We start from the raw sequence: 212244 nt of genomic DNA on the forward strand, positions 1-212244 counted from the left end.
GGGAAATAGGCAAAAATCGAACAAAACAGAGGGTGATAACGCCAAAATCGCGCTTGAATGGCTTTTTTTCGAGTTGAAAAGCGATTCAGCGATAAATCAGGCGTTAATCAGACCCTCCTTAAGATCGATTCGCCAATAGTCGGGAGTTTTTACCTCCTTATCTGGCGCGTCGAGAACCCTCTCCTTGTTACGTTTGTGCTCTAGATGAAGAAAGTTGTGGTACGCGTGGTAGCGGTCGATTAGCTTTTGGGCTTCCTCTTCTATGACCAGCGCAAGATAGTCTTCGAAACGATTACTCATAAAAACAAAAAGCCCGTCCAATGAACGGGCTTCCCACGGGTACAACCATGCAAAAGTAAGTTTCCATTTGGTCGAAGCCTTGGAGCATCTTCCCCATTGAAGTACTGGGCACCCGTTAGTTCCCTAAGAACCTGATTTCCACTCCCGTCGGAGTGTTGTCGCCCCACACTTCTATGGGGGTCAGGAGAGCGTAGCATATAACCTCTGATCTTGGACACGATTCTGCCAAGCACCGAATGCACCCTAGCAATAACGTCTACAGTGTCCAGAATGGCTCATCAATCCAGAAGCTTTGCCGCTGACTCCAGATGCTCTTCTGTCGAATGCACGTAAATCATCGTTGTGGCGATGCTCGCGTGTCCTAACCATCGTTGAATCGTTTTGAGGTCGATATTTTTCTCTGAGGCTCGCGTTGCAAAGGTGTGTCGTAGTGCATGATGACCTTTTTCGGATGTGACGCCCGCTTGTTTTCTCACGCGACCAAACATCACTGGAATTTGGTTGTAGGGGTCAACTCCGTTTCTCGATAGCAGCAGTCCAGTCTCTCTTTGGGCTTGAATGTGGTGCTGTCTGAGGTCTTCAAGCAGTGGCTTCAATGAGCCTGTTATAGGCACCACGCGAGGCTTATAGGTTTTCGTGGAGTTCCGGATGGTGCCCTCCATCGCAACCTGATTTACTCGAATTAGCCCCCGTTCCAGATCGACGTTTTCCCACGTCAGTCCCAAGGCTTCTGACGCCCTGAGTCCGGCGAAGAGAGAAAGCCCAATCATTGCCCGGAACTCAGCCGTTTTGGCTTTGTTCTCAGTTTTCTTACCCTTGTTGGGACCACGCGTGACTGTGTTGTACTGAATTGCGCCAATATTGAGGAGGGCGGTAAGCGTCCGGTGATCCCATCTTGAGCCTGGCGCTGCCGTCGTCAGGATAGTGTCCACTTATTTTCTAGTGGACACTTAACATGAACGAATTAAGCGTAACCAAACCCTGCCAACGCCGTCGCCGGTTTTCCCGGGAATTCAAAGCCGGGATTGTCGCCCAGTGCCGAGATCCGGGCGCATCCGTCTCCCGGATCGCTCTGTGTAATGGCCTCAACGCCAACATGGTCCGACGCTGGATCAAGGAGGCGCGACGAGTGCCTAAAGCACCAGCGACAACGCCGGAGTTCGTGCCGGTCAATCTGCCAGCAGCAACTTCAGCACGGAGCCACCACTCGGTCTCGGACAAGCGTAGCACCATCCGCATCGAGATTCCCCGCGCCAGTGGCGCGGTTGTCGTGGAGTGGCCTGCGGAGCAGGCCCACCAGTGTGCCGCCTTGTTGCGGGATCTGTTGGGATGATCCGCATTGATGAGATCTGGCTGGCCACCGAACCGCTGGACATGCGGGCGGGACCGGATAAAGCTCTGGCACGAGTCGTTCAGGTCTTCGGTTCGGCCAGACCCCATTGCGCCTACCTGTTTGCCAACAAGCGAGGCAACCGGATGAAGGTGCTGATCCATGATGGCCTCGGCATCTGGCTGTGTGCCCGTCGTCTAAACCGGGGCAAGTTCCACTGGGGCGAATCCTGGCGAGGCAAACAGTTATGTCTGACCGAAGAACAGTTATCCGCCCTCGTTCAGGGCCTGCCATGGCAACGTATTGGGGCCGATGGCGTCATCTCAATCCTGTAACCACAAGCTGAGCAATACCGCCATAGCCAGAACTGCGAATCGCTTGCAGTACAAGGGCTTGGCATACTAAGGGGCATGACTCAGCGCCCCGACATCAACCAACTCTCTGCCGGTCAGCTCCGTGCTCTCGCTACGGAACTGTTTGATCGTGTTGATAACAAAGAGCGGGCTCTGGTGCACCGTGATGCGGTCATCGAGAAGCTGACCCACGAAGTGGCCATTCTCAAGCGCCATAAGTACGCCCGGCGTAGCGAGCAGCTGGACGCGGTTCAGGGAAAACTGCTGGACGAACTGATCGACAGCGACCTGGCCTCCATCGAGGTCGAACTGGAACAGGCGATGACCGAGGAGCAGAAAGCCGCTCGGCCAAAGCAGCAACCCAAACGCACACCGCTGCCACCGGAACTGCCCCGCACCCTGATCCACCACGAGCCAGAAAATACTCAATGCCAGTGTGGCTGCCAGCTCAAGCGCATTGGCGAAGACGTCAGCGAGAAGCTGGATTATGTCCCGGGTGAGTTCACCGTTGAACGTCACATCCGGGGCAAATGGGCCTGCGACAGCTGCGAGACGTTGATCCAGGCACCGGTGCCACCGCAGGTGATCGACAAAGGCATCCCCACCGCTGGCCTGCTGGCCCAGGTGCTGGTGGCCAAGTATGCCGACCATCTGCCGCTGTACCGTCAGGAACGCATGTTCGGCCGTGCCGGCCTGGAAATCCCGCGCTCCACCCTGGCCGAATGGGTGGGTGCCTGTGGTGTGCAGTTGCAGCCGCTGGTGGATGCGTTGAGAAATACTCTGCTGGAACACAGTGTTCTGCATGCCGATGAAACCCCGGTCAGCATGCTGGCCCCGGGCAAGAAGAAAACCCACAAGGCCTACGTCTGGGCCTACTGCACCACACCGTTTGCCGACCTGAAGGCAGCTATTTACGACTTCGCACCCAGCCGTGCAGGCGAACACGCCCGAACCTTCCTGGGTGACTGGCGGGGCAAGCTGGTCTGTGATGATTACGCTGGCTACAAGGCCGGGTTCGGCAACGGCATTACCGAAATCGGCTGTATGGCCCACGCCCGGCGCAAGTTCTATGACCTGCACGAGGCCAACAAGAGCGAATTGGCGGCCAAGGCCTTGGAATACATCGGTGGACTCTACGAGATCGAGCGGGAAACCAAAGATCTGCCACCGGATATGCGGCGGGAAATCCGGCAAACCAAAGCCAAACCCCTTGCCGATGCGCTGCATCAGTGGATGCTGGCCCATCGCCAGAAAGTGCCGGATGGCTCCGGCACGGCCAAAGCCCTGGATTACAGCCTCAAACGTTGGGAAGCGCTGACGCGCTACCTGGACGATGGCGCTGTGCCCATCGACAACAACTGGGTGGAAAACCAGATCCGACCCTGGGCGCTGGGGCGCAGCAATTGGCTGTTTGCGGGTTCACTGCGCAGTGGTCAACGTGCGGCTGCGGTCATGACCCTAATACAGTCAGCGAAGCTGAATCGGCATGATCCCTATGCCTACCTGAAGGATGTGCTGACTCGCCTGCCGACACAGAAGAACAACGCCATCGACGAGCTATTGCCCCACAACTGGAAACCGGCCATACCTAACAAGGTGTAGGCCGGACGTGTATGGAGAGCCTTCTTCGAAAGCTGGACAAGGTGCCAACTCTAGACGGCAGGATATGCCCTGGGAGATCGATGAGAGAAAGAGGAGGCCATAAGTAGAAAATTTCCCAAGCGACTGGTGGCTCGCTAGGCATACGTGTCGTGTTACTCCTAAGTTATTAGACACACTAGATTTTCCGGGCTTTGCTGGGCTGCGGGTGTCGCAGGTGTATGCCGCACGGAGATCGCAGTTAAACCTGATACTAGGCCGGCTCATGCACTAGCCGGATGTCGATTTCTCTGTCGACATACTTCCACTCCACCGAGGCCCGGAGTTCGGCCAAAAGCCTGTTAAAGCCCGGCTCATCAGACGGGGAATATTCGAACCACGTCAAGAAGTCGAAGGGTTCGCTCTCGCCCAGGTCCCGACAATGGTGGAGACGACGGGCCACAGCAGGGAGATATTGGAGCCCAATGTGAATGTGACGGGACTGCTCCTCAAAAATCTTCCGGCGTTCGTCTTGAGCCAGTCCCCACCATGAGGGGTTTTTCCGGATAGGGATCAGGGCGGCACAGGTGGCCTCTGCTCGACCCAAACTTGGCTGCTTCGCCACGAGACGATCCTTCTCTTCACGCACGACATAACGCTCGTTACTCGTTATCCCGCGAAGAAGCCATTTGGTGCCCAAAGGCTGCGGCGAAACAGAGCCAGCGGCTACGTCGAGCCGGGGGATTCCAGGGAGAGGGGCTCCCGCCACGGCATCCATCCGAACAACGCGCCAAACACCCGTTTCTCCACCAGCGAACGTAAATAATCGTGTATTCATCAGTTTCCTCTCAGGCCTTTCGCCTATTTCTCAGCCAACGCAAAACCGGCATTGCCCGGCGCAACCACTGAAACAAATATAAAAGGTTCGGGGCCAGAGTTCATTGCACCATGTACCTGCCCAGGTTTTGCGATCGCAATATCTCCAGCTTTAAGATGAGTGACTATGCCGTTACCTTGATGATATTCGGCTTCACCTGAGATAACCGTCCAAGTATCTTGGCCGTGAGGATGTACATGGGAAGCTATTTCCTGCCCAGGGTGGGCGTGCCAAACAACGACGACAGAGTCATTGGTTTCCAGAACAACCGAACGAATCGGTTCGCCGTTAGACGGACGAACATATTCATCCACCGAAAAAATCCGCGATTCAGTTTCTGCTCTCATGTTCACACCCATTTAAAACTGATTGGACACGTACTCTAAACGCAACTGCGCCTGGACAGCACATGAAGATATGTACCTAAGCGCCCTTCGGGAAAACTATGCTCTGGCGCACAGAGACCGTCAATACTCCGTCGTGGGTAGGCATGACATAACGGGAGGAGACGGGCGACGCTTTGGTCATATGTACATGAGAAGGTGGCTCGCCCGCTCGGCAGGGTTGTTGTCGATGGGCAGGTGTCCCCCTTTCGATGTAGCGGATCAGCTTTAACCAGTTGCTCGCAAGGCAATTGATTGCTTGCCCAAGGCACTTTGACGACGTGACCTGGGGAGGGGTTTTGTCCAGCCTAGCTTTCAGTTGCTCCAGGAAAGCCTGGCTTTGCGACTGGCGCGTCTGGTATCGCTGGGCATCGCCCGCCTCTTCCATGTCGCGCTCGATGCCGTAGAGCTTGTTGATAAGAGTCAGTGCCATCTCCGCTCGGCCGATCTTGCCCTTGGATTGAGTTTTCTGATGAACTTGCGCCGCGCATGCCCAGCAACCTATACGCTCGACGCCTTTCTGCCTCCAGGAGGCGCTGCGGCACCTCCTGGGTACGGCTAGCGGTGTAATTGAACAGGATGACCGGAAGATTTGGTGGGCCACCGCGATCTCCTCAGTAGCTATAGCCAAACAGGTTGGGTATGAGAAGTTCAAGGGGGGGCGAGCAAAGCCCCCGTTCCAATTGATTCTCTATTCCACACAAATGGCGATATAAGCCGGCGGGTGATGACGACCCTGGAAGCTCTGGCATCGAGAGTGGATGTCTACTCCATCGACGAGGCGTTTCTGGATCTGACCGGAATCGACCGGGTGGTAAGCTTCGAGCCTTTTGGTCGGCAGGCGATTTGGCTCAAGGTGGAATCACCGGACGGTTACGGAGGGCGTCTGTTTCTTCGCGTGTAAACGGTACAACCTCCTTTTTTTGATGCTTTACGCGGCTGAGTCGTGTCGTTGGGTTATCGAGATTCGGGTCTGACTTTTGTGCGAAATCGAACGTGCAGGAAAGCAAGCTTACAATTCGTTGGATTGTTTGGGCACTTACCTCGGCGCGTCGCAGCTCGGTACGCATGGTCTCGATCATCGCTGTGGTCATGTCACCCAGGCGGCGTTCGCCAAACCGGGGAAGCAGGTGGTTGTTCATCCGGCTGACGTTGTGCCTGTGGTCTTGGTGATGGGTTTCACTCCAATCCAGGTACTCTTTGGCGACCTCTCTAAATAGGCGGGTGGATTGTGTAGAGCGACCCGTGCGACCACTCATGCGCTCGGTGATTGCCTTGGCTCGAATTTCTGAGACGACATCCCGAGCCTGGCTAAGAGTCACGCCATCGCGGTCAGACCCAATAACGCCTTTATGTCTGATGCCGGATTGGGTGAAGTCGTAGCGCCAGGTGCCGCATCCATCCTTGCGCTTGCGATAAATAATACCGTTCTCGCTGATCTCCTGACCCGGAGCCAATTCTTTCTTCGCTTTCTCGCTGAATGTGCTTGTGCGTTTCTTGACTGCTGTAGTCACTGATACCTCCAATTGTTTGAAGGTATTTAGAAGGGGGAATGGAGGGGAAGGGCGCCAACGTAATCCAGCGTAAACCAACGTATCAGAGCGTATTGGCGTCGCCAGAAACTAAAAAGCCGAATCAACTCTTACTCATGGTAAGTTCTTGATTCGGCTTGATATTAGTGGTGCCCGGAGGCGGAATCGAACCACCGACACGGGGATTTTCAATCCCCTGCTCTACCAACTGAGCTATCCGGGCGTGTTGAGCTGTGTGCTGCAACGGGGCGCTATTAAACCGGTTTAGGGGTTGGGAGTCAAGGCCGGCCGGCAAAAATTTTCGGAAGTTTTTGCCGGTTGTTCAGGCCTTGATCAATCGTCCTATTTTTCAGGCGGTACATAGCCTTCGGCCTGGTCGAACGGCTCGTTGTTGAAGAACCGGTCCATCTGCGCCTGCAGGTATTTCCGGTTGTTCACGTCCATCAGGCTCAGGTGTTTTTCGTTGATCAGCATGGTCTGCTGATTCTGCCATTCTTCCCAGGCCAGTTTGGATACATTCTCGTAGATATCCTGGCCTTTGGGGCCGGGCATCGGGGGCATGGCCAAGCCTTCCAGTTCTTTCTGGTACTTGCGGCAGAATACAGTGCGGCTCATGTCGGCTCCTGTGCTGAGGTCAGTATGCCGGCATGATAACAGACCATCCGGCACCTTGGCTTGGTTACAGCAGGGTGGCTTGCTCGGGTTCCGTCAGCAGGGTTCGGATCGGGGCAGGCAGTCCCAGGCTGAGGGCTTCATCCCGGTGCAGCCAGCGCAAGCGGTCGGAATCGCGAACCTGGGTGTTGCCGGCCACGGGCAGGCGCACCGGTTGGATGTGCAGATGATAATGGCTGAAGGTGTGGCGAAAACCGCTGATGGGTTCCGGGTTGTGGCAGTTCAGCCCCAGCTCCCTGGCACAGGCGTCCTGCAGTTCATCTGCGCCATAGGCCGGGTCCAGTTCGGGCAGGCTCCACAGGCCGCCCCAGATGCCGCTGGGTGGCCTGCGTTCCAGCAGAATACGGCCTTCGGCATCCTCCAGGATCAGCATCCAGGTGGTTTTTTCCGGTTTTTCCTTCTTGGGCTTTGAACCGGGGTACAGGCGAATCTCGTCACGGGCGTAGGCCAGGCAGCCATCCTTCACGGGGCAGGCCTCACACCCGGGTTTGCTGCGGGTACACACCATGGCGCCCAGGTCCATGATCGCCTGAGTGTAGTCTTTGATTCGGGCTTCTGGCGTGTGGCTCTCCGCGTGCACCCAGAGCTGGTTCAGCACGGCAGTCTGTCCCGGCCATCCGGGCACGGCGTGGTAGCGCGCCAGCACGCGTTTTACGTTGCCATCCAGGATGGTTGCGCGTTTTTCAAAGGCCTGGGCGACAATGGCGGCGGCGGTAGAGCGGCCAATTCCTGTGAGGCTTTCGAGTTGCTCCTGGTCGGCCGGGAATTCGCCGTCGAACTCATCCACTACCTGTTTTGCGGCCTTGTGCAGGTTGCGTGCCCGAGCGTAATAGCCCAGGCCGGACCAATGGCCGAGCACATCATCGACTGGCGCGGAGGCGAGGGCGTGCACATCGGGAAAACGGGCCATGAACGCCTCAAAGTAGGGAATCACCGTGGTTACCTGGGTTTGTTGGAGCATGATCTCCGACACCCACACCCGGTAAGCGTTGCGGTTGTGATGCCACGGCAGGTCGTGCCTGCCGTGTTGGTCGTACCAGCGAAGCAGTTTGTCGGCAAAACGGTCCGGCATCAGTTGAACAGTCCCTTCAGGGCGTCCTTCACCTTCTCGCCGGCATCCTCGCCCAGCTTCTCTTTCAGTTTTTCCTGCACCTTCTCTTCTGCTTTTTCTTTGGCGCGATCCACTTCTTCGCGGGCTTTCGCCTTGGCAGCGTTGGCCGCAATGTCTTTCAGGGTATCCCGGAAGCGGGAGCCGTCAAACGAACACAAGCCGGCCGGGTCTTCGGCGAAGTTGCCCCGGCATTCCACCGGAATGACCACGTTTTCCACATACTCGGTCACGCGACAGGCTTCGTCCCGGTGAATTTCACCAACTATGCGCAGGCCGAGTTCGTAGTCCAGGTCGGTTTGCTCAAGATTAACGGTGCCGTTTCCCTCAAGGCGCATGCCCGCAAGCGCCGCGACCAGATCGGTGTTGTTCAGGGTGTTACCGTCGATTTTCAGTGTGCCCCGCATGTCGTTGAATGGTGTAGTCGTGCCCCAGTCGGTAGTCGTCAGGGATTCCTGGTTGGCGAGGGCGATACCCTGGCAGGCCATACGGGTCAGGTTCATCTGGCGGAACTCGCCTTCGGCCAGGTTAAAGCTGATCTCGCCGTTGGCGTTTTCACGCAGGGCAGAAATCCGGTTGCCAGTGGTATCGACAGCCACTTTCATATTGGCACCGCCAGAGAGCATGTCTACCTCGGCCAGATCGGTTAACAACGGCAACGTCCGTACGTTGGTAACGTCCGAGCGGATGCGCCATTTCGGGTTGTCGGTACGGGCGTCGATGGTGGCGTTGGCGCCAAAGCTGCCGTAATAGAGCTTGCCGCTGAATTCGTCCACTTGCAGCAGTCCATCTTTGGCGGTGGTGCTGGCGGCGATGTCGTTGATGGTGAGGTTGCTGACAATCAGCTCGCCCAGGCCGAAATCAATGTCCAGCAGCAGGGTGCGCAGAGTGTCCAGTGGCAGCAGGTCGGTTTCAGGCTGGGATGCCCCAGTTGTTTGAGTGTTGCTGTCGGTCTGTGTTTCGCCGTTGCCTGCTCCTTGCGAATCGCCTTCGGCCGAGGGCGGCAGGTAACGATCAGCATTCAGCTTGTCACCCTCAAGGTCGAACACCAGCCCACCTGTGGCGAGGTTGTAGCTGCCGCCACCGTTGAAGCGGGTATCATCCAGGGTAATGACAAGGTCAGACAGCGCGACAACGCCGGGCTCGCCACCCAGGTTGGTCGATAGCGCGATCGCTTTCAGTACCTCAGGGTCCGTGGTTTCAATAGCGGGTTGTCCCAGATTGTTGAGAAGCTCCTTCAGGGAAAACTCGGAAATCTCAATGCGACCGTCCAGAGCCGGTTTGTCGCCAAAGCCTTTTACATTCAGGTTGGTATTGAGGCTGAGATTGGCCAGGCTGGCGGAGAAGTCGCTCAGGGACGCGGTTTCGTTTTCCAGGTTGGCGGCCAGGGAGCCGGCCAGTTCTGCGGTCACCGATTCGCCACCAAACGGCTCGCCCGACATATCAAATACCGCGTTCAGGCCAGATACCGCAAATTCGTTGAGCGCCTGGTTTGCCTGGATGCGGGCGTTTATGCTTCCGTCAACCGCAAACTGCGGCTGGCTGGTCTCAACACGGAAGCGGATATCCAGGGGGAATTCGGAACCGAGGGTGATATCACTGGCGGTCACCGTGAAGTCCTCCAGCGTAACGGACTGACCAGTGCTCAGATCGTTGTAGTGAACGCTGGCGTTACTGATTTCAACGTTCTCGACATTAAAGTTGAGAGCCTCACCGCTGGCGGATTGTGGCTCAGGCTCGGCGGTTTCCTGGACGGGTTGTTGTTCGGCAGCATCGGTGCCAGCCTCTGCGGTGGCGTTTTGCTCCCGCATTATCCGGGTCCAGTTGCCTTCGCCCTGCTCGTTAACTTCCAGGTGGGCATCCAGGCCATTCAGCAGGAAGGTGTTTACCTGCGGAGACATGGCAATCAGAGACCAGAAATCAATCTGGGCAATCAGTTGCTCCAGTGCGACAAACCTCTCGCCGTCAAGGTTGGCCTCTACCTCATTCAGCTCCAGGCCCAGAGGAATGAAAGACCAGCCGATGTCGCCCTCCAGCATCAGGTCCAGATTGGTCTGCTTCTCAACAGCCGCTTCAATCTGGGGTTTGTAATCGTTGGGGTTGATCACCGCAACCGCAATGGCGACGGCGGCCACTGCCAGTAACAGCAGCGCAATAACGGCGTAGATCGCATAGCGGATAGCTTTCATGGCTGGGTTCCTTTTCCTGTCGGCAGGCTGGTAGCCGGCGTTTTATTGCGTGAATAAAGCAAAGGATAACGCAGGGTTAGCAAATTAACAGTGCAGGAATATGACAATGCGGTAGTCTTGGGTCAAAATACACCCCCAACTTATCCGCCGGGGCAGCCAGCCCCGAGGCACAAATAAACATAAGAAGGAGTCGGCTGTGGCCATTACCGTATCGATTGAGCTGAACCGGGATCTGGAAATTCCGGCGAGCTATGATGAAGTCTTCGATCTGTTGGCAGACGTTCCCAAATCTGCCAGCCACTTCCCGAAAGTCGATAAACTGGTGGACCTGGGCGATAACGCCTACCGCTGGGAAATGGAAAAAGTGGGCGTCGACAAACACGCTATTCAATCGGTTTACGCCTGCACCTACCACGCTGACAAAGAGGCCGGCAAGATCACCTGGTCGCCCATCAAAGGCGAGGGCAACGGGGTTGTCAGTGGTTCCTGGACCCTGAGTGCCAAGGGCGACAACGCTACCGCAGTAAGATTCCAGACCAGCGCAGAGCTGACCGTTCCCCTGCCGAGCCTGCTCAAGCTGGCCATCAGCCCGGTGATCAAGCACGAGTTCAACAGCCTCGTGGACACCTACATGGCCAACCTGAAAAAAGCGTTCTGAGCTATCAGGGTGATTGATCCGGTTGCGGGACTCCAGTTGAGTTAACAGGTATAATCCGCAAACAAAGTTTACGGTAGCAAGCCAGTTTTCAACGGAGTCTCCATGGCCGAACGCAAGGCTCGGGTAGAACGCAATACCCTCGAAACCCAGATTACCGTCGAGATCAATCTCGATGGCACCGGCAAAGCCAATTTCGACACCGGTGTGCCTTTCCTTGAACACATGATGGACCAGATTGCCCGCCACGGCCTGGTGGATCTGGATATTACCTGCAAGGGCGACCTGCACATCGATGACCACCACACCGTGGAGGACATCGGCATCACTCTGGGCCAGGCCTTCAAGCAGGCTGTGGGCGACAAAAAAGGCATTCGCCGCTATGGCCACGCTTATGTGCCCCTGGATGAAGCTTTGTCACGCGTGGTCATCGACCTGTCCGGCCGCCCCGGTTTGCTCATGGACGTACCCTACACCCGCGCCAGCGTGGGCGGGTTTGACGTCGATCTGTTCGCAGAGTTCTTCCAGGGCTTTGTGAATCACTCCATGGTGACCCTGCACATCGACAACCTGAAGGGCAAGAACACCCATCACCAGATCGAAACCGTGTTCAAAGCCTTCGGTCGCGCACTGCGCATGGCGATTGAAATGGACGAGCGCATGGCGGGCATCACCCCGTCCACCAAAGGCGCCCTGTAACCGGTCACCGATAGGAATAGAACCACCATGAAGACCGTCGCCATCATCGACTACGGCATGGGCAACCTGCATTCCGCCCGCAAAGCCGTGGAGCACGTGGCCCCGGACTGCACCGTACTGGTTACAGACGATGCCGCCAAAATCCGTGAAGCTGACCGGGTGATTCTGCCCGGTGTAGGCGCCATCCGTGACTGCATGGCCGAAATGCACCGTTTGGGCGTGGTTGAGCTCGTCAAAGAAGTCTCCCAGGACCGCCCATTCCTCGGCATCTGCGTTGGGATGCAGGCCCTGATGGCCCGCAGCGAAGAAAACGGCGGTGTGGAAGGTATCGGCCTGTTCCCGTCTGAAGTTCGTTACTTCGGCGACAACCTCACCGAAAACGGCGAACGCCTGAAAGTGCCCCACATGGGCTGGAACCAGGTGTACCACACGCTGGACCACCCGCTCTGGCACAACATTCCGGACGGTGATCGCTTCTACTTTGTGCACAGCTACTACGCCGAAGCCGAAGGCAACGCCGATATGGCTGGCCGCACCCATTATGGTGTCGACCTGGCGGCAGCGGTGGCGAGAGACAACATCTTTGCAGTGCAGTTCCACCCTGAGAAAAGTGCCCGGGCGGGACTGCAGTTGCTGGAAAACTTTACGAACTGGACCGGAACATGCTGATTATCCCCGCTATCGATCTGAAAGACGGCAAATGCGTAAGACTGCGCCAGGGCCGCATGGAAGACTCTACCGTATTCGGTGACGACCCCGTCGACATGGCCACCAAGTGGGTCGAGGCTGGCGCCCGTCGCCTGCATCTGGTTGACCTTAATGGCGCCTTCGCCGGTGAACCGGTAAACGGTGAGATCGTAAAGGCAATTGCGGTGAAGTACCCGAATCTGCCTATTCAGATTGGTGGTGGCATCCGCTCGGCGGAAACCATTGAGGCCTATCTGAAGGCTGGTGTTCAGTGGGTCATCATCGGCACCAAGGCGGTTAAAGAGCCTGAGTTTGTCACCGAAATGTGCAAGGAATTCCCCGGCCACATTATTGTGGGTCTGGACGCGAAAGACGGTCGCGTCGCCACCGACGGCTGGGCCGAAGTCTCTGAAGTCATGGCGGTAGATCTTGCCAAGCGCTTCGCCAACGACGGCGTATCCTCAATCGTTTACACCGACATCGCCCGTGACGGCATGATGCAGGGCGTGAACGTCGAAGCCACCGCCAAGCTGGCAGAGGAAGGTGGCATCCCGGTGATTGCGTCTGGCGGCGTTACCAACATGGACGACCTCAAGCGCCTGGCCAACGTTGCCGACACAGGTGTCATCGGTGCTATCACCGGCCGCGCCATCTACGAAGGCACTCTGGATGTGGCGGAAGCGCAAGCCTATTGCGACAGCCTGAAAAACTGAGGACTGACAATGGCATTGGCAAAACGCATCATCCCCTGTCTGGACGTCGACAAAGGCCGTGTGGTTAAAGGCGTGAATTTTGTCGATATCCGCGACGCCGGCGACCCGGTGGAAGTGGCCCGTCGCTACAATGAGCAGGGCGCGGACGAGATCACTTTCCTGGACATCACGGCCAGCAGCGAAAGCCGCGATACCACCTACGAAACGGTAGAGCGCATGGCGGCGGAAGTGTTCATCCCGCTGACCGTGGGCGGTGGCGTGCGCACCGTCGATGATATCCGCAAACTGCTCAATGCCGGAGCCGACAAGGTCTCCATCAATACGGCCGCAGTCTTCAATCCCGAGTTTGTGCGGGAGGCAGCGGAGCGTTTTGGCCGGCAATGCATTGTCGTCGCCATTGATGCCAAGCGTGTGAGCGCAGAAGGCGAGGAGCCGCGATGGGAAATCTTTACCCACGGCGGTCGCAAGCCAACCGGGCTGGATGCCGTAGAGTGGGCGAAGAAAATGGTTGAGCTGGGGGCAGGGGAGTTGCTGCTGACCAGTATGGATCGTGATGGCACCAAGATCGGCTTTGATCTTGGCCTGACCCGTGCCATCAGCGATGCGGTAGTCGTACCGGTGATTGCTTCAGGTGGTGTCGGTGAGCTACAGCATCTGGCGGATGGCGTTACCCAGGGTGGTGCAGACGCGGTGTTGGCGGCATCCATCTTCCACTTCGGTCAGCACACCATCCCTGAAGCCAAAGCCTTTATGAAGGCTCAGGGCATCGAAGTCCGCGATTAATTGCTGCGTGCATAGGCAGGCCGAATGGCCTGCTTCTCACCTTCCGCAAACATCTCCCGATTACCGTTACGCATGGCCCAGAGACCACTGACCGTGGCGATGGCAATGCCCTGTTCATCCAGCATCGGCAGGTGCTTCTCCAGATAATCCACGGTGACCTTGTGCGGGTGTCCGATACCAATGGCCGTGCCTTTTTCCCTGGCGGTCTGAATCAGCAGTTTGAACTGTTTGTCGACAAACTCTTCCGTCTGTTCGTGATCGAGAAACACATCGCGCGTCAGGCTCGGGATGTTGTAGGCATCGGCCACACTGCCGGCGATGGAATTGGCAATGGTGCGGCTGTCGACGAAATACACCGGGTAGCGGTCCAGCTCTTTCATGACCCAGTCCATGGGTTCCAGTTGCTGGGTAAGCAGGCTGCCCATGTGATTGTTCACACCGCTGACAAAGGGAATGGACTGCAGTGCCCGGCGCAGGGTGGTGGTGATGGTCGGCTCGTCCATATCCGGTGTCAGTCCGCCCGGGCCGAGACCGAAGTTGCGGGTGTTGGCCATCGGGGCGTGCAACATGATTTCCTTGGATTGGGCGTGGGCCAGCTTCGCCAAGGGAACTGTGTGGCGCCGGTAAGGCAGGAAGGCCAGTGTCAGGGGCTGGTCAAGCTTTGCCAGTCGCTCGCCCTCGTACCGATTGTGGCCCATGTCATCAATAATGATGGCAATGGTGGGCTGCTGGGGTTCACCCGGCCCTGACGCAAACGCAGCGACAGGGCTGATGGCCAGAAGCGCCAGCAGCGCGAGGGTAGAACGTAAAGTCACTGGGCGTTTTCCTGCGGCTTGCTGTCGTTCTTCCGGTTAAGGATGTGCAAGCCCTTCAGCAGGTTCAGGGCCGACCGCAGCTGATAGTCCCGGTCGGCCGCAGAAGCCTGTGCTTCCGCAGCCTGTTCTCTGGCCTTGCGGGCCTCCTCCTCATTCTCCCCTTCAAGATGACCGCTCAGGTCGGCTTCGGTGAAGAATGGTCTGCTGTCGAGTTCTTTCAATTCCGCCGGGCGCACCTCGATGTCCGGCTTGATGCCGGTGGCCTGGATGGAGCGACCATCCGGCGTGAAATAACGGGCTGTGGTCATTTTGATGGCGTGGGTCTCGTCCAGCGGTATAACCGTCTGAACACTGCCCTTGCCGAAGGACTGGGTACCCATCACCACCGCACGTTCATGGTCCTGGAGCGCGCCGGCAAGGATTTCCGACGCGGAAGCAGAGCCACCGTTGATTAGCACGACAATAGGTGTGCCAGCCATGACGTCGCCGGGTTTGGCACTGAAGCGCAGGCGTGAACTCTGGATACGGCCTTCGGTGTAAACAATCAGGCCTTCGTCCAGCAGGGCATCCGCGGTCTCTACGGCAGCTTGCAACACACCGCCGGGGTTGTTGCGAAGGTCAATGATCAGGCCGTCCAGATCGTTGCCGTGTTCGTCTTCCAGATCGCTGAGGGCTTTCAGGAACTGCCGGCCAGTCTCGGCCTGGAATTGCGTGACACGGACATAGCCGTAGCCGTTATCGATCATCCGGGATTTAACGCTGGTGACTTTGATCACATCCCGGGTGACATCAATCTCGATAGGCGCACTTTCGCCCTCGCGCATGATGGTCAGAGTAAGCACCGTGCCGGGTTTGCCGCGCATCAGGTTAACGGCTTCTTCCAGCGACATTCCTTTCACCGGCTTTTCGTCCAGCTTGATGATCAGGTCGCCGGCTTGAACGCCCGCTTTCTGGGCCGGGGTGTCGTCGATGGGGGAGATGACTTTGACAAAGCCGTTCTCCATGCCCACTTCAATGCCAAGCCCGCCAAATTCCCCGGAGGTACTTTCCTCCAGTTCCTCGTAATCCTTGGGGGCCAGGTAGGTAGAGTGCGGGTCCAGGTCGGACAGCATGCCTTTGATGGCGCTCTCGAGCAGTTGGGTGTCGGAGACATCTTCCACGTAGGCGTCTTTGATGCGGCTGAACACTTCGGTGAACTTGCGCAGGTCTTCCAGCGGCAGTTGTTCTTCCGGGTCTGGAAGTTTCAGTTCAACCCGCTCGCCACTCTGAATGGAGTCCAGAATCTGCTGGGTCTGAGCGTCCTGATCCTGCGCCAGGGCCAGTCCGGGGGCTGTGAAACAACAGGTGGCAAGAATCATGGTGCGCAATGGCGAGGTCTTGAGTGTACTTCTGGCCCGTTTCATTCACATATCCTGTTTGGTTTCCAATAGTTGGACTGGTTCCTGACCCGGACAGTATGGCGCCCGCAACGCCGTTTGTCAGCCCTGTTATGGCTTGCCCAGCCAGCTCCTGGGATTCACGGGTTTGCCGTTGCTACGTACCTCGAAATACACGGCCGGGTCCTCGGTGCCGCCGGTGCGTCCGGCCAGGGCAATGGTCTCGCCCGGGCGCACCCAGTCACCGGGGGTTGTGAACAAGCTGCTGCTGTGGCCGTAGAGGGTCATGTAGCCATCGCCGTGGTCAATGATGGTGATCAGCCCGAACCCGCGCAGCCAGTTGGCAAATACCACACGGCCATAGTGCACGGCTTTGATCTCTGCCTCTTCGGCGGTATTCATCAGGATGCCGTTACGGCGCAGTTTGCCATCGGCGTACACGGCGCCGTAATTGCTGACTACCCGCCCTTTCGCGGGCCAGGGCAGTTTGTCGCGGCGGGATTTGAACGGACTGGATTCGTTCGGGGCCGGAATGCTGGCAATGGCCTGCTGCACCTCTTTCAGCAATTGCTCCAGGCGCTGGCGATCGGCTTCCAGGGATTGGCGCTCGCTACGGCGGTTCTGGATGTCGTCATTCAGGGCGGCCAGTGTTCTGGCCCGATCCTGCCGGCTCTGGGTCAGTTGCTGCTGGCGCTGTTCCAGATCGGCTTCGGTCTTGGCCAGTTCGGTGCGGGTGGCCTGAACGGCGGCGCGGGCGGCTTTCAGTTCCTGAAGGCTGCGCTGGAACGCTTCCAGGCGGGAGACGGTATTCTTGCTCAGGTATTCATAGTAGGTCAGGGTGCGGGCAACTTCGCCGGGCTCAATCTCGTTCAACAGCACTTTCAGAGCCGGCGCGTCGCCTTCCATCCAGGCTGCCCGAATCTGTAGTTTCAGGTTTTCCCGTTGCTGTTCGAGGGTATTGGCCAGCTCGCTTTCCTGGGCGCGAAGCTCGGCCAGGCGCTCCTGCTGTTCCCGGACCTGCTGCCGAAGGGTACGGCGTTCCCGGGTCAGGGTGCTTATTGTGCGCTCGGTGGCCGCCAGTTGCTGTTCAAGGGTTGACCGGTCTTCTTCGGCATCGGCCAGCCAGCGGTCGATGTCGGCGATACGCTCCTTCAGCGCCTCGACCTGTTCGGGGGTCACATCCTGCTGGGCGCCCAAAGGTGCAGCCCCCAATGTGAGGGCCAGCACCACGACGGTCAGTTTACGCAACACCTTTACCGGCGGAGCGATCAGTCGAACTCGACCAGGCTGTGCCCGGTCATTTCCGAAGGCTTTTCGGTACCCATCAGGGCCAGCAGCGTCGGTGCGATATCGCACAGGCTGCCGTCATCCCGGAGGTTCACCTTGCGGTGGCCGGTGTAAACCAGAGGCACGGGGCCAATGGTGTGGGAGGTGTGTACCTGGCCGGAGTTGGGATCGGTCATCTGCTCGCAGTTGCCGTGGTCGGCGGTAATCAAGGCTTCGCCACCCACTTCATCCAGAGCCTCCACCACGCGCTGCACACACTGGTCCAGGCACTCGGCGGCCTTGATGGCGGCGTCCAGCTTGCCGGTGTGGCCAACCATATCGCCGTTGGCGTAGTTGCAGACGATCAGGTCGTACTTGCCGCTCTTGATGGCTTCAACCAGTTTGTCGGTAACCTCAGGTGCGCTCATTTCCGGCTGCAGGTCGTAGGTGGCCACCTTGGGAGACGGCACCAGAATGCGATCTTCACCTTCAAAGGGAGTTTCCAGGCCGCCATTGAAGAAGAAGGTCACGTGGGCGTATTTCTCGGTCTCGGCAATGCGCAGCTGGGTTTTACCTTGCTTCGCCATGTACTCGCCCAGGCCGTTGGCCAGTTGCTCGGGCGGGTAGGCGCAGGAGGTTTTGATGTCAGCGGCATATTCGGTGAGCATCACGAAATCTGCCAGTTCCGGGTGCTTGCGTCGGTCGAAACCGTCGAAGTCTTGCTCTACGAAGGTGCGGGTCATTTCCCGGGCGCGGTCGGCACGGAAGTTCATGAACAGCACGGCGTCGCCGTCATTGATGATGCCCTCGGGCTCGCCATCGGCCCGGATGTGGGTCGGCTTCACGAATTCGTCGTTCTCGCCACGCTCATAGGCCTGTTCCAGTGCCGCCACCGGGTCGTCGCTGATGAACTCGGCTTCGCCCAGGGTCATGGCGTTATAGGCCGCTTCCACGCGATCCCAGCGGTTGTCCCGGTCCATGGCAAAATACCGGCCAACGATGGTGGCTACCCGGCCAACGCCCAGGCTTTTCATTTTCGCGGCGGCTTTTTCCAGAGAAGGGCGGGCACTGCGTGGTGGCATGTCACGGCCATCCAGGAAGGCATGGATGTAAACTTCTTTGGCGCCACGGGCTGCAGCCAGCTCAGCTGCCGCCAGAATATGATCTTCATGGCTGTGGACGCCGCCCGGAGACAGCAGGCCCATCAGGTGTACGGCCTTGCCATTGGCAACAGCCTTGTCGATGGCGTTGCAAAGGGCCTCATTCTTCTGGAAACCGCCATCTTCGAGATCTTTGTCGATGCGCGTCAGGCTCTGATACACCACGCGGCCGGCGCCGAGATTCATATGGCCCACTTCGGAGTTGCCCATCTGGCCCTGGGGCAGGCCAACAAACATCCCTGAGGTGTTGATCAGGGTTTTCGGCTGGTTCTGCCAGATCCTGTCCCAGAACGGGGTGTTGGCGTTGGAGATGGCATTGTCTTCCGCCGGGTCACGGTGGCCCCAGCCGTCGAGAATTATCAGTGCAGTGGGCTTGCGCGTCTCGGTCATCGTGTCGTCCGCTTGGTTGCAAAAAGAACAGAATTTGAGTGGGGCAGATTGTAACCGTTTTCATTTACTCAGACCACGCGCGTTCGCTGAAGCATTGCTCATGATCACGATGTGCTGGCGCTATCATGGCGGGGCGACTGCCTTCTGTGAGCCGGTGTGGGTGTGTATAATCCGGCCAAATCAATTGTCAGGGTAGTTTCATGGACCGCTTGTTTGAATTTGTTGTTAATCACTACATTCTGGTGTCGCTGTTTGTGGCGTTCCTGCTGGCCATTATTGTGCTGGAATCGCGCCGGGGCGGTGCCAAGATCTCGGCCCAGGGCGCGGTCACGCTGATCAACAAGGATGAAGCGGTGGTGCTGGATATCCGCGATCGCAAGGATTTCAACGAAGGCCGCATTACCGGCTCGCTGAACATTCCGCTTAACAGTCTCAAAAGCCGCGTTAACGAGCTGAGCAAGCACAAGGAAAAACAGATTATCGTTGTCGACAAGATGGGCCAGCACGCCGCCATGGCGGTCAAGCAGCTCAATGCCGAGGGCTTCAGTAATGTGGTGCGCCTGAACGGTGGTATTACCGACTGGAAGGCCAGCAATCTGCCCCTGGTGAAAAAGTAACAGGGCTTGATCTGAGTGGCGATCTGACGCACTGTTTCACATTACCATTCGGAACCTGGCAGTAGACTGTTCCGGCAGACGACGACATAACAACGGGCCTGGCCCCATAATACGAGAACGAAAGGACTGATCATGGCTGAGAATCAGCAAGCCGCAGGCAACGACAACCAGAACCAACCACAGTTTGCCCTTCAGCGCATCTATGTGAAGGACCTGTCTTTTGAATCGCCCAACTCTCCGCTGGTTTTTCAGGAGCAGTGGAAGCCCCAGGTAAACCTGGATCTGAACACCTCCCATAACAAGATCAGCGACAACCAGTATGAAGTGGTTCTGTCCCTGACCGTAACGGCCAAGGTCGGTGAGAAGGTGGCGTACATCGTCGAAATCCAGCAGGGCGGCGTATTCATGATCTCCGGCATTGAAGGCCCGCAGCTTGGCCAGATGCTCGGCGCCTACTGCCCGACGATTCTGTTCCCCTATGCCCGCGAAGCGATTGACGGCATTGTGAACAAGGGCAGCTTCCCGGCCCTGATGCTGGCTCCGGTTAACTTCGACGCGATCTATGCCCAGGCGCTCAAGCGCAAGCAGGAAGAAGCGGCGGGTGAAGCCAAGGAAGAGCAGACTCACTAAGCGCAGCTGCTCAACGAAAAAAACCGGCTTCGGCCGGTTTTTTTGTGGGTGATTACCTGGGATTGGTCAGATCGAGCCCTCAAACCCAAGTTGCCGCCAGGCCTCATAAACCACCAGAGCGGCGGTATTGGAGAGGTTGAGGCTGCGACTTTCCGGACGCATGGGTACCCGAAGACGGTGTTCGGCGGGCAGCCCGTCGCGCACGTCTTCCGGCAGGCCCCGGGTCTCCGGCCCGAACATCAGGTAGTCACCGTCCCGGAACGCCACCTCGTGGTAATGGCGACTTCCCTTGGTGGTGAGACCGAACAGCCGCGAAGGCTGCTCGGTGGCCAGAAAGCTGTCGTAATCCGGATGGATCTTTACCGTAGCGTATTCGCTGTAATCCAGCCCGGCCCGACGCATCTGCTTGTCCTCCAGGGAGAAGCCCAGGGGTTCAATCAGGTGCAGCTGGCAGCCGGTGTTGGCGCAGAGCCGGATGATATTGCCGGTGTTCGGCGGTATCTCCGGCTCGTACAGGACCACGTGCAGCATCAGCGCTCAACGGCCAGGGCCACACCCATGCCACCGCCAATACATAGCGTGGCCAGACCTTTCCTGGCATCGCGGCGGGTCATTTCGTGCAGCAGGCTGACCAGAATACGGCAACCGGAAGCGCCAATCGGGTGACCCAGGGCAATGGCGCCGCCGTTCACGTTTACCTTGGCGGTGTCCCAGCCCAGGTCCCGGTTGACGGAAATCGCCTGGGCGGCGAAGGCTTCGTTGGCTTCGATCAGGTCCAGGTCGTCAACAGTCCAACCCGCCCGCTCCAGGCAGCGCTGGCTGGCCGGAATCGGGCCGGTGCCCATGATGGTGGGGTCCACGCCGGCATTGGCGTGGGCTTTGATGGTTGCCAGCGGGGTCAGGCCAAGCTCTTTCGCCTTGTCTGCGCTGCACACCATGACCACGGCAGCGCCGTCGTTCAGGGAAGAGGCGTTGCCAGCGGTTACCGAGCCGTCTTTCTTGAAGGCCGGGCGCAGCTTTCCGAGGCTGTCGCCGGTGACGCCGTCGCGGGGGCATTCGTCCTTGTCCACCACCAGAGGGTCGCCTTTGCGCTGGGGAATGGTGACCGGAACAATCTGGCCGTCAAAGTAGCCGGCTTTTTGTGCAGCGATGGCTTTCTGCTGTGAGGCAGCGGCAAAAGCATCCTGCTCGTCTCGGGTGATGCCGTACTTTTCGACGATGTTCTCGGCCGTGATACCCATATGGTAATCGTTGAAGGCATCCCACAGGCCATCGGTGATCATGGTGTCGATCATGCTCCAGTTGCCCATGCGTTGACCGTTGCGGCTGTTGGGCAGTACGTGGGGCGCCTGGCTCATGCTTTCCTGGCCACCGGCCAGAATCATCTCGGCATCGCCGCACTGGATGGCCTGGACCGCCATGTGCACGGCTTTCAGGCCGGAACCACAGACTTTGTTGATGGTGATGGCGGGCACCGAGGCGGGCAGGCCGGCATTAATGGCAGACTGACGGGCCGGGTTCTGGCCGCAGCCGGCGGTGAGCACCTGGCCAAGGATAACCTCATTGACCTGGTCCCCGGCGACGCCGGTTTCTTCCATCACAGCCTTGATCACGGCCGTACCCAGCTGGTCTGCACGCAGGCTGGACAGACCACCACCGAAGCTGCCGATGGCGGTACGTTTGGCGGCAACAATAACAACATCACGCATGAGAACTCTCCGTTAATCTGGGCACCTGGTTGGGTGGCGCCCGTTTATAAGAATGGCAGGCATTGTAGCGGCAAAGCGCTTGCCGGCCAAAACAACGAAGGTCGGGGTTGTTCTGGTGCGGGTGATCACATATTCAGGCTGCGGCCGCCATCCACCGACAGTATCTGGCCGGTGATAAACGGCGCGTCGCATACCAGGTAGGCAATGGCACCGGCAATGTCGGCGGGGTTGCCGGTGCGGGCCAGGGGCGTTTTATCGAGAATGGCCTGCTGGTGGGCTGCGTCCACGGCTGATTCGCCTTCCGGCCAGAGGATGGCGCCTGGCGACACGCCATTTACCCGAACATCCGGCGCCAGATCTTTGGCCCAGGAGCGGGTTAGTGCTGCCAGCCCCGCCTTACTGGCGCAGTAAAGGGGGTGCTCCTTCAGTGGTTTCTCACTGTAGATGTCGATCATGTTGACCACACTGCCGGAGGCCGCTTTTAGCGCAGGTAAACATTGCTGAAGCAGGAAGAAGGGGGCTTTCAGGTTGGCGCCCAGTATCGTGTCCCAGTCCTGTTCGGAGGCATCTTCGGTGGGGTTGGGGTAAAACACGGAAGCGTTATTGACCAGCGCATTCAACTGCCCCCACTGCGCGCAGGCCTGTTCCGCCAGTTGCCGGAGCTGGTTCATGTCGGTGAGATCGGCGTGGTAACACACGGCGGATTCCGGGCGCTGCTGGTTCAGCTTGTCGGCCAGTGCGCGGGCCTGTTGTTGACGGCCACGGTAATGAATCACAACATTCCAGCCGCGAGCGTGCAGGGTTTCTGCTGTGTGGGCGCCCAGGCGATGGGCTGCACCGGTGATCAGGGCGACGGGGTGGGGCATGGGATATTTTTCCTTATTCCGGTAAATGCAGTGCCTCAGTAATACGGGCTACGCGCTCTTTCCGGATTGCTTCGCCCAGAGCTTTGCCCTGAATGCCTTTTTGCAGGAACGGGTGAGGGGTTACGCTCTGGGCTCGATGTGCGGCCAGTTCCAGTTGCTGAACTAAATGGGCGGGTTCGCTCTGAAGGGTGCAGGCGAGGGTACCCAGCAAAACGCCGAAACGATCGGGCCGGCGCCAGAAATCGGCTGTGTCCAGAAGCTCCATTGCTAGTTCCGGTGTCAGCCGGGTTTCAGGCGAGGCTCCGTTCAACTGAGCCATGAACAGGCAGACCAGGTGGGTCAGTTCCCGACAGTCGTTGGGGCTTTTCATGGCTTTAGCCCTGGCAACGGCGTCTGGCTCGGGCACGCCACTGAGCAGGGCCGCGTAATGCTGGGCGGTAGACCCCTGTTTGCGGTGGATGCACTGCAGGGCGCTGAGACCCTGACGGAAAGCCTGTTCATCGGTCAATTCAGGGATCAGCACCGTCAGGGCGCCGAGCTCCCGGAGCACATCAAAGAACACGCCCGGAGCCTGTTCATGCAGTGCCCTTTGAACTTCCTGCCACACCCGCTCTGGTACCAGGTCTCCGAGTTCGCCACTGGTGACCATCTGCCGCATCAGCGCCATGGTCTCCCGGCAGATGCTGAACCCGAGTGGCTGCAGGCGCGCGGCGAAGCGGGCGGTGCGAAGGATGCGCAGGGGATCTTCGGCGAAGGCTTCAGACACATGGCGAAGCTTTTTCTTTTCCAGGTCCGCATGGCCGTTAAACGGGTCTACCAGGTCGCCGTTCTCGGTTTCTGCCATGGCGTTGATGGTCAGATCACGACGGCGAAGATCGTCTTCCAGGGAGACATCCGGTGCACTGTAAACGCTGAAACCGTGGTACCCGCGACCCTGCTTGCGCTCGGTCCGGGCCAGGGCGTATTCCTCGCCGGTGTCCGGATGCAGGAAAACCGGAAAATCCGCCCCTACCTGTTTGAAGCCTCGCTGGAGCATGTCCTCGGGGGTGGCACCAACCACTACCCAGTCCCGGTCTTTAACGCCCAGGCCGAGCAGTTTGTCGCGGACAGCGCCGCCCACCAGATAGGTTTGCATAATGCGGTTTGTTCCTGATTGCCATGGATGGGTAACGGGGATTATCCGGCCACGACCGGCCAGAGGCAAACCGACAGCGTGAAATAAGAAAGCCCGGGCTGCGCAGGGCAGACCGGGCTTTTGCAGGCGGAGGAGTCGGCTTAGAAGGAGGTGCCGAGTTCCAGGGCTGCACCGACATCGGCGCTGCTGTACAGGGCGCCGATATCCACGCGAACACCAATGATGTTCAGGCCGAGACCTGCGGTGAACTGAGTGTCTTCCTCGATGCCATCATTGTCATCGTTGCTGGCCAGGTTGTGGCGAACACCGGCACGCAGCTGGGCGTAACGCCAGGCGTCGAATTCGGCGCCCAGGGCCAGCCACTGGGTATCGTCTTCATAACCAAAGGCTTCTTTCTTGGTCAGGTCCAGTTCGGCAGTTACCACGTGGTAGTCGCTCTTGTGGGCGATGCCGGCGGTGACCATGGGGTTGAGTTCGAGGGTGTGTTTTTCTTCCATCTTAACTGGATTGGAGCTGACCGCAGAGTCCAATTCCATGGGGATCAGGTTCTTAACCACGACGCCGGCGTTCCACTGGTTTTCAGCGCCGAAGGCATAAGCAGCACCGATGTCCAGGTTGAAGCCGCTTTTGTCGGTTTCATACTCATCACCATCGAATTCATCATCCTCAAAGCCCGAGACGGTTTCGGTGTATTGGAAGGTGCGAAGCTGTACATACTTCGGTGAAACGCCAAGCTGCAGCGCGTTAGTATTATTCAATTCGAAAGTTTTGGCGAAGCTGATGCCTGCCTCGACTACGGCAGATGCAAGGATTCGGCCCCGGGACTGCAGATTGTCCTCAAGGTTTACGGAATCAACCGCTGAGGGGTCGAGCGCTGCAATCCCTTCAAGGATGACTCGGTCACGCTCATCAAACTCACCACGAACGGTGGCAGTGAGGTTGCCTGCGGTAAAGAAGCCTACCGAAATGGAGTTGGTCGGGATGGCAAAGCCCAGCCCCAGGCCCACGTTGGCACGCATAGTGTCGCGGTCAAATGCTTCCAGCCGGTCAATCAGTTCCCGAGCGTTCGCCTGAGCTTCTGTCGGGTTGCTGGATTTAAAGTCTTCAAAGCCGTCGATCAGGTCCTGAATATCGTCAACCTGATCAATCACCTCTTCCTCATCGGCCGCCCGCGCATTCACCGATGGCAACATCAGGCCGAAATCGTCTGCCCAGTCATGCTGTTCAGCAGCCATCATGGCCGGGTTGGCGCTCGGCGCGGCGGATGGATGGGCAACGGCAACACCGGTGCCGCCCATGGCAAAGGAGCGGGCAGACATAAAGGCTTGTGGGCTTGCCAGTGCAGATGTGGTGGCAACAGACAGGCCAATGGCCAGGGACAGTTTGCTGAGGCGGTTTGCTTTCATGGGCAGTCCTGAGTTGGTTTTATTGCATGAACAAATCATTAAGTGTTTGAAAGGTTAGACCAGTTTATTTCGTGACACAGCGCACAACCGGTAACGGTTTGTTCTGTATGTGTAAATAAAGGCAGCTTTTTGCCGCTGGCATGGGCATGGAGTTGCGATGAACAATCGAAACCTTCGAAAGATCATTTGGTTGTGGAATCTGGCGTGATTCTTTCATGGTTCTGGTGAAAGTGTTTTCCGGAGACAAGATAATGACGTTGCGCTGGATCCTTGTTCCTGTTCTGGCTTTTGCCGTGGCCGCCTGCGCGCCGGTGGGCAGTTACCGGAGCGATCAGGCCAGGACTGAAACCTTTGAGCCCATTACGGTCCGGGTCAGTGGTTTTGGTACCTATGAGAATGTTCAGGCCGACCGGGTAAATACCCGTAAGCGCTTACTGGCTCGACGGGCTTCACAGCTGGACGCCTACCGGAACCTGGCCGAGCGGGTCTACGGTACCGTGATCTACGGCAGTTCCACGGTGAATGACTTCGTGTTGCAGAACGACAGTTTCCGCACCTATGTGGACAGCTACATTCGCGGCGCCCGGATGGTGGCGGTGAATGAGCATAGCGATGGCGTGGTGGAAACCGTGATGGAGCTGCGCCTGGAGCCGAGGTTCCGGGAGTGTGTGGCGAAGGTGGCGGACGATCAGGTGCAGGATGTCTGTGCCATTCCCATGCCCAGGCGGAATGATCGTGTAGGGGATGTTGAGGCCCGTCGCACAGATTCACTGTACTACCTGGATTAGGTCTGTTGATGAACGCCGTGATTGAACCGGTATCGATCCGGTGGGTTAGATTGCCATGATGAGATCAATGCTTTTGTTCTGGATGCTGAGTCTGTGCGCCGGGTTTGCCCATGGCGCGGTCCTCGAAGGCGTGGGGCACGCCAATATCCGGGAGAATAATCTGGATCAGGCCCGCACCGAGGCGCGCCAGGCGGCGATGCGAGATCTGGCCCTGCAATATCAGGCCAGGGTCAGCACCCGGGACACCATGGAGAACGGTCAGCTTGTGGGCTCTCATACCGAGCTGTCGGCCATGGCCCAGGTTCGCAATGCCACGATCGTGGATGAGTACCGAAGTGGCAATCTGCTGAGGGTGATTGTCCGGGCAGAGATGTCGGATGCCAAAGGCAAGGCTGGCAGCTGCAAGGCGGGGCAGGCATCCGGTTTGCGTAAACGGGTGGCGGTAACCGCGTTCCCGATCACCCGTCCGGAGCAGGGTGGCGGTGCGGCCCTGGATGACGCCGGCGAACAATTGCCGCGGGAGCTGGTGGCTCGCTTGCAACAACAGGGGCAATTGCAGGTGCTGGGGGCGACATCGTTACAGCTGTTCAGCAACCTGCCGGATGCGCCCACGTCTCAGAAAAACCCGGCCAGCAATCAGCTGACGAATGTGGTTCAGCTGGCCCGGGAACTGGGGGCGCAGTTTGTGGTGGCAGGTGTGATTCGGGATATTGGCCTGGCTGACCCCGGTGCCTGGGGCAGCTCAATTCTGGATCGCATGCAGCGCGGTATCGGAATGGTTGACACCTCGCGCCGGTTTGAGGCCGAAGTGATGGTGTTTGATGGCTTCAGCGGTTCCCCGGTCTTCCGGCAGCGGTTTGAAACCTCGGCACGGTGGCAGCCGGATGGCAGTGGTACCGGAGGTTTTGCCTCGGCGGGCTTTGAAGGTTCCGAGTGGGGGCAGGCGGTTGAAGGTGTCATTACCGAGATGACCGCCGCCGTCAACAATGCTCTGGCCTGTCAGCCATTCATGGCCCGGATAACCCGTGTGGATGGCAACCGGGTGACACTCGCTTCCGGCGCAACGGCGGGGCTACGCCCGGGGGATGAGCTCAATCTGTACCGCAGTCAGCGCTACTTTGATTCATTGGACGGTACGCCCGAACTGTCAGATACCGGAGTGACGCTGACACTGGACAACGTGCATCCGGATTTCAGTAACGGGCGAATCCCCACGGAAGGTGGCCTGATCAACGTTCAGCGCGATGACCTGGCCATTATCTGGTAAGTCTCAGGCGGCCTCGGCCGCCGCAATATCCCGGATCTTGCCGACCATGGCCCGCAGGCCGTTGCCCCGGGTGGGAGAGATATGGCGGAACAGATCCAGCTGCTCGAACAGCTCATCGATATCGGTGGCCAGCAGCTCTCGCGGCGTCTTGCCGTTCAGAGCCACCAGAATGATAGCGGCCAGGCCGCGCACAATCATGGCATCGGAATCGATCAGCAGGAACAGTTTGCCGCTGTCCTCATCGTACAAGTGAATCAGCCACACCTGACTCTGGCAGCCATGCACGTAGTTTTCTTCAACCCGCTCATCATCGGGAAAACCTGGCAGCTGTTTGCCCAGGTCGATGATGTAGGCGTAGCGTTCTTCCCAGTCGTCCAGAAACTCAAATGCATCCAGAACGTCTTCAAGGGTGGTGTCTTTGCCCAGGGGGTTGTTCAGAAATTGTTCCTTGCTGGCGGTCATAGCATTCCCAGTTCGAGTTTGGCTTCGTCGGTGAGCATATCGTTGTTCCAGGGCGGATCAAAGGTCAGCTCAACGGTTACCTTGTCCACATTGGGGACATGCTCCACCTTTCGCTTCACATCGTCGGTGATCACCGGGCCCATGCCGCAGCCAGCCGCGGTCAGGGTCATTTTGATGTAAACGTGGTTGCCGTCCTCTGTGCCGTTTTCAATCCGGCATTCGTAAATCAGGCCCAGGTTGACTACGTCCACCGGGATTTCCGGGTCGTAGCAGTTACGCAGCGCTTCCCATACCTGGTTTTCGTTGATGGTGCCGTCTTCCGGGGTCTCGAAGCTGCTTTCCAGCGGCTGCTTGCCCAGGGCATCGGCGTCGTGGCCTTCAATGCGGGCAAGATTGCCGTTGACCGCCACGGTGAAGCTGCCGCCGAGGGACTGGGTAATGGTCACAAAGGTGTCGGACGGAATCATGATTTCCGTGCCGGCAGGTACCAGGCGGGCTTCCACTTCGCGTTTGGTCAGGACGACTTCGCGTTCTTGCATGTTTGATCAGTCCTATCTCTGTGCTTTACGCCACCGTGAAGCTTTCACCGCAGCCGCATTCAGCGGTGGCGTTGGGATTGCGGAAGCGGAACAGGGAGTTCACACCCTCGGTGACAAAGTCGATTTCGATGCCGTTCACCAGTGGCAGGTGTTCCTGTTTTACGAACACATCCACGCCGTCGATGGTAAAAATACGATCATCGGATTCCGGTGTTTCTACCCACTGGGTTTCATACTTGAAGCCGGAGCAGCCGCTCTTTTTGATGGCCAGGCGAATGCCTTTGGCTTCCGGTTTCTTGTCCAGTTGTTTGCGAACGTGTTTGACCGCGGTTGGGGTCATGGTCACGTTCACATCGCTTGGGGTGAAGACTTCAGCTGTCATGTTTCCACCTCCTCAGGCAAACAGGCGCTGGATCTTTTGCAGGCCGGTAAACAGTTTCTCGACCTCCTCCAGCGTATTGTAGAACGCAAACGAAGCCCGGGCTGTACCGGGTACTCCGTAGAAATCCATCAATGGCATGGCGCAATGGTGGCCGGTGCGGATGGCGATACCTTGCTGGTCCAGCAGGGTGCCAATGTCGCTCGGATGCAGGCCGGCAATCTTGAACGACATCACCGGTACTTTCTGCGTCGCGGTGCCGATGATCTCCATGCCTGGCACGGTTTCGACCAGTTCATTGGCCCGGCGCAGCAAGGCATTCTCGGCCGCTTCCATGGCCTTTCTGTCCAGAGAGTTCAGATAGTCGATAGCGGCACCCAGGCCCACCGCTTCGGCAATAGCCGGGGTACCGGCCTCGAATTTGTAGGGCAGCACATTCCAGGTAGTGCGCTCGAACGAGACCCGCTCAATCATTTCGCCACCGCCCTGGTAAGGTGGCATTTCTTCCAGCAGTTCGGCGCGGCCATAAAGCACGCCAATGCCCGTGGGCCCGAACAGCTTGTGGGAAGAGAATGCATAGAAATCACAGCCCAGAGCCTGAACGTCCGGCTGGAAGTGGGGCACCGCCTGGGCGCCGTCCACCAGGGTCAGTACACCTTGTTTTTTCGCCTGTTCGATCAGGGGCGCAATCGGGTTGACGGTGCCCAGCACGTTGGACACGTGGGTGATCGCCAGCACCCGGGTGCGCTCATTCAGCAGGCTGTTGAACGAATCCAGGTCCAGCTCGCCTTGCGGTGTCACCTGAATGGGCACAACCCTGGCACCGGTGCGCTCGGCCACCATCTGCCAGGGCACAATGTTGGCGTGGTGTTCCATGTGGCTGACCAGAATCTCATCGCCGGCTTTCAGGCGTGGGGCCAGGCCGTTGGCCACCAGGTTGATGGCTTCGGTGGTGCCGCGGGTCCAGATGATTTCTCGGGTGCTGGACGCGTTCAGAAACTGGCGCACGGTTTCCCGGGCGCCTTCAAACGCAGCCGTCGCACGATCACCCAGAGTGTGGGCGCCACGGTGCACATTGGAGTGCATCTCGCGGTAATAGCGATCCATGGCATCCAGCACGGCCTGTGGCTTCTGCGCCGACGCGCCATTGTCCAGATACACCAGCGGCTTCCCGTTGATCTCCTGATTGAGAATCGGGAAGTCACGGCGAATGGCTTGCACATCAAACACCATTGACTGGGTGTTGTTTGCCATGGACAGATCAGTCATGCCCCTCAGGCCTCCTGAAAGGTTTGCTCAAAGAAATCACTTAACCGCGCCTGGGCGGTTTCACGCACGGCTTCCACTGGAATCTGTTGCACCAGTTCGTTAATGAACGCCATGGTGAGCAGAACATTGGCCTGCCGGCGGCCGATCCCGCGCGATACCAGGTAGAACACGGAGGTCTCGTCCAGCTGACCGATGGTGGCGCCGTGCGCACACTTCACATCGTCGGCGTAGATTTCCAGTTCCGGTTTGGTGTCAATCTCTGCTCCGTTGGACAGCAGCAGGTTCTTGTTGTTCATATCCGCATTGGACTTCTGGGCGTCCTGGTGGATATGAATCCGGCCGTTGAACACGGCATGGGACTGGTCGGCTGCAATATTGCGATAGGTCTCTTCGCTGTTGCAGTGGGCCGCGACATGGTCAATAGACGTGTGGTTGTCGTAGTGCTGTTTGCCCTGGGTAACCACCACGCCATTGAGCTTGGTTTCCGCCCCTTCGCCTTCAAGCCGCACCTGCAGATCGTGCCGGCGCAGGGGGCCACCAAAACCAACGCAATGGCTCTCGAAGCGCGAGCTGCGTTGTTGCAGTACCCCGGTAGCGCCAATGTGCTGAACATTCTCGCCTTCCATGTTCAGGCGGATGCTGGTGACGTTGGCGCCATCGGCCAGATTGAATTCGGTTACTGTGCTGACCAAGGCGGATGCTTCACCACTGGAGGTGTACTCCTCTACCAGGGTCAGCTGGCTGTTGGCGCCGGCTTCCACGTAGATACGTGGATAGGCGGAGCCGCTGGCGTCAGCGCTGGTTTCATGGATGATGAACAACGGCTGATCCAGCACCGCGCCGGGTTTCAGGCGAATGAACAGGCCATCTTCGAAGCGCGCCCCGTTCAGGCGGGCGAATTGGACCTGATCGTGATTCAGGGTGCTGCCCAGCTTTGCAGACAGGGCTTCAGCTTCGTCGTTAGCCAGATCGTTGAAGCTCAGGATCTCGATACCGTCGAGATCCGGATACTCGCTGGCTTCAGGAATCATCACGCCGTTGATGAAAACCACTTTGTAACCGGGCACAGCGAGACTATTGCCGGTCTTGCCTTCGGCCGGCAGGGAAATGGCCATATCGTCGGCCAGCTTCAGGTACTTGCTGGAGTACTTCCAGTTCTCGGTCTTGCGAGTGGGCAGCGGCATATCCACCAGCGCGCTGGCCCGCTCCTTGCGCAGCGCCAGCAACGGCTCCGGCAGGGTTTCCCCGGCCGGGTGCAGGAAGGCGCTGGAAAGCATGGGTACAGATTTCATTCCACGGCCTCCTGATCAGTTGCTGGTGTCGTCGTCTTTGATGCCCAGCCAGCCGTAACCTTTTTCTTCCAGTTCCAGGGCCAGTTCACGACCGCCGGACTTGATGATCTTGCCACCAGCCAGTACGTGCACATAATCCGGAACAATGTGGTTCAGCAAACGCTGGTAGTGAGTGACCATCAGAATGGCGCGGTCTTCCGAGCGCAGAGCATTCACGCCGTCCGAAACCACTTTCAGGGCGTCGATGTCCAGGCCGGAATCGGTTTCGTCCAGAATGGCCAGTTTCGGCTGAAGCAGCAGGGCCTGCATGATCTCGTTACGTTTTTTCTCGCCACCGGAGAAGCCTTCGTTCACGCCGCGTTTCAGGAAGGCCGGGTCCAGATCTACCTGCTTGGAAACTTCCTTGGCCAGTTTCATGAACTCGGCCGCATTCATCTCGTCTTCGCCCTTGTGCTTGCGCATGGCGTTAACGGCGGTGCGCAGGAACTGCAGGTTGCTCACGCCCGGGATTTCCACCGGGTACTGGAAGGCCAGGAAGATGCCTTCGCGGGCGCGTTCTTCGGTTTCCAGATCCAGGAGGTTGTCACCGTTCAGGGTGACTTCGCCCTCGGTGACTTCAAATGCGTCGTTGCCTGCCAGAACCTGTGACAGGGTACTCTTACCGGAACCGTTCGGGCCCATGATGGCGTGAACTTCCCCGGCCTTGATCTCCAGGTTAATGCCCTTGAGGATTTCTTTGCCCTCAACGGAGGCGTGCAGGTTTTTGATACTCAGCATTTGTAGATGTCTCTCTATATCCTGAATTTCGATCTATAAATTCGTACCCTTCGATGCCCCAATAACGTTCGGGACAGCGAGCGGGGGAGCTTTCCGGGATCGTCAAAATCAGGGATGATTTTGTCGAGCGTACAGGGATGTATTTACAGCGTATCCCGGAAAGCTCCCCCGCTCGCTGGCCTCCTCCGAGGCCAGCGGGGCATAGCGTTTAACCAACGGACCCTTCAAGGCTCACTTCCAGTAGCTTGCCAGCCTCAACCGCAAACTCCATCGGCAGCTCCTTGAACACCTCTTTACAGAAGCCGTTGACAATCATGGACACCGCCTGCTCAGGGTCGATGCCGCGTTGACGGCACAGGAACATCTGCTCGTCGCTGACCTTGGAAGTGGTCGCCTCGTGTTCCACGATGGCCGACTTGTTCTTGCTCTCGATGTACGGGAAGGTGTGCGCGCCGCAGCGGTCGCCGATCAGCAGCGAATCACACTGGGTAAAGTTACGCGCGCCCTCTGCGCCCGGGCCGAATTTCACCAGGCCGCGGTAGGCGTTGGAGCTCTTGCCGGCGGAAATACCCTTGGAGATGATGGTGCTGCGGGTATTCTTGCCCAGGTGGATCATCTTGGTGCCGGTATCGGCCTGCTGGTAATTATGCGTCAGCGCGACAGAGTAGAACTCGCCAACGCTGTTCTCACCGCGCAGTACACAGCTAGGATACTTCCAGGTGACGGCAGAGCCGGTTTCCACCTGGGTCCAGGAAATCTTGGAGTTCTTGCCGATGCAGGCGCCGCGCTTGGTCACAAAGTTATAGATGCCACCCTTGCCGTTTTCGTCGCCCGGGTACCAGTTCTGTACGGTGGAATATTTGATCTGGGCATCGTCCAATGCCACCAGTTCAACCACAGCCGCGTGCAGCTGGTTCTCGTCGCGCATCGGTGCGGTACAGCCTTCCAGGTAGCTTACGTAGCTGCCTTCGTCGGCGATAATCAGGGTACGCTCGAACTGGCCGGTGTTGGCGGCGTTGATGCGGAAGTAGGTGGACAGCTCCATAGGGCAGCGCACACCCTTGGGTACGTACACAAAGGTGCCGTCAGAAAACACCGCCGAATTCAGGCCCGCAAAGAAGTTGTCGCCGTGGGGAACCACGGTGCCCAGGTATTTCTGGACCAGCTCGGGGTAGTCACGAACGGCTTCGGAAATCGAACAGAAGATTACGCCGGCTTTGGCCAGAGGCTCTTTGAAGGTGGTGGCTACGGAAACCGAGTCAAATACTGCGTCCACGGCAACGCCGGCCAGTTTTTCGCGCTCGTGCAGGGGAATGCCCAGCTTTTCGTAGGTTTTCAGCAGCTCCGGATCCACTTCATCCAGGCTTTGTGGCATATCCTCTTTGCGCTTGGGCGCGGAATAATAGGAAATCGAGTTGTAGTCGACTTTCGGGTAGCCGACATGAGCCCAGTTCGGCTCTTCCATTTCCAGCCAGCGACGATAGGCTTTGAGGCGCCATTCCAGCATCCATTCCGGCTCTTTCTTTATGGCGGAAAGGCGGGCAATGACGTCTTCGTTCAGGCCGGGTTCGAACGTGTCGGCTTCGATTTCAGTCACGAAACCGTGTTCGTATTCCCGTTTGATCAGCTCTTTCACCTCGTTGTCGGTGGTCGCCATGATCGTCGCTCCGTAATTCTCTCATCCAGGGCTTGCGCCCTTTGTGTCATCGGCAGCCCCTATTGGGCTGGCGGATGGGTGTATTCGATTTGCTGTTGTCGCAGTGGTCGCTCTCTCCGTGAGTACGCCCTGCAATCGGTTTTTGGATGACGGGAGGGGCTGCTGGCCGGTTTCCCGTTGCTTCTGGCGAGCGATTATACAATACCAGAGTAAAATAGTCAGGTATTAAATCGGTTGTGTAGGGATTATACCTTAATCGGCCTTTGGGGCACTAAGGGGGGCGTACAGATCGCCCACTCGAGTTTAACGGCCGGCGTTTTCGGGAAAAATCTTGGTCAGATAGGTGAAGTCCAGTTTTTCCGGCACGTTCGCGGGTTTAGGAATTTTGACGATGTGGCCGCTGCCTGGTGCGCACTCCATGGCCTCGCCGTGGCGGTTTTCCATCGTGTTGGCAGAGAATCGCAGGTTGCCGGCCGGGGTGATGAGCTCCAGCTGGTCGCCGGGGGCAAATTTATTTTTTACGTCGATGGTGAGCCACCGGTCATCCGCGTCGGCAATGGTGCCTACCACCTGCTGGGTGCCGAGATACGAGGAGCCCTGTTCGTAGGTCTGGTATTCCTGGGGCACGTGCCGGCGCAGGAAGCCTTCGGTGTAGCCGCGGTTCGAGAGGGCTTCGAGTTCGTCCATCATGTGCATGTCGAAGGGTTTGCCGGCGAGAGCGTCGTCGATGGCTTTCCGGTATACCTGGGTGGTGCGGGCTACATAGTAGGTGCTTTTGGTGCGACCTTCGATTTTCAGAGAGTGAACGCCCATCTTGACCAGTTCCGCTACGTGCTGGACGGCGCGCAGGTCTTTGGAGTTCATGATGTAGGTGCCGTGTTCGTCTTCGTAGGCCGGGATGAAGCCGCCGGGGCGATTGGGTTCTTCCAGCAGGATTTCTTTGGGCTCGCAGGTTTCCACCGCATCTGCAGAGGTGGCGATCAGATCGCCGGTCTGGTCATGGCTGTGCTGGACTTCTTTATAGTTCCAGCGGCAGGCGTTGGTGCAGGCGCCCTGGTTGGCGTCTCGATGGTTCATGTAGCCAGACAGCAAGCAGCGGCCGGAGTAGGCCATGCACAGGGCGCCGTGTACAAACACTTCCAGTTCCATCGCGGGGACTTTTTCGCGGATTTCGCGGATTTCCTCCAGGCCCAGTTCCCGGGACAGGATCACTCGGCTGATGCCCTGGCGGCGCCAGAATTCCACGGTGGCCCAGTTGACCGCGTTGGCCTGAACCGACAGGTGGATGGGCTGATCCGGCCATTTCTCCCTTACCAGCATGATGAGGCCGGGGTCAGACATGATCAGGGCGTCGGGTTTCTGTTCAATGACCGGCTCCAGGTCTCTCAGGTAGCTGCGCACTTTATTGTTATGGGGTGCAATGTTGGAGACCAGATAGAACTGTTTTCCCAGTTCGTGTGCTCGTTCAATGCCGGCGCCCAGGGCTGCAACGTCTTTGAAACTGTTGTTCCTTACTCTCAGCGAATATCTCGGCTGGCCGGCATAGACGGCATCTGCGCCATAGGCGAAGGCGGTTTCTAGATGTTCGGGGGTGCCGGCGGGAGCAAGCAGTTCCGGGGTGGTCATGGTGTCTCCGGGTATCAACTGAAAAGCGGATGGATGCAGGTAGGGCATTCTGAAAGCGGGCATTGTGCCGCAAATAATCCGGTGCGCCATTGATCTTGCTCAAAGGTCGTATTGATTGATTTCGGCTAACATGTGTACGCTGATGGAGTTGGCAGTTTGGGCCAGGACGATAGGCAGGAGGAACCAGCATGGCATCAGAGCCATTAAGGCCTGAAAATTCAAAGCGTTCGCTGAGTATGAGGGTCAGCAAGCTGATCCGGATTCAGTTGGAGCGAGGGAAAGTAGGTGTCGAGACGGTGGCCGGGCAGTTGAATATGAGCCGGTATACGTTGCACAAGAAGTTGCGCCAGGAGGGGCTGACGTTTGCGGCTCTGCTGGAGCAGGTTCGTCGGGAGCAGGCGATCACCTATATGAAAGATAAATCCAAGCCGCTGGTGGAAATTGCCGAGCAGCTCGGATTTTCGGAATTGAGCGCCTTCAGCCGGGCGTTCAAGCGTTGGATGGGAACGCCGCCGGCTGAATACCGCTCGCTTCGCTTGTCCTGATCAGACTTTCTTGAAGATCAGGGTGGCGTTGGTGCCGCCAAAGCCGAAGCTGTTGCTCATTACCAGGTTCAGATTCTGGTTGTCCATGCGTTCACGCACGATCGGGTAGCCTTCGGCGCCTTCGTCCAGGGTCTGGATGTTGGCGGACGGGGCAATAAAGCTCTCCCGCTGCATGATCAGGCTGTAAATGGCCTCATGTACGCCCGCGGCACCCAGTGCGTGGCCACACAGGGGTTTGGTGGAGCTCAGTGGCGGGATCTTGTCGCCAAAGGTTTCCTTGAGCGCTTTCAGTTCGGTTACATCACCGGCCGGCGTGCTGGTGCCGTGGGTGTTGATGTAATTGATCTCGCCGTCGATGTTGGCCATAGCCTGCTTCATGCATCGAATGGCGCCTTCACCGCTGGGTGCAACCATGTCAGCGCCGTCGGAGGTGGCGCCAAATCCGACCAGTTCCGCCAGGATGGTGGCACCGCGGGCTTCCGCGTGTTCCAGGGATTCCAGTATCAGCGTACCGCCGCCACCGGAAATCACGAAACCGTCACGGTCGGCGTCATAGGTGCGCGAGGCCTGTTCCGGCGTGTCGTTGTACTTGGTTGACAATGCGCCCATGGCGTCGAACATCAGGCTCAGGGTCCAGTGGATGTCTTCCCCGCCGCCGGCCAGCATGACGTCCTGGCGGCCGAGGGCGATCTGATCGGCAGCGTGGCCGATGCAGTGGGCGCTGGTGGCGCAGGCAGAAGTGATGCCGTAGTTGATGCCGGTAATGCCAAAGGCGGTGGTGATGGATGCGTTGATGGCGCTACCCATGGTGCGGGGTACCCGGTACGGGCCCACCCGGCGAAGGCCTTTGTCGCGGTGAGTGTCGATGGCGTCCAGCAGTTCGACGGTGGATGCGCCACCTGTACCAAATACGGCGCCGGTGGTATTTGCACGCAGCTGCTCGTCGGTCAGGCCGGCCTGCTCAATGGCCTCTTTGGCGGCCAGGTAGCAATAGCCGGCGGCAGGGCTCATAAAGCGCCAGATCTTGCGGTCGATCAGTTCTGACAGGTTCAGGTCGATCTTGCCGGCGACGTGGCTGCGCAGGCCTTTGTCCCGGGCTTCTTCGCTGAAAGCAATGCCAGAGCGCGATTCGCGAAGTGACTGGGCCACTTCTTTCTGGTTGGTTCCAAGGCTGGAGACGATCCCCATGCCGGTAACTACAACGCGACGCATTGTGCTAACTCCTAAAAGTCATCAGTCGATGTGAACAGGCCGACCCGAAGGTCTTTGGCGGTGTAGATTTCCCGCCCGTCCACTTCCATACGGGCATCCGCGATGGCCATGGTCAGTTTGCGGCGAATCAACCGCTTGATATCCAGATAGTAGGTGACCTTTTTGTTCTCCGGCAAAACCTGTCCGAAAAACTTCACCTCTCCGGCCCCCAGAGCACGCCCCTTGCCTTCACCGCCACTCCAGGCCAGGAAGAAGCCGACCAGCTGCCACATGGCATCCAGGCCGAGGCAGCCGGGCATTACCGGGTCGCCCTCAAAATGCACTTTGAAAAACCAGAGATCCGGGTTGATATCCAGTTCGGCCACCAGGCTGCCTTTGCCATATTCGCCGTCATCGGCTCCGATGTGGGTAATACGGTCGACCATCAGCATTTCGTCGATGGGCAGGCGCATGGCGCCCGGGAACAGCTGGCCGTGGCCGCAGCGGATCAGGTCTTCTTTGTCAAAGTGATCAGGATACATGTTGCCTGTGTCTCTGTTGCAAAATGATTTCTTCTACTTTAGCGCCTGTTCTGGGAACGGCTATTGACCTTTAGTGGATGATTGCCGCCCAGAAGTTCCCCGGACCCGCAGCCAGAGCCGGTTGATGGTCATCAAGGCCAAGTTTTGTCCGGTTTGATACTTTCGTCGAATCTGTGAAGTTCGCCATATTTGGGAGGGCCTATGTCTGCAGATGAGGAATTCATCGATGGACAAATCCGGTTCGAGGCGGGCCGGGTATTGGTACACCTGGAACGGTTGCTGGAACATCCTCCGGAGGCTGTCTGGAATATGCTGACCGATTCGGTGCATTTGGCCAACTGGTTGGCTGCCGGGTCTCTGGAGGCTCGTGAAGGTGGCCGGGTTCAGCTGGATTTTGGCAACAGTGGCATGCCCATCGACTGTACCATTACCGCCTGCCGGCCTCACCGGCTGTTGTCCTACTCCTGGAGTTCCGGAGATGCCCCTGAGCGGCCGCTGACCTGGGAATTACTGCGGGAAGGAGTCTGTACCCGGCTTTGCCTGACGCTGTCGTTGCCGGACGATGAGGTGGTGCCTATTGCCTGCGCCGGTTGGGATGCCCATCTGGAAATGCTGATGGCAGCACTGGAGGGCATCAGCATTCACTTTCCGGCAGCCCGGTTCCGTGCGGCCCGATCCCATTTTGAAAAGCTGCTGAAAGAGAAAATGGCGGCCTGAAGTCCTGCCGCCGAAAACAGAAAGGCCGGCTCGGTTACGCCCCGAGCCGGCCTTTTCGTATCTGGCACTGGATCAGCCTTCGCGCCCGTCTGGCCGGGGGCTGGCCAGAATGCCGGTGTAACGCACCAGGAACAGGCCATAGGCCAGCATCCACAGCAGGGTGCTGGTGCCAATGCCGGGGTGCCAGGGAATCAGGTTGAAGGCGGTCAATACCCGAATAACCGCAGCGAGCTGGATGGCCACGAACGCCAGGACCATGCCCTTTGGCAGCACCAGCGGGCGGCCGGTGTGGCCCAGTGACACGCGAGCAATCACGCCCAGAATCAGGCAGGCGATGGCGCCGGTACCGGCGGCATGGCTCCAGGCATTGGTTGGCCATCCGGCCACCAAAGAGCCTGCCAGCAGAATCAGTGCAACCGGCACCCAGAGAATGGACAGGTGCAGAATCCAGAGCAAGGGATCTTTGCGCACCAGCCAGCCTTTCCAGTTATACAGGCGCACCAGCATCAACGATGCAGCAACCACCGCAATGACGGCGGTGACGGTTTGCCAGCCCGTCACCAGGGATGCCATCAGCAGGATCATGGAGAACAGTGCCGCCATATCCAGTGCCGGAATCATCCTGACTGCCTCGGCATTGCCGCCACGCTGGCGAAGCCATCCGGCTGAGAACGCAGGGGTAATCCGGCCTCCGATGATGCTGATCAGCGCCATGGCCATGATCAGTGCTCCGTAGCTGAACGCCATATTCAGGCGGGTAACAAAGCCGATCTGCATCAGCCAGAGCAGCCCGAGGACAAGCAGAATCATCAGCTGCCGCTTCTGGCGGGCTTTCCACACTCGCCAGCCGGCATCGATCATCACCAGGGGCAGGAACGCCAGATTTACGCCCTGTACCAGCCAGTCCGGCAGGTTGCCACCAAAGGCCAGCAACAGGCGACCGGCCAGCCAAACGCTCCAGAGACCTGCAAGCAGTGCACCGTGGGTTCGGTTGGTCTGGGTCCAGACGCACACGGCGGTGAGCAGAAAGCCTGCGATGGCGGCAGACAAAAATCCGAACAGCATTTCATGCTGGTGCCAGAACAGGGCGGGCAGGGCCAGTGGCAGTTGAACCACGCCGGTGACTTCCAGGACCCATACCGGGATGGCAACAATGGCCAGTACCGTCATGGAAAGGAAAAAAATCCGGAAAGGATAGGAAAAGAGTTGGCTGAGGCTGGCAGACGCCCGTTCAGGGGAAGTCGGTATGGCCTGCATAGATGTCTCCCATATACATGTATTCTGGGTATATGTTAAACCTTCGCGCCTGTATTAACCATACCTGCTTGGGGGTAGTTTGCGTACAATGGCCGCAACCCGTTTGTTAACAAAGGAACTTCCATGACGTCGTACATTATCCTGAAGCACCTGCACATGACCACCGCCTACCTAACCATCACGCTGTTTGCCCTGCGGCTACTGCTTGATGCGGTCGGGCGACCAGGCTGGCGCCAGACGCCGCTACGGTTCATTCCCCACATCAATGACACCATCCTTCTGGTCGCGGCCATTGCGCTGGTGTTTGTGGCCGGTTATGCCTCTGCCATGCCCGGTTGGCTGATCACCAAGATCGTGTTGTTGTTCGGTTACATCATTGCCGGGGTGTTTGCGCTGAAAACCACTGTGGGCAAGCCCGCACGCATTGTGGCGGCGGTACTTGCCCTGGTGCAGGTGACGGCTATTTTCCATCTGGCCATGGCCAAGCCATTCTGAATCAGCGTTTCTCGCTGACCTGCTTCGTCAGTTCCTGCAGCTGTTCCTGTACAGCCCGGAGCTGACGGGCAATCTCATCCCGCTCATCGTGGGCCTTCTGGGCCTGTTTGGCGTTTTGCTCCTCGCTCATTACCTCCAGTATCGCCCCGATCATCATGTTCAGGAACACAAAGGCCGTCAGGAAGATAAAGGTCAGGTAGTACAACCAGCTCATGGGATAGTCTTCCATGGTGGCATACATCACGTCGGTCCAGTCCTCAAAGGTGGCAACCCGGAACAGTGTGAGCATGGCGATGGCGACATCGCCCCAGAGTGTTTCGTCAACGCTGGCGAAGAACATGGAGCCCATGGCAGCGTAGATGTAGAAGATGATGAACATCAGCAGGGCAATGTAGCCCATGCGCGGAATAGCTTTCAGTAACGAGTTGATCAGAAAGCGCAGCTCGGGCACCACTGATACCAGTCGAAGCACCCGGAATACGCGCAGTAACCGGCCCAGCAATACCGCCTCGGAATTGTCCAGAGGGATCAGGCTGCCGATCACCACGATGGTGTCGAACAGGTTCCAGCCATCCATGAGAAAGCGGCGTTTGAGTGGGCAGGCGGCGAACCGGAACAGGATTTCCACCAGAAAGAACAGGGTGATGGCGTTGTCCATCACCGACAGGCTCTGTTCCACCAATGGTGGCAGATCATAGGTTTTGGCGCCGATGGTCAGGGCAGACAGAATGATGATGGCGATAACAACAGTCTGGAACACCTTGCTCGATTCAATGCGCTTGAGCTGGGCAAAGCTGCTGGCGGGATTCATGTCCATGGACATCTCGACGGCTCCGGGAGAATTGAAACGCGGCAATTCTAAAGCTACGGAGCCGGTGGTGGTAGGCCTGTGATCTGAGTTTAATCGACCAGGTGGAGGATTTGCTGCCACTCGGCATCGCTGACCGGCATGACCGAGAGTCGGCTGCCTCTGCGTACCAGAGCCAGTTCACTGAGCTCTGGCATGGCTTTGAGTGAGTCCAGGGGGATCAACGCCGGCAATTTCCGTTCAAACTGCAGGTCGACCGCTTGCCAGCGAGGTTTTTCTGCGGTGCTTTTCGGGTCGTAGTAGGGAGACTCCGGGTTGAACTGGCTTGGGTCCGGGTAGGCGGATTTCACTACGCGAACAATACCGGCAATGCCTATGCGCTTGCAGCTGGAGTGATAGATAAAGACGAGATCTCCCTCCTGCATCTGCGCCAGGAAGTTGCGGGCCTGGTAATTGCGCACACCATCCCAGGGAATAACACCCTCAGGCTGACGGGCAAAATCATCAATGCCGCATTCAGAGGGTTCGGTTTTAACCAGCCATTTTGCCACCAGCGGGACTCCACTCGATCATTGTTGGGCCAGTATACAAAAAAGCCCCGCAGGCGGGGCATAAAGCACGAAACGGTGGCCGGGGCATTTACCCGTGTTGGTCGGAGTTCCGCATGGCGGCATCTGCTACCGGATGACGGTTCATGGGATAGAACAGCTGCGGGGAGGCCAGTTCCGGCAGATCGGTCTGCTCGGTCTGGGCCGCCCATTCCACCCGTTCCGCTTTGCGGATGGCGTAGTGCATCCAGGCCAGGGCTGCTGCCACAATGGCGAACATCAGCATGAAGCAGCTTTGCCAGATGCCGGTTATGTCGTTCAGCACACCAAAGGTGAGTGGCAGGATGAAACCACCGATGCCCCCGATCATTCCTACCACGCCGCCGACGGCCCCCACATGCATCGGGTAGTACACCGGAATGTGTTTGTAGACGGCCGCCTTACCGAGCGACATGAAAAAACCGAGGATAAAGGTGAGCACCACGAACATGGGCAGGCTCATGGCCAGCGTGAAATTGATATCTCCCTCGATGCCATGCACCACATAGCGGGTGGGCGGATAACTGAGTAGGAAGGTACAGACTACCGAGGCAATGAATGTCCAGTACATCACTCGTCGGGCGCCGAAGCGGTCCGACAGCCAGCCCCCGAGGACGCGGAACAGGGATGCCGGGATGGTATAGAGCGCGGCGATCATGCCGGCGGTTTTGATGTCCAGGCCATAAACGCCGATCAGGTAATGGGGAAGCCAGAGCGCCAGGGCAACAAAGGCGCCGAACACAAAAAAATAGTACAGGGCAAAGCGCCACACCCGAAGTTCCCGGAGCGCCATCTGTTCGGCAAACGATTTCTGTTCGGCGCTGCGGCGTTGTTCGGCCAGCGGGTCGGTTTTTGCCAGTAACAGGAAGGCAATGCCCATGATGGCCAGCACCGTGGCGTATATCTGCGCGGTTTTCTCCCAGCCGAAGGCCACCAACAGAAACGGGGCGCCGAAGTTGGTCACGGCAGAACCGACGTTGCCGGCGCCGAAAATCCCCAGTGCGGTGCCCTGTTTAGCCGGTTCAAACCAGGCTGCGGTATAGGCCACCCCGACTATGAAAGCGCCGCCCGCCAGGCCCACTCCGAGGGCCCCGACCAGCATCATGGCGTAGGTCGTAGCAAAGGTCAGCAGGTAAACACAGGCCGCGGTGGTCAGCATCAGGATGCCGAACACCCAGCGCCCGCCATAACGGTCGGTCCAGATGCCCAGGAATAAACGGCTGATGGAGCCGGTAAGAATCGGCGTGGCCATCAGCAATCCCAGCTGGGTGTCGGACAGCGCCAGCTCTTCACTGATGCGAATGCCGATGATGGAAAAGATGGTCCAGACGGCAAAACACAGGGTGAAGGCGAAGGTCGAAAGGCCCAGCGCCCGATATTGCTGAGCTTTGGCGGGCATGCTCGTCACGGTCTCTCCTGGCCGGAAAATACTCCTCTGAAACCATACCAAAAAGCCGAATTTTCGGGCCGGCGCATTGGAGGTACCTCCTGCTGGGTGCAAAGGGGGTAGGTCAATGGTCACTATCCCGGGAAAGGTGATATTCCGGGGCTTTCTCTGGTGGGGTACGTGGGTTCAGGCTTGATCAAGATCAATTATGGCGGCTGGGTGCTATGGGGTAATGCTGACCGATATCAACTCGAATGCCTCCGTCTTGGGGGTGTGATACCGGGAGAGCCACATGAACATCATGATTGCCTACGACGGTTCCCGAAACGCGAAACTGGCGCTGGCCCAGACCATCACCATGTTTCGGCGGCTGGAGCCAAAAATCACGCTGGTTGCGGTGGCAGAAAACCCACGCGACATCACCTCCGGCAATGAAGACCTGTTTCAGGAAGAAGTTGGCGAGCTGAAACAGCATCTGAAAGAAGCTCTGGAACTGTGCGAAAGCGAGCAGGTGAGTGCCGAGAGCCTGATGCTGGAAGGCGACGCCCGCAAGAGCCTGCTGTTCGCCGCCGAGAAAAAGGTACGGCCAGACATGCTGGTCATCGCCCGCCACAGTCATGAGCCTGACGGCGGCTTCATTGCCCGATCATTGACCTATTTCGTGGACGAACTGGATTACATGACGTTTGGCAGCGTCAGCTCCTTCCTGGCTCGCCGGATCCAGTGCCCACTTCTGATTCTGCCCAGCCTTTGATGGCCGGGATTACCTGTTTCCATTGTCTTAGCCCCGGGAGGCTGAAATGAAAGTCGCTGACGTATTCCGCGTCCGCAATCCTGAAATCAGGGCACTACACCTGACCTGGATTGCCTTCTTTATTACATTCTATGTCTGGTTCAACATGGCGCCACTGGCGTCCAGCATGCTCAAAAGCGTGGACTGGCTGACCAAGGACGACCTGCGCCTGTTTGCCATCTGTAACGTGGCGCTGACGATTCCCGCCCGCATTATCGTGGGTATGGCGCTGGACCGCTTCGGTCCACGTAGGGTGTTTTCGGTGTTGATGGTGGTGATGGCCATACCGGCGCTGGTGTTTGCTTTTGGTAACACCATGGCTCAGTTGCTGGTCAGCCGCCTGGTACTGAGCTCCATTGGTGCCAGCTTTGTGGTTGGTATTCATATGACGGCCATGTGGTTCAAACCCAAGGACATTGGCTTTGCAGAAGGCTTTTATGCGGGCTGGGGCAACTTTGGTTCTGCGGCGGCTGCCATGTCACTGCCGACCATTGCCATTACCATGTACGGCGGTGAAGACGGCTGGCGCTGGGCCATCGCCCAGAGTGCCATCGTGATGGCGGCCTACGGCGTCTACTACTGGTTCGCGATTACCGACGGCCCTGCTGGTACCGTGCATCGTAAACCCCGTAAGGCCGTGGCACTGGAAGTCAGCACCTGGGGTGATATGGTCAAGCTGATCCTGTGGACCATTCCTTTGGTCGGGGTATTGGCTATTCTGGTGTGGCGTATCCAGAACATGGGGTACCTGTCTGCCACCGGGGCTGCTATCTGTTACGCGGTGATCTTCGCCATTGTCTGCTATCAGATTGTTCAGATACTGCGGGTAAACGTCCCCATCCTGAAGAAAGGCGTGCCTGAGGACGACAAATACCCGTTCAACAGTGTGGCTGCCCTGAACAGCACCTACTTCGCTAACTTTGGCGCGGAACTCGCCGTGGTCTCCATGCTGCCAATGTTCTTCGAAGAGACCTGGAGTCTGAGCGCAACGGCAGCCGGGCTGATTGCGGCATCTTTCGCCTTCGTGAACCTGATGGCCCGTCCGATGGGCGGCCTGGTATCTGACCGCATGGGGAACCGCCGTTTCGTGATGCTCAGCTACATGTTCGGTATTGCGGTAGGATTCGGTCTTATGGGGCTACTGAATTCCAACTGGCCGTTGATTGTGGCAGTGGCGATCACTGTGTTCACGTCCTTCTTCGTACAGGGTGCAGAAGGCGCCACCTTTGGCATCATCCCCTCTATCAAGCGTCGCCTGACCGGCCAGATATCTGGTATGGCTGGTGCCTATGGCAACGTCGGTGCGGTGGTCTACCTGACCATCTTCACTTTTGTCACCCCGACCCAGTTCTTCTTCATCATCGCCGCTGGAGCCTTTGTTAGCTGGATACTGTGCATTATGTGGCTGAAGGAACCCGAGAGCGGCTTCTCTGAGGAATACCACGTGTCTTCTGTCGATCTGCAGATCGAAGAAGAGGAGCGCCACCGGTTGGCGGGCCAGACAGCACGGTAAAAACGTTCCCTTTACAACGGGAGCTGTGACAACCCGCCGCGGAGCAATCCCGGCGGGTTTTTTGTTTGCCCGGCGAAGCTGGCAAACCCGGCCATCTGAAAGAAGATGGCGTCACCCCGACTGAGGGGAAGACAATCCGACTGGCAAGGGCGTCACTGGCCAACGGTGGGGTCTGAAGGAAGCCATAGGAAGTTAACGGTACACAACGCAAGTGAACCTGCTTCGGCAGTTCAGGTGGGTCAGCGTGCGAAATAACGCGAAGCCCGATACTCAGTCAGACCTGGGCTGTGCTTGAGGGTGGCATCGTTAACAGGGAGCCGGTGCAGTAACCGGGGAAGCCTGACACCGAATCCGGCGAAGCCGGAGGCTGTGGCGCAAGGTGAAAGCCGAGGTCTCAGTCGGTGCGAGGTGGCAGATGAAGCCGTAGTAGTGAGGAAGTTCTGGCCTGAGAAGCCTGGTAACAGCGTGGAGGATAAAACCGGAATGACCGCTGGCGGAGGTTCAGCGGACCGGTCGGGGTCAAAAGCTCTGATCGGATGCGAAGGGCGGAAGTCATTAACGAGAGTGACGGACGACGAGCGAACAGGTGGACGCTGCGTTCACAAGCTGCCCGACGGGGCAGGGACGTGCACTGGGGTACTGTGGGAACGCAGTGGCTCTGGTGTTCTCCGAACAAGGGAGTAGAGCGATACCGTGGCGGCAGATTGCCAGAGCGCTAGTACCCGGACGGATCGTTTGAAGCACACCGGCAGCCAAGCCAATCCCCGAAGCCGTCACCACAGAGATGAGCAGGCATGAGGAAATACTACAGTCTGTACTGGCAATTGCTGTCAAAGCAGCGCCTGTATGAAGCTTTCAGACACATCAAACGCAACAAGGGCGCGGCCGGAATCGATGGGCAGAGCCTGAGTGCGTTTGAGGCGAATCTGGAGGTGGAGTTGTCGTGCCTGTTGCTCGAGCTGAAGGAAAAGCGCTATCGGGCGCAACCAGTCAGACGCGTAGCCATCGCCAAGGATGACGGCGGTGAGCGTCTGCTGGGCATTCCGACGGTTCGGGACCGGGTTGTGCAGCAGGCGTTGCGCAGCATCATAGAGCCGATCTTCGACCCGGACTTTCACCCGTCGAGCTACGGGTATCGTCCGGGACGCAGTGGTCACCACGCCATTGGCAAGGCGGAGTTGTTTATCCGCCGGTACCGGCGTGACTGGGTTGTGGACATGGACCTGTCGAAATGCTTCGACACGTTGAACCATGACCTGATCATCCGCCAGTTCCGTCAACGGATCACGGACGGCAGTGTTCTGTCACTGCTGCGCCAGTTCCTGGAAAGCGGCGTGATGGTGGGGTACCACCTTGAAGAAACGGAACTGGGAAGCCCGCAGGGCGGAGTGATCAGCCCGCTGATTGCGAACGTCTATCTGGACGCCTTCGACCAGTTCATGAAAGCCCGGGGTCACCGGATCGTCCGCTACGCGGACGACATCCTGATCCTGTGCGGCTCACGAGCGGGCGCGGAGAATGCGTTACGGGTGGCCCAAAGCTATCTGGAAGAAGAGCTGAAGCTGACGGTTAACGCCACCAAGACCCACATCGCCCATAGCGATGAGGGTGCGAAGTTCCTGGGTGTGGTGATCCACACGAACTACACCCGTATCCAGGACAAGAAGGTGGTGAAACTCAAGCAGAAGCTGAAAGCGCTGACAAAGCGAAACCGGGGTGAGGGGCTTGCGGTGATTATCCGCGAGCTGAATCCTGTGTTGCGTGGTTTTGTCAGCTACTTCCGGGTGGCGAACTGCGCGAGGGTACTGAAGCAGGTGATGAGGTGGTTAAGGCGGCGCCTGCGCTGCATCCAGCTCAAGCAGTGGAAGAAGCCGGGCCGGTTGCATCGGAGGCTGAAACAGCTGGGCTATCGCCCGCCGTTTAAGTTCATCAAGATGCAAAGCTGGCGTAATGCGGCTTCACCGCTGGCAAGCCTGGCCTTACCCAACGCCTACCTGCACAATGAGCTGAGGTTGATGGATCTGACCCAAGTACGAACCGGCATCCCTGTCCCCGAGTTCAGGGCAAGTTAATGGCATGAGCCGTATACGTGGTCCGTATGTACGGTTCTGTGAGAGGGATGAGGCGGTAACGCCTCACCCTACTCGCTGTATGCTCGGAGGAAAGTGGTCGCAACAGGAGAGAGGTCATGGGGTTCTGGGAACGCTGGTCCGGGCTGATGGGGGCGATGTTGGCGCTGGCCCTGTTACTCGGATTCTGGCAGCTCCTGGGCGAAGGCGAGGATCTGGAAGCCCGTGATAGCAGGGGTAGAACTCCCCTGATTGTGGCGGCGGAAGAGGGCGAGACTGACCGGGTTGCCGAGCTGGTCGAGCGTGGGGCCCGGGTTGACGCAGGGGACGACTGCAAGTGGACGGCCATGATGAGGGCTGCCTCCCGTGGTCATACGGATATTCTTGCCTTCTTGCTGGATCATGGCGCGGATATAAACCATACGGAAAAAACCGGCTATACGGCTCTGATGGGGGCGGTGATTGCCAGCCGTCCGGAGGCTGTACGCCTGCTACTGACCAGAGGTGCCGATCCTGACATCCGGGAATACGAAAACGGGCAGACTGCGCTGATGATGGCTGTGCGCAACCGCAATCCGGAACTGGTTCGGTTGCTGCTCTCTGCCGGGGCAGATCCGGAGCTGGTTAATAAATCGGGCAAGAGCGCCAGGGATCTGGCGCTGGAGGCAAGTGCCGGGGAGGGGGAGCCCATGCAGCAGGTGCTCACTGCTCTGGGTTGTGAGCCCGAAGCCGCGGAGAAACGCTGATCATTGGTCGTTCCCTGCCGCCATAAAAAAGCCGGCCCTTGTGGGGCCGGCGAGCAGAGGTCTAACGCTTGGATTCTTGCTGTTACGGATTCTTGATGTAGGCGTTCTTGCGCAGGTAGAACCACCAGTTAACCACCAGACACACCGCATAGAACACTGCGAACCCGTACATGGCCACTTCTGGCGTGCCGGCCTGGATCTCCTGGCCCATCACGCGAGGGGCGATGAAGGCGCCGTAAGCGGCGATTGCTGAGGTCCAGCCCAGTACCGGGCCCTTCTGCTGCTGGTTGAAGATAAAACCAATGCTGCGGAAGGTGGAGCCATTGCCAATACCGCTGGCGGCGAACATCACAATGAACAGGATCAGGAACAGGGCAAAATAGCTGTTCGGATCAGTTGAGTTGTAGGCCAGCATCATCACGTAGCCGGTGGCGACCGAAGCGACAACCATCACCACCGAGATGATCTGGGTAACGATGGAACCGCCCATCTTGTCGGAAATCCAGCCGCCGACCGGACGAATCAGGGCGCCAACGAACGGCCCCATCCAGGCCCAGGTCAGAGCGCTGGGCGCCTCCGGATTGACTACACGAGTCATGGTACCGTCGGCGCCTACTTCCATCATGTTGCCGAAGATGACGCTGATGGACAGCGGCAGGGCGGCAGAAAAGCCGATGAAAGAACCGAAAGTCAGAATGTAAAGCACGGTCATGGACCAGGTGTGCTTGTTGCTGAAGATGGCAAACTGGTTCTTGATGTTGGGCTTGATGTCACCTGGGATCAGTCTGAGCAGCGCCACGGTCAGCACAATGGTGATGGGCAGGGCCAGCCACATATTCATGACTGACAGAGCCCAGACGCCGGCGATAGAGGTCAGCAGACCAACGCCATAGAGGCCAAGTATTTTGCCGAATGCCGATATCGGGCTGCCAGGATTGGGAGTCACCACCTTGAGGTTGTTCATGCCGAACCAGCCCGCGAAGGCCAGCGGAATCAGAAAGACCAGCCAGATGAAGCCGGCGTTCTGGATCCAGGTGTCGGTGCCGGCCTCAATACGGCCGATCAGGGTGCCACTGGGGCTTTGCAGTTGCATGGGATCACCGGCAACAGCGCCGAACACGCCAACGGTCATTACCAGTGGAATCAGAATCTGCATGGTGGTCACGCCGAAGTTACCCAGGCCGGCGTTCATGCCGAGACCGTACCCCTGTTTGCTCTTCGGATAAAACGCGCTGATGTTGCTCATGGAGCAGGCAAAGTTACCGCCGCCAATACCGGACAGCAGCGCCAGCGCCTGGAACACGATGAACGGTGTGTCTGGATTCATCAGGGCGACACCGGTGCCGAACGCCGGGATCATCAGCAATGCGGTGGTCAGAAAAACGGTATTGCGACCGCCGGCAATCTTGATCATGAACGAGGCCGGAATTCGCAGGGTTGCACCGGACAGGCCGGCAATGGCCGTAAGTGTGAACAGCTGTTCAACGGTGAAAGAAAACCCCAGGTTTTTCATCTGGGTGGTGATCATTCCCCACATCAGCCAGATGGCGAATCCCATCAGCAGGCTGGGGATGGAAATCCACAGGTTGCGGGAGGCGACTTTCTTGCCCTCCCGCTCCCAGAACTCCTCACTTTCGACATCCCAGTGTTCAATGTCGGCGTTGGTTTTTGCCATGGTTAAGCTCCTCGTTTCTTTGACCCGGAGCCACCGGAATCAGTGGCTGTCACGGCGTTGGACTCATTTTGCAAACGAGGCGGGTGTTTCAATCCTGATAAATATCAAGGAAGGTTGTCGGTAAGATGATCTCGCAATTCGGCTCTTTTTCTGAAAGGCTTGGTCGCTTTTAAAAACCTTTTAAAACATAAAGTTATGTTGGTGGTATGCCGTAGGTAGTAGCTGCTTTTCGAGTTGGCGCAGTAGAGGTAGCCAATCATTTCCGGTGGCTATGGCGGGCCGTGCCGGGTTTTTTGCGTAAGCGGATATAGGGCCATTACCTGACCGGCGACGCCTGCAAAGGTCAGAGCCCAGCAGCCGGAAGAGAACCAAAGAAGTTCAGGTTGGGAGTAAGGCGTGGCCCCCGCCAGGTAGCGGCTTATGGTGGCGGCTGCCACCAGTATCGCGATGGCGATAACCTGCCATGCTGGCGGAAATGTCCGGCGCGCCCGCTGCCAGACCAGTCGAAGCATCACGCTCCCCGAGAGTGTCCCCAGCGCTCCGACAACAATGAGGTGTAATGCGGGCAGAACCGGATGCCCGGTTAGCAGACGTGCGCCTGCGAACGCCGCACCGATGGCTAGCCACAGGTAGCCAAGGGCCAGCACTAGCAGGTCGGGCCGGTTGCTACAGTGCCAGAGTTTCCATCGGGCGATCCGGATAACCACCAGCGCACTGGCTGAGACAAGAAGAAGTCCGGCCAGCTGTTCGGTGGCACTGAACAGCATCAACGTCATGGCGATCGGCAGGACGACCAGCAGTGCTCCTTCTATGTGCGGTTGTACCCTGGCTTCCAGGGGGGTGCCCCGCTTTTCCAGCGTGCCGGCCACGGCCGGGGCAATAATCCTTCCGCCCATAAAAGTCATCAGTAATAGCAGGCCCAGGATGGTGGTTTGGAGCAGGCGGCGGGTGTCTGGCAAAGGCAGGCCGGCTTGTGTCAGAAAGTAGACCAAAGCCATCAGGCAGAGCACGAGAATCAGCGGGCCGGCAATTTTGTTGCGCCATTTCTTGGCCGCCTGAAACCGTGGCACCACATACCATGCCAGCAGCAGTGCAAAAGCCGGGCTGAGTGACTGTGCGAAGAGTGTTTCGGGTGCCAGCAGCCAGGCAAGCCGGGCCGCTAACCAGAGCCCAAAGAGCAGAACGAGGGCGCGCCGGGGTTGCGGCCCGAGTGTGTAACCGGCGATCAATGCCAGTGCGAAACCAAAAATCAGCTCATGGCCATGGCCAGCACCAATCAGCCCCGGGGGCCACCCATAGCCGGATAGCGCTGCGTAGATGGACAATGGAACCACCGTAGCGGCCCAGAGTGAGGCCGCCGGGAAAAACAGCCAAAAGCTGTGCATATTGGGTTGTGTTGAGCGTGCCACAATGTCATCCGGAGTAATGAGTCGACTGAGTCGGAGTGTCAACGTTGGATGGGTTGTGGTCAATGCTTTGCGAACGGTGCGTGACGGCCACGCATTCAGACGGAATGAGGAAGAACCCCGTAATAGATAGCGCTGAAATGGCAGGCGCTGCCGCCAATCACGAACAGGTGCCAGATCGCGTGCATGTAAGGAATGCGGTCGGCCAGGTAAAACGCAACGCCGGCGGTATAGACAATGCCGCCGGCGATGGTCAGTTGCAGGGCCGTTTCACTGAGGTTGGCCACCAGGTCGGATGACGCGAAGGTGATCAGCCAGCCCATGGCAATGTAGATACCTACCCGTGCGAGCTTGAAGCGGTTTTTGAAGATCACCTTCAGTACCACGCCGGTCAGGGCCAGGGACCAGATGACGGCAAACAGGGTCCAGCCGGTGGTGCCACGCATGTTGACCAGCAGAAAAGGTGTGTAGGTACCGGCAATCAGCAGGAAAATGGCGCAGTGATCCAGGGTCTTGAAGGCCGTTTTCAGGCGCGGATGGCGGGCGCCGTGGTAGAGCGCGGACGCCATGTACAACAGAATCAGTGAGGCACCGAATACGCTGAAACTGACAATCTTCCAGACATCCTCCAGTTGGCTGGCGCCTGCGATCAGGGCGACCGTCCCTACCACACTCAGCAGGGCTCCAATACCGTGGGTGGCGCTGTTAATCCACTCTTCTATCCTGTGATGAACGGAATCTGGCTGGCTGTGCGTCATGGTTTGGATAATTGCCTTATGGGGAAATTGCGATTCAACGAAAGTATAGGGTATTTCAGCGTACAAGTGTACGCAAATCATGGCCCATGAACATTCTGTGACTTCGTTCAGAAAAACTGAAAGACCTGCCGGAAAACTTCCGTTTTTGTCTTGCCGACAGAGCAGTTAGGCTTTGAATCATTGAACGCACACACAGGAGATTGTTGCGATGGCGAAAATTCTTGTTCTTTATTACTCCATGTACGGGCACATCGAGACCATGGCCAATACCGTGGCCGAAGGCGCTCGCGGTGTGAATGGGGCCGATGTTGTTGTCAAGCGTGTTCCGGAGACCATGGCCGATGAAGCCTTTCTGAATGCCGGTGGCAAGGCCGATCAGGGCGCCCCGGTGGCGGACCCGAAAGAACTGGCAGACTACGACGCCATTATCTTCGGTACCCCGACACGCTTCGGCAACATGGCCGGCCAGATGCGTACGTTCCTGGACCAGACCGGTGGCCTCTGGGCTGAGGGCAAGCTCCATGGCAAGGTCGGCAGTGTCTTTACCTCCACTGGCACTGGCGGTGGTCAGGAACAGACCATCACCTCGTTCTGGACCACGCTTGCTCATCACGGCATGGTGTTGGTGCCGCTGGGTTACGGCATACCGGAATTCTTCGATATTTCAGAAGTGAACGGCGGCACGCCCTATGGCGCCTCGACCATTGCCGGCGGTGATGGCAGTCGGCAGCCCAGTGAGAAAGAACTGGCCATTGCCCGTTTCCAGGGCAAGCACGTGGCGGAACTGGCGATCAAGCTGCACGGTTAATTGCAGCAGGAAGTGAACTCAGGTATTGGCGGCGGACAGAGTTCCGCCGCTTTTTTATGGGTTTTTACTTTGATTGGCAAAGGCGGTCTTGAGGCGGGAGAAGGTGGCTGGCACCACACCCAGCCAGGAAGCGAGCTGGTTGTCCGGCACACGCTTGACCAGCTCCGGATATTCCTCCAGCAGCAGCTGGTAGCGTTCCCGGGCCGACATGGTGTGTTTTCGGTATTCCCGCATGCTGGTCAGTTCTGCGATTTCCTCTGTCAGTACCAGGGCAAACTTGTGCCATTGGCCATCGCCGTAGCTTTGGATGGCCGAACGGAACGCCGAAAAATCAGCTACCCACAGGGTGGCAGGCAGAACACTGGTCAGGCATAAGGTATTGCGAACCGTGCGGCTGCGACCAAAGACCGGCCAGATCAGGTCACCCTCTGAAAAGAAATGGTGGACGGCGACCTTGCCGGCCGGAGATTCCCGGAATAACCGGAGGATACCGTACTGAACCAGATAGACATTGGCCCAGGGGCGGTCGTGCTTTTCCAGCGGGGTTTCCGGGTCTACCCGTTGTTGCTGAAACAGGCTGGCAAGATGATTGAGAAACCGGGCCTCCGGGTTATCCCGATTTTCGTTCAGGCAGATACCAAAGGCGTGGCTCAGGCCATTCAGTAGTGCCACTTCGGCAGGTGCGACACTGTAATGAATCAGATCATCACTGTCGCTACCCAGCAGGCATGGTGCGGAGGCCACGGGCGGCCTGAAACTGCTGTTCATATCTTGACCCCGGCTGCATTAGCTTAGGTCAATTATCCTACCATGAAAGCTACATTCGAAATGACTTAAACCATTAAGCCTGTGTTACTCAGTCGATAAGGGTCAGTGGCTGGTGCCTTCCTCGTAGTTGATCTTGTTCCAGACGTTGTACTTGCCGGATGGCTTGTTCATCGGAATGCGTTTTTCCTCTTCCAGGGTATCTGCGTCATAGACAATGACGGCGCCATCCTTGTCCCAGATGCTCAGCAGCAGTTTCTCGCCATGGCGGTCGAATTCCACGTGCGCGGCCACTTTTCCCGGCTCCGGCTGAAGCGTTTTGACGATCTCCAGGGTCTGCTTGTCGATAATGTGCACCTTGTCAGCGTTGGGGCCGAAGAACACATCTGCCCAGGCGTAGCGGGAATTTTCGTGGCTGCGCATGAAGAACCCCGGGCCTTCGGTTTTCAGCGTCTTGATCACCTCCCAGGTGTCCATGTCGATAATGGAGATGGCGCCGGCCCGGAAGTGGGGGGTAGCCATTACCCGACGACCTTGGTACTCCCAGGTAATTCCGGAACCCAGGTGAGGCATGCCGGGCAGGGGCAGTTCAGCCGTGGTTTTGCCGGTATCCAGGTCGATCACTACGCCGTGCTTGCCATCCCGTGCAGCGCCGATCAGGTGCTGGTAGCCCGGGTCGAAGAAGAAGTCGTCCAGCAGGGTGTCGGTGGCCATTCGGCGCACCTTTGCCTCGCGGTTTTCGACGGTGATTTCCCAGGCTTCGGGAATGTCTTTCAGGGCAGCAATAAAGCTGCTTCTGGGTGGTGCGGCGTAGACGGCGCTTACACGGGAGCTCTCTCCGGTATCGTTTTCAACGGGGATAAAATCCAGCATCTCCAGATTGGCGGCGTCGAACAACACCATGGAGTGGGGCAGGTAATTGGCTGCCAGCACATAGTTTCCGTCAGCGGAAACCGCGATGTTGCGCATATTGATGCCGGCGCGAACCTCGGCCACGACTTTCAGATTGTAGATGTCGTACTTGGTGATCCAGCCATCCCGGGAGCCAAAGTACACATAACGGCCGTCCGGGCTGTATTTGGGGCCGCCGTGCAGGGCGAAGCGGCTGGGAAAGCGGTGGATGGGCTCCATCTTGTCGCCATCGAGCAGAGTGACATGGTGATCGCCGATTTCTACCACCAGGAACAGATTCATCAGGTCCGCCTCAAACACTGGCTCATCCGGCAGTGAGCCCTGGGGGTGGCTGACTTCCCGGCTGCTGCGGATTTCCGCCTCACCCCATTTCAGCTCATGGCTCGGGGGCTGATAGATGAAGTCGGTCAGCGCCGCGATCTGCTGGTCGTTGAGGATGGTTTTATAGCCCGCCATCTGAGTGGCCGGTCGCCCCTCCCGGATGACCCGTTCGGCCTCGGCTTTCTTCAGCCGGCCGAGGTTCTCCGGCAGCAGCGCCGGGCCCATGCCGCCCAGCCTGTCCGGGCCGTGGCAGGCTGCGCATTGCTGCAGGTAGAGAGACTCTGTGCTGTGGTTATTGGCCTGTTCGGCCAGGGCCGGGCCTGTGATCACGGCACCGGCAATCAGCAGGATTGTGTTCAGGTTTGCTCGGGCTTGGTTCAGGTTCACCAGCTACAGCTCCCGGTTGGTCAGATAACGTTTTTCGTTCAGGCGGGCCGTTGGCCGGCTGTGACGGCAGGCTTGGTCAGGGCGCTGTTCCATCCTGCCTGGGCCGGGCGGGCCAGCTTGTCAGCCAGTTGCACCACCTCGCCCACAATAATCAGGGTGGGGGGCTGGAAGTCTTCCCGATCAATGGTGTCTACCAGGTCTTTCAGGGTGGTGACCGTCATGTGTTGCAGTGGTGTGGTGCCGCGCTCCACCAGAGCCACCGGGCAGTTTTCTGAAAGGCCGTGGGCCGTCAGTTCGCGAACAATGGTCGGTGCATTGTGCAGGCCCATGTAGAACACCCGGGTCTGCCCTGGTGCGGCCAGTACCGGCCAGTTGAGTTCCAGAGTCTGGTCAGCCTTACGGTGACCGGTGACGAAGGTCACGCTCTGGGAATAATCCCGGTGGGTCAGAGGAATGCCGCAGTAAGAGGCGCACCCCGCCGCAGAGGTAATGCCGGGCACCACCTGGAAATCGATGTCATTGTCCACCAGGAACTCAGCTTCTTCTCCGCCGCGGCCAAAAATATATGGATCGCCGCCTTTCAGGCGAACTACCCGCCGCTGTTTCATGGCCAGTTGCACCAGCAGTTCGTTGGTTTCTTCCTGGGGTACGTAGTGGCACCCGCTGGCCTTGCCCACATGAATGCGTTCAGCACGGGGGTTCACCAGTTCCATGATCTGCGGGGAAACCAGGCGGTCATAAACGATGGCATCGGCCTGCTGAATCAGCATCAGCGCGCGCAGCGTGAGTAACCCGGGGTCGCCCGGACCGGCGCCGACGATGGCAACTTCGCCCGGGCGCAACGGTTGCTCCGCAAGCTGGAACTCCACCAGGCATTTCTTTCGCGGGTTTGTGGTCATGGCGTCGTTCCTTAAAGATTGTGAACCGGGATTTCGATCACCGGAGCGGCGACCCGTCGGGGGGTGTTATCAACTACCCCGATTTCCTCGTTGGTGAGATAGCAGCCCGGATCTTCCTCCCAGAAGTCGCCAGACACGTTGTAAGCCCGTACCCGGGTGTTGCCGTTGCAGATATTCAGGTATTTGCAGTCCGCGCAGCGCCCTTTTACCGGGCGCGGATGCTGGCGGAAGCCCTGCATCAGCGGATCGGTGGTTTCCGACCAGATCTTCGAAAACGGGGTTTCCCGCACGTTGCCCAGGTTGTGATCCCACCAGAAGGTGTCCGGATGCACCACGCCGAGGTTGTCGATATTGGAGATATTCACGCCGGAGGAGTTGCCGCCCCAGTTGGTCAGCCGCTGGGTGAGGGCGTCGACCTGGTCCGGGTAATGCTCTTTGGCCCACTCAATCAGAAAGGGGCCGTCAGCATCGTTGTTGCCGGTGACGTACTCCCGCTCGATACCGCGCTTGAGTTCGTCGTGGCAGTGGTTGAACAGTAGGTTCATGGCGTCGCGGGTCATGTCGTACCAGGCATCCCGCTTCTTGTTGCGACCACCGCGGCCGGAGTAGTTCAGGTGCGACAGGTAGAACTTGTCGATCTGGTGCTCGTCCAGCATCTCCAGCATGGCCGGCAGTTCCGGGTAGTTATCCTGGGTCAGGGTGAAGCGCAGGCCCACCTTGATGCCGGCTTGCTTGCACAGGGCTACGGCGTGCATGGACTCTTTGAAGGCGCCTTTTTTCTGGCGGAATTCGTCGTGGGTGGCTTCCAGGCCGTCGATGCTTATGCCCACGTAGTCGTAGCCCACTTCGGCGATTTTGCTGATGTTGTCTTCGGTAATCAGGGTGCCATTGGTGGACAGGCCCACGTAGAAGCCCATGGCTTTGGCCCGATGGGAAATATCAAAGATGTCCGGGCGCATCAGCGGTTCACCGCCAGAGAGGATGAGTACCGGTACGCCGAAGGCTTTGAGGTCGTCCATTACCTTGTAGATTTCCTGGGTGGTGAGTTCGCCTTTGAAGTCGATGTCCGCTGAAATCGAATAGCAGTGTTTGCAGGTGAGGTTGCAACGGCGAATCAGGTTCCAGATCACCACCGGGCCGCTGGGTTTGGGGACCGGGCGTACCGGTGCCGGATTCATCAGGCTTTTGATGTAGCGGGTCATGCGAAACATAGTTTTTCTCTCTCATCGGGAGTGGCTTTCTTGCCTCTCCGGGCGGGCCTTTACCGGCTCTCTGCCCTTCTAACTATCCCCCTGCGGGCGCTGGGTATCCATACCTTTGATGGAGTACTTCAGGGGGTACGTGCTACTGCTTATCTGTTTGTTTTTTCAATCGTAATCCGGTTTTTTTCAGGATGGCGGAGCTGTACAGGATGGTGTGTCCGGTGCAGGCATCGCCGAGTACCTCGCGGATCTGTGCTGCCTTGTGCTCCACCTCGTCCCGGCTGACCCCATGCACCATGGCAAAAAGGTTGTAGCTCCAGTAGGGCAAGTGCCGGGGGCGCCGGTAGCAGTGGCTGACAAAGGGCAGGCAGCCGATTTTCTCGCCCAGTTCGGCAATCGCATCGTCGCTGACATCCCAAACGGTCATGCCGTTGAAGCGAAACCCCAGACGGTAATGGTCGGGTACCGCCGCTACCCGGCGGATAACACCGGTAGCCTGCATCCTCTGAAAACGTGTCAGCACTTCATCGGCGGGCATATCCAGTTGTTTGCCCAATTCGGCCCAGGGGTCGGAAACCAGGGGCAGTCCGGACTGGGTGGCGACAATGAGTTCGCGGTCCCGCGCACTCAGCACAGAGTCAGACTTCGAAGTGAAGGTGGACATGGAACTCCTGCTCCTTTGGCATGTTGTAAACCGGGTAGCCAGTGAGAGACTCAATGCGCTGGATGGTTTCGGTAATGCCTTCCGGGGTTTCTGTGGCCAGAACAAACCACATGTTCAACTCATGCTCGCGGCGGTAGTTGTGGGCCACCTCGGGAAAGCTGTTCACCTGCTCGGTCACCCTGCTGAAATCCGCTTCCGGAATCCGCATGGCTGCGAGCGTCAGGCCGCCGCCCATTTCCCCGGCATGGAACATGGGCCCAAAGCGGGTCAGCGTGCCGTTGTCCAGCAAGGCCTTCAGGTGCTGCAACAGCGTGACTTCTGATACGCCCAGTTCATCGGCCACGTCTTTGTAGGGTGCTGGCGTGAGCGGCAGGCCGTACTGCAGGCGGTTGATGATGGCACGCTCCAGGGGCGTGAATTCGGGTAGTACAGGCATGTGGTCTGATGGCTTTGAACGCTCAGCAATTGCTGACATAACGGCCTCCGCGCTGCAGGTAGGCTTTGTTGCTGAACAGGATGGCGTGATCCACATTGCTCAACTCGTGTTGCTCAATCAGACCAGCGAGCTGATTCAGAACCCGTTCGCGACTGACGCCGTGAATCATGCAGAACAGGTTGTAGGGCCAGTCTGGCAGGCGTCTTGGGCGCTGGTAACAGAGGGTGACACAAGCGTCGGCTGCCATGGCATTGCCGAGCGTCGAAACCCGATCGTCCGGTACGTTCCAGACCACCATGGCGTTGGCGCGATAGCCCAGGGTGCGGTGCTTGACCACCAGCCCCAAGCGTTTGATCAGCCCCTGCTGTTGCCACTGGCTGACAGCGTTCATAACCTGTTGTTCGGACAGCCCGGTGCGCTCGGCCAGGGTCTGATAGGGGCGAGGTGTCAGGGGCAGGCCGTTTTCCAGCTGCTCGCGCAACCTCAGCAGGCCCCAGGCACTCATGGATTCGGTATCAAACAGATAACTGTAGTTCGGGCCGGTGGCAGGCAGGTTCATGGTAATGCCTCCCAGTCGATGTCAAAGCCCAGGTCGATATGGTAACCCTCGACCATTGGCAGTCTCAGCATTGGCAGCTTCAACTGGTGTTCCAGCTCGTCCAGCCGTTCCTCCAGAGTGTCTTCATCCGGAGCGGTCATCACGAACCAGAGGTTGTAGGTGTGCTCCCGGGCGTAGTTATGATTCACGCCCGGGGCACGGTTGATCCGGGCCGCCACCAGATCCATCTGTTCTTCTGGCGCGGCCACGGCAGCCAGCAGGCTGGCGCCCGCCTGACTGTGTTCAAACACCGGGCCGACCCGGCTGAGCACCTGCTGTTCCTGCAGGGCAGACAGCCTCTGGATAACCTCTTCCTCGGTCAGGCCCAGTGTCCGGGCCATTTCCTCGTAGGGGCGTTCGCAGACCGGCAGGTTACGCTGGTAACTGTCGATCAGTTGTCTGTCTGCCGCATCCAGTCTCATCAGGTTGCTCCTCCGGGCCGGGGCCGGGATCAGTACACGTCGTGCTGGGTGTTGTAAGTGTTGAACTTACCGGTCGGGGTGACCATGTAGTCGCCCTTGATCACCTTCTTCAGCTTGCGTGTCTTGTCGTCGACCACAACGATGGCGGATTTCTTGTCCTGGGTGTTCCAGACAGAGAACCACACTTCATCGCCCGCCTTGTTGTATTCCGGCTGAACCACACGCTTGGGACCTTCGCCCAGCTCGGCCCACTCGGCAATTGGCAGCACGTCATAGCCGGCATCGAAGTTGTTGATGTCGAAGACGGCAACGCTCTGGCTTACGGCTTCCGCCGGGTTCAGGGCGGTGTCTACCCACAGGTTCTTGGACTTCGGATGGGTCTTCACGAACAGTGAGCCGCCACCCTGGCCATCCACCGTGCGAACCACCTTCCAGGCTTTGTCCGGGTGGCCTTCCGGGTCGGTACCGATCATCTGGATGGTCTGATCACCCAGGTGAGAGGTCGCCCAGACCGGACCATGCTCGGGGTCAACAAAGTTGGCGCCACGTCCCGGATGCGGAATCTTGCCAACATCAACAATCGCCTCCAGGTTTCGATCCTGAGCATCCACAACCGCAATCTTGTTGGAGTTGTTGGCCGCCGTCAGGAAGTAACGCATGCTGGCATCCCAGCCGCCATCGTGCAGGTATTCCGCGGCATCAATGGAGGTGATGTTCATGTTCTCCATGTCTTCGTAGTTCACCAGCATGATCTTGCCGGTTTCTTTCACGTTGACGATGAATTCCGGATGGGCGTGGGAGGCGACAATGGCAGCCACCCGTGGCTCAGGATGGTATTCCTGGGTGCTCACGGTCATACCCCGGGTGCTCACGATCTTCTTGGGCTCCAGGGTATCGCCGTCCATGATCACGAACTGCGGCGGCCAGTAGGTGCCGGCAATGGCGAGCTTGTCTTCCCAGCCCTTGTACTTGGAGGTTTCGACAGAGCGCGCTTCCATGCCGACCTTGATCTTGGCGACGGTCTGCGGTTCTTCCATCCACAGATCGATCATATTGATCAGGGCGTCACGACCGATAACCAGCACGTAGCGGCCGGAAGCCGACATCCGTGAGATGTGCACCGCGTAGCCGGTGTCGATGATCTTCACGACTTCCTTGGAATCACCGTCAATCAGGGCAATCTGGCCTGCATCACGCAGGGTGACGCTGAACAGGTTTTCCAGGTCCAGATCGTTCATCTGTTTCTTGGGGCGATCCTCAGGTGGCACGATCACTTCCCAGGTTTCCTTCATGTCAGCCAGGCTGAATTCGGGAGGCTGTGGCGGTTCGTGCATGATGTACTTGGCCATCAGTTCCACGGTTTCTTCATCGAAGTCACCGGACGTCAGCCAGTTCGGCATACCGGCCGGGGAGCCGTAACTGATAAACGCCTTGAGGTAGTCGATACCGCGCTCCTGGGTGATATCCGGAGTCAGCGGTTTACCGGTGGCGCCTTTACGCAGAACGCCGTGACAGCCGGCGCAACGCTGGAAGTAGATCTGCTTCGCTTTCTCGAATTCTGCATCGGTCAGATCGGGTGCGCCGGGGGAGCGAACGATTTTGGCAGATTCCGCATCTACCGCACTGGGGGTGCCTTCATAGGCCATGGTGGACTTGTCAGGGTCTTTCGGGGCGGCCTGTGCGTTCATTACGCCCAACGACGTAATGGCCACTGCCAGTGCCAGCGGCTTGATCATCAGTTTGGTTACTCTCATCAGGTTCTCTCCTTGGGTTCAAGAGTACTCCTAGGTTTCTCTTGTTATGGCTTATGAACCTTGATTAATGTCAGAAAGCCGCAGGTTTTCAAGAGAGTACCTCGCAGGTGGTAGGCGGCGTATGCCCAAAGATCACTGGATACCTGCAACAAATTTAATCAATATCAAGGTCATGAAATTGTTGGGATTGCAGCATGGCTGTGATCCTTCAGGAGAGCGCTGATGAAACGGTCCGCACTGGGCGTTTGCTGGCAAGTGGGTATATTGGCTACCGCCCTGATGCTGTCGGCAGGCGCTGTTGCCGGGGCACCGGAAACCGAGGCAGAGCTTGCCAATTTTGTCATTCAGGATTGTGGTTCCTGCCATGGTCTGAAACTGAAAGGCGGCCTCGGCCCGCCCTTACGGCCTGAGGATATCGAAACCCTGCCAGAGGCAGCCATTGCCGCCATCATTCGGGAGGGCGTTCCCGGTACGGCCATGCCACCCTGGAAAGCTCTGCTGAGCGACCAGGAAATTGCCTGGATCAGCAGGCAGCTGAAATCCGGCGCCTTGATTGCTCCCGAAGTCGATTCTTCCCGAAGCCGATAACCGAAGGACCCACGATGAAACGTCTGTTTGCACCGATTGCACTGATCATCGCCGCCACCGTGACCACCGGCTGCCAATCCCTGTCGGCACCTCCGCCTGTTGAGCTTCGCGGCACAGGTGACCTGGGTTTGATCATCGAACGGGCCACTGGCTCGGTATTGGTGGTGGACCACTCCGAACACGAAATCCTGGGCCGGGTAGAAGGGCTGGGAGATTTGTCTCACGCTTCAGTGGTGTACTCGCGGGATGCCCGATACGGTTATGTCTTTGGTCGTGATGGCGGGCTCACCAAAGTCGACCTGCTCACCCGCACGGTAACTGACCGGGTGATCCAGTCCGGTAACAGCATCGGCGGAGCGATCTCACAGGACGGTCGTTACGTGGCGGTATCCAACTACGAGCCCGGCGGCGTGAACATTTTCGACAGTGAGACCCTGGATACCGTGGCGGAAATCCCGGCGTTTTACACCAACGCCCAGGGCGAGAAGGATCAGTCCAAGACGGTGGGCCTGGTGGATGCCCCGGGCAACCAGTTTGTGTTCAGCCTGTTCGAGGCCGGTGAAATCTGGACCGTGGATATGTACAGCAATCCGCCCGGCATATCCCGCCATGAGGCCGGCAAAGAACCCTACGACGCCCTTATCACTCCCGATGGCCGCTTCTACATTGCCGGTTTGTTCGGGGAAGACGGCTTGTCGATGGTGGATCTGTGGGAGCCGGCACAGGGCGCACAGACCATTCTGCCGGGTTACGGCAAGGGTGAGCAGCGCCTGCCTGTGTACAAGATGCCGCATCTGGAGGGCTGGGCCATCGCCGACGGTTATGCCTTTGTGCCGGCCGTCGGTCGCCACGAAGTGTTGGTGGCGGAGATGGAAGACTGGAGCATGGTGCAGCGCATTCCGGTGCAGGGCCAGCCGGTGTTTGTGATGGCCAGTCCGGACAACCGCCAGATCTGGGTCAGCTTTGCCCACCCGAAGAACGATGTGGTGCAGGTGATTGATTCCCGCACCCGGGAAATCATTCGCACCCTGGAGCCGGGCAAGTCCGTACTGCACATGGAATTCACCCCGCGTGGTGAGGAAGTATGGGTCTCTTCCCGGGACAGTGATCGGGTGACCATCTATAACACCCGTACTCTTGAAGAGGTGGCTACCCTGCCGGCGCGGAAGCCATCCGGAATCTTCTTTACCAACCGGGCGCATCAGCTGGGTCTTTGAGATGAAACCAGCGATCGGCACCTGGCTGTTTCTGATGCTGGCCAGTAACGCAGGCGCGGCTCAGGAGTATGGTTCCGTGCGGGTTGAGGTGATGACGGAGGCGCGCTCAACCACGGTCGCCAGTTATCGGTTGCAGCGCTATCTCAAGGCCCGGGACTGTGAGGCCGAGCTGCTGTTCAATCGGGCCGGCGACAGTGACCTGGTTTACCGGCCCGATGGTTCTGATAACCGGCGTGTGCTGGACGCCGTCAATGCCTTTGGCAACTACCCCGTTCCGGTCTGGGTAACCCGTAAAACTGCTGGGGTGCGGTCGCTGGAAGAACTGGACGACCGGGATGTGTCTTTGGTCGCTGGAAGCGATCCGGTATCCGGTCGTCTGGCTTTGCGAGCTTTGGCCTCGGTGGGTGTAACCCCGAAACCGGGCCAGCGATACGAAGCGGGGGATTTCAACTCGGCCCTGGGTTTGTTGCTGCACAACAACACCCATGCGTCGGTCTCTGAACTTGGGCTGGTTACGCCGTTTCTGGAATCCCAGGGCCTGGCCATCACCTGGCAGGGCGAGCCGGTCCGTGGTGCTGGCTGGTATGCCAACGGTAAAACAGACAGCGCGAATCCTGAATTGCAGCCGTGTCTGAAGGCGTTGCTGCAGCTGAAGCGCAGCGACGATCGCCAGATATTCAATCTTTTTCCGGAATGGGTGCACGGCTTTGCCACACCCGATTCCCAGCCTTAAAAGGAAGCTGTTTATGACCTTCTACCAACCCGCCGGCAACGAAGTCGAACTGTTCACCGCCGCTGCCGACAACGGCCTGCCGGTACTGATCAAAGGCCCCACCGGCTGTGGCAAAACCCGCTTTGTCCGCTACATGGCGGAAAAACTAGGTCGACCGGTCTACACCGTGGCCTGCCACGACGACCTTACCGCCTCTGACCTGGTTGGCCGCCACCTGATCGGCCCCGACGGCACCTACTGGCAGGACGGCCCCCTGACCCGGGCGGTACGGGAAGGCGGAATCTGCTACCTTGATGAGGTGGTGGAAGCACGAAAGGATACCACGGTGGTACTGCACCCGCTGGCGGACGACCGCCGGGAGTTACCCATCGAGCGCACCGGAGAGCTGCTGAAAGCCGCCCCCGGATTCATGCTGGTGGTGTCCTACAATCCGGGTTACCAGAGCCTGCTGAAGGGCATGAAGCCCAGTACCCGGCAGCGGTTCGTCTCCATGAGCTTCGATTACCCGACGCCGGATGTGGAGCAGACCATCGTGCAGGAGGAGTCCGGTTGCGATGCCGACCTGGCGAAGCAGCTGGTGGGGCTGGCAACCTCGCTGCGCAAGCTCAAAGATCACGATCTGGAGGAAGCAGCGTCGACTCGCCTGCTGATTCACACCGCATACCTGATCGCATCCGGTATGCCCCACATCGAGGCCTGCCGGGCCGGGATGATTGAGCCGCTGTCGGATGATGCGGTGACTGTGAATGCACTGATGGAGGTGGTGTATGCCGTATTCGGGCAGTCCGAAGACTGAACCGCCCGGGGCGATTGCTCCGGTTATCTGGTATTTGCTGAACCTGCTGGCGTTGCCAATTATCGGCTTCGTTGTGTTACTGACGATTGCCATGAAATCCGGTGATGCGCATGCGTTGCGGCGGGCCCATAGCAAGGCGGCGGTTTATATGTCGATACTGGGAGCTATGCTGATCAGTTCGGGGGTTGCTGTTTGCTGGCTCATCTACGGCAACACCGGGTTATTCTGGACCTATGCCATTGTCTGGGCTGTCGTTCTGCACACGTCGTTCGTACTCTGGGGGATGATTGCTCTGGCGCAGGCTATTGGCAACAAGCCGCCTATGTTTCCGCGGCGATTGTTGTAACTTGAGGTTTGGTGCAAGGCAGGGTCGGGTAGGTCCTTCCAAAAAACGCTCCTTGCGGCACATCCATGTGGCGCTTCTGTTCCGCCATCCATGGCTCCACAAATTTTTGGAAGGACCTACCCGACCCCGCCGTTCGATCCTTCTCACGGGATTCCGCGGCGCGTGCTATTAGCCTGCCAGGTGAATTCCTGCCAGAACCGAGACAACGACAACCGCCCAGCCCTGAGCTGCCATACGCCAGCCCCAGGGGGCATGTTTCATTTCCATAAAGTGATCAACGAGTAAAACCGCTTTTACGATCACCAGCCCAAACACCAGCCAGACCAAAACCGACATGTCCGCACCGGCCTGCAAGGCCAAAACTGGCGTCATCGTACAGATCATCAGCGCGATATAGACCACTAGCATCAGAAAGTCTCCTCAGGCCAGGACATAGAGCATCGGGAACAGCACCAGCCACACCAGGTCGACCATGTGCCAGTAGGAGGCGCCGGACTCCATGCCGTTCATGTCGTCGCCGTTGTAGTCGCCTTTTTTCACCTTTACCGCCAGCACCACGAGGATGATCTGGCCCAGCACCACGTGCATGAAGTGGAAGAACGTCAGGAAGAAATAGAACATGAAGAAGGTGTCGGTGCCCAGGTTGTAGCCGTTGGCGTAGAGGTCCGCGTATTCGTAGAGCTTGCCGAAGGTGTAAATGGACGACGCCGCGATGGCGGCCCAGAGCAGGGCGGTTGTGCCGGTTTTCCGGTTGCGCAGGCGATGAACGGACAGGGCGACCAGGTAGCTGGCGGTGATCAGGCCAACGGTGTTGATCAGTCCGGTCCAGGGATGTAGGGCCTCCTTGCCGGCGGAGAAGGTGGCCGGGTCCAGGCTTCGGGCCACGCCATAGCCGATAAACAGAATGCCGAACACGGCCAGTTCCGCAAAGATGAAAAACCATACCGCGATGTCGCCGGGCAGGTGCCGCCTGTGGGCGGCTTGTACGTCAGCCATGACAGTCTCCGTTAACGGGTCAGGTTCATGTACAGCTTGGGTAGCTGGCCGGGCAGTTGGGTCGGGTCTTTGATGACCACGAAGTTGCTGCTGCCGAACACGTAGGGCAGGTATTCGTTGGCTTCTTCGTCGATGGTCACGCAGAACGGGGTCAGCCCGGCCTTGTGGGCTTCCTGCACGGCCATGCGGGTGTCTTCCACGCCGTAGCGACCTTCGTACAGGTCCAGGTCGTTGGGTTTGCCGTCGGTCAGCAGAAGTAAGATTTTCTGGTGCTCTGGCCGGGTCTGTAGCAGTTTTATGGACTGACGGATGGCGGCGCCCATACGGGTGTAGTAGCCCGGTTCCAGGGCCTGGATACGGCCTCTTGTGGTGTCGTTGTATGGCTCGTCGAAACTCTTGATGTGGTGGAAGCGAATGTGGTCCCGCCGCCTGGAGGAGAAGGCAAACAGGGCGAACGGATCGCGGCTGGCGGTGAGAGCTTCGCTCAGCAGTTGCAGGCCGTCCCGGGCGATGTCGATCACCCGCTGGTGGTTATTGATGTAGGTATCGGTCGACAGCGAAATATCCGTAAGCACCAGGCAGGCGAGGTCCCGCTGGTTCTGCTTGCACTGGCGGAACAGCTTCTGATCCACTTCGCCAATGCCGCGTTTGTGCTGCACCATGCGTTCCAGGCATGCGTCCAGGTCCAGCTCTTCCCCTTCCAGCTGCCGGCGTTCCCACTGGCGCAGAGGTTTCAGCGCACTGAACTGGCGACGCAGGGTCCTGGCGGAGCGATTCAGGTGCTCTGGCAGCGGCGACGGCGTGGCGTCTTTGCTGAGCAGTGGCTGCAGGCAGCAGAATTTTGCCCGGTAATCCTGGCGGCGCCAGTCCCATTCCGGCAGATGAATGCCCGGGCCCAAATGCAGGTCGTCATTTTCTTCCGAGGGCAGGTCCAGGTCGAACTTGATTGCGGAGGAGGCTTCGCGCCGGTCCTGGGACACGGAGATCATGTCCATGTCGTCCGCCACGGCATCGGCGTCTTCCTCTTCGCTGTCGTCGCCGGCGCGGTCGATGGGAATGAATTCAGACCAGGAAAACAGGCTTTCCAGCCGGAACAGCATCAGCCCCTGGTCTTTATCGAAAGCATCCACCCGTTCGGCGCGGCGGCGTTTGCGTTTTTTGGCCAGGCCGCCGGATTTGGACATGGTGTTGTCGTCGCCAATGATCTGGCCTTTGAGTTTGCCCCGGCCCAGTACCGGATACAGCCAGAGCACCACCGGCCAGGGGTCGGTCAGGGCTTCTGGCAGGTCGTCTACGCTGCCCGGGTGAATCAGGGCCTGGCGAATGGCGGCCTCGCGCCTGGCTTCGTTGCCACGAAGGCTGTCTGGTTCCGGACGCCATTGCAGCGTGTGTTTTACCAGCCGCTGGTACATGGGCTCCAGGCCCGGCCAGCGGCTCAGCAGTTCCTGCACCATGGCCTGATTGCCTTGCAGCCAGCTGTGGTGGTGAATTTCGCCGAGCGACGCGAGGGCTGCCAGCCACAGGTACAGCTCCCGGTTCACCTTGCGGGACGGGAACAGGGCCAGTCTGTCTGGCAGGCGCAGGCTTTCTTCATCGCGCCAGGCCAGTTCAAATTTGCGGTGGGTGCCGGCCAGCTTTTGCAGGAATCGCCGGCGAATCTGGAAATGCCGGGGCTCAGCAGTCACCAGACTCAGAGCAGGGTCTCCGCCCATGGCCCGGAACATGACACCGAGTGTGCGGGCTTCGTCTTTCAGATGCACGGCATACTCGGGGAATTCGCCCATGGCCTGGCGGGTTACGTAGTCGTGCCATTTCAGTCCGACCCACTCTTCCATCTCGTGTCCTCGTCGTTCAGGCCCGTGATTGTCGCGGGGTGGATTCCACCTGGCGCACGGGAATCAGCACCGTCTGTTTGCCAGGTTCGCCGGGCTCCCAGGTCAGCAGGGAGCCTTCGGGGTTGTCTTTCTGTACTTCCCGGCAGGCGCTCACGCACTGCAGGCACTGGGTACAGCTGAATTTCGCCCGCTTATGGCTGCGGGTGGGCAGGCGCATGGGACAGGCTTCGTCGCAGGCTTTGGTACAGTCCCGGCACGCGGCAGCGCGTTTGGTATCGAAGGTAACCACCCGGCCCTTGCCGTTGGTCATCCAGGCGATGCTTTGTACCAGCCCCACGGCGCAGCCATATTTGCAGAACAGGTGCCGGGCAAACAGGAAATCGAAGGTAAAAACAGCGGTTGCTACCGCCAGGAAAATGCCGGGATACAGCCCAAGCTGGCCTGTCACCAGATCGGTATACAGGGCCATCGGTGGCAGCAGATATGAAAGTAATGCCAGGGCCCAGGAAAAACCGATCAGGGCGCACACCAGAGTAAGGCCGGCCCAGTGAATGGCCTTGCCTGTGCTGCCTTTTTTCAGGGCTTCCCAGAGGGTTGGGCGGCCGGTAATGCGGGTCATCAGGTCGTTGATGGTTTCTACCACGGAGAAGTGGGGGCACAGCCAGCCGCAATACAGGCGGCCCCACCTGAAGGCAATCCACAGAACCAGAGGCACCAGCACCAGAATGGGCAAGACAAACCAGAACAGGATCTGGCCAGCCACCTCGGCGGGAGTGCTCTGGGCGACCCAGTCCAGATTCAGGTTAAACGACAGGGGAAAGCCCAGCAGTATGAAGCGGGTTTCGGTCAGGTCGTAACGGAAAATATTGAGTACGGGCGCAAGCAAAAACAGCAGGAAGAAGGCGCTGCGGGTAATCAGGCGCTTCTGCTGGAGGGTGTCTTTCGGGTTGACGGCTTGCGCATGCACAGAGGTTGTCCAGGGTTTCGGGAATGTGCCGGGGCCCGAAGGCCCCGGCGATCAGACTTTATCAGGCGTCTGCCGTGGCAGGACCACGGACTTCCTCAGCCGGGCTGGCTTCGCCCTTGATGAAGAAGCTACCGAAGTACACCACCAGACCGGCCATGAAGAAGGCACCGGCGACAAATCGCATCCAGTAGAAAAGGGCGATCTGATCCTGGCCTGCCATGAAGGACAGCGCTTCACCGCTTTCCGGAAGACGCTGCAGCCAAACCTGCAGGACGCCGGCAGCGGTCAGGAACAGGGTGATGAACACCATGGAGATGGTCATCAGCCAGAAGCCCCACATTTCCACAATCTGGGCGGTATTGCTGTTGCCGTAGGGGCGACCGCGCATGATTGGCATGGCGTAGGAAATGATGGTCAGTACAATCATTACGTAGGCGCCATAGAAGGCCATGTGGCCGTGGGCTGCGGTAATCTGGCTACCATGGGTGTACCAGTTCACCGGAGCCAGAGTGTGCAGGAAGCCCCACACGCCAGCGCCCAGGAATGCCATGACGGTTGTACCCATGGCCCACAGCATGGCGGCCTTGTTCGGGTGGTTGCGTCGGCGACGGTTGATCATGTTGAAGGCGAAGACCACCATCATGAAGAACGGAAGCGGTTCCAGTGCAGAGAACACAGAACCCAGCCAGAGCCAGTACTCGGGCGGCCCGATCCAGAAGAAGTGGTGGCCGGTACCGATGATGCCGGTAATCAGCGCCATGGCGATGATCACGTACAGCCACTTCTCGATCACCTCGCGGTCTACACCGGTGAGCTTGATCAACACATAGGCCAGGATGGCACCCATGATCAGTTCCCACACGCCTTCTACCCACAGGTGTACCACAAACCACCAGAAGTACTTGTCGGTGGCCAGGTTACCGGGGTTGTAGAAGGAGAACAGCCACAATACGGCCAGGCCTACCAGACCGGTGATCAGTACGATGTTGACCACGGTCTTGCGACCTTTCAGGGCGGTCATGGAAATGTTGTACAGAAAGGCCACCACAACCACGGCGATGCCGATCTTGGTTATCGTAGGTTGCTCCAGGAACTCCCGGCCCATGGTGGGTAGCAACTTGTTCATGGTGACTTCTGCCAAGGTGGCGTAGTCCACAAACAGGTAGCCCAGGATGGTCAGCGTGCCAGCTGCCGCGAACACCCAGAACAGAATCCACGCCAGCAGGGGGCTGTGCAGTTCGGTCTGGGCTTCTTCCGGAACCATGTAGTAGGTGGCGCCCATGAAGCCGAAGAGCAGCCAGACAATCAGCAGGTTGGTATGCACCATCCGCGCAACGTTGAAAGGAATTTCCGGAAACAGGAAATCACCGACAACGTACTGGAGACCCAGAATCAGGCCGAACACAATCTGGCCGGCAAACAGAATCAGGGCAAAGATGAAGTAGGGCATGGCGACCCTTTGAGATTCGTATTTCATATCTGCTCCCTTACCCCTCGATGTTGGGTGGCCAACCGTTGTCGTCGATCTTGGATGTCCACTCCAGGAAAGCGGCCAGGTCTTCGATCTCGGAATCGCTCAGATTGAAGTTCGGCATCTGGCGCCGGCCCGGAATATTCGTGGGCATGGCGTTCATCCAGGCTTTCATGTATGCCTTGAAGACCTCAGTATCACCGCCGCCACGGCGGTCAAACACGTTGGCCAGTTCGGGAGCGAAGTAAGCGCCTTCGCCCATGATGGAATGACAACCGACACAGTTGTTCTCTTCCCACAGATGTTTGCCGCGCACCACCTGTTCGGTGAGCTCGTCGCGGTTATCCCGCTCGGGCATAGCACGCAGCTGAGTGTCAAAAGTCAGGGCCAGGAACAGCAGGACGAAGAAGGCACTTCCTCCCAGATATATGTTCCTGGCCATGCTTTTGGTAAAGCGCTCGGCCATTGGTCTCTCTCCTTGGTTGTTACGAATACCTGACTGCCCCACTAGGATATAAAGATGCATCCCTAATGCTATTGATGATTATCAAAGATGATCCCGGGTTTCTCTATTGCGCTGGGGAGTTACCTCTTGATGGGTAGGTGGTAGACTGCCCCGCTGGTTGTATTTTCAAGGTTTTACGCCCGGAGAGATCATGTCTGCCGCCCTGGCCCTGCTGCTTAAACTTCTTCCGCTTTATGTCACCGTTGCACTGGGTTGGATAGCGGGTCGGTTCCTGGAAGCCAGTGGCCGACATATAGCCGGCATCATGCTCTACATCGTCACACCGTCAGTGGTGTTTTCCGGCGTAATGGCGGCGCCGCTGAGCCCTGAGGTGATTCTGCTCCCCTTCCTTGTTTTCGGAACGTCATCGGTACTGGGGCTGGTTCAGTTGAAACTGGCCAAAAAGGCGCTGTCCGATGGCAGTGCAAACATAATTCCCCTGTGCGTAGGCTCGGGTAACACCGGTTACTTCGGGGTGCCAGTCGCATTGCTTTTGTTCGGGGAAGAGGGGCTGGGGCTTTATATTGTCTGTATGCTGGGTACGACGCTTTTTGAGAATTCCGTTGGCTTCTATCTTGCCGCAAGGGGCCGGTACAGCATCAAGGATGCACTGTGGCGGGTGCTTAAGCTGCCTTCGGTGTATGCCTTTCTGGCAGCGGTGGTCCTGAATCTGGCCGGGATAGGCATTCCGGATATTTTCGTGCCGCTGTTTGATAACCTGCGAGGTGCCTACAGCATTCTAGGTATGATGATTATCGGCATGGGCATTACAAGCTTCCGGGGGTTGGCCGGCAACCCTCGGTTCACGGCGCTGGCATTTTTCGGCAAGTTTGTGATCTGGCCATTGGTGGCTATTGTGTTCTGGTGGGTGGATTCAGCGCTTCTGGGAATCTACGAGCCGGCGGTGCATCAGGCCATTTTCCTGATTTCCATCACACCGATTGCCGCCAATACCGTGGTGATTGCGACTTTGCTGGAGGCCTCACCCAGGCAGGCAGCGGGTACTACGTTGCTCAGTACCTTGTTTGCCCTCGGTTTTATTCCAGTGATGATTGCTTTGGCGTTCGGCGCCGGATAAAGCCGGCTCCGGCAATCGGCAGTCCGGAAGCGAAACCCAGTGCATGGGCCTCCCAGATTACCGGCCCTCCAATCAGGGCCGTGGTCTCGGAACGGTCCAGTCCAACGCCTTCCAATACAAGTTTCACGGACAGTGCTGCAAGCAGTGTGATGGAAAACCAGCGATCCGTTTTCAGCCCTCTCATTGCCAGAATTGCGGCCAGGCCGTGGATACAGCCGGAGAATCCTCGATAGCTGGCCAGGTCTGGCCGGAGCGACAATAGCCCCAGGGAGATCGCTGCGGCCATCAGCAGTGTGATCCAGAGTAACCTGTCGGCAGGCAGGAAGCGTGGGAACAGAAGAGCGAGAATGAGCACGCCTGCCAGATTCAACAGGAGATGGTTCACGTTCAGGTGAACCAGGTGACCTGTAAACAAGCGCCACCACTGTCCGGATGTGATTGTGTCCGTTTGCCACTGCAACAATTGCGGTGGAAGAAAAAATGAAAATACAAGCACCATGCATAACAAGAGTGCCGACCTGTTAACTACTCGAACCCTCATGCGGGACATGTCTCTCATAAATGCAGATTGTTACTGGTTCGGGCTGGTCTCGCCCTGCCAAGCCTATTAGTTTGCGCGAATTCCAATTGCCTTAACAGAAAAGGATTCGCCCGTGAGACGTTTGCTGTACCTTTTCCCGATACTGGTTCATGTCTGGCTGTTGTTGTTCTCAATTCATGCCAGCGCTTCGGAGTCACTGGATTTGTGGATAGATGGCCAGGATTACGAAGTTGAGCTGTAAGCCAACAATCGGCTGGTCTCAGCCCTGGGGGCGCACCAGGCACTCGCCTCGGGCCGCCACTTCCAGGGTAAGGTGGCGGTCGACCCGGACAGCTGGGTAAGGGTGTCTCGCCTGCAGAATGGCTGGGAAGGTATGGCCTACCTGTTTGGGCGTATGCATGTGATTGGTGGCCGGCAGGACAGTCAGCAGTTGGTCACTAAGAGCTTTGGGTTTGATGTCGCTCCCAGCTGCGGTGTTGACCATGTACACAGCAGTGCCGTTATTGCTCCTGATCGTGTTCTTACGCCAATGATGGCGCAGGCGGTGTCTGCGAGCTACGACAGCCTCTGCGACAGCCGGGTAGAAGGAGCCTGCCTGCTGCTGGAGCTGGAGGTGGTGTTCGATCTCGAATTCCAGCAACGTTTCCCCGATGATTTCCAGGACCGGGCCGTCAGTATTCTGAATCTGGTGGAAGGGTTCTATTTCGAGCAGTTTGGTATTGGCCTGGACACCCTGAGTCTAACTTTCCTGAAGACGAATACCTTCACTACATCCACTTCAGCGAATGATCTGCTGGATGATGTACAGACACAGGTGGCCGGCGGTAATCTTCCGTTTCAGCAGAATCGGCGCGCCTTGTTGCATCTGGTGAGCGGAAGGGATTTTGATGGAAGCACGGCCGGGCTGGCCTGGGTGGGCACTCTGTGTGATGGCAACGGTTACGGTACCGGCGTCACCAATGCGTTTGACTCCAACGTGCTGACCGCCGTCGTCGTTGCCCATGAGCTCGGTCATAATTTCGGTGCCAATCATGATGAGCAGCAGAACAGCTGTTCGACCGGATTCATCATGAGCCCCTGGGCAAACCCGGATGCGACCCGGTTTTCGTCGTGTTCTGAAACCAATCTGATCAATACCATTAACCAGCAACCGGCGCTGGAACAGTGTTTCAATTTTCCGGCCGATACCATGCTCACGGCGGTAACCACAAATCCTGAGAGGATACCGGGACAGAGCCAGTTCCAGGCCTTTTTTGATATTGGCTATCAGAGCGCTTCCGAAAATGCAGATCGATTGGAAGTCACGGGCGAACTGACGGGCACAGACACCCGGCTGGAGATGGTCACCGTTGACAGTGTGCCTTGCGAGATCTCATCCCGGTCCTATAGCTGTTCCGATCTTATCCCCGATGCTCAGGGACACCAGCTCGCGATTCAGGCATATTCAGGTACCGAAGCCAATCTGACCCTGAATCAACGGGTCTCCCTGATCAGCTTGAGTGGTGAAGTACTGGATTTGCAGCCGGCCAACAATACGCTGGAAAGCCGTTTTGAGGTCGCGCCCACCGCGGTTGCGGCTCCTGGTGACCTGGTGGTGACACCGGAGGCCCGGAGTGCGTTTCTGCAATGGCAACCAAGCGAGACCACAGAAGCTGGCTATGTTGTGCAACGTATGGCCCCTGGCGAGACCGCCTATTCCGACCTGTCTGTGACCTTGTCTGCGGGCACGAATCAGTACCGCGATGCGTCTTTGATCGCGACTGGTGAGTATGCCTATCGCGTGGTGGCCGTGCTGGAGGGCGTGCGTTCATTGCCCGGCAATTCAGCGAGCATAAGCTGGAACAACGCCCCTGTTGCTCCCGAGGGGCTGACCGCTGTGGCCGAGGCGGGCCGTGTGCTGCTGGCCTGGACCGAGAATGCTGGTCCTCAGACCGGATATCGGATTGAACGCCGCCGTACAGGAACTGAATATACCCCGTGGCAGTTGCTGGCAACGGCTCCTCACGGTACCGAGAGCTATGTCGATGAGACACCGGTGGCGGGATATACCTACGAATACCGACTGGTTGCTATCAACGGTGGTCAGTTTGCCAGCAGTGAGACGGTTCCGGCAATCATGCCGGAGCTCGAGGAAACCTCGACCGACGAAGACCAGGGTGGCGATTCATCCGGTGGCGGTGGCAGCCTGGGCGCGGGGTGGTTGCTGGTTGCTCTGACGGCCGTGATCGTTGGAAGGAGGCGGTGGTGGAACGTCAGATAACCTGCACAGGCCTGGTGCTGGTGGTGTCATTGCTGGCGGCGGGTTGCGCCGGCGCCGGCAAAGACAATACCCCGGTGCTGGATTTTCAACAGGCTCAGGCCGTTTGGCAAGCCCATGGTATCGACAGTTACGAGGTTACGGTGTGGCAAACCTGTTTCTGCCCGCCCGACCTGCTCCAGCCCATGCGAGTGACTGTGCGCGAGGGAACGGTGATCGATGTTGAAGGTTTGGAACAGCCGATCAACCATCCGGATATTCTGGACCCCAGGCGCCTGACCATTGATGGTTTGTTGGGTGTTATTGATAAAGCCCGGCACAGTGCAGAAACCCTGGTCGCTGAGTACGATCAACGCTATGGGTTCCCGGTACGGCTGGAAGTGGACGGTAGCCCATTCATCGCAGACGATGAATTCTCCTACCGTCTATCGGATTTCCAGCCTTTCTGAGAGACTCAGGTCTCGCTGACCTGCAATTGTGCGTCACGCTTCGCGTCGTTGATATCGGCGCGGGCATGGCGAACCACGCTAACTCCGGCGGTGACGGCCAGCGTACCCATGATGGCTGCGACGATCAGATCTGGCCAGGCACTGCCGGTGCCGAACACGCCCAGTGCGGCGGCCATAACGGCCATATTGCCGATAGCGTCGTTGCGGCTGCAAAGCCAGACCGAGCGCATGTCTGAGTCACCGTCCCGGAACCGGAACAGCATCACGGCAACAAAGACATTGGCGGCAAGCGCCAGCAGCCCCACCATGCCCATGGTCAGTGGTTCGGGCGTGATGCCGCTTTGCAGTACCCAGACGGCCCGGCCCCAGACCACCAGTCCGAACACGGCCATGGTCAGACCTTTTACCATCGCCGCCCGCCCGCGCCAGAGCATCCCCATTCCCAGAACGCTCAGAGAAAGCAGATAGTTGGCGCTGTCGCCAAAGAAATCGATGGCATCGGCCATCAGGGAAACGGACCCGGATTGCAGGCTGGCGAAGCCTTCCACCAGAAACATCACCAGATTCACCCACAGCGCCAGCCAAAGCGCTTTTCGGAACCCCGGAGCGGGAGTTTTGGGTTCAGGTGCAGAACAGGAACACGCCATAGAGACCTCCAATGTTTAAGTGTCTCCATTAAAAACCCTGTATTTGCTACAGGGTCAACACCTGCTAATCATGATGGCCTGATCCATGAGTGCCTGGTACATGGTTATCCGATGCGGTGGGTTCCGGGATGGTGGCCAATTCGTCGCTGAGCCCGCCCAGAATCCCACATTCCCTGATGGTCCGCGGGTCTGAACAGGCGTTCTGTAGGTTGACCAGCATCTGTTCCAGGCTTTTCAGTTCGTTGAGCCTGGCCCGCACATGTGACAGGTGTCGAGCCAGCAGGGCATTGACGTCTGAGCAATCGGCGGTGGGTTTTTCAGCCAGCCGGATGAGTTCACGAATTTCGTCCTGGGCCATGTCCAGATTGCGGCAGCGCCGGATGAACAGGAGGCGGTCGAGGTGTTCCTGACGATAATAGCGATATCCGTTTTCGCCGCGCTCTGGCTTGGCCATCAGCCCGATTTTTTCAAAATAACGGATAGTTTCTACCGGAACACCGGCCTGCCGGGACAACTCTCCAATTTTCATGATGTATTCCCTTGAATGCCTGACATCGGTCAAGTCTCAGCCCGAAGACGATACTGTCACTATGGTACAGTGGCGCGGTGATTTCATGGAATGAGGAGGCTACTGTGCTGGATCGCCTGCAACACCGACTGGGCTTGCAGACAATACCCGGAGTGTTCTTTAGCTCAGCTGCTATTGCCGCGCTGTTTGTGGCTTTGGCGATTCCTTTTGACCAGGCTGTGGCCAGCAGTTTCGGGCAGTTGACCGGATGGGTGGCCCGTAACCTGGGCTGGTTCTATATCCTGGCGGTGTCTTCGCTTCTGATTTTTCTTCTTGGTCTGGCGCTCAGTCGCTACGGCAGCATTCGCCTTGGGGCGGATGACAGTCGGCCGGACTACTCGAATCTCACCTGGTTCACCATGCTGTTTGCTGCTGGCATTGGCACTATCCTCATGTTCTGGGGGGTGGCTGAGCCGGTGTCCCACTTTGCCAATCCGCCATTCGATGGTGTGCAGGGCGGCACCGAGCAGGCCGCTACCGACGCCATGACCATTGCCCTCTATCATTTCGGCCTTCACACCTGGACCATCTTTGCCATGCCGGGGCTGGCCATTGGCTATTTCTCCTATCGCCACAGCCTTCCCATGCGTATCAGCAGCCTGTTCTACCCGATTCTTGGTGAGCGCACCTTTGGTCCATGGGGCTGGGCGGTGGACGTTATCGCGGTGTTGGGCACGCTGTTCGGGGTGGCGACGTCGCTCGGGCTGGGCACGTTGCAGCTGAACAGTGGACTGAATTACCTGTTCGGTGTTCCTTCCGCGGGCTGGGTTCAGGTTCTGCTGATTACGGTTATTGCCAGCATTGCAGCGACCTCGGTAGCGCTAGGTCTGGACAAAGGGGTGCGGCGGCTGTCCCAGGTGAATATTCTGCTGGCGATTGTGTTGCTGCTGTTTGTATTTGCTCTGGGCCCTACCGTGTTTATTGCCGAAGGTATGGTTCAGAGCGTGGGTGATTATTTTGATGCCTTGCCCTGGCTGGCGTTCTGGACAGAAACCTTTCGCGAGTCGGACTGGCAACGCAACTGGACGTTGTTCTACTGGGCCTGGACGATTTCCTGGGCGCCCTATGTGGGTATTTTCATTGCCCGGATTTCCCGAGGGCGAACCATTCGGGAGTTCGTAGCCGGCGTACTGTTTGCGCCAACCGCGTTTACGCTGGTGTGGTTCGGCATCTTTGGTCTCTCTGCCATCAACGTTGAGATGAATGGCCTGGTGGCACTGGCGGATCAGGTGCAGAGGGATCCGTCGGTGGCCATCTTTGCATTTCTTGATGTTTTTCCGCTGGCGGAGGCGGCTTCTGCTCTGAGTGTGGTCATTATTGTCATTTTCTTTACCACGTCATCGGACTCCGCCTCCCTGGTGATTGATATGCTGACACGCAGGGACGACCAGCCTTCGCTCATTCGCCAACGGATTTTCTGGGCGGCGGCCCAAGGGGTAATTGCGGCCACTCTGTTGCTTGCCGGCGGGCTGGATGCTCTGCAGAACGTGATCACTTCACTTGGTTTACCGTTCTGTATTCTGCTGGTTTTTATGGCGGTGTCCCTCTATCGCGCCCTGCACGCCGATTATCGCGGCTACAGTGTGGATGAGCTGGTGCGAGGCCGCGCCTTCCCGGAAGTGGAAGCCGATTCTGAACCCAAACAGGAGAAAGGTTATGTACCGGAAGCTGCTGATCGCGATTGATCCGAAAGACGACGGGGAGGGCAAGCGTGCACTGGAAGCGGCCCTGAAGCTTCTGGAGGAGGGTGGCGAGTTGCACCTGGCCAGTGTCTTCAACCCGGGTGGCAGCGGTTTCTTTCCTCACGTCACCGAAGAAGCACCGGAAGACAAAGAAGAACAGGTGCGGCACCACCTGGATCTGCTGGCCCGGAAATACCTGCCCCTGAACCGGGAGGCGATCCTGCACGTGGTGGCCGGTTCGGCCGGTGAGAAACTGGTGGCACTGGCCGGCCAGCTGTGTGCAGACCTGATGATTCTGGTCTCCCGTGGCGGCGGCAGCCACTGGCCGTTACGCAAGGCAACGGTGGAGTATGTGTCGGTCAATGCCCCTTGTTCGGTGCTGGTGCTTCCCAGTATGGAGAAAAACGAGAGCGACGGACCTGTAGAGAGCGAGTAAGGTCCTTGTCCATTGGGATCAAAAAAGAGGGAGCTGTGATGCCGGTTCAGAGTCATGGCTGCCAGTCCTGGGCCGGTTCTGTGTCGGCCCCTTCCGACTGCCATGACGGTTAAGAACCCGGTCCGTCTCTGTCTGGCTCACTTGCCGCTTCCTGAACTCCCCGACCGCCTTGCGAGCCACCCGTGCTGCCTGCTCATGATCACAGACTGGTGAAATATAGGTATTGCCGCCAAAGCGCTGCTTCTGGGCCGGCGTCATCAGCCATGGGGTGTGGATCATCTCCGCCGGGACGCCGGCCAGCTCCGGTATCCAGCGGCGGATGAACTCACCTTCCGGATCCAGTTTCTGGCTTTGCAACACCGGGTTGTATATGCGCAGGGCGTTGATGCCGGTGAGCCCTGATTGCATCTGGGCCTGGGGATAGTGAATGCCGGGCTCGAAATCGGTAAACAGTCGAGCCAGGTGCAGTGCCGGGTCCCGCCAGTGAAGCCATAGCTGATAACTGGCCACCGCCATCAGCATGGCCCGCATGCGGAAGTTGATCCAACCGGTGTGCTCCAGGCTGCGCATGCAGGCATCCACCAGTGGCCAGCCGGTCTGGCCCTCCTGCCAGCGATGCAGTCGCTCGCTGTTGTTTGGTCCGGTTTTCAGGTGCTCCAGTTCCCGATGCATGGCACGGAATTCCAGTTCCGGTTCATCCTCCAGCTTCTGGATAAAGTGGCAATGCCAGTGCAGCCTTGAGCGAAAGCTGGTGAGGCTTTTCTTCTTGCGGGGCAGCGTGTTGCGGTGGTCTCCGGTCTCTTTTGACTGCTGATAGACATCGCGCAGGCTGATGGTGCCCCAGGCCAGGTGAGGGCTGAGCCGTGAGCAGGCGCGAGGTGCGGTAAGCGGTGAGGACATGTTGTACTGATAACCCACGCACCGCCGTTCCAGAAACGAATCCAGCAGGGCAATGGCCCGTTCGCTGCCGCCGGCCTGACGATCCGGGCACGGGCCACCGTTAAGCTGGGCGGGTGCGGGTAAGCTCTGCGGCCAGCCGGAGGTATCCGGCGAACGAATCCCTTCGGGTGCAGGCAGGCGTGTGCTTTTGATGATCCGGTTCCAGTGCTGGTCCCAGTCGTCCCGGTTGACCAGTCGCCGAACGACACCAAAGCCCTGCCATTCGCGGAACTCAATCTGCTGGCTCTGGCACCAGGCAATCACCGCTTTATCCCGTTGAAAGGTCCAGTCCCCGCCGGTTTCCTGATGGCAGAACACCTGTGTGATGCCGTACTGCTGTTTCAGGTCATCCAGGGTTCTGATGACCTCCCCGTGAGCAATCAGCAGATCACTGCCCAGGCGTTTTAACTGCTTGCGCAAGGATTCGAGAGACTCCGCAACGAACTGCCACTGCCGGCGGGAGGTGTCCGGTTGCTGCCAGTATTCCGGTTCCACCACGTACAAGGGCACCACCGGCTGCCCCGATTGCACAGCGGCGTAAAGTGGGCCGTGATCCTCCACCCGTAAATCCCGTTTGAACCAGACCACGACTGCCATCAGTGCGGCCCCCGATTGCGCCGGCAACGCTCACTGCAGTATTTCACCTGGTCCCAGTCCTTTGCCCACTTCTTGCGCCAGGTGAAAGGGCGGTGGCAGGCCGGGCAGATTTTCTCAGGTAAGTGCGGTTTTTTGTGCATGGGCGGTTTATGGGTTTAACTGAAAGAGGTGTGTGGATATACGTGACTGAGCTTCCAGAGGTTTTGCCATGTCCCGATTCGACGACAACATCCTGCCACCCTCGGTCCTGATCTTCGACTGGCACGGTACCCTGGTGGACACCCATGATGCCATGTTCAGCGCCATGGAGGAGATGTTACCGCAACTGGAAGAGCTGGGCCTCGTGGAGCAGTTGCTGCCTGAAGACCAGTGCCGCACCGAAGACGATGCCCGGTTGGTGCGTTACATTCGCATCTATCGCCGATTGCACCCGCGGATTCTGGCTGAGCGCCGGGTCTCCCGAACGGATATTTTCAACGCCATCTTTGGTGAGAACAAGGCTGCCAAGCTGATCGCCCATAAATCCTACAACCAGGCCTACCGGAAGTACTTCGGCCAGGTGAAACCGTTTCAGCCGGGCGCTTATGAGTATCTGTCGGCCCTGAAAGCCCTGGGCATCAAGCTGGCGGTGTGCACCAACCGCAACCGGGAGTTCCTGGACAGGGAGTTGCAGATTGTCGACGAAGGCCGCTGGCTGCATTTGTTCGATGCCACCGTGTGTGCTGATGACGTCACTGAATACAAGCCGGATCCGGAGGTTATCCTCAAAGCGCTTGAAAAGCTGTCGATCCAAACGGATGAACACGCCTGGTATATCGGGGACAGTTATGTGGACATGCTTACCGCCCACCATGCCGGTGTGGCTGGAGTGTTCTACAACGGTGCCTGTTGGGAGCAGGACCGGATCAGCAGCTGGTTCACCACGCGAGACGCCCCGACCGCTGTTCTCGACAGCTTTGAAGATCTGATGGATTTACTCGCCCTGCTGGAACGTGAGCATTCCGAAGCGTTTGTCGCCAGCCCGGCAGAGGTGCGCCCGAAACCTTTCCCGACGCCAGAGCGGCCGGAGCCCCGCATCGAGCCTGACTGGCACCCGGCGGTGGTGAAACTGATTCGCCCGGCGGTGATCCTGTTCGACTGGCACGCTACCCTGGTGGATACCCTTGATGCCATGTACCACGCGGTGGATGACATGCTGCCGGATTTCCACAAGCTGGGGTTGATGGACCGGATGGTGGCGCCGGAAGACAGCAAAACCCCGGAAGATGCCCGCCTGGTGGCTTACGTGCGGGAGTTCGCCAAACTGCACCCCAAGGTAAAGGCTGATCGTAAAATCTCCCGCACCGATATTTTTGAAGTGCTGTTCGGTGAGGATCAGGACGCCAAGCAGATTGCCCACAAAGCATTCAATCATCACTACCGGAATCACTATGGCACCGTGAAAGCCTTTGAACCCAGGGTTCGGGAAATGCTGGAAGGGCTGCGCAAGCTGGGTATCCAGGTGGGCGTGATAACCAACCGCGACCGGGAGTTTTTCGAGCACGAACTGGCGGCGGTCGAAGATACCGGCTGGACACACCTGTTTGACGTTAACGTGTGTGGTGATGATACCCCGCTGCGCAAACCCCACCCGGATCAATTGCTGCTGGCAGTGCAGAAGCTGGATTACCCACCGGACCCCAGTGTGTGGTACGTGGGCGACTCTACCACTGACATCATTGCGGCCAAACGGGCCGGTATGACCGCGGTGTTCTTCAACGGCGCCCAGTGGGATTTGCCGTGGCTGAACCGGATTTTTCCCGGTACTCACAAACACCCGGACAAACCGGATGTAGTGGTTAACGATTTCTCTGAGTTCTGGGCCCTGGTGCTGGCCTGCGAAGTCGGGCCGCCCTGACTCTGGAAGATGTTGGTTATTCTGCCGAGCCGGGGGCGGGGGGATTGTGAAGAGCGTGTTCGATGTCGAGCCCGAGTACGAGCACGCCTTCGAGTCCGTTGTTGGGTTTATTCAGCGGCACCGGAAAGCTGACCATCACCTGGAAACGGGCGGTGGAGGCATCGTAGCGAATCGGCGAAATCCACATGTCGCGCTTTCTCTCAACGCCTCGGTCGGTTTCAAGGGCGATTTCCTGAACCTTGGGCTCGTCGCCCTGCCAGTAGTCTGAGGACAGGCGGCTCATGGCGACCAGCGCCCCGGTTTTGTCGGTCAGCAGGACCTCGGTAACGAGTGGTGCGTGCCTGGCCTGCCAGGCTGTCATTGCCCGGGAAGCCGGCAGTTCAAGTATTTCGCCAGCCAGCGGTGTCGGATGGTGGGGTGCCAGCGCTTGCCAGAGCGTGTCCTTGGTCAGGATATCGGTCAGGTTGTCGTAGGTCGGCCCCTGGTAGATGGCATTGGTCAGATTGATGATGCCGGAGAGATCCGCCATCAGCGCTTGCGCCAGCCCCTGAACTTTTGTTGCTTCCTGTTCGGACAGTTGCATGCTTGGCATGGCGCAGCCGGCAAGATGTTCGTTAAATCCGGACAGGAAGCGAGGGTGGCCTTCCGCAAAGCGAGGATTCACATACAGGTGCAAGGGTGCATACCGAACAAATTCGGAATTCAGTGACCAATCTACCCCGGATTTCTGGTCTTGCAGGTATTTCATGGCACGGTGGTCCATCAGTGCGAGATCAATCCGCTTTCGTACCAGCAGTGCCGGAAGCTGCTCAGCCCCGGTGACCGTGATAAACGGCTTCAGGCCACTTTCTCCCAGCCAGATGGCTTCATTGCTGCCACCGACCACACCAATTCTTGCCTTGCCGGGATCCGGTTTGGTTTCGGCGGTAAAGAACCAGTGCCACTTCTCCAGGGCGACCGGGTGCGACCGAACGGCGGATTGGTCCAGTTCCTCGGATGGCCCGACGGCAAAGTAGCCGTCTACCAGATTGCGTTCCAGCGAGTAACGTGCCCGGCTTTGGGGCATAAGGCTTATTCTGGCCTGGAGTCCGGCCTTGTTAAGGGCGCAGCGGATGGTTTCAGTGGTTTCACCGGTAACCACCGGGATCTGGGGTTCCGCATATTGGTATGGCGGTGCCAGGAAAGTGTAAAGGCTGAGCAGATGATGATCTGCCCTCACGGTCACCGAGGCCAGAACAAGGCATAATCCGATAATCAGGGTGCGGGCATCCATCTGCGTACTCAAGCGTTCAGGTTCCTGGCAATGGCGAGAGCATAGCAGTCATAATCCTGGTTTTCTGTACTGCATTCGGAGTAGTCGGGTTACAGCGCTTCAATATTGGCCAGCACCCAATCTGCCCTGGCCAGCAAGGCTTCTCGCCGCTCTGGCTTCTGTTTGTCCCAGTTGCGGTACATCATGGCCATTCGGGGATTGTTGGCGAAATCCTCCCGGTGCCGGTCAATAAAGTGCCAGTACAGGCTGTTGAACGGGCAGGCGCGGTCGCCGGTAGCGTCCTGCACCCGGTAGTGGCAATTCTGGCAGTGGTCAGACATGCGCTGGATGTATTTGCCGCTGGCGGCGTAGGGCTTGGAGCCCAGGTAGCCGCCATCGGCGTGCATCACCATGCCCAGGGTGTTGGGCAGTTCCACCCAGTCGAACGCGTCGATATACACTGCCAGGTACCAGTCACAGATGGCTTCCGGTTTCACCCCGGCCAGCAGGGCAAAGTTGCCAGTCACCATCAGCCGCTGGATGTGGTGGGCATAGGCGTTGCGGGCCGTGACGTCGATGGCCTTGTGCATGCAGCGCATCTTTGTATCGCCGGTCCAGTAGAACCAGGGCAGATCCCGGGTATTGCACAGGCGGTTTTCCCGGGCGTAATCGGGCATCAGCAGCCAGTAGATGCCGCGCACGAATTCCCGCCAGCCGATGACCTGGCGGACAAAGCCTTCCACCGCATTCAGCGGCGCCCGGCCGGCGTGCCAGGCCCGAACGGCCTCCCCGCAAACCTCTATCGGCACCAACAGCCCGGTGTTCAGATAGGGAGACAGAATGGAGTGGAACAGCCAGTCTTCGTTGTCTGACATGGCATCCTGGTAGTCGCCGAAGCAAGGCAGGGCAAAGTCGATAAAATGGGCAAGCGCCTGCCGGGCCTGTTTGGCAGTGACGGCGTAGTGGAAATCTTCCGTGGTACCGAAATGTTCTGAAAAGAATTCGTTTACCAGCTTGATCACTTCGGTGGTGATAGCATCCGGTTCTTCACGGAACGGGGCCGGGGCGGGTGGCTTGCCAGTCCACTTCTTGCGGTTGTCGGCGTCGAAGTTCCAGTGGCCACCTTCGGGCTGGCCTTCGGGTGTCATCAGCAAACCGGTTTTTTTGCGCATTTCCCGATAAAAGAACTCCATGCGTAGCTGCTTTTTGCCGTCGGCCCAGCGGGCAAACTCGTCAACCTTGCAGACGAAGCGGGTATCTGGCTGGATTTCCACGGGGATGCCCAGTGATTTGTGCCAGCGGCTGATCTGTTCGTGTAAACGCCACTCACCACATTCAGTAGTAATGACTCGCTCCGGTTGGCACTCCCGTACCAGCTCCGCTATTACCTGTTCAATAGATTGTGCCGGATTGTCCGGGTGGTAGCGCTGATAGTGCACCCGCCAGCCATCCTCCTCCAGCTCCCGGGCAAAGTGCCGCATGGCGCTGAAAATGAACACCAGCTTCTTTTTGTGATGGTTGGTGTAGCTGGCTTCACTGTGGACCTCGGCCATCACGACCAGGTCGTTTTCTTTGTCTGCGCCCGCAAGGGCAGAGAGGTAGTGGCTGAGCTGGTCGCCCAGGATCAGGATGAGATTGGCCATGGCGGGCTCCGGCTGAGTTTATCCTTTAGAGGTAGGCAGAATACGCCATGGGCGCAAGGGTGGTTCATTGGGTATGCTGATACACTCAGCTGATTCGCATCAAATCGTGACAGCCGCCGGTCAGGCATAATGCGCGCTTTCCGGCATGCCGATCCTATTCGACGTTAGAGTTTTACTATGGCTTCTGATACCGCTGCAGCAAATAACCTGCCCGCTTTCATCTGGGATGAGGCGCTCATCCGCCGATATGATCTGAGTGGCCCCCGCTATACGTCGTACCCGACGGCAGTGGAGTTCACCCAGAACTATTCCATTGAAGACATGGTCAAGGCGGCTGGCCGCAGCAAGGCCGCTGGCGGGCCCATCTCGCTGTATACCCATCTGCCGTTCTGTGCGCACCTGTGCTACTACTGCGCCTGCAACAAGGTGATCACCAAAAAGCGCGATAAGGCCATGCCCTATGTGGAGCGGGTGCTGAAAGAAGCGGCCATCCAGTCGAAACTGTTCGGTGCCGACCGTCCGGTCAAGCAGCTGCACTGGGGCGGTGGCACGCCCACCTTCCTGCCCCGGGATGTGATGCAGCACCTGATGGCCGGTTACGGTGAGTTGTTTAACCTGCAGTCCGGCGACGATCGGGACTACAGTGTGGAAATCGATCCCCGGGAAGTGGACGAAGATACCTTGGCTACCCTGTGGGAGCTGGGTTTCAACCGTATCAGCCTGGGTGTACAGGATGTGAATCCGGAAGTGCAGAAGGCGGTGAACCGTATCCAGCCCCGGGACATGACTGAGTCGGTATTGAACGAAGCGCGCCGCATCGGCTTCCGCTCCATCAACCTGGATCTGATCTACGGCCTGCCGTACCAGACTCCGGAAAGCTTTGCCGAAACCCTGGAATCGGTGATCGAGATGTCGCCGGACCGGCTTTCGGTGTTCAGTTACGCGCATCTGCCGGACCGTTTCTATCCGCAAACACGGATTCAGGCCGATACTCTGCCCAGTCCGCAGCAGAAACTGACCATCCTGCACAACACCATCAATCGTTTGCTGGAAGCTGGCTACGAATACATCGGCATGGACCACTTCGCCAAGCCGGACGACAGCCTGGCGGTGGCCCAGCGCGAAGGCCGCCTGCATCGGAACTTCCAGGGGTACACTACTCACTCGGATTGTGACCTGGTGTCCCTGGGTGTCTCCGCCATCGGCCAGACCGACGATGCCTACTTCCAGAACAACCACGACCTGCCGTCCTGGGAGGCGTCCATCGATGCTGGCCAACTGGCGATTATTCGTGGCGTGGGCCTGACCCGCGACGACCGTATCCGCCGCTGGGTGATCGGGCAGCTGATCTGCCAGTTCCGACTGGACCGCAAGCAGTTTGCCGAACAGTGGAATGAAGATTTTGACCGCTATTTCGCGGATGAAATGAACCGCCTGAAGCCGATGATCCAGGACGAGCTGATTGCGGATTGCGGTTCTTTGCTGCAGGTTCAGCCTGCCGGACGGCTGCTGATCCGGGCCATTTGCCAGATCTTCGATCTGTACCGCAAGGAAGGGGCAAGCCAGCGGTTCTCCAGGATTATCTGACTGGAGAACAATGAGCACAAACGCAAGAGGGCTGCCACATGGCAGCCCTCTTGCGTTGTCGTGTGAGGGTTTTCTGATCAGGCCACTTTGAACTCATTGGCCAGGTCCTGTAACTGGCGGGCCAGCCGCGCCTGTTCCTGGGTGACCTCGGTGATTTCCTGGGAGCCGGTCAGGGTCAGGAGGGCAGCTTCGCTTACAGATTCCATATTACCCGCCAGTTCGCGCGTGACGGCAACCTGCTGTTCCGACGCAGTGGCAATCTGGGTCGCCATATCGGAAATGCTGTTCACGTCCATCAGAATGTCAGCAAAGGTCTGTTCCATCTCCGAGGCTTGCGCGCTGGTCTGGTCGGCCAGTTTGTGGCTGGTGACAATTGAACGGCTGGCGTTATCGGTGATGGTCTTGAAGCCGTTGATGATATCTTCGATCTGAGTGGTGGATTCATGGGTTTGCTGCGCCAGTGTGCGAACCTCATCCGCCACTACCGCAAATCCTCGTCCGTGCTCGCCCGCCCGGGCGGCTTCGATCGCTGCATTCAACGCCAGCAGATTGGTCTGGTCGGCCACTTTCCGGATAACATCAACCACATCGCTGATGGTCGTGCTGCGTTGTTCCAGTTCTTCGATAACCTGGTTGACGTCCTGTACTGATTTCGCCAGTTCCCGGATCTGGGAGACACTGGTGTGCAGCACCTTCTCGCCGGTCTGGCTTTTCTCCATAGCCCGGCTGGAGGCGTCCGCCACCTGCTGGGTGTTGTGAGAAATCTCCTCTGAGGTTGCCGACATTTCTTCGGTGGCAGCGGCCACCTGCTCAATCTGTTGTTGCTGGTTCTTGATCTGTGAGGAATTCTGGCCCGCGGTTGAGCTGGTTTCCTCGGTGGCTGTGGCCAGCTGTACGCTTGCCTTGTCGATTTGCAGCAAAGCCTCGCTAAAACGGCCAAACAGTTCATTGATTGCTTCGGCTATGGTGCCCGTCTCGTCCTTGCTGGAGACCGGAATCGCCTGCGACAGGTCCTTGTTGTCCATGGCGTTTTGAACACCTTCCAGCAGCTGATTCACCTGCTGATGAATGGCTCGAATAATCACGGTCATTAACAGAACCACCAGAACGATTGACGTCGCGGCAATGGCCGATGCCCAGATCAGATTGCTTCTGGCGGCATTCACGCCAGCGGTGCCCAGTGCTTTAACCTGTGAGAGCATATCAGTGCGGATGCCATTAATGGCCTGGATGCGGTTGGTAGAGGCTGAAAACCAGTCACTGGCTTCCAGGCCGTACATACCGGAAGGGCTGCTCAGAAGCATATCTCGCTGATCCAGCATTTTTCGGTGCTCGGCGGTTTCGGGAAATGACTCAATCCGACCACGGATATCCGAATTTGCACTCAGCATGGCGATTGCGGTCTGGAAATACGCTTGCTGACGCCCTGACAGGGCCGCTATTTGCCCAACTGCAGGCAGGGCGAAGTTGCCGCTGCGCACCAGTGACGCCCCTGCAGCCCGTTCACGGCCTGCCATTTCGGCAGCTTCGGCAAGGGCAAGGTAGGCATTGATCTGCCGGGCAAGCTCGGGCTCAGATGCCCGGCGCACCAGCAACGGAATACGGTTAACGATTTCCATGATCAGGCTGGTGTAGCGGGCGCCGGATTCGGCACCAGCCAACACCCGGTTATCAATATCCCTGCGCAGACTGGTTAGATTGCCAATGTCCCGCTGGAATTTGTCGACGCTTGCCTGAATGCTGCTGTCAAAACGGGCTTCTTCAGCCAGTGCCTCGATTCCGTTCTGGTAGGCGCTCAGGTTCCTGTCGGTATTTTGTCTCTGGGATTGAAGATTGCGGGTTGCCTCGCGTTCGCCGTCAGAATCCGGGGCGCTGGAAATAAACACGGCCGAACGGCCCCGTTCTTTCTGCAACTCCTCAACCAGCGGATCCCCAAGCTCAGCCAGCCGAACCAAGGTATTGAGCTGTTGCATGTTGTCCAGGTCATCCATATTACGGGAGATGCTCTGGACCGCGAAAAATACAATGACCAGCAGCGCAGGCAGAACCAAAGTAATCAGCTTGCCTCGCATGGAGAGGTTGTTGATAAAAGTCATGGGAGGGCCTCGTCATTGAGAATGGCGTCCATTGTGGACAAGTGTAGCAGTTCAGACCATTGACGCCTTGGGGTAGCTGAGGGGGTAGATTTCCACATGTAAGTGCTTGTAATAAAAAGTTAAAGCAATGAGTTTCAGGAAGTTTTGGTTCAGGTAGGGGTTAATACGTAGAGTACTGCCAAAGGGGTATTTGACCGGTTTCGGTCAATCCGCTGACAAAGGTCAAGGTGGGCTAAGTCGCTGACCGGTAAGGTGCACGGCAACGTGCTCAGCGGAGAAAACCATGGAACTTGTATGCCCGGCTGGTAGCCTTCCCGCCCTTAAAACCGCCGTGGACAATGGAGCCGATGCGGTCTATTTCGGCTTCCGGGACAGTACCAACGCCCGCCAGTTTGCTGGCCTGAATTTTAACGACAAACGTGCAGCCGAGGGCATTGAGTACGCTCATTCAAAAGGTAGTCGTGTGTTCTGTGCCATCAATACCTATCCGCAACCGGATGGCTGGGAACACTGGAAAGCCGCGGTGGATCGTGCTGCAGGTCTCGGGGTGGATGCCATTATCCTGGCCGATATGGGGCTGTTGGATTACGCTGCAAACAGGCACCCGGATATCCCCCGGCATTTGTCGGTTCAGGGTTCTGCCACCAGCCATGAGGCCCTGTCGTTCTACAAGGACAACTTCGATATCCGCCGGGCAGTGCTGCCGCGTGTGCTGTCTCTGGATCAGGTTCGGGGTGTGGCCAAGCATAGCCCAGTGGAGCTGGAAGTTTTTGCCTTCGGCAGCCTGTGCATTATGGCGGAGGGTCGCTGCTACCTGTCTTCTTACCTCACGGATGAATCCCCCAACACCCGGGGTGCCTGTTCACCGGCCAAGGCGGTGCGTTGGCAGGAAACCTCTCAGGGGCTGGAATCCCGCCTGAATGAAGTGCTCATTGATCGCTATGGCCCCGGTGAATCCGCCGGTTACCCAACCCTGTGCAAGGGCCGGTTTGAAGTGGAGGGCAGCGTGTACCATGCCATCGAAGAGCCGGTAAGTCTGAATACCTTGGATCTTCTGCCGGAATTGAAGGGGCTGGGTATCAGCGCAGTAAAAATCGAGGGCCGCCAGCGCAGCCCGGCCTACATTGCGGATGTTGCCCGAACCTGGCGCCAGGCCCTGGACCGGGTTCGGGCCACTCCGGACAACTTCGCTGTGGACAGTGCCTGGAACAGCACCCTCGCCGGTCTTTCCGAAGGTGGCCTGACCACCATCGGGGCCTACCATCGCAAGTGGAAATAAGGTTTTGCCCGCTATGATGAAACTCTCCCTTGGCCCGATTCTGTGGTTCTGGACCAAGCAGTCCGTATTCGATTTCTATGCTAACGCTGCGGAGTGGCCAGTAGATACCATCTATCTTGGCGAAGTGGTGTGCTCCCGCCGACGCGAACTGAAGCCCGATGACTGGCTGGACCTGGCCCGGGATCTGAAGGCTTGTGGCAAGAACGTGGTGCTTTCCACATTGACGCTGATCGAATCCGAAGCGGATTTGCGGCGACTTCGTCGGTTTTGCGAACAGGATGAGTTTCTGGTGGAGGCCAACGACCAGAGTGCCCTGCAGGTGGCGATCCGCAACAAGATTCCGTTTATTACCGGCCCGTCCATGAACATCTACAACGTGGCCACCCTGAAGATCCTCGCCAGGCAGGGCTTGCAGGGCTGGAACCTGCCGGTGGAACTGGGCAAGGAAACCCTGGAGCAGCTGATCCGGGAGCTGAAGGCCGACGGCCTGGATCTGCCCGCCGAGGTATTCTCCTGGGGCTTCCTGCCATTGGCCTGGTCGTCTCGCTGTTTCACTGCCCGTCATTACAACCTGCCTAAAGACAACTGCGAATTCCGTTGCCTGGAGCATCCAGATGGCATGGAACTGCGTTCCCGGGAAAGCCAGGAACTGTTCCGGATCAATGGCATTTCCACGCTCTCCGGCTCGCGCTACGACCTGATGAGGGAACTACCGGAGATGGAGCGTATGGGTGTCAGTACCGTGCGACTGAGCCCGGAGCATCAAGGGATGGAACAAGTGGTCAAACGCTTTGATCAGGTGCGCCGGGGGGAAGTGCTGGTCGCCGACCCGCTGCAGCTGGTGGAGGCCCCGCCATGTAACGGGTACTGGTACGGCAAGCCGGGAATGGATCTGATCGTAAAGTCTGTGTAAAGCCCGTTGAGCGTTGATTGAGGTCAATAGATAGCCGATGTACCAGGAGTAGCTTGCTAGGGTACTCAAACTGCATTGGGGTTTATTGTTATGGCTCGCGTCCCGCTATTTTTCTGGGGTCTGACTGCTTTGGTCGGCGTCCTGTGGTTTGTTTCCGACAGCCTGTGGGTTTCCCCCTTCGCTTACTTTCCGTTCCGCTCTGTGTTTGTGCAGTTTTCCGGCATTCTGGCCGTAGTGATGATGGCGGTTGCGTTGGTACTGGCACTGCGTCTCCGGTCTCTGGAGCGTTGGGTTGGTGGCCTGGACAAGGTGTACCGGCTGCACAAATGGCTGGGCATTGGTTCACTGGTGCTGGCTACGTTGCATTGGTGGTGGGCCAAGGGCACCACGTGGATGGTGGGCTGGGGCTGGCTGGAGAAGCCGGCCGGCAAAGGGGCCGGACAGCAACTCGCCGGCCTGGAAGCCTGGTTCAGGGGGCAGCGGGGGCTGGCAGAAACCCTGGGAGAATGGGCTTTCTACGCCGCGGCCGTATTGATTGTGCTGGCATTGGTAAAAGCCTTTCCTTATCACCTGTTTCGTATAACACACAAACTGCTGGCGGTGGTCTTTCTGCCCCTGGCCTGGCACAGCTTTATCCTGATGAAGTTTGATTATTGGGCAGCGCCGATTGGCTGGCTGACCCAGTTCGCTGTTGTCGCCGGCAGTATCGCAGCGGTTTTACTGCTGCTTGGCTGGCCGGGCAAGGTCCGGAAGGTGCCGGGGGAGGTGGTTTCGGTAACCCGATATCCGGAGCTGAGAGTTTTCGAGTTTCTGGTAAGGGTCGAGCAGGGCTGGTCCGTCCATAACCCCGGGCAGTTCGCCTTTATTACGTCGGATGCTGCGGAGGGCCCTCACCCTTATACCATTGCTTCAGACTGGAACCCGGAAACCCGGTGTCTGAAATTCGTGGTCAAGGAACTGGGGGACCATACCCGCCGGGCCAGCCACCGGATCTGCGAGGGCATGCCGGTTACACTGGAGGGGCCCTATGGCGGTTTTGATTTTGAAGATGATTGCCGCACTCAGATCTGGGTAGGCGCGGGCATCGGCATTACTCCGTTTATTGCCCGGATGGGGCGCCTGGCCAGCAAACCGGATAATCGTACTATCTACCTGTTCCACCCCACTGCCGATGTCAGCGAGGAGGCTCTGACAAAGCTGCGGGCGGATGCCGAAGCAGCGGGCGTTAACCTGGTTATTCGATGCAGTCGTACCGAAGGCCGACTGACACCGGAGGAAATTCGCGATGCGGTGCCGGATTGGCAAGGCGCCAGCCTGTGGTTCTGCGGCCCGGTGGGCATGGCCCGGACCCTGTTCAACGAATTCCGCAGATGGGGCCTGCCTGCCCGGCGGATGCATCGGGAGTTTTTTGAGATGCGGTAAATGCGTTATGTCATGGCGGGTTTTGAATTCATAAGGGGTGAAGGCTAGGCTCAAGGACACCATTAGCCGGTTGAGAGGTTTCTATGGACATCCGCCTGAAACGAGCCTACGACCACGCTGCCCGCTCAGATGGCCCGCGTATTCTAGTGGATCGCATCTGGCCCAGGGGCGTTGCCAAAGAAGACGCAGACATTGCCCATTGGCTGAAAGGGCTTGCGCCATCTTCAGAATTGCGGAAGTGGTTCGGCCATGACCCGGACAGATGGCCCGGGTTTCGAGACCGCTACTTCAAAGAGCTCAAGTCTGATGGGGCCGCAGAGGACCTGGATTTGTTCCGGCAGATCCTCAAAGAGCACAAACGCGTCACGCTGGTATTTGCCGCCAAAGATACCGACCATAATAATGCGGTGGCGTTGCGGGATTTTGCGTTGAGCGACCAGCTCTGAGGCAGCCCGCTCTCTGATTTAAAACAACTACATTTATTGGCAGTTGAACTATGCTCAAGACGGTGGTTGCCGTTTTGGGAGTCCTTCTGTGACCAATAATGTGCCGAATGCCTTCGAAATCTTCCCCTGGAACCGGAATTTCGAGACCGGCATTGATGATATTGATCAACAGCACAAGGTGCTGGTCAATATCCTGAATCGACTGGCGTGGCACTTTGCATCGGATACCTCCGAGTTAACGCCCGATCAGATTCTTGATGAGTTGCTCACCTACGCGGCGTTTCATTTTGAATACGAGGAAGCGATCTGGAACAAAACCCTCAGTGAAGCAGCGATGGCGAAAAGCCACCGCGAGTCACACCAGATGTTTTTTGCGCAGGTTGAGGAGCTGCGCAACAGCCGCGAACCTCAGGAAGAGGTGTTAACCAGACTGTTTGACTTCCTCACACGCTGGTTAGCCTTCCATATCCTCGAATCAGATCGCCGAATGGCTCTGACGGTTGAGTTGGTTCAGCAAGGCCTGGAAGTCAGTGAGGCAAAAAACCGGGTCGATGCAGAGCTGAGCGGTTCCGCCTCGGTGCTGGTCAACGCGCTGCTGGAAATTTACGGAAAGCTTTCATCAAGCACGATTCAGTTAATGCGGGAGAAAATGGCCCGCTTGAGGGCCGAAGACGAGCTGTCCCGAATACAGCATGAAAGGCTGAATCAGGCCCTGGAAGAACAAGCCCGAGAATATCAGCACCATCTGGAAACGCTCGCTTATACCGATGCCTTGACCGGCCTCTGGAACCGAAACGGCATCGTCCGACGAGTTCGTGAATACCTTGCAGATGAAGTGAGAGCTGAGAACTCGGCAGCCCTGGTGTCTATTGATCTTGATAATTTCAAGGATCTCAACGACTGTCTGGGAGAAGATGCGGCAGACCGAATGCTCGGCTTGCTGTCCCGGCGGTGGCTGGATGCGATCCCGGCGGATGCCTGCCTGGCGCGAACAGGTGGTGATGAGTTTGCATTGTTGCTGCCGGATGCCAGCCAAGCCGAGTCGCGGCTGGAAGCTCTGCGTTTGACGGCCAGTCAGCCTTTTGAACTCGACGGTGTTGAGGTTTCTGCGGGGTTTACGGCTGGTGTTGTCCTGTTTCCGGATGGCGCCGTTGAGGACGCAGACAGCTTGCTGAGGCAGGCGGATAATACCCTGTATCGGGCAAAACACGAGATGCGCAGTGGCTGGCTGTATCTTGATGCCGGCGAGCGGAGCCAGTATCGAGCCCGTCAGTTGTTACTGGAGGACATCCGCAGGGGGCTCAACCAGGATGAGTTCCGGCTTTATTTTCAACCCAAGGTTAATCTCCGGACTGGAGAGGTTTTGGGCGTTGAAGCGCTGATCCGGTGGCAACATCCCCGGGAAGGGCTGCTCCCTCCGAGTTACTTCCTGCCGGCGATTGAGCATCACACGCTGAATATTCAGGTTGGTGAATGGGTGTTGAGAAACTCGCTGCTGCAGATACAGCGCTGGGAGCAAGAGGGTGTCAGGGTCAATGTCAGCGTTAACATCGCCGCTAACCATCTTCAGTCTGATCACTTTGCCGGGCACCTGCAAAAAATCCTGTCTGGCTTTCCGGGGGTTGACCCTGTCAGGCTAGATCTGGAAATCCTGGAAACCGCTGCACTTGGGGATTTGGACAAAGCCGTACAGACCATTGCGGATTGCCGTGAGCTTGGGGTGACCTTCTCCCTGGATGACTTTGGTACTGGCTACTCATCGTTGTCTTATCTCAAGCGCCTTCCTGTCGATACTCTGAAAATCGATCGGGAGTTTGTATCCGGCATTGAGGATGACAGTGAAAACCTGTCAATTCTTCAGGGGGTGATCGGTCTGTCGCGGGTTTTCGGGAAGCAGGTGGTTGCGGAGGGCGTGGAAAGTGTCAGGCAAGGTGAGATTCTGCTGAGCCTCGGGTGCGAATGCGCTCAGGGATTTGCCATGTCTCCGCCCATTGAAGCGCCCCTGATCCCTGCCTGGATTAACCGTTGGAGAACGTTCCCGGAATGGGCGCTTACCAGGGTTTCAGAAAATCCCTGAGCCGCAGATGCCAGTCCAGGCTGTCGAGCAGGTTTTTCAGGGCCAGCCCCAGTTCAGTATCCCCCTCGATAACCAGCCGGCGCTGGAAGAACAACTGATCGGGGTCTTGCTTTCGTTCCGCCAATGTACGGAATGCACCAACGGACCCCCGGATAGTGGCTTCACCAGGACCGTTCAGCACCCGCAGGCGCCCGGCCCAATAACCGAGGGTAATGCCTGGCTGGCCGCCATTGATTTCGAGGCGGATTCGACGGCCCTCGAAATCGTCGAATTCACCTTCTGCAATGGCGTCCGAGAAAAGCCGGTTGAGGGGCGCTTCCGCTGCCAGTTGTTTCAGGGCGACGGGCATTCGCTGATCAATGCCGTTCAGGAGTGACACCGGTGAAGGGCCATACTCCTGGATGACGGCTAGGGTCTGGCCCGCAAGGGGGTTGTGCTGGAGTTGGCTGCTCAGGCGTTGCAGCTGCGCGAACCCGGGTGGTGTGGGCAATTTGCCGAAACTGGGCAGGGTAGGCAGCATGGCAGGCTCTCCTGAAATCATGAAACAGACAGGGAGAGCCTACCTCAAACCGCAATAAACGGATTTGATATAACTCAGGGGAATGTACAGTCAGCCCTTGTGCAAGCCTTCCTCGACCGCCCAGACGGCCACTTCCACCCGGGAACGCAGGTTCAGCTTTTTCAGCAGGTGCTTGACGTGGACCTTGACAGTGCCGTCACTGATGTCGAGTTTACGCCCGATCATCTTGTTGGACAGGCCTTCGGCAATCAGGCGGAGGATGTCTTTCTCCCGCGGCGTCAGGCTGTCGAAGTCGGGACGGCTGGTCTGCTGCGGTTTGTTGGAACGCAGGGCTTCGGCCAGCAGGGTCGTGAGGCGGTCACTGATCACCATCTTGCCCACCGCCGCCTGGTGCAACTGGGCGATCATGTCCTCGGGCTCCATGTCCTTGAGCAGGTAGCCGTCGGCGCCCGCCCGCAATGCCGCAACCACATCGTCTTCCTGGTCTGAGACAGTAAACATAACGATGCGCGAGCTGACATTCTGTTCCCTGAGCTTTCTCAGGGCTTCGATGCCGTCCATTTCCGGCATGTTCAGGTCCATCAGGATCAGGTCTGGCTCCAGCTCGGTGGCCAGGCGGATGCCATCGGCTGCATTGCTGGCTTCGCCAATCACTTCCATGTCGTCTTCCATGCCGATCAGCTGCTTGATGCCCTGGCGCAGCAGCGGGTGGTCGTCGATCAACAGAATGCTTGCGGGTGTCTCAGACATTGTTTCTCTCTTTTGTCCTGCGCTCGGCTCAGGCCGGCGTAGTTTCCGTTGGAATCAGGTTGCGGCTCTTGGGTACGAATGTTAGCGCGACTTCCACGCCGCCTTCATCCCTGTTTCGCACATTAACCTTGCCGCCGAGTGTGCGGGCACGGTCCTGCATAATAATCAGGCCATAGTGGTTCACGGGTTGGTCGCCGCCGGGCAGGCCTTTACCATTGTCCTGTATGCTGGCCCGCACCTGCGGTGAATCGAACACCACTTTGACCGCTATGTCAGTGGCATCGGCGTGTTTGACGGCATTGGCCAGCCCTTCACGAATGATCTGCAGGGTGTGGATTTCCTCATTGGGCGACAGCGTCTGGGGCGGCAGGTTGTATTCAAACGCTACCGGTTTACCGAGGCGCTCTGAGAATTCGTCGATGGTTTTGCGCAGGGCAGTCGCCAGATCCGGCGTATCCAGTTTCAGCCGGAAGGTGGCCAGCAGTTCCCGCAGCTGGCGGTAGGCGCTGTTCAGGCCAGTGCTCAGTTCATCCAGGATGTCGTCGTGTATGGGCTTCTGCTCGCCATCAATGTTCAGCCGGCGCAGACGGGTCACCTGCATTTTCAGGTACGAGAGCGATTGTGCCAGGGAATCGTGTAGCTCCCGGGCAATCACCGTGCGCTCTTCTGCCAGCGTCAGCTGTTGTTCTTCGGTGATCTGTTTTTCCAGGAAAATGGCAGTTGCCAACTGGTCGGTCAGGGTTTCCAGCAGGCGGCGCGAGGTCTCCGGTAATCCTTTTTCAGCCGGATACCAGACCTCCAGTGTGCCCAACAACTGCCCGGGAGTGCGGATGGGCAGCAACAGCCGCCGGCCGTCATTGTTTTCCAGCGGCATCTCATCATAGACCTCGGGGGTTACCAGACAGGCGTTGCAATGGTGATCCCGGCAGTAGAAGGGGCGTTTGGGTGTGGCGGTGGTAATGGCCTCCACCGGTTCTGCCGATTCCTTGTCATGCAGGAACAGGCGGATGGGACCGATGCCCAGCAGTTGCTCCAGATCCTGCAGCATCGGAATGGCGCCACTGCACAGATCATGATTGGCGAACAGCCCTCGGCTGGCGGAGTGCATTACCTGCAGAGCCGCGTGGCTGATTTCAAGTTCTTCGGTTTTTTGCCGGGCCCGGCTTTCAAGCTCGTAGTAGGTCAGCGCCAGTTCACTGGTCATCTGGTCAAAGGCCTGGCCCAGTTGTGCCAGCTCATCGGAACCTTTGAGGTTGGCTTTGTGGCTGAAATCCTGTTCGCCCACGGCAGTGGCGATGCCCACCAGTTTTCGCAGTGGCCGGAGAATCCGGTTCTTGAGGTCCAGAAACAGAGCGAGAACAATCAATACCGAGAACACCATACTGATGATCTGGATAAGGTGCAGCAGATCGATTCGGGCTTCGGTGCGTTGCTCCAGCATGGAGACCAGTCGATCTACTTCTCCCGTGTATTCCTCCACCGCCGCGATCATCTCGGCGGATAGGGGGGCGCCGGTTTGGTGGCTTTCCAGTGACGGCCTGAGGTGATTGGCCCAGCTGTATTCCACGGTTTTATATTGCTCCGCAAGTGGGTGGTCATCTGTTCGGGGGATGGAACGGATGATGGCGGGATCCCTGAGCCTGTCCTCGTACGCTTCAATACGTTGATTAAGGATGCCAGTGCTGTCCTGGGGATCGTCCGTGGCCGATCTTGCCGCCAGTTGAAAGGCTCCCATTCGTAGAGAACCGGCAAGGTTGATAGCAGTAGCATTGCCCTCAATGCTGTTGGAGACAGCCAGAGTAGTGGCCATGCTGACAATGGCGGTTAGCACGATGGCGCCGATAACAACAGCCAGTCGATTTACTAGCGGGCTTCTGGAGGTCATGGATAGCTTCAAGGCTCAAGGAATGTGGATAGTGACAGGCAGCAAAACTATCGTGGAAAACTCGCCGCCGTGATACCTCCTTGAGGATAGTCAATTACCCCAATGGTTTATAACCCATCATAGCCTTTGACCCATGCTCAGGCAAAAGTTGAGACTAAAGAATGGGATTCAGGGAGCGTGTAATGCAATCGGAACGGGATGAAGAGAGGTTAGCATCTCTGGCAGTAGTGTTGCCGTTGGCGCTGACAGGCTTTGTGGTGGCTGCCGGTTGCTGGACCCTGTTTGCGGTTGCCGGCGTGCATCTCCGAGCCGATCTGGGTCTGAGTAGTTTACAGTTTGGGGTTCTGCTGGCTATGCCCATGGCGGTCAGCGCCATCCTGGCGATTCCGGCCGGGCTTGCGGCGCAGCGATATGGTGCCCGTGAAGTCATGCTGTTGTGTCTGTGCGGTCTTGCGGTGTGCATGGGGATACTGCTGCTGACAAACACCTACACTGGCTACCTTATTGCCGCCGCCGGGCTGGGGCTGGCTGGCGGCTTCTACGGCGCCGGCCTGCAGTTCGTGGTCAGTCATTGCCAGCCCAGGCGGCTGGGTCTCGTACTCGGCGTTTTTGGCTCCGGGGTAACCGGAGCAGGTTTCAACTATTATCTGGTGCCGCTGTTCCATGAGGCGTTCTCCTGGCAGGGTGTACCTCTGGCCTACCTCATTACCCTGCTTCTGGTGATCGCGCTATTGATTATGCTGACCGACGCCACGGGTGAGGAAGACGAAAGCCGTGAACGATCAGCCAGGGAAATTCTCGTGGTGATCCGGCAGGGTCGGAATCTACCCCTGTGTTTGTATTTCGGTGTGGTTGCCGGCAGTTTCTTTGCGCTGGCGTTGTGGCTTCCGGATTTCCTCTCAGGCCAGTATGGTCTTACGCTGGATTCCGGGGCCCGCCTGGCGCAATGGTTTGTCATTCCCGGTGCGGTAGCTCAGGTGGCCGGCGGAGGCTTGTCCGATCATTTCGGTTCCGCCCGGGTTGCGACGCGGGCACTGGCGGGTTGTCTGATGGCACTCGTGGTGTTGTCCTATCCCCCCATGACTTTGTTCATTACCGGCGTGGAAGAGGAGCTGGTTGTGGAGTTTGCTTTGCCAGTTGTGCTTGAAAGCGCGTTGGTCGTGATTCTGGGGGTGGCCATGGGCACTGCTATGGGGTCCCTTCAGCGTATGGTGATTCTGGCCAATCGACAGGAAGCGTCCTTGTTTGCCGGTGTATTGCTGGTCAGCGCCTGTGCCGTTGCATTTGTCCTGCCAGTTGCGTTTGGTGGCTTGAACCTGTGGCTGGGCGTGCGTACGGCGGTATTCATGATTCTCTTCCTGTTGCTGAGTGTCAGCCTGCTGCTTTTCTCCCGACATGCCCGCAGGGAGGAGCGAAAGATGCTTCTCCAACCCGGGTTATAGGTCGCCTACCCACAGGGTGGTATACCCGGGTTATGTGGTAGTAACCACGCAGATTTCAGGGGTTTGATCCCACACAATGGTCTCCATTCGGAACAACGATCCGGCAAACGGGTTGATGGAGAGAGAGACCATGAGTCATTTGATCGACAAGTTGAACTACTTCAGGAAGAACCGCGAATCGTTCTCCAACGGTCACGGTGAAACCCACGAAGTGAACCGCGACTGGGAGAACAGCTATCGCCAGCGCTGGCAGCACGACAAGATTGTCCGCTCCACCCACGGCGTGAACTGCACCGGCTCCTGCAGCTGGAAAATCTACGTCAAGAACGGGCTGGTCACCTGGGAAACCCAGCAAACCGATTACCCCCGCACACGCCCGGATCTGCCCAACCACGAGCCCCGTGGTTGCCCTCGTGGCGCCAGCTACTCCTGGTACATGTACAGTGCCAATCGCCTGAAATACCCGCTGATGCGCAAGAGCCTGATGAAGCTCTGGCGTGCTGCCCGTATCCAGTTCAACGACCCGGTGGAAGCCTGGGCCTCTATTGTTGAAGATCCCGCCAAGACCGCCGAGTACAAGCCTCGCCGTGGTATGGGCGGTTTTGTCCGTTCCAGCTGGGACGAAGTCAACGAGCTGATTGCCGCCTCTAACGTCTACACCGCCAAGAAGTTCGGCCCGGACCGTATCATCGGTTTCTCTCCGATTCCTGCTATGTCCATGGTCTCATACGCCGCGGGCAGCCGTTACCTGTCCATGATCGGTGGCGTGTGCATGAGCTTCTACGACTGGTATTGCGACCTGCCGCCCGCCTCCCCGCAAACCTGGGGTGAGCAGACCGACGTGCCGGAATCCGCCGACTGGTACAACTCCGGCTACATCATTGCCTGGGGCTCCAACGTACCCCAGACCCGTACCCCGGATGCCCACTTCTTCACCGAAGTACGCTACAAGGGCACCAAGACCGTTGCCATTACCCCGGACTATGCGGAAGTTTCCAAGCTGTCTGACGAGTGGCTGAACCCGAAGCAGGGTACCGATGCCGCCCTGGGCATGGCCATGGGCCATGTGATCCTCAAAGAGTTCCATGTCGACAAGCCCAGCGAGTACTTCACTGACTACGTTCGCCGCTACACCGACATGCCCTACCTGGTGATGCTGGAACAGAAAGACGACGGCAGTTTCGTGCCGGGCCGCTTCCTGCGCGCCAGCGATCTGGTGGACGGCCTGGGTGAAGAGAACAACCCCGAGTGGAAGACTATCACCATCGACGAGGCTTCCGGTGAACTGACTGCGCCCAACGGCTCCATCGGCTATCGCTGGGGTGAGAAGGGCAAGTGGAACCTGAAGCAGACCGCCAAGGGGTCTGATGTGAACCTTCAGCTGTCCATGGTCGAGAAACACGACGAAGTCGTCGATGTCGCCTTCCCGTATTTCGGTGGTATCGAACACGACCATTACAACCACGTGGAATTCAAGGACATCCTCAAGCACAAGTTGGGTACCCGCAAGGTACAGCTGGCCGATGGCTCCGAAGGTCGCGTGGTGACTGTGTACGACCTCATGGTTGCCAACTACGGCATCAGCCGCGGCCTGGGTGACGACGATGGCGCCACTTCCTATGGCGAAGTGAAGCCGTACACGCCTGCCTGGCAGGAGCAGATCACCGGCGTACCGGCCGAGAAAGTGATCCGCATCGCCCGTGAGTTCGCCGACAACGCCGACAAGACCAAGGGCCGTTCCATGGTCATTGTCGGGGCCGGTATGAACCACTGGTACCACATGGACATGAACTACCGCGGCCTGATCAACATGCTGATCATGTGTGGCTGTATCGGCCAGAGCGGCGGTGGCTGGGCCCACTACGTGGGTCAGGAGAAGTTGCGCCCGCAGACTGGCTGGCAGCCGCTGGCCTTTGGTCTGGACTGGCAGCGCCCGCCACGCCACATGAACTCCACCTCCTTCTTCTATGCTCACTCCGGCCAGTGGCGCTACGAGAAACTGGGCGTGGATGAAATCCTGTCGCCGCTGGCAGACAAGTCCAAATTCGGTGGCAGTCTGATCGACTACAACGTACGCGCCGAGCGCATGGGCTGGCTGCCGTCTGCGCCGCAGCTGAACCGAAACCCGCTGACCATTGCCGCGGAAGCCGAGAAGGCCGGTATGGAGGTGGCGGACTACGTGGCCAAGTCCATGAAGGACGGATCTCTGGCCTTCGCCAGCGAAGATCCGGAAGCGCCGGAAAACTGCCCGCGTAACCTGTTCATCTGGCGCTCCAACCTGCTGGGCTCCTCAGGTAAAGGTCACGAGTACATGCTCAAGTACCTGCTGGGCACCAAGAACGGATTGCAGGGCAAGGATCTGGGTGTCGAGGGTGGCGCCAAACCGGAAGAAGTGAAATGGCGCGACCAGGCGCCGGAAGGCAAGCTCGACCTGCTGGTGACTCTGGACTTCCGTATGTCCACCACCTGTCTGTATTCCGACATCGTTCTGCCGACCGCAACCTGGTATGAGAAGAACGACCTGAATACCTCCGACATGCACCCGTTCATCCACCCGCTGACCGCTGCCACCGATCCGGCCTGGGAAGCGCGTAGCGACTGGGAAATCTATAAGGGCATTGCCAAGTCTTTCTCCAAGGCAGCCGAGGGTCATCTGGGTGTCGAGAAAGACGTGGTCACCCTGCCGCTGCTGCACGACGCGCCGGCGGAACTCGGCCAGCCGTTTGATGTGAAGGACTGGAAGAAAGGCGAATGCGACCTGATTCCGGGCAAGACCGCGCCCAACTTCATCACCGTGGAGCGGGATTACCCGAACACCTACGCCCGCTTTACCTCCCTCGGTCCGCTGATGGACAAGCTGGGTAATGGTGGCAAGGGCATCAACTGGAATACCGAGAAGGAAGTCAACTTCCTGAAGGACCTGAACTACACCCACCTTGAGGGTGCCAACGCAGGTCGCCCGAAGATCGAGAGTGCCATTGATGCCGCTGAGGTCATCCTGACCCTGGCGCCGGAAACCAACGGCCAGGTGGCGGTGAAGGCGTGGGCTGCCCTGTCTGAAATGACCGGGCTGGACCACACCCACCTGGCGACCAACAAGGAAGAGGAAAAAATCCGCTTCCGGGACATCGTGGCGCAGCCGCGCAAGATCATTTCCAGCCCCACCTGGTCTGGCCTGGAAGACGAACACGTGTCCTACAACGCCGGTTACACCAACGTGCACGAGCTGATTCCCTGGCGCACCCTGACCGGTCGTCAGCAGTTCTATCAGGACCATGAGTGGATGCGCGCCTTCGGCGAGAGCCTGCTGGTGTACCGTCCGCCTATCAACACCAAGGCCGTGGGCAGCATGATCAACCAGCGCAGTAACGGCAACCCAGAGAAAGCGCTGAACTGGATCACCCCGCACCAGAAGTGGGGCATCCACAGCACCTACAGTGACAACCTGTTGATGCTGACCCTGTCCCGTGGCGGCCCGATTGTCTGGCTGAGTGAAGACGACGCCAAAGAGATCGGCGTGGAAGACAACGACTGGATCGAACTGTTTAACGCCAACGGCGCCATTGCCGCCCGTGCGGTGGTGAGTCAGCGGGTGATGCCCGGCATGGTGATGATGTACCACGCCCAGGAGCGGATTGTGAACATACCCGGCTCCGAAATCACCGGGACCCGTGGCGGTATTCACAACTCGGTTACCCGGGTGTGTCCGAAGCCGACTCACATGATTGGTGGCTATGCCCAGTATTCCTACGGCTTCAACTACTACGGCACCGTAGGTTCCAACCGGGACGAGTTCGTGGTGGTCCGCAAGATGAAGAACGTGGACTGGCTCGACGGTGAAGGCAATGACTATGCTCAGGAGGCTGTAAAATGAAAATCCGTTCCCAAGTCGGCATGGTGCTGAACCTGGACAAGTGCATTGGTTGCCACACCTGTTCCGTCACCTGCAAAAACGTATGGACAAGCCGTGAAGGCATGGAATACGCCTGGTTCAACAACGTCGAAACCAAGCCTGGTATCGGCTACCCGAAAGAGTGGGAGAACCAGGACAAATGGAAGGGCGGCTGGATGCGTGACAGCTCCGGCAAGATTCGCCCCCGCATTGGTGGCAAGTTCCGGGTACTGGCGAACATTTTCGCCAACCCCGACCTGCCGGAAATCGACGACTACTACGAGCCGTTCGACTTCGATTATCAACACCTGCACACCGCCGGTGACACCAAGCACCAGCCGGTCGCAAGGCCACGCTCGCTGATCTCCGGCGAGCGTATGAAGAAAATCGAATGGGGCCCGAACTGGGAAGAAATCCTGGGCACCGAGTTTGCCAAGCGCCGTAAAGACAAGAACTTTGACCAGGTGCAGGCAGACATCTACGGCCAGTTCGAAAACACCTTCATGATGTACCTGCCGCGCCTGTGCGAGCATTGCCTGAACCCGGCCTGTGTCGCTAGCTGCCCGAGCGGTGCCATCTACAAGCGCGAAGAGGACGGTATCGTCCTGATCGACCAGGACAAGTGCCGCGGCTGGCGGATGTGTGTCTCCGGCTGCCCGTACAAGAAGATCTACTTCAACTGGAAAACCGGCAAATCCGAAAAGTGCATCTTCTGCTACCCGCGTATCGAAGCCGGTATGCCGACCGTATGTTCCGAGACCTGTGTGGGCCGGATCCGCTACCTGGGCGTGCTGCTGTATGACGCAGACCGCATCGAAGAAGTGGCCAGCACACCGGGCGAGCACGAGCTCTACGAGAAACAGCTGGAAATCTTCCTGGACCCGTTCGACCCGAAAGTGATCGAGCAGGCCAAGAAAGACGGCATCCCGATGAACGTCATCGAAGCTGCCCAGCAGAGCCCGGTGTACAAGATGGCGGTGGACTGGAAGCTGGCCCTGCCACTGCACCCGGAATACCGCACTCTGCCCATGGTCTGGTACGTGCCGCCTCTGAGCCCGATCCAGTCTGCGGCGGAAGCGGGCAAGGTCGAGTTCGACGGCGTGCTGCCGAAGATCGAGAGCCTGCGGATTCCGGTCAAGTATCTGGCGAACCTGCTGACTGCCGGTGACGAGAAGCCTATCGTGCGCGCGCTCAAACGGATTATGGCCATGCGTTTGTACAAGCGCGCCGAAACCGTGGAAGGTAAGGAAGACCTGCGTGCCCTTGAAGAGTGTGGCCTGACCAAGGCCCAGGCGGACGAAATGTACCGCTACCTCGCTATCGCCAACTACGAGGACCGCTTTGTGATTCCTACCAGCCATCGTGAGCTGGCCAAGGAAGCCTTCCCGGATGCGACTGCTTACGGCGAGCGCGGCGGATGTGGCTTCAGCTTCGGCGACGGCTGCAACGGTGGTGACAGCGACTTCAGCCTGTTCGGCGGCAAGAAGCAGACCACCAGCATGGTCAGCAAACTGGCGACCGTGAAGCAGGTTGACCCGAAGCAGCTGCAGGACTGAGGAGGCCACAATGCAACTTTTGAAAGTACTGGCGCGGGTACTGGAGTACCCCACCGAAGAACTGCAGCAATCCAAAGACGCCCTGGTTGCCGCTGTCCTGGAGGACAGCCGGCTGCCGCGGCAGAACAAAGAACAGCTGCTGACCTGTATCGACCGCCTGTGCGACGGCGACCTGATGGACCTTCAGGAAGCCTACGTAGGCACGTTCGACCGGGGCCGGGCCACCTCCCTGCTACTGTTCGAACATGTGCACGGCGAATCCCGCGACCGCGGCCAGGCCATGGTAGACCTGATGGAGCAATACCGGGCCAATGGCCTGGAGATTGATGCCAAAGAACTGCCGGATTACCTGCCGCTGTTCCTGGAATACCTCTCCACCCGCCCCTGGGAGGAAATCCGCAACTGGCTGGAAGATATTCACCACATTCTGGGGTTGCTTGGAGAGCGCCTGTACCAGCGTGAAAGCCTCTACCACGTTGCGATGGATTCCCTGCTGGTGTTGTCCGGCCGCAAGGCCGACCGCCAGGAACTGGCGCAGCTCGTTGCCTCGGAAGAGCGCGACGACACCCCCGAAGCACTGGACAAGGTCTGGGAAGAGGAAATGGTGAAATTTGTGGATGACCAGGGCAGCTCCTGTGGCACCGGTGGCGTGGTTGGACAGCGCCGCCGCGAACTGGAACAGACCCAGACCATTCACCTGAGCGATCAGCTGATGACGGACGCTACCCCCCGTCAGGCAGGGCGCGCATAAGCGCAGGAGGAAATGACAATGTCCTATCTACACACACTGGTTTTCGGGGTATACCCGTACATCGCCCTGGCGGTCCTGTTCATCGGCACCTGGGCGCGTTATGACCACGGTCAGTTCACCTGGAAAGCCCATTCCAGCCAGATGCTGAGAAAGAAAAACATGGTACTGGCCAGCGTGCTGTTCCATGTGGGTATCCTGGTGATCTTCTTCGGCCACCTGGTTGGCCTGCTGGCGCCGAAATGGGCCTACGAATGGCTGATGACGCCCGGCCAGAAACAGGTCATGGCCGTGGTGGTCGGCGGCATCGCCGGCGTCATGTGCCTGATTGGCGGCGCCATGCTCGCCTACCGCCGCCTGACCGACCCACGAGTTCGTGCCAGCAGCACCGTCGCTGACAATCTGGTCATCATCATCCTGGTTGTGCAGGTCGCCCTCGGCCTGGCCACCATCCTGCCCACCATGGGGCACCTGGACGGCTCCGAAATGCTCAAGTTCTCTGCCTGGGCACAAGGCGTGCTGACCTTGCAGGGCGGTGTGGCTGGCCACATTGCGGATGTGCATTGGATCTACAAAACCCACATCTTCCTTGGCCTGACCATCTTCGTGCTCTTCCCGTTCACCCGACTGGTGCACATGCTCAGCGTGCCGGTGGAGTACTTCGGGCGGAAGTACCAGGTGGTTCGCAAACGCGCCTGAATCTGAAGCAGCCACGGACGGCTCGGACTCACACGGACAGGAATGACTTTATACAAGTTCCTGTTCGTCTTTGTCCGTGAATGTCCGTGCCGTCCGTGGCAAAGAATCTTTTTGGAGAAGCAACATGCAAATAATCCCCGTCGGCGAAGCCGGCAAACCCAGAAACCAGTTCCCGCCGGTCTACGTGGGTGACAAGCTGATCTACGAAGATGACATCGCCCGGGAAATGCAGCATCACCCCGCCGGGGAACTGGCTGAAGCCTGGCACGAAGCAGCCAGAAGCCTTGTCATCCGCGAACTGTTGCTGCAACAGGCCGGCCGCCTGAACCTGGATAACATCGAAGACGAAGAAGACCGCATCGCCCGGGTACTGGAACTCGAACTCGATGTGCCAGACCCCAGTGAACAGGACTGCGAACGCTTCTACGCCGCCAACCCCGGCCGCTTCTGCAGTCCCACCATCATGGCCGTCAGCCACATACTGCTGGCTGCCGCTCCGGATGATATTGAAGAGCGCATGCGCCAGGAAGAAGCCGGCCGACAACTCCTGTCTGCCCTCCTGGATGGGCGCTCCCAATTCAACGAACTGGCCAAACAATATTCCGCCTGCGAATCCCGCCACCAGGGCGGCAGCCTAGGCCAAATCAGCAAAGGCCAGACCGTCGAAGAATTCGAGCGCCCGGTCCTGAGCCTGAACGAAGGCCTGCACCCGGAACTGATCGAAAGCCGCTATGGCTGGCACATCGTTCGAGTAGACCAGCGAATCAACGGCGAACTGTTACCTTATGAACATGTAAAACCACAAATTCGCCAGTACCTGAGCGAAAGCGTGACCCGCCGGGCATTCCGGCAATACCTGCAGGTATTGGCTGCGGAAACCGGTGTGGAGGGCGTTGATCTGGAGCTGCCTGATTCGCCTTTGATGCAATGACTGCTTGGTTAGCAAAGCGAATAATTGAGCTAAGTCAATTACCCAGGAATAACACCAAGGATACCCCCATCGGGGGAGCGATTTTTCATCAGTATCCTTCTAGTATTTAAAATAAGATTTTGAATGCATGAATATGCAGAGAGGGTACACCCATGGCCATGACACAAACTGCTGAACAGCGATATACCAAGCCGGTGCTTGTCGCCATCAACAAACCACTTGATGAAGAAGACAGCCTGGAAGCGCTTCGCAGCCATGCCCTGTTCTGCAATCTGCGCCCGAAAGACCTCGATAGTCTGATCCAGCAATCGCGCCGGCTGAGACTCGGTCACCACCAGCTGCTCTACCGTCAGGATATGCCGGCCCATCACTTCTTCTTTGTGATTTCTGGTCGCCTGCGTCTGTATCGCCTCGATTCCTCCGGCGTAGACCGAACCCTTGACAGTATTGCACCCGGGGACTGTTTTGCCGAAGTCATGATTTATGCCAATCCGCCCAGGTATGCATGCTACGCAGAGGCCCTGAAGTCCAGCGAAGTGCTCATGATCCCGGTTAAAGCTTATCGGGAATTGCTGGATCGGAATCCCGAGTATGCCCAGGCGGCCCTGAGCCACTACGCCATGCGTGCGGTCTCCAGATTCCACGATCTTGAGATCATGACCGTCCAGAATGCCCGGGACCGTTTGATTCGTTACCTCATTGACTTGCTGCCGAACGGCGCGGAAGAAGGTGGCGAAGTCGAGTTGCCGTTGCCCAAATGCCTGGTGGCTTCACGTCTGGCCATGCAGCCCGAGACTTTCTCCAGAATACTGGCAGATCTCAAGTCAAATGGTTTGATCAGAGTGAATCGCAGCAAGCTCTTTATTTCCGACCCTCAGCGGCTGATCGCTATCAGCCAATAGCCTCTCCGGGCCTCCGGGCCCGGCTTTTTTGACCGCCTTGAACACCAGGGGATAGTGATGATCAGCAGTTACCAGGATCTTGTTCAGGCCAGCCGGAAAGAACCGGAGCCCCAGCGCTTTCTGTTCGTTTTTTGCAAAGCCGAATTACCAGACGACGCCAGTGCGGCAGAACGGGCTGCTTTTGAGCGCGGCGAGGGTGGCGCACTGACGCCGGTCATCTGTGTCGACAAAACCCCCGATGAGGTTCCTTATTTCGATGTGTTGGCGGAGGAATCCCGCGCGACAGGCCAGGACTGGGACATGGTCTTTGTCGCGGCCATGTCGGGCCGTGGCGGCCATGCTCCTTCCAGTGATGAAGCTCAGCAACCCCTGACGATGATGGTGGAAAGCATCCGCATGGGGCATCTGGGTAACTACCTTCCCCTCAATAAAGCCGGCCACGCCATTAGCCTTGACTGAACTCAAGGCGCCTCTGGTGGGCCGAGGACTATCCTCAAAGAGGTATTTGATTTTCCTCAAAATTGAACGACCCTTGATGTAATCCATGGGGTATTGGGAGTTGTAGTGAGAAACGTCCTCCGTTGTGTCCTATCCATCTTGATGATACTTGCGGCTCCGCTGAGCTGGGCCCAGCCGTTATCGGAATACAGCCCTCCGGCCGGACGCCAGCTCATCGAAAAAGCCTTTCCGGAAGCGACAGAACTCCAGCCGATGGAGGGCAACCGTGCCATCCAGCAGGTGTATTCCGGTGAGGAGCTTATAGGCTACGCCTACCAGTCCCTGGACTTTGTCCAGACCCCCGCCTATTCCGGCAAACCCCTGAATGCCATGGTGGTACTCGATACCGCCGGAGAAATTCGTGCCGCTAAAGTCATACATCACGATGAACCCATCCTGCTGGTGGGTATCCCCGAAAGCAAGATGCATGAGTTCACTGACCAGTACACCGGTCTGAAAGCTGACCAGCGGGTGACCGTTGGTGGCACGTCTACCGAACGCAAGGTGGCGGTGGATGGCTTGTCCGGCGCTACGGTCACCGTGATGGTTATTAACGAAGTCATCATGCGCACTGCCCACCGGGTGGGGGTCGAGATTGGGTTGATTGAAGGTGGCAAAAGCAACCGTCCGCCCATGGCCAATGTGAACTCGGAACAGTTTCAGGAGAAGTCCTGGCAGGAGTTGACCGGTGACGGTTCCATTCGCCGCCTGGTGTTGACCAAAGGGCAGGTCGACGACTCTTTTGTGGGGACCCCTGCCGAGGGCATCGAAACTGCAGACGCGGGCGAACGCGATGACATCCTGATCGAGCTCTACGCTGCTTATCTGGATGCGCCGACCATTGGCCGCAACCTTCTGGGTGAAAACCAATACCAGTGGCTGATGTCGGAGCTCCAGGAGGGGGAACATGCCATCGCGGTGATGGCCAACGGTGAATACTCCTTCAAAGGTTCTGGCTACGTACGGGGCGGCATTTTTGACCGGGTGCAGATTCGCCAGTTTGGCGACACCTTCAACTTCCGGGATCTCGATTTCCATCGGCTCAGCGACGTTTACGGTGAGGGGATGCCCGAGTTTTCGGAAATGGCGATCTTTATCGTGCGCCAGCAGTACAACTTCGATCCTGGCACGCCCTGGACGCTGGAGCTGACTGTCAAGCGCCAGACCGGCCCGCTGGACAGTGAATTCCAGGTGTTCCCTCTGGAGTACCAGTTGCCAGACCAGTACTACACCCGCCCGGAACCGGTTCTGACCGACGAAGAGTGGCTTGAAAACCAGCCGCTGTGGATTCAGGTGTGGTACCAGAAGCAGTTCCAGATCACCGTGTTGGGGCTGGGTATCGCCGTGCTGCTGTTCATCCTGTTCTTCCAGGACTGGCTGGTACAGAAGCCGAAGATGATGCGCTGGATTCGCCACGGCTTCCTGGTTTACACCCTGTTCTTCATTGGCTGGTATGCCCTGGGTCAGCTTTCCATCGTCAATGTGCTGACGTTTGTGAACAGCCTGATCAGCGGCTTCAAATGGGAAACCTTCCTGATCGATCCGATCATGTTCGTGCTCTGGGCCGTGGTGGCTGGCATCGTGCTGCTATGGGGTCGGGCGGTCTACTGTGGCTGGCTATGCCCGTTCGGCGCCCTGCAGGAGTTGATCAATGAAATCGCCCGCAAGCTCAAGGTACCGCAGTACACCGTGCCTTTTGCCTGGCACGAGCGCCTGTGGGCCATCAAGTACATCATCCTGCTGGTGCTGTTTGGTATTTCTCTGGAGTCCATGGCCACTGCCGAGCGCATGGCTGAAGTGGAGCCGTTCAAGACCGCTATTACCCTGCATTTTGACCGCACCTGGCCGTTTGTGACCTACGCCGTGCTGTTGCTGGTGGTCAATATCTTCACCCGCAAGGTGTACTGCCGCTACCTGTGCCCGCTGGGTGCCGCCCTGGCGTTGCCCACCAAACTGCGGGTGTTTGACTGGCTCAAACGTCGCAAGGAATGCGGTAACCCCTGCCGTCTCTGCGACAAGGAATGCGAAGTCCAGGCGATCCATCCGGATGGACACATCAATTACATGGAGTGCCACTACTGCCTGGATTGTCAGATGACCTATTTCGACGACCACAAGTGCCCGCCGCTGATTGTGAAGCGCCGTGGCAAGCGCCGTGGTCACAACGCACCCGGCCACCCAGAGGAAATTCCGGTGGTGCAGGTGAACTGAGTAGTCCCGAGGAGCCAACCATAAGGCCCCGGAAAGCCATGAGAAGCAATAACCGCCATAACCAATAACGGAGTTGGATGCTATGAAAAAAAGAGATGATCTGACCAAGGACACGCCGGAGGTTTCCGAAGGTGGTCTGAGCCGTCGTCGCTTTATGGGTGCGGCTGCGCTGGCCGGTGTCGCTGGTGCGACCGGTCTGGGCACCTCGGTCATGTCCCGTGAGACCTGGGCTGCGGCTGCTGAAGAAGCCCGCAACAAGGCTCACATCGCCCCGGGCGAACTGGATGAGTACTACGGTTTCTGGAGTGGTGGTCACCAGGGCGAAGTGCGCGTGCTGGGCGTGCCCTCCATGCGTGAACTGATGCGTATTCCGGTGTTCAACGTGGATTCCGCAACGGGTTGGGGTATTACTAACGAAAGTAAGGAAATCCTGGGCGGTGACCAGCAGTACCTGAACGGCGACTGCCACCACCCGCACATTTCCATGACCGACGGTCGTTACGATGGCAAGTACCTGTTCATCAACGACAAGGCCAACACCCGGGTTGCCCGTATCCGTCTGGACATCATGAAGACGGACAAGATTACCCACATCCCGAACGTCCAGGCTATTCACGGTCTGCGCCTGCAGAAAGTACCCAAGACCAACTACGTGTTCTGTAATGCCGAGTTTGTCATCCCGCAGCCCAACGACGGCACGGATTTCAGCCTGGAGAACAGCTACACCATGTTCACCGCCATCGACGCGGAAACCATGGATGTGGCCTGGCAGGTCATCGTTGACGGTAACCTGGATAACACCGATGCCGACTACACCGGCAAGTATGCTGCTTCTACCTGCTACAACTCAGAGCGAGCAGTAGACCTTGCAGGCACCATGCGTAACGATCGCGACTGGGTGGTTGTTTTCAACGTGGAGCGCATTGCTGCAGCGGTAAAAGCTGGCAACTTCAAGACCATCGGCGATTCCAAGGTGCCGGTTGTAGACGGCCGCGGCAAATCCGAGTTCACCCGCTATATTCCGGTGCCGAAGAACCCGCACGGTCTGAACACATCTCCGGATGGCAAGTACTTCATTGCCAACGGCAAGCTGTCACCAACAGTATCCGTGATTGCCATTGATAAACTGGACGACCTGTTCGAAGACAAGATCGAATTGCGGGACACCATCGTGGCCGAGCCGGAGCTGGGTCTCGGGCCCCTGCACACTACCTTCGACGGCCGTGGCAATGCTTACACCACGCTGTTTATCGACAGCCAGGTGTGCAAGTGGAACATTGCCGATGCCATCAAGCACTATAATGGTGACAAGGTTAACTACATCCGCCAGAAGCTGGACGTGCAGTATCAGCCGGGCCACAACCATGCGTCTCTGACCGAATCTCGCGATGCCGACGGCAAATGGCTGGTGGTTCTGTCCAAGTTCTCCAAGGACCGTTTCCTGCCGGTTGGGCCGCTCCATCCGGAGAACGACCAGCTGATCGATATTTCCGGCGAGGAAATGAAACTGGTTCACGATGGCCCGACTTATGCCGAGCCGCATGACTGTATCCTGGTGCGTCGTGACCAGATCAAGACCAAGAAGATCTACGAGCGCAACGACCCGTACTTCGCCAGCTGTCGAGCCCAGGCTGAGAAGGACGGTGTGACTCTGGAATCCGACAACAAGGTGATCCGTGACGGCAACAAGGTGCGTGTTTACATGACCTCCGTTGCGCCTCAGTACGGTATGACCGAGTTCAAGGTGAAGGAGGGTGATGAAGTCACTGTGTATATTACCAACCTCGATATGGTTGAGGACGTGACCCACGGCTTCTGTATGGTGAACCATGGCGTGAGTATGGAGATCAGCCCGCAGCAGACCGCTTCCGTGACCTTTACGGCAGGTAAGCCAGGGGTTTACTGGTACTACTGCAACTGGTTCTGTCATGCTCTCCACATGGAGATGGGCGGGCGGATGCTCGTCGAAAAGGCCTGATAGAGAGTTGCCTGACTTGGGGTCCCGTTTTCGGGGCCCTAGTGTCCCGTCTGGCTAATTCCTTAACCTACTGAGCTTCTGAAAAACCGAAGAGCTAGGCGTGCTGGTGAAGGTTTGGTGGTTCCAAATCGAGCCAGCAGAACGACGTTCTTCGGTTTTTCAGAAGCTCCCGGAGGGCTTGTCTCTGAGGACTCTGAGCCCTGTGTTGCCAGTCCTTGATGTGGAACCACCACATCTGCAGACTGGCGCCTTGGTCAGAGTCCTCAGAGGCAAGCAGTAGATTAAGGAATTAGCCAGACGGGACACTAGTTGCTTATCACTATCTCGAGATCTATTGATGTATCAACTATTGCGTTATGGAGTGGCCCTGTCAGTCGCTCTGTTTGCGCTCTCCGCCAACGCGGACCTGCAGCAAGAGCTGGATAACCTGGCCCCGGGCTCGTCGTTTCAACTTCCTCCGGAAACTTTGTCTCCACTGGTTATCAGGGTGCCCGGGGTATCTATGTCCTGCGCTCCGGAAACGGTGATTGACGGTGGCGGGCAGGGCAATGCGGTTGAGATTCTGGCAGAGGCGATCACCTTTTCCGATTGCCAGGTTCGCAATTGGGGCAAAGACCTGAATGAACTGGATGCGGGAATCTTCGTGGCCCGCGAAGCGCAGGGTTCGGTGGTGGAAAACAACCGTCTTCAGGGCCCGGCGTTCGGCGTGTGGCTGGATGCAACACCGGATGTGACCGTGCGGGAGAATCACATTCGCGGTGATACCAGCTTGCGGTCCCAGGATCGTGGCAATGGCATTCACCTGTTCAACACCACGGGTGCGCTGATTGAAGGTAACGATATCAGTGAGACCCGGGATGCCATTTACATCGAGACCGCGAACCGAAATACCATTCGCGACAATGTGATGAGTGACCTCCGGTACGGCATTCATTACATGTATTCGATGCATAACCTGCTGGAAAACAACGTCACCCGAGGTACGCGTACCGGGTATGCGTTGATGCAGAGCAAGTACCTGAAGGTATTCAATAACCGCTCCGAGAATGACGAGAACTACGGCATTCTGATGAACTTCATCACCAACTCCGAGTTGCGCAATAACGTTGTTACCGGAGTGTCCCAGGGTCAGAGTGCCGGAGTGGTGATTTCCGGTGCCGAGGGTAAAGCGGTGTTTATCTACAACTCGCTGTATAACACCTTCGAAGGCAATTATTTCGGCCACAGCAACATCGGTATTCATCTCACTGCGGGTTCCGAGGAAAACCAGGTGTTCAACAATGCCTTTGTGGAAAACCAGCGCCAGGTGAAGTACGTGGCCACTCGCACCCAGTTCTGGGCCGAGGATGGCAAAGGCAACTACTGGAGTGACTACCTGGGCTGGGATCGAAACCAGGACGGCCTCGGCGATGTGCCTTATGAACCGAATGACAACGTGGATCGGCTGCTGTGGAAGTATCCGGAGGCCAAGGTACTGATGTTCAGCCCGGCGGTGGATACCCTGCGTTGGGTCCAGGATGCCTTCCCGGTAGTGAAGTCTGCCGGGGTGAGTGATCCCCATCCTTTGATGCGAATTCCCGACCACCTGCAATCGGAGATCCGATGAACTGTTTTCGACTGGAGAACGTCAGTCACCGTTACGACAAGGCCACGGTGCTGCACGGGGTAGATCTTCGGCTGGAGCCGGGGGAAATTCTGGGCCTGTTCGGCCACAACGGCGCGGGTAAAACCACCTCGATCAAGCTTATCCTCGGCCTGATGCAGCCCACCGAGGGCAAGGTTTCCGTGCTGGAAGGCGCGGCTGGCGATCCCCAGGTAACCCAGCATATCGGCTACCTGCCGGAGAACGTGATGTTCTACCCGCAGCTGACCGGCCGTGAAATCCTCAGCCACTTTGCCCGCCTCAAAGGCGCGCCGCTTAAGCAGGTGCCCGAACTGTTGGAGCAAGTTGGCCTGGGAGACGCCATGGACGCCCGCACCAAAACCTATTCCAAAGGCATGCGCCAGCGTCTTGGCCTGGCTCAGGCCCTGCTCGGAAAGCCCATGCTGTTGATGCTGGATGAACCCACCGTCGGCCTGGACCCGGTTGCAACGGCGGACCTATACCGCCTGTTGCGCCAGCTTCGGGATGAGGGGGCGGGCATTGTGCTCTGTTCCCATGTACTGCCAGGTGTCGAGCCATACATTGATCGTGCCGCGATTCTGACCGAAGGCGCCCTGAAAGCATCTGGAGACCTGCCATCGCTGCGGCGACAGGCGAACATGCCGGTCACCCTGACTCTGCAGCCTGCCACGAGCCTGTCGGCGTTGGAAAAAGCCATTGACCAGGCCGAGCAGCGCGCCGGATTGATGATGAAAAGTGAAAACGGACGATTGCAGGTAGACGTGAGACCCCAGGAAAAAATGGAACTGATCAAGACCCTGATGGCCTCCGGCGAAGTGGCAGACCTGGGCATCCATCAGCCCAGCCTCGAAGACATCTACGTGCACTTTATCGGCTCGGGTGGCCTGGCTCACCGGGGAGGAGGCCAATGAACGCCATCTGGACCATCGCCCGTAAGGAACTGAGCGACAGCTTCCGCAATCGCTGGCTGGTTGCCATCTCCCTGGTGTTCGCCACCCTGGCACTGGGCATCGCCTGGTTCGGTGCCGCCGCCTCCGGGCAGGTGGGCTACGCCTCCACACCTGCGACCATTGCCAGCCTGGCCAGCCTGGGGATCTTCCTGATCCCGCTGATTGCACTGTTGTTGGCCTACGACGCCATCGTGGGGGAAGAGGAGGGCGGCACCCTGTTACTGCTGATGACCTACCCCCTCAGTAAAAGCCAGTTACTGTTGGGCAAATTCCTCGGCCACGGCCTGACCCTGGCGCTGGCCACCATCATAGGCTTCGGTGTGGCTGGTATTGCCATCGCCGTGTTGGTGGAAGATGTCGCCATTGCCGCCCTGGCGGTGGCCATGGGGCGTTTTGTGGGCTCTACCGTTTTGCTGGGCTGGGGCTTTATCGCACTGGCCTACCTGGTGAGCGTGCGGGTGAGCGAGAAACCGGTTGCTGCCGGGCTGGCCCTGGCGATCTGGTTTTTCTTCGTACTGATCTTCGACCTGATGCTGCTGGGTACCCTGGTGGCCAGTGAAGGCAAACTGAATCCCGAACTGCTGCCCTGGCTGCTGATGCTCAACCCCACTGACATCTACCGCTTGCTCAACATCGTTGCCTTCGGCGACAGCGGTCAACTCAGCGGCGTACTCAGCCTGGGTACAGACCTGCCCATCGGCGCGGCAGGCCTCTGGCTGGGCCTGATCCTGTGGTGCGCCATACCCCTGACCGGCGCACTGTTACTGTTCACAAACCGACGAATCTGATCCTGACCGGAGACACACAAACATGGCAAACCCAGCAACCAAATGGCTCATCGCCGCCTTCGCCGTCGCCCTTCTAACGGGCTGCTCTGGCAGTGAACCCGAGATCGTTGAAAAACCCGACCCGGTCCACTTCGAATCCGGCGACGAATGCCACGTTTGCGGCATGGCTATCACTGGCTTCCCCGGGCCTAAAGGCCAGGCCTTCACCGAGCGAGAGCAGAACATCCGGAAATTCTGCTCCACCAAAGACATGTTCGCCTGGTTCCTGCAGCCTGAAAACGAAAACCGGGATCACACCCTCTACGTCCACAACATGGCCGAAAGCCACTGGGACAGCCCGGATGACACCCACCTGATCGACGCCCGCGAGGCCTTCTACGTGGTCGGCTCAAACCTCAACGGCGCCATGGGCCCAACCCTGGCCTCGTTCGCCAGCGAAGCCGACGCTACAGACTTCGCGGCCGAGCATGGCGGGAACGTACTGGCGTTTGCCGAGGTCACGCTGGAGCATCTGAATAATGGTATGACGATGCACGATATGAGCGGGATGGATGATATGGCTGGTATGCATGAAGACCATGACGTAAACGGAGAGTCTGAAATGGCCCATTAAAACATGGGCTCCTTGGCGATTACTCCAGTGCTCTAAAGATCAGGTGCGGGTAGCCTTTCCAAAAATTTGCGGAGCCAAGGATGGCGGAGCAGAAGCGCCACAGGGGCTCAGCCGCCAGTCATATTCATAAACCGAAGAATCTGCACATCCCCATTGCTGGAAAAATGATGCCGCTCCGGCTTCAGATCCATGGCCTTGATGATCGCCTCCTGCAGCTTGTCATCCGTCACCGGATGCCCCCGCAACACCCGGCGAAGATCCACTGAATGCTCATTGCCCAGGCACAGCAGCAGACGCCCCTCCACTGTCACCCGAACCCGATTGCAGGTCGAACAGAAATTGTGGGAATGCGGCGAAATGAACCCGACGCGAACCTCGCTGTCCGGCATCCGGAAATAACGCGCTGGGCCGCCGGAATCCTCAGTTGCCGGAATCAGCTCATGGTGCCTGCGGATAATGTCGCGCACCTCCTCACTGGTGCACAGTGCCAAACCGCGGTCATGCTCCGAAATCTGCCCCAGCGGCATCTCCTCAATAAAGCTGATGTCCACCTGCTTTTGACGGGCAAACTCAATCAGCCCCGGAATCTCCTCGTCGTTGCGGCCTTTCATCACCACCGTATTCAACTTGATACCACGGAAACCTGCGTCCCGGGCAGCATCAATGCCATCCAGAACCTGGCTGAGATTACCGGTGCGGGTAATGGCGCGGAATTTGTCAGCGTCCAGAGAATCCAGACTGATATTGAGACGCTGCAAACCGGCCTTGCGCAATGATTCCGCCATGGTGGGCAACTGACTGCCGTTGGTGGTCATGGCGAAGTCACGGAGGCCATAAGTGCCGACTTCGCGTACCAGCTCGAGGATATCGCGGCGCACCAGAGGCTCTCCGCCGGTCAGCCGGATCTTCTCCGTCCCCAGAGCAACAAAGTTCCGTGCCAGCCGGGCGATCTCTTCAAGAGTCAATACCTGTTGGCGCGGCAGAAAGGTCATGTCCTCTGCCATGCAATACACGCAGCGGAAATCACAGCGGTCAGTCACCGACAGGCGAACGTAATTTACTGTGCGGCCAAAGCGGTCTGTCAGTCGGGTCTGGGGCATTGAAGCCAGGTCCTGTTGCAATATCACCATTAGTTTAGGCCAAGTATGGCAAAGCGCGCGGCGGATTCCGATACCCCTCGGGGAGTATCTCCCGCGACCTTGCAAAGCCATCGGTCTTCCTCTATAACATTTAAATAAAATATATGTTAAAAAGTGGAGCGACACCAATCGCAATGGTGTTGCCAGTTTAAAACTCATCGAAAGCCTGGGAGATCGCTATGTGGTTCTACGAGAAATGGCTCGCTCGTGCTAATGCGGGTGTTCTGGTCAGTGTGCTCGGATTACTGTTAACCGTTGCTTTGGCATATCCTCTAGCGGCCAGATTGCCAATCGCGATTCAGATACTCGCCCACATGGGAACGTTAATCTTCGCAGTCGGGGTGAAAATCGCGTATGTCGCCCGCTTGGCGTTCCTCAGTAAACTGGGAAGACCTGTGCACTGAATCACGGTAGAATAGATGCAGTTATGAACGGTCAAGAGGCCCACGCCATGGGCGCACAGCCAGGTAAAACCGGTTTCCGGATTCTTGCGTATATGAGTGTAGGGTTGGCGGCAGCGGGTGTGGTTTTGCCGCTTTTGCCAACAACCCCTTTTGTTATTCTCGCGGCCTTTTTCGCCAGCAAGAGCTCCCCGGCCTTTGCCCGGTGGTTGGAAGAGCACCCGACGTTCGGCCCGGCGATTGGAGAATGGCGCGCCCGGCGTGCCATTCCACGCAAAGCCAAGTTGCTGGCCTTTGCCATGATGGGGCTGAGCTGGAGCATGCTGGTCTGGCTTGGATCGCCGGTTCTGGTACTGGCTGTCTCGGGGCTGTTTTTACTGGGTGTTGCCGGCTATATGCTGAGCCGGCCATCCTACTGATGTTTTTCTGTCATTTTGGAGTCATGAATGCACATCACCCGTTATACCGATTACTCACTCAGAGTGCTGATCTATCTGGCTGCAGAGGGTGATCGTCTGGCGACCATTCAGGAAATTGCCGACAGCTACGACATCTCCAAGAATCATCTGATGAAAGTGGTTCACCAACTGAACAAGAAAGGGTACATCGAGACTATCCGTGGCAAGAAGGGCGGGATGAGGCTGCATATGGCGCCGCAGGATATCAATATCGGAATCCTGGTGCGCGAAACCGAGCAGGACCTCAGCATCGTGGAATGTTTTTCCTCCAAAAATGCCTGCAAGATCACTCCGGTATGCGGACTTAAATCCATGTTTGGTGAAGCCCTGAAAGCCTTCCTTGAGGTGCTTGATCGATACACGCTCGCCGACGTGATTCAGGACCACCACCGACCACAGCTGTTGCGACTGCTCCAGATTGCTTGATTGCTGAACTGACGCACTGCTGTATTTGCAGTGCGTCAGACCTCCCAGGCTTCAAACGAGTATCCAGAGTTATACGTTTACGGGGTTGGCGGATCTCCGTTCCGGCAGTGAATATCGCAGGACTCTCTGCAACACAGTTTTATACTGGCTCATAAATGAGCCCGTGTTGTAGTGAATGCCGTGTTTGCGACAGATTTCCTGCACCCGCTCGGAAATCTCAGGATAGCGGTGCGCTGGGAGATCCGGAAACACGTGATGCTCGATCTGATAGCTCAGGTGTCCACTCAGAATGTGCAGCCAGCGGCCACCCGTGAAGTTGGAAGAGCCGGTAAGCTGGCGCAGATACCAGTGGCCCTTGCTCTCACCTTCGCATTCCCGCTCTGTAAAGGTTTCTGCGTCCTGAGTGAAGTGACCGCAGAAAATCACCGTTGAGGCCCAGAGGTTCCGGATCAGGTTAGCCCCGACGTTGCCGGCCAGCACGATAGGGGCCACTGGTAGAGTCAGCAATGGAAAGAAGACATAATCCTTGAATGCCTGGCGGCCGCCTTTACGGAAAAAGTCTTTCAGGAACGGCACTTTCTCGCGCCAGGAAATCTCCCGGCGACGTAGCTTCTCGGTTTCCAGTTCATGTAAACCTACACCCCACTGAAAGAACACGCTCAGCAAGATGTAGTTGATGAACTGCAACGTGTGCCAGGGTTTCCAGGGCTCTTCGTCGCTCAGGCGTAGCACCGCATAACCGTAGTCCCGGTCTTTGCCGATGATGTTGGTGTAGGTGTGGTGCTCGTAATTGTGAGTCCGGCGCCAGGATTCACTGGTGCACACCGTATCCCACTCGTAGGTCTGTGAGTTGAGGGTGGGATCGTTCATCCAGTCGTACTGGCCATGCATCACGTTGTGGCCAATTTCCATATTCTCCAGAATCTTGGCCACGCCGAGGGTGGCCGTTGCCGCCACAAACACCGGCGGAATAAAGCCGAAGGGCATCATCACCCGGCCGCCGACTTCAAGGGCGCGGTGCAGGCGAACGATCTTGCGAATGTAGCGGGCATCCCGCTCGCCAAGATCGGCCAATACTTCGTCGCGTACTGTATCCAGATCTTTCTGAAGCTCGTTGAGCTGTTGTTCATCAAGTTTGATCATAAGGTCTCCTTGCGGCTGTATGAGGCCGCGCTCGAATTCTGTGTGTCAGGCTTCCAGATTCACCGGGCCACGGGGTACGGAAATGCAGAGTTGAACGCTTTCCTCTCCGGGACCGGAAGCTTTACCCGTCAGCCGGTTAATCACGGTGCCGCTGGTTTTTCGGCAACTGCATTGGTGGCAAATGCCCATGCGGCAGCCGTATTGAGGTTTGAGGCCCGCGGCTTCTGCGATCTCCAGCAGTGTGGCATCGCCGGAAGAGTCCACATTGAGGTCCGCGCGGGCAAAACTCACTTCGCCGCCGAGTGTTTCATCACCCAGAGGGGAGGAGATCGGAGGGGCGAAAAACGTACAGTGAATCTGCTCTTCGCCGAGACCGCGCTGGTAAAGCAGGTCATTGGCGAGATCCATCAGCCCGCCCGGTCCGCACAGATAGACCTCGCGGGCCTTCAGACCGGGCACGGAATCCAGGTCGGCGTCGTTGAGGTAGCGCGGCTCGTCGGTTTCGTGGGTGCATATAATACGTACCGAGAGTGCCGAGTATCTTGCCGCCAGTGCTTCCAGTTTTTCACTGGCGATCACGTCCTCCTGAGTGCGAACAAAGTAGAGCAGCGTGACCGGTGCCCGGAAGTGCTCTGCCGCCATGGTCTCCAGCAGGCTTAGAATCGGCGTAATGCCGCTGCCCCCGGCAATAAACAGCACCGGTTTGGGCATGGCTGGCATCAGAAAGTCGCCAAAGGCTTCGGTCAGGCCCAGCACCGCGCCTTCTTCCAACTGATCATGCAGCCAGTTGGTCACCAGCCCTCCTGGCAGGCGTTTGATGGTCAGTGTGACCACGCCGTCGTTCTGCCAGAGCAGGGGGGAGCTGGACAGACTGAAGGTGCGCTGGCGTCGCACACCATCAATATCTACACAGATGTTCACGTGCTGGCCGGCACGAAAGCCACTCCATCGGCTGGCAGGCCGGAGCACAAAGGTCTTGGTGTCGTGAGTCTCGACCAGAATACGCTCTACCCGTGCAGGTGTGTACGCTTGTATCCACATGGGATTGATGGCCTCCGCCAGTGGATCAAAATAACTGGCAGGGTTGCTTCGGTTCAGTAGCTGTCGGCCAAGCCAGTGCATGGCGCGGGTCTGGTTCATTTTTGCCAACATAGGTTTTCTCCAAGGTTTGTACCTGATCGTTGATAACGATGTGTACACTTGTTCACTTATGTGTACGACTGTACACAGTGAGGGTTGTCGTAACAATCAGGGGCGCTTCGTTGGCTCGAAATGACAAATTTTGCGGACTTTTCTGCCGTCAGATGTGTACACTTGTTACCGCAACTATCGTGATAGGAAGACCATGGCAGACAGAACGAAACGCAGGCCCGGCGAAACCCGAGAGAAGCTGATGAACGCAGCGCTGACTCTGGTGGGCAAGGGGCGACACTTTGCCAGCCTCGGTATTCGGGAAGTGACCCGGCAGGCCGGCGTGGTGCCAACGTCGTTCTATCGCCACTTTCGCAGCATGGACGACCTGGGTTTGCAGCTGGTGGACGAGCTCGGGCTGGTCCTCAGGCGGATGATGAGGGAGGCCCGGGCCAACGTTTTGCAGGCCGACAAGCTGATTGAGGAATCGGTGGGTATCTTTGTGGCCCATGCCCAGGCCAACCGCAGTTTTTTTCTGTTTATGGCGCAGGGGCTGGCAGGCGAGAGCCGGGCCGTTCAGGAAGGGATTCGCAGCGAAATGCGATTTTTCGCCAGTGAGCTGGCCAATGACTTGCGCCGGCTCCGGCTGATGGAACACCTGAGCGATGCCGATCTGGAGTTGACCTGCGATCTGGTGGTGCGCACCGTCGCCTTCAGTCTGACCGATCTGCTCAGCATTTCGGAAGACGACGATTATCAGATCGGCCAGGTGCGAAAACGCACCACCCGATTCCTGCAGATGATTTTTGTCGGGGCTGGTCACTGGCAAAGCGACTGACCCCGTCCTGGGTTACTTGCGGGTTCGGGCGCGCTTCTTCGGCGGCAGTATCAGCGATTCCAGCTCATCCAGAGCCTCACCGGTATAAACCGCCAGTTTCTGCATGCTTGGCAGCGTATCCCGACAGCCGGTAAAACCGAAATTCAGCGATCCGGCATAGCTCAGGCAGGTGATATTCAGGGCGCCGCCGTGAGCGATCAGCGATACCGGATACATGGCCTCAAGCCGGGCACCTTCATAATACAGCGTGTCTTCCGGGCCGGGCACGTTGGAAATAGTCACGTTGAAGACTGGTCGCATCCGCCCCCCGAGACCCGACATCAACTGCAGAATGTAGGGTGACATCAGCAGCATGGTGTACTGGGTCAGTGCGCTTTTGGGAAGTTTCTGCAGGTGTTCCTTGGCCCGTCGGGTCGAGGTTTTGATCTGTTGCAGGCGGTTCAACGGATCAGCTTCGTCGGTGGCCAGCGAGGCAATCATGAAACTGATCTGGGTGCCCGTACCCTCGTCGTCTGCCGGCCGGATATTCACCGGTATACCGGCCGTCAGTGGGGTGTCGGGCAGATTGTTCTGCTCCGCCAGAAAGCGTCGCAGCGCCGTGCCACACAGGTAAAGCACGATATCGTTCAGGGAGCCGCCGGAAGCATGAGCCAGGTTCTTCAGCCGATCCAGTTGATAGTGCTGGGTGGCGAATCGCCGCTGCGCCGTAACCCGGTGGTTGAGCACGGAAACCGGGCCGGTGAAGGGGGCGGTCAGTCCGTCTTCCGGGTGTCGAACCGAATGCACCAGGCGATTGCCGGCCTGCCACAGCCTGGGTGCCATGTCTGCCTGCAGTTTCAGGGCGTCCATGGCCTGGGAAACCGCGGCGGGGACACTGGCCTCTTTGTCGGTTTTTGCGCCACGGCGTTGGTGCGGGCGTACCGTCCAGGGCGGCGGCATATTGCAGCGTTCCGGATCGGTGGTGAGTACCCTTTGCATCAGCCGCACGCCACTGATGCCGTCAATCATCGAGTGGTGCATTTTGGTGTAAAGGGCAAAACGGTTATTCTCCAGGCCTTCAATAACGTGGCATTCCCAAAGAGGGCGGGAAAAATCCAGGGGGTTAGAGTGCAGCCGGGATACCAGAATGCCCAGTTCGCGCTCACCGCCGGGGCGGGGCAGGGCTGAGTGCCGGACGTGATAATCCAGATCGATATCCTTATCGACTTTCCAGGCCGGGGCGATCACACGCCCGAGGAAACCGGACCAGGCCAGTTTGTATCCCCAGGGTGGTGCCACATCGCCGGCTTCTTTCATTCGAGTGACCATGTCACGCAGGAAGGTTTCTGGTGCGCCTTCAGGCAGTGAGAAAATCTGAAGCGTACCCACATGCATCGGGGTGTCTTCAGATTCAACCGCCAGCCAGGAGGCATCCAGGGTTCCGAGACGTTTCATTCCTTGTCATTCTCCGCCAGTCATTTGTGTTTTGGTTGTTTCCTGCAAGTATACTGATATCCGCAGGTGCACACGATCAAAACCGGGATTGGGCTCCCATCTTTTTGCAGGGTTTAACGGTTACATAATGTCGCGAACCCATGCTCCCGGTGACAAGGTTCGTGTGCTAATTTCTACGGCCATAGAAACTGATAACAAAAATATTCGGAGGCTTTGTGGAATCCAGCCCGCTGATCTCGGCAGGTTTGCCGATCGCGTTGTTCATTATCATGATCGGTATCGGTATGACCCTTACCCTGAGGGATTTCCGCCAGGTGGCGGTGTATCCGAAGGGCATGATTGTGGGCACCTTCGCCCAGATTCTCCTGATGCCGGTGGTGGCGTTCGGGCTGGCCTGGCTGTTCGGCGTGTCGCCGGCCATTGCCGTTGGGCTGGTGATCATTGCGGCCTGCCCCGGGGGTACCACATCTAACCTGTTTGTGCTTCTGGCCCGGGGTAATATTGCGCTTTCCATCGTGCTGACGGTCTCCGCCAGCCTGATCACCATTCTTACCCTGCCACTGTTTACCAACATGGCGCTGCAGCATTTCATGGGCACGGAAGAGAACATCTCGCTGCCGGTGGGCAAGACCATTGCCATGCTGGTGGTTATTGTTCTGCTGCCGGTGGCCATTGGCATGCTGGTGCGAACCCGCAAGCCGGAGCTTGCGCGCAAGGCCGAGAGCCTGGTCAGCATCTTTGGTGGCATCGTGCTGGCGGTGCTGATTGTGGCGTTGCTCTATGGCGTTCGGGACCAGATGTGGGATCTGCTCAAACAGGCAGGCCCCTCCACTATTGCCCTCAATGTCGCCGGTATCGCCCTGGGCCTGCTGGCGGGCAGGGTGGCCGGACTGACCCAGCGGGAATCCCTGGCGGTGGCAGTGGAGCTCGGTGTGAAGAACGGCACCATTGGTTTGATGGTCACCCTCACGTTGCTGGAGTCCAGCACCATGTCGATTCCCGCTGCCGTTTACGGTGTGCTTATGTTCCCCATTGGCTTCCTGCTGGCAATGTATGGCCGGAAGGTGATTCCCAAAAGCTACGTGGCACATGCAGCTGGGGAAGCCTGATTGATGAAGTTTCTGAACGGTGTGACGTTACTGCTGGTTTATCAACTGACAGGCGAGATTCTGGTACGACTTCTCGGGCTGCCGATCCCGGGGCCGGTGCTTGGCATGGTCATGCTGTTCGTTACCTTGATGATCCGAGGTAGTGCCCCGGATTCCCTGAGCGAAGCCTCCAGCGCGTTACTGAGCCATCTGTCTCTGCTATTCGTGCCTGCGGGCGTGGGGATGATGACGCATTTCGGGCGTATAGCGGATGAGTGGCTGCCGATCACCCTGGCTCTGTTTCTGAGCACGGTGATCACCATGGTTGCCACGGCGTTGATTATGCAACTGACGACGCGCTGGTTTGTCCGTTCCGTTTCAGAACAAGGTGGGCAGCATGAATGAACCGGGTTTGCGCGACATCTGGGTCTACCTGTCGGCGTCGCCACTGCTAGGGCTGACCATTACTCTGGTGGCCTACGGGCTGGCCTACCGACTCTATCTGAAAACACATTCCAACCCGCTGGCCAATCCCGTCGTTACTTCGGTGGCGATGCTGATTCTCCTGTTGTTGGCAACGGGCACCTCATACAGCGATTACTTTGAGGGCGGTCAGTTCGTGCATTTTCTGCTGGGGCCGGCAACGGTGGCACTGGCGGTTCCTCTGTATCAGCAGTTTCGACGGCTCCGTCAACTCTGGTTGCCGGTCGCGATATCGTTGATCAGCGGGGTGGTTATTGCTGCTGGCAGTTCGGTGGGCCTGGCAAGGTTGTTGGGGGGTTCCCTGGAAATCCAGATGTCGCTGGCGCCTAAATCGGCAACGGCACCGGTGGCCATGGGTATTTCCGAGAAGATTGGTGGTTTGCCGTCGCTCACGGCGGTGCTGGTGGTGTTGACCGGAATTACCGGTGCGGTGCTGGGCACCAAACTGTTTGAATGGTTGCGCGTGAAAGATGACACCGCAAAAGGGATTGCCATGGGCGTGGCGGCCCATGGTATTGGTACCGCCCGGGCATTCCAGGTCAGTTCCCAGATGGGCGCGTTTTCAGGCCTGGCCATGGCGCTTTCGGCATTCGCCACGGCGCTGCTCGTGCCCTGGCTGGTGGACATGCTGGAAAACTGGTTGCCCATGTAAACGCGCAGTTCTTTCCGGGGTGCCGCATTACACTCTTTTTATGTCTGTCTGGAATGGCTATGCTCAGCCAATCATTGGCACAACATCAGGGTCTTAACATCATGCAAACCAAGTTCTTGCTCGACGAAGAACAGATGCCCAGGTATTGGTACAACCTGCAGGCGGATTTCCCCGAACCCCTGCCGGCCGTCCTCCACCCGGGAACAAAGCAGCCGGTCGGTCCAACGGATCTGGAGCCATTGTTTCCTGCGTCGCTGATTGAACAGGAAATGACTACGGAACGGGAAGTGGAGATTCCGGAGCCCGTTCGCGATGTTTATCGGATGTGGCGGCCGGCGCCCATGTTTCGGGCGCATCGGCTGGAAAAAGCCCTGGGCACCCCGGCCAAGATCTTCTACAAGTACGAGGGTGGTAGTCCTGCGGGCAGTCATAAACCCAATTCCGCGATTCCTCAGGCCTTTTTTAACCGGGAGGCCGGTATTCGGCGTCTGACGACAGAAACTGGTGCTGGTCAGTGGGGGACCTCGCTGTCGTTTGCAGGCTCCCTGTTCGACATTGATGTGACCGTGTTCCAGGTTCGCGTGTCCTACAACCAGAAGCCCTATCGCCGTGCGGTGATGGAGACCTACGGGGCTAACTGCGTGGCTTCACCATCAGAAATGACGGAGTTTGGTCGTCGGGTGCTGGGGGAAAACCCCGACCACACCGGCAGTCTCGGTATTGCGATTTCCGAGGCGGTGGAGCTGGCCGTTCAGGATCCGCACACCAAATATGCTCTGGGTTCCGTGCTGAACCATGTCCTGTTGCATCAGACCGTAATCGGCCTGGAGTCCATGAAACAGATGGAGATGGCCGATTGCTGGCCAGACGTGATCGTTGGGTGCACCGGTGGCGGCTCTAATTTCGCGGGTATTGCGTTCCCGTTCATGGGCCATGCGTTGAGAGGCGGGGAGAAGTCCCGGATTCTCGCGGTTGAACCTTCAGCGTGTCCGACGTTGACCCGGGGTAAATACGCCTATGACTACGGCGATACGGCACAAATGACACCACTCACCAAGATGCATACCCTGGGTTCAGGTTTTACACCGCCGGGGTTCCATGCTGGCGGCCTGCGCTATCACGGCATGGCTCCGATGGTGTCGCACGCCAAGGAGCTGGGACTGTTCGATGCTGTTTCCTACACTCAGCGCGAGTGCTTTGAGGCGGGTGTCCTGTTTGCGCGCAACGAAGGGATCGTACCGGCCCCTGAAGCCAATCATGCCGTGAAGGGTGCGATTGACGAGGCGTTGCGGTGCAAGCGCGAGGGCAAGGAGGAGGTGATCCTGTTCAACCTTTGTGGTCACGGGCATTTCGATATGGCGGCCTATACCTCGTATTTTGCCGGTGAACTGAGCGACCATGAGTACGGCGAGCAGGAGCTGGCTATGGCGTTGTCGGGGCTGCCCTCGGTCAGCGTCTGATTGAACTTGCCCCCGGTCAGGCACTGTGCCTGACCGGGTTGCGGCTTCCTGCTCACTTGTCCCTTTCGATCTTCAATGGCTCCAGGCTTCCGATCCGGAACTTCAATTCCAGTTCCGCACCGTTTTCATCATCGCCTTCCACTTCAATATCGCCATTGCGGTTGACCTTTAGTTCCTCAATAGTGGCCATTCCCTGCTGCTGAGCGGCTTTCAGATAAGAGCGCACATCGTCCGCGCTCACACCGTAGATCTCGCCTTTGGCTTTGCGGCGCTGCTCCCGGTCGATGTCGCCGTTGCCGTTCAGGTCCAGTTCCACGAACCAGTCCTGGCCCATCCAGCCTTCGAGCTCGATTTCATTATCATGGTCGTCGTCAAATTCGATGCTCTGGAAATGGCTGATACCGTAGTTGTTACCAACCTGAAGCATGCGGTCCGCATCGTCAAAGCTGCCTTTGGCGAAGGCTGCGGGGGCTGCGACAAGGCCGCTGATCAGCGCGATGGTCAGAGTCTTTTTCATGGTGTTCTCCTAGCTTGTCTGTGTTTGAAAAACTGCCGGTTCTGCCCGGTTGGCTACCAGCTTGAGCCCAGATTAACGGGGCAGGGCTTTCAGCATCGTGATAGGCTCATTCATGATTCGTTCATCTGGCTTTTGTCACCATAAACACCATGACCAGACCTCGTTTACATTCATCGCTGCTACCCGAAGACCGGTTTTCACGCCGGGTGTTCCGGGTGTTGTTGCTGACTCTGTTTGCGGTGGGCGCGCTGCCGTTTGCCCAGGTGGCCTGTGCCGATGATGACGACGACTGGCGGCGCCTGCACCACGAGGTTGAGGCCGGCCGTATCAAACCCCTGAGCGAAATCCTGGACAGCCTTGCCCGCGACTGGCGCGGAGACGTGATCGATGTGGATATCGAGAAAGACGATGGTGAGATCCTCTACGAGATCGAGTTGTTGGGCCCGGAAGGCCAGGTGGTGGAGTTTGAGATCAATGCCCGGACCGGAGAGGTTCTGGAGATAGAGGGCAGGAATATCCAGGGCATGAAACGCTGATGAAAATTCTTCTGGTGGAGGACGATGCCGCGCTGGCACAAGGGCTGGCCGGTAGCTTGCGGGATGCCGGACTGCTGGTGGAAGTTGCCGGGGAAGGCCGCACGGCCGACTTTCTGGTGAGCACCGAACGTTACGATGCGGTGGTACTGGACCTGGGCTTGCCGGATGGCAATGGCACCCAGTGGCTGGCCGGTTGGCGGGAGCGGGGTATTGATCTGCCGGTGCTGATTCTGACCGCCCGGGAGCGCTGGTCCGATAAAGCCGCGGGGTTCTCTGCCGGTGCCGATGACTATGTCACCAAGCCCTTTGAAACGGCTGAAATCCTGTTCCGCCTGCGGGCCCTGGTGCGCCGGTCCCACGGCCACGCCCACCCGGTGATTACCGTGGGTGACATTGCGCTGGATACCCACGCCGGGCAGGTGACCCGGGCAGGTATGCCGGTTTCACTCACGGCTCAGGAGTTCCGGCTGTTATCGCATCTGATCCACGCAGCGCCCAGAATCGTGTCCCGCACCGAGTTGTCCGAACATGTCTATGACGGCGACCAGGAGCCGGATTCCAATGTTATCGATGTCCAGGTCAGCCGGTTGCGGCGCAAACTCGGCGCCCAGGCTATCGAGACCATCCGTGGCCAGGGCTACCGTATGAACGGTCACGGAGAACCATCCTGATGCTGACACGTCTGCGCCGCTGGCCGGTGGCGCTGCGGATGCTGGTGTCTGCCCTGGTATTGGTCCTGGTGGTGTTGCCGCTGGCCGGTACCGTATTGGCCTGGAACTTTCGCCAGACGCTGAGCCAGTCCTTTGATGAGCGCCTGTTATCGTTCCTGAATGTGGTCATTGCCGGCATTGAGTCTGACCCTCAGACCGGTGAATTGACCCCCGGCCCGCAACTGGGTGAACCGCGCTTCGAGCGGGTGTATTCCGGCTGGTACTGGCAGGTCAACGACAACAGCGGGCGGGTGATCACCTCCCGGTCATTGTGGGACCAGCGACTGCCACAGATCAGTGGCCGGGGGCCGGACTGGGCCCAGGCCCCGGGGCCGCGCGGCCAGACACTTCGGATAGTGGAGCGGGATGTCCAGTTACCGGCTTTCGAAGGCTGGTTATCGGTGTCTGTCGCGGCCGACCAGGCGGAGCTGGATGCCCAGGTTGCGCGCTTCAACCGATTGCTGGTGGTTTCGCTGACCACGCTCGGTACGCTGTTACTGGTGATGATCGGGTTGCAGATCCGCTGGGGCCTGGCACCGCTTCGGCGTCTGGAGCGGGATCTCCGGGCCATGGAGTCCGGCCAGACCCGTTCACTGACCAGTGATCTGCCCGAAGAACTTGCGCGGCTCTCCGAGGCCATGAATCAGGTGCTTGAACGGGATCAGATACTGATTGAGCGTGGGCGCACGGCTGCGGGCAATCTGGCCCATGCCCTGAAAACGCCGGTATCTGTGCTTACCACCCTGAGTGATCGTTTGCCGTCGGTGCAGAGAACCGCTTTCCGTACCGAACTGAGCCGCATCGATGACGCCGTGCGCCATCATCTGGCCAGGGCTTCAGCGGCCGGACCGGCCGCCCTGGGGCGTGTGGATCTTGGTGAAACCCTGGCGCCGGTGCTGTCGGCACTCAATACTCTCGCGCAACGCCGTGGCGTTACCCTCGAAAGCGACCTGGGCGATACGGGCGCGGTTCGGCTTGAACAACAGGATTTACAGGAAATTGCGGGCAACCTGCTGGAAAATGCCATCAACTGGGCGGAGAGTCAGGTAAAGTTTCGGGTAGAAGGCTTGCCGGATGGTCTGGCGCTGATGGTGGAGGATGACGGCCCTGGCCTGTCTGACGCCGATATCGAGCAGGCTCTGACACGGGGCACCCGGCTGGATGAAACCCGGTCCGGTTCCGGTCTGGGCCTGGCGATCGTCAAAGAGCTGGCTGAACTGTATGGCGGCACGCTGACCCTGGCCCGATCTCCCCTCGGAGGGTTACAGGCCAGTGTGCGCTTTCCATCTCACTCATCGTCCAAGGCCCGCGGCGGGCAGTGATGCTCCTCCACCAGCGTGCCTTCATCCACGCTTTCCAGGTGTACATCAAAGCCCCAGAGCCGATGTACGTGCCTCAGCACTTCATCAGTTTCGTTGCCCAGCGGCACCCGGTCTACCGGGATGTGTCGCAGGGTTAACGAACGATCACCGCGAATATCCACACTCCATACCTGAATGTTCGGCTCCCGGTAACTGAGGTTGTATTGGCGCGCCAGCTTTTCCCGCAGCGCACGATAACCGGGCTCATCGTGAATGGCGGTGACGGTGTAGTGGTCTTCCCGATCGTCGCTTTCGATGGCGAACAGCTTCAGGTCACGCATCACCTTCGGTGAGAGAAACTGCTGGATAAAGCTCTCGTCCTTGAAGTTGTGCATGGCGAAATGCAGGGTTTCCAGCCAGTCTGTACCGGCGATGTCCGGGAACCATTCCCGGTCCTCATCGGTAGGGTTTTCACAGATACGTCTAAGGTCGGTGAAGATGGAGAAACCCAGGGTGTAGGGGTTCAGGCCGGAATACCATGGGCTGTTGAACGGGGGCTGGTATACCACGGCGGAGTGGCTTTGCAGGAACTCCAGCATGAAGCCATCGTTCACCAGCCCCTTGTCGTACAACCGGTGCAACAACGTGTAGTGCCAGAACGTGGCCCAGCCCTCGTTCATCACCTGGGTCTGGCGCTGTGGATAGAAATACTGGGCCAGCTTGCGCACGATGCGTACCAGTTCCCGCTGCCAGGTTTCCAGCAACGGCGCGTTTTTCTCGATGAAGTACAACAGGTTTTCCTGAGGCTCCTCCGGGTATCGGGGCCTGCGGCGAACCGGGTCCCCGTCGTCCTCTGCTTTGGGGATGGTTCGCCACAGATCGTTGATGCGGCGTTGCTCGTATTCCTCCCGCTCCTTTTGCCGGCGGGCCTCCTCGGCGGCCGAAATCGGGGCAGGGCGCTTGTAGCGGTCTACACCGTAGTTCATCAGTGCGTGGCAGGAGTCGAGAATCTCTTCCACGGCATCCACGCCGTGTCGCTCCTCGCACTCCGACACATAATGCCGGGCAAACACCAGGTAATCGATGATGGCGCTGGCGTCTGTCCAGGTACGGAACAGATAATTGCCCTTGAAGAACGAGTTGTGGCCATAGCTGGCGTGGGCAATCACCAGGGCCTGCATGGGCAGGGTGTTCTCTTCCATCAGGTAGGCGATACAGGGATTGGAATTGATCACAATCTCATAGGCCAGCCCCATCTGGCCCCGCTGATAGCCCTTGGAGGTTTGCAGAAACTGCTTGCCGAAGGACCAGTGATGATAGCCCACTGGCATGCCGACGGAGCTGTAGGCATCCATCATCTGCTCGGCGGTAATCACTTCAACCTGGTTTGGGTAAGTGTCCAGTCCGAACTCGGCGGCGCATTTGGCAATTTCCTCGTCGTATTTCTGGATCAGTTCGAAGGTCCATTCCGAACTGGTGGAAATGGGCGTACCTGCCTTGGGTTGTTCGCTCTCCGGTGCGTTCGGGCGATCAATCAGGCTGCTCATGCCGCTTTCCTCTCGAACAACTGTCGGAAGACCGGGTAAATGTCTCCAGGATCGGCAATCTGCTGCATGGCAAAGCTCTGGGGAAACTGCTCCATGATCTTCTCGTATTCGTACCAGAGCATCTGGTGATCCTGGGGTGTGATTTCGATATAGGAGTAGTACTGAACCAGCGGCAGAATTCGCTCAGACAGCAGTTTGCCGCAGATGGGTGAGTCGTCGTTCCAGTTGTCGCCGTCGGATGCCTGGGCGGCGTAGATGTTCCATTCCGCTGGCGAGTATCGGGCTTCGACGATCCGGTGCATCAGTTTAAGGGCGCTGGAGACAATGGTGCCCCCGGTTTCCCGGCTGTAGAAGAACTCTTCTTCGTCCACTTCCTTGGCGCTGGTGTGGTGGCGGATAAACACCACTTCGATTTTCTTGTAGTTCTTCTTCAGGAACAGATACAGCAGGATAAAGAAGCGTTTGGCGATGTCCTTGTGCATCTGGGTCATGGAACCGGATACATCCATCAGGCAGAACATCACCGCACTGGTGGCGGGTTTGGGCTGCTTCAGGTGTTGCCTGTAGCGCAGGTCGATCTCGTCAATGAAGGGAATGCGTTTGACGTTGGCTTTCAGCCGCGCAATTTCCTCTTCCAGCACCTTGATCTGGTCTTCATGGCTGAAGGCCGGATCGAGATCATTCGGCGCGCTTTTCAGCGCCTCGAGCTGTTTTTCCAGGTCCCGGATCTTTTTCTTGCGCGCACCGCCCAGGCCCAGACGCCGGGCGTGGGCGCCCCGAAGGGAACGCACCACATCCAGCTTGGCGGGCACTCCCTGGGTGGTGAAGCCCGAGCGTACATAACTGAAGGCTTCGGTGTCCTTGAGTTTTTTCCGGGCCAGATTGGGCAGCTCCAGATCGTCGAACAGGAAGTCGAGAAACTCTTCCTGGGTAATCTGGAAGGCGAACTCATCCATGCCTTCTCCGTCCGGGCTGGCCTGGCCTTGCCCCTGGCCCTGGCCACCGCCGCTCTCGGGTTTGGGGATGGTGTCCCCGGCCACCCATTCCTGATTGCCGGGGTGCACCACCTCTCGCCGGCCACCGTGGCCATGGTGGAAGATAGGTTCGTCAATATCCCGGGTGGGAATGCTTACTTTCTCGCCCCGTTCGATATCGGTGATGGAGCGCTTCTGCACGGCATCCGACACCGCCTTCTTGATGTGGTGGCGGTAACGGCGCAGGAACCGTTCCCGGTTCACTGCGCTCTTGTTCTTGCCGTTCAGGCGCCGGTCAACAATGTGGGTCATACCCATGGTACTGCTCCCGCTGGCCGTTAATGGGATTTCCGGACGCGCAGGTACCACTCGGCAAGCAAGCGAACCTGTTTCTCCGTGTATCCACGGTCAACCATGCGTTCCACAAACTGTTTGTGCTTTTTCTGGTCTTCCTGGCTGGCCTTCGGATTGAAGGAAATCACCGGCAACAGGTCTTCGGTGTTCGAGAACATCTTCTTCTCGATCACGCTGCGCAGCTTCTCATAGCTGAGCCAGGACGGGTTCTTGCCACCGTTGTTGGCCCGGGCCCGCAGCACAAAGTTGACCACTTCGTTGCGGAAGTCCTTGGGGTTGGAAATGCCCGCCGGTTTCTCGATTTTCTCCAGCTCGTCGTTGATGGAGGAGCGGTCCAGAATCTCGCCGGTTTCCGGGTCCCGGAACTCCTGATCCTGAATCCAGAAGTCGGCATAGGTGACATAGCGGTCGAACAGGTTCTGGCCGTACTCGCTGTAGCTTTCCAGATACGCCGTCTGGATTTCCTTGCCGATAAACTGGACGTAGTGGGGCGCCAGGTATTCCTTGATGAAGCGCAGGTATTTTTCCTGCAACTCCGGCTGGAACTGTTCCTGTTCGATCTGCTTTTCCAGCACATAGAGCAGGTGCACCGGGTTGGCGGCAATCTCGGTGGTGTCGAAATTGAATACCTTTGACAGGATCTTGAAGGCAAAGCGGGTAGACAGACCGTCCATGCCTTCCATCACCCCGGCAGCATCCCGGTACTCCTGGATGGACTTGGCCTTGGGGTCGGTGTCCTTGATGCTCTGGCCGTCGTATACCTTCATTTTGGAGAAGATGCTGGAGTTTTCCGGCTCCTTGATCCGGGACAACACCGAGAACTGGGCCAGCATATCAAGAGTGTCAGGTGCGCAGGGCGCTCCGGACAGTGAGCTGTGCTTCAGCAGCTTGCGATAGATTTCAATTTCTTCAGTGACCCGCACACAGTAGGGCACCTTGACGATGTACACCCGGTCCAGGAAGGCTTCGTTGTGCTTGTTATTGCGGAAGGTCTGCCACTCGGATTCATTGGAGTGGGCCAGGATCACGCCGTCGAAGGGCACCGAGCCCATGCCCTCGGTGGTGTTGTAGTTGCCTTCCTGGGTGGCCGTCAGCAGCGGATGCAGCACCTTGATCGGTGCCTTGAACATTTCCACAAACTCCATCAGCCCCTGGTTGGCTTTGCACAGGCCGCCGCTGAAGCTGTAGGCATCCGGATCATCCTGGGAATAGTCTTCCAGCATGCGGATGTTGACCTTGCCCACCAGGGCCGAGATGTCCTGGTTGTTGTCGTCGCCCGGCTCGGTCTTGGATACACCGATCTGATCCAGCACCGAGGGGTAACGTTTAACCACCCGGAACTGGCTGATGTCGCCGCCAAACTCATGCAGGCGCTTGACTGCCCAGGGTGACATGATGTTTTTCAGGTAGCGGCCGGGAATGCCGTATTCCTCTTCCAGAATCGGGCCATCCTCGGCCGGGTCGAACAGGCCTAGCGGGCTTTCGTTTACCGGAGAGCCTTTGATGGCGTAGAAGGGGACCTTCTGCATCAGGGCCTTGAGTTTCTCGGCCAGGGAGGATTTACCACCGCCGACAGGGCCGAGCAGGTAGAGAATCTGTTTCTTCTCCTCCAGGCCCTGGGCCGCGTGGCGGAAGAACGAAACGATGTTTTCCACGGCATCTTCCATGCCGTAAAACTCGTCAAATTCCGGGTAACGCTTGATAACCTTGTTGGAAAAGATGCGTGACAGGCGGGGGTCACGGGAGGTATCGATCAGTTCTGGTTCGCCGATGGCAATCAACATCCGCTCCGCGGCGGTGGCGTATGCCGTTGGGTCCTTTTTGCAGATCTCCAGGTATTCCTCAAGGGAGTATTCCTCCTCCTGAGTCTGTTCATACCGGTCTTTGAAGTGCTGCAGAATGCTCATAGATGGCCCCTCGCTTACTCTTGCCTGTTATAGATTCACGCAATGTCCCCGTTGCTGTTTCGCCGCCTGTCCCGGCGGTGTGTCTGGTTAAGGAATGAATGGGATGGTGTTAAGCAGGTATACGTTATCCGGAGGTTTCCGGCCTGCTTAATCTGAGCTTAGTTCAGAGTTCGGGGGTTGGACAGTGGGCAGTCAAATTAGGTTCATTAAATTATGTTATGAGCGGCAAGCGAGAGACTTACCGCCCATGATTGCAGGTTATTTTTTGACGAGGGTAAACACGCTTTCCGTGGCGCCGTTTCTCAGGCCGCGACGTTTGGCAAACGGGTTGTCACGGGCCATGTCCCGTTTCAGCACCTGGTTGATCTCATAATCCTCACCATAGAGCCTGAACACTTCGTCGTCGGTAACGTTGAACGGTGGGCCCTGCATTTCCGAGCTGTCGTAATCCAGCGTGATCAGCAGGATTCTGGTGTCGTCCGGAATAATAGCGGTGAGATGATTGACATAGCTCTTGCGCATTTCCGGGGGCAGGGCGATCAGGGCAGCCCGGTCGTACACCAGGCGAATGTGTTTGAGGTCGTCCGGCACCAGCTGGAAATAATCCCCACACCAGATCTGCAGGTCGTCATGGCGGAAGGTGGTAAAGGGTTCACCCGGGTGAACGCTGGCTTTCTCCTGTGCTTCCTCGAAAAAATCCTTGCAGGCAACCTCACTTAACTCCACGCCGATAATCGGATGTCCGCGATCGTGCAGCCACCACATGTCATGGGCCTTGCCGCACAGGGGAACGAACACGGCGTCGGTGCCGTTGCCTGCCAGTTCGGGCCAGTGGTCATGCAGGTACTGATTAACCGTGCCTTCGTGGAAGCCGATTTGGTCTTTTGCCCAGCGTTCGTGCCAGAATTCGTGTTCCATGGGTAGCCTCCCGGAGATTGATCGTTTTCCTCAGTCTACCTTAATCTGTGGGGTCGATGAGTCAGGAGAAAAGTATGAAAGCCGTTTTTCTGGATGCCGCAACATTGGGCGAGGATGTGGATCTGAGCCCCATTGAAAACATTGCCGGTGGACTGACCTGCCACCCGCGCACCAACCCGGAGCAGGTGATTCAAAGAATCCAGGGCTTTGATACGGTGCTGGTGAACAAGGTGGTGCTGAACGGCGAACATTTTGAAGCCTGCCCGGAACTGAAAACCATCGCGGTGGTGGCAACCGGTCTCAATAACATCGATCTGGAGGCGGCCAAGGCCCACGACATCAAGGTAATGAACGTTACCAATTATGGCCGTTCCACTGTGGCCCAGCACACCATGGCTCTCATCCTGGCACTGGCCACCCGGCTGCTGGATTACAACCGGGGTGCCCGCAATGGCCAGTGGGCCAAAAGCGATATGTTCTGCCTGATGGACTACCCGATTATGGAGCTGGAAGGCAAAACTCTGGGCATTGTCGGCTACGGCGATCTTGGCCAGGGTGTGGCGGAACGGGCAAAGGCGTTTGGCATGAACATCGTCCTCGGCTGCCGGCCCGGCCAAGAGCCTGGCGAGGTGGATGGCTACCCGCGAATTCCGCTGGATGACCTGTTGGTGCGGGCTGATGTGCTATCACTCCACTGCCTGCTGACAGAAGAAACCCGCAACATGATTGGCGCCCGGGAACTGGGTTTGATGAAGTCGTCGGCACTGCTGATCAACACCAGTAGAGGCGGCTTGGTTGATGAATCGGCTTTGGCTGACGCCTTGCGGAATGGCGATATTGCCGGTGCGGGCTTTGACGTGTTAACCGAAGAACCTCCTCGCAATGGTAACCCGCTGCTGGCAGACAATGTTCCCAATCTGATTCTGACCCCACACTCGGCCTGGGCGAGCCAAGAGGCGCGGCAGCGAATTGTGGAGATTACGGCGCGTAATCTGGCGTCGGTTACCTGAAGTCGGGTGAAGGAAGCCCACCGCCAGGAGGATTTGTCCGGGTGTACAACAAATACCCGGTTTCCGGGTTGTTTACTGACAGCTGCCTGATAAGCTTGAAGAAACACTGACAAGCAGGATGTTACGTGGCTTCCACCCAGATGAAAGAGCGGCTCCAGGCTGCTGAAGACTGGATACTGTCCAATTCCAACCCACCGCAGACCTGGCCCTGGACCTGGCTGTATAAATCCGGGCGCTCGGCTTATGCCCTGATCCGCGATGTGATCAGTGGTCAGCTGACACTGCACGCCATGAGCCTGGTTTACACCACGTTGCTCAGCATTGTGCCGTTGCTCGCCCTGAGCTTTTCCGTGCTGAAAGCGCTGGGTGTGCACCAGCGCATGGAGCCATTCCTGTACCAGTTCTTCCAGCCGATGGGCCCACAGGGTGTGGAGGTGGCTGAGCGAATCCTGGGCTTTGTCGATAATATGAAAGTCGGTGTGTTGGGCTCGGTGGGTCTGGCCTTGTTGGTGTACACCGTCATTTCCCTGGTTCAGAAAATCGAGCGCTCGTTCAACATGATCTGGCGGGTGCCGGAAATGCGCTCCATGGCGCAGCGTTTCAGTAACTATCTGAGCGTCATCATGGTCGGCCCCTTGTTGATGGTTTCGGCTATCGGGGTAACCGCCACCATATTCTCTTCAGAAATCGCTCAGAATCTTATGGCCATCGAGCCGTTTGGTTCGCTGATTGTCCTTGCCAGTCGATTTACACCATTTTTCCTGGTGGTGGGCGCGTTCACCTTTGTTTACATCTTTATCCCTAACACCCGGGTGAAGCTGCGCTACGCGTTTATCGCCGGGCTGGTGGCCGGCGTTTCCTGGCAGGCTGGCGGCATGCTGTTTGCCTCGTTCGTGGCCGGCTCGGCCAAGTATGCGGCCATCTACTCCGGTTTTGCGGTCGGTATCATTCTGCTGATCTGGACGTATCTGAACTGGATGATCCTGCTGCTTGGCGCCAGTCTGGCTTTCTATCTGCAAAACCCGGGGGCCGTAGCCAAGCGCCGGAATGTCCAGCTGGCGCCGGAATTGCAGGAGCGGGTAGGGCTTGCCCTGATGTGGATGGTGGCCAAGCCGTTCAGCCGCGGTGAACCGGCGCCTCAGCAGGAGTCTCTGGAGCAGCAGTTGCGGATTCCCGGCGAAGTCACCCGCAAGATCAGCGACAAGCTGATACGCGCCGGGTTGCTGAATCTGGCGGGGCGCGATGGCGATCAGCTGGTTCCAGGGCGAACACTGGATCTGATTACGGTCGGTAGCGTGCTGCGGGCCGTGCGCAAGGACGAAGACCGGGTGGTGGATCGCCTGCCTGCCGGGGCCATGCCGAGGGAACTGATCGATCTTGCGCCCACCAGTGACGATGTCAGCTTTGCCAGCCTGCTGAATGCCGGTACACCGCCCGGTGCGGATATTGTCAAAGCACCGGAGTCAGGTCCGAACCTGTGAGCTTTTGCCTTCCTGGAGCATTCTGAGCAATACCGTACGTACCCTGCCCAGTTGCTCCGGGGACAGGTGCACAATACGAATCAGATTCTCTTCTGACAGGTTCCTCTGGCGGGCATGGCGCAGCACTTCCCGGGTGCCCAGAAGCAGGCCGTCGGTCAGTGCGGAGTGGGCCTGCCGCGGCGCCGGCCGTTCCGCCGACAGCAGCCAGGCATGGTATTTGGGTGGCAGATTCCATACATTGGCCAGTAACTGGCAGGTGGCCCACTGATAACGGGCCAGAGCCTGTCTCAGTATGGCCGGTTCCGGTTCATTGCCGGAGCCTTTGGTGCGGCAGATACGCCCCAGTTCCCGGCGAATGGTGATGTAGGCCAAGGCTGGCAACAGGCCGACCATGAAGTGGGCGCTGGTGTCATCCCTGTGAATCTTCGCAATCATTTCCGCCGCCCGTGCGCAGGTCAGGCCCCAGCGCCAGGACCGTTGTGCGAACAGCGCTTCCCGACTGTTCCTGGCCGCCATCATGGGGCGCATCACCGCCGCCGCAATCACGTTCCGGATGCCGTCCACACCCAGCACGAACACAGCCTGGTCAACGGATTCTATGACGTGTTCATTCGGGCGGAAGTAGGGGCTGTTGGCCACCTGGAGCAACTGGTCGGTCAGTGACGGGTCACTCAGAATGATGCGGGTTAGCTCTTTGCGTTCGGTGGCTTCATTGGACAGTGCTCGCATCAGCATGGGTAAACTGCCAGGCTTCCTGGGCAGTTCTTCCATTTCGTTCATTTGCAGGCGCCGCTCGAGCTCGGCCAGTTCCTTTTCGCCACTATCTGTGCCGGCACGAAGGCGCGCGGGTTCCACATCAAGCAGCCAGGTGAACAGGTGGTCTTCCAGTTGGCCAACAATGTCGCCTTCATCGTTGCTATTGCCGGGCTGGCTGGTGCTGGAAGGATTAAAAAGCCGGGTTTCGGAGGCAGCCTGTGGGACGGATTGAGTGCTGTTGAACAGACCTGATATCCAGGAAAAAAAGCCCGGCATCCCTTGCCTCCGCATAGCGTGTATAAAGAATGGACTGGTTATCTGGCCAGTATAGTAGCGTAATGCAACCCTGCCCAGCCCTGACAACGATCAGAAAAAGGACTCGCCAAAGACAAAGACCAGTTGGCACACACCGGCCACCAGACCCAGGAAGGCGCCCACCAGGATCAGTTTGATCTCGTCTTCCTGGAAGCACGGGCGCAGCAGATCCTGGAATTCTTCCGAAGACAGGGCATTCATCCGCTCCACCATAATGGACTCCACTGCCCGGGCCCGGTCTCGCTCGAACACGGGGTTGTTGAAGGAACTCTGGGATATCGCGATGGCTTTTTCACCCACCTGATTTTTCAGGGTGGCAAAACCCGTGGGGCCGAATGCCATCTGGGTCAGGGCCTTGCCCATGCCTGCGGTTTCATCCACCAGCGGTTTGATGTGCTTTTTCACCATGTTGCGGGCGCGGTCACCTTTGGGTCCTTCGAGGATGGCATTGATGATGTTGCCCACGGTGAGTATCTCGTGGGTCACGATATGACAGAAGGATTCTGCCACTTCTGGCTGGCGCTTGAGGAACAGGCCCTGGATTCGCAGAGGGCCGACCTTGTGTTCATGCAGGGGCCGGAAGATTACATTCAGCGCAATCCAGTTGGTGGCCCAGCCCACAAGGAGCCCGAACAGAGGCAACACCCAGATGGCCGGGTACAGGTACCAGACTCCCATCTGGATAATGCCGAACAGGAAGCCGAAGTAGAGGCCGGAATTGATGATGAAGCGGAACTCCACGTCGCCACACTCCAGAAATATCCGGTTGAGCAGCTTTTTATCCCGGGCCAGGCGTTCGATGACCATGCCTTTGATGTCGAGCAGGTCTTCAATGTTGTCTGAGATGTCTTCAACCAGGTTGTCGACCAGTTGTGGGGTGGATTTGCGTACCCGGTCGTAGACCATTTTGCGGGCCGAGGCGGGCAGGTTTTCCCAGAAGGTGGGGTATTCCCGCAGCATGAGTTCGTCGACATATTCCTCGATGCGGGGGTCGACGGTGTAGATGATGTGGGCGGCCAGGACTTTTGGGTCAATCTGTTCGAAGATCTCCTGAACGGTACCGATTTTGGAAATGGTGGCATCCACGCTTTTGGCCGCCATTTTGCGGGCTTTGGAGGGAATAATGCCCTGCCAGCCCAGAAGCGGTGGCTTGCCGATGAACTCCAGAGGGTAGAAGGTCATTTTGATGGCGAGCCAGTTGGTGCTCCAGCCGATGAGGGCGGCGATCACGGGGATGCTGAGGTATTGCCAAAATTCCGGATTGGTAAGTAGGTTTATCATCCTGGGCTCTTAATTGTTTTCTTGGGTGCAGGCGCCCATCCAAGGTGGCATTCCCGCCCACTTTTTGTCAGACAAGATAATGTTGTTCACTGACAGCTCTGTCAATGACTGGGATGCCAGGACGTGACGCCATGAATAGTCACCCGCCTGTCTCAGGCGCCGATATCCCCCCAGAGCCACTGACACAGGGCGATGGCGGCAACGGGTGCAGTTTCGGTGCGCAGTACCCGGGGGCCCAGGGCAACGGGCAGAAAACCGTTGTCCTCGGCCAGGGCAATTTCTTCAGCGGTCAGGCCGCCTTCGGGGCCTATCATCAGGGCGATGCTGGAGGGCTTTTCGAGGGTGTTCAGGGACCGTTCGGTGCGATGGTGTAGCACCAGGCGCAAGTCACAGGCCCGGGCGTGTTCCAGCCACTGTTGCACGGTCATAACCGGCTGTATGTCTGGAACCCGGGCACGGCCGCACTGTTCGGCGGCGCTGATGGCAACCTGTTGCCAGTGCCGAAGGCGTTTGTCTTCCCGGTCGCCTTTGAGTTTGACGTCGCAGCGTTCGGTGGTCAGCGGCACGATTTCGCTCACGCCCATTTCCACTGCTTTTTGTACGGCGTAGTCCATGCGGTCGCCCTTGGACAGGGTCTGTGCCAGTACTACTCTGAGGGGCGATTCTGTTTCGTTTTCAGCGGCTTCCGTGACTGCCACCAGCACGTGTTTCTTTCCGGCTTCGGTAATGGTGGCGTGATAGTCATGACCGTCACCGTTGAAGAGCAGAAGTGCCTGGCCTGCCTGCATGCGCAGGACCCGGCCTACATGGTTGGCGGCGTTGTCGTCCAGCTGGCACTGGCTGCCGACAGCCAGGGGGCTGTTGGTGAAGATGCGCGGGATTCTCATGGCGGCGGTTCTCAGTCCTTGACCGCGATTTCGATGCCTTCGGTGGCCACCTGAGCCAGATGGCGAATCTGTTCTTCGGTGATCACGTAGGGCGGCATGAAGTACAGCACGTTACCCAGGGGGCGCAGCAAGGCCTGGCGGGTGAGTGAATGCTTATACACTCTGATGCCACGGCGCTCCTGCCAGGGGAACGGGGTTTTGCTGGCTTTGTCTTTAACCATTTCAATGGCCATGGTCATGCCGTGCTGGCGGATGTCGCCCACGTTCGGGTGGTCGGCCAGATGGGCAACGGACTCGGCCATACAGCGGGACAGCTGGCGGTTGTTTTCGATGACGTTCTCATCCCGGAAAATGTCGAGCGTGGCCAGGGCGACGGCGCAGCCGATGGGGTTTCCGGTGTAGCTGTGGCTGTGCAGGAAGGCGCGCATGGTTTCGTAGTCGTCGTAAAAGGCGTTGTAGACGGTGTCGGTGGTGAGCACCACGGACAACGGCAGGTAGCCGGCGGTCAGGCCTTTGGACAGGCACATGAAATCGGGGGTGATACCAGACTGTTCACAGGCGAACAGAGTACCGGTGCGGCCAAAGCCGACGGCAATTTCATCCGCGATCAGGTGCACCCCGTAACGGTCGCAGGCTTCCCGCAGTTTGGTGTGGTAAATCGGGTGGTGCATGCGCATGCCACCGGCGCACTGGATCAACGGCTCCACCACCACAGCGCAGATTTCGTCGTGTTTCTCGGCCAGCAGTTTGTCCATGGCCTCGAACTGGCGCAGGGCGTACTCTTCATCGGTTTCGCCCGGCTCTTTGTTGTAGGCGTCCGGTGAGGGGGCGGTCAGCACTTCCATCAGCAGCGGCTGGTAGGTGTCCTTGTACAGGGCCACGTCGCCCAGGGCCAGCGCGCCCAGGGTTTCGCCATGGTAGCTGTTGCTGAGGTTAACGAAGTTCTTTTTGCCCGGTTTGCCGTGGTTTTTCCAGTAGTGGTAACTCATCTTCAGAGCGGCTTCGATGGCCGAGGAACCATTGTCGGCATAGAAACACTTGTTCAGGCCTTCCGGCGTTACCTCGATCAGCCGCTCCGACAGATTAACCACTGGCTCATGACTGAAACCGGCCAGAATCACATGTTCGAGCTGGCCGATCTGTTCCTGAATGGCGGAGTTGATGCGCGGATTGGCGTGGCCGAACAGGTTAACCCACCAGGAGCTGACGGCGTCGATGTAGCGGTTGCCCTCAAAGTCCTCCAGCCAGACACCTTCGCCCCGTTTGATGGGGATCAGGGGCAGGGTCTCGTGGTCTTTCATCTGGGTGCACGGGTGCCACACGGATTTGAGATCCCGTGCGACCAGATCGGCATTGCGCATTGTTGTCTCCTGTCAGCTCCCGGACGGTTTTGTTCGGTTCGTTAAAATCCTCACATGATACTTGCCCGGGCCATCGCTTAACAGCGCCAGAATGTGAACCAATCGGTCTGGCTTGCTTGCCCGGTTTGCTTGCCCGCCCGGCCAATGTTGCCACGCCGGGCGACCGCAACAATAGGGGTAAGACAGGTTCGGAGGTAATCATGGAACTCAATCTGGAGCACCCCTACGAGCGGGGGCTTGATCAGGTGATCGAGCGTTTCTTCGATGAGGCGCATATTCGCAACAAAAACGAGCAACTGGGTGCCCGCAATCTCAAGGTGACCGAGCTGAAAAAGGACGAAATGTCGGCCAAACTGGTGATCGAGCGGGAAATGACCGCCTCGGCACCGGTGCCGGGTGTGCTTTCCGGTTTCCACCGGGAATGGAACCGGGTGCGGCAGGAAGAGCACTGGTTCCGCAAAGACGATTACGAGTGGCACTGCGAGTTTCGGGTGCGCATTGACGGCGTGCCGGCGAAGATCAAGGGCGCGATGCGGCTGTTGGGCAACGGCGACCGTTGTATCAACTACGTGAGCCTGTCGGTGCTGTGCGAGGTGCCGTTTCTGGGCCGGAAGATTGCGAAGTTTCTGGCGGATGACTCCCACGCCAAGATTGAACGTGAGTATGACGTCATCCGCCAGTTGCTTTAAACGCGAGGGTCAGTGAGCCAGTACCCGGGACAGGAATGCCTGGGTGCGCTCATTCTGAGGGTTATCGAACACCTCGTCGGGTTTGCCTTCCTCGACAATCTGGCCTTCGTGAATGTAAATCACCCGGTCGGCCACCTCGCGGGCGAAGCCCATTTCATGGGTGACGACCATCATGGTCATACCTTCTCTGGCCAGCTCCCTCATGACATCCAGTACTTCCCCGATCATTTCCGGATCCAGCGCTGACGTGGGTTCGTCGAACAGCATCAGCCTGGGTTCCATGGCCAGAGCCCGGGCGATGGCCACCCGCTGTTGCTGGCCGCCGGATAGCTGGCTGGGGTATTTGTCGGCCTGATTGCCGATGCCGACACGCTCCAGCAGGCGTTCGGCGGTGGCGTTGGCAACCACTTCGGCCGTTCTTTTCACCTTCATGGGCGCCAGCATGATGTTCTTTTTCACGGTCAGGTGCGGGAACAGGTTGAACTGCTGGAACACCATGCCCACTTCCTTGCGGATTTCCGCCAGGCTGTTCTGATTGCCGCCTTTCGGGGCCAGAGGGTGGTTATCCACCTCAAGCGAACCGGATTCGTATTCTTCCAGGCCATTCACGCAGCGAATCAGAGTGGACTTGCCGGAGCCGCTGGCGCCGATGATCACCACCACTTCGCCCTGTTCTACGGTCAGGTCGATATCCTTGAGGACATGCAGTTTGCCGAAGTATTTGTTCATGCCCTTCATTTTTACAATCTGTGTCATTGCTCGGGCTCCTTCAGGCAGACGCGACACCACGGCGCTCAAGCAGCCGCAGGATCAGTGACAGGGACAGCGTAATGGCCAGGTACATAATGGCCACCACAAAATACACCTCGAATGCGGTGAAGGTATTGGCAATGTACACCTGGCCCTGGCGTACCAGTTCGCCCACGCCGATGACCGAGAACAGCGAGGTGTCCTTGATGCTGACGATGGCCTGGTTGCCCAGGGGCGGAATCATGCGCCGGAAGGCCTGGGGCCAGACAATGTTCCAGAACGTCTGGGAGCGTGACAGGCCCAGAGACAGACCGGCTTCGGTCTGGCCTTTGTCGATGGATTGCACACCGCCACGGACCACTTCGGAGATATAGGCACCGGAGTTAAGGGCGATGGCTGCAATACCGGCTGTCAGCGGGTCGATCGGGCCGCCTACCAGGTCGGGCAGGCCGTAGAAGATAAACAGCACCTGAACCAGGATGGGGGTGCCGCGGAAAATCTCGATGTAGGCAGTGGCGGGCCAGCGCAAGAACCAATTCTTGTTGATGCTGAGCAGGCCGAACACGATGCCCAGAACAAAACCGATGGCCAGGCCACCGAAGGAAATCATCAGGGTATAGGGGATACCCTTGGCCAGGTAGGGAATGGAATTGATGGCCGCCTGCCAGTCAAACTGAAACTGGAATTCCACAGTGTGTTTCTCCGTTGGGTTGGGAGGAATCGGCCAGGGCATTGTGTGCCCAGGCCGGTTCGAGTGGCGGGTTATTTGTCTTCAGGCATGGGGCCGAACCATTTTTCATAAATGGTCTTGTAGGTGCCGTCTTCCTTGATTTCTGCCAGGGCCTCGTTAACCGGGCCGACCCATTTGCTGCCGTTCTTCAGGGCAATACCGTACTGCTGGCCTTCATACAGGGGGCCGACGGTCTTGACCTTGCCTTTGCCTCGGGTGCTGGCGAAGTAGCCAACGTTTGGGGCATCGTAGAAAACCGCATCAACGGCACCGGACATCAGCGCCATGTACATGTCGGAGCTGCCGGGGTACGGCGTTACACCGTCGTTGTCGTCCAGGCTCTTCATCAGGAAGTCATAGCTGGTGCTACCAATCTTGGTGCCCACTTTCATGCCTTCCAGGTCCGACATTTCATCAACGTCGCCGTTGTTCTGGCTCACCAGGATGCGCAGACCGGAATCGTAGTAAGGATCGGAGAAGTCGACGATTTCCTCGCGCTCATCGGTAATGGTGATGCCGGCGATGGCAATATCCACGTTGCCGGTTTGCAGGGCCGGGATAATGCCGTTGAAATCCATGGTGTTGAGGTCGTAATCAAAGCCTGCACGTTCGGCGACTTCGGCAATGATCTCCATATCGAAACCGATCATTTCTCCGGTTTCCTGATCCATCATTTCAAACGGGACGAAGCTTGGGTCGGTAACCACGCGCAGGGTCTCTGCGCTGACTGAGGTTGCGGCTACAGACAGTGCCAGACCAGCCCCCAGTGTTTTCAGCCATTTCGTGCTCATGCTTTCTCCTTTCTGTTTTTTTATGCCCCGTCTGCCCGGTAAGGCAGTCTGTGAAAGCACTCTTTGTGACCGTGCATCACAGGGAGCGTTGATGGGGATGCATCAGATACAGTCTAGACTATGGAGACAGGATTTGCAGGAAATCAGGCGGTTATGAAAGGAAAGAGGGGCCGGAGCCCCTCTCTTTACCGGCTGGGACGGCGTGTCAGAACGCGATTTTCTCCCGGTCGCTGATACCCAGGTTCTTCCAGATGGAAAGGCTGGGTTCAGCCTGGTTCAGAGTATAGAAGTGCAACCCTGGAGCCCCGGCCTTGAGCAGTTTTTGGCACATTTCAGTGACCACTTCCTCACCGAACTTGCGGATGCTGTCGGTGTCGTCACCGTAGGCTTCCAACTGCTTGCGGATCCAGCGCGGGATCTCCGCGCCGCACATGTCCGAGAACCGCACCAGGCTGGAGAAGTTGACGATGGGCATGATGCCCGGCACCACCGGAATGGTGACACCCATCTGCTCCAGACGGTCGATGAAGTAGAAGTAGCTGTCGGCATTAAAGAAGTACTGGGTGATGGCGCTGTTGGCACCGGCCTGTACTTTCCGTGCGAAGTTCTTCAGGTCATCTTCGGCGTTGCGGGCCTGAGGGTGAAACTCCGGGTAAGCGGCCACTTCCAGATTGAAGTGATCGCCGCTGTGCTGCCGGATAAATTCCACCAGTTCGTTGGCGTAACGCAGTTCACCGGAAGCGCCCATGCCCGATGGCATATCGCCACGCAGGGCAACGATCCGGTTGATGCCGTTCTCTTTATACACATCCAGCAGCTCACCGATTTCTTCCCGGGTACCGCCCACGCAGGAGAGGTGCGGTGCCGTGGAGATGCCCTGCTGGTGCAGGTTCAGCACCGTCTCGATGGTGCGGTCCCGGGTGGAACCGCCCGCTCCGAAGGTGACCGAGAAGAAATCCGGGTTCACCTCGGCCAGCTGGTTACGCACCGCTTGCAGCTTCTCCTTGCCCTGATCGGTCTTGGGCGGGAAAAACTCGAAACTGAAGCGGCGTTTGAATTGCTTCTGGGATTCCATGTTTGTGTCCGATTAGTACCTGTAGCTTTCCGGCTTGTACGGGCCTTCGACCGGTACACCGATGTATTTCGCCTGGTCTGGAGTCATCTTGGTGATCACGCCACCAAAGCCTTCCACCATGGCGCGGGCCACTTCCTCGTCCAGCTGCTTGGGCAGAACCTGTACGTAAACGCCCTTGGCCTTGGAATCTTCCGGCAGGTCGGCAAACTTGCGCTCGAACAGATACATCTGCGCCAGCACCTGGTTGGCAAAGGAGCCGTCCATGATGCGGGACGGGTGACCGGTGGCGTTGCCCAGGTTCACCAGGCGGCCTTCCGACAGCAGGATCAGGTGGTCGTTGCTGGCCTTGTCGCGGTAGATCACGTGCACCTGCGGCTTGACCTCGTCCCACTCCCAGTTCTTGCGCATGTAGGCGGTATCGATTTCGTTATCGAAGTGCCCGATGTTGCATACCACGGCGCCGCTCTTCAGCGCTTTCAGCATGTTGGCATCGCACACGTTGACGTTACCGGTGGTGGTTACCAGCAGGTCGGTGTTGGCCAGCAGATCCTTGTTGATGCCCTGCTCGGTACCGGTGTTCACGCCGTCAATGTATGGGGACACAACTTCAAAACCGTCCATGCAGGCCTGCATGGCGCAGATCGGATCTGCTTCGGTGACTTTGACGATCATGCCTTCCTGGCGCAGGGACAGGGCAGAACCCTTGCCCACGTCGCCGTAGCCGATCACCAGGGCCTTTTTGCCAGACAGCAGATGGTCGGTGGCGCGCTTGATGGCATCATTCAGGCTGTGGCGACAACCATACTTGTTGTCGTTCTTGGATTTGGTCACCGAGTCGTTGACGTTAATCGCCGGGATCTTCAGGGTACCGTCACGCAGCATTTCCTGCAGGCGGTGTACGCCGGTAGTGGTTTCCTCGGTTACGCCGTGGCACTTGGCGATCACCTGCGGGTATTCCTTGTGCAGCAGCTCGGTCAGGTCGCCGCCGTCGTCCAGGATCATGTTCGGCTCCCAGCCGTCTACGTCCGCACCGACGGTTTTGTGCAGGCACCAGTCGTATTCTTCGTCAGTCTCACCTTTCCACGCGAACACGGGAATGCCTTGCGCTGCGATGGCGGCTGCGGCCTGATCCTGAGTGGAGAAGATGTTGCAGGATGACCAGCGTACGTTGGCGCCCAGTTCGACCAGGGTTTCGATCAGCACGGCGGTCTGGATGGTCATGTGGATGCAGCCCATGATGTTGGCGCCTTTCAGCGGCTGCTCCGCTTTGTATTTCTCGCGCAGTTTCATCAGGGCGGGCATTTCGCCTTCGGCAATTTTGATTTCCTTGCGGCCCCAGTCGGCGAGGGTGATGTCGCGGACTTTGTAGTCCTGGAAGTCATTCAGTTTTTCGGCCGGAGTGCTCATGGTGTTCTCCTGTCAGTTTGGTTTGGGCGTATTCGGTGAAATGGAATACGCCCAGTTATCCGGAATGGTCTGTTCAGATACCCGCAGCATCCTTCAGAGCCGCAGCGCGGTCAGTCTTCTCCCACGGGAACGCGGTGAAGGTCTTGCCGCCAACGGTCATCTCGTACGGATCACGGCCGAAGTGGCCGTAGGCTGCGGTGGCCCGGTACATCGGGTGCAGCAGGTCGAGCATGTTGGTGATCGCGTACGGGCGCAGGTCGAAGTGCGCTCGTACCAGATCGATGATCTTGTCATCGCTGATCTTGCCGGTGCCAAAGGTGTTCAGGGAAATGGAGGTCGGCTGGGCTACACCGATGGCGTAGGACACCTGGATCTCGCACTTCTCGGCCAGGCCGGCGGCGACGATATTCTTGGCGACGTAACGGCCGGCGTAAGCGGCGGAGCGGTCAACCTTCGAGGGGTCTTTGCCGGAGAAGGCGCCACCACCGTGACGGGCCATGCCGCCGTAGGTGTCTACGATGATTTTGCGGCCAGTCAGGCCACAGTCGCCCACCGGGCCACCGATAACGAACTTACCGGTCGGGTTGATGTGGAACTGGGTGTCTTTGTGCAGCAGTTCAGCCGGCAGGGTGTGCTTGACGATCAGCTCCATCACGGCTTCTTTCAGGTCGGCCTGGCTGACGTCCGGGTCGTGCTGCGTCGACAGAACTACGGCATCGATGCCCACCACCTGGCCGTTTTCGTAGCGGCAGGTGACCTGGCTCTTGGCGTCCGGACGCAACCACGGCAGCAGGCCGCTCTTGCGGGCTTCGGCCTGGCGCTGAACCAGGCGGTGGGAAAAGGTGATCGGCGCCGGCATCAGCACGTCGGTTTCGTTGCTGGCGTAGCCGAACATCAGTCCCTGGTCGCCTGCGCCCTGGTCTTCCGGCTTCTGGCGGTCAACGCCCTGGGCGATGTCGACGGACTGTTTGCCGATGATGTTGATCACACCACAGGTGTCGCCGTCGTAGCCTACTTCAGAGGAGGTGTAGCCGATGTCTTTGATCACACCGCGAACCAGGTCTTCCAGATCGACCCAGGCGCTGGTGGTGATTTCACCGCCGACGATGGCCACGCCGGTCTTGACCATGGTTTCGCAGGCTACGCGTGCGTGCGGATCGTCGGTCAGGATGGCGTCCAGTACCGCATCGGAAATCTGGTCGGCCAGTTTGTCCGGATGGCCTTCGGAGACCGATTCGGAGGTGAAGATGTTGTAGTCAGACATAGGTGTGCTCCTCTTGAGCGATTGCAAATTCGTACCGGCTCCGTCCTGTTTGACCTACCGGCTGCCTTGGTTGTTGTCAGGGCATACGTAAAACTACCTACACCCATATCAAAAGTTTTTGATATTCCTGTGACGGCGATTGGTTACGCCGCTTCCGTACTCTTCCAGAATTCTCTTACCTGTACCTGGAACCCGTTGCGCAGTCCTATAAACAGCTGTTCGCCAGCGGTCAGCCCGGCGTCTGCCGCCCAGGAAGTCAGTTCTTCCGGCTCGAAGCCCAGCCACAGGTCGCCGCAGTTTTCTTTGGCCCAGTCCTGGTCGTGACTGCACAGATCACTGACGACCAGACAACCGCCACTGTTCATCAGGGCTGCGGCGTCCAGAAAAATGTCCGCGGGGCTGGGCACATGATGCAGCACCATGTTGGCTACAATCAGGTCAAAGGCGTCGCCCCGCGCCAGCAGGGTGTCGGTCACGCCTTCGATCAGGTCGACGTTGTTCAGGTGTTCCTCTATGCAGGTGCGCGTCGCCTTGGCCAGCATGTCTTTGCTGTTGTCCAGGCCAACCACATGCTGGAACAGCTCCGACAGTACCGGCAGGAACCCGCCTTCACCCGGTCCGATTTCCAGAACGCTCTGCCATGGCTGCCTCGCTGCACGCTTGCGAATCAGTTCCGCGGTAGGCTCGGCGTACAGGTCAAAGGCAGCAATCAGCTCCTGCTGTTCCCGGAATTGTTCGGAGTGCCTGGAGAAAAAGGCCTGGGACTGTCCCGCCCGCTGCTCTCGTATGGCTTCAATTTTTTCGTCCAGATGCCGGGGCAGGGCAACCCTGTCGACGGTTTCGAAAATCTGGCGGATCGCCTGGTCGGCCAGTTTGTCACTGTCCAGATTCAGCGGGCGACGATAGAAAATGGCATTTCCTTCCCGCTGGGGCTCCAGCAAGCCGGCCTTGTGCATCACTTTCAGGTGATGGCTCATGCCGGACTGGCGCATGTCGAACATCTGGCTCAGCTCCAGCACACCGAAGGTGTCCCGCCGCAGCACCCGCAGGATTTCCAGGCGCAGGGGGTCGCCGCTCGCCTTGAAGATCGGGGCCAGTACGTCCACAGAGGACAATTCGTTCGCATGTGCATTGAGTGAGGTCATGGTTGGCAAGTGTAGGGGCGTTCGGTTGGTCGATCAATAGCCATATCAAAATTTTTTGATATAGATTTATGAGTTCTGTGAAATCAGTCGGTTTGGTGATTTTGTGCCGGCTTCATCGGAAAACCACTACATATGGATTTGCCCCGGCATACCCTAATCGGCGAAAATACGCGCCTTCTTTTTGAGCAGTATTTGCAGCTTGAAGTCTTTTCCTGAAAAACACTGGAGAATTGTCAATGCCGTCCCGTAAAGATCTCGCCAACGCCATTCGCGCGCTGAGCATGGATGCGGTTCAGAAAGCCAAATCCGGCCACCCGGGTGCGCCCATGGGTATGGCGGATATCGCCGAGGTGCTGTGGAACGATTATCTTAGCCACAACCCGGCCAACCCGCACTGGGCCAACCGCGACCGCTTCGTGCTGTCTAACGGCCATGGCTCCATGCTGCAGTATTCCTTGCTGCACCTGAGCGGGTACGACGTCAGCATTGATGACCTGAAGAACTTCCGTCAGTTGCACTCCAAAACACCGGGCCATCCGGAATACGGTTATACCCCGGGCATCGAGACCACCACCGGCCCGCTGGGGCAGGGCATCGCCAATGCTGTTGGCTTCGCGCTGGCCGAGAAGGCACTGGCTGCTCAGTTCAACCGTCCGGGCCACGACATTGTTGACCACTACACCTATGCGTTCCTGGGCGACGGCTGCCTGATGGAAGGTATCTCCCACGAAGTCGCCTCTCTGGCCGGCACCCTGGGCCTGGGTAAACTGGTGTTCTTCTATGATGACAACGGCATCTCCATTGATGGAGAAGTAGAGGGCTGGTTCACCGACGACACGCCCAAGCGTTTCGAGTCCTACGGCTGGCAGGTGATCCCCAATGTTGATGGTCACGATTCCGATGCCATCCGTGCGGCCATTGAAGCTGCCCGTGCCAACACCGCACAGCCCACCATTATTTGCTGCAAGACCATTATCGGCTTCGGTTCCCCCAACAAGCAGGGCAAGGAAGAGTGTCACGGCGCCCCGCTGGGCGACGATGAAATCGCTTTGACCCGCGAAGCCCTGGGCTGGCAGCACGGCCCGTTCGAGGTGCCGTCCGAGATCTACGCCGCGTGGGATGCCAAAGAAAAAGGCCAGGCTGCCCAGAGTGTCTGGGAAGAGAAATTTGCGGCCTATGAGAAGGCCGAGCCGGAACTGGCCGCCGAGTTCAAACGCCGCATGGCGGGTGATCTGCCGGCAGACTTCGCCGAAAAAGCCCAGGCCTATATCCAGGAATGCCAGGACAAGGGCGAGACCGTTGCCTCCCGTAAGGCGTCCCAGAATTCCCTGAACGCCTACGGCCCGCTGCTGCCGGAGCTGATGGGTGGCTCTGCCGACCTGGCCGGTTCCAACCTGACTATCTGGTCGGGCTGTAAAGGCGTGACCAAGGAAGACGCCTCCGGCAACTACATCTATTACGGTGTACGCGAATTCGGCATGGCGGCCATCATGAACGGTATCGCTCTGCACGGTGGCTTCGTGCCCTACGGCGCTACCTTCCTGATCTTCATGGAATACTGCCGTAATGCCGTGCGCATGGCCGCACTGATGAAGCAGCGCTCGATCTTTGTCTTTACCCACGATTCCATCGGTCTGGGTGAAGATGGCCCGACCCACCAGCCTATCGAACAGCTGGCCAGCCTGCGCACCACCCCGAACATGAGCACCTGGCGCCCGGCCGACACCGTGGAGTCTGCGGTGGCCTGGAAAGCGGCCCTGGAGCGCAAGGATGGCCCGACCGCCATGGTCTTCTCCCGTCAGGGCTTGCCGCACCAGCAGCGTGATGCCGAACAGCTGGCGAACGTGGCCAAAGGTGGTTACATCCTGTCTGACAGCGAAGGCACGCCGGAGCTGATTCTCATCGCCACCGGCGGCGAAGTGGGGCTGGCCCAGGACGCTGCAGCCAAGCTGCGTGAGCAGGGCAAAGCTGTGCGTGTTGTATCCATGCCGTCCACTGACGTATTCGATGCCCAGAGTGCCGAGTACAAACAGCAGGTGTTGCCGCTGGAAGTGACCAACCGTATTGCCATTGAAGCGAGCATTGCGGACTACTGGTACAAGTACGTGGGCCTGGACGGTCGCATCGTTGGCATGACCACCTTTGGTGAATCTGCGCCGGCCGGCGAGCTGTTCAAGGAGTTCGGCTTTACTGTCGACAATATCCTGGAAGTGGCTGACGAACTGCTGGACGCCTGATGACCAACGCAACGCCGTTTCGCATTGCCATCAACGGGTACGGCCGCATCGGCCAGTGCGTGTTGCGGGCCCTTTATGAAAACGGCTATCGCGACCATCTGCAGGTGGTCGCGATCAACGAGTTGTCGGATATCGACACCATTGCCCACCTCACCAAATACGACTCCACCCACGGGCGGTTTCACGGTGAGGTGGCCGTGGATGGCGATAACCTGGTTGTGAACGGCGACCGCATCCGCGTATTGCGTCACCCTGAACCCGAGGAACTGCCCTGGCGACTGCTGGATGTGGATCTGGTGCTGGAATGCTCCGGCGCCTATTCTGACCGGGCCACGGCGGAAAAGCATATTGAAGCCGGTGCCCAGCGCCTGCTGTTTTCCCAGCCGGGCGATCCGGATGTCGACCGCACGGTGGTCTTCGGCATTAACGACGGGGACCTGAACGGTCAGGACGTGATCGTAGCTGCCGGCTCCTGCACCACCAACTGCCTGGTACCGGTCATCAAGGTCCTGGACGATGCCTTTGGCGTAGAGCAGGGCAGTACCACCACGATTCACGCCGCCATGAACGACCAGCCGGTCATCGATGCCTACCACCATCAGGACCTGCGCCGTACCCGAAGTGCCCTGCACAATATTGTGCCCGTGGACACTGGCCTGGCCCGCGGTATCGAGCGCTTGTTGCCTCATATGGAAGGCCGTTTCAGCTCGGTTGCCATGCGCGTGCCAACGCTGAATGTCTCTGCTATAGACATGGTGGTTAACGTGCGTGAGCCGACCGACATAGCCACAGTGAATCAGTTGCTGTGCGGTGCATCCGCTGGCTCATTGAAGGGTATCCTCGGCTATACCGATGAACTGCTGGCCAGTTCTGACTTCAACCATGATTCCCATTCCGGCGTGGTCGATGGCGGGCAGACCCGAGTCACCGGCGGCACCATGGTGAAAGTGTTGTGCTGGTTTGACAACGAGTGGGGCTTTGCCAATCGCATGCTGGATGTCAGCAGAACCTGGTTGAGCAAAACCTGAAGAATATTGTGGGGGCTGATCCCGAAGGGAGTCAGGCTCCAGCCTTAGGCTTAGAATTTGCACCTTTGAACCCATAACTACGGAACCTGATTATGGCCATCAAGAAAATGACTGACCTGAACCTCGCCGGCAAGCGGGTTCTGATTCGTGAAGACCTGAACGTCCCGGTCAAAGACGGCAAAGTATCCAGTGACGCCCGCATCCGCGCCTCGCTGCCCACCATCAAGGCCGCCAAAGACGCCGGTGCCAAAGTCATGTTGATGTCCCACCTGGGCCGCCCGGAAGAAGGCGTGTACGACGAAGCCTCCTCCATGAAACCGGTCGCCGAACACCTGGGCACCCTGCTGGGTCAGGAAGTCCGCCTGATCAAGGATTATCTGGACGGCGTTGAAGTGGCCGACGGCGAAGTAGTGTTGTTCGAAAACGTTCGCTTCAACAAAGGCGAAAAGAAAGACAACGAAGACCTAGCCAAGCAATACGCCGCCCTGTGCGACATCTATGTGATGGACGCCTTCGGCACCGCTCACCGCGCCCAGGCCTCCACCCACGGTGTGGCCCGATTTGCCCCCGAAGCCTGCGCCGGCCCGCTGCTGGCAGCAGAGCTGGAAGCACTCGGCAAAGCCCTGGATAACCCGGCCAAGCCGGTCGTTGCCATCGTTGGTGGTTCGAAAGTCTCCACCAAGCTGGACGTGCTTAACGCCCTGGAAAAAGTGTGTGACCAGATCATCGTTGGTGGCGGCATCGCCAACACCTTCCTGGCCGCAGCCGGCCACCCGGTAGGCAAGTCCCTGTGCGAACACGACCTGATCGACACCGCCAAAGACATCGCCAGCCGCGTGGAAATTCCGCTGCCGGTTGACGTGGTGGTTGCCAGCGAATTCGCCGAAACTGCCACGGCGACGACCAAAAACATCTCCGACGTCAGCGACGAAGACATGATCCTCGACGTAGGCCCGGAAACCGCCGGCCAGTTCGCTGAACTGCTGAAAAACGCCAAAACCATCCTGTGGAACGGCCCGGTTGGCGTGTTCGAATTCGACCAGTTCGGCAACGGCACCAAGGCACTCGCCCAGGCCATCGCCGAAAGCGACGCCTTCTCCCTGGCCGGCGGCGGCGACACCGTCGCAGCCGTTGACAAATACAGCGTAGCTGACAAGATTTCCTACATCTCCACCGGCGGCGGCGCGTTCCTCGAATTCGTGGAAGGTAAAACCCTGCCGGCAGTAGCCGTGTTGGAAGAGCGTGGTGCTTAAGGGACCACTCAAAAGTTAGATTCGCGAGGCAGGTGGCGGGGTTGGCCTCCCGAGACTGTGCGCAGCATGGATGCTGCGCTCAAGCCTACAGGGATGTATTTACGGCGTGTCTCGGGAGGCCAACCCCGCTGCCAGCCGAAGCAGGCTCCCAAGTCTGCAGCAAAACAGAATTCAAACCTCAAAAAGTCAACGAAGGAGACAACCCATGGCCCTGATTTCGCTGCGGCAACTTCTGGACCACGCCGCCGAGCATGGTTACGGTGTGCCAGCCTTTAACGTAAACAACCTCGAACAAATGCGCGCCATCATGGAAGCGGCCGACAAAACCGACTCCCCGGTCATTGTCCAGGCCTCCGCCGGTGCCCGCAAATACGCCGGTGCGCCTTTCCTGCGCCACCTGATCCTGGCCGCCATCGAAGAATGGCCGCACATCCCCGTGGTTATGCACCAGGACCACGGCACCAGCCCGGCCGTGTGCCAGCGCTCCATCCAGCTTGGCTTCAGCTCCGTGATGATGGACGGCTCCCTGGGTGAAGACGGCAAAACGCCGACCAGCTACGAATACAACGTCGACGTGACCCGTCGCACCGTTGAAATGTCCCACGCCTGTGGTGTCTCCGTAGAAGGTGAACTGGGCTGCCTGGGCTCCCTCGAAACCGGCCAGGCCGGTGAAGAAGATGGCATTGGCGCCGAAGGCACCCTGGACCACAGCCAGATGCTGACCGATCCGGAAGAAGCCGCTGACTTCGTGCAGAAAACCCAGGTCGACGCACTGGCTATCGCCATCGGCACCAGCCACGGCGCCTACAAGTTCACCCGTCCGCCTACAGGTGACATCCTGGCCATCGACCAGATCAAAGCGATCCACGCCCGCATCCCGGACACCCACCTGGTCATGCACGGCTCCAGCTCCGTACCTCAGGAGTGGCTGAAAGTGATCAACGAATTCGGCGGCGAGATCCCGGAAACCTACGGTGTACCGGTGGAAGAAATCGTCGAAGGTATCAAGCACGGTGTGCGTAAGGTCAACATCGACACCGACCTGCGTCTGGCCTCTACCGGCGCCGTTCGTCGCTTCATGGCCCAGAACCCGGCGGAATTTGACCCGCGCAAATTCCTCAAGGCCACCATGGTTGCCATGACCGATATCTGTGTCGCCCGCTACGAAGCCTTCGGCTGCGCCGGCCAGGCCAGCAAGATCAAGCCGCTGAACCTCGAACAGATGTTCGAACGTTATGCGGCTGGCGAGCTGGACCCGAAGGTCAAGTAAGTCCCGCCTTGAAGCCCCCGACCTCCGGGGGCTTTTTCCTGATGGGTGATCTGAAAACCCTTCCCCCATGTTGATCCCCGCACTTATCGCTGCACCAAAGAACAGGATGCCGACGGCAAGAGTTGTCGCTCCGAAGGTTGGTATTGCTTAACGGCAGTTTTGCGTTTTGGCGTGGATGGCCAATACTTGAAGGCGTGCTTTTCCCGGTATTGGCCAAGGATGCCTTCCAATGAAGCTGTTCCACTGCGGTCGATGTGCCAACCTGCTTTACTTTGAAAACAGTCGCTGTACCCATTGCGGAGCTGACCTGGGCTTTGCCCCGGATGTCATGGATTTGCTGGCGATCGAGCCGGAAGGCGATAACACCTGGGCGACGGTCGCACGTGGTGATCTCTACCGGTTGTGTGACAACTATCAGAATCAGCGAGCCTGTAACTGGCTGATCCCCAAAACCGATCCGCATACCTTCTGTGTTGCCTGTCGCCTCAATCGCACCATTCCGGATCTCAGCATCGAGAAGAACAATGATCTCTGGCGTCGCCTCGAAAAAGAGAAACGGCGGCTTGTGTATTCCGTCTTGCGCCTGGGACTCCCGTGCGAACCCCGGAACGAAGATCAGCTTGGGCTGGCATTCGATTTTCTGGCCGATCAGCCGGCTATGTTTGACGAGCGTAAAAAAGTAACGACAGGCCATGCCAATGGCGTCATTACCATCAACATCGCCGAAGCAGACCCGGTGGAACGCGAGCGGATGCGCAACCAGATGGCCGAGCCGTATCGCACTGTTTTAGGGCATTTTCGCCATGAGTCCGGACACTATTACTGGGATCTGCTTGTCCGGAGTAGCCCGTGGCTGGGCAAATTCCGGGACCTTTTTGGTGATGAGACCAGAGACTACAGGCAAGCGCTGGACCAGCATTACCAATACGGCCCGCCATCTGACTGGCAAAGCCGATACATCAGCGCCTATGCCGGCAGCCATGCCTGGGAGGACTGGGCAGAGACCTGGGCACACTATCTGCATATGGTGGATGCATTGGAAACGGCCTGGCAGTTTGGCCTGCGGCTACACGCCCAACAGAGCCCGACAACAAGCAACGAACCTGGTCCGGCGTTTGATCCCTACCTGGCAGGCGATTTCGATGCGCTGATCAGGCATTGGTTGCCTTTGACGCTTGCGCTCAACAGCCTGAACCGAAGCATGGGGCACGACGACGCCTACCCCTTTGTGCTGGCGCCTGCGGTGGTGGAGAAGCTCCGTCTGGTGCACCAGATCGCTCACGGACGTTAATGAAAGGATCCCGAATGAAAAAGAACAAAGCGATTGACTGGAAAAACTACGATCCCAACGACTTCTACGATGAGCTGATCGCTGCCAAAGGGAAGTCCAGACGAGCCGCGACGGCGATTACCGACTACCTGGGCAATCTCGGGTCCGAGGAGATCCAGGCGCGCCAGCAGGCTGCCGAACTGGCGATACTGGAGATGGGGATCAGTTTCACCATCTACAGCGAGGGCGAGAATATCGACCGGGCCTGGCCTTTCGATATCATTCCCCGGGTGATCTCGCTCCGGGAGTGGGAAAACATTGAACAAGGGCTGGCCCAGCGCCTGACGGCCCTCAACATGTTCATTAACGATATCTACAACGACCAGAATATCGTCAAAGACAAGGTCATTCCCAAGTACGTGTTCGCCAACTCCAAGAACTTCCGCGAGCAGTGCCGTGGTTTTACGCCGCCACTGGGGGTCTGGGCCCACATCTGCGGATCGGATCTGGTGAGAGACAAGGACGGAAAGGTATATGTTCTTGAGGACAACCTGCGGGTTCCTTCCGGTGTTTCCTACATGCTGGAAAATCGCCAACTGACCAAGCGGGTGTTCCCGGAACTGTTCGACAACAACAGTATCCTGCCGGTGGATGACTACACCAACCAGCTGTTCGACATGTTGGCGTCGATTTCTCCAAGGCCCCAGGATCATCCAAGAATTGCGGTACTCACCCCGGGGATTTTCAATTCGGCCTATTTCGAGCACTCGTTCCTGGCGCAGCGCATGGGGGCCGAGCTGGTGGAGGGGGCTGATCTGGTCGTTGGTGAAGACGATTGCGTGTACATGCGCACAGTAGAGGGCCTGGAGCGCGTGGACGTGATCTACCGGCGCATTGATGACGACTTTCTGGACCCGGAAGTCTTTCGGGCAGACTCTACCCTGGGCGTGCCGGGCCTGATGCGAGCCTGGCGCAATGGCAAGGTTGGCCTGGCCAACGCGCCCGGTGCCGGTGTGGCTGATGACAAGGTGATCTACGCCTTTGTGCCAGACATGATCCGCTATTACCTCGATGAGGAGCCGATCATCCCCAACGTGCCCACCTATATGTGCGTGAACAAACAGGACCAGGAGTATGTGCTCGAGCACCTGGACGAGCTGGTGGTCAAACCGGCGAACGAGTCTGGTGGTTACGGCATGCTGGTGGGGCCGCATTCCACCAAGAAGCAGCGCACCGAATTTGCCCGTCTGATCAAGAAGAACCCACGCAACTACATCGCCCAGCCCACGTTGAGTCTGTCGGTCGCTCCCACGCTGTGCGACGAGGGTTTGGCGCCGAGGCACCTGGATCTGCGGCCTTTCGTGCTGCAGGGCGTGCGAACCTACGTTACCGCCGGCGGGCTCACGCGGGTGGCGATGCGCAAGGGCTCCCTGGTGGTGAATTCTTCCCAGGGCGGTGGAAGCAAGGATACCTGGATCGTGGACGAGGAGAATTGATGTGCTGTCACGTGTAGCGGAAAGACTGTACTGGATGGCCCGATACCTTGAACGGGCCGAGAACAGCGCCCGGATGATCATGGCTTTCAATTCCCTGGCGCTGGATATGCCGCGGGAAACCCAGCTGTCCTGGAAGAGCCTGGTAGCGGTTACCGGCATGGAAGCCCTGTTCGATCAGCACCATCAGAAAGCAGATGAGCGCAATTGTGTGAAGTTTCTGATGGCAGACAGCTACAACCCGAGTTCCATTGCTTCCTGCATCAAGGCCGCCCGGGAGAATGTGCGTACCACACGGGATCAGGTGCCGACCGACGCCTGGGAAGTCATCAATGAGCTTTATCGATACATCCAGGAGCACATGGATCAGGGGATAGGTAAACGGGCGAGATACGAATTCCTGAACGAAATCGTTGGCCGCTGCCAGATGCTCAACGGCCTGCTGGCTGGGTGTATGAGTCATGACGAGGGCTACGACTTCATCCGGGTCGGGCGCAACCTTGAGCGGGCAGACATGGCCACGCGACAGATTGAGGTGGGTGCCTTACAGTTCCTCGATGGCTGGGATGGCACCGAAACCTACGGCGGGCTCTTGTGGACCAGCGTTCTGCGCTACCAGAGTGCCTTCCAGATGTACCGTCACAACGTGCGACGCAAGGTCAGTGGGCCTCTGGTGATTCGCTTCCTGTTGCAGAACGAACCCTTCCCGCGCTCGGTGCTGCACAGTCTCAGCGAAGTGGCCGGTGCCCTCAGTCGCCTGCCCAGGAACGAAATTCCGCTGCGCACGGCACTGCAGGCAGTCCGTCATACCCGTGAAGGCGACGTGGATGCGTTAATCCGCAAGGAGGATGTGATCCTGTTTCTGGAGAACCTGCAGCTGGAGATCGGTGAGCTTCACGACGACATTGCAGAGACCTGGTTTCCTGTCTACGAGACAGTCTGAAACTCCCAACACTATTCCCGTGCGAGATAGGTTCCATGTCGATTCACGTTGCCCTGAGTCATACCACCCATTATCGCTACGAGCGCCCGATCACCCTGGGCCCTCAGATTGTTCGTTTGCGACCCTGTCCACATGCGCGAACCCGTATTCTCAGTTACTCGCTGAGGGTTGAGCCCGAAGGTTACTTCCTGAACTGGCAACAGGACCCGCAGGCCAACTATCTGGCCCGGCTGGTGTTTCCGGAAAAAACTGACGAGTTGAAGATCACGGTGGACCTGGTTGCCGAGATGGCCGTGATCAACCCGTTCGATTTCTTTCTGGAACCCCGGGCGGAGACCATTCCCTTCGACTATGAGGAATGGCAGACGGCGGAGCTGGCGCCTTACTTGCAGAAACTGCCGGAAACACCGGAATTCCGGAAGTGGATGGCCGCTATAGACCGCAAGGAAACCCCCAGTGTCGATTTTCTGGTGGGTGTGAATCAGCGTGTTGCTGATCGGATCGATTATCTGATCCGGATGGAGCCGGGTGTCCAGACGCCGGAAGAGACCCTGAAAAAAGGGTCTGGATCCTGTCGGGATTCGACCTGGTTGCTGGTTCAGACGCTTCGGCACCTCGGCCTGGCAGCGCGGTTCGTCTCCGGCTACCTGATTCAGCTCAAGGCGGACCAGAAAGCCCTGGACGGACCCTCGGGCACCGAGGAAGACTTCACCGATCTGCACGCCTGGTGCGAGGTCTTTCTGCCTGGCGCGGGTTGGGTGGGGCTGGACCCCACCTCCGGTCTGTTTGCCGGAGAAGGGCATATTCCCCTGGCCTGTAGCCCTGATCCGTCCTCTGCGGCTCCCATCACCGGCATGGTGGAGGAATGTGACGTAGAGTTCGAGCATCAGATGGGCGTCCAGCGCATCTGGGAGGCGCCGCGGGTGACCAAACCCTACACCGAGGAGCAGTGGCAACGCATTGTGGATCTGGGGCATGAGGTGGACGAACGCCTGACCGAGCTGGATGTGCGCTTGACCCAGGGCGGTGAACCCACCTTCGTGGCCAATCACGACCGTGATGAGCCGGAGTGGAACACCGAGGCCATGGGCCCCACCAAGCGGAAAAAGGCCATCGAGCTCTACCATCGGATGCGGGACCGGTATGGAGCCGGTGGGCTGGTGCACTTTGGCCAGGGCAAGTGGTACCCGGGCGAGCCGCTGCCACGGTGGTCCCTGAACTGTTTCTGGCGCAAGGATGGTGAACCAATCTGGCAGGATGAACGGTGGCTGGCGGACGAGCGTACTGAAGGTAAGGCAAGCCCGGAAGATGCTCACCGGTTTTTGGGGGCCCTGGCGAGGGAACTGGGTGTCGATGAAAAGCACCTGTTCCCTGGGTTCGAGGATGCCTTTTATTACCTGTGGCGGGAACGACGGCTGCCGGTCAACGTCGATCCCTTCGATGCCAGGCTCGACAATGCCCTGGAACGGAAGCAGCTTCAGCAAATTTTCAGCCGGGGGCTGGATAAGCCCGTCGGCTACGTGCTGCCACTGCGTGTTTCCGAAAAGGAGAAGGCCTGGGAGACCGGACCCTGGTTCCTGCGCAGCGAGCGCTGCTATCTGATTCCGGGCGGCTCACCCATGGGCCACCGACTGCCGCTGGACAGCCAGCCCTGGGTGGAAGAAGCGGATTACCCCTGGATACACGAGCAGGACCCGTTTGCCCCCCGTGGTCCGTTGCCCGCCAGTGAGCAGATCCGTCAATGGAACAGCCGAAGCCAGTCTGGCCAGCCGTCCTCTGAGCGGAAGCCGCCGGCAAAAGGCAAGTCGGCCCCCGAGATTGTCCGCACGGCCCTGTGTGTTGAGCCCCGGGAGGGCATCCTTCGCGTTTTCATGCCGCCGCTGGCGGAGCTGGAACCCTATCTTGTGCTGGTCTCTGCCATCGAGAAAACCGCCGCAGAGCTCAAACAACCGGTCTTGCTGGAAGGCTATGAGCCAGCTTCCGACCCACGGTTGAGTCATTTCCGGATTACGCCGGATCCGGGGGTGATCGAAGTGAATGTGCAGCCGGTCAAGACCTGGGACGAATTGGTAGAGCAGACCGAGACGCTCTATGCAGACGCCTACGAATGCCGGCTTACGTCTGAGAAGTTCATGATGGACGGCCGTCATACCGGTACCGGTGGCGGCAACCATTTTGTGCTGGGTTCGCAAAAGGCCGAGGACTCTCCGTTCCTGCGGCGCCCGGATCTGTTGCGCAGCCTGATCAGCTACTGGCACAACCATCCCAGTCTGTCCTACCTGTTCTCCGGCCTGTTCATTGGCCCCAGTTCCCAGGCCCCCAGGATTGACGAGGCCCGCAATGACCACGTGTTCGAAATGGAGCTGGCCTTCAAGGAGATGGAGCGGTTATGCCCGGTGGGCAAGAAAATCGCGCCCTGGATGGTGGACCGCTTGCTCCGGGACCTGCTCACCGATGTCACCGGCAACACCCACCGGGCCGAGTTCTGTATCGACAAGCTCTATTCCCCGGACGGTCCGGGCGGGCGTCACGGTTTGCTGGAGCTGCGTGCCTTCGAGATGCCGCCCCATGCCCGCATGAGCCTGACCCAGCAGCTGCTGTTGCGCGCGCTGGTGGCACGCTTCTGGGAGCAACCCTACAAGCCGCCAGGGCTGGTGCGCTGGGGCACCGAACTGCACGACCGGTTCCTGCTGCCTCACTATGTCTGGCAGGATTTCGAAGATGTGATCGACGATATGAAGGCCCGTGGTTACCCGCTGGAGAGCGAGTGGTTCGCGCCCCATTTCGAGTTCCGGTTCCCCCGGATCGGCGACTACAAGGTCAAGGGCATCACCCTTGAGCTGCGCTCGGCCCTGGAGCCCTGGCACGTCACTGGTGAGCACGGTGCAATCGGCGGCACTGCCCGTTATGTGGATTCCTCCCTGGAGCGTCTGCAGGTGAGGGTGCGCGGTGCTGCGCCGGATCGTTACCAGATCACCTGTAATCAGGTGCCTCTGCCACTTCAGCCTACCGGCATGGTGGGCGAGTCGGTCGCCGGGGTCCGTTACCGGGCCTGGCAGCCGTCGCAGTGCATGCACCCGACCATCGGGGTGGATGGGCCGCTGGTGTTTGATATCGTGGACACCTGGAACGAACGCAGTCTGGGCGGGTGTGAGTATCACGTGACCCATCCCGGTGGCCGGAATTTCGAGACGCTGCCGGTGAATTCGTTCGAGGCTGAAGGCCGCCGTATGGCGCGTTTCTTCCGGATGGGACACAGCTCAGGCCAGCAACCCCTGCGGCCGGTGCCGGAGCACCGGGAGTTCCCGTTCACCCTGGATTTGCGGTATCACAAATAACATGTGTGAACTTACCGTTTGATACTGGCTCAGGGGGCTGGAAAGCGGCTATGCTTCCAGCTCATTGACTAACGGAGCCCGAATTCACGGTGGCGAAGCAGCGCGCAGTAACGGACATCCTCCGCCAGTACCATCCGGTGCCGGATCGGTTTGATGAGCTTGGTTCCCTGGGTTCCGGGCCAAAGCCCCATTGGCGGCCGTTGTTGCAACAGTTGAACCTTGAGTCGGTCGCCGGTCTCAATCTCAGGGCTCAGGCGGTTTCCAGCGCGATTGCCGAAGACGGGGTAACCTACAACGTCTACGAAGATCCCCGTGGCGATACCCGGCCCTGGGAAGTCGATCTGCTGCCGCTGGTTCTGGGCGCGGATGAGTGGCAATGGCTCTCGAAAGCGGTCGCCCAGCGAGCTGAACTGCTGGACAGCGTTCTGGGCGATCTGTATGGCGATCAGGCGTTGCTCAAAGAGGGCTTGATGCCGCCGGCCCTGGTTTACGGTCAGGCTGGTTTTCAATGGCCCTGCCAGGGCATACAGCCGGTGAGTGGCCGCTTCCTTCACCTTTATGCGGTGGATCTGGCGCGGGCGCCGGATGGCGGCTGGTGGGTGATGGCGGACAGGACCCAGGCCCCTTCGGGGGCGGGTTACGCCCTGCAAAACCGGTTGGTCATCTCCCGGGCGTTCCCCGCGCCCTTCCACAACCTGCCAGTGACCAACCTGGCGGAATTCTTCCAGGGGTTCCAGAACAGTCTTGCGAGCATGTCTCCGGCGCGAAATGAGACCGCGTTGTGTGTGCTTCTGACACCGGGCCGTTTTAACGAAACCTATTTCGAACATGTATTTCTTGCCCGCTACCTCGGTTTACCTCTGGTGGAAGGTCAGGATCTCACCGTGCGCGATGACACGGTCTACCTGAAAACACTTCAGGGCCTGCGTCGTGTGCATGCCATCTATCGCCGGCTCGATGATGGCTTTTGTGATCCGCTGGAACTCCGTGCCGATTCCGTGTTGGGTATCCCCGGCTTGCTGGGTGCTGTGCGAGCCGGCAAAGTGCTGATGGCAAACGCCCTGGGTTCCGGCGTTCTTGAAAGTGCGGCGCTGTTCGGTTTTCTGCCGGAGATTTCAAAAAAACTGCTGGGTTCACCTCTGGCTATGCCATCCGTGGCCTCTTGGTGGTGTGGTGAAAAACCCGCGTTGGACTATGTCATTGAGCACCTCGATGAACTGGTCATCAAACCGGCATTTGCGAGTATGCGCATGGAGCCGGTGTTCGGTTATCAGATGAAGGGGGCAGAACGGACCGCACTCATCAAGAAGATGAGTGCCCACCCCCATGCTTTTGTCGGGCAGGAGTTGGTTCACCTTTCTCAGGCCCCGGTCTGGAAGGGTGATCAGAACCAGCCGCTGGCAACCCGGTCTATTGGCCTGCGCCTGTTCGCGGCGGCCACGCCCTCCGGCTGGCGGGTGATGCCCGGTGGATTGACCCGTGTCGCCATGGATGAGGGCGTGGAGGTCATCTCCATGCAGCGGGGCGGGTTGTCGAAGGATACCTGGGTACAGTCGCGTTACACTGCGCCATCCAAATCGCTGATCAAGAAACGGTTGCAGGTTTCCGACCTGCTGGATGGCGAGCGGGACACGCCGTCCCGTGTGGGCGAAAATCTGTTCTGGATGGGCCGACATTCTGAGCGGGCGGAAGGCACGGCTCGCTTGCTGAGGGCGGCGTTCAACCGGTTGTCGGGGCATGATCAGGCCAGTGAGGAGGCACTGCTTGGGCTCCAGCAGGCGGCCGAGCAGTTCGGTACCCTTCCTGAGCCGGAAAAAGATGCCGTACCCGAGCCCCTCCCCGAGGCTTTGCTGAGAGCAGTAAGTGACCAGGAATCCCCGGGGTCGATTGCGTCGATCATCCAGGCCTTGCTGTTCAATGCCAGCCAGGTCCGGGATCGGTTATCCACAGACAACTGGCACACACTCAACCGGGTCGGGAAACCTCTCAGTCCGGCGCCGGCGACGCCAGAACAATCAATCCGGGCGTTGAATCTGGTGTTGCTGGATTGCATATCGCTGGCTGGATTTGCCATGGATGACATTACGCGGGACGCCAGTTGGGTTTTTCTGGTGATCGGGCGGCGCCTGGAGCGGTTGGCCAATCTGTGCACCCTGATTTGTGTGCCGCTGTTCAGTGACCGTTTCAGTCGCAACGCCATGCTGGAGTGGCTGCTGGAAGTGGCAAACTCGGAAGTGACCTACCGGACCCGATATCGCCGGACACCAGAGCTTCTGGGGGTGCTTCACACCATTGTGATCGACGCGAGCAACCCCCATTCTGTGATGTTCCAGTTGCGCCAGTTGCAGAAGGATTTACCCGAAATGGGTCAGAAAACCGGACAGCTGTTTTCCCCGGATCTGAACGACTCCCTGCGTCGTTTACAAGGGTTGGATCTGCACCCGTTTGAGCGCAAGCATCCGGATCAGGCCTGCGGAGCTCTGGCAGAGCTCTTGTGTGATATCCGGTCAGAAGCCTATCGTGTATCGGATGAAATCCAACGGCAGTGTTTTATTCACACCCGGTATTCCGACCGGCCGGTGAAAGCGGATTAAGGCGCCTGTCATGACATTTGTCCGTTACCATGTGCGTCATGAGACCCTCTACCACTACGACCAGGTGGTGGGTGAGTCTCATCACCTGCTCAGGCTGACTCCGCGGGCGCTGCCCTGGCAGAGGAATCTTGAGCATCACCTGGCGATCTCACCGGATCCATCGGCACGTCGTTCCTTCCTGGACTGCTTTGGCAACCGGATTACCAAGATTCATTTCACTGGTGATCACGACTATCTGGAGATCATCAGCGAGTTCTGGGTGGAGCTGCGCGATCGACCGAAGCCGTCGGCAACTGCGGCAAAAGTACCCTGGGAAAGCGTGCGTGACAGCCTGCGGTATCGGGCGGACAGGACGTTTTCGCCGGAACATCTCGAAGCCACGGCGTTCCGGTTTGTGTCCACCAACGTACCCATCGATTCCCAGTACGCCGCTTATGCACGCGAGGCATTTTTCCCCGGACGCCCCCTGGTGGAAGCAGCGGATGCCCTGATGCGGATGATCCATCGCGACTTCCGCTTCGATGCGACGGCGACCGAAACCTTCACCCCTGTGGAGCAGGCGTTCAAGGCCCGTCGTGGGGTCTGCCAGGATTTCTCCCATATTATGATCGCCTGCCTGCGTTCGGTGGGACTGGCGGCCCGTTACATGAGTGGTTATATCCTGACTCACCCGCCCGAAGGAAAGGAGCGGCTGGTCGGTGCCGATGCCACCCATGCCTGGGTAGCGGTGTTCGTGCCGGATTTCGGTTGGCTGGAGTTGGACCCCACCAACGCGCTGAGGCCCGACCTGGAGCACATTACCCTCGGCTGGGGGCGAGACTTCTCCGATATAACGCCGATGCGGGGCGTGTTGCTGGGCGGTGGTGACCATGAACCGGAGATTGCCGTGACCGTTGTTCCGGAGGAGGAGTTTGCCTCGCTATACGGGGATGGAGAAACCTACCTGGAAGAACTCTCTCCCTGAGTTGAGGCCGTCATTGCCAGGGCTGGAACAAAAGCGTTTCTAGCCCTTTCTCGCCAGCCGCTCCAACGTCAACAACGTATCGGTGTAGCGAGCAAATCGTGCCAGATACTCCGGTGACAACGTCTGCATCTCAGCAATAGCCCGGCTTACCAACCGATGCGCGTTCATCGGTCCCGCTTCTTTCGGTGTGCTTTCAATGGCGTGTCGAATTCGCTCGGCAATAACGTGATGGCCCTGGTTCGCCTGGGCTCTGATCATGGCTTTCAGGGGGCGCGGGTTATTGGGTGCTGAGGCTGGATGGGCCTTTGGCGGGTCTTGTGGCGACTGCCCGAACACCCGTTGTTCCAGAACCGACTGTGGCGCTTCAACCGATGCCTCTGGGGTTTCATTCAGCTGGTTCAGCAACCCGGAAAGAGGCGAATTGCCGCCGACATCGGGTGTGGGCTCATCGCGCTGCCCGGCACTGTCCAGCCCAGCCTGATAGTCCGATATCGCCTGTTCCAGCTTCCGCCAGTGCGTCGTTCCCTTATGCAGCCCCTTTGCGCGCAGTCTCTGCTCGAAAGACTCCAGATAGCGGAACCGAACCGGGTCATTCTGATCGGCGCCGTTTTGCCTCAAGCTTTCCAGCAAGGAGGGGCCGGGGGCTTCGCTCATGGTCAATCACCTTCCCCGGTTTCAGTATCCTCAGCCGACGAAGGCGCCCGTGGCACGGTACTGATTTCCACCCGCCGGTTCTGGGCCCGGGATTCGGCATCGACGTTGGGTACGGCCGGGTGGTGAGGACCAAAGGCGGCAGCGAATACCCGGTCATTGGGCAAGCCCAGCTCTGTGAGGGTTCGGGTAACCGTCAGGGCCCGCTGGGCCGACAGGCCCCAGTTGTCCTGATAACGATTGCCCGGATGCATCGGCAAGTCGTCGGTGAATCCGCTCACCATCAGCAGTTCATCGTGCTGTTCCAGGTAGGCCTGTAACGGGCGAATCAGTGATTCCAGCACTTCTTCACCTTCGGCCTGCAACTGGTCTGAATTCAGCTCGAACAATACGTTCCCGCTGATGCCGATACGGCCATCGCGGAACGTCACCAGACCTTTGGTGAGCGGATCTTCGAGAGCTTGCTCCAGAGCCATCCGGCGCTGTTCTTCGGCTTCCCGCTTCTCAATCTCCTCGGCCAGGGATTGGCTGAGTTCCAGCTGAATGCCGATCACCCACACAAGAATCAGCGCCAGAATACCCACCAGCGCCGCCATCAGGTCCGAGAAAATAGCCCAGACCGGTGCCGATTGCTGTTCGCCGCCTTCCAGCTGTTCCATCACCCGGCCTCGCTGGATTCTGCCCGGCGCAGCGCCGCAGCGGCATCAATCACATCTTTCTGGGCACTGACGCTGAGATCAATCACTTCGCGGGCCTGGGCGACGTAGTAGGCCAGCTGCTCATCGTGTCGAGTGCCGGCCTTGTCCAGCGCTGCCTGGATATCCGCCAGGCCGGCGATGACCTGCTGGTTGGACTGGCTGAACAGCTCAATGGCCTGCATGAACGCATCGCTCAGGGCGCCGACTTCCTGGCTGCTGCCAGTAATGTCGTCGCCCAGTTTGCCCAGTTGCTGGCTCTGCTCCTGGATCAGGGTGTTGAAGCGTTCGCTGATGCCGGTCAGGGTTTCGCCGGCGCCGCTGATCAGGGTATCCACCGCCTCCCGCTGACTGTCAGCGGTGCTGCGCTGGTTCTCCAGCAGGGTGTCCAGTTCCTGAACCAGTCGCTGGCGTTCCTCCAGCAGCTCGTTTTCCCGCTCGCTGTTGCGGGCGATTTCCGACTGCAGCTGTCGGATCACCTCGGCGGCGGCCTTCGGTGTTTCCGAGGCGGTCTCAATCAGGCGGGTCATGGGCGCTTCCAGTGCAGTGCCCAGTTCACTCAGGTGGCGTGCTGCTGTGGCTTCCAGTTGTTCCATTCGCTCGTTTGCAGCCCGGGCTCGTTCGCTTTCCTGTTCCCGGAGTTGATCGAGCTGAGCGCCAACGGTGCTGACCAGTTCTGCCAGCCCGGCCTGTTGCTGCTCAATCAACCCGGTGCTGCTGGTCTGGAAATGGCTTTGGTATTGAGTCAGCGCCTCATTGAATGCTGCCAGCATGTCGTCACTTTGAGTCTGCTGGCGGGCCAGACCGGCCTGCCAGTGTTGCGACACCTCATCTCCGGCATTGTTCAGGCGTTCACAGCTCTGTACCAGTTGTTGCTGTTGTTCCTTGAGCCAGGTTTGGTGCTGGTCGTTGATGGCGCCAAGCCAGGTGTGGAGTTGTTCCTGCAACTGGCTTTGACTTTGTTCGTTCTGCTTTGAGAGGGTCGCCAACGTCTCCTGGTTCTGGGCCTGTTGTGCAATCAGATTCTGCTGCCAGCGTTCGCCCGCCTCCGTGGTAACTGCCTGAAACCCGGAGATCAATTCCGTGAGTTGTTCACGGGCATTATCTGCCCAGCTTTGTTGCAGGCCGTGAGCATCCTTCTGAAGTTGCTCCAGGGCCTGGACAACTATGGGCTCAATCCGCTCTGACGCCTGCTTTGCAGTGTTGTCTAATGCCGTTGTCAGGGAGTTGGCTACGGAGTCGGCCAGGGTCTGATAGTGGCGGCCGACCGTGCTGTGGAATTCCTGCTGGTTGTGAGTCAGGGACTGTTCCAGTTGCTGGCCAAGTTGCTCCATGCGCGCCGTCATGCGTTCCATGGCCGAGGCCATTTCGGGCAGGGCTTTGGCCTGGCTTTCCAGTGCCTGAAACGCCTGGTGGCGTTGATGATCTGTAGATAGATGATGCAGCTTGTCTCGCAGCGCACTATCCAGGGCGCGGGACGCCTGCAACCGGTCCCGGCGGCTCAGGGTAGAGGCCAGCCCCAGCATGGCGGAGGCGGCCACGCCGGCAATGGAGGTGCCGAAGGCGAGACTCAAACCGGCAATCGGAGCGGCCAGTGCGCTGCGAATAGCGCTCAGTTCGGTGCTGTTATCCAGGGCCGAGGCGGCGCCGCCAAGGGTCACAATCATGCCCGCAAAGGTGCCCAGCAGGCCCAGCATCACCAGCAGGCCGGTCAGGTAGGGTGTCAGTTGCGGGCCGGGTAATGCGGCGGCGTGGCCCTCAATTCGCCGTTGCACCGGGAACTGCATCGGGGCGGGCAGTGTGCCAAGCCAGTGGTTAACCTGCTCCTGGCTTTCAGGTAGCTGATGAACCTGTGCGCTCAGTTCGCGGGTTTGTCGGCGGAAATTCACCAGTTCGCCAAAGCCGAGGCAGTAAACGGCGCCAATCAGGCCGGTAAACGCCAGCGCCAGCAGGTCGGAACCGACAAATCCGGCACCAATCCAGGCTACCACGGCCAGGCCGATGGCAAACGCCAGGGTAAAGAACAGTTTACTCATGGGGTGTTGTTAACCTCTTTGTGGCAAGCCTCCAGCAAACCCAGAACCGGTTCCAGCCGAACATCCAGTTCAGCGAGTAACAAAGACTGCGCTTCCTCGCAGTAACGGTGGAACCAGTCGGCCGTTGTGGCCGGGGTAGGGCTTTGCTCCGGGGTGGTCGATCGGGGCTCGAATCGTTGTTCAAGTACCTTGGGAATATAGGAAAAACACTGTGCGGTATACCCGGCCATCGTTTGATCAAACACCGCGTCCAATTCGGCCAGGTGAGCCAGCTTCGGGCCCTGATCTTTCATCGATTTTCGAACCTTGTCCCGCAACTGACGGCTGTTGGCCGCCACCTTACGCTGTAATGTCAGCCAGGCATTGAGAGCGACATCAGGTTCGGGTTCACCATCAAACTCCAGATCTGAGCCAAATCCGCGAATACGCTGAACTAGCGCTCGGCGTATTGTCGCCAGCTCATCGGTTAACCGGTCTACCACGGCACCCTGAGGCGTGCCTGGCGGTTTCGCCCGATAACCAATGGCCGCATCCAGGGTCATGGTGTCACCCAGGCCGAACAGCCGGCTGAGTCGCTCACCAAAGCAGGGAAGTTGCTCAGGCGCAGCAAATGCCCCGGATCGGGACAGTTGATCTAGCAGTGCATTTCGGGGCCCTATTGGGGCACGGTTTTGCTGGGTCATTGGTTTACTGATTGACCGGGCCGTTTGGTAGAAAAGGACGCTATTCTACTGGCTAAGGCCGATGAAACATAATGACCGTAGGGAAAGTTGCTAATTCAGCCCGTAGCGGCGTTCGCGCTCAAACCGGAAAAAGCCCTCGTCCTCTTCCCGTTCGATGGTCGGAGCAGAAAACCCGAAATGTTCCTGTCGAAGATCCGTTAATGCGGCCTCCAGTTGATCGCCGTTCAGGCGGTTCTCCAGGGCGCGTCTTTCGGCCATATAAGCTTTGCCTTTCTGCCATTTTTCCTCCCGGCGCTGGTCTTCCTCGGCCAACTGGCGAACGGCCTCTTCGGAGTAGCCTATCTGGCGGCGCAGAGCGTTGATGGCTTGCTGGCGTTTGTCTGCAGGCAGGCTGGCGAGTTGCTGTTGAACGCTGTCCATGGAGAACAGGGCGTGGCCGGTCGCACCGGAACCCGCCAGTTGCCGGGCCAGATCGGCACCATAGAGTTCGTCTGCGGTGGTCTGTAGCTGGTGAGCCAGTTCGGTCAGTGGCATCTGGTTGGCCTGGTCCAGCCGCGCCAGAGTCTGCTGGAACTGGTCCGATTTGGCTTCCACCGGGTTCTGCTCCTCGGCCCAGATCTGGCTTGCCAGGGGGCCGAAAATCGCTTCGCGTTGCTGCCAGAGCTCGGCGTAGCGTTCCATGTCCGGCAACCCCTGTAAACGAAGCTCGTGATTGTCGAGCCACCGGTTGTACAGGTCCAGCTTGGCCAATAACGCGAAAATGCTGTCGGCCAGTTCTGGAAAGGCCGTGGTGATGGCGGACTGGAAAAGCTCGTCACCGGAATCCGGATAACGCGCCAACAGGTTTCGGCGTTCGTTATACAGACGTGCCTGGGTGGCCGGCTCGGTGATGGTGTCGCCGTACAGTTCCAGGTACTTAACGGCCAGTTCAACAACGCGTTGGTCGCCGCTTTGAGTTGGCTCGGTGGTGGGCGTCGCTGCTGCACGCGAGGGGGTGGAACTATTGGGTGCTTGCATAGCCGCCGGCTCTGATGACTCGGGCCAGTAATGAAAACCGCCCGCAATCACTAAGGCCAGGGCACCGAGCGCCAATACGGAATTGAGTGGTTTCATTGCAGCTGTCCTGCTATTGGTTTTGCCGAATGCAGTCCCGGCCGCCGGTCGGCCGGGACACCTGGGGCTCAGAGGAGCGGTTGCAGTTTCGGCCAGATCAGATCAGCGATCTTTTTCGAACCGCTATCCGCCGGGTGGATACCATCAAAGATGATGTCGCGGTCGTTGATAACCCAGCGCGGATCCACAAATGTGCAGTCCAGTACCGAGTTTTCACAGGCCCGGGCCAGTGTGGCATTGCCGTAGTCCACCGCCTCTTTCATGTCATCCAGCCGGAACAGGCCATTCTTGGTGTAGTAGTAGCCGGTAAGAATGCCCTTCTGAACGCCGGCTTCCGCCATCTCGTTCAGGAAATCCACGCCTTCCACATAGATATCATCGATGAAATCCCGGCATTGCTGGCTCAGGCGCCCGAAGCGCCACCAGGGCGTCTTGCAGTTGTTGGAGTTGAAGGCAATCGCCGGAATCAGAATATCGTTCCCGCCGGCATCACCGACAATGGTTTTGATATCCGGGTTGTCTGTGACGGCTTCCCGGAACTGATTGGGAATAGACGGGGCAATCAGCTCACCGGACAGCTCTGCACCGGAGACCGTGTAGCGCCGGAAAGTCTCGCCGGCTTTGGCTTCCAGCTGATTCTGGATTTCACCGGAGAGGGCAAAGATGGAATCGCCAACGAAAACGACCTGGTCGTTATCGGCGTCGGTCACCTTGTCGTTACTGAGCAGATAGCCGAGTTCGCTGCAGCCGGTAAACAGCAGTGCCGCGCCAAGTGCCATGGCTGGTTTGAGGGTTTTGCCCAGGAGATCGGGCAGGAACGAACGGTGTTCATTAATTGTCATTGTTTGAACTCCTTGTGTAAGGGATAGACGGTCCGTCTATGGGTACTGCCCTTTCAATATCGTCCATAGGCGCCGGTTTGCAGAATGGGAGAAGAGGCTTCGCAGTTGTCAGATCCGGCCATCAGTCGGTCATTGTGAACCGCCTCTCAGTGCTTGACCTGTCTCAAGTGGCGGTGAGCACTGGCTTGTATTTTTTCCATCAGCGTCAAATATAGGTAGTCAGAGAAACCTATTTGCTCAGATGCGAGGAGCGCCATGGACTTCAAAGACTATTACGCCGTCCTCGGTGTGAGTGAGTCTGCCACGCCCGAGGAAATCAAAAAGGCCTACCGTAAGCTGGCGCGGAAATACCACCCGGATGTCAGCAAAGAGGCCGATGCGAGCGACCGTTTTAAAGATGTGGGCGAAGCGTATGAAGTACTGAAGGACCCCGAGAAACGGGCCGAGTACGACCAGTTGCGCAAGTACGGTACCCGAGACGATGGTTCATTCCAGCCGCCACCGGGCTGGCAGAGTGCCTCCGGCTTTGGCGGCGGAGGATACACAGAGGCCGACGCTCGTCAGTTCAGTGATTTTTTTGAGGAAATCTTCGGCGGCGGCCGGCGTGGGGGCTTCGGTGGTGGCGGTTTTCGCCAGAGCATGAGAATGCGGGGTGAGGATGTGCATGCCCGGCTGGCCCTGTTTCTTGAAGAGGCCTTTAACGGTTGCGAGAAACAGGTGTCGTTTACGGTTCATGAACCTGATGACCAGGGCCGCCTGATACCACGTCAGAAAACCCTGAAAGTAAAGATCCCCGCGGGTATGCGGGAAGGTCAGCACATCCGGCTCAAAGGCCAGGGCGCGCCCGGCGTTGGTGGTGGTGAGTCTGGCGATCTGTTTATCGAAGTGGAACTGGCGCCACATCCACACTTCAGCATTGAGGGCCGGGATGTGCTGGTTACTGTGCCAATCTCCCCGTGGGAGGCCGCCCTGGGTGCGACGGTCACAGTACCAACGGTGAGCGGAAAGGTGAATGTGAAGGTACCGAAGGGGGCCACCAGCGGGCGCAAACTCCGGCTCAAGGGCAAAGGCTTCCCGGGTAAACATCCGGGCGACCAGATTGTGGTACTGCAAGTGGCCATGCCGGAACAGCACACGGCGGAAGCTGAAGCACTCTACGAGAAGCTGGCTGAGCTGGAGAAAGGCTTTAATCCGCGCAGCAAGCTGCACGTGTGAGGGAGGCGAACATGACGAGCAAAGACCGGATTCTGACGGTGGAAGTCACCGACACCGATGGCAGCACCTTCTCGCTTCGGGAAATCTGCGAACGCGGGGACTGCCATGCAGAGTTTGTGATCAAACTGGTGGATTATGGAGTCATCGCGCCACTGGACGAGGTGCCGGAAATGCGCCAGTGGCAATTCGACGTGGCCGCGCTGAGTCGCCTGCAGAAAGCGCTGCGCCTGCAGCGGGATCTCAAACTCAACCTGCCCGGGCTGGCGATCTCGCTGGAGCTGCTGGACGAAGTCCAGGACATGCGGCGGGAGGTGGACCGTCTGAACCAGCGCATTCGTCAACTGATGGGCGAGTAGCCGTATTACTGTCCCGGGGGCTGAACGCCTGTATCAGCGCCCGGACTTTTCCAGTGCCTGTATTTCGGCGTAGATTTTCTCCGCCTCCTCCATCAGCGTGCCGTGACTACGCAAATCGCCATTGCGCTGTGCATGCAGCGCCTTGGCGAGCTTTTCCTCATAGGCTTTCTGCAGTTTTTTCTTCGGGTCGCCCTTCAGAAATCCCAGCATGGCTGGCTTCTCCTCTTGTTCAGTGTTCCAGCATATACGCTGTCGGGCCGGCGAAGTTCACTCCAGAGCCTGGATTGCTGCCCACATAGGCCCGCCTTTTGCTATACATAAAGACAGAAACTCGGCAGGGAGCCGGCTGTCGGTGTGCAGGATGCTTTGCGCGCGAACACTAGCGGAGTCCCTATGTCCATACGCTTTTTCAAACACCTCGTAACCAGTCGTCTGTTGCGGCCGGTGTTCATTGTGCTTCTGGTCGCTGGCCTGATACAGGTCGTTGTCAGCCAATGGTTGATATCGAACCAGGTTGAGCGGCTGGTCGAAACCGCGGGCACCGCGCTGGAAGCCAGCAGCAATAATGTCAGCGCCTCGTTTGGTGAAACCCGGGAAGATGTCCGGGGCCGGCTTGAGCGCATGCGCCAGAAAACCACCGACGAACTCTCCGCGGAACTCACGCGCCAGCAGACCGAGCAGCAGGAGCGCGTGGCCGGTAATGTTCGTACAGCCGTTATGGCGGAAGCCCAGGGGCTCGCTGAGGTGCTGGCTGCCGTCGCTGCCCCTCTGATCTGGGATCGTGACATCCCCCGCCTGACCGATCTGGTGGAACTGGCCGATGCCAGAGAGTCTGTTCTGTTTGCGATTTACTACGATCAATACGGTGAACGTCTGACCCGCTATGTGGATCGCACGGACGATCGTGTTCGCACTCTTATGGAGCAGGGGGAAGGTCGTGGTGCTGCAAATCGGGTCCTGGATGCTGCCAGCCGGGATCCCGATGTGGTGATCATCAGCGCGGATATTGCGCCACAGGGTTCGGCCATTGGAGAGCTGAAACTTGGGTTGTCGCTTGAGGGCATCAATCGTGACCTGACTCAGCTCGAGGCGGAATTCGGAGCAACCATTGCGGGCAGTATTGATGCACTCAGGGAGACACTTGGCACCGAAACGGAGCAGGTGAACCAGCGGTTACAACAGCAGCTCGCAGCCATGGACACAGAAACCCGCACGAGCATGAATAACACCGTGCAGGCATTGAATGACGAAGCCGAGAGCCTGTCCACCAAGTTGTCGCTTCTGGCGGTGGTGTCGGTCGTAACCCTGGTTGTGCTTGTGGCTCTGGTGCTGGGCGGCGGCGTGCTGCCCAGGGTTTACCGCCTTAGCCAGGCGATCTGGGGGATTGCCGATGGCGAAGCCGATCTCACCCGGAGAGTCTCCCTTAAAGGCAATGACGAACTGACCGAAATGGGGCACGGGGTAAACCGGTTCATTGCTCGGATCCAGGAACTGGTCTCAGACGTCAAGGCCTCGGCAGAGTCCGCCGCCGGTCAAGCGGAGGCCCAGCGTGATATCAGCCGCCGCGCGGTGGCCGCAGTGAATCGTCAGGAGCAGGACGTCGCCCAGGTTTCCGGCACCATGGAGACCATGTCCCGGAGTATTTCTGAAGTCGCCGGCGATGTGCAGGAGATTGCCGGGGAAGTCCGGGACGTCAGCGCCGAAAGTGCGGCCACGGCGGAGATATCCCGTGAAGTGCGTGATCGTCTCGACAAGGTCGTGCGGAATGTTGAGCAGGCGGTTACGGCGGTTCATCAGCTGGATTCCCAGAGCAAAGAGATTGGCTCGGTATTGTCCGTGATCGGAGCCATTGCAGAGCAGACCAACCTGCTGGCACTGAACGCCGCCATCGAAGCCGCGCGCGCTGGCGAATCCGGCCGCGGGTTTGCGGTGGTGGCGGATGAAGTGCGTACCCTGGCCAGCCGAACCCAGGAGTCGACCACCGAGATTCAGGCCATCATCGAACGGTTGCAGCAGGGCAGTCGTCAGGCAGTCAGCACCATCGCTGAGGTATCCGGGCAGGTGGCGGAATCCTCAACCGAGTTTCACCGTGCCGATGAGCACTTGGACCGTATTAACCAACTGCTCGTCAGCCTTCAGGAAAGGGCCCTGGGGATCTCCCGGGTGGCGGAAGATCAGAGTGGCCACGCCAGCGAAGTCAGCGTTAGCGTCCGTGACATCGCAGATTCCTCCCGGGAAACCGTTGATTCCATAACGCGCTCGGACGAGGCCAGCGGCGAGATCGCACGAACCCTGTCGGCCCTGCAAACAAAGGCATCCCAGTTCCGGGTCTAGCGGGCCCGGACACGTCTACCAGAACGATTCACGAAATTGTCATCTTCCTGAACTGGACAAACTTAAAATTTGGGATTATTTTCCCATTTAAATAATTGGGAAAATAATCCCAAATAGTGTGGCGCTGAAAAAGGCGCCGGATTCTGTCAAATCAGTCGGGAGAAGGAAGATGAAGCGCAACGGACTTTCAAAAGCAATCAAGTTGGTTCTGGTCGGTACATTAGCCAGCGGTTTGGCCGCTTGTGGTGGCGGCGGCTCTGGCTCCTCCGGTTCAGTAGGTGAGAGTGGCAATGCCGAGGGCACCAGCGTTGGTGCGGTGACCGGTTTTGGTAGCGTGTATGTCAACGGAACCCGGTTTGCGACCGATGGCAGCGTTAGCAGTGACGACGGCATCGAACGTGAGGGCCAGCTTGAAAAAGGCATGGTGCTGAAAATCAAAGGTGACTGGGACGAGCGGGGCCAGGGCCAGGCCGACGCCGTGTTCTATGACGATACTCTGAGGGGACCACTGGTTGCGGCAACCTGGGATGCCACCGCCAGCACCGGACAGCTGGAGTTGCTGGGGCAGGTGGTTGTGCTTAACAACCAGACGGTATTCCGCGGAGCCACACCGGTTGAGCTTGCGGCCGCGCCTGCCAACTATCGGGTTCGGGTAAGTGGCTGGCGGCTGGATGACGGCAGTTTCCGGGCCAGCTTCGTGGGTGCGCGTCTGCTGGGCTCGGATTTTGACGATGTGAATGAAGCTGAACTTGAAGGCGTGGTCCAGAACCTGGATGCGCAGTTGCAGACCTTCACCATCAACGGTTTCACAGTGGATTACACCAGCGCAGTCGCGGATGACGACTTCAGTCTGGACCAACTGGAGAACGGGCTTGCGGTTGAGGTGGAAGGTCAGCTCAACGCAGACGGCGATGTCCTGCTCGCCGAGGAAATTGATGATGAGGACGACCTGTTTGACGACAACGACGACGTTGAAATTTCCGGTGATATCTACGATTTCGATGCGTCTGCCCGCACCTTCCGGATTAATGGCGTGCTGGTTCAACTGAATGCTGAGACTGAGTTTGACGACATCAGCGAGGGCAGCCTCCAGGATGGCGTGTTCGTGAAAGTCGAGGGTGATTTCCGCAACAACACTCTGCTGGCGGAAGAAGTGGAAGGCCGGGAAGGCGATGCGGAACTGGACGGCATCATCCAGCAGATCGATCTGGACAATGAGTTGCTGGTGGTCAGTGGCGTTCGCGTTCAACTCACCGCCAATACCCTGATCGACGACGATGACAGCGACAACGACCTGCGTAATCGGGTTGATGACATCAACGCATTCAGCGTTGGGGACTATGTCGAGGTGGAAGGTCGTCAGCGTACTGATCACCTTGAAGCCTTCACCATTGAGCGGGAAGACAGCGACGAAGATGATAACTTTGAGCTGGAGGCCAGAATCGATGCCATTTCTGATACGTCACTGACGGTGATGAATCTTGAAATCCTGCTGAATGGCTTCAGCGTTGCGGGCCTTCAGGTTGGTGATGAAGCCGAGGTTGAATACGACCAGACCATCGGCGGAGAGTATGTGTTGACCGCAAACCCCGAAAACTGAGGTCGAAGGACACAGGTTGCGGGGGATACCGCAACCTGTGTCTGGTTTTCCGGGGCAAGATGGGAATACAATCCCAAACATGACTGATGCCAAATCCAATCCCCTGCACCAAGCGCTGTTCCGCATTTTGCGCCCGATGGCCAGACTGCTGTTGCGCAATGGCGTTCCGTTCGGCGAGTTCTCTGAGCTGGTGAAAAGGGCGTATGTGGAGGCTGCGCTGGAGGATTTCTCTGACGGGCGCCGCAAACCAACCGATTCCAGAGCGGCAGTGATGACAGGCCTTACCCGCAAAGAAGTGCGAAAACAACGAGAGATATTGGCGGGGCAAAGCCCGGTCAGTGAACGAACCTCTCATGCAAATCGCGCTTCGCGTGTGGTGTCTGGATGGGTGCACGATGAGACCTATCAGGCAGCGAATGGACAGCCCGCCGTGCTGGCATTCGAGGGCGCCGGGAGCTTCAGTGAGCTGGTTCGAAAATACAGTGGCGATATGACTCCCAGAGCGGTACTGGATGAGCTCCAGCGGGTTGGGGTAGTCGCGGTTGAGCCGGATACTGGGTTCCTGATCCTGAAACAGCGGGCGTATGTGCCGGCCGGAGACAGCGAAGAAATGCTCCAGATCTTCGGAGAGGACGTATCTGATCTTGTAGCCACTATTGATCACAATCTGGTGAGTCGGGATGTCGGGCGTGAGCCGCTGTTCCAGCGCACCCTGACCTATAATGAAATACCACCAGAGGTGATTACTGCGTGGCGTGAACAAGCCGCAAGGCAGTCCCAGGCCCTGCTGGAAGATCTGGACAGCTGGTTAGGGCCTCACGACCGGGGAGTATCCGGCCAGGAGGGCGGCGAATCGGTACGGACCGGCGTCAGCATTTTCTATTTTGAAGAGCCGGTTCAGACGAACAAGAGCGGAGACGAATGATGATGGCTCTTAATGTCCCGACCGGACAGCCCCCGCGCTGGCAAACCACCGAACTGGTCAGCATGCTGCTTTCACCGGGCGCCCGTCAGGTGGTGAGATACTGGCTGAGCTCCGAGCATTTCCTGGATGAGCAGAACCACCCGAGGGTGGTGCTTGCAACGCCCCATGAACCCCATTCCTTTGTTGAGCTGGTGCAAATCGCCAACCCAAACCTTGTGCCTTCTGTCGTGCTTGCGGAACTGCTTCGGAAGGGCATTGTGGAAACCCTGGAGAGCGGTCACGTTCTGTTAAAGAGAAGTGCTTATGCTCCCTGGGGTGCTACCGGTTCACTGAGCCTGGGCAATTACGATGATTTTGTTGACATCGACAAGCTACGACGACGCCACAACGACAGCTGACAATCAGTGGCGGGCCCGGATGGCCCGCAGGAGAGAACAATGTTCAGAGCAGTAACGCTTCACAGAATGCTGAAACTGGCCGCCGCACCGATCGCACTCAGCGTGTTGAGTGCCTGCGGCGGCGGTGGCGGTGGTGGAGTCGGCGTTGCCGACGGCGGCATCCGAGGCACAGGCTCCAGCGTTGGGCCGGTTTCCGGTTTCGGCAGCGTCTTCGTCAATGGCGTGAAGTTTGAGACGGATGGTCGCGTCAGCAGTGATGACGGCATTGAGCGTGAAGACCAGTTACAGGAAGGCATGATCCTGAGGATCGAAGGCGAGTGGCGGGTTGATGGCCGGGGGAATGCGGAGTCGGTCGAGTACGACGATACCTTCCGTGGGCGTGTGGACAATCTGACTCAGACCCTGGATGCCGACGGCATGGTCGAATCGGTGCAGTTCACCATCTATGAGCAGAATGTGGTTGCCGACCAGCAGACGGTGTTCAAGGACATTGCGCTTGAAACCCTGGCAGACGGCGCTTTCGTGCGCATCAGTGGCTGGCGTGAGCCGGACCCCAACGGTCAGTACCGGGCAAGCCACATTGGTTTGATGACGCAGGATGAAACCAACGTAGAGATTGAAGGCCGCATTGACGAGGGTTCATTGCAGCTGAATCTGAATCAGTTCAGCATTAACGGGCAGTTGGTCTCGTACACTGACAGCGCGTTCGCCGGGTCGCTGACGGAAGCCGATCTGGCGGATCTTCTGCTGGTGGAGGCCGAAGGTACGATCTCCAATGGCGTATTGATTGCCCGGGAAATCGACGAAGGCGAAACCCGTCGCTACCGTCGGGGCTCCGGCGATGACATTGAGTTCTCAGGCCCCGTGAGCACCGACTACAACGCATCGAACCGATCCTTCCGCATCAACGGCCTGATCGTCTTTGTCGACGACGACACCGAGTTTGATGATGGTTTGTCGGCCTCGGATCTGACCGCCGGCATGCTGATACAGGTTGAGGGGGATTTCCAGGACAATGGCTCCGTACTGGCTGAAGAAATTGAAGCTCGGGAGGGCAACGCCTCAGTAGACGGTGTCCTCGACGTCAACACGCTCAACTTCAACGACCAGACCTTCCGGGTTGGTGGTGTGTTGGTGCAGCTCACGCCACGGACGATCATCACCGACGATGACAGCGATCTGCGTCTGAAACTGGCGGACCTGAACGGCAGTTATCAGTTGGAAGTGGAAGGGATTGAGCGGCAGTCCGGCTCTGGCGTTGTGCTTGAAGCGATAAAGGTTGAGCGCAATGAGGAAGACAATGGGCCAGCGGCGGATCGTGAATATGAAAGCCAGGGTCAGCTCACGCACGTGCAGGGGACTGTGTTCACGGTACTGGGAATTGATGTGCAAACCACGATAAATACCCAGTTTGAAGGCACCAGCCGCGACGAGTTGATTGATGCCTTCGATGCCGGGCAGCGGCCGGTACTTGAAGTAGAGTATCGTGAGCCAACACCGGGCAACTTCGTGGCCGATGAAATCGAACTGGAAAGCGAAGACTGAGCCATGAACCACCTCGCCCACACCTTCCTCGCACCGGACTCACCGGAGGCGAGAGTGGGCAGTATCCTCGGGGATTTCACCCGGGGACTGGACTGGGACCATGTGCCGGCGCCGGTGCTCGAAGGCGTGCGGCACCACCTGGCGGTTGATGTATTCACCGACCAGCATCCGCAGGTGCTGGCCAGCAAAAGCCTGTTCTCAAAAGAGCGCCGGCGCTTTGCCGGCGTGGCCCTGGATATCCTCTACGACCACTTCCTGCTCCGGCACTGGGAACAGTTCAGTGACTGGGACAAAGATACCTTTATCCGGACCGTATACCAGGAACTGCAAAACCACCAGGCGCTGATGCCCGAGAACATGGCGGTGGTGACCCGTCGCATGGTCGAGCATGACTGGTTTGGCGCTTATCAGAATCTGGACAACATCGGCTATGCCCTCGATCGCGTGGCCAGCCGAATCCGCTTTGCCAACCGGTTTACCGGCATCATCGACGAAATCCGCGCCAACGAAGCCGAACTGGAAGGCCATTTTCTGGTCTTCTTTCCGGAACTTCAGGCCTTCGCCAACCGCTTTCCGGAATCATCCCATCAGGCGTGAACGGGCCTGCTGATACTCCGCTTCCAGACGCTGAACCAATGCTTCAACCGACACCACATCGTTAATCTGACTCACACCCTGACCGGCGGACCAGACGGTCTTCCAGGCCTTGGCTTCATCGTCCATGGGCTTGAGCTTCTCGCCGTAATTCACATCGCCGGCCTGGTTCAGCTTCTGCATATCAAAGCCAGCGGCTTCCAGACTCTGGCGCATAAAACTGGCCGGTACACCGGACACCGCCGGGGTATGGATGATATCCGCGGATACGGCTTCGATAATCATGTTCCGATAGGAATCCTCTGCCTCGGATTCCTCGGTATTGATAAACCGTGTCCCCATATAGGCCAGATCCGCCCCCAGTGCCTGGGCTGCCAAAAGATCCTCTCCGTGAGACAAACCGCCGGCCAGCAGAATGGTGCCCTCGAACACCTCACGGATTTCGTGCACCAGTACAAACGGGTTGGTGGTACCGGCATGGCCACCGGCGCCGGCGCTGACCGCAATGATGCCATCCACCCCGGCTTCCGCCGCCTTGCGGGCGTGTTTCTGATTGGTGACATCGTGGAACACCAGCCCACCGTAGCTTTGCACGGCTTCCACCACCTGACTGGCGGCGCCCAGGGAGGTAATGACAATTGGCACCTGATGTTTTACACAAAGCTCCAGATCCGCTTGCCAGCGCGGGTTGGTGCGGTGAACCACCAGATTCACCGCATAGGGCGCGGTTGTCGCGCTTGGTTGCTGCGCTTGCCATTGCGCCAGCTCGTCATTCATCTGCATCAGCCATTGCTCGAAACCCTCACTGCTGCGCTGGTTCAGGGCTGGAAAGCTGCCCACGATGCCGGCTTTGCAACAGGCAAGGGCCAGGCGGGGTGAGGAAATCAGAAACATGGGGGCGGCAATCAATGGAAGACGAAGTGCATTGTTGAGTTGTGCGGGAATTGGCATGTTGAGTCCTTGATTTTTATTGGAACTTTCTCAAGCTATGGGGGATCTTAGCCTGTTGCCGCAGAGCCGCGAAACCGGTTTTCTGCGATAGTGTGTAATTAACCTCCAGACAAGGAGCCCGTCATGGGTGAAGCAAAACGACGTAAGCAGACCGGCGCCCCCTCGCCACGCAACACGCAGGGCCGCAAATCACTGATCATCGTCCTGTCACTGGTGATTGGGGTGGCCGTCATTGCCGGCCTGTATTTCGTCACCAAACCACCGGCACCCAGCTCCGAGGCACTTCCCGTGGCGGCCCCCAACGCCGACGAATTTCCCGCCATTGTTGACCAGTACGGCGTCTCCGTTGGCAACGAAGACGCGCCGGTTGTCGTCCGCGAGTTCGCCGACTACCAGTGCCCGGCCTGCGCCCGCTTCGCCGAAGCCAGCCAGCGCCTCAAGAAAGAATATGTGGAGTCTGGTAAAGTCCGTTTCGTCTATTTCGACCTGCCTCTGCGCCAGCACCAGAACGCCATGCCCGCCGCCCTGGCCGCCCGTTGTGCGGGTGATCAGGACCAGTACTGGGCCATGCACGACAAACTTTACGGTTCCCAGTTGGACTGGAGTGGCTCCAACGATCCGACGGCCACCTTCACCCGCTACGCCAACGACCTCGGCCTGGAAGAACGCCGCTTCCGTCGTTGCATGGAAACCGAACTGCACCGGGAAGCTGTCGAACAGAGCCTGCAAGTGGCTGTCCAGCTCCGGGTCGCCAGCACACCCACGGTCATGGTCGACAACATCCAGTTGACCCGGCCCGGCTGGGGCCAGTTGTCGGCGGTTGTAGAACGGGAGTTGGCCAAAGCGGAGTAATGCGGCCATCCGCAACTTGCATCGGGGGCCTGGTTGATTAAACTTTGCCCCCTCGCGCCCACCGGCCGTGACAAATATCAAATCATGCTCCGGATTTACGATCCGGCCCGCAGGAGAAAACCATGAGCAACGAAATCGTCGTCTGCGCGCTCTACAAGTTTGCAGTCCTCAATGATTACAAAGGTCTACGCCAGCCCTTGCTGAACCTGATGCTGGAAAAAGGCGTGCACGGCACCCTGCTGCTGGCCCGCGAAGGCATCAATGGAACCATTGCCGGCAGCCGGGAAGGCATCGACGCTGTGAAAGCGTGGATTGGCAAAGACGACCGCTTCAACGGCATCGACTACAAAGAATCCTTCGTCGATATCCAGCCGTTCAAACGCACCAAGGTCAAACTCAAGAAAGAAATCGTCACCATGGGTGTCGATGGCATCGACCCGAAGCGGATTGTCGGCACCTACGTGGAGCCGCAACAATGGAACGATCTGATCTCTGATCCGGACGTTGTCCTGGTCGACACCCGTAACCAGTACGAAGTCGAGATCGGCACTTTCAAAAACGCCGTCAATCCGGCCACTGACACCTTCCGCGAGTTTCCCGAGTATGTGAAGCAGAACCTCGACCCGCAGAAGCATAAGAAAGTTGCCATGTTCTGCACCGGCGGTATCCGCTGCGAGAAGTCTACGGCTTATCTGAAAGAGCAGGGCTTCGAAGAGGTGTATCACCTCAAGGGCGGCATCCTGAAGTACCTGGAAGAGGTTCCCCAGGAGCAGAGTCTGTGGCAGGGTGAGTGTTTCGTATTTGACGATCGGGTAACGGTGAATCACAACCTGGAACGTGGCGAATACGACCAGTGCCACGCCTGTCGTCGGCCTATTACCGAGGCCGACAAGCAGCGCCCGGAATACGAACAGGGTGTCAGCTGCCACCAGTGCATCGACAGCCTGACCGAAGAACAGAAAGCCCGTTTCAAGGAGCGTGAGCGCCAGATGCGCCTGGCCCGAGAGCGGGGAGAAGAACACGTCGGCGGCGAGGCCGCACGCATTATTGCTGAGCGAAAGGCCCGCAAGAAGGCCGAACGGGAAGCACAGGCGCGCAGGAGTCTGGAGGGGGAAAAGCAGCGTAAGTCTGTTGTGAATTAACAGCCCCTGAGTAAGGAGATAGTATGTTGATCAGAAAACCCCTGGCGGTTGCCTGCCTGGTGGTGGCCCCCGTGGCCTGGGCCCAGGAAAGCGGCAACGTCGAAGGTGAGGCTGAGCTTGGCATTTTGCTGACCTCTGGCAACACCGAAGAAACCAAGGTGAATGGTAGGCTGGCCCTGAAACACGAGACGCCAACATGGCGAAATACCGGCGAGTTCAGCTCCCGATACACCGAAGCCGATGAAGAAACCACGGCAGAGGAGTATCAGGTTGCGCTGGAATCCGACTACAAGTTCGATGAGCAACAATACTGGTTTGTCAGAGGTTCCTGGGAAGACGATCGTTTCTCCGGTTACGATTTCGAGTCTACCTTGAGCACTGGTTACGGAAACCGCGTCTGGCAGGTGGGAGAGCGATCGTTCCTCGACCTTTCGGCGGGTCTGGGTTATCGGTATAACAAGCTTGAAGAGGTGAATGACGATGGCGACGACGCCGAAAAGGAAGCGATCGCAAGATTAGCCGCCCATTTCGACTACGCCTTATCGGACACCGCCCTGTTCCGGCAGAAGCTCAGTACCGAAATCGGACTGGATGAGAACAACACCATCAGCCAGTCCGAAACGGCCCTGCAGACCAGTATCGTGGGGTCGCTGTCGATGAAAGCGGCGTTCCGGGTAAAGCATGTATCCGATGCGCCCGCCGGTACTGAAAAGACTGACACAGAAACCTCGTTGTCTTTGCTGTACGGGTTCTGACACACCCGGTAGCCACAAACAAAAACGGGGCAGGGGAATAATCCTCTGCCCCGTTTGTTTTTGGGGTTACACGTTGTTTCTCAGGCCCAGTTCGTCCGGGTAGGGCGTCAGGTATTTCTGGGAGTGGAGGTAGTCTACCGGTTCCTTGCGTTGGGCCAGGCGCAGCAGCGTCATGGGCACCACCAGAGGTATCTCACCACGCCGGTAGGCTTCGATCTGCTCCAGCAGCACGGTTTTTTCCTCGGCCGACATGCCTTCTTTCAGAAAACCCAGCAGATGCTGCATGGCATTCACATGCGAGCCACGGCTTACCCGTTGGGTCATGGCTTCCATGAACTGATGGATGTAGCGGTCGGCAATCTGTTCCAGAGGTTCGGATTTGAGGTGGCCCAGCATCGGGCCCAGTTGCCGGTAGATCTTTTCTGAATGGGCCAGCAGCGTGAACTTGTGGCGGGTGTGGAAATCAATCAGCGCCTGCTTGGTCAGGTTTTCGCCTGCCACGTTCTGCATCCAGTCGTCGTAGGCAAATACCCGTTCAATGAAGTTTTCCCGCAGCATGTCATCGTGCAGGCGGCCCTCCTCTTCCACCGGCATCAGCGGGTAGGCTTTCATCAGCGCCTCGGCGAACATACCGCGGCCGTCCCTGTGCATGAAACTGCCTTCGGCGTTGTGAATCTTGATGCGTTCCATGCCGCAACTGGGCGATTTCGCCATCAGAATGTAGCCGCGCAGGTTGGCCAGCGAGGGAAGTACCTCGGCAATGAAGTTCTGCATGCCTTCGGTGTGGTCTTTGCTGCCCTTGCTTTCCACCAGATGAAGACCGTCTTCATGCTCACGCAGATGAATGGCGGGGCGGGGAACGCCAAGGCCGGCTTCAAGTTCCGGACAGATAGAGCGGAACTCGAAGTGCTTTGCCAGCACCTGGGTGCAGTAGCGGGAGTGTTTGTGGCCGCCGTCGTGCCGAACTTCCTTGCCCAACAGGCAAGTGCTGATGCCAACCGGTATACCGCTCACAGGCTTCTCCAATACACAAAAGTGACGTTACTGATACCGCTTACGTTGACTCAGTGTAAACCGATCAGAGCATTGCACCCAAGGTACTCATGAAGACGTTTTGTTACGTTTCTCCCGGGCAGCCAGGCTGGTCGCGTAAATGCCCCGGACATCCCGGGCAAATTGCTCGATGGAATAATCCTCGGCAAAGGCCCGGGCTTTGTCCGACAGCTCGGTGCGCAGTTTGTCGTCCTCAAGCAGCCGTTGGGCTTTCTCAATCCAGCGGGCCTGGTTCTCCGGAGTCTTGTAGCCGTTCAGGCCATCCCGAACCACATCTTCAATACCGCTGGAGCGAACCGCCACGACCGGCAGCCCGGCAGACATGGCTTCCAGAATCACCATGCCCTGGGTCTCGGATTTGGAGGCGAACAGGAAGGCATCGCCAAGGTTGTACCAGAGCGCCATCTCCTCCGGCTGAACCGCGCCCACCAGGGTAAAGTGAGAGCCCAGCTCCAGGCTGTCAATTTTCTTCTGTAGCCGGTCCCTCTGGTGGCCATCGCCAATCATCAGAAACCGGAACGGCACGTCGCTTTCCTGCCGCAGCCGGTCGATGGCTTCGATCATGAAGTCGATGTTCTTTTCGTTGGAAAGCCGGGCCACGCTGATAAAGACCTTCTCGTTGCTCAGCCCCAGTTTTTTCCGGAGTGCCTCCACGTCTGCGGGCTTCACAGCCTGGAAACGCTCGTACTCAATACCGGTGGGTTGTACGAAGGTGGGCGTGGTAACCCCGATCATCCGCAGGTATTCCTCGGTGGAGTAAGTCGGTACGATCACGCCATCGCAGCGGTTGGCGAAGCGCTTTATCAGAGCGTGGGAAATCAGGTTCCGGAACAGCATCCCGGGCAGGGGGACAAAGTGAGCGTAGTGCTCCAGACGGGTGTGGTAGGTATAGATGGCCGGAATACGCAGCTGACGGGCCATAAACAGCCCCAGGCTACCCAGCCAGAACGGATGATGCAGGTGAATCACATCCGGCCGGAAGGCCCGCACCTGCTTGCGGATACGGGCCAGGAAAATATTGGCCAGACGGAATTCCCTTTTCTCGCCCATGGCCAGCAGTGAGGGTACCCGCACCACGGCATCTTCCCGGTCCGGCTGGTCGCGATACCGGGGCGCGACAATCTGGGTGCTATCTCCCAGATGTTCCAGGCCACGGCGCAGCCGTTCAATGGAAATCGGAACTCCGCCAATGAAAGGCAGATAGTTGTTGGTGAACATGGTGACCCGCAACGGCTTTTCGAGCCACGGGGTGGGGTCCAGGTCGTAATCCGGGTAGTAATCCTTGCCGATGAAGATAACCTGGTAAAGCTTGATGGTCAGCGCCAAAAACACCGAGACGATCAGAATGAAGTTCAGATAGCCGGTGTAGAACAGGGAATACACGAAGAACCAGAAGCTCTCCAGCCGCTTCCAGACCGGATGCTGGCCCACTTCCAGACGCTCCATCTGGTAGCTGACGTCGCCGTCTGGAGAGACCCGTACGTCCACGTAGTGGTAGAAGCTATCCTCCGTATTCAGCACCAGTCCGCCGGCACCCCCGGTGGTGATGTAGGGCGTGCCATCCACCACCTGCTCGTCAAAGAGCGACAGGTTAGCCGAAAACACCAGGTCGATGCCTTGCTCCCGAATCAGTTGCAGCAACTCCTCCCGGAAGGCGGGAGGTTGCAGGTAGTCGTCTTCATCGTCGAACAGGGCAGGGGTTTCCGGTTGCAGAAGCGGGTGGCCAATAAACAGGATGTGGGCGTTGCTGGTGTCGTGGGCCAGAAGGTCCCGGAGCCAGCGCATCTGCCAGCGCCAGGGCGTTTTCCCGGTGCTGTCCAGGAAGATCAGCCGGGTATTACCGGCCCGCACACTGTAGAAATGGGGCCCGAAATGATCATAAAACCGGAAACTGCCAAAATTCTCGTATTCGTGCGGGCCGAAGGTGAGCAGATAGGGAATGTCCAGGTGGCTCAGGGTGCCATACAGTGCCCGGTATTTATCCTCGCCACCGCCGCTCACAGCATTGCCGGACGACACCAGAAAGTCCACACCGGCCTGATTCAGGGTCGGGATAAACCGGCGCTCGAAGATGCCCACGGAATTGTTGATGTTGCCCACCACCGCAAAACGGATACCGGAGCCTGGCGGAGTGCGTTGGTGGATGCGTTCAACCTGCTCGCTGTGCAGGGCCTCAAAGTCCTGTTTGAAGAAATTCAGGTACACCTTGTAGCCCACCAGCGCCACCACAATGGCCAGGCACAGATAGAACAGCAGTTTAAGCGGGTTACGACGGATCATTCCGGCCTCCGGTGGCTTTTGATCAGTTCCCTCTGCATCACCAGCAAACCGATGAGCATGCCCAGGTAGATAGTGAGAAAACGCCAGGCAATAGTGACCAGCACCAGGTGATCGCCCGACAGGATATCCCGGAAGAAACTGCCGAACACGCCTTCCGATATGCCAGAGGCCCCGGGAGTGGGGGAGAAATACATGATGAAGGTGGTCACCACCAGCAAGCCCAGAGTGGTCAGGTAATCCACCTCATAGCCCAGGCCGTGAATCAGCAGGGCGGGAAAACTGAACAGGCTGAGCAGGAACACGGCGGTGAACACTACCGACAGCAGTACGTCCCGTGGCGCGCCACGGAGGTATTCGCTGAAACACAGGGCAAACCGCAGCATTTCCCGCCGTAATTTGAACTGCCAGCGGTCGTGCCGGCGGTGGTTGATCAGATGTGCCTTGCGCAGGCCTGCGACAAGAGCGCTCAACGGCAGGATCATCCAGCGTGTCCGGAACAGCAGCACGGCGAAGAACCCCAGATAGAGCGACACAAACACCGCCAGTGCGGTGCCGATACCGGATGACCAGATGCCGCCGTCCAGGGCCTCCAGGCTCAATAGAAAGACCGGTGTCAGTGAGAAAATGAACGCCACTGCGAGTACCGTGCGGATAGTGGTGGCTGCCGTGGCCCGGGCCACCGGCACCCCATGGCGGGTGAGGTACCAGATCTGGGCAAACCCGCCCCCGGTGGCCATGGGCGTTACGTTGGAGAAAAACAGATTAATGAACACCAGCCGGAAGATCTTGCGCAATGGCAGCCGGTGCCCCAAAGCCTTGAGGGTGTAGTGCAGGCGCAGGCCATCGGCCATGAAATAGATAACCAGCAGGGCCGCGACCGGCAGCAGCAAGGCGGGAGAAAGCAGGCGATCGTCGAACTGGAAACTGCGGCCGGCGAAGCGGTCGTAAACCGCATACAGGCCGGCACCGGTCATGGCCACAAACAACAGGGCGAAGGCCGTAAGCCGTCGCCAGGAAGTCCGTTTCTGGTAGTTGCTGTCAGTGCTGTTGGTCATGCTCTGCCCGTCTGTTGGTGGCGGGCAGTGTACCCTGTGCAGGGCAGTGCTTGTCCAGTTTGGCTTAGTAACCGTAAACCATCAGATTGGTGTTGGTGATGGCAAAGTCTGTGAACTGGACCGAGCCGATGCTGGTGTCACCCATGCGGAATACCGGCATGTCGATATCAGCCCGGAATTCCACATCGTGTACAGAAAGGCCTTCTTTGCCAGAAGCGGCACTGGTGCCCCGGGACAGGTTAGCCTTGGCATGGGCCATACCAAAGTGCCCCAGGGTATCCGAGCCACGGCGGTTATGGATCTGTAGCCCTTCAATGCCAACGGCGGCGAAGTTGAACAGCAGGATCACGTCGGCTGCGTCCCAGTTCAGGCTGCCGTTGCTGATTTCGAAATGGGTATCGAGCTGCAGTTCGGAGCCAGACACCACGTTGCCATTGGCCAGGGTGCGCGTGGCGCCGCCGTTATTGCGGATAACCAGATCGGTGGGGCCGATGTAGCCCTGCAGCAGGATGTTTGAGAACAGACTGGCGCTGCCTTCACTGCCGGTGGTGGTAATACTGTCGATGGCCAGTTCGAAATCCACCGCCTGCAGATAGTCGGTCAGGCTGGTGGGGTCGCCGTAATCGCTGGCCCCCAGATGAATCACCAGGTCGCCGCTGTCGAACTGTTTGCCGAAACTGCCGCCAACGGAGTATTTCGCCAGGGCATCCGCGACATCGGGATTACTGGTATCGAGCAGGCCGGCGTTGGCGCGGCGTGCTATCTCGGAGAAACCGTGCTCCAGAACCTCGCCACTGCCCGCGATATCGATGGTCAGCTTCATGTTGTCCAGCACGGTATCGTTCTGGCCGGACAGTCTCAGACCGTTAATTCCCAGAGAGCCTTCATCGGTCCAGATCAGGTGATCAATATTGAGCTTGGTTTCCAGTTCAATGGTGACTCCGGCCTGGCCGGTCACACCCGCCAGGGTTGAGTCATCCAGCGGCTGGAATTCGGCCATGGCAGGCACGGCTAATGAGGCGCCGGCCATCAGGCTCAGGCAGGCGAGGGATCTTCTGGCCTCAGGAATGAGAAAAGACATGTTGGCCCCGGTTCGTTCGACGATTTGTTGTTATTGATTGATTCAGAACACCTGACGTGTGCTGATCAGCCGCAGGGACAACACAACCAGAGCTGCGGTCGTTAAAAGTTACATATTGTTACTTTAAGCCTGAAGGCGGGGGTGATCTGTGAGGCTGGTCACAACCTGAACAGTCGTGACCGGTGTTTCAATCCAGTGCCTGGCGGATGAGGTTTTTCTGATGCTCGGCGAAGCCTCGGATCAGCTCAGTGGCTTTGGTCGCATCCCTCGCCAACACCGCCTGGGGCAACTCCGAGAAAAACGTACTGGTGGTTGCAAGGCCCTTACGGTATCGGTCTGCTCCAAGGTAATAGGCGCGGCTAACGGCAGGTTTGAAGTTGGACAGCGCCTCGGTCAGGTAGGGGTTGGCGACGACCTGGCAGCAAGCTTCCATCACGTTAAAGCTGGCTTCCACCACCCGGGTGATATCGGGTTGGGGTTCTTTTATCCGTTCGACCACCTGCGAGACCGCCACCAGTAAACGGTCTTGGTCTGCCTCCTGCCAGCGCTCGCACAGGCGTGAGGCCAGCATCATCAGCAAATGCATATAGACGTCGTAGAGCTCCGAGGCGTATTCAGCATTCAGCTGGGTTGCAGAAGCCCCTTTCCTTGGTGTGATTTCCACAAGGTGCCATCGCTCCAGGGTATAGAGTGCCTCTTTCACGGATGCCCGGCTCACTTTCAGTTCCGAGGCCAGTGTGGCTTCCTGAATACGCTCTCCGGGACGGATCTGCCCGGTCATGATGCGCTCGGCCAGGAAGTTGGCAATCTGCTCTGCCAGAGTATTGGGCACCTGAAAGTCCATAGGGGGCTCTGTCTGCTCACTGTCGGGTTGTTAGACAAACTTGGAACGGCGGGAGTGTAGCACAGCCGGAGTAATGCCGGTCACTACCTTGAAATCTGGCTGTGTAGCACGCAGGTATAGGGTTCGAATCCTCCAAACGTAAGGGAAACCAACATGCCCAAGCATTTTGAGCAGGCCCCGGGCCTGTACGATGACCCCGTTCCCGAAACCGAAGGCTATGTCTTTAACCAGACCATGATGCGTATCAAGGAGCCCGAGCGTTCCATGGACTTCTACACCCGGGTACTGGGCATGCGCCTGGTTCGCAAGCTGGATTTCCCGGAGATGAAGTTCACGCTCTACTTCCTGGGCTACCTGGACGACAAGCAGGCCCAGTTTGTGCCAAACGATGATGGCCACCGGACTACCTACACCTTTGGCCGGGAAGCGATGCTGGAGCTTACCCATAACTGGGGCACCGAAGACGATGCCGACTTTGCCTACCACAACGGCAATGATGAGCCCCAGGGCTTCGGCCACATCGGCATTGCCGTGCCCGATGTCTACGCTGCAAGTGAGCGTTTCGAAAAGCTGGGCGTGGAGTTCGTGAAAAAACCGGACGACGGCAAAATGAAAGGCCTGGCCTTCATCAAAGACCCGGACGGCTACTGGATTGAGATCCTGCAGCCAGACATGCTGGAGAAGCAGCGCAAGGACAGCTGATCATCCAGCTGCTCTTTACCCCGGCGTTCAGCTCTCCTGGCTGGCGCCGGGCGCCTTGCCATAGCGCGAGGCGACAATCACCGCCACCGTCAGAATGAACGCGCCCGCAACGCCAATCTGCCCCAGTTCCTCTCCCAGAATCAGCCAGGCCAGCAAGGCAATAAACAAAGGTTCGAGCACGACGACAATGCTGGATACCGTCGCCGGCGTGGTTTTCATCCCGGTAAAAAACAGCAGATAGCCAATGCAGGTGGGCACCACGCCGATGTACAGTACCATCAGCCAGTGCTTTAGCCCCATCGTCTCCAGCCCCGCAAAGCCGCCAGTCAGGGCCACCACCGGCAACAGCAGCAGTGCGGCGGTACCAAAGCAGATAAAGGCGGTGGTAAACACCGGTGTGCCGGTTGAGTTGTAGCGGCTGGTCAGGGTGAAGCCGGTGTATACCGCTGCCGCCAGCAGTGCCATCAGAATGCCTGCCAGTCGCAGGGTGCCGGCGGTGTCCATGTCACTGACCACCAGCATGCCCGTGCCCAGAATCGCGGCAATCGCGGCCAGGATAGTGAGCAGCCCTGGTTTCTCGCCCAGCAATGGGGCAGCCAGAATGGCCACCAGAACGGGTGGCAGACATAGGGATATCAGGGTGGCAATGCCTGCCCCGGTCAGATCCACCGCCAGCAGATAGCTGCCCTGATAGAACGCCTGGAACAGCCCCAGGGCGGTGAGGGTGAGCATGGCCTTGCCGCTGAGAGAACGCAAAGAGCTGCCGGGCACCGTCTGGCCGGGGTTGCGGGCCACCAGCTGCCGTTGCTCGCGCCGCATCAGTAGCCAGAAGAATGGCAGCGCAACCACCAGGCGTAAAAAACCGAGGGTGATGGCCTCCAGTTCCGTACCATTGAACAGAAACTTGGCGACAATCCCTGTAGTGGCCCAGAGCAAAGAGGCCAGGGCAATAAGAAGTGCTCCGTGGATCATGACAAACTGCCGGTTGGAGAAACAAACAGGCAAGGGTATCAGCGGTAAGTGCGTGGCGCCATAAGGGAAAGGAGAGGGGCAGCGAGGCTGCCCCGGGGCTTATTTCACGGCGAGACGGTCGGCGTTCTTTTCAACCGTACGCGCACCAATACCCTTCACATCGGCCAGTGCCTCAATACTGTCGAAGGGGCCGTTGGCTTCGCGGTAGTCAATAATGGCCTGGGCTTTGCTCTCACCGACACCGCTCAGAGACGCCAGAGTGGCTACATCTGCGGTGTTGATGTTCACGGCGGGCTGCTCGCTGGCGAAGGCTGCAGAGCCAGTGATCAGGCTGAAAAACAGAACAAGGGTGGCCAGAAATGAGGTTGGTTTCATCGGTGATCTCCTGATTGTAATAACGTTGTTATGAACAGTCAGGCACGACAACCCATTGAGAGTATTGGTGATTCGAAACGGTGCAGAACAAAAAGGGGAGGGTGTGTGCGAGGGCGGTTTAGTGCACGGAAAGGGACTACTGTCCGTGTAGTCCCCAAATTCCGTGGCTGACCCCTGCCTGATCCATCAGGCTGCGCATCATCCTGAGCACTTCATCCTTGCAGTCATCCCTGTAGCCCTGATCCATCGGGCAACTCCGAATCCGTGGAGTTCTCATCCGTGAGCCAACGTCCGTGCTGGCTTGTCATCCCTGACAATGCTCATTCTACGGAAGATGAAATTTCGGAAAATCGGACATCCGCCAGATGGTTTGTGCGAGATATCCCACAGAGCTGTGAGCTTTACGGTGAACCTGAATTCATTGTTTTCAGGGTATTTTTTCGGGCAATTTATTGCCTGAAAATCAGGGCGCTACCAGATGGTGCAGTGGGTTTTTCGTGGCTTGCACCAATTGAGGGCGGCGGGTTGGCCGAAGCACCGGATTGAGGCCTGAAACGGCGCACCAATTCATTGCAGAGCCGGTTCGGGCATGTTTTTTGTTGTCTAACATTATGTTTTGTAAGTGCTTTTTTGGTTGTTGGAACGGCGAATGCAATTGGCTGTTTGCGTTTGACGACCCAAAACCAACGAAAAGGACGCACAACATGAGCATCAAAAAACACGTGAAACTGGGCCTCTCTGCATTGGCGCTGTCTGTCTCCCTCGGTTCCATCAATACCGCGTTTGCCGCCGAAGACCCCATCAAAGTGGGTATTCTCCATTCCCTGTCCGGCACCATGGCCATCAGTGAGACCGCACTGAAAGACACCATGATGATGCTGATTGAAAAGCAGAACGAAGCCGGTGGCGTGCTTGGTCGCCAACTGGAGCCGGTGGTGGTTGACCCTGCTTCCAACTGGCCGCTGTTCGCGGAGAAAGCCCGTGAGCTGCTGGAGAAAGAAAAGGTCGACGTGATCTTCGGTAACTGGACCTCTGTGTCCCGTAAATCCGTACTGCCAGTGGTTGAGGAACTGAACGGCCTGTTGTTCTACCCGGTTCAGTATGAGGGTGAGGAATCATCTGAAAACGTGTTCTACACCGGTGCGGCGCCCAACCAGCAGGCGATTCCAGCGGTTGATTACCTGATGAACGATCTGGGTGTTGAGCGCTGGGTGCTGGCGGGCACCGACTACGTTTACCCACGCACCACCAACAAGATTCTGGAAACCTACCTGAAAGACAAAGGTGTGGCCGCCGGCGACATCATGATCAACTACACGCCTTTCGGCCACTCTGACTGGCAGACCATCGTGTCTGACATCAAGAAATTCGGCAGCGCCGGCAAGAAGACCGCCGTGGTCTCCACCATCAACGGCGACGCCAACGTGCCCTTCTACCGTGAACTGGGCAACCAGGGCATCTCCGCCACCGACATTCCCGTGGTTGCGTTTTCCGTGGGTGAACAGGAACTCTCCGGCATCGACACCGCTCCGCTGGTTGGCCACCTGGCTGCCTGGAACTACTTCATGAGCGTGGATAACGACGCCAACTACGACTTCATCGACGCCTGGGTTGCCTACAAGGGCGACGATGCCGCCGTGACCAACGACCCGATGGAAGCCCATTACATCGGTTTCAACATGTACGTTGAAGCGGTGAAGAAAGCCGGCACTACCGACGTGGATGAAGTGAAAGACGCCATCATCGGGGTGAGCGTACCGAACCTCACCGGCGGATACGCCACCATGATGCCGAACCATCACATCACCAAGCCGGTGCTGATTGGCGAGATCCAGGACAACGGCCAGTTCTCGGTGGTCTGGGAAACCCCGTCTACCGTGGCTGGCGATGCCTGGTCTGACTTCCTGCCAGGTTCCAAGGACCTGATCAGTGACTGGCGAGCGCCTCTGCGCTGCGGCAACTTCAACGTGGTCACCGGCAAGTGCGGTGGTGGCTCGGCTGACGTGGCCTCCAACTAAGCTCCAACCGGGCACAGCCGGGCAGGCCTGAGCCTGCCCGGCTGTGCTCCCGAATTTCCAAGCCAACAGGAATGAATCATGAGCATTCACCGATTGCTCGCCAGGATGGTATTGGCTGTCTGTCTGGCTCTAGGGGCCACACTGGCGAATGCCCAGGCGCAGACGAATGCGCCGGAAGCGCTGCTGAAACGGCTCATAGAAGCCGGGCAAGCTGAAAAAACCGACTTACTCAAAGCCCTCTCCGAAACCGGCGACGAACGCGCCCGGGGCTGGCTGGAAGCCGTTCGCGACGGCAAACTCGCGATGATTGAAGACACGGGTGCCCTGGTGATTGTGGTAAACAACCGGGGCCGTAACTGGCAGATCGCCGACGCCCTGACCGGCGAAGACCTGGGTGAAATGTCGCGCCGGGATCTGCAAAGCCTGCGGGTGAACAACGCCCTGCGGGCCGACATCGAGGGCATCCTCTCGGTGATCGACCTGACCGTGGCCGACGCTGGTCAACGCCTGGCGGCCGCCCGCAACCTGCTGGGTGAGGTAAATGAAGCCCTGGCAACCCAGTTGCAGGCCCGCTTGCAGGTAGAAGGCAACGAGCGGGTGCGGGACATGCTCACTCATGCCCTGGCCATTTACCAGGTGGAGCAGGGCGATATTGAGGCGGTAGCCACTTTGTCGGGCAGCCTGAACCCGACCGTCCGTGCCGCCCTGAATAATGCCGTCAACAGCGATGACCCTGCGCTGGCGGCTGCGGCCGAGAAAGCCCTGGCCAGCATTGAGCAGAAACTGAAACTCAACCGCGCTGCCGAAACCCTGTATTTTGGCCTGTCCCTCGGCTCGGTACTGGTACTGGCCGCCATTGGCCTCGCCATCACCTTTGGTGTGATGGGCGTGATCAACATGGCCCATGGCGAGCTGATCATGCTCGGTGCCTACACCACCTGGGGCATGCAGCAACTGTTCCCGGGCCAGCCTGGCCTGGCCCTGATCCTGTCCATCCCGGCCGGATTCCTGGTGGCGGCGCTGGCGGGCATCGCCATCGAACGCAGTGTGATCCAGTACCTGAAGGGCCGTCCGCTGGAAACCCTGCTGGCCACCTTCGGCATCAGCCTGATCCTGCAGCAACTGGTGCGTACCGTGATTTCCCCCCTCAACCGCACCGTGGTCACGCCTGAGTGGATGAGCGGCTCGATCATGGTGAACGAGGCGTTGTCGCTCACCCTGAACCGCCTGTACGTGATTGGCTTTGCCCTGGTGGTATTCGCCGGGCTGATGCTGATCATGCGCAAGACCCGCCTGGGTCTGGAAGTCCGTGCGGTTACCCAGAACCGGGCCATGGCCCGCTCCATGGGCATCAAAGCCACCAAAGTGGACATCATGACCTTCGCCCTGGGCTCCGGCGTGGCCGGGCTGGCGGGCGTGGCCCTGTCGCAGATCACCAACGTCGGCCCTAACCTGGGCCAGAACTACATCATCGATTCGTTCATGGTGGTGGTGTTCGGGGGTGTGGGCAATCTCTGGGGCACCCTCATTGCCGGGGTTTCCCTCGGCACCATCAACCAGCTGCTGGAACCCTGGGCGGGGGCGGTCCTCGCCAAAATCATGGTGCTGGTGCTGATCATCCTGTTCATTCAAAAGCGGCCACGCGGGCTATTCCCGCAGAAAGGCCGTGCGGCGGAGGGCTGAGTTATGGCGACATCACAAACCTGGCTGCTCCGGCCCTTTCAGGAGCGTTCCACCCAGCTTTTCCTTGGTGTGCTGTTCGCGGCCCTGGTGCTGGTTACCTTCCTGCACCTGTTTATGCCGGAAGACAGTGCCCTGCACGTAAGCGCCTACACCGTTACCCTGCTGGGCAAATACCTCTGTTACGCCCTGCTGGCGGTAGCGGTAGACCTGGTGTGGGGTTACCTGGGTATTCTCAGCCTGGGCCACGGCGCCTTCTTTGCCCTCGGCGGCTACGCCATGGGCATGTACCTGATGCGCCAGATTGGGGATCGCGGCGTGTATGGCGATCCTGTATTGCCAGACTTCATGGTGTTCCTGAACTGGCAGGAGCTGCCCTGGTACTGGCAAGGCTTCGACATGGCCTGGTTCGCCTTCATCATGGTGCTGCTGGCCCCGGGCCTGCTGGCGCTGGTGTTCGGCTTCCTGGCTTTCCGCTCCCGGGTAACCGGCGTGTACCTGTCCATCATCACCCAGGCGCTGACCTTTGCGTTGATGCTGGCGTTCTTCCGCAATGAGATGGGCTTCGGTGGCAACAACGGCCTGACCGATTTCAAAGACATCCTAGGCTTCGACTTGCGCAGCGACGCCACCCGGCTTGGCCTGTTCCTGGCGACCGGCATCGCGCTGGCAGTGGGCTATGTCGTGTGCCGTGCCATCGTGACCAGCAAGCTGGGCCGGGTCAGCGTGGCCTGCCGTGACGCTGAAGCCCGTACCCGGTTCCTTGGCTACCGGGTGGAACGGGTGCAGCTGTTCGTGTTCGTGGTCTCCGCCATGCTGGCGGGTGTGGCCGGGGCCCTGTACGTGCCCCAGGTGGGCATTATCAACCCCAGCGAATTCTCGCCGCTGTTCTCCATCGAAATCGTGGTGTGGGTCGCTCTCGGGGGCCGCGCCACCCTGTATGGCGCGGTCATCGGCGCCTTGTTGGTGAACTACGCCAAGACCGTGTTCACCGGCATCATGCCGGACGCCTGGCTGTTCGCCCTGGGCGCGCTGTTCGTGCTGGTGACGGTGTTCCTGCCCAAGGGCATTGCCGGGCTGTTGCAGAAACGCCGCCAGAAGGACGATGACCAACCCGGCGCTCAGGAGGCCACCGCATGAGCATCTTTGAACAACTTGCCAACCGGGACCAGGTGTTTGAGTTTCTCACCCCCGTGGCCTCGCCGGTTGACGTGCGCCACGGCCCGATCCTGTACATGGAAGACGTGAGTGTGAGCTTCGATGGCTTCAAGGCCATCAACAACCTCAACCTCACCATCGACGACGGCGAACTGCGCTGCATCATCGGCCCCAACGGGGCGGGTAAAACCACCATGATGGACATCATCACCGGTAAAACCCGGCCCGATACCGGCTCGGTGTGGTTCGGCAGCCGCCACAACCTGCTGCGCATGAACGAGCCGGACATTGCCACCCTGGGCATTGGCCGCAAGTTCCAGAAGCCCACCGTGTTCGAGGCCCTGACCGTATTCGAAAACCTCGAACTGGCCATGGCCGCCGACAAACGCATCCTGCCCACCCTGACCGCCATCATGACCGCGGAATACCGGGACCGGATTGACGAAATCCTGGAAATGATCGGTTTGCAGGCGCTGCGCGACAAGCCCGCCGGCATCCTCTCCCACGGCCAGAAACAGTGGCTGGAGATCGGCATGCTGCTGATGCAAAAACCCCGGCTGCTGCTGGTGGACGAGCCCGTGGCCGGCATGACCGAACAGGAAATGGAACGCACCGCCGAACTGCTCACCAGTCTTGCGGGCAAACAGTCCGTGGTGGTGGTGGAACACGACATGGGCTTCGTGCGCTCCATCGCCCGCAAAGTCACCGTACTGCACCAGGGCAGCGTGCTGGCCGAAGGCTCCATGGACCAGGTCTCCAACGACCCGGACGTGATCAAGGTGTATCTGGGGGAGGAGGCCTGATGCTCAAGATTGAAAAGCTCAACCAGTTCTACGGCGAAAGCCACACCCTGTGGGACCTGGAGCTGGACGTGCCCCAGGGCCAGTGTACCTGTGTGATGGGCCGCAATGGCGTGGGCAAGACCACGCTGATGAAATGCATCATGGGCGAGGAAGCCGTGAAAAGCGGTTCCATCGAGTTTGCCCGGGATGTGGAACTCACCAAAAAGAAAATCGAAGACCGCTCCCGCCTGGGCATCGGCTACGTGCCCCAGGGCCGGCAGATCTTCCCGCTGCTGACCGTGGAGGAAAACCTGCGCACCGGCCTGGCGGTGCGGGCCGATGGCAGCAAGCAGATCCCCGAGCGCATTTATGAGCTGTTCCCGGTGCTGAAAGAAATGAAACACCGCCGGGGCGGCGACCTCTCCGGTGGCCAGCAGCAACAGCTGGCCATTGGCCGGGCGCTGGTGATTGAGCCGCGCCTGCTGATCCTCGATGAGCCGGGGGAGGGCATCCAGCCCAACATCGTGGCCCAGATTGGCGAGGTGATTCGCCGGTTGATTGAAGAAGACGGCCTGACCGTGCTGCTGGTGGAACAGAAACTGCCGTTCGCCCGCAAATACGCCGACCGCTTCGCCATCCTCGACCGGGGCCGGCGCGTGGCCGAAGGCGATATTGCCGGGCTGACCGATGAACTCATCAAACAGCACCTGACCGTATGACCGCTTACCAAGCCATCGACCGCCACGCCTCCGGCCACCGTTTCGACACCGAACGGCGCTGGGCGGCGGCCCTGGAACTGGGGTTTGAAGCACGCGCCGAGAGCGAACCTGCGCCGGTAACCCGGCTGGTGCGCCGGCGCCACCATGGTCCACTGCGGGTGCAGCGCCCCTTCTACCCGGAGGGCAAAACCGGCTGCTGCCATGTGTACCTGCTGCATCCCCCGGGTGGCCTGGTGAGCGGCGACGAACTGCGCATCGAAGCCTCTGTGGCCGAAGGTGGCCATGCGCTTTTGACCACCCCGGCGGCAGCGAAACTGTACAAGGCCGACAGCCATGGCGTGGCCTGGGGCCAGCACACCCGGTTGCAGGTAGCCAAAGACGCGATTCTGGAATACCTGCCCCAGGAAACCATCGCCTTCGACGGTTCCCGTGGTTTGCAAACCAGCACCATTGAACTGGCAGCCGGCGCTCGCACCCTGGGCTGGGAAGTGCTTGCACTGGGCCGCCCGGCCAGCGACCTGCCGTTTGCCACCGGTGAACTGGAACAGCGTTTCCATTTAAGCCTGGACGGCCAGCCGCTGTGGCTGGAGCGCCAGCTGCTGGACCCGAAACACCGCCGGTTTAGCGGCCCCTGGGGCCAGGGCGGCGCCACTGTACAGGCCACCCTCTGGGCCGTTGGCCTGGACGACGAAGCCGCCGCCATCGACGTGCTGAGAGCACAGTTACCAGACCACAACCGCTGGGCCGTGACCCGGCGCCGGGGCGTGCTGCTCCTGCGCTACCTGGGTACCGAACGCAACGAAGCCTGGGCCCTGTGCGAACAAGCCTGGCACCTGCTGCGCCCCATGCTCGCCGGCGTACCGGCCCACACACCCAGAATCTGGCTTACCTGACGGCTATTGCCTTAAAAAGAGACAACGGAGTCATCCATGGAACTCACCCCCAGAGACAAAGACAAGCTGCTGCTGTTCACCGCCGCCCTCCTGGCCGAACGCCGCAAGGCCAAAGGCCTGAAACTGAATTACCCCGAAGCCGTGGCCCTGATCAGCGCCGAAATCATGGAAGGCGCCCGTGAAGGCCGCACCGTGGCCGAACTGATGAGCGCCGGCACCGAAATCCTCACCCGCGAAGACGTGATGGACGGCGTCGCCGACATGGTGCACGAAGTCCAGGTGGAAGCCACCTTCCCGGACGGAACGAAACTGGTCACGGTCCACAACCCAATCGTCTAAAAGCCAATGAGAAGCTACCTGCGTTGCCGCTGCGGCGTTAAAAGAAGGCTCAAAATGCTCATTTATACATGCATAAACTCCGCTTTTTCGCCTTCTTTTGCCTTGCAGCGCCTGCCTCGCCAACGCTTCTCATCGGCTTTTCAAGGAGGCTTTTTATGATCCCCGGTGAATACCAACTCAAAGACGGCGACATCGAGCTCTGCGCCGGTCGCGAACGCATCCAGCTGGACGTCGGCAACACCGGCGACCGCCCGGTGCAGATCGGCTCCCACTACCACTTCGCCGAAGCCAACCCAGCCCTGGACTTCGACCGCGCCAAGGCTCGCGGCTACCGCCTGGACGTGGCCGCCGGCACCGCCATTCGCTTTGAACCCGGCCAGACCCGCTCTGTGACGCTGATTCCGTTTGCCGGAGCGCGCGAAATTTATGGCTTCCGGGGTGAAGTAATGGGCCCGTTGGAGGACACAAAATGAAAATCAGCAGACAAGCCTACGCCGACATGTATGGCCCCACCGTCGGGGATCGCGTCCGCCTGGGCGACACCGAGTTGTGGATAGAAGTAGAAGAAGACCACACCCACTACGGCGACGAAGTAAAATTCGGCGGCGGCAAAGTCATCCGCGACGGCATGGGCCAGAGCCAGCGCTGCGACGACGCCGTGATGGACACCGTGATCACCAACGCCCTCATCCTCGACTGGTGGGGCATCGTCAAAGCCGACGTAGGCATCCAGAAAGGCCGCATCGCCGCCATCGGCAAAGCCGGCAACCCGGACACCCAGCCAGACGTGACCATCGTCATCGGCCCCGGCACCGAAATCATCGCCGGCGAAGGCAAGATCCTCACCGCCGGCGGCATCGACCCCCACATCCACTTCATCTGCCCCCAGCAGGTAGAAGAAGCCCTGATGAGCGGCGTGACCACCATGCTCGGCGGCGGCACCGGCCCGGCCACCGGCACCAACGCCACCACCTGTACTCCGGGCCCCTGGCACATCGGCAAGATGCTGCAGGCCGTGGACAGCCTGCCCATGAACATCGGCTTCCTGGGCAAAGGCAACGCCAGCCTGCCGGAAGCGCTGGAGCTGCAGGTAAAAGCCGGCGTGATCGGCCTCAAACTGCACGAAGACTGGGGCACCACCCCGGCCAGCATCGACAACTGCCTGACCGTCGCCGACCAGTACGACATCCAGGTGGCCATCCACACCGACACCCTGAACGAATCCGGCTTTGTGGAAGACACCCTGGCCGCCTTCAAAGGCCGCTGCATTCACACCTTCCACACCGAAGGCGCCGGCGGCGGCCACGCCCCGGACATCATTACCGCCTGCTCCAAAGATTATGTATTGCCGTCGTCCACCAACCCGACCCGGCCCTACACCGTGAACACCATCGACGAACACCTGGACATGCTGATGGTGTGCCACCACCTGGACCCGAACATTCCGGAAGACGTGGCTTTTGCCGATTCCCGCATTCGCCGGGAAACCATCGCGGCGGAAGACATCCTGCACGATATGGGCGTGATCTCCATGATCTCCTCTGACTCCCAGGCCATGGGCCGGGTGGGCGAGGTAATCTGCCGAACCTGGCAAACCGCCCACAAGATGAAAGTGCAGCGCGGCCTGTTGCCGGAAGACCAGGAGCGCGGCACCGACAACTTCCGCGCCAAACGCTACATCGCCAAGTACACCATCAACTCCGCCATCACCCACGGCATCGCCCATGATGTGGGCTCGGTGGAAGTAGGCAAACTGGCGGATCTGGTGCTGTGGAGCCCGGCGTTTTTCGGCGTAAAGCCAGCCTGCATCCTCAAGGGCGGGATGATTGCCGCCGCCCCCATGGGCGACCCGAATGCCTCTATTCCCACACCGCAGCCGGTGCACTACCGCCCCATGTTCGGCGCCTTCGGCAAGGCGGCCAGTGCCACCCGCCTGACCTTTGTCAGCCAGGCCGCGCTGGACGCCAACATTGGTGAGGAACTGGGCCTGGATAGCCCGCTCTCCGCCTGCAAAGGCGTGCGGGACGTGCGCAAGCAGCACATGAAACTGAACGACGCCTGCCCGCACCTGACCGTAGACCCACAAACCTACGAAGTGCACGCCGACGGCGAACTGCTCACCTGCGAGCCGGCCACCGAACTGCCCCTGGCCCAGCGTTATCACCTTTTTTAGTCAATACAGCTCAAGGCTGCTTAATCAACACAGCTCAAGGCTGTTCTGAGAGGAACGAACGGATGTTGGAACTGACTAAACGCATCACCCACGTAGACGCCAGCGAAATCCACGACAACCTGGTGCTGCCCTACGAACTGCGCATTCGCGGCCGCCTGCGCGCGACCACCGAAACCAACCTGGACGTGGGCCTGTTTCTGGACCGTGGCCCGGTGCTGAGAGACGGCGACCTGCTGGAAGCGAAATCCGGCGAGATCATCCGCATTCGCGCCGCGGAAGAGCCGGTGGTCACCGCCCGTGTAGAAACCGGCCTGCCGCTGGCCCGCTTGTGTTACCACCTGGGCAACCGCCACGTCACCCTGGCGATTGGTGAAGACGAGCAGGGCGCCTTCGTGCGCTTCCCGCCCGATCACGTACTGGAAGAACTGGCCGAACGCCTGGGCGCCACCGTAGTCCACCACACCGCCACCTTCGACCCGGAACCCGGAGCCTACAACCAGGCCGGCCAGGGCCATTCGCACGGTCATAGCCATGGCCATTCCCACGCGCACTCGCACTCGCACGGTGAAAGCCATGACCACACTCACGCTGCTGGACATACCCATGCTCACGGCCACAAACACACCCACTGAGCCGGCAGCCACGGCGGGTGAGGGCGAACCCGGTGGCGACCTGGCATTGCTGGGGCTGATGCAGCTGGTCAGCCCGGCGTTGCCCATCGGCGCCTTTGCCTGGTCCCAAGGCCTGGAAAGCGCCTTTGAACTGGGCTGGGTGAACAACGAAGCGGAACTGGCCCAATGGATTGAAGGCGTGCTGGAAGACGGCCTCAGCCGGTGTGAGTTGCCCTTACTGGCCCGGCTGCAAACCGCCTGGGCGAACGACGACGGCGCCAGCATCGCGCACTGGAACCAGTGGCTGCACGCTACCCGGGAAACCGCCGAACTGAGCGACGAAGACACCCGCCTGGGCGGCGCCCTGAAAACCCTGCTGGGCAACCTCAACCTGTTGCCGCAGCAAACCCTGATTCCGGCCGAACCCGGCTACATCACCCTGTTTGCCTGGGCCGCCCAGGTACGCCGGGTGCCGGTGCGGCAAACCCTGCTCGGCTTTGCCTGGGCCTGGCTGGAAAACCAGCTGGCGGTGGCCTGCAAAGCCTTGCCCCTGGGCCACACCGCCGCCCAACGGATTATCGAACAACTGCGCCCGGCACTGGTGATTGCCACCGACCAGGCGCTGGCACGGCAAGACCACGAACTCGGGCCCATCCTGCCGGGCCTCGCGCTCGGCAGTGCCCTGCATGAAACCCAGTATTCACGGCTTTTCAGAAGCTGAATAAAAACATCAAGGAGATACAGCCATGACACATTGTCTGAGAGTAGGCGTCGGCGGCCCGGTCGGGTCTGGTAAAACCGCATTGCTGCGCCAGCTATGCACCGCCCTGCGGGACCACTACGACATCGCCGTGGTCACCAACGACATCTACACCCGGGAAGACGCCGACTTCCTGCTGCGCCACGAAGCCCTGGCCGCAGACCGCATCCTGGGCGTGGAAACCGGCGGCTGCCCGCATACCGCCATCCGCGAGGATGCCTCCATGAACCTGGCCGCCATCGACGACCTGCAAAGCCGCCACCCCGGCCTGGAGCTTGTGTTGGTGGAATCCGGCGGCGACAACCTCTCCGCCACCTTCAGCCCGGAACTGAGCGACCTCACCCTATACGTAATCGATGTATCCGCCGGCGACAAGATCCCCCGCAAAGGCGGCCCCGGCATCACCAAATCCGACCTGCTGATCATCAACAAGATTGACATTGCCGAACAAGTACACGCCTCCCTGGACGTAATGGAGCGGGACAGCAAAAAAATGCGCGGCGAACGCCCCTTCGTGTTCACCAACCTGTACGACGGGGTAGGGCTGGACACCATCATCAGCTTCATTCTGGAGCGCGGCATGCTGCCCGAGCGACGCCCACACAAGACTGCTGAGACCGCCTGAGGCTCTGGTGAGGCGAATGGCGTCGTTACTCCGGTGCTCAAAAGCGGTCCTACCAGTAGGTATGTCCCGCTTCCTGCGCTCCGGGGCGCCTAGCCCTTCACCACACCAGAACCTAAGGCTCGTGCAACATAGTGAATTTCGAGATACCGCATACACGAATTGGGAGAATTGATATGAAACTCGTAACGAAATTGCTCAGTGCCGCCGCGCTGCTGGCCGCCTCCGCCACCGCCATGGCCCACCCCGGCCACACCGAAGGCGGCTTCACCAGCGGCCTGCTGCACCCGATGCTGGGCCTGGACCACCTGCTGGCCATGGCCGCCATCGGCTTCTGGAGCGTGCGCCAGAGCAAACTCATGAAAAACGCCACCCCCGCCTTCGTCATCGGCGGCATGGTATTCGGCGCCGCCCTGGCCTGGGGCGGCCTGAGCATGCCGGGCGTGGAAACCGGGATCACCTTCTCGGTACTGGTGGCGGGCATCCTCATCGCTACCCTGGCCAAACTGCCCACCGCCGTGGGTGGCACCCTGGTTGGCGCCTTCATGCTGTTCCATGGCTTCGCCCATGGCGCAGAAATGCCCGAAGGCGCCACGCTGGCGGCCTACCTGGCAGGTTTTTCCATCGCCACCCTGGCCATTACGCTGGTTGGGCGTGGGCTGGGTAGTCTGATGCTGAGGGCGGATAGCCGGTTTAGCCGTGGGATTGGAGGAGTTCTGGCTGTGGCGGGAGCGTACCTGGCGGCTGCCTGATTCCGTAGTCTCTTGAGAAACGAAAAAGCCGCCCGGGAAACCGCGCGGCTTTTTCAGTATATGGTTTACAAAATTTGACCTTGACGGTATGGGAAGTTTCCTGAAAATTAGGTTAGTGTGTATACATAAGAAACGGATTGACGCCGCTGTTAAGGAAAACGGATGGACTTCGGCCAGTTATTCAACACCCTCCTGAACTCTCTACCGAATCAAGTCTGGTATTTCGTACCGCTGTTCATCCTGTTGCCAATTCTGAGAACACCCTGGTTCAAAGGCAAAGCCGGCGAAGCCATGGTAAACCTCGCCGCAAAGTTGTTTCTCGATAAAACCCGCTACCACCTCATAAAAAACGTCACCTTGCCCACGGAAGACGGCACCACCCAGATCGACCATATCATTGTCTCCCGGTACGGCGTGTTCGTAGTGGAAACCAAGAACATGAAAGGCTGGATCTTCGGCAACGCCAAACAGCGGTATTGGACGCAGAAGATCTTCAAGTACTCGCAGAAATTTCAGAACCCGCTGCACCAGAACTACAAACACGTTAAGACACTGCAAAGCCTGTTGGACCTGAGTGATGAGCAGGTGTTTTCGGTAGTGGTTTTTGTAGGGGATTCGACGTTCAAAACGCCCATGCCGGAGAACGTGACCCACAGTGGTGGGTATGTCCGCTTTATCAAAGCCCAAACCGAGCAGCGGCTGTCGGATGCTGAGGTTCATCAGGTGATCGAAGCTATTGAATCCGGGCGGCTGGCAGCTACGTTCAGAAATCATCGGCAGCACGTGGCGCATGTGAAGGAGATCGTGGCCAAGAAAGAAAGTGTGCCACGGTGCCCGAAGTGCCAGGGCGAGATGGTAAAGCGCACGGTGAAGCGCGGAGAGAATATTGGGAAGGAGTTTTTTGGCTGCAAGGCATTCCCCAAGTGCCGGGGGATGGTTGGTGCTTCGTTATTGCAGTAACGAAGCTGTCAGATGATTACGGCGCGACCAGAGCATCAATGTAGTGTAATTAGTTGATTTTAAAAGTTAAATTGGCGAGGTTTGAGTGTTGGTTCTGAACTGTTATTGACGCTCAAATGATTGCAATAACGAAGCGCGCTATCTAATTACTGTTAAAAGGAGTTACAGGTGCCAGATATAAGAATATCCGAAACCCATTATGAGTATGATCGAGCACCAGATCATTGTCCGCTGTGCCATCATGGTATCCAAGCCATAAAAGTTGGTAGCAACCTTATCTCGCGATCAGACCGCCAGACTGGACACACTCTCCAAGTTCTATATCGGTGCCCTCGAGATGAATGTCAGAGAGCTTTTATCGCATCGTACACGCAGAATCGCGATCGTTTAGGTCACTATCCTACTGGAGACTATTTTCTCCGCAACACAGCACCTTTCCGGCCTGCAGAGCCTGATACACCAAAAGAGTTAAAAGAGCTATCTCCTAGCTATCATGAAATTCTAGAACAGAGTGCTGCTGCTGAAGGTTTCCGCCTGAATCAAATAGCTGGATGTGGATTTCGAAAGGCTCTTGAGTTCTTGATTAAAGACTATGCCATCCACAAACACCCGGATGACGCCGATGCCATAAAACGGAAAATGCTAGGTGCGTGCATTAATGAGTATGTTAACGATGCGAACGTGAAGGTCTGTGCTTCTCGTGCCGCATGGATTGGCAATGACGAGACGCATTACGTGCGTAAATGGGGAGAAAAAGACATTAACGATCTCAAGACCCTTCTCAGATTGACCTCAGCTTGGATTTTGAACGAGTTGTTGACGGAAAAATACCTTCGAGAAATGGAGTGACCAGCGCAGTTTTATCCCAAACATTAGGATCTGTTTTAACAAGGCCAGGCACGGCGACGCCTACTGCATTGCGGCTTCGCCTTCATTCCGTAGCCGCGCATGCTGGCTGGCGTTATGCGGTGGGTCATACTGGGTTACTCTCAAGAATCAATAATAGGGTCAGGAAATGCGCATCATAAATCGAAGAATATTTCCTGAAGGAAGATAAGCGTGGTAGAAAAAAAGATCGGTAGTCCAAAGCTTCATGAAGTCGAACCACGGGAGAATGTTGGAAGGGAAACCATTGCCCGCTATCAAGCCCAGTTTCGCGGAGCGGCTTTCGAGTGTTTGGCTCTGTTGGAGGATGAGACGCTAGACCGTGTCTATTGCGATTACCAAGACGATTTCGTGACTCGCCTCAATGTCGAGGGGAATTATGTCTATAATTTTTTTCAGGTCAAAACCAAGGGAAAATTGAATTACCAATGGTCTGTAAATGATGTCTTGGGGGTAAAGAAAGGCGCTAAAACATGCGAGCCAGCTAAGATTGCCGATAGCTACGTAGGAAAACTCCTTATCCATACTATCAGGTTCGAGAACTCCTGTGGTAACGTCGTTTTTCTCACCAATGTGCATCTAAATGATGAATTGGAGGGGGTGCGTGATGCCATAAAGGACGATAGTGATAACAACTATTATAAATTGTTGCTTGAAAATTTTAATGAAGCTTTATGCCCAGAAGCACCCATAGAAGATCAGGATATAATAGAGCGTATTAAGAAGCTTCAGCTTAAGTCCAATGTTTCCTATTTAGATCCACACGGCGATAAATTTTTCTCTGAGGCAAGAGAGACCATTTATCAATATAGTGAAATAGATTTGCAGCGTTCAGAGTGTGAGGAAATACTTAATAGTCTTATATCTCTTGTCGAGCGGAAGTCGTTTGGCAAACTATTAGAGGAAATAGGGGAAAGCGACCTCGATGATATAGCAGGCGTTAGTCTTTCCGAAATGCTCAATATTCTGAGCATCTCCAAAGCGGCATATCAGAGCTTAAAAGATAGCGGCGACTCACAAGCCATCAAGAATGCTTCTATTATTCACCGGTTGATGAGTAAGGCTGGTGCGTCTGAGCGAATGATAGAGTTCGTCTCTGACTGTAAGGTTCGATGGGATATATGGTTTAGGGACAAGCGCCACACTATTCCAGAATTTGACCTAAATTTCATTTTAGAAGAAATAGAGAAAAATGCGGCTGAGTGGGTGAAATTAGGAGAAAGCCTTCCACTGCTTCAAAGTCGAATCAAGATAGTATTGTCTGCCTTGGATACTGAAGATTTGTCTGGAACTCTTAATCGTGAACTCCTTCTAGGCGCTGTTTTTTCGTTTTTAGTTAGAGGGAATGCGTGATGGATTACGAAGAATTCTTTCAAGAAGCGTCTGAAAAAGAAATTGTATTGCCTCTAGATCAGTTCAGTGGTTCGGCACCTCGTCGGCTTAGCAATGAAGCGCTTTTTCATCTTCCCTTGCTCGCGATGACTATTCTCTTATTGTCTAAAACACGCCGTAAGCCTAAGTCAGATGAACTAGGTCAGTTGATTGGCGAGTGTTTTGAGAGAACATTTTCAGACTTTAAAGGTTCGTCCCAACACTTAGGATGGTCGGCGAATCTTAGGATGCGGACAGTTAATGCGCTAACCTTTCTTGAGACAGTAAGTCTTGTTGAGGTCAACCGCCATGATTCTCGCATTAAAGCCACCGAGTTTGGGAAAAAGGTCGTATCAAAAGCAATAGATGTGCAATCAGACCTCGGTTACACGCTCCAGCTAATTGAACGAAATTATTTTGATATACAAATAGAAAAACAAATTGCAATGGATCTGGAATGAAACTTGTTAAATTAAAAATTCATCCTTCAGGGAAGACCGGTTGGGGGTCGAAGGATCTTGTGTTTGCTAACGATATCACCCAACTATATGGACCGAACGGCGCAGGGAAAACGCCTGTCATTCATTCTATTGCCTTCGCGCTTGGGTATCCTGTTAGATACAGGGACGATATTATGGCGAATTGTTCTTCAGTCAGCCTGACTGTGGAGCATGAAAAGGAATTCTTCACTTTCGAGAGGTCATTTTCTGATAAGTTTCACATAGAAGTTTCGGAAAAAGGTTCCAAGGAATCACGTACTTTCTACAACGAACAAGAGATTTCTGAGTACCTGTTCTCGAGGCTTGGGCTGTCATCACTCGCGTTGACGACCAATAAAAATGAGCCTACGTATCCATATATCTCAACATTCCTGCCGCTTTTTTATATTGACCAAGATGCTGGTTACACGAGTGCTTACAGGCCTCCAGGTAGTTTCATAAAAGATCAATACGCTGAGATGGTCAGGTTGGGGCTTGGAATTGCTCCAAAACACTCCTTCGAGGCTAAGCGTTTTCTCATAGAAAAGAAAAGGGAGCTTGATTTAGTAAATATTCAAATCGTCAATGCTGGGGAATTCATACGAAAACTCGAAGAGCAGTCAGATATTGGTAACATTTCTGTTTCGGAGATTGAGGATGAGTTGGAGCGATTTAGAGGCGAGCTGGAAGATCTCCGTAATAGTTTTGATGCGACGAACGATGCCGATTATGTGCTACAAAGACTGATTCGCGAGAAGCAGAATGAACGGCTTAATCTTACGGCTTCAATTAAGAACCTGGAAAGCCGGATATCAGGGTTCAATAAAATAAAGAACGAAATAGAGATCGAAATTAATACCTTGGCTCTTAACGAAGAGTCTAGACGGCTGTTCAGTTCTTTTAAGGAGATTTGTTCAGCGCCAGGTTGTGGTCTTTTTACATCAAGTTCCGATTCGTATGGAAAGAATTTGCTTTATCTTCGCGATCAAATAAAAGACTTGGATAGAAACACGAAATTTCAAGAAATAAGGTTGGATGAATATATATCGAGATTAAGAAAGATCGATGATGAAATTGCCTCCCTAGAATCCAATCTAACGAAGGAGGAGAATACCCAAACAACATCTTTGATAGCTGCAATAAGTGCATTAACACGATCGATTATTGATCGCCAAGGCAAAAAAGATGTATTGGAACGGATCGAATCCGAGAAACATGATTACGTTCAACTATTGAATAAGCGTAAGGGTCTTCAGGGCGATATATATTCTTTTGAAGGTGGAGCGGGTTTGAGTGATATCAGGACTCTAGAATTCAGAAATTCTTATCGTAAAAAGATTGTCGAATGGCTTGACGTTCTCAGTACTAAGAACGTTTCGAGGGACATTTCTGTCGATTCTGATTTTAATGTTTTTTTTGGGGCGGAAAAATTATCTCAATTCAGTGGTAGTACACTTTTGCGAACAGTCCTTGCTCTCAGGGCTGCCTTCTTTGAACTGTTCATTTCCATGGGATGTACTTCCATAGAGTTTCTGATCTTTGATACGCCACGGCAGCATGATATTGAAACTAAAGATTTTGCAGCATTTATAACCAAGTTAAAAAGCATCTGCAAAGGTAATCGAGCTCAGATTGTCTTCTCTACCACAGAGTACCACTATAATGCATCAGAAGGGGACATAGAGTGGAAACCGGAATTTTCTGGCTTTGAACAGCCAATGTACTTAGGTGTAATTGATGATAGTCAAACACCTAGTTAGTCCCTGTGAATTTAAGATATGACGTTTTTAAGCCCGGAATTTCATAAAAGCCGAAGAAATTTTATGCCCGCGTTTTATAGGGTTTAGGAATAGTATTGATGGTGCAGGCTGCGTATAACGAACGCAGGCACACGGATCAATCTTACGCTTCGCTTTAAATTGTCAGGTGTTGCGCTGCGTAAACCGCTGAAGGTTGCCACCCATTCCACGTGAAGCCTGCCACCCGGACCGGAGCAAGGCTGCCACCCATCGGAGCGTAGCGACGCGGGGTTTCTCTTCTTACTCCGAAGTCTCA

General features: G+C 58.0%; 200 protein-coding genes, 1 tRNA gene and 3 pseudogenes. 108 read left to right on the forward strand and 96 right to left on the reverse strand.

Annotation, left to right across the window (positions count from 1 at the left end):
* Positions 1 to 578 precede the first annotated feature (578 nt).
* Positions 579 to 1232 (reverse strand): site-specific integrase, encoded by a 654-nt coding sequence (locus QPL98_RS10105; RefSeq protein WP_303293192.1) that lies wholly within the window; start codon positions 1230 to 1232, stop codon positions 579 to 581.
* 23 nt (positions 1233 to 1255) lie between these two features.
* On the opposite strand from QPL98_RS10105, the gene QPL98_RS10110 reads away from it, so the two are divergent.
* The 3 genes from QPL98_RS10110 (at position 1256) to QPL98_RS10120 (ending at position 3585) form a co-directional block, all read left to right on the forward strand.
* Positions 1256 to 1633, forward strand: coding sequence for a transposase (locus tag QPL98_RS10110; RefSeq protein ID WP_008175582.1), 378 nt, complete (start codon positions 1256 to 1258; stop codon positions 1631 to 1633).
* A complete protein-coding gene (tnpB, locus tag QPL98_RS10115) occupies positions 1630 to 1965 on the forward strand; it encodes an IS66 family insertion sequence element accessory protein TnpB (RefSeq protein WP_008175580.1) in 336 nt (111 codons plus the stop codon). Before QPL98_RS10110 ends, tnpB begins: the two co-directional genes overlap by 4 nt.
* A 75-nt stretch (positions 1966 to 2040) precedes the next feature.
* Positions 2041 to 3585 (forward strand): IS66 family transposase, encoded by a 1545-nt coding sequence (locus tag QPL98_RS10120; protein ID WP_008175578.1) that lies wholly within the window; start codon positions 2041 to 2043, stop codon positions 3583 to 3585.
* Between the two features lie 250 nt (positions 3586 to 3835).
* Here QPL98_RS10120 and QPL98_RS10125 read toward each other — a convergent pair whose 3' ends face one another.
* The 3 genes and pseudogenes from QPL98_RS10125 to QPL98_RS10135 all read right to left on the reverse strand — a co-directional run.
* Positions 3836 to 4399 (reverse strand): chlorite dismutase family protein, encoded by a 564-nt coding sequence (locus QPL98_RS10125; RefSeq protein WP_001097412.1) that lies wholly within the window; start codon positions 4397 to 4399, stop codon positions 3836 to 3838.
* A gap of 23 nt (positions 4400 to 4422) precedes the next feature.
* Positions 4423 to 4785 (reverse strand): cupin domain-containing protein, encoded by a 363-nt coding sequence (locus QPL98_RS10130; RefSeq protein ID WP_001201003.1) that lies wholly within the window; start codon positions 4783 to 4785, stop codon positions 4423 to 4425.
* 201 nt (positions 4786 to 4986) lie between these two features.
* Positions 4987 to 5423 (reverse strand): annotated as a pseudogene (locus QPL98_RS10135) (transposase); the annotation flags it as partial.
* Positions 5424 to 5533: 110 nt separating this feature from the next.
* On the opposite strand from QPL98_RS10135, the pseudogene QPL98_RS10140 reads away from it, so the two are divergent.
* Positions 5534 to 5662: pseudogene (locus QPL98_RS10140) on the forward strand (DNA polymerase V subunit UmuC); the annotation flags it as partial.
* Between the two features lie 10 nt (positions 5663 to 5672).
* On the opposite strand, the gene QPL98_RS10145 reads toward QPL98_RS10140, so the two are convergent.
* The 5 genes from QPL98_RS10145 to QPL98_RS10165 all read right to left on the reverse strand — a co-directional run bounded on the left by QPL98_RS10145 (position 5673) and on the right by QPL98_RS10165 (position 10322).
* Positions 5673 to 6335: a hypothetical protein gene (locus tag QPL98_RS10145; protein ID WP_303293193.1), complete on the reverse strand. Its 663-nt coding sequence runs from the start codon at positions 6333 to 6335 to the stop codon at positions 5673 to 5675.
* Between the two features lie 165 nt (positions 6336 to 6500).
* Positions 6501 to 6576 (reverse strand) — tRNA-Phe (locus QPL98_RS10150).
* A gap of 119 nt (positions 6577 to 6695) precedes the next feature.
* The gene (locus QPL98_RS10155) at positions 6696 to 6968 is read right to left on the reverse strand and encodes an oxidative damage protection protein (protein ID WP_153741719.1); all 273 of its coding nucleotides are present in this window, start codon (positions 6966 to 6968) and stop codon (positions 6696 to 6698) included.
* A 64-nt stretch (positions 6969 to 7032) separates the two neighbouring features.
* Entirely contained in the window at positions 7033 to 8097 is a 1065-nt protein-coding gene (gene mutY, locus QPL98_RS10160; protein ID WP_303293194.1) for an A/G-specific adenine glycosylase, read from the reverse strand.
* Positions 8097 to 10322 carry an AsmA family protein gene (locus tag QPL98_RS10165; RefSeq protein WP_303293195.1) on the reverse strand — a complete coding sequence of 742 codons (2226 nt, stop codon included), beginning with the start codon at positions 10320 to 10322 and terminating at the stop codon, positions 8097 to 8099. The genes mutY and QPL98_RS10165 overlap by 1 nt, the downstream gene beginning before the upstream one ends.
* 196 nt (positions 10323 to 10518) lie before the next feature.
* Between QPL98_RS10165 and QPL98_RS10170 the strand changes: the two genes are divergently transcribed.
* From QPL98_RS10170 to hisF, 5 genes are all read left to right on the forward strand, one after another.
* Positions 10519 to 10980 carry an SRPBCC family protein gene (locus tag QPL98_RS10170; RefSeq protein ID WP_022990795.1) on the forward strand — a complete coding sequence of 154 codons (462 nt, stop codon included), beginning with the start codon at positions 10519 to 10521 and terminating at the stop codon, positions 10978 to 10980.
* A 102-nt stretch (positions 10981 to 11082) separates the two neighbouring features.
* Entirely contained in the window at positions 11083 to 11676 is a 594-nt protein-coding gene (gene hisB / locus QPL98_RS10175; protein ID WP_011786615.1) for an imidazoleglycerol-phosphate dehydratase HisB, read from the forward strand.
* A gap of 27 nt (positions 11677 to 11703) precedes the next feature.
* Entirely contained in the window at positions 11704 to 12345 is a 642-nt protein-coding gene (gene hisH / locus QPL98_RS10180; protein ID WP_022990797.1) for an imidazole glycerol phosphate synthase subunit HisH, read from the forward strand.
* Positions 12339 to 13076: a 1-(5-phosphoribosyl)-5-[(5-phosphoribosylamino)methylideneamino]imidazole-4-carboxamide isomerase gene (gene hisA, locus QPL98_RS10185; protein ID WP_303293196.1), complete on the forward strand. Its 738-nt coding sequence runs from the start codon at positions 12339 to 12341 to the stop codon at positions 13074 to 13076. The genes hisH and hisA overlap by 7 nt, the downstream gene beginning before the upstream one ends.
* Before the next feature lie 9 nt (positions 13077 to 13085).
* Positions 13086 to 13859, forward strand: a complete 774-nt coding sequence (hisF, locus tag QPL98_RS10190) for an imidazole glycerol phosphate synthase subunit HisF (RefSeq protein WP_023008634.1) — start codon at positions 13086 to 13088, stop codon at positions 13857 to 13859.
* Here hisF and QPL98_RS10195 read toward each other — a convergent pair.
* From QPL98_RS10195 to gpmM, 4 genes are all read right to left on the reverse strand, one after another.
* Positions 13856 to 14674, reverse strand: coding sequence for a divergent polysaccharide deacetylase family protein (locus tag QPL98_RS10195; RefSeq protein ID WP_222448749.1), 819 nt, complete (start codon positions 14672 to 14674; stop codon positions 13856 to 13858). The genes hisF and QPL98_RS10195 overlap by 4 nt on opposite strands.
* Positions 14671 to 16077, reverse strand: coding sequence for a S41 family peptidase (locus QPL98_RS10200; protein ID WP_014422527.1), 1407 nt, complete (start codon positions 16075 to 16077; stop codon positions 14671 to 14673). Before QPL98_RS10200 ends, QPL98_RS10195 begins: the two co-directional genes overlap by 4 nt.
* An 84-nt stretch (positions 16078 to 16161) precedes the next feature.
* Entirely contained in the window at positions 16162 to 17298 is a 1137-nt protein-coding gene (locus tag QPL98_RS10205) for a murein hydrolase activator EnvC (RefSeq protein ID WP_235853725.1), read from the reverse strand.
* A gap of 20 nt (positions 17299 to 17318) precedes the next feature.
* Positions 17319 to 18866 carry a 2,3-bisphosphoglycerate-independent phosphoglycerate mutase gene (gene gpmM, locus QPL98_RS10210; RefSeq protein ID WP_303293197.1) on the reverse strand — a complete coding sequence of 516 codons (1548 nt, stop codon included), beginning with the start codon at positions 18864 to 18866 and terminating at the stop codon, positions 17319 to 17321.
* 200 nt (positions 18867 to 19066) lie between these two features.
* On the opposite strand from gpmM, the gene QPL98_RS10215 reads away from it, so the two are divergent.
* Positions 19067 to 19483, forward strand: a complete 417-nt coding sequence (locus QPL98_RS10215) for a rhodanese-like domain-containing protein (RefSeq protein ID WP_011786607.1) — start codon at positions 19067 to 19069, stop codon at positions 19481 to 19483.
* 132 nt (positions 19484 to 19615) lie between these two features.
* Positions 19616 to 20113: a protein-export chaperone SecB gene (gene secB, locus QPL98_RS10220; protein ID WP_014422523.1), complete on the forward strand. Its 498-nt coding sequence runs from the start codon at positions 19616 to 19618 to the stop codon at positions 20111 to 20113.
* A gap of 66 nt (positions 20114 to 20179) precedes the next feature.
* Here the strand turns inward: secB and trmL are convergent, their stop codons facing one another.
* The 5 genes from trmL to traF all read right to left on the reverse strand — a co-directional run bounded on the left by trmL (position 20180) and on the right by traF (position 25229).
* The gene (gene trmL / locus QPL98_RS10225; RefSeq protein WP_303293198.1) at positions 20180 to 20644 is read right to left on the reverse strand and encodes a tRNA (uridine(34)/cytosine(34)/5-carboxymethylaminomethyluridine(34)-2'-O)-methyltransferase TrmL; all 465 of its coding nucleotides are present in this window, start codon (positions 20642 to 20644) and stop codon (positions 20180 to 20182) included.
* Positions 20644 to 21822: an acetyl-CoA C-acetyltransferase gene (locus tag QPL98_RS10230; protein WP_303293199.1), complete on the reverse strand. Its 1179-nt coding sequence runs from the start codon at positions 21820 to 21822 to the stop codon at positions 20644 to 20646. The genes trmL and QPL98_RS10230 overlap by 1 nt, the downstream gene beginning before the upstream one ends.
* Before the next feature lie 125 nt (positions 21823 to 21947).
* Positions 21948 to 22688 carry a pteridine reductase gene (locus tag QPL98_RS10235; protein ID WP_022990803.1) on the reverse strand — a complete coding sequence of 247 codons (741 nt, stop codon included), beginning with the start codon at positions 22686 to 22688 and terminating at the stop codon, positions 21948 to 21950.
* Positions 22689 to 22701: 13 nt separating this feature from the next.
* Positions 22702 to 23823: a multifunctional CCA tRNA nucleotidyl transferase/2'3'-cyclic phosphodiesterase/2'nucleotidase/phosphatase gene (locus QPL98_RS10240; RefSeq protein WP_303293200.1), complete on the reverse strand. Its 1122-nt coding sequence runs from the start codon at positions 23821 to 23823 to the stop codon at positions 22702 to 22704.
* A gap of 140 nt (positions 23824 to 23963) precedes the next feature.
* Positions 23964 to 25229, reverse strand: a complete 1266-nt coding sequence (gene traF / locus QPL98_RS10245) for a conjugal transfer protein TraF (protein WP_303293201.1) — start codon at positions 25227 to 25229, stop codon at positions 23964 to 23966.
* A gap of 251 nt (positions 25230 to 25480) precedes the next feature.
* Here traF and QPL98_RS10250 point away from each other — a divergent pair, with 251 nt between their 5' ends.
* Positions 25481 to 26017, forward strand: coding sequence for an LPP20 family lipoprotein (locus tag QPL98_RS10250; protein ID WP_222533923.1), 537 nt, complete (start codon positions 25481 to 25483; stop codon positions 26015 to 26017).
* A 55-nt stretch (positions 26018 to 26072) separates the two neighbouring features.
* A complete protein-coding gene (locus tag QPL98_RS10255; protein ID WP_303293202.1) occupies positions 26073 to 27284 on the forward strand; it encodes a flagellar assembly protein T N-terminal domain-containing protein in 1212 nt (403 codons plus the stop codon).
* A gap of 3 nt (positions 27285 to 27287) precedes the next feature.
* On the opposite strand, the gene QPL98_RS10260 is transcribed toward QPL98_RS10255, so the two are convergent.
* From QPL98_RS10260 to yegQ, 8 genes are all read right to left on the reverse strand, one after another.
* On the reverse strand, positions 27288 to 27746 hold the full coding sequence (locus QPL98_RS10260; protein WP_011786599.1) for a SufE family protein: 459 nt from the start codon (positions 27744 to 27746) through the stop codon (positions 27288 to 27290).
* Positions 27743 to 28285, reverse strand: coding sequence for a putative Fe-S cluster assembly protein SufT (gene sufT, locus QPL98_RS10265; RefSeq protein WP_022990808.1), 543 nt, complete (start codon positions 28283 to 28285; stop codon positions 27743 to 27745). The genes QPL98_RS10260 and sufT overlap by 4 nt, the downstream gene beginning before the upstream one ends.
* Positions 28286 to 28310: 25 nt before the next feature.
* Positions 28311 to 28667, reverse strand: coding sequence for an iron-sulfur cluster assembly accessory protein (locus tag QPL98_RS10270; RefSeq protein WP_011786597.1), 357 nt, complete (start codon positions 28665 to 28667; stop codon positions 28311 to 28313).
* Positions 28668 to 28679: 12 nt separating this feature from the next.
* Positions 28680 to 29933, reverse strand: coding sequence for an aminotransferase class V-fold PLP-dependent enzyme (locus QPL98_RS10275; protein WP_222448756.1), 1254 nt, complete (start codon positions 29931 to 29933; stop codon positions 28680 to 28682).
* A gap of 5 nt (positions 29934 to 29938) precedes the next feature.
* Positions 29939 to 31225 carry a Fe-S cluster assembly protein SufD gene (gene sufD, locus QPL98_RS10280; RefSeq protein WP_303293203.1) on the reverse strand — a complete coding sequence of 429 codons (1287 nt, stop codon included), beginning with the start codon at positions 31223 to 31225 and terminating at the stop codon, positions 29939 to 29941.
* Between the two features lie 15 nt (positions 31226 to 31240).
* Complete coding sequence (gene sufC / locus QPL98_RS10285; protein WP_222533918.1) at positions 31241 to 32002, reverse strand: Fe-S cluster assembly ATPase SufC; 762 nt, start codon at positions 32000 to 32002, stop codon at positions 31241 to 31243.
* Between the two features lie 208 nt (positions 32003 to 32210).
* Positions 32211 to 33659, reverse strand: a complete 1449-nt coding sequence (gene sufB / locus QPL98_RS10290) for a Fe-S cluster assembly protein SufB (RefSeq protein ID WP_011786593.1) — start codon at positions 33657 to 33659, stop codon at positions 32211 to 32213.
* A 303-nt stretch (positions 33660 to 33962) separates the two neighbouring features.
* Positions 33963 to 35285, reverse strand: coding sequence for a tRNA 5-hydroxyuridine modification protein YegQ (gene yegQ / locus QPL98_RS10295; protein ID WP_199452503.1), 1323 nt, complete (start codon positions 35283 to 35285; stop codon positions 33963 to 33965).
* Positions 35286 to 35473: 188 nt separating this feature from the next.
* On the opposite strand from yegQ, the gene QPL98_RS10300 reads away from it, so the two are divergent.
* Positions 35474 to 35830 (forward strand): AraC family transcriptional regulator, encoded by a 357-nt coding sequence (locus QPL98_RS10300; protein ID WP_023008621.1) that lies wholly within the window; start codon positions 35474 to 35476, stop codon positions 35828 to 35830.
* Here the strand turns inward: QPL98_RS10300 and fabB are convergent, their stop codons facing one another.
* Both fabB and fabA read right to left on the reverse strand, forming a co-directional pair.
* Positions 35831 to 37042 (reverse strand): beta-ketoacyl-ACP synthase I, encoded by a 1212-nt coding sequence (fabB, locus tag QPL98_RS10305; protein ID WP_272999078.1) that lies wholly within the window; start codon positions 37040 to 37042, stop codon positions 35831 to 35833.
* A gap of 11 nt (positions 37043 to 37053) precedes the next feature.
* Positions 37054 to 37563: a bifunctional 3-hydroxydecanoyl-ACP dehydratase/trans-2-decenoyl-ACP isomerase gene (gene fabA, locus QPL98_RS10310; protein ID WP_011786589.1), complete on the reverse strand. Its 510-nt coding sequence runs from the start codon at positions 37561 to 37563 to the stop codon at positions 37054 to 37056.
* Between the two features lie 201 nt (positions 37564 to 37764).
* Here fabA and QPL98_RS10315 point away from each other — a divergent pair, with 201 nt between their 5' ends.
* The gene (locus QPL98_RS10315) at positions 37765 to 38280 is read left to right on the forward strand and encodes an SRPBCC family protein (protein WP_199452502.1); all 516 of its coding nucleotides are present in this window, start codon (positions 37765 to 37767) and stop codon (positions 38278 to 38280) included.
* A 72-nt stretch (positions 38281 to 38352) separates the two neighbouring features.
* Here QPL98_RS10315 and QPL98_RS10320 read toward each other — a convergent pair whose 3' ends face one another.
* Positions 38353 to 39537 (reverse strand): NnrS family protein, encoded by a 1185-nt coding sequence (locus QPL98_RS10320; protein ID WP_011786587.1) that lies wholly within the window; start codon positions 39535 to 39537, stop codon positions 38353 to 38355.
* 123 nt (positions 39538 to 39660) lie between these two features.
* On the opposite strand from QPL98_RS10320, the gene QPL98_RS10325 reads away from it, so the two are divergent.
* On the forward strand, positions 39661 to 40032 hold the full coding sequence (locus QPL98_RS10325) for a SirB2 family protein (protein WP_199452501.1): 372 nt from the start codon (positions 39661 to 39663) through the stop codon (positions 40030 to 40032).
* Between the two features lies 1 nt (position 40033).
* Here the strand turns inward: QPL98_RS10325 and QPL98_RS10330 are convergent, their stop codons facing one another.
* The 3 genes from QPL98_RS10330 to QPL98_RS10340 form a co-directional block, all read right to left on the reverse strand.
* Positions 40034 to 40855 carry an ion transporter gene (locus QPL98_RS10330; RefSeq protein WP_014422504.1) on the reverse strand — a complete coding sequence of 274 codons (822 nt, stop codon included), beginning with the start codon at positions 40853 to 40855 and terminating at the stop codon, positions 40034 to 40036.
* 77 nt (positions 40856 to 40932) lie between these two features.
* The gene (locus tag QPL98_RS10335) at positions 40933 to 41391 is read right to left on the reverse strand and encodes an EVE domain-containing protein (protein WP_011786584.1); all 459 of its coding nucleotides are present in this window, start codon (positions 41389 to 41391) and stop codon (positions 40933 to 40935) included.
* Between the two features lie 88 nt (positions 41392 to 41479).
* On the reverse strand, positions 41480 to 42826 hold the full coding sequence (locus QPL98_RS10340; RefSeq protein ID WP_303293262.1) for a nitrate/nitrite transporter: 1347 nt from the start codon (positions 42824 to 42826) through the stop codon (positions 41480 to 41482).
* A 280-nt stretch (positions 42827 to 43106) separates the two neighbouring features.
* Here QPL98_RS10340 and QPL98_RS10345 point away from each other — a divergent pair, with 280 nt between their 5' ends.
* From QPL98_RS10345 to QPL98_RS10360, 4 genes are all read left to right on the forward strand, one after another.
* The gene (locus QPL98_RS10345) at positions 43107 to 43568 is read left to right on the forward strand and encodes a universal stress protein (protein ID WP_199452499.1); all 462 of its coding nucleotides are present in this window, start codon (positions 43107 to 43109) and stop codon (positions 43566 to 43568) included.
* A 46-nt stretch (positions 43569 to 43614) separates the two neighbouring features.
* Positions 43615 to 45120, forward strand: coding sequence for an MFS transporter (locus QPL98_RS10350; protein WP_153741695.1), 1506 nt, complete (start codon positions 43615 to 43617; stop codon positions 45118 to 45120).
* Positions 45121 to 45914: 794 nt separating this feature from the next.
* Entirely contained in the window at positions 45915 to 47192 is a 1278-nt protein-coding gene (ltrA, locus tag QPL98_RS10355; protein ID WP_199451715.1) for a group II intron reverse transcriptase/maturase, read from the forward strand.
* Positions 47193 to 47308: 116 nt separating this feature from the next.
* Positions 47309 to 47935, forward strand: coding sequence for an ankyrin repeat domain-containing protein (locus tag QPL98_RS10360; protein WP_278350469.1), 627 nt, complete (start codon positions 47309 to 47311; stop codon positions 47933 to 47935).
* Between the two features lie 82 nt (positions 47936 to 48017).
* Here the strand turns inward: QPL98_RS10360 and QPL98_RS10365 are convergent, their stop codons facing one another.
* From QPL98_RS10365 to QPL98_RS10375, 3 genes are all read right to left on the reverse strand, one after another.
* A complete protein-coding gene (locus QPL98_RS10365) occupies positions 48018 to 49610 on the reverse strand; it encodes an antiporter (protein ID WP_303293204.1) in 1593 nt (530 codons plus the stop codon).
* A gap of 269 nt (positions 49611 to 49879) precedes the next feature.
* Positions 49880 to 51019: an NnrS family protein gene (locus tag QPL98_RS10370; protein ID WP_303293205.1), complete on the reverse strand. Its 1140-nt coding sequence runs from the start codon at positions 51017 to 51019 to the stop codon at positions 49880 to 49882.
* A 95-nt stretch (positions 51020 to 51114) separates the two neighbouring features.
* Positions 51115 to 51774, reverse strand: a complete 660-nt coding sequence (locus QPL98_RS10375; protein WP_303293206.1) for a hemolysin III family protein — start codon at positions 51772 to 51774, stop codon at positions 51115 to 51117.
* 208 nt (positions 51775 to 51982) lie between these two features.
* Here QPL98_RS10375 and wrbA point away from each other — a divergent pair, with 208 nt between their 5' ends.
* On the forward strand, positions 51983 to 52582 hold the full coding sequence (gene wrbA, locus QPL98_RS10380) for an NAD(P)H:quinone oxidoreductase (RefSeq protein WP_014422496.1): 600 nt from the start codon (positions 51983 to 51985) through the stop codon (positions 52580 to 52582).
* Positions 52583 to 52636: 54 nt separating this feature from the next.
* On the opposite strand, the gene QPL98_RS10385 is transcribed toward wrbA, so the two are convergent.
* The 9 genes and pseudogenes from QPL98_RS10385 to QPL98_RS10425 form a co-directional block, all read right to left on the reverse strand.
* Positions 52637 to 53350, reverse strand: a complete 714-nt coding sequence (locus tag QPL98_RS10385; protein WP_303293207.1) for a Crp/Fnr family transcriptional regulator — start codon at positions 53348 to 53350, stop codon at positions 52637 to 52639.
* Positions 53351 to 53452: 102 nt separating this feature from the next.
* Positions 53453 to 54967, reverse strand: a complete 1515-nt coding sequence (locus tag QPL98_RS10390; RefSeq protein WP_303293208.1) for a cytochrome D1 domain-containing protein — start codon at positions 54965 to 54967, stop codon at positions 53453 to 53455.
* A 38-nt stretch (positions 54968 to 55005) separates the two neighbouring features.
* Positions 55006 to 55806: pseudogene (gene cobA, locus QPL98_RS10395) on the reverse strand (uroporphyrinogen-III C-methyltransferase); the annotation flags it as partial.
* Between the two features lie 71 nt (positions 55807 to 55877).
* Entirely contained in the window at positions 55878 to 57077 is a 1200-nt protein-coding gene (gene nirJ, locus QPL98_RS10400) for a heme d1 biosynthesis radical SAM protein NirJ (RefSeq protein WP_303293209.1), read from the reverse strand.
* 133 nt (positions 57078 to 57210) lie between these two features.
* Positions 57211 to 57732, reverse strand: coding sequence for an Lrp/AsnC family transcriptional regulator (locus QPL98_RS10405; RefSeq protein WP_153740630.1), 522 nt, complete (start codon positions 57730 to 57732; stop codon positions 57211 to 57213).
* Entirely contained in the window at positions 57707 to 58168 is a 462-nt protein-coding gene (locus QPL98_RS10410) for an Lrp/AsnC family transcriptional regulator (protein ID WP_303293263.1), read from the reverse strand. The genes QPL98_RS10405 and QPL98_RS10410 overlap by 26 nt, the downstream gene beginning before the upstream one ends.
* Before the next feature lie 22 nt (positions 58169 to 58190).
* The gene (locus QPL98_RS10415) at positions 58191 to 58727 is read right to left on the reverse strand and encodes an Lrp/AsnC family transcriptional regulator (protein WP_222533915.1); all 537 of its coding nucleotides are present in this window, start codon (positions 58725 to 58727) and stop codon (positions 58191 to 58193) included.
* Complete coding sequence (locus tag QPL98_RS10420) at positions 58724 to 59188, reverse strand: AsnC family transcriptional regulator (protein ID WP_011786568.1); 465 nt, start codon at positions 59186 to 59188, stop codon at positions 58724 to 58726. The genes QPL98_RS10415 and QPL98_RS10420 overlap by 4 nt, the downstream gene beginning before the upstream one ends.
* A gap of 29 nt (positions 59189 to 59217) precedes the next feature.
* Complete coding sequence (locus QPL98_RS10425) at positions 59218 to 60942, reverse strand: nitrite reductase (protein ID WP_011786567.1); 1725 nt, start codon at positions 60940 to 60942, stop codon at positions 59218 to 59220.
* A gap of 222 nt (positions 60943 to 61164) precedes the next feature.
* Between QPL98_RS10425 and QPL98_RS10430 the strand changes: the two genes are divergently transcribed.
* The 5 genes from QPL98_RS10430 to QPL98_RS10450 are packed head-to-tail and all read left to right on the forward strand — an operon-like array spanning position 61165 to position 64622.
* Positions 61165 to 61530, forward strand: a complete 366-nt coding sequence (locus QPL98_RS10430) for a cytochrome c (RefSeq protein WP_114434502.1) — start codon at positions 61165 to 61167, stop codon at positions 61528 to 61530.
* A 14-nt stretch (positions 61531 to 61544) separates the two neighbouring features.
* Positions 61545 to 62747, forward strand: a complete 1203-nt coding sequence (locus QPL98_RS10435) for a cytochrome D1 domain-containing protein (protein ID WP_303293210.1) — start codon at positions 61545 to 61547, stop codon at positions 62745 to 62747.
* Position 62748: 1 nt separating this feature from the next.
* A complete protein-coding gene (locus QPL98_RS10440; RefSeq protein WP_303293211.1) occupies positions 62749 to 63480 on the forward strand; it encodes a hypothetical protein in 732 nt (243 codons plus the stop codon).
* 13 nt (positions 63481 to 63493) lie between these two features.
* Positions 63494 to 64276: a CbbQ/NirQ/NorQ/GpvN family protein gene (locus QPL98_RS10445; protein WP_153740637.1), complete on the forward strand. Its 783-nt coding sequence runs from the start codon at positions 63494 to 63496 to the stop codon at positions 64274 to 64276.
* Entirely contained in the window at positions 64248 to 64622 is a 375-nt protein-coding gene (locus QPL98_RS10450) for a hypothetical protein (RefSeq protein ID WP_278350460.1), read from the forward strand. The genes QPL98_RS10445 and QPL98_RS10450 overlap by 29 nt, the downstream gene beginning before the upstream one ends.
* Before the next feature lie 168 nt (positions 64623 to 64790).
* Here QPL98_RS10450 and QPL98_RS10455 read toward each other — a convergent pair whose 3' ends face one another.
* The 6 genes from QPL98_RS10455 to QPL98_RS10480 all read right to left on the reverse strand — a co-directional run bounded on the left by QPL98_RS10455 (position 64791) and on the right by QPL98_RS10480 (position 70357).
* A complete protein-coding gene (locus tag QPL98_RS10455; RefSeq protein ID WP_011786561.1) occupies positions 64791 to 65030 on the reverse strand; it encodes a cytochrome C oxidase subunit IV family protein in 240 nt (79 codons plus the stop codon).
* A 12-nt stretch (positions 65031 to 65042) separates the two neighbouring features.
* The gene (locus QPL98_RS10460; RefSeq protein ID WP_153740639.1) at positions 65043 to 65618 is read right to left on the reverse strand and encodes a cytochrome c oxidase subunit 3; all 576 of its coding nucleotides are present in this window, start codon (positions 65616 to 65618) and stop codon (positions 65043 to 65045) included.
* 11 nt (positions 65619 to 65629) lie between these two features.
* A complete protein-coding gene (locus QPL98_RS10465; RefSeq protein WP_153740640.1) occupies positions 65630 to 67453 on the reverse strand; it encodes a nitric oxide reductase activation protein NorD in 1824 nt (607 codons plus the stop codon).
* A gap of 16 nt (positions 67454 to 67469) precedes the next feature.
* On the reverse strand, positions 67470 to 68420 hold the full coding sequence (locus QPL98_RS10470; RefSeq protein ID WP_153740641.1) for a 4Fe-4S binding protein: 951 nt from the start codon (positions 68418 to 68420) through the stop codon (positions 67470 to 67472).
* 61 nt (positions 68421 to 68481) lie between these two features.
* Positions 68482 to 69897, reverse strand: coding sequence for a cbb3-type cytochrome c oxidase subunit I (locus QPL98_RS10475; protein WP_153740642.1), 1416 nt, complete (start codon positions 69895 to 69897; stop codon positions 68482 to 68484).
* A gap of 10 nt (positions 69898 to 69907) precedes the next feature.
* The gene (locus QPL98_RS10480; protein ID WP_011786556.1) at positions 69908 to 70357 is read right to left on the reverse strand and encodes a cytochrome c; all 450 of its coding nucleotides are present in this window, start codon (positions 70355 to 70357) and stop codon (positions 69908 to 69910) included.
* Positions 70358 to 70547: 190 nt separating this feature from the next.
* Here QPL98_RS10480 and QPL98_RS10485 point away from each other — a divergent pair, with 190 nt between their 5' ends.
* Positions 70548 to 71474, forward strand: coding sequence for an AEC family transporter (locus QPL98_RS10485; RefSeq protein WP_011786555.1), 927 nt, complete (start codon positions 70548 to 70550; stop codon positions 71472 to 71474).
* Here QPL98_RS10485 and rrtA read toward each other — a convergent pair.
* The gene (gene rrtA, locus QPL98_RS10490; RefSeq protein ID WP_368389048.1) at positions 71434 to 72033 is read right to left on the reverse strand and encodes a rhombosortase; all 600 of its coding nucleotides are present in this window, start codon (positions 72031 to 72033) and stop codon (positions 71434 to 71436) included. The genes QPL98_RS10485 and rrtA overlap by 41 nt on opposite strands.
* 94 nt (positions 72034 to 72127) lie before the next feature.
* Between rrtA and QPL98_RS10495 the strand changes: the two genes are divergently transcribed.
* The 3 genes from QPL98_RS10495 (at position 72128) to QPL98_RS10505 (ending at position 74721) form a co-directional block, all read left to right on the forward strand.
* Complete coding sequence (locus QPL98_RS10495) at positions 72128 to 72256, forward strand: hypothetical protein (protein ID WP_022990834.1); 129 nt, start codon at positions 72128 to 72130, stop codon at positions 72254 to 72256.
* 102 nt (positions 72257 to 72358) lie between these two features.
* Complete coding sequence (locus tag QPL98_RS10500) at positions 72359 to 74275, forward strand: M12 family metallo-peptidase (RefSeq protein WP_303293213.1); 1917 nt, start codon at positions 72359 to 72361, stop codon at positions 74273 to 74275.
* A complete protein-coding gene (locus QPL98_RS10505; protein WP_011786552.1) occupies positions 74260 to 74721 on the forward strand; it encodes a DUF6174 domain-containing protein in 462 nt (153 codons plus the stop codon). Before QPL98_RS10500 ends, QPL98_RS10505 begins: the two co-directional genes overlap by 16 nt.
* 5 nt (positions 74722 to 74726) lie before the next feature.
* Here QPL98_RS10505 and QPL98_RS10510 read toward each other — a convergent pair whose 3' ends face one another.
* Together QPL98_RS10510 and cadR are read right to left on the reverse strand one after the other, a co-directional pair.
* Positions 74727 to 75368, reverse strand: coding sequence for a cation transporter (locus tag QPL98_RS10510; RefSeq protein WP_011786551.1), 642 nt, complete (start codon positions 75366 to 75368; stop codon positions 74727 to 74729).
* A 64-nt stretch (positions 75369 to 75432) separates the two neighbouring features.
* The gene (gene cadR, locus QPL98_RS10515) at positions 75433 to 75897 is read right to left on the reverse strand and encodes a Cd(II)/Pb(II)-responsive transcriptional regulator (RefSeq protein ID WP_011786550.1); all 465 of its coding nucleotides are present in this window, start codon (positions 75895 to 75897) and stop codon (positions 75433 to 75435) included.
* A 104-nt stretch (positions 75898 to 76001) separates the two neighbouring features.
* On the opposite strand from cadR, the gene QPL98_RS10520 reads away from it, so the two are divergent.
* A complete protein-coding gene (locus tag QPL98_RS10520; protein ID WP_113880292.1) occupies positions 76002 to 77621 on the forward strand; it encodes a BCCT family transporter in 1620 nt (539 codons plus the stop codon).
* A complete protein-coding gene (locus QPL98_RS10525; protein WP_011786548.1) occupies positions 77593 to 78054 on the forward strand; it encodes a universal stress protein in 462 nt (153 codons plus the stop codon). Before QPL98_RS10520 ends, QPL98_RS10525 begins: the two co-directional genes overlap by 29 nt.
* Before the next feature lie 18 nt (positions 78055 to 78072).
* On the opposite strand, the gene QPL98_RS10530 is transcribed toward QPL98_RS10525, so the two are convergent.
* Positions 78073 to 79590: a deoxyribodipyrimidine photo-lyase gene (locus tag QPL98_RS10530; RefSeq protein ID WP_011786547.1), complete on the reverse strand. Its 1518-nt coding sequence runs from the start codon at positions 79588 to 79590 to the stop codon at positions 78073 to 78075.
* A complete protein-coding gene (locus tag QPL98_RS10535) occupies positions 79590 to 79730 on the reverse strand; it encodes a DUF2256 domain-containing protein (RefSeq protein ID WP_011786546.1) in 141 nt (46 codons plus the stop codon). The genes QPL98_RS10530 and QPL98_RS10535 overlap by 1 nt, the downstream gene beginning before the upstream one ends.
* 68 nt (positions 79731 to 79798) lie before the next feature.
* Here QPL98_RS10535 and QPL98_RS10540 point away from each other — a divergent pair, with 68 nt between their 5' ends.
* Positions 79799 to 81487: an HAD family hydrolase gene (locus QPL98_RS10540; RefSeq protein WP_303293214.1), complete on the forward strand. Its 1689-nt coding sequence runs from the start codon at positions 79799 to 79801 to the stop codon at positions 81485 to 81487.
* Positions 81488 to 81503: 16 nt separating this feature from the next.
* Here the strand turns inward: QPL98_RS10540 and QPL98_RS10545 are convergent, their stop codons facing one another.
* Both QPL98_RS10545 and QPL98_RS10550 read right to left on the reverse strand, forming a co-directional pair.
* On the reverse strand, positions 81504 to 82772 hold the full coding sequence (locus QPL98_RS10545; protein ID WP_303293215.1) for a hypothetical protein: 1269 nt from the start codon (positions 82770 to 82772) through the stop codon (positions 81504 to 81506).
* 77 nt (positions 82773 to 82849) lie between these two features.
* Positions 82850 to 84382 (reverse strand): cryptochrome/photolyase family protein, encoded by a 1533-nt coding sequence (locus QPL98_RS10550; RefSeq protein ID WP_303293216.1) that lies wholly within the window; start codon positions 84380 to 84382, stop codon positions 82850 to 82852.
* Between the two features lie 177 nt (positions 84383 to 84559).
* Here QPL98_RS10550 and hemN point away from each other — a divergent pair, with 177 nt between their 5' ends.
* A complete protein-coding gene (gene hemN, locus QPL98_RS10555; RefSeq protein ID WP_303293217.1) occupies positions 84560 to 85969 on the forward strand; it encodes an oxygen-independent coproporphyrinogen III oxidase in 1410 nt (469 codons plus the stop codon).
* Positions 85970 to 86046: 77 nt separating this feature from the next.
* On the opposite strand, the gene QPL98_RS10560 is transcribed toward hemN, so the two are convergent.
* Positions 86047 to 88065 (reverse strand): methyl-accepting chemotaxis protein, encoded by a 2019-nt coding sequence (locus QPL98_RS10560; protein ID WP_011786541.1) that lies wholly within the window; start codon positions 88063 to 88065, stop codon positions 86047 to 86049.
* Between the two features lie 283 nt (positions 88066 to 88348).
* On the opposite strand from QPL98_RS10560, the gene QPL98_RS10565 reads away from it, so the two are divergent.
* From QPL98_RS10565 to QPL98_RS10585, 5 genes are all read left to right on the forward strand, one after another.
* A complete protein-coding gene (locus tag QPL98_RS10565; protein WP_303293218.1) occupies positions 88349 to 89344 on the forward strand; it encodes a peptidase U32 family protein in 996 nt (331 codons plus the stop codon).
* Positions 89345 to 89357: 13 nt separating this feature from the next.
* Positions 89358 to 90257: a U32 family peptidase gene (locus QPL98_RS10570; protein WP_023012250.1), complete on the forward strand. Its 900-nt coding sequence runs from the start codon at positions 89358 to 89360 to the stop codon at positions 90255 to 90257.
* 90 nt (positions 90258 to 90347) lie between these two features.
* Positions 90348 to 91679: a ferric reductase-like transmembrane domain-containing protein gene (locus QPL98_RS10575; protein WP_303293219.1), complete on the forward strand. Its 1332-nt coding sequence runs from the start codon at positions 90348 to 90350 to the stop codon at positions 91677 to 91679.
* Positions 91680 to 91762: 83 nt separating this feature from the next.
* On the forward strand, positions 91763 to 92125 hold the full coding sequence (locus QPL98_RS10580) for a DUF488 domain-containing protein (RefSeq protein ID WP_011786534.1): 363 nt from the start codon (positions 91763 to 91765) through the stop codon (positions 92123 to 92125).
* 88 nt (positions 92126 to 92213) lie between these two features.
* A complete protein-coding gene (locus tag QPL98_RS10585) occupies positions 92214 to 94202 on the forward strand; it encodes a bifunctional diguanylate cyclase/phosphodiesterase (RefSeq protein WP_199452482.1) in 1989 nt (662 codons plus the stop codon).
* Here QPL98_RS10585 and QPL98_RS10590 read toward each other — a convergent pair.
* The 3 genes from QPL98_RS10590 to QPL98_RS10600 all read right to left on the reverse strand — a co-directional run bounded on the left by QPL98_RS10590 (position 94177) and on the right by QPL98_RS10600 (position 97357).
* Complete coding sequence (locus QPL98_RS10590) at positions 94177 to 94722, reverse strand: SCP2 domain-containing protein (protein WP_303293220.1); 546 nt, start codon at positions 94720 to 94722, stop codon at positions 94177 to 94179. The two genes, QPL98_RS10585 and QPL98_RS10590, sit on opposite strands and share 26 nt — an antisense overlap.
* Positions 94723 to 94812: 90 nt before the next feature.
* Entirely contained in the window at positions 94813 to 95472 is a 660-nt protein-coding gene (gene narL, locus QPL98_RS10595; RefSeq protein WP_011786531.1) for a two-component system response regulator NarL, read from the reverse strand.
* A gap of 28 nt (positions 95473 to 95500) precedes the next feature.
* Positions 95501 to 97357, reverse strand: a complete 1857-nt coding sequence (locus QPL98_RS10600) for a histidine kinase (RefSeq protein WP_303293221.1) — start codon at positions 97355 to 97357, stop codon at positions 95501 to 95503.
* Between the two features lie 182 nt (positions 97358 to 97539).
* On the opposite strand from QPL98_RS10600, the gene QPL98_RS10605 reads away from it, so the two are divergent.
* The 14 genes from QPL98_RS10605 to QPL98_RS10670 all read left to right on the forward strand — a co-directional run bounded on the left by QPL98_RS10605 (position 97540) and on the right by QPL98_RS10670 (position 116189).
* Positions 97540 to 98799, forward strand: coding sequence for a nitrate/nitrite transporter (locus QPL98_RS10605; RefSeq protein WP_303293222.1), 1260 nt, complete (start codon positions 97540 to 97542; stop codon positions 98797 to 98799).
* A gap of 130 nt (positions 98800 to 98929) precedes the next feature.
* Positions 98930 to 102673, forward strand: coding sequence for a nitrate reductase subunit alpha (locus QPL98_RS10610; protein WP_303293223.1), 3744 nt, complete (start codon positions 98930 to 98932; stop codon positions 102671 to 102673).
* Positions 102670 to 104247 (forward strand): nitrate reductase subunit beta, encoded by a 1578-nt coding sequence (gene narH / locus QPL98_RS10615; RefSeq protein WP_153740664.1) that lies wholly within the window; start codon positions 102670 to 102672, stop codon positions 104245 to 104247. Before QPL98_RS10610 ends, narH begins: the two co-directional genes overlap by 4 nt.
* A gap of 10 nt (positions 104248 to 104257) precedes the next feature.
* Entirely contained in the window at positions 104258 to 104998 is a 741-nt protein-coding gene (gene narJ / locus QPL98_RS10620) for a nitrate reductase molybdenum cofactor assembly chaperone (protein ID WP_303293224.1), read from the forward strand.
* 18 nt (positions 104999 to 105016) lie between these two features.
* Positions 105017 to 105694, forward strand: a complete 678-nt coding sequence (gene narI, locus QPL98_RS10625; protein ID WP_106694743.1) for a respiratory nitrate reductase subunit gamma — start codon at positions 105017 to 105019, stop codon at positions 105692 to 105694.
* Between the two features lie 124 nt (positions 105695 to 105818).
* On the forward strand, positions 105819 to 106625 hold the full coding sequence (locus QPL98_RS10630; protein WP_303293225.1) for a peptidylprolyl isomerase: 807 nt from the start codon (positions 105819 to 105821) through the stop codon (positions 106623 to 106625).
* A 152-nt stretch (positions 106626 to 106777) separates the two neighbouring features.
* Positions 106778 to 107527 carry a Crp/Fnr family transcriptional regulator gene (locus tag QPL98_RS10635; RefSeq protein ID WP_014422450.1) on the forward strand — a complete coding sequence of 250 codons (750 nt, stop codon included), beginning with the start codon at positions 106778 to 106780 and terminating at the stop codon, positions 107525 to 107527.
* Positions 107528 to 107584: 57 nt separating this feature from the next.
* Complete coding sequence (locus tag QPL98_RS10640; protein WP_011786522.1) at positions 107585 to 107986, forward strand: hypothetical protein; 402 nt, start codon at positions 107585 to 107587, stop codon at positions 107984 to 107986.
* 141 nt (positions 107987 to 108127) lie between these two features.
* Positions 108128 to 110236 carry a transcriptional regulator NosR gene (nosR, locus tag QPL98_RS10645; protein WP_023008576.1) on the forward strand — a complete coding sequence of 703 codons (2109 nt, stop codon included), beginning with the start codon at positions 108128 to 108130 and terminating at the stop codon, positions 110234 to 110236.
* Positions 110237 to 110318: 82 nt separating this feature from the next.
* Complete coding sequence (nosZ, locus tag QPL98_RS10650; protein ID WP_153740670.1) at positions 110319 to 112214, forward strand: TAT-dependent nitrous-oxide reductase; 1896 nt, start codon at positions 110319 to 110321, stop codon at positions 112212 to 112214.
* A gap of 337 nt (positions 112215 to 112551) precedes the next feature.
* On the forward strand, positions 112552 to 113820 hold the full coding sequence (locus QPL98_RS10655; protein WP_278350451.1) for a nitrous oxide reductase family maturation protein NosD: 1269 nt from the start codon (positions 112552 to 112554) through the stop codon (positions 113818 to 113820).
* Complete coding sequence (locus tag QPL98_RS10660) at positions 113817 to 114749, forward strand: ABC transporter ATP-binding protein (protein ID WP_303293226.1); 933 nt, start codon at positions 113817 to 113819, stop codon at positions 114747 to 114749. Before QPL98_RS10655 ends, QPL98_RS10660 begins: the two co-directional genes overlap by 4 nt.
* Positions 114746 to 115576, forward strand: coding sequence for an ABC transporter permease (locus QPL98_RS10665; RefSeq protein WP_278350449.1), 831 nt, complete (start codon positions 114746 to 114748; stop codon positions 115574 to 115576). Before QPL98_RS10660 ends, QPL98_RS10665 begins: the two co-directional genes overlap by 4 nt.
* 22 nt (positions 115577 to 115598) lie before the next feature.
* Complete coding sequence (locus tag QPL98_RS10670) at positions 115599 to 116189, forward strand: nitrous oxide reductase accessory protein NosL (protein WP_272998607.1); 591 nt, start codon at positions 115599 to 115601, stop codon at positions 116187 to 116189.
* Between the two features lie 107 nt (positions 116190 to 116296).
* Here QPL98_RS10670 and moaA read toward each other — a convergent pair whose 3' ends face one another.
* A complete protein-coding gene (gene moaA / locus QPL98_RS10675) occupies positions 116297 to 117289 on the reverse strand; it encodes a GTP 3',8-cyclase MoaA (RefSeq protein WP_273031082.1) in 993 nt (330 codons plus the stop codon).
* Between the two features lie 218 nt (positions 117290 to 117507).
* On the opposite strand from moaA, the gene QPL98_RS10680 reads away from it, so the two are divergent.
* The 3 genes from QPL98_RS10680 to QPL98_RS10690 are packed head-to-tail and all read left to right on the forward strand — an operon-like array spanning position 117508 to position 118613.
* Positions 117508 to 117732, forward strand: coding sequence for a hypothetical protein (locus QPL98_RS10680; RefSeq protein ID WP_303293227.1), 225 nt, complete (start codon positions 117508 to 117510; stop codon positions 117730 to 117732).
* 23 nt (positions 117733 to 117755) lie between these two features.
* Positions 117756 to 118148, forward strand: a complete 393-nt coding sequence (locus QPL98_RS10685) for a YbaN family protein (RefSeq protein ID WP_049756897.1) — start codon at positions 117756 to 117758, stop codon at positions 118146 to 118148.
* A 27-nt stretch (positions 118149 to 118175) separates the two neighbouring features.
* Positions 118176 to 118613, forward strand: coding sequence for an Rrf2 family transcriptional regulator (locus QPL98_RS10690; RefSeq protein ID WP_011786513.1), 438 nt, complete (start codon positions 118176 to 118178; stop codon positions 118611 to 118613).
* Positions 118614 to 118682: 69 nt separating this feature from the next.
* Here the strand turns inward: QPL98_RS10690 and QPL98_RS10695 are convergent, their stop codons facing one another.
* Positions 118683 to 119756, reverse strand: coding sequence for an acyl-CoA desaturase (locus tag QPL98_RS10695; RefSeq protein ID WP_014422438.1), 1074 nt, complete (start codon positions 119754 to 119756; stop codon positions 118683 to 118685).
* 45 nt (positions 119757 to 119801) lie between these two features.
* Positions 119802 to 120908: a ferredoxin reductase gene (locus QPL98_RS10700; RefSeq protein ID WP_278350448.1), complete on the reverse strand. Its 1107-nt coding sequence runs from the start codon at positions 120906 to 120908 to the stop codon at positions 119802 to 119804.
* A 193-nt stretch (positions 120909 to 121101) separates the two neighbouring features.
* Between QPL98_RS10700 and QPL98_RS10705 the strand changes: the two genes are divergently transcribed.
* Positions 121102 to 121725, forward strand: a complete 624-nt coding sequence (locus QPL98_RS10705) for a TetR family transcriptional regulator (RefSeq protein ID WP_153740675.1) — start codon at positions 121102 to 121104, stop codon at positions 121723 to 121725.
* 12 nt (positions 121726 to 121737) lie between these two features.
* On the opposite strand, the gene QPL98_RS10710 is transcribed toward QPL98_RS10705, so the two are convergent.
* Complete coding sequence (locus tag QPL98_RS10710; protein ID WP_011786509.1) at positions 121738 to 123159, reverse strand: wax ester/triacylglycerol synthase family O-acyltransferase; 1422 nt, start codon at positions 123157 to 123159, stop codon at positions 121738 to 121740.
* 215 nt (positions 123160 to 123374) lie between these two features.
* Between QPL98_RS10710 and QPL98_RS10715 the strand changes: the two genes are divergently transcribed.
* The 4 genes from QPL98_RS10715 (at position 123375) to QPL98_RS10730 (ending at position 126842) form a co-directional block, all read left to right on the forward strand.
* The gene (locus tag QPL98_RS10715; protein ID WP_153740677.1) at positions 123375 to 124268 is read left to right on the forward strand and encodes a bile acid:sodium symporter family protein; all 894 of its coding nucleotides are present in this window, start codon (positions 123375 to 123377) and stop codon (positions 124266 to 124268) included.
* A 3-nt stretch (positions 124269 to 124271) separates the two neighbouring features.
* Positions 124272 to 124652 (forward strand): CidA/LrgA family protein, encoded by a 381-nt coding sequence (locus tag QPL98_RS10720; protein WP_011786507.1) that lies wholly within the window; start codon positions 124272 to 124274, stop codon positions 124650 to 124652.
* Positions 124645 to 125382, forward strand: a complete 738-nt coding sequence (locus tag QPL98_RS10725; RefSeq protein WP_022990872.1) for an LrgB family protein — start codon at positions 124645 to 124647, stop codon at positions 125380 to 125382. The genes QPL98_RS10720 and QPL98_RS10725 overlap by 8 nt, the downstream gene beginning before the upstream one ends.
* A gap of 101 nt (positions 125383 to 125483) precedes the next feature.
* Complete coding sequence (locus QPL98_RS10730; protein ID WP_153740678.1) at positions 125484 to 126842, forward strand: TrpB-like pyridoxal phosphate-dependent enzyme; 1359 nt, start codon at positions 125484 to 125486, stop codon at positions 126840 to 126842.
* Positions 126843 to 126894: 52 nt separating this feature from the next.
* Here the strand turns inward: QPL98_RS10730 and QPL98_RS10735 are convergent, their stop codons facing one another.
* Entirely contained in the window at positions 126895 to 127359 is a 465-nt protein-coding gene (locus QPL98_RS10735; RefSeq protein ID WP_014422430.1) for a hypothetical protein, read from the reverse strand.
* Between the two features lie 149 nt (positions 127360 to 127508).
* Between QPL98_RS10735 and QPL98_RS10740 the strand changes: the two genes are divergently transcribed.
* Genes QPL98_RS10740 through QPL98_RS10750 form a run of 3 tightly spaced genes read left to right on the forward strand, consistent with a single transcriptional unit; the run spans position 127509 to position 129927 of the window.
* Positions 127509 to 127895, forward strand: a complete 387-nt coding sequence (locus QPL98_RS10740) for a PepSY domain-containing protein (RefSeq protein ID WP_051995655.1) — start codon at positions 127509 to 127511, stop codon at positions 127893 to 127895.
* Complete coding sequence (locus QPL98_RS10745; RefSeq protein ID WP_023012227.1) at positions 127895 to 128566, forward strand: response regulator transcription factor; 672 nt, start codon at positions 127895 to 127897, stop codon at positions 128564 to 128566. The genes QPL98_RS10740 and QPL98_RS10745 overlap by 1 nt, the downstream gene beginning before the upstream one ends.
* Positions 128566 to 129927, forward strand: coding sequence for a sensor histidine kinase (locus QPL98_RS10750; protein WP_303293228.1), 1362 nt, complete (start codon positions 128566 to 128568; stop codon positions 129925 to 129927). Before QPL98_RS10745 ends, QPL98_RS10750 begins: the two co-directional genes overlap by 1 nt.
* Here the strand turns inward: QPL98_RS10750 and QPL98_RS10755 are convergent.
* The 4 genes from QPL98_RS10755 to tmpT form a co-directional block, all read right to left on the reverse strand.
* Positions 129894 to 131453: a SpoVR family protein gene (locus QPL98_RS10755; protein ID WP_022990878.1), complete on the reverse strand. Its 1560-nt coding sequence runs from the start codon at positions 131451 to 131453 to the stop codon at positions 129894 to 129896. The two genes, QPL98_RS10750 and QPL98_RS10755, sit on opposite strands and share 34 nt — an antisense overlap.
* Positions 131450 to 132745 carry a YeaH/YhbH family protein gene (locus QPL98_RS10760; RefSeq protein ID WP_022990879.1) on the reverse strand — a complete coding sequence of 432 codons (1296 nt, stop codon included), beginning with the start codon at positions 132743 to 132745 and terminating at the stop codon, positions 131450 to 131452. The genes QPL98_RS10755 and QPL98_RS10760 overlap by 4 nt, the downstream gene beginning before the upstream one ends.
* A 20-nt stretch (positions 132746 to 132765) precedes the next feature.
* The gene (locus tag QPL98_RS10765; protein ID WP_011786498.1) at positions 132766 to 134688 is read right to left on the reverse strand and encodes a PrkA family serine protein kinase; all 1923 of its coding nucleotides are present in this window, start codon (positions 134686 to 134688) and stop codon (positions 132766 to 132768) included.
* A gap of 258 nt (positions 134689 to 134946) precedes the next feature.
* The gene (gene tmpT, locus QPL98_RS10770) at positions 134947 to 135606 is read right to left on the reverse strand and encodes a thiopurine S-methyltransferase (protein ID WP_011786497.1); all 660 of its coding nucleotides are present in this window, start codon (positions 135604 to 135606) and stop codon (positions 134947 to 134949) included.
* Positions 135607 to 135680: 74 nt separating this feature from the next.
* Here tmpT and QPL98_RS10775 point away from each other — a divergent pair, with 74 nt between their 5' ends.
* Positions 135681 to 136616, forward strand: a complete 936-nt coding sequence (locus QPL98_RS10775; RefSeq protein WP_303293229.1) for a D-2-hydroxyacid dehydrogenase — start codon at positions 135681 to 135683, stop codon at positions 136614 to 136616.
* A gap of 125 nt (positions 136617 to 136741) precedes the next feature.
* Positions 136742 to 138097 carry a YihY/virulence factor BrkB family protein gene (locus tag QPL98_RS10780; RefSeq protein WP_014422423.1) on the forward strand — a complete coding sequence of 452 codons (1356 nt, stop codon included), beginning with the start codon at positions 136742 to 136744 and terminating at the stop codon, positions 138095 to 138097.
* Here the strand turns inward: QPL98_RS10780 and QPL98_RS10785 are convergent.
* The 4 genes from QPL98_RS10785 to QPL98_RS10800 form a co-directional block, all read right to left on the reverse strand.
* Positions 138080 to 139129 (reverse strand): HDOD domain-containing protein, encoded by a 1050-nt coding sequence (locus QPL98_RS10785; RefSeq protein ID WP_023008558.1) that lies wholly within the window; start codon positions 139127 to 139129, stop codon positions 138080 to 138082. The two genes, QPL98_RS10780 and QPL98_RS10785, sit on opposite strands and share 18 nt — an antisense overlap.
* 90 nt (positions 139130 to 139219) lie before the next feature.
* Positions 139220 to 140449, reverse strand: coding sequence for a DUF445 domain-containing protein (locus tag QPL98_RS10790; RefSeq protein WP_011786493.1), 1230 nt, complete (start codon positions 140447 to 140449; stop codon positions 139220 to 139222).
* 152 nt (positions 140450 to 140601) lie between these two features.
* Positions 140602 to 141336: a 16S rRNA (uracil(1498)-N(3))-methyltransferase gene (locus QPL98_RS10795; RefSeq protein WP_303293230.1), complete on the reverse strand. Its 735-nt coding sequence runs from the start codon at positions 141334 to 141336 to the stop codon at positions 140602 to 140604.
* 11 nt (positions 141337 to 141347) lie between these two features.
* Positions 141348 to 142697 (reverse strand): adenosylmethionine--8-amino-7-oxononanoate transaminase, encoded by a 1350-nt coding sequence (locus QPL98_RS10800; protein WP_286896515.1) that lies wholly within the window; start codon positions 142695 to 142697, stop codon positions 141348 to 141350.
* Positions 142698 to 142897: 200 nt separating this feature from the next.
* Here QPL98_RS10800 and QPL98_RS10805 point away from each other — a divergent pair, with 200 nt between their 5' ends.
* Entirely contained in the window at positions 142898 to 143386 is a 489-nt protein-coding gene (locus tag QPL98_RS10805; RefSeq protein WP_228223728.1) for a DUF2505 domain-containing protein, read from the forward strand.
* 9 nt (positions 143387 to 143395) lie between these two features.
* On the opposite strand, the gene QPL98_RS10810 is transcribed toward QPL98_RS10805, so the two are convergent.
* The 7 genes from QPL98_RS10810 to QPL98_RS10840 all read right to left on the reverse strand — a co-directional run bounded on the left by QPL98_RS10810 (position 143396) and on the right by QPL98_RS10840 (position 150548).
* The gene (locus tag QPL98_RS10810) at positions 143396 to 144142 is read right to left on the reverse strand and encodes an amino acid ABC transporter ATP-binding protein (protein WP_011786489.1); all 747 of its coding nucleotides are present in this window, start codon (positions 144140 to 144142) and stop codon (positions 143396 to 143398) included.
* Positions 144143 to 144155: 13 nt separating this feature from the next.
* Positions 144156 to 144827, reverse strand: a complete 672-nt coding sequence (locus tag QPL98_RS10815) for an amino acid ABC transporter permease (protein WP_031210002.1) — start codon at positions 144825 to 144827, stop codon at positions 144156 to 144158.
* Between the two features lie 71 nt (positions 144828 to 144898).
* Entirely contained in the window at positions 144899 to 145657 is a 759-nt protein-coding gene (locus QPL98_RS10820) for a transporter substrate-binding domain-containing protein (protein ID WP_023008554.1), read from the reverse strand.
* 205 nt (positions 145658 to 145862) lie between these two features.
* Positions 145863 to 146732 carry a methylenetetrahydrofolate reductase [NAD(P)H] gene (metF, locus tag QPL98_RS10825; RefSeq protein WP_199452466.1) on the reverse strand — a complete coding sequence of 290 codons (870 nt, stop codon included), beginning with the start codon at positions 146730 to 146732 and terminating at the stop codon, positions 145863 to 145865.
* 12 nt (positions 146733 to 146744) lie between these two features.
* Positions 146745 to 148139, reverse strand: coding sequence for an adenosylhomocysteinase (gene ahcY, locus QPL98_RS10830; RefSeq protein WP_303293231.1), 1395 nt, complete (start codon positions 148137 to 148139; stop codon positions 146745 to 146747).
* A gap of 73 nt (positions 148140 to 148212) precedes the next feature.
* Positions 148213 to 149403 (reverse strand): methionine adenosyltransferase, encoded by a 1191-nt coding sequence (metK, locus tag QPL98_RS10835; RefSeq protein ID WP_303293232.1) that lies wholly within the window; start codon positions 149401 to 149403, stop codon positions 148213 to 148215.
* Between the two features lie 143 nt (positions 149404 to 149546).
* The gene (locus QPL98_RS10840) at positions 149547 to 150548 is read right to left on the reverse strand and encodes a metalloregulator ArsR/SmtB family transcription factor (RefSeq protein ID WP_226596782.1); all 1002 of its coding nucleotides are present in this window, start codon (positions 150546 to 150548) and stop codon (positions 149547 to 149549) included.
* 236 nt (positions 150549 to 150784) lie between these two features.
* Between QPL98_RS10840 and tkt the strand changes: the two genes are divergently transcribed.
* From tkt to QPL98_RS10890, 10 genes are all read left to right on the forward strand, one after another.
* Complete coding sequence (tkt, locus tag QPL98_RS10845) at positions 150785 to 152785, forward strand: transketolase (protein WP_206852947.1); 2001 nt, start codon at positions 150785 to 150787, stop codon at positions 152783 to 152785.
* Positions 152785 to 153813 carry a type I glyceraldehyde-3-phosphate dehydrogenase gene (locus QPL98_RS10850; RefSeq protein ID WP_141067050.1) on the forward strand — a complete coding sequence of 343 codons (1029 nt, stop codon included), beginning with the start codon at positions 152785 to 152787 and terminating at the stop codon, positions 153811 to 153813. The genes tkt and QPL98_RS10850 overlap by 1 nt, the downstream gene beginning before the upstream one ends.
* A 92-nt stretch (positions 153814 to 153905) precedes the next feature.
* Entirely contained in the window at positions 153906 to 155066 is a 1161-nt protein-coding gene (locus QPL98_RS10855) for a phosphoglycerate kinase (RefSeq protein ID WP_303293233.1), read from the forward strand.
* A gap of 205 nt (positions 155067 to 155271) precedes the next feature.
* Positions 155272 to 156336: a class II fructose-bisphosphate aldolase gene (gene fba / locus QPL98_RS10860; RefSeq protein WP_303293234.1), complete on the forward strand. Its 1065-nt coding sequence runs from the start codon at positions 155272 to 155274 to the stop codon at positions 156334 to 156336.
* Positions 156337 to 156565: 229 nt separating this feature from the next.
* Entirely contained in the window at positions 156566 to 157627 is a 1062-nt protein-coding gene (locus QPL98_RS10865) for a putative zinc-binding metallopeptidase (protein WP_022989737.1), read from the forward strand.
* Between the two features lie 14 nt (positions 157628 to 157641).
* Complete coding sequence (locus QPL98_RS10870) at positions 157642 to 159102, forward strand: circularly permuted type 2 ATP-grasp protein (protein WP_022992437.1); 1461 nt, start codon at positions 157642 to 157644, stop codon at positions 159100 to 159102.
* Position 159103: 1 nt separating this feature from the next.
* Positions 159104 to 160042, forward strand: a complete 939-nt coding sequence (locus QPL98_RS10875) for an alpha-E domain-containing protein (RefSeq protein ID WP_022992436.1) — start codon at positions 159104 to 159106, stop codon at positions 160040 to 160042.
* 35 nt (positions 160043 to 160077) lie between these two features.
* Positions 160078 to 163380, forward strand: coding sequence for a DUF2126 domain-containing protein (locus tag QPL98_RS10880; protein WP_022989739.1), 3303 nt, complete (start codon positions 160078 to 160080; stop codon positions 163378 to 163380).
* Positions 163381 to 163469: 89 nt separating this feature from the next.
* Positions 163470 to 165974, forward strand: coding sequence for a circularly permuted type 2 ATP-grasp protein (locus QPL98_RS10885; protein WP_022992435.1), 2505 nt, complete (start codon positions 163470 to 163472; stop codon positions 165972 to 165974).
* 10 nt (positions 165975 to 165984) lie between these two features.
* Entirely contained in the window at positions 165985 to 166938 is a 954-nt protein-coding gene (locus QPL98_RS10890) for a transglutaminase family protein (RefSeq protein ID WP_014422409.1), read from the forward strand.
* Positions 166939 to 166977: 39 nt separating this feature from the next.
* On the opposite strand, the gene QPL98_RS10895 is transcribed toward QPL98_RS10890, so the two are convergent.
* The 6 genes from QPL98_RS10895 to QPL98_RS10920 all read right to left on the reverse strand — a co-directional run bounded on the left by QPL98_RS10895 (position 166978) and on the right by QPL98_RS10920 (position 172958).
* Positions 166978 to 167592 carry a DUF2894 domain-containing protein gene (locus QPL98_RS10895; RefSeq protein ID WP_022989741.1) on the reverse strand — a complete coding sequence of 205 codons (615 nt, stop codon included), beginning with the start codon at positions 167590 to 167592 and terminating at the stop codon, positions 166978 to 166980.
* A 2-nt stretch (positions 167593 to 167594) separates the two neighbouring features.
* Positions 167595 to 168248: an OmpA family protein gene (locus QPL98_RS10900; RefSeq protein ID WP_011786471.1), complete on the reverse strand. Its 654-nt coding sequence runs from the start codon at positions 168246 to 168248 to the stop codon at positions 167595 to 167597.
* Positions 168248 to 170320: a DUF802 domain-containing protein gene (locus QPL98_RS10905; protein ID WP_303293235.1), complete on the reverse strand. Its 2073-nt coding sequence runs from the start codon at positions 170318 to 170320 to the stop codon at positions 168248 to 168250. Before QPL98_RS10905 ends, QPL98_RS10900 begins: the two co-directional genes overlap by 1 nt.
* Positions 170317 to 171003: a DUF3348 family protein gene (locus QPL98_RS10910; RefSeq protein ID WP_303293236.1), complete on the reverse strand. Its 687-nt coding sequence runs from the start codon at positions 171001 to 171003 to the stop codon at positions 170317 to 170319. Before QPL98_RS10910 ends, QPL98_RS10905 begins: the two co-directional genes overlap by 4 nt.
* Before the next feature lie 90 nt (positions 171004 to 171093).
* Complete coding sequence (locus QPL98_RS10915; RefSeq protein WP_303293237.1) at positions 171094 to 172116, reverse strand: hypothetical protein; 1023 nt, start codon at positions 172114 to 172116, stop codon at positions 171094 to 171096.
* Positions 172117 to 172184: 68 nt separating this feature from the next.
* Positions 172185 to 172958, reverse strand: a complete 774-nt coding sequence (locus tag QPL98_RS10920; protein WP_022992430.1) for an SGNH/GDSL hydrolase family protein — start codon at positions 172956 to 172958, stop codon at positions 172185 to 172187.
* Positions 172959 to 173213: 255 nt separating this feature from the next.
* On the opposite strand from QPL98_RS10920, the gene QPL98_RS10925 reads away from it, so the two are divergent.
* Positions 173214 to 174173 (forward strand): DnaJ C-terminal domain-containing protein, encoded by a 960-nt coding sequence (locus tag QPL98_RS10925; RefSeq protein ID WP_011786465.1) that lies wholly within the window; start codon positions 173214 to 173216, stop codon positions 174171 to 174173.
* An 11-nt stretch (positions 174174 to 174184) separates the two neighbouring features.
* Positions 174185 to 174529 carry a chaperone modulator CbpM gene (locus tag QPL98_RS10930; protein WP_153740697.1) on the forward strand — a complete coding sequence of 115 codons (345 nt, stop codon included), beginning with the start codon at positions 174185 to 174187 and terminating at the stop codon, positions 174527 to 174529.
* A gap of 33 nt (positions 174530 to 174562) precedes the next feature.
* On the opposite strand, the gene QPL98_RS10935 is transcribed toward QPL98_RS10930, so the two are convergent.
* The gene (locus QPL98_RS10935) at positions 174563 to 174739 is read right to left on the reverse strand and encodes a DUF6435 family protein (protein WP_011786463.1); all 177 of its coding nucleotides are present in this window, start codon (positions 174737 to 174739) and stop codon (positions 174563 to 174565) included.
* A 183-nt stretch (positions 174740 to 174922) separates the two neighbouring features.
* Between QPL98_RS10935 and QPL98_RS10940 the strand changes: the two genes are divergently transcribed.
* From QPL98_RS10940 to QPL98_RS10965, 6 genes are all read left to right on the forward strand, one after another.
* A complete protein-coding gene (locus QPL98_RS10940; protein ID WP_303293238.1) occupies positions 174923 to 176863 on the forward strand; it encodes a methyl-accepting chemotaxis protein in 1941 nt (646 codons plus the stop codon).
* A 169-nt stretch (positions 176864 to 177032) separates the two neighbouring features.
* Positions 177033 to 178463 carry a DUF5666 domain-containing protein gene (locus QPL98_RS10945; protein WP_303293239.1) on the forward strand — a complete coding sequence of 477 codons (1431 nt, stop codon included), beginning with the start codon at positions 177033 to 177035 and terminating at the stop codon, positions 178461 to 178463.
* Between the two features lie 79 nt (positions 178464 to 178542).
* Positions 178543 to 179388 carry a DUF6502 family protein gene (locus tag QPL98_RS10950; RefSeq protein WP_014422397.1) on the forward strand — a complete coding sequence of 282 codons (846 nt, stop codon included), beginning with the start codon at positions 178543 to 178545 and terminating at the stop codon, positions 179386 to 179388.
* Positions 179385 to 179786, forward strand: a complete 402-nt coding sequence (locus QPL98_RS10955) for a hypothetical protein (RefSeq protein WP_141067061.1) — start codon at positions 179385 to 179387, stop codon at positions 179784 to 179786. The genes QPL98_RS10950 and QPL98_RS10955 overlap by 4 nt, the downstream gene beginning before the upstream one ends.
* A gap of 39 nt (positions 179787 to 179825) precedes the next feature.
* Complete coding sequence (locus tag QPL98_RS10960; protein WP_183576763.1) at positions 179826 to 181331, forward strand: DUF5666 domain-containing protein; 1506 nt, start codon at positions 179826 to 179828, stop codon at positions 181329 to 181331.
* A gap of 3 nt (positions 181332 to 181334) precedes the next feature.
* Positions 181335 to 181928, forward strand: a complete 594-nt coding sequence (locus QPL98_RS10965; protein WP_303293240.1) for an ACP phosphodiesterase — start codon at positions 181335 to 181337, stop codon at positions 181926 to 181928.
* On the opposite strand, the gene QPL98_RS10970 is transcribed toward QPL98_RS10965, so the two are convergent.
* A complete protein-coding gene (locus QPL98_RS10970) occupies positions 181911 to 182876 on the reverse strand; it encodes a nitronate monooxygenase family protein (protein WP_303293241.1) in 966 nt (321 codons plus the stop codon). The two genes, QPL98_RS10965 and QPL98_RS10970, sit on opposite strands and share 18 nt — an antisense overlap.
* Before the next feature lie 123 nt (positions 182877 to 182999).
* Between QPL98_RS10970 and QPL98_RS10975 the strand changes: the two genes are divergently transcribed.
* From QPL98_RS10975 to QPL98_RS10985, 3 genes are all read left to right on the forward strand, one after another.
* Positions 183000 to 183728 carry a DsbA family protein gene (locus tag QPL98_RS10975; RefSeq protein WP_011786455.1) on the forward strand — a complete coding sequence of 243 codons (729 nt, stop codon included), beginning with the start codon at positions 183000 to 183002 and terminating at the stop codon, positions 183726 to 183728.
* A 122-nt stretch (positions 183729 to 183850) separates the two neighbouring features.
* Complete coding sequence (locus QPL98_RS10980; RefSeq protein ID WP_303293242.1) at positions 183851 to 184870, forward strand: rhodanese-related sulfurtransferase; 1020 nt, start codon at positions 183851 to 183853, stop codon at positions 184868 to 184870.
* A gap of 23 nt (positions 184871 to 184893) precedes the next feature.
* The gene (locus QPL98_RS10985; protein ID WP_303293243.1) at positions 184894 to 185625 is read left to right on the forward strand and encodes a YdiY family protein; all 732 of its coding nucleotides are present in this window, start codon (positions 184894 to 184896) and stop codon (positions 185623 to 185625) included.
* Between the two features lie 66 nt (positions 185626 to 185691).
* Here QPL98_RS10985 and QPL98_RS10990 read toward each other — a convergent pair whose 3' ends face one another.
* The 5 genes from QPL98_RS10990 to QPL98_RS11010 form a co-directional block, all read right to left on the reverse strand.
* Positions 185692 to 186639 carry a DUF523 and DUF1722 domain-containing protein gene (locus QPL98_RS10990; protein WP_303293244.1) on the reverse strand — a complete coding sequence of 316 codons (948 nt, stop codon included), beginning with the start codon at positions 186637 to 186639 and terminating at the stop codon, positions 185692 to 185694.
* 87 nt (positions 186640 to 186726) lie between these two features.
* Positions 186727 to 188958: a glycosyltransferase gene (locus QPL98_RS10995; RefSeq protein ID WP_303293245.1), complete on the reverse strand. Its 2232-nt coding sequence runs from the start codon at positions 188956 to 188958 to the stop codon at positions 186727 to 186729.
* Entirely contained in the window at positions 188955 to 190013 is a 1059-nt protein-coding gene (locus tag QPL98_RS11000; protein WP_303293246.1) for a lysylphosphatidylglycerol synthase transmembrane domain-containing protein, read from the reverse strand. The genes QPL98_RS10995 and QPL98_RS11000 overlap by 4 nt, the downstream gene beginning before the upstream one ends.
* Positions 190014 to 190077: 64 nt before the next feature.
* Positions 190078 to 191094: a DUF6160 family protein gene (locus tag QPL98_RS11005; protein ID WP_303293247.1), complete on the reverse strand. Its 1017-nt coding sequence runs from the start codon at positions 191092 to 191094 to the stop codon at positions 190078 to 190080.
* A 187-nt stretch (positions 191095 to 191281) separates the two neighbouring features.
* Entirely contained in the window at positions 191282 to 191938 is a 657-nt protein-coding gene (locus QPL98_RS11010; protein ID WP_303293248.1) for a GntR family transcriptional regulator, read from the reverse strand.
* A 153-nt stretch (positions 191939 to 192091) separates the two neighbouring features.
* Between QPL98_RS11010 and gloA the strand changes: the two genes are divergently transcribed.
* Entirely contained in the window at positions 192092 to 192640 is a 549-nt protein-coding gene (gloA, locus tag QPL98_RS11015) for a lactoylglutathione lyase (protein ID WP_222533874.1), read from the forward strand.
* Positions 192641 to 192667: 27 nt separating this feature from the next.
* Here the strand turns inward: gloA and QPL98_RS11020 are convergent, their stop codons facing one another.
* Both QPL98_RS11020 and QPL98_RS11025 read right to left on the reverse strand, forming a co-directional pair.
* Positions 192668 to 193612, reverse strand: a complete 945-nt coding sequence (locus tag QPL98_RS11020) for a DMT family transporter (RefSeq protein WP_303293249.1) — start codon at positions 193610 to 193612, stop codon at positions 192668 to 192670.
* A gap of 99 nt (positions 193613 to 193711) precedes the next feature.
* A complete protein-coding gene (locus tag QPL98_RS11025) occupies positions 193712 to 193987 on the reverse strand; it encodes a ComEA family DNA-binding protein (RefSeq protein WP_303293250.1) in 276 nt (91 codons plus the stop codon).
* 279 nt (positions 193988 to 194266) lie between these two features.
* On the opposite strand from QPL98_RS11025, the gene QPL98_RS11030 reads away from it, so the two are divergent.
* The 19 genes from QPL98_RS11030 to QPL98_RS11120 all read left to right on the forward strand — a co-directional run bounded on the left by QPL98_RS11030 (position 194267) and on the right by QPL98_RS11120 (position 211949).
* A complete protein-coding gene (locus QPL98_RS11030; RefSeq protein ID WP_303293251.1) occupies positions 194267 to 194533 on the forward strand; it encodes a hypothetical protein in 267 nt (88 codons plus the stop codon).
* A gap of 158 nt (positions 194534 to 194691) precedes the next feature.
* Entirely contained in the window at positions 194692 to 196005 is a 1314-nt protein-coding gene (urtA, locus tag QPL98_RS11035; protein ID WP_303293252.1) for an urea ABC transporter substrate-binding protein, read from the forward strand.
* Between the two features lie 78 nt (positions 196006 to 196083).
* The gene (gene urtB / locus QPL98_RS11040; protein ID WP_303293253.1) at positions 196084 to 197688 is read left to right on the forward strand and encodes an urea ABC transporter permease subunit UrtB; all 1605 of its coding nucleotides are present in this window, start codon (positions 196084 to 196086) and stop codon (positions 197686 to 197688) included.
* A gap of 3 nt (positions 197689 to 197691) precedes the next feature.
* Positions 197692 to 198825, forward strand: coding sequence for an urea ABC transporter permease subunit UrtC (gene urtC, locus QPL98_RS11045; protein WP_121207362.1), 1134 nt, complete (start codon positions 197692 to 197694; stop codon positions 198823 to 198825).
* The gene (gene urtD / locus QPL98_RS11050; RefSeq protein ID WP_058341618.1) at positions 198822 to 199646 is read left to right on the forward strand and encodes an urea ABC transporter ATP-binding protein UrtD; all 825 of its coding nucleotides are present in this window, start codon (positions 198822 to 198824) and stop codon (positions 199644 to 199646) included. The genes urtC and urtD overlap by 4 nt, the downstream gene beginning before the upstream one ends.
* Positions 199646 to 200344 carry an urea ABC transporter ATP-binding subunit UrtE gene (gene urtE / locus QPL98_RS11055; protein WP_114434578.1) on the forward strand — a complete coding sequence of 233 codons (699 nt, stop codon included), beginning with the start codon at positions 199646 to 199648 and terminating at the stop codon, positions 200342 to 200344. Before urtD ends, urtE begins: the two co-directional genes overlap by 1 nt.
* Positions 200341 to 201237 carry an urease accessory protein UreD gene (locus tag QPL98_RS11060; protein ID WP_303293254.1) on the forward strand — a complete coding sequence of 299 codons (897 nt, stop codon included), beginning with the start codon at positions 200341 to 200343 and terminating at the stop codon, positions 201235 to 201237. The genes urtE and QPL98_RS11060 overlap by 4 nt, the downstream gene beginning before the upstream one ends.
* 36 nt (positions 201238 to 201273) lie before the next feature.
* Positions 201274 to 201576: an urease subunit gamma gene (gene ureA, locus QPL98_RS11065; RefSeq protein WP_022992779.1), complete on the forward strand. Its 303-nt coding sequence runs from the start codon at positions 201274 to 201276 to the stop codon at positions 201574 to 201576.
* A 155-nt stretch (positions 201577 to 201731) separates the two neighbouring features.
* Positions 201732 to 202049, forward strand: a complete 318-nt coding sequence (locus tag QPL98_RS11070) for an urease subunit beta (RefSeq protein WP_141067076.1) — start codon at positions 201732 to 201734, stop codon at positions 202047 to 202049.
* Positions 202046 to 203749, forward strand: coding sequence for an urease subunit alpha (ureC, locus tag QPL98_RS11075; protein ID WP_183576745.1), 1704 nt, complete (start codon positions 202046 to 202048; stop codon positions 203747 to 203749). The genes QPL98_RS11070 and ureC overlap by 4 nt, the downstream gene beginning before the upstream one ends.
* 62 nt (positions 203750 to 203811) lie before the next feature.
* Positions 203812 to 204381: an urease accessory protein UreE gene (gene ureE, locus QPL98_RS11080; RefSeq protein ID WP_303293255.1), complete on the forward strand. Its 570-nt coding sequence runs from the start codon at positions 203812 to 203814 to the stop codon at positions 204379 to 204381.
* Positions 204353 to 205081 carry an urease accessory protein UreF gene (locus QPL98_RS11085; protein ID WP_303293264.1) on the forward strand — a complete coding sequence of 243 codons (729 nt, stop codon included), beginning with the start codon at positions 204353 to 204355 and terminating at the stop codon, positions 205079 to 205081. The genes ureE and QPL98_RS11085 overlap by 29 nt, the downstream gene beginning before the upstream one ends.
* A 25-nt stretch (positions 205082 to 205106) precedes the next feature.
* A complete protein-coding gene (ureG, locus tag QPL98_RS11090) occupies positions 205107 to 205745 on the forward strand; it encodes an urease accessory protein UreG (RefSeq protein ID WP_228223747.1) in 639 nt (212 codons plus the stop codon).
* Between the two features lie 173 nt (positions 205746 to 205918).
* Positions 205919 to 206494, forward strand: coding sequence for a HupE/UreJ family protein (locus tag QPL98_RS11095; protein WP_303293256.1), 576 nt, complete (start codon positions 205919 to 205921; stop codon positions 206492 to 206494).
* A gap of 162 nt (positions 206495 to 206656) precedes the next feature.
* Positions 206657 to 207454 (forward strand): nuclease-related domain-containing protein, encoded by a 798-nt coding sequence (locus tag QPL98_RS11100; protein ID WP_303293257.1) that lies wholly within the window; start codon positions 206657 to 206659, stop codon positions 207452 to 207454.
* Positions 207455 to 207622: 168 nt separating this feature from the next.
* Positions 207623 to 208303 (forward strand): hypothetical protein, encoded by a 681-nt coding sequence (locus tag QPL98_RS11105; RefSeq protein ID WP_303293258.1) that lies wholly within the window; start codon positions 207623 to 207625, stop codon positions 208301 to 208303.
* 210 nt (positions 208304 to 208513) lie between these two features.
* The gene (locus tag QPL98_RS11110) at positions 208514 to 209692 is read left to right on the forward strand and encodes a dsDNA nuclease domain-containing protein (protein ID WP_303293259.1); all 1179 of its coding nucleotides are present in this window, start codon (positions 208514 to 208516) and stop codon (positions 209690 to 209692) included.
* On the forward strand, positions 209692 to 210171 hold the full coding sequence (locus tag QPL98_RS11115; RefSeq protein WP_303293260.1) for a hypothetical protein: 480 nt from the start codon (positions 209692 to 209694) through the stop codon (positions 210169 to 210171). The genes QPL98_RS11110 and QPL98_RS11115 overlap by 1 nt, the downstream gene beginning before the upstream one ends.
* Positions 210168 to 211949 (forward strand): hypothetical protein, encoded by a 1782-nt coding sequence (locus QPL98_RS11120; RefSeq protein WP_303293261.1) that lies wholly within the window; start codon positions 210168 to 210170, stop codon positions 211947 to 211949. Before QPL98_RS11115 ends, QPL98_RS11120 begins: the two co-directional genes overlap by 4 nt.
* The last annotated feature ends 295 nt before the right edge of the window (positions 211950 to 212244 follow it).

This window comes from Marinobacter sp. ST-43 (assembly GCF_030541085.1).
Classification (GTDB): domain Bacteria; phylum Pseudomonadota; class Gammaproteobacteria; order Pseudomonadales; family Oleiphilaceae; genus Marinobacter; species Marinobacter nauticus.

What these genes read in the sequence shown, in the direction of transcription:
- QPL98_RS11095 (WP_303293256.1), top strand. Translation starts at nt 205,919, where the DNA reads ATGAAACTCGTAACGAAATTGCTCAGTGCCGCCGCGCTGCTGGCCGCC.
- QPL98_RS10315 (WP_199452502.1), top strand. Translation starts at nt 37,765, where the DNA reads ATGTCTGCAGATGAGGAATTCATCGATGGACAAATCCGGTTCGAGGCG.
- cadR (WP_011786550.1), bottom strand. Translation starts at nt 75,897, where the DNA reads ATGAAAATTGGAGAGTTGTCCCGGCAGGCCGGTGTTCCGGTAGAAACT.
- QPL98_RS11005 (WP_303293247.1), bottom strand. Translation starts at nt 191,094, where the DNA reads ATGTCTTTTCTCATTCCTGAGGCCAGAAGATCCCTCGCCTGCCTGAGC.
- nirJ (WP_303293209.1), bottom strand. Translation starts at nt 57,077, where the DNA reads ATGTTTCGCATGACCCGCTACATCAAAAGCCTGATGAATCCGGCACCG.
- ureG (WP_228223747.1), top strand. Translation starts at nt 205,107, where the DNA reads ATGACACATTGTCTGAGAGTAGGCGTCGGCGGCCCGGTCGGGTCTGGT.
- QPL98_RS10965 (WP_303293240.1), top strand. Translation starts at nt 181,335, where the DNA reads ATGAACCACCTCGCCCACACCTTCCTCGCACCGGACTCACCGGAGGCG.
- QPL98_RS10320 (WP_011786587.1), bottom strand. Translation starts at nt 39,537, where the DNA reads ATGCAGGCCATACCGACTTCCCCTGAACGGGCGTCTGCCAGCCTCAGC.
- QPL98_RS10465 (WP_153740640.1), bottom strand. Translation starts at nt 67,453, where the DNA reads ATGGAAGAGTGGGTCGGACTGAAATGGCACGACTACGTAACCCGCCAG.
- QPL98_RS10970 (WP_303293241.1), bottom strand. Translation starts at nt 182,876, where the DNA reads ATGCCAATTCCCGCACAACTCAACAATGCACTTCGTCTTCCATTGATT.
- QPL98_RS10705 (WP_153740675.1), top strand. Translation starts at nt 121,102, where the DNA reads ATGGCAGACAGAACGAAACGCAGGCCCGGCGAAACCCGAGAGAAGCTG.
- QPL98_RS10155 (WP_153741719.1), bottom strand. Translation starts at nt 6,968, where the DNA reads ATGAGCCGCACTGTATTCTGCCGCAAGTACCAGAAAGAACTGGAAGGC.
- QPL98_RS10925 (WP_011786465.1), top strand. Translation starts at nt 173,214, where the DNA reads ATGGACTTCAAAGACTATTACGCCGTCCTCGGTGTGAGTGAGTCTGCC.
- QPL98_RS10725 (WP_022990872.1), top strand. Translation starts at nt 124,645, where the DNA reads ATGAATGAACCGGGTTTGCGCGACATCTGGGTCTACCTGTCGGCGTCG.
- QPL98_RS10870 (WP_022992437.1), top strand. Translation starts at nt 157,642, where the DNA reads ATGAAAAAGAACAAAGCGATTGACTGGAAAAACTACGATCCCAACGAC.
- QPL98_RS10710 (WP_011786509.1), bottom strand. Translation starts at nt 123,159, where the DNA reads ATGAAACGTCTCGGAACCCTGGATGCCTCCTGGCTGGCGGTTGAATCT.
- QPL98_RS10445 (WP_153740637.1), top strand. Translation starts at nt 63,494, where the DNA reads ATGACCTTCTACCAACCCGCCGGCAACGAAGTCGAACTGTTCACCGCC.
- QPL98_RS11010 (WP_303293248.1), bottom strand. Translation starts at nt 191,938, where the DNA reads ATGGACTTTCAGGTGCCCAATACTCTGGCAGAGCAGATTGCCAACTTC.
- QPL98_RS10250 (WP_222533923.1), top strand. Translation starts at nt 25,481, where the DNA reads ATGACGTTGCGCTGGATCCTTGTTCCTGTTCTGGCTTTTGCCGTGGCC.
- QPL98_RS11000 (WP_303293246.1), bottom strand. Translation starts at nt 190,013, where the DNA reads ATGACCAACAGCACTGACAGCAACTACCAGAAACGGACTTCCTGGCGA.
- urtC (WP_121207362.1), top strand. Translation starts at nt 197,692, where the DNA reads ATGGCGACATCACAAACCTGGCTGCTCCGGCCCTTTCAGGAGCGTTCC.
- QPL98_RS10820 (WP_023008554.1), bottom strand. Translation starts at nt 145,657, where the DNA reads ATGAGCACGAAATGGCTGAAAACACTGGGGGCTGGTCTGGCACTGTCT.
- QPL98_RS10975 (WP_011786455.1), top strand. Translation starts at nt 183,000, where the DNA reads ATGGGTGAAGCAAAACGACGTAAGCAGACCGGCGCCCCCTCGCCACGC.
- QPL98_RS10810 (WP_011786489.1), bottom strand. Translation starts at nt 144,142, where the DNA reads ATGACACAGATTGTAAAAATGAAGGGCATGAACAAATACTTCGGCAAA.
- QPL98_RS10700 (WP_278350448.1), bottom strand. Translation starts at nt 120,908, where the DNA reads ATGTTGGCAAAAATGAACCAGACCCGCGCCATGCACTGGCTTGGCCGA.
- QPL98_RS10690 (WP_011786513.1), top strand. Translation starts at nt 118,176, where the DNA reads ATGCACATCACCCGTTATACCGATTACTCACTCAGAGTGCTGATCTAT.
- QPL98_RS10165 (WP_303293195.1), bottom strand. Translation starts at nt 10,322, where the DNA reads ATGAAAGCTATCCGCTATGCGATCTACGCCGTTATTGCGCTGCTGTTA.
- QPL98_RS10375 (WP_303293206.1), bottom strand. Translation starts at nt 51,774, where the DNA reads ATGACGCACAGCCAGCCAGATTCCGTTCATCACAGGATAGAAGAGTGG.
- QPL98_RS10960 (WP_183576763.1), top strand. Translation starts at nt 179,826, where the DNA reads ATGTTCAGAGCAGTAACGCTTCACAGAATGCTGAAACTGGCCGCCGCA.
- QPL98_RS10805 (WP_228223728.1), top strand. Translation starts at nt 142,898, where the DNA reads ATGGAACTCAATCTGGAGCACCCCTACGAGCGGGGGCTTGATCAGGTG.
- QPL98_RS10430 (WP_114434502.1), top strand. Translation starts at nt 61,165, where the DNA reads ATGAAACGGTCCGCACTGGGCGTTTGCTGGCAAGTGGGTATATTGGCT.
- QPL98_RS10480 (WP_011786556.1), bottom strand. Translation starts at nt 70,357, where the DNA reads ATGGCCGAGCGCTTTACCAAAAGCATGGCCAGGAACATATATCTGGGA.
- QPL98_RS10570 (WP_023012250.1), top strand. Translation starts at nt 89,358, where the DNA reads ATGATGAAACTCTCCCTTGGCCCGATTCTGTGGTTCTGGACCAAGCAG.
- hemN (WP_303293217.1), top strand. Translation starts at nt 84,560, where the DNA reads ATGGCTTCTGATACCGCTGCAGCAAATAACCTGCCCGCTTTCATCTGG.
- secB (WP_014422523.1), top strand. Translation starts at nt 19,616, where the DNA reads ATGGCTGAGAATCAGCAAGCCGCAGGCAACGACAACCAGAACCAACCA.
- nosZ (WP_153740670.1), top strand. Translation starts at nt 110,319, where the DNA reads ATGAAAAAAAGAGATGATCTGACCAAGGACACGCCGGAGGTTTCCGAA.
- QPL98_RS10420 (WP_011786568.1), bottom strand. Translation starts at nt 59,188, where the DNA reads ATGAGACTGGATGCGGCAGACAGACAACTGATCGACAGTTACCAGCGT.
- QPL98_RS11115 (WP_303293260.1), top strand. Translation starts at nt 209,692, where the DNA reads ATGGATTACGAAGAATTCTTTCAAGAAGCGTCTGAAAAAGAAATTGTA.
- QPL98_RS10565 (WP_303293218.1), top strand. Translation starts at nt 88,349, where the DNA reads ATGGAACTTGTATGCCCGGCTGGTAGCCTTCCCGCCCTTAAAACCGCC.
- QPL98_RS10840 (WP_226596782.1), bottom strand. Translation starts at nt 150,548, where the DNA reads ATGACCTCACTCAATGCACATGCGAACGAATTGTCCTCTGTGGACGTA.
- QPL98_RS10930 (WP_153740697.1), top strand. Translation starts at nt 174,185, where the DNA reads ATGACGAGCAAAGACCGGATTCTGACGGTGGAAGTCACCGACACCGAT.
- narL (WP_011786531.1), bottom strand. Translation starts at nt 95,472, where the DNA reads ATGTCTGAGACACCCGCAAGCATTCTGTTGATCGACGACCACCCGCTG.
- QPL98_RS10610 (WP_303293223.1), top strand. Translation starts at nt 98,930, where the DNA reads ATGAGTCATTTGATCGACAAGTTGAACTACTTCAGGAAGAACCGCGAA.
- hisF (WP_023008634.1), top strand. Translation starts at nt 13,086, where the DNA reads ATGGCATTGGCAAAACGCATCATCCCCTGTCTGGACGTCGACAAAGGC.
- QPL98_RS10800 (WP_286896515.1), bottom strand. Translation starts at nt 142,697, where the DNA reads ATGCGCAATGCCGATCTGGTCGCACGGGATCTCAAATCCGTGTGGCAC.
- narJ (WP_303293224.1), top strand. Translation starts at nt 104,258, where the DNA reads ATGCAACTTTTGAAAGTACTGGCGCGGGTACTGGAGTACCCCACCGAA.
- wrbA (WP_014422496.1), top strand. Translation starts at nt 51,983, where the DNA reads ATGGCGAAAATTCTTGTTCTTTATTACTCCATGTACGGGCACATCGAG.
- QPL98_RS10635 (WP_014422450.1), top strand. Translation starts at nt 106,778, where the DNA reads ATGGCCATGACACAAACTGCTGAACAGCGATATACCAAGCCGGTGCTT.
- QPL98_RS10985 (WP_303293243.1), top strand. Translation starts at nt 184,894, where the DNA reads ATGTTGATCAGAAAACCCCTGGCGGTTGCCTGCCTGGTGGTGGCCCCC.
- hisH (WP_022990797.1), top strand. Translation starts at nt 11,704, where the DNA reads ATGAAGACCGTCGCCATCATCGACTACGGCATGGGCAACCTGCATTCC.
- QPL98_RS10945 (WP_303293239.1), top strand. Translation starts at nt 177,033, where the DNA reads ATGAAGCGCAACGGACTTTCAAAAGCAATCAAGTTGGTTCTGGTCGGT.
- QPL98_RS10330 (WP_014422504.1), bottom strand. Translation starts at nt 40,855, where the DNA reads ATGTCCATGGACATGAATCCCGCCAGCAGCTTTGCCCAGCTCAAGCGC.
- urtA (WP_303293252.1), top strand. Translation starts at nt 194,692, where the DNA reads ATGAGCATCAAAAAACACGTGAAACTGGGCCTCTCTGCATTGGCGCTG.
- QPL98_RS10980 (WP_303293242.1), top strand. Translation starts at nt 183,851, where the DNA reads ATGAGCAACGAAATCGTCGTCTGCGCGCTCTACAAGTTTGCAGTCCTC.
- tkt (WP_206852947.1), top strand. Translation starts at nt 150,785, where the DNA reads ATGCCGTCCCGTAAAGATCTCGCCAACGCCATTCGCGCGCTGAGCATG.
- QPL98_RS10745 (WP_023012227.1), top strand. Translation starts at nt 127,895, where the DNA reads ATGAAAATTCTTCTGGTGGAGGACGATGCCGCGCTGGCACAAGGGCTG.
- QPL98_RS10435 (WP_303293210.1), top strand. Translation starts at nt 61,545, where the DNA reads ATGAAACGTCTGTTTGCACCGATTGCACTGATCATCGCCGCCACCGTG.
- QPL98_RS10765 (WP_011786498.1), bottom strand. Translation starts at nt 134,688, where the DNA reads ATGAGCATTCTGCAGCACTTCAAAGACCGGTATGAACAGACTCAGGAG.
- QPL98_RS10575 (WP_303293219.1), top strand. Translation starts at nt 90,348, where the DNA reads ATGGCTCGCGTCCCGCTATTTTTCTGGGGTCTGACTGCTTTGGTCGGC.
- QPL98_RS10665 (WP_278350449.1), top strand. Translation starts at nt 114,746, where the DNA reads ATGAACGCCATCTGGACCATCGCCCGTAAGGAACTGAGCGACAGCTTC.
- fabB (WP_272999078.1), bottom strand. Translation starts at nt 37,042, where the DNA reads ATGCGTCGCGTTGTAGTTACCGGCATGGGGATCGTCTCCAGCCTTGGA.
- QPL98_RS10950 (WP_014422397.1), top strand. Translation starts at nt 178,543, where the DNA reads ATGACTGATGCCAAATCCAATCCCCTGCACCAAGCGCTGTTCCGCATT.
- rrtA (WP_368389048.1), bottom strand. Translation starts at nt 72,033, where the DNA reads ATGAGAGACATGTCCCGCATGAGGGTTCGAGTAGTTAACAGGTCGGCA.
- QPL98_RS10510 (WP_011786551.1), bottom strand. Translation starts at nt 75,368, where the DNA reads ATGGCGTGTTCCTGTTCTGCACCTGAACCCAAAACTCCCGCTCCGGGG.
- QPL98_RS10410 (WP_303293263.1), bottom strand. Translation starts at nt 58,168, where the DNA reads ATGCCTGTACTACCCGAATTCACGCCCCTGGAGCGTGCCATCATCAAC.
- QPL98_RS10850 (WP_141067050.1), top strand. Translation starts at nt 152,785, where the DNA reads ATGACCAACGCAACGCCGTTTCGCATTGCCATCAACGGGTACGGCCGC.
- metF (WP_199452466.1), bottom strand. Translation starts at nt 146,732, where the DNA reads ATGGAATCCCAGAAGCAATTCAAACGCCGCTTCAGTTTCGAGTTTTTC.
- QPL98_RS10360 (WP_278350469.1), top strand. Translation starts at nt 47,309, where the DNA reads ATGGGGTTCTGGGAACGCTGGTCCGGGCTGATGGGGGCGATGTTGGCG.
- yegQ (WP_199452503.1), bottom strand. Translation starts at nt 35,285, where the DNA reads ATGACCACCCCGGAACTGCTTGCTCCCGCCGGCACCCCCGAACATCTA.
- QPL98_RS10540 (WP_303293214.1), top strand. Translation starts at nt 79,799, where the DNA reads ATGTCCCGATTCGACGACAACATCCTGCCACCCTCGGTCCTGATCTTC.
- QPL98_RS11120 (WP_303293261.1), top strand. Translation starts at nt 210,168, where the DNA reads ATGAAACTTGTTAAATTAAAAATTCATCCTTCAGGGAAGACCGGTTGG.
- gpmM (WP_303293197.1), bottom strand. Translation starts at nt 18,866, where the DNA reads ATGACCGAGACGCGCAAGCCCACTGCACTGATAATTCTCGACGGCTGG.
- QPL98_RS10680 (WP_303293227.1), top strand. Translation starts at nt 117,508, where the DNA reads ATGTGGTTCTACGAGAAATGGCTCGCTCGTGCTAATGCGGGTGTTCTG.
- QPL98_RS10685 (WP_049756897.1), top strand. Translation starts at nt 117,756, where the DNA reads ATGAACGGTCAAGAGGCCCACGCCATGGGCGCACAGCCAGGTAAAACC.
- QPL98_RS10270 (WP_011786597.1), bottom strand. Translation starts at nt 28,667, where the DNA reads ATGACAGCTGAAGTCTTCACCCCAAGCGATGTGAACGTGACCATGACC.
- QPL98_RS10890 (WP_014422409.1), top strand. Translation starts at nt 165,985, where the DNA reads ATGACATTTGTCCGTTACCATGTGCGTCATGAGACCCTCTACCACTAC.
- QPL98_RS10485 (WP_011786555.1), top strand. Translation starts at nt 70,548, where the DNA reads ATGTCTGCCGCCCTGGCCCTGCTGCTTAAACTTCTTCCGCTTTATGTC.
- QPL98_RS10695 (WP_014422438.1), bottom strand. Translation starts at nt 119,756, where the DNA reads ATGATCAAACTTGATGAACAACAGCTCAACGAGCTTCAGAAAGATCTG.
- QPL98_RS10640 (WP_011786522.1), top strand. Translation starts at nt 107,585, where the DNA reads ATGATCAGCAGTTACCAGGATCTTGTTCAGGCCAGCCGGAAAGAACCG.
- QPL98_RS10235 (WP_022990803.1), bottom strand. Translation starts at nt 22,688, where the DNA reads ATGCCCCACCCCGTCGCCCTGATCACCGGTGCAGCCCATCGCCTGGGC.
- QPL98_RS10230 (WP_303293199.1), bottom strand. Translation starts at nt 21,822, where the DNA reads ATGCGTGATGTTGTTATTGTTGCCGCCAAACGTACCGCCATCGGCAGC.
- QPL98_RS10720 (WP_011786507.1), top strand. Translation starts at nt 124,272, where the DNA reads ATGAAGTTTCTGAACGGTGTGACGTTACTGCTGGTTTATCAACTGACA.
- QPL98_RS10740 (WP_051995655.1), top strand. Translation starts at nt 127,509, where the DNA reads ATGACCAGACCTCGTTTACATTCATCGCTGCTACCCGAAGACCGGTTT.
- QPL98_RS10440 (WP_303293211.1), top strand. Translation starts at nt 62,749, where the DNA reads ATGAAACCAGCGATCGGCACCTGGCTGTTTCTGATGCTGGCCAGTAAC.
- QPL98_RS10750 (WP_303293228.1), top strand. Translation starts at nt 128,566, where the DNA reads ATGCTGACACGTCTGCGCCGCTGGCCGGTGGCGCTGCGGATGCTGGTG.
- sufC (WP_222533918.1), bottom strand. Translation starts at nt 32,002, where the DNA reads ATGCTGAGTATCAAAAACCTGCACGCCTCCGTTGAGGGCAAAGAAATC.
- QPL98_RS10405 (WP_153740630.1), bottom strand. Translation starts at nt 57,732, where the DNA reads ATGTCCACCTTCACTTCGAAGTCTGACTCTGTGCTGAGTGCGCGGGAC.
- QPL98_RS10905 (WP_303293235.1), bottom strand. Translation starts at nt 170,320, where the DNA reads ATGAGTAAACTGTTCTTTACCCTGGCGTTTGCCATCGGCCTGGCCGTG.
- QPL98_RS11100 (WP_303293257.1), top strand. Translation starts at nt 206,657, where the DNA reads ATGGACTTCGGCCAGTTATTCAACACCCTCCTGAACTCTCTACCGAAT.
- urtE (WP_114434578.1), top strand. Translation starts at nt 199,646, where the DNA reads ATGCTCAAGATTGAAAAGCTCAACCAGTTCTACGGCGAAAGCCACACC.
- ureC (WP_183576745.1), top strand. Translation starts at nt 202,046, where the DNA reads ATGAAAATCAGCAGACAAGCCTACGCCGACATGTATGGCCCCACCGTC.
- QPL98_RS11025 (WP_303293250.1), bottom strand. Translation starts at nt 193,987, where the DNA reads ATGAAACCAACCTCATTTCTGGCCACCCTTGTTCTGTTTTTCAGCCTG.
- ureA (WP_022992779.1), top strand. Translation starts at nt 201,274, where the DNA reads ATGGAACTCACCCCCAGAGACAAAGACAAGCTGCTGCTGTTCACCGCC.
- QPL98_RS10240 (WP_303293200.1), bottom strand. Translation starts at nt 23,823, where the DNA reads ATGCAAACCTATCTGGTGGGCGGCGCTGTCCGCGACAAACTGCTCGGC.
- fba (WP_303293234.1), top strand. Translation starts at nt 155,272, where the DNA reads ATGGCCCTGATTTCGCTGCGGCAACTTCTGGACCACGCCGCCGAGCAT.
- QPL98_RS10200 (WP_014422527.1), bottom strand. Translation starts at nt 16,077, where the DNA reads ATGAAACGGGCCAGAAGTACACTCAAGACCTCGCCATTGCGCACCATG.
- mutY (WP_303293194.1), bottom strand. Translation starts at nt 8,097, where the DNA reads ATGCCGGACCGTTTTGCCGACAAACTGCTTCGCTGGTACGACCAACAC.
- QPL98_RS10120 (WP_008175578.1), top strand. Translation starts at nt 2,041, where the DNA reads ATGACTCAGCGCCCCGACATCAACCAACTCTCTGCCGGTCAGCTCCGT.
- QPL98_RS10260 (WP_011786599.1), bottom strand. Translation starts at nt 27,746, where the DNA reads ATGACCGCCAGCAAGGAACAATTTCTGAACAACCCCCTGGGCAAAGAC.
- QPL98_RS10920 (WP_022992430.1), bottom strand. Translation starts at nt 172,958, where the DNA reads ATGACAATTAATGAACACCGTTCGTTCCTGCCCGATCTCCTGGGCAAA.
- QPL98_RS10760 (WP_022990879.1), bottom strand. Translation starts at nt 132,745, where the DNA reads ATGGGTATGACCCACATTGTTGACCGGCGCCTGAACGGCAAGAACAAG.
- QPL98_RS10580 (WP_011786534.1), top strand. Translation starts at nt 91,763, where the DNA reads ATGGACATCCGCCTGAAACGAGCCTACGACCACGCTGCCCGCTCAGAT.
- QPL98_RS10340 (WP_303293262.1), bottom strand. Translation starts at nt 42,826, where the DNA reads ATGCCCGCCAAAGCTCAGCAATATCGGGCGCTGGGCCTTTCGACCTTC.
- QPL98_RS10940 (WP_303293238.1), top strand. Translation starts at nt 174,923, where the DNA reads ATGTCCATACGCTTTTTCAAACACCTCGTAACCAGTCGTCTGTTGCGG.
- QPL98_RS10130 (WP_001201003.1), bottom strand. Translation starts at nt 4,785, where the DNA reads ATGAGAGCAGAAACTGAATCGCGGATTTTTTCGGTGGATGAATATGTT.
- QPL98_RS10790 (WP_011786493.1), bottom strand. Translation starts at nt 140,449, where the DNA reads ATGATAAACCTACTTACCAATCCGGAATTTTGGCAATACCTCAGCATC.
- QPL98_RS10345 (WP_199452499.1), top strand. Translation starts at nt 43,107, where the DNA reads ATGAACATCATGATTGCCTACGACGGTTCCCGAAACGCGAAACTGGCG.
- QPL98_RS10785 (WP_023008558.1), bottom strand. Translation starts at nt 139,129, where the DNA reads ATGCCGGGCTTTTTTTCCTGGATATCAGGTCTGTTCAACAGCACTCAA.
- QPL98_RS10455 (WP_011786561.1), bottom strand. Translation starts at nt 65,030, where the DNA reads ATGCTAGTGGTCTATATCGCGCTGATGATCTGTACGATGACGCCAGTT.
- QPL98_RS10255 (WP_303293202.1), top strand. Translation starts at nt 26,073, where the DNA reads ATGATGAGATCAATGCTTTTGTTCTGGATGCTGAGTCTGTGCGCCGGG.
- QPL98_RS10550 (WP_303293216.1), bottom strand. Translation starts at nt 84,382, where the DNA reads ATGGCCAATCTCATCCTGATCCTGGGCGACCAGCTCAGCCACTACCTC.
- hisA (WP_303293196.1), top strand. Translation starts at nt 12,339, where the DNA reads ATGCTGATTATCCCCGCTATCGATCTGAAAGACGGCAAATGCGTAAGA.
- QPL98_RS11060 (WP_303293254.1), top strand. Translation starts at nt 200,341, where the DNA reads ATGACCGCTTACCAAGCCATCGACCGCCACGCCTCCGGCCACCGTTTC.
- QPL98_RS10325 (WP_199452501.1), top strand. Translation starts at nt 39,661, where the DNA reads ATGACGTCGTACATTATCCTGAAGCACCTGCACATGACCACCGCCTAC.
- QPL98_RS10475 (WP_153740642.1), bottom strand. Translation starts at nt 69,897, where the DNA reads ATGAAATACGAATCTCAAAGGGTCGCCATGCCCTACTTCATCTTTGCC.
- QPL98_RS10350 (WP_153741695.1), top strand. Translation starts at nt 43,615, where the DNA reads ATGAAAGTCGCTGACGTATTCCGCGTCCGCAATCCTGAAATCAGGGCA.
- QPL98_RS10755 (WP_022990878.1), bottom strand. Translation starts at nt 131,453, where the DNA reads ATGAGCAGCCTGATTGATCGCCCGAACGCACCGGAGAGCGAACAACCC.
- QPL98_RS10670 (WP_272998607.1), top strand. Translation starts at nt 115,599, where the DNA reads ATGGCAAACCCAGCAACCAAATGGCTCATCGCCGCCTTCGCCGTCGCC.
- ahcY (WP_303293231.1), bottom strand. Translation starts at nt 148,139, where the DNA reads ATGAGCACTCCGGCCGAAAAACTGAATGACTTCCAGGACTACAAAGTC.
- QPL98_RS10110 (WP_008175582.1), top strand. Translation starts at nt 1,256, where the DNA reads ATGAACGAATTAAGCGTAACCAAACCCTGCCAACGCCGTCGCCGGTTT.
- QPL98_RS10855 (WP_303293233.1), top strand. Translation starts at nt 153,906, where the DNA reads ATGGCCATCAAGAAAATGACTGACCTGAACCTCGCCGGCAAGCGGGTT.
- QPL98_RS10630 (WP_303293225.1), top strand. Translation starts at nt 105,819, where the DNA reads ATGCAAATAATCCCCGTCGGCGAAGCCGGCAAACCCAGAAACCAGTTC.
- QPL98_RS10275 (WP_222448756.1), bottom strand. Translation starts at nt 29,933, where the DNA reads ATGACTGATCTGTCCATGGCAAACAACACCCAGTCAATGGTGTTTGAT.
- QPL98_RS10995 (WP_303293245.1), bottom strand. Translation starts at nt 188,958, where the DNA reads ATGATCCGTCGTAACCCGCTTAAACTGCTGTTCTATCTGTGCCTGGCC.
- QPL98_RS10880 (WP_022989739.1), top strand. Translation starts at nt 160,078, where the DNA reads ATGTCGATTCACGTTGCCCTGAGTCATACCACCCATTATCGCTACGAG.
- tnpB (WP_008175580.1), top strand. Translation starts at nt 1,630, where the DNA reads ATGATCCGCATTGATGAGATCTGGCTGGCCACCGAACCGCTGGACATG.
- QPL98_RS11020 (WP_303293249.1), bottom strand. Translation starts at nt 193,612, where the DNA reads ATGATCCACGGAGCACTTCTTATTGCCCTGGCCTCTTTGCTCTGGGCC.
- QPL98_RS10415 (WP_222533915.1), bottom strand. Translation starts at nt 58,727, where the DNA reads ATGAACCTGCCTGCCACCGGCCCGAACTACAGTTATCTGTTTGATACC.
- QPL98_RS10915 (WP_303293237.1), bottom strand. Translation starts at nt 172,116, where the DNA reads ATGAAACCACTCAATTCCGTATTGGCGCTCGGTGCCCTGGCCTTAGTG.
- QPL98_RS10730 (WP_153740678.1), top strand. Translation starts at nt 125,484, where the DNA reads ATGCAAACCAAGTTCTTGCTCGACGAAGAACAGATGCCCAGGTATTGG.
- QPL98_RS10215 (WP_011786607.1), top strand. Translation starts at nt 19,067, where the DNA reads ATGGACCGCTTGTTTGAATTTGTTGTTAATCACTACATTCTGGTGTCG.
- QPL98_RS11085 (WP_303293264.1), top strand. Translation starts at nt 204,353, where the DNA reads ATGCTCACGGCCACAAACACACCCACTGAGCCGGCAGCCACGGCGGGT.
- nosR (WP_023008576.1), top strand. Translation starts at nt 108,128, where the DNA reads ATGATACTTGCGGCTCCGCTGAGCTGGGCCCAGCCGTTATCGGAATAC.
- QPL98_RS10460 (WP_153740639.1), bottom strand. Translation starts at nt 65,618, where the DNA reads ATGGCTGACGTACAAGCCGCCCACAGGCGGCACCTGCCCGGCGACATC.
- QPL98_RS10425 (WP_011786567.1), bottom strand. Translation starts at nt 60,942, where the DNA reads ATGAGAGTAACCAAACTGATGATCAAGCCGCTGGCACTGGCAGTGGCC.
- urtB (WP_303293253.1), top strand. Translation starts at nt 196,084, where the DNA reads ATGAGCATTCACCGATTGCTCGCCAGGATGGTATTGGCTGTCTGTCTG.
- QPL98_RS10795 (WP_303293230.1), bottom strand. Translation starts at nt 141,336, where the DNA reads ATGAGAATCCCGCGCATCTTCACCAACAGCCCCCTGGCTGTCGGCAGC.
- QPL98_RS10300 (WP_023008621.1), top strand. Translation starts at nt 35,474, where the DNA reads ATGGCATCAGAGCCATTAAGGCCTGAAAATTCAAAGCGTTCGCTGAGT.
- QPL98_RS10895 (WP_022989741.1), bottom strand. Translation starts at nt 167,592, where the DNA reads ATGAGCGAAGCCCCCGGCCCCTCCTTGCTGGAAAGCTTGAGGCAAAAC.
- QPL98_RS10385 (WP_303293207.1), bottom strand. Translation starts at nt 53,350, where the DNA reads ATGAACAGCAGTTTCAGGCCGCCCGTGGCCTCCGCACCATGCCTGCTG.
- trmL (WP_303293198.1), bottom strand. Translation starts at nt 20,644, where the DNA reads ATGCTGCACGTGGTCCTGTACGAGCCGGAGATACCGCCGAACACCGGC.
- QPL98_RS10590 (WP_303293220.1), bottom strand. Translation starts at nt 94,722, where the DNA reads ATGCTGCCTACCCTGCCCAGTTTCGGCAAATTGCCCACACCACCCGGG.
- ureE (WP_303293255.1), top strand. Translation starts at nt 203,812, where the DNA reads ATGTTGGAACTGACTAAACGCATCACCCACGTAGACGCCAGCGAAATC.
- QPL98_RS10530 (WP_011786547.1), bottom strand. Translation starts at nt 79,590, where the DNA reads ATGGCAGTCGTGGTCTGGTTCAAACGGGATTTACGGGTGGAGGATCAC.
- QPL98_RS10655 (WP_278350451.1), top strand. Translation starts at nt 112,552, where the DNA reads ATGTATCAACTATTGCGTTATGGAGTGGCCCTGTCAGTCGCTCTGTTT.
- metK (WP_303293232.1), bottom strand. Translation starts at nt 149,403, where the DNA reads ATGTCTGACTACAACATCTTCACCTCCGAATCGGTCTCCGAAGGCCAT.
- QPL98_RS10935 (WP_011786463.1), bottom strand. Translation starts at nt 174,739, where the DNA reads ATGCTGGGATTTCTGAAGGGCGACCCGAAGAAAAAACTGCAGAAAGCC.
- QPL98_RS10525 (WP_011786548.1), top strand. Translation starts at nt 77,593, where the DNA reads ATGTACCGGAAGCTGCTGATCGCGATTGATCCGAAAGACGACGGGGAG.
- QPL98_RS10560 (WP_011786541.1), bottom strand. Translation starts at nt 88,065, where the DNA reads ATGACTTTTATCAACAACCTCTCCATGCGAGGCAAGCTGATTACTTTG.
- QPL98_RS10600 (WP_303293221.1), bottom strand. Translation starts at nt 97,357, where the DNA reads ATGACCTCCAGAAGCCCGCTAGTAAATCGACTGGCTGTTGTTATCGGC.
- QPL98_RS10865 (WP_022989737.1), top strand. Translation starts at nt 156,566, where the DNA reads ATGAAGCTGTTCCACTGCGGTCGATGTGCCAACCTGCTTTACTTTGAA.
- QPL98_RS11070 (WP_141067076.1), top strand. Translation starts at nt 201,732, where the DNA reads ATGATCCCCGGTGAATACCAACTCAAAGACGGCGACATCGAGCTCTGC.
- QPL98_RS10125 (WP_001097412.1), bottom strand. Translation starts at nt 4,399, where the DNA reads ATGAATACACGATTATTTACGTTCGCTGGTGGAGAAACGGGTGTTTGG.
- QPL98_RS10660 (WP_303293226.1), top strand. Translation starts at nt 113,817, where the DNA reads ATGAACTGTTTTCGACTGGAGAACGTCAGTCACCGTTACGACAAGGCC.
- sufB (WP_011786593.1), bottom strand. Translation starts at nt 33,659, where the DNA reads ATGGCGACCACCGACAACGAGGTGAAAGAGCTGATCAAACGGGAATAC.
- urtD (WP_058341618.1), top strand. Translation starts at nt 198,822, where the DNA reads ATGAGCATCTTTGAACAACTTGCCAACCGGGACCAGGTGTTTGAGTTT.
- QPL98_RS10735 (WP_014422430.1), bottom strand. Translation starts at nt 127,359, where the DNA reads ATGAAAAAGACTCTGACCATCGCGCTGATCAGCGGCCTTGTCGCAGCC.
- hisB (WP_011786615.1), top strand. Translation starts at nt 11,083, where the DNA reads ATGGCCGAACGCAAGGCTCGGGTAGAACGCAATACCCTCGAAACCCAG.
- traF (WP_303293201.1), bottom strand. Translation starts at nt 25,229, where the DNA reads ATGAAAGCAAACCGCCTCAGCAAACTGTCCCTGGCCATTGGCCTGTCT.
- QPL98_RS10450 (WP_278350460.1), top strand. Translation starts at nt 64,248, where the DNA reads ATGCCGTATTCGGGCAGTCCGAAGACTGAACCGCCCGGGGCGATTGCT.
- moaA (WP_273031082.1), bottom strand. Translation starts at nt 117,289, where the DNA reads ATGCCCCAGACCCGACTGACAGACCGCTTTGGCCGCACAGTAAATTAC.
- ltrA (WP_199451715.1), top strand. Translation starts at nt 45,915, where the DNA reads ATGAGGAAATACTACAGTCTGTACTGGCAATTGCTGTCAAAGCAGCGC.
- QPL98_RS10775 (WP_303293229.1), top strand. Translation starts at nt 135,681, where the DNA reads ATGAAAGCCGTTTTTCTGGATGCCGCAACATTGGGCGAGGATGTGGAT.
- fabA (WP_011786589.1), bottom strand. Translation starts at nt 37,563, where the DNA reads ATGTATCCTGATCACTTTGACAAAGAAGACCTGATCCGCTGCGGCCAC.
- QPL98_RS10910 (WP_303293236.1), bottom strand. Translation starts at nt 171,003, where the DNA reads ATGACCCAGCAAAACCGTGCCCCAATAGGGCCCCGAAATGCACTGCTA.
- sufD (WP_303293203.1), bottom strand. Translation starts at nt 31,225, where the DNA reads ATGAAATCTGTACCCATGCTTTCCAGCGCCTTCCTGCACCCGGCCGGG.
- QPL98_RS10955 (WP_141067061.1), top strand. Translation starts at nt 179,385, where the DNA reads ATGATGATGGCTCTTAATGTCCCGACCGGACAGCCCCCGCGCTGGCAA.
- QPL98_RS10900 (WP_011786471.1), bottom strand. Translation starts at nt 168,248, where the DNA reads ATGGAACAGCTGGAAGGCGGCGAACAGCAATCGGCACCGGTCTGGGCT.
- QPL98_RS10535 (WP_011786546.1), bottom strand. Translation starts at nt 79,730, where the DNA reads ATGCACAAAAAACCGCACTTACCTGAGAAAATCTGCCCGGCCTGCCAC.
- QPL98_RS10605 (WP_303293222.1), top strand. Translation starts at nt 97,540, where the DNA reads ATGCAATCGGAACGGGATGAAGAGAGGTTAGCATCTCTGGCAGTAGTG.
- narI (WP_106694743.1), top strand. Translation starts at nt 105,017, where the DNA reads ATGTCCTATCTACACACACTGGTTTTCGGGGTATACCCGTACATCGCC.
- narH (WP_153740664.1), top strand. Translation starts at nt 102,670, where the DNA reads ATGAAAATCCGTTCCCAAGTCGGCATGGTGCTGAACCTGGACAAGTGC.
- gloA (WP_222533874.1), top strand. Translation starts at nt 192,092, where the DNA reads ATGCCCAAGCATTTTGAGCAGGCCCCGGGCCTGTACGATGACCCCGTT.
- sufT (WP_022990808.1), bottom strand. Translation starts at nt 28,285, where the DNA reads ATGCAAGAACGCGAAGTCGTCCTGACCAAACGCGAAGTGGAAGCCCGC.
- tmpT (WP_011786497.1), bottom strand. Translation starts at nt 135,606, where the DNA reads ATGGAACACGAATTCTGGCACGAACGCTGGGCAAAAGACCAAATCGGC.
- QPL98_RS10365 (WP_303293204.1), bottom strand. Translation starts at nt 49,610, where the DNA reads ATGGCAAAAACCAACGCCGACATTGAACACTGGGATGTCGAAAGTGAG.